Source organism: Arthrobacter oryzae (genome assembly GCF_030718995.1).
Taxonomy (GTDB): Bacteria; Actinomycetota; Actinomycetes; order Actinomycetales; family Micrococcaceae; genus Arthrobacter; species Arthrobacter oryzae_C.
Genome location: NZ_CP132204.1, coordinates 4095369 through 4323017 on the forward strand (window position 1 = coordinate 4095369; position 227649 = coordinate 4323017).

Consider the following 227649-nt stretch of genomic DNA (forward strand, 5'->3'; position numbering starts at 1 on the left):
GCCTTTATCCACTGACTAGATAAATCAAGCTCAAGGTTTTTCAAGGATGAGGCTCACGCGCGGGCGGCAGCTTCAGCGGTGGGGTTCCGCGGTCAGGACAAGGGTGAGCGGGTTGTTCTTTCCGGGGCTGACCACTTTCAAGGTGTAGTCGTACTCGCCGTCGTTGCCTGAGGCGCTGCACGCAGTCGTAACCCCGCCAGCGTCAGCCGGCCGGGCGCAGGTCCCTTTGACGCTCATGGTGACGCCTGCAGTGTTGCTGACGGCTTTGAGGTCATCTGCTGTGAACTCGCCGCCGACGTTCCAGCGCCGATAGATGCTGGGGCACGGATTGGTGTCCATGCACAGGAACATTTCCCGGCGCACAATGCCTGACTCCAGCGGCCAGTTCGCAGGGACCGAGAAACGGTCGACACGATTAACGAAGTCTGCGGTGACCCTGTCTTCGGCAGCGCGGACCAGGAAGAAACCGGCAATGGCTATGACTGCCAGGCCAGCCAGAACCGAGGTCAGGATGATCCCTCTTTTTCGCTTCACTGTGTTCCCCCAAAACCATCAGCGCAGACGCACCGAGCACCGGTCCGGCGGTGGTGCTGAGTGCATCGTATCCTCATGCGGCAAACTTTGTCGCCGGAATTGTCAGTGCTCGCCCGTATCATTCGCTTCGACTGGCACCCCAACAGTCGCCGGCGGTGGAAAGGGTACGAAATGAGCGAGTACGGCCATCCTGAGGAAATCATTCCGCCGCCGGCTTTCCCACTCCCGGCCGCCCTGCCAGCGGCACCCTCACAGCTCCCGGCGCAGGCTTCAAAGGCGAAGTCAGCGTTGCGGATTTCCGCCGGCACCATCTCCATCGCCGTCGGCTTCTGGGGCGGCAGCGCCGCCCTTGCCCTGCATTCAATGAGCACTCTGCTCGGGCCGCGATTCGCCTGGCTGGGCTTCCTGCTCGGCTTCGCAGCGCTCTGCACTGTCATCACCGGCTTCACCCAAATCGTCCGGCACCGGCTCAAAGACCTGCGCATCCGTGCCGTGAATCATAAGGAGGCGTCAGGAGCAATGGACCGGGAATACCGCCTTCCCGTTGATGGCGTCGTCTCGGTCTCAGCCAAGGGCACCGTAACCATGGTTAGCCTTATGGGTCTTTGAATTCTCGGTCCCGCGCGTGGCATCTCATTCCGCGGTTGAACTTTCCTCGAGTACCTCATCATCGAACTCGGCCTTCGGAGGCCCGTAGGCCAGCCTGGTGGCACCGATGACAGCCGAAGTGGTGGCGAAGCTGAAGGTGGCGCCAATCGCAGCGCCCAGTGCGTACGGCAGGACTACCTCCAGCACGATGGTGCCCGTCGGACCGGCCTTTGTGATGAAGTTTCTGTACACGAGATTGTTGATTGGCTTCAGTGCCGAACCAGGGATGGCATCCAGCGCCTTTCGCGTCCAGTTTTTGCTGGTCTTTTTCGCGAACCCTGGCAGCGCTGACGTAACGCTGCTGTCCATGAGGATCGAGAGCGCAAGCTTCCTGCGGTGTTCAATGTCTGTAGGCGGGACCTGGTGCACTTCGGCCACAGCGAGGATGTAGAAGAGTGCGGCCGGCAACGAAACTACATTTCCGCCGAGGATCATGGCGGCGTTGACTGCCTTTCCGACGCCCGGGGCAGCTCCGGCCGCTCCGGTTGCAGCACCGGCAGCAGTGGAGGTTGCGAGCAGCTGACGGTTGAGCTTCTTTATGGCAGCTGCCGGTGTGAGATTGGGCTTCTTGGCGCGCATCTTCCGGACATAGGCTGCCGCCGAAAATGCCTGGCTGCTCAGGATCGAGTTGATCTTGTCCAGCATCGCGGTGTCCGGGGTCGGAGTGCCTTCTGATCCGTAATCGGCAGTGCGGTTCGGTTCCCTGTCATCCATCGGGGTCTCCTCGTTTTCGGCACAAATGCAGTGGTGCCGACTGGCCCCTGCGAGAAGTATTCCCTAGGGAATCGTCGTCCCCCTATCGCGTCACACGTGCAAAGTATGGGGTGTGAAGGTCTGCAGCCGAAGATATTCGAGTGCCGTGGCTATTCTGCCGTGGAACGAGATTGCATCGCTAACTGGGAAACGTGATAACCATCGTCTCTAAGGCGGAAAATCTTTCCTCAGGTTATCACGGGGTTCAAAGCACACATCTCTCACATGGGGCGCCAAACAACCGCTCCACCACAAAAGGGTGCTTGATCGCTCGGGAAACGACCGCCGGTAGGGTGGGAAAACGGCCCCGGCCAGCCGCGACCGTCTCGCAGTAGTCCTTGATTTCATCGCCGCTGTGCTGGCGGCGGGCGTGGTTGTCCAGGACGCAGACGTAGGCCAGGGGTAGTTCCGTGTCATGAGTGGCCTGGTACTCCTCGAGCAGGAGCAGCAGCTTGTCCACGTCCCGGCGCAGCGACTTGTTGCTCCGCCCGCCCTGGACGGTGGCGCCGACTTTCAGTTCGCTGATGACGGCCAACTCTTTCAGGAGGCCCAGCCCGGATTCGTCGGAGGCTCTGCCGATCCGGTTGGCGTAGTGCGGCATGACGATGCCCGGGTGCCGGGTCACCACGGCGTCCGGGCGGACCTCGCCGCCGCCGACCTTGGCCTTCAGCTCGGAGCCCGGGAAGCCGTTGATGTTGATGATCGGTTCCCCGGCGACCCGGTCGATGCCGAACTGCGAGGTCAGGTAGTGGGCGAACCACGCCTGGAAGGTGGCCTCCGGTGCCCAGAAATGACCGCAGGTCCGGGCGAACACTGTCCAGGCTGCCTCGAACTCCACCGCGACGGGTTCAGCTTTCCGGACGTTATCGGCCGACAACTCGTTCATGTGCAGAGACTAACTTCCGCCCGTGGGGTGTGTGGCGTGGCGCGCCGCGGCCGATGCATGCCATGATCAATTCCAGCAAGACCGCTATGAAGATGGCGACTGTAGGCGGGTGTGAACCGTTCGGTCAACCAGGAAGCCTGGAAAGCAACCGGTCCGCGCCTACCCGTGCCATGAGTGCCACCGCTGGCATTTGACCTCCAAGCGGCTCACCGGGAAGACGCCCCGGTGGGAGCGGAAGCTTTCACTGGCCACGGTTGACGGTGGCTAGACTGGGGCTTTGGAACGCGTGCTGTTGGACCAGGTTATTCAGACCGACTACGGGCAACTGGACCTTTCGTGGGGCGAGGACGGCGTCTTTGATGGCAATTTCGAACGCTCATACCAGGGTCAGGTCAACGGTTTGGTCGGCGCTGCCAACCCGCAGGGGGTCCACGTCAACCTCGCCAGGCGGTCGGGCGGATCGCCTGTTCGTATCGTTCTGCTGGATGCACCCCCGGGAAGCGATGACGGGCAGTGGGAGGACATCGTCGAGGTATCCATCACACTTCCTGAAGGACACGAGATGATGTGGAGCACCTGGGCGAACGAGAACACCGGACCAGTAGATCTTCCGCCTGGTTCCTACCGGCTGCGGGTCAGCGCCAAAGGCCGGGATGAAGGCCACGCCGGGGAGTTCGCCGAGGTTTCGGTCGATGACTACCTCCTTCAATTCTGGCCGGCACCATGGCGGCTCGATGCAATAGGCCGGACTGGGAGCGAAGACGCCAGGTACTGGCATCAGTCGGTCGGCAACCGCCGTTGAGTGTGGCGATCCGTCTTGGATCGTGGCTGCCGAGGCTTGACGGTGAGTCGGTGAACGTATTGCCGCCGGCGACTTAATGGATGCCGGCGATGCCGGGAACCAAGAGTAGCTAGTCCGGCACATAGCGACGCCTGATTTCGAGGACGACGTCCTGAGGTCCTCCTGGGCCGGGACTCCAGACGGTGAAAGAGTACTGAAGCTCCCCGTCGCTTCCACTTGAGGTGCAGATGGGGCTGTTCCCGATGACGTTTGACGGCCTCTCGCACGGTCCGTCGGCCTTCATCTCGAAACCAACCTCCGCGAGTACCGCAGTAACGTCGCTATCCGTCAGTTCTCTGCCGGTCTCCCAGCGGCGGAAGAGGCTGGGGCACGGATTCGTGCTGATACACATGAACCGCGCTCCGGGCGGACCGTCTCGTCGGTCAGCTTCCAGTCGGCCGGGATGGCGAAGCGGTCTGCCTGTGACAGCATTCGGTCGGTTACCTTGTCCTCGGCGGAGCGGGCCATGAAGGGCGCCGTGGCAGCAAGAACCAGGACCACAGCAAAGACCCACCAGATTCTGTGCTTCACTGGATCCCCCAATCCGCCTTGTTATGGCCACCCTAGCCCGTAAGCACCTCGGACGGTCCGGCCGGTCCCTACAAAGCGTACCGAGGATCGCCGCTTCTTTGACCTGCGGCCCTCGCCGGTGTTCGCAGCCCTGGCGGACCGCCTGGTCATCGAGTGGACTAAGGACACCGTGAACTGGGCCAAGACCGGCGACCAGGCAACCGGCATGACGGTGGTCGAGATCTCCGACCCGTCCAGCGTGCCGTTCCCGGGATTTGATTCGCTCCTGGTCAGCTTCGACGAGCTCCAGGCCGTCATCACCGATGACCGTTACGGGCAGTGGCAGACCGCGCTCCGCTCCGTGCAGGGCATCTACCTCATCGCCGACACTAGCACCGGCAGGCTGTACGTGGGGAAGGCCGACGGTGTGGAGCGCTTCCTGGGCCGCTGGAGCGAGTACGCCAGGAACGGCCACGGCGGCAACGTCGCGCTCCGGGAGCTGGCTGCCGCGGACGCCCGCCACCGGCAGCACTTCCAGTTCAGCATCCTGCAGGTCTTCTCGCCGAGCGCGCCGGCCGCGCAGGTTGATGCCGCCGAGGCCCATTTCAAGCGGGCACTTCTCACCCGGCAGTTCGGCATGAACCTGAACTGACGCTTTCCAGGTACGGGTGCTTCCTGCCGGGCAGGCCGCAAGCTCTGCGGGTACGGCGTCTTAGCTGGGATCCGGGCAAGGTTGAGCGGCGATCCTGGCGTTGCGTGCGCTGATGAAGCGGTTGCTCTTGGCCAGGTACTTCAGGTATTCGGTCTCGTCCTTCGGGACGGCCGGGGTTTTGAAATCATCGAAGTCGTGGAAGAAGTCGATGTTCCCGTCATCCTTCAGAAGGTCCTGCAGCAGGAAGAACTGCACATATCCATCGAAGTCTCCGAACAGCTTGAAGAAGTTTTCGTACCTGTCTATGACCTCTTCGAGGGGGTTCGGCTTCTGGCGGCCGCCGTACCAGCGCTTGATGCATTCCAGGGTGAGGTCGAAGCGGTCGGCGATCTTGCGGTTGAATCCGCGGGCGCCGTTGAGGGTCATCCTCCCGTCGACTTTGTTGCCCGGCAATACAATGTAGCTTCCAATCGTGTAGCCCAGCTGCTCTGGCAGGGCCTCCGGCGGGATGTTCCTGATGATGCGCCCGGCCCGCTTGTGCAGCCTGGTGGTGATGGCGTCGCTGGCCATGAAGAAGACACCATGCGAGGACCTGTGCACCAGGTACGCATTGCGTTCAGGAGCCAGATCAAAGCGCCCGTTTGCGTAGGGCAGCTCCTTGCTCCACAACTTCCGGTGATAGCCCTTCAGGGTCGGGCTGTACTCGTCAGGGTCTTTGCCATTGGCGTCGGCGTCGACATTAAAGGTGGTGTCAATGCATTTGGTCTTCTCGTGTTCCATCAGGTGTCCCCCCTGCTCGTCTGGCTTCGCGGTCACGACGTGGCAGGAGCGGAGGGGCTGAGCCAGCGCAGCTGGTGGCCGGAGAATCCCGTTCCTGCGTCGCTTTGATTATCTCTGTGGTGCTGGTGGGAATGCCTGTTACGGAGTGCGACACGACCTGATTCGTTACCGATGAGGAGCGCTTCTCTGGCTGCTTCGACGACTTCCTTGTCATTCCGCACGTTTTCCGGGCCTGGCCCGCGGCGAAGTACGGGTCCTGGATCACCACCCCGCTCTGGTGCGAATTCCTGCTGGCGTAACGAGTGGTGTCAGCACTACCGCAGGTGACGGAGATGACGGTAATGTGAGTTGGTATGAAGCGTCATTCAGGCGATCCTGGAGGTATCAGGGTCACCGACCCCAACGCCCCGAAGGCCACCCCGACAGCCGCTGCACGAAGCGCGTCTGTTGCCGGTAAGAAGCAAGTGCGGCGATCACTGCCTGCAAAGACGGTTTACGTCACCGTCGAGCAGAAGTCCGGCCGATGGAAGGTGAAGCGGCGGGGTCCTCAGGCGAAACCGGAGGCCGTTCGCGCTGCCGAAGACCGGCTGCGCGAAGGTGAGCAGCAGCTCCGGCGGACCGCGCGCGCCCTTGCCGAGGTCCTGGAGCGCACCGGCCAGGGGCTGGAGGCCAGCCCCGAAGTGGCACGCTCCGTGCAGGCTTCCGAGAACCGTTGGCGCACCATCGCCCGGGAGTACGGGTTGCTGGACAGCCGCGCGGTCGCCGCCCTTCTTGGCGGCAGCGGGACCAACAGGAACAGGGCACACCAGCTGGCCAAGGAAGGCAGGATCATCGGGGTGAAACGGGGGAGGGGCACCCTGTACCCGGGCTTCGAGTTCGACCACGGCGAAGTCAGACCCGTGATTGCCGAGGTCGCCGCCATCGGCCGGCGCAATCACTGGACGGACCCGCACTTGCTGCTGTGGCTGGCTTCCCCGAACGGGTACCTGGAAGGCCGTGTCCCGGCGCAGATGATGGATGACCCGGACAGCATCCTCGAGGCAGCACGCCAGGATATGGCTGAACGTTGGTAGGGCCTGTCCCTGCGCCACCCAGTCCTTTTGATCCGCATCGGCTCGTCCTCCCCGAAGGCACCGTGCTGCACCGCGTCTACGGGGCAGGCCCCGACGGCACACGCCTCCCCACCTCGTTCAACCCGGGCCTGGGGGAGCGGACTAGGTTCGCTTTCTTCGGCGACGACCAGGGCGTGCCGGTTCCGGTCCTCTACGCTGCGGAGAACGTGGAAACCGCAGTCTGCGAATCGATAGTCCACCACCTTCCCGCCGCGGGCGGGACTGTCTTTCCCCGGCAATACGCCGACCGGATTGCTGCCGGTATCACGACGCTTCGGCCCCTCAGCCTGGCATCCTTCCGGGGTGTGGGCCTGCGGCACTTTGGCCTGGACCGGTCCCAGCTGACGGTCACGGATCCGGCCTGGTACGCCGACACGGTGAAATGGGCAGAGGCTGCCTGGAGGGCGGGCCTGGACGGGTGCGTGTGGACCAGCCGCCGGCTGGACTCCGGGGCGGCCTACGTTTTTTTCGGCCGGGCCAGCGACGCCTTCGGGATCTCGGCAAGTGTTGCCCCGAAGGTTTTCCTCAACGGCCCGGACCTGGACTGGCTGATCGACTTCTGTGCCTTCATCAACATCGACGTCGAGCTCTGACAAGGGTGACGCCCGCCCCCTCCAGGCACAAGGCCTGGGGTCTCACAGACTCTAGTTAAGAGGGAACGTCCTCCTGGCCCGGGTTTCCAGCCGTTTCAGTGTCGTAGCTGTCTCGTACAGTCTGTCTCATCAGGGCGTCTTGAAACTCCTTAAGGACTTGCGAGACGAGACGGGACAGGGGTCTGGCATGAAACTGGGGTACGCGCGGATCAGCACCGGGGACCAGAACGCCGCCATGCAGGTGGAGGCTTTGGTTTCGGCAGGGGTGGCAGAGGACAAGATTTTCGTGGACGAGATGTCCGGCGCGAAGTCCGCGCGGGAGCGTCCCCAGATGGCCCGGCTTCTGGAGTACGCCCGCGACGGCGACGAGATCTTCTGCTGGAGGATCGACCGGCTCGGCCGGTCCCTGGTCGATGTCGTCAACACGGTCAACGACATCACCTCCCGCGGCATCCGGCTGTATTCGATCATGGACGGGGTTGACCCCTCCACAGCCCATGGACGGCTCCAGCTGGCCCTGTTCGCGAGCCTGGCCGAGTATGAACGCGAGCTCATCAACGAAAGGGTCAGGGCCGGGGTGATGGCAGCGAAGGCCCGCGGCGTCCACTTCGGGAAGCCGGCGCCCAAAGCGGAAACGGTGGAGACCAAGGTGCGGCTGTGCCGGCAGATGACGGCCGAAGGCATGTCCTCAATCGAAGCGGCTGAAGCGGTCAACTGGTCCAAGGCCACGATGTACAGGTATTTGAAGCAGGTCGGGGGCGGAATCACCTGTGGCCGGACCTGTACGCGCCCGCCGCGGCGTGTCCAAGTACGCGGGCCGCCGGCACGATCCGGCGCCTCGCGGCTGACTATCTGCGCATTTTCCCTTGTAGAGTCAACCCGCGGGGCCGTGTACGGGCGGCTGACTTCTCGGACCCGCGGGGCTTGTGCTGGGAATACGACGCGGGGGATACGGGATGACGAATACTGGCAACGATGTAGAAGGCCGTGCTCAGAACAAGCCGACAAGACCAAGATTGAAGTGGTACTGGAAACTTGCTGGTTTCTTGTTCTTTGGTTTCACGATCTTTTATATGTTGATGCCCGTTCTGAACTCATTTGGTATTGAAAGCCTTCGATGTGACGTCATTTCAGCAAGATCCCATACAAGCTCTGGTGGGACTAGAGGCTCGGCTTCGACAGCCGGTGTTCTGGTAGAGACGACTAACTGCGGGACGATGCATGTATCCGAGGGTGTGTCGTTCGACAATCAAGACGAGGTTGCAGCGTCCTTCAAAAGGTGGGAGCGAATACGAGTTCGACCTTGGCTGGTTCTCACGAGTGGCGACCAAGGACATCAGGCACGAAATCCCCTCAGTGCGGGGCTATCGCTTAGCAAATTAACAGGGTCTTGAAGGAGTACGGCGCTGAGGAGCCGGTGGTCGCCGCCGTGATGAAGCCGCCGAAAGGCAGGTCCCGATACATCGACAAGAGCATGCTGCCAGCCCGGGACTAAATCTGCGCATGTTCCCTGGTAGAGACCGACGGAGGGGACACCGTGGAGCAGCTCGCATTGATGACGGAATCTGACCAGGACCAAGCGCCAGGCCAGGAGTCTGTTCTGGCCGAAGCCCCCTCAGCGGCGTTCGTCTACAACCCCTGGAAGATGGAGGACGTCCGTCGGCTGTCCATCAACCTCGCGGACGGGACGAAAGTCGGATACCTGGATGTCGCCACGTTGGACGCTGTACCCGAGCAGGGATCCTCCGAAGGGTTGTTGCAGCTCGCCCTCGCCGGTTTGTCGCCTGCGGCTGCAGAGCGGAGCTTCGTCCAGGGAGCCCATCTCGGTGACGCGCCTGCGCCCGCTAAACCGGAGCCGGCTTACGTGCTGCCCTGGACTGACCTTGCAAGCAACCGGCCCGGCCAGCTGATCGAGAACCTGGACGATGCTTCCTACCGTGCAGACGTCGCGGGGGAGCAGCGCACTGCAGGGGTCCTGGCGGGCCTGGAGCACGAAGGCTATCGGGTGCTGCACGCCGTCCCGTTGAGTCCGCGGAAAGACATCGACCATCGGGTCATCGGGCCGACCGGGATGTGGGCCACCAACGCCAAGGCCACCACGGAGGACGTCGCGGCCAAAGCCGACGGCGCCGTGTATTCAGACGGCTACCGGCAGAAGTGGATTGAAGCTTGCGGTGCGGCCGGTGGTGGCCGTGTGGTCAAGCATCGGAGTATCCAGCTCATCCACTCATCTCGTCGCCGGCGACGACCTCTGCGCCGTAATTACCGGTGACCCGACTTTCCCTGCAGCCTGGGTGGAGGTCGTCTACAACGTCGCCCGACGCTCCGACACCTGGACGGCCAACCATTGAGCCGTCGCCTACGCTTGTGCTCAGGGGGATATGACTGTGCTGAAAAGATTTGACCAATGGGACGTGCGGCACCTTCGCGGCGGAATGATCGCCTTGATGCTGGCGGCGTTCTGGTGGTTATTCCACCACTGGCTGGTTGAGGCATCACTCGTTTTCGCGTTGGCGGCGGCCTACGCCGTGCTCGTGTACCGATTCGCCGCCGCATCAGAGCGCACGTCCCAGGTCATGCTCTGGTCGTGCCTCGTGAACTACATCGCGTTGATCACCATCGAGGATGCCGTTCTGGGCTTCCCCGCGGCCGGGCCATGGCTCCTGGGCTTTATCGGCGGCGCAATCGCAGGCGGTTACGTGTGGACCGGGCCGCGTGCCGGTGCGGAATACAATCAGGTGCATAAACGCAAGCCGGAAGCTGACGGAAGCTTCACCGGCGGGCGGCGCCTGGCGGTGATCAACGGGGTCTGCGCGCTTGCGCTGCTCGGCATCGGGACGGCCCAGATCGTTGTGCTGTCACCAACGATGCCTGCTGCAGTCGTCCTTGCCGGCGCGGTCGCTGTCGGCTGGGCTCTGTTCCGGTTCCCGCCCACAGTGCCGGCCAGGAACGGTCTCCTTCTGGTCTTGCCTGTCGTGTGGTTTGCGTTGACGTTCGTCGGGGGCGCCACCGATCAGATGGCCTTGCCGCATGCATGGGCCTACGGCGCCCTCGCCGGCATCCTCATCGGCGGCAGGTACTGGACAGGGCCACGGCTGGGGCAGCCCCGGCCCCCTTTCAACGGCCAGAGCAAGCGCCGCAGACGGAAGCGCAGACCAAAGCAAAAGGAAACACAGAAGCGCGCAGTTTCGGCTCCAACGGAGTAAGACGTCGATCTCGAAAGACAAGACTGCCAGCAAGGGGGATGCCATGACCAAGTACGTCGGCTACATCAACATGACAAAGAAGCAGGCCGAGGCTGCCTTCCAGGAGTACCTGGACGAGCGCGGGCCGGCATTGGAGCGGCTGCGGGAGGCCCTGGCGGCCGACGGCCAGGCCCCGGACGTCGTCCTGGACGGGACGGTCGAGAGCCTGGTTCCCCTGTGGCGGTGGATCCTGGCCCACCTCACCGTCGCGGACGCCCCCGGAGCGACAGACACGACCAGCGTGCCACGGGAACAATGGCCCTCCTGGGCGCGGTACGGCGGCGAGACGGTAGGGAAACTCTCGCTGGAGTCGCTGGTCCTGCTCGACGGGCTGGTGTCCTATCTGGGCGACGTCGTGCAGCAGCGCGCGCCCGAGGCGCGGTGGGCGGTCGCGCACCACCGCATCAAGCGGTACCACCTCAACAAGCACCCTGTTCTGGTCAGCGGCACGGGGGAGGACCACCACTTCCTCCCGGATCTTTTGAGGGCCCGCGCCCACGGCCACATCACGGGCTTCCGCGAGTCCCCGGATGACGCCATGGCCGACTACGCACGTGGCCTTATCGGGCAGTTGAACCGAGGCGACCAGCCGGACGATGAGGAAATGGCCGAGCCGGAGCCGCTCGTCGAGGTCGAGGACCTGGGTGATGACGAGCTCCGCGGCCGGGAGCTTGAAGTGGCGCTGCGGGAGGACATCGTCTATGAGCACAACCGGGTGGTGGGCCGCATGCTCAAGGCCCTCAAGGAGGAGGACGGCGTCACCCGCGTCATCCGCGAGGACCGTGAGATCCTCCTGGTCGCCACACCGACCTGGACTACCACGCAGCTTCAGGACTGGGTGGCACGCTATCTTCAGGACAACATCCGCGACCTGCGGCTGGCCTAGAACAGCCAGATCAACAGAAGGAGCAAGACATGGGTGCATGGGGATTTCAGGCCTTCGAGAACGACGATGCCCTGGACTGGCTGGTAGAGCTTGAAGCTGGCGGGGCTGAGGTCGTCCGCCAGGGCCTGAACGCTGTCGCCGACGGCTACATCAACGCACCTGACGGGAGTGTCGCTGTTGCGGCCGCAGAGATCACCGCCGCAGCGCAGGGGACCCCGCACGGCGACCTGCCCGAGGACGTGGCAACATGGGTGACCGCACACGGGGCCGAGCTCACGGCTGAAGACGCGCAGCTCGCCCTCGAGGTGGTTGAACGGGTTGCCGGCGAGGAGTCCGAGCTTGCCGAACTGTGGGACGAGGCGGGGGAGCCGGAATGGAAGGAACCCCTCGACAACCTCTCCGAAAGACTGCGGGCAGCACTGACGTAACACCAGGCCGATCTTCTGCGCATGTTCCCTGGTGAGACCACTTCGAAAACGACCCGCGGCTGAAGGCCACGAAAATAGGAAGCATGAAAAAGAACACCATGGCGGGGAGCAAGTCCCGGAACGAGATCTGGTACTACTCCATCTTCGGTACCGTGGTCCTGATCGGCACCGTTGCGCTCATGCTGTTCGGCGTGAACCACCGGGTATCAGATGACATCGGGCCCCTGTCTGCCGGTCTGGTTCTTAGCACCTGTGTCTTCCGCTTCGGCCTGCCCTGGAAGTGCCTCTACTTCCCGTCCCTTGCATCGTTCTTTGTCGTCGCTCTGATGTTGGGGCAGCCCGGACTCATGTGGTGTGGCGGTTATATTGCGGGGTCGCAGTTTGGTGTCGCCTGGCGGATGGCAGTCGTCGAGCGAAAGCCGAAGCCCAAATGGACTGTGAACGGTCGGGGCGTCGACACGCTGGCCCGGGCGCGGAAGGCAGCCACGGAAGCGCTGCGCTCACTGGACGGCACCAAGCGTGAGGGGGTCGTCGTAGAGCATGGCCCGGCTCGCTTTGAGGTTGCCGGAGCCCTGCCATCGAAACTGGTCTGCCACCGGAATCCCGATGCCGGCAGCGACTTTTCCTGGGCGATCCTGTCCCGGACCGGAACCGGCACTGGCGAGTCGGTAGAAGTTCCGATCGGCCGGATGAAGGGCTTCATCCCATTGCAGTACGTCCACGATCTTGGCCCTGTGGAGGCCGCTCTCAATGACTTCCTGAACGATCCGGGGGCTGAGTCGCTGGGGCCGGAGTGGAACACGGACCCGGTCGCCTTCGACCTGCGGCTTCACGTCTAGAGCAAACATCCCTGAATGGAGACCCAAGTGATGGAAAACCCCATGTTCGCCAATGCAGACACATACTTCCGTCAGATCGAAGCTCCGGTCCGCAAAGGATTGTTCATGCGCGGGCGTTTCATGTTTGAAGTCATGACAGCGCCCGGAGTAACCCGCCTCGTGGCACTGGGAGAGCTGGGTGAAGCCCTCGGGTATGGCCCCCAACACTCCCGAAAGGACTTCCAGGAGTGCCGGCTCACAGCCGCCCGGCTCCTTCGCGAAGGCCGAAGTGACGCCTGGGTGCACTACTCAAGCGCTCAAGTGGTGCCGGACGAGTCGCTGCGGGATGTCACATGATGCCCCGTCTCCGGCGCTTCGTGCAGGGATGGAAAGACAGTCGGGGAAGGCTTGGACATGCGACCGAATGAGGGTGTTCTGCTGCTGCTCCAGCTGTCTGTAGACCTGGATCAGCTCGGAAAAGATACGTCTGCAGCATGGTTACGCCAGCAGGCCGATGAACTGCAGAGAGGGACGGACCGGAGGCGACGACTTGAGGCGTGCCGCAGCGTCATCCATGCACTCGACAATGGACCGGGCCGGATCCCTGACCTCTATTTTGCTCACCCTGACGGGTCTCCGGACGCTGCCCGAACGGAACAGTACCTCGCCACCATCCGGGCTGTGCGACGATTTGCACGACGCGCCGTGCCGCCGTTGTCCTTCTTTATTCTGTGACTCACCGCCCCATCACTTCCAGGACATCGAGCACCGTCCGGAGCAGCGCCAGGGCGAGGCTGCACGCCGCGATCCACAGACCGGCGACCTGGACGCGGGTCGCTTTGCTGCTTCCCGATTCGTTCACCTGGGACCGCCCTTCGCTTGCCGGGGAACCATCATAGGGACCAGGCGCCGACAGTCAGGCAGCGCAGAGTTGGCCCGTGCAGCGCAGGCACCGTTACCTCCTCACGTTCTGCCGCTCGGCCCAGCAGACCCCGCACGAGCTGCGGATGAAGGCAGAGCAGGAACTGACCGAGGCGCGCGCCAAGATCCACCGCGAGTTCGTGGTTGCCATCTACGCCAAGATCGGCCAGCCCCGCGCTGGGCGGCCTGACACGTACGAGGCAGGGTTGAAGGCTGCACTGGATGCTGTCCGGCAGCTCGGCTCCCCCTACACGGACGACTCCCCAGACGGCGAGGACTGACGGACGCGCGGGCTATGACCGGGCGTCTGCAGACACCGTGCGGGACGTGATGAAATCCCGCAGTGCCTCCGGCTCCAGCAGGACGTCCTTCTTGGTCGCACGGTTGACGTTGATCCCGCCGATCTCGTCATGGATCGAGACCCGAGCCAGCACCACCCCTGGCGTGTGCAGCGCGTACACATCCTTGAGCGCGTCGTAGACCGCGCGTTGCTTCCACCGCGAGGACCCCAACGGGCCCAGGATGCCACGCTCATCCGATCCGCCGAACATTTTGTCCGACGAGTCGTTGGCCCACTTCTTACCATGGCTTCCTGCCCGCAGGCACATGTCCTCCATCTCTACCGCGTAGCGGGCGTACGCCTCGGACCACGGCAGGTCAGGGGTCCAGGGCGTTGCGAGGGAGAGGCTTCGGTAGCGGTTGAAATGCAGGTCCTCATCGAACTCGATCAGGAGATCATCGGCCCGCATATCCCAGTGCTGCGGCGCCAGCGCATCCTGGTAGGTCGGGACACCGCCCATGCCGCGGAAGATGGCTTTCAGTGTGTCGGCGACCGTGTCAGGAAGCGCCCGTGTGGTCGCCCACGGGACTGCGGCCTTGGACGGCTTTCGCACCACCGTGTAGCCGGCGTTTGTGAGTGAACGCATGAAGGATGCGGCCCGGTGCTCCTTGTTGCCCATGCTGCATCCTAGCGGGCTGCCGGGTACGGCAAGCCGGAATTCGGCACGCATGGCTCCCATGACAACTCTCGACGAAACCTACATGCTCAAACAGCCTGTCCGGCACCGCTTCCGGCGCCTGGACACCCCTGAATTCGTTCACTACTACGGCCTCACCTACGACAACTACCCGGAGCCTGACGGCACCTTCGAACTGGGCCGTCGAGGCGGCCAGGCTGCGGCGCACCGGCCAGCGCTAGGCGAGTCCCAGTTCAGGCAGTGCGTCCACGATCCGGTTGGTCTCCAGGCTGAGCGCCAGGATCCGGCCAATCAGGTCGATGATGTAGCGGGGCTGTTCGTGCTCGCGCGACCAGTCGTTCGGGTCATTCACGATCCCCGACGCTTTGTCCGTTCTGACCTGGTACCGCTCGATGATCCAGTCCACCACTGACCGGGAGCCCAGCATGTACCGCTGGGCGTCCTCCGGGATGCCTTCCAGCGTGATGTGGGTGTTGTAGATGATCCGGGTCTTGTCCCAGGCCCCGGCCTTGCCGGCGTACTTCATCTTCGTCACCGCGTACCGGGCATAGTCGTCCTGCTCCACCGGCAGGCCGGTCGCCACCTCGTTCAGTGGGTATGGCTCCAGGTCCTCGTAGCCGATATGCAGATCCGAGAGTTCTAGGCAGGCCCCCACAAAGGCCCGGAAGCGGTCGGCGCCGGGAACTTGGGGGATGCGGGGCAGCATCTTCTTCAGGTCAGCGGCGAACATGGTCCGGTACCGGAGGAGTGAAGCAGGCCGTAGACGTAGAAGAAGATGTCGTCCTCGCTGACGTCCGGACCGTAGGCGGTCCGGTAGTCGGCCAGGGCGGAGTCGGTAATGTTATCGACACGCTCCGGGCCTACAGGCTTCGACTCGAGCTCTCCGAACAGATCTGCTTCCCCTCGGGGGATCGCTGAGTAGGCGTACCTGGGGAAGAACTGGCCCAGACCAGAGCCCCAGTATGACAAATTGGGGATCTCGTTCACGGCGAGGGCCGAGAAGGGCTTCTCGGTGCCCACCCCGACGATGTAGAAGCCGAGATTCTCGGCGTCCGGGCTCGAGTAGATGTCATTCAGCCTGTAGACCATGTCATTGAGTTGGCGGCTGAAATGGACGTGCTGTTTGTTGAAAGGCCGGTAGGCGCCGACCCGGTATCCGTTACTGGCAACGGAGTATTTGACGGACGCCCCGGGCAAGCTGCACCTTGTCGGCACGGTTCCAGCTGAACTTTGTGGGATCCGTGTTGATGAAGTCCTCGACACTCCCTGTTCCCGGGTAGCGTTCCACTTCCGAATTGTAGGAGTCGACCATCCGTTTGACGTTTGTCCTCGTCTCTGGTCCATGCCTGTGTCACCTTGACGATGTGCTGGCCTGATCGTGTCTCTTGGAAATGCCTGCCTTCGAGCGCGGTGGCCTCCGAAAAGCGCAGGCCCGTAAGTATCAGGAAGTCGAACAAGGCTCTGTAGGGATCGGTCAGCTCGGCCTTTACCAATCGCCACTCCTCTTGGGTGAGGAAGGTCGCCTTTTCCTCAGTGTCTTGACTTTTGGGCGGCGCAATTTCCTTGCACGGGTTGTCAGGTCGACGCTTGTCTCTGACCATCGAGTTGAAGACCGCGGATATGAGGCCGTGGTTATTTGCGATGGTCTTAGATGCAAGCCCCTTTGCCTCCATGCCCTTCATCCACTGGACAATGTCCCGGTACTCAACCTTGGTCGCATCCAGGGTTCCGAGGGTGTCGGCAACACGGCACTTATGGTTGCTTTTGTAACGCCTGATCGTGTAGCCCTTGGCGTTCGTCAGCAAGGCGATGTGGTCCTCGATCATTCGGGTGACCGTGTAAATGCCCTTGTAGTGGTCCTTGGCACTGTTCAACGCTGCGTCCACGTCGTTTCCATGAGCGTTCAGGACGGTCACAAGGAAGTTTGCGTCGTCCTCCGAGGCCACCTTCTGGGTCCTCTGCTTCTTCGTCGCGGGATCCACCCACCTGACGAAGTGAGTAACCGTGCCGTCTTTGCGTTGTCTCGAATCTCTGTAAGCCACAAATGCAATATGCGTCTCACCCTCACGCGGGTGTCGCATTTCGACACCCGCGTGAGTGAAGTCGGCCCTCGCGTGAGTGAGGGCACAAAAAAACCCCGGTTTCCCGGGGTTTTTTCAGTGCGCGGAGGGGGACTTGAACCCCCACCCCCTTTCGAGGACTAGCACCTCAAGCTAGCGCGTCTGCCATTCCGCCACCCGCGCAGGTGGTAATTCGGAGATCGATTCCGCCTTTCAGCGTTTTGGATTTCTCCGAAGCAGCGAGAAAGACTCTAGCACGACTTTTCCGGAAACAAATAATCGGGGGTTGAAGGGGGCTTGTAGGTAGGCTGAAGCCAGCAATCAAGCCGCCCCCACGAGGAGTGAAACATGACTGAAGTACGCCCCGAGGATGAAGTCGTCAGGATCTGCCAGGAACTGATCCGGATCGACACTTCGAACTACGGCGACGGAACAGGTCCGGGGGAGCGTGCGGCCGCTGAATACACCGCCGGCCTCATCACCGAGGTGGGGCTGGATGCGGAGATCTTCGAATCGTCGCCCGGCCGGGCCAACGTCGTGACCCGGATTGCCGGGGAGGACCCCTCGGCCAGCGCCCTCGTGGTCCACGGACATCTGGACGTGGTGCCGGCTCTACGGGAGCAGTGGTCGGTCGACCCCTTCGGCGCCGAACTGAAAGACGGCCTGATCTGGGGCCGCGGAGCGGTGGACATGAAGGACATGGACGCCATGATCCTCTCAGTCATGCGGAACTTCGCCCGGACCGGACGCAAGCCTAAGCGGGACCTGATTTTCGCCTTCTTCGCCGACGAGGAAGCGGGAGGCACCTACGGCGCCCGTTACGCCGTCGAAAACCGCCGGGAACTCTTCGACGGCGCCACCGAGGCAATCTCCGAAGTCGGCGGCTTCTCCGCCACCATCGGCGGCCAACGGACGTACCTCCTGCAGACTGCCGAGAAAGGCCTCTCCTGGTTGCGGCTGGTGGCCCACGGCCGTGCCGGCCACGGTTCGCAGATCAACACTGATAACGCCGTCACCCGCCTCGCCAGCGCGGTGTCCCGCATCGGTGAGTACAGGTGGCCAGTGGAGCTGACACCCACCACCCGGCAGTTCCTCGACGGCGTGACGGAACTCACGGGCGTGGAGTTCGACCCGGACGATCCGGAAAAGCTCCTCAAGGAGCTCGGAACCGTGGCACGGTTCGTGGGGGCCACCCTACAGAACACCACCAACCCGACGCTCCTCAAAGGCGGATACAAGCACAACGTCATTCCCGAGTCTGCTGAGGCCCTGGTGGACTGCCGGACACTTCCCGGCCAGGAACAGCAGGTGCTCGAGATCGTCAAGGAACTCGCCGGCACCGGCGTCGAGGTTTCCTACGTCCACAACGACGTCTCATTGGAAGTGCCTTTTGCCGGGAACCTGGTGGATTCCATGATCGACGCCCTGCACGCCGAGGACCCCGGCGCCAAGGTCCTGCCCTACACGCTGTCCGGCGGGACGGACAACAAATCCCTCAGCCGGCTGGGCATCACCGGGTACGGCTTCGCCCCGCTGCAGCTTCCGGATGAACTGGACTTCACGGGCATGTTCCACGGCGTGGACGAGCGTGTGCCCGCCGAATCCCTCAAGTTCGGCGCCAGGGTCCTGGACAGGCTCCTGACCACCTACTGATCCCGCACGCTCCCGAATGACCAGAGACGCCCCGGAAAGCCGGCCCATGACTCCTGACCAGATCCTTACCGAGCCATTGCTGGAGCGCATCCGTGGCCGTGCCTCCGGTTACGACCGGGAGAACGCATTCTTCACCGAGGATCTGGAGGAACTCGCCGCAGCGGGTTACCTCAAGATCTTTGTGCCGGCGGCCGACGGCGGGCTGGGTCTTGGGCTAGCAGCGGCAGCCCAGCTGCAAAGGAAGCTCGCGACGGCGGCGCCGGCCACCGCACTGGCTATCAACATGCACCTGGTCTGGACCGGTGTCGCGCATGTCCTGGCCGCCCGCGGCGATTCCTCGCTCGATTTTGTCCTTCGGGAGGCCGCACAGGGAGAGATCTTCGCGTTCGGCAACTCGGAGGCCGGCAACGACTCGGTGCTTTTCGATTCACAGACCGTTGCCACGCCGCATGCGGACGGCAGCTACACCTTCACCGGGCGAAAGATTTTCACCAGTCTTTCCCCGGCGTGGACCAGGCTCGGCATCTTCGGCAAAGACGGTTCTGCCCGGGGCGGCGAGGGGGAACTGGTCCACGGCTTCCTCGGCAGGGACGCTTCCGGTTACGAAATCCTCGACGACTGGGACACGCTTGGCATGCGGGCCAGCCAGTCCAACACCACCGTGCTGCACGGCGCCGTCGTGCCTGCGGACCGGATCTTCCGCAAACTTCCGGTAGGACCGAACGCGGACCCGCTGGTTTTTGCTATCTTCGCCTGCTTCGAGACGCTGCTGGCGGCGGTCTACACGGGCATCGGCGAACGGGCTCTTGTCCTGGGTGTTGAGGCCGTGAAGCGGCGCACGTCTTTGAAGAATGAGGGGCGAAGTTATGCCCAGGACCCCGACATCCGGTGGAAGGTGGCAGAAGCAGCCATGGCGATGGACGCGTTGTATCCGCAGCTTGCGGAGCTGTCGCGGGACGTTGACGAGGTAGTGGACCACGGTGGCCAATGGTTCCCCAGGCTTGTGGGCCTAAAGACCCGGGCCACGGAAACAGCGCGCACGGTGGTGGATCTGGCAATCAGGGTGTCCGGCGGATCGAGCTACTTCCGGGGGGCCGAACTGGAACGGCTCTACCGCGACGTTCTCGCCGGCATGTTCCACCCGTCGGACGACGAATCAGCGCACAACACGGTGGCCAACGCCTGGCTGGGACGGCTGGAGACGCCATAGGCTGCCGGCGCTGAAGAGTGCCGGCACTACTGACCGGGGCGCTGTACGCTACACCGTCCGCTGGACCTGAATGACTTTCCGGCGGAGCCAGAAGCGCCGCCCGCCACCCAGGTAGAGGACGCTGCGCTCCAGTTCCCACTTGCCGTACTCGGAATGTTCAACCAGGCGCCGGCGGGCCTCCGGGAGCGAATCCTCAGGACTGACCGTCAGTACGAGGTACTCGTACTGCCTCGCGTAGTCCCGCTCCCGCTGGACTGAACTGCTCAGAAAATGTTCTTTCATTGCTCTCCATTTTCATCTTTTTCCGGCTAACGTGAAGGCATGAGCATCGATCCGCGTGTCGCGCTTCAGTCACTGACCACAGCCCTTGAAGAACACCTGATCGCAGCCTCCGCCCGGCGGGGCGAAGGGGACCCAACGGTCGAAGCGGCTTTCTTTGCCGTAGCCGATGCCTTCGAAGTTTATGACGATTCCCTCTACGAGGCATATGGCGAAGTGACTCCGCTGGAGGTCATTGACGACGTGGAAGACGACGACGACGAAGATGCCGAAGAAGACGAAGAGCTGGAAATCGTCGACGACTAAGTCGCCAGGCAGCCGGGAAACCGACTGCTCACTCCGCGGCTGCTCACTCGGGCGCTGAGACGTCTTCCAGCGCCCGCGCGATTTCCGCGGGCACATGGGTCAGCTGGGAATCCAGGATCTCTTTTAGTTGCACGGGGGACCTGGCACCCACAACCGCGGTCGCCACGCCATGCTGTGACAACAGCCAGCTCAGGGCGACATCGATGGGGGAGCGGCCAAGACCCCGCGCGGCCATGGCGACCGCTTCCACGATCCTGGACGCGGGCTGCTCCAGATAAGGTTCCACATAGCTGGCCAGCCGCTTCTGCGCCGCCCGGGATTCCGCCGGTATGTGCCCCCGGTACTTCCCGGTGAGGACCCCGCGGCCCAGCGGCGCCCAGGCAAACAGGCCCAGGCCGGCGTCCTCAATGGCCGGAATGAGCTCGGATTCGGGCTTCCGCTGCAGCAACGAGTACTCCGACTGGCTGGCCACCAGCGGAAAGCCGGCAACCGCCGCGGCCTTTGCCGTCTGCCATCCGCTGAAGTTCGATACTCCGGCGTAGCGGGCGCGGCCTGTTCGCACCGCAAACTCGAGGGCCGACAACGTCTCCTCGAGGGGGACGTTGGCATCCCAGGCCTGGGCGAACCAGATGTCGACATAATCGGTGCCCAGCCGGGCCAGGCTGGCATCGAGGCCGGAGAGCATGCCGTTACGGGACGTATCGACGCTCCTGCGGCCGTCCGACGTCGAGATTCCGGCTTTGGTGGAAATCACCACCTCAGAGCGGGAGACAACGTCACCCAGCATTGAGCACAGGAGTGCCTCCGCCTGGCCATCGGCGTACGAGGCCGCCGTGTCGATGACGGTTCCGCCGGCGTCAACGAACGTGCGCAACAGTTCGGAGGCATCCTGCTCATCCGTCTCCCGCGCCCACGACATGGTTCCCAGGGAGAGTGAGGACACGCGCAACCCACTGTTGCCGACATAACGCTGCTGCATAGCAGTTAGCTTACGGGGATTCACCCTGCTCCATGACGTAGGGTCTATAAACGTGAACTGGTTTGAAGCGGCCCTGCTGGGTCTTGTCCAAGGGCTGACCGAATTCCTCCCGATTTCCTCAAGCGCCCACCTGCGCATCATCGGCTCGTTCCTGCCAAATGCAGCGGACCCGGGAGCGGCGTTCACCGCCATCACGCAGCTTGGAACCGAGACGGCTGTGATCGTCTACTTCTGGCGGGATATCGTTCGGATCGTCAAGGCCTGGTTCGGCTCGCTGACCCGGCGCGTACCCTCGAACGATCCGGATGCCCGCATGGGCTGGCTGGTGATTCTGGGCAGCCTCCCCATCATTGTTCTCGGCCTGATCTTCCAGGACCAGATCGAGTCCGTCCTCCGCAGCCTGTGGATCGTGGCCACGATGCTGATTGTCTTCGGCCTCTTCCTCGCCGTGGCAGACGCCGTGGGCCGACAGGAACGCGAGCTGACGGCCCTGACGTACAAGCACGGCATCTTCTACGGTTTTGCGCAGGCCATGGCCCTCATCCCCGGCGTATCCCGGTCCGGCGGAACCATCACAGCGGGACTGCTCATGGGGTACACCCGCGAAGCGGCAGCCCGCTATTCGTTCCTCCTTGCTATCCCCGCGGTGTTCGGCAGCGGCCTCTACCAGCTGTACAAGGTGGTGTCCAAGGACGGCATCACCGGCCCCTACGGCCTGCCCGAAACAGCCCTGGCCACGGGCATCGCCTTTGTTGTTGGCTACGTCATCATCGGCTGGTTCCTGAAATTCGTTTCCACCCGGAGCTACCGGCTCTTCGTCTGGTACCGCATCTTCCTCGGCATGGCGTTGTATTTGCTGCTCGGTTTCAATGTCATCAGCGCCTAGCACTAGGCTTGGCCTGTGAAATCCTGGATCTCCCGCCCCGTACCTCAGCTCCCCGGCCGCATGCCCGCCGTTCGGATTTTCGACACCGCCGAAAGGGCCTACAGCACCCTTGAAGCCACGGGTGAACAGTCTCTGTACGTCTGCGGCATCACCCCGTACGACGCCACCCACATGGGGCACGCGGCCAGCTATGTCGCCTTCGACCTGCTGAACCGTGCGTGGCGGGACGGCGGCCAGCGGGTTGCGTACGTCCAGAACGTGACCGACGTGGATGATCCCCTCCTCGAGCGGGCAACAGCGACGGGCGTGGACTGGCGCGAGCTGGCCGCCAGCCAGATCGACCTCTTCCAGGCAGACATGGCGGCCCTGAACGTATTGGCGCCGGACCACTACGTCGGGGCGGTCGAATCCATCCCGGAAATCGTTCCCGCGATCGAACGCCTCCTTCAGCTGGGCCTGGCCTACCGCGTCGCCGGCACTGCCGGTGAGCCGGACGGCGACGTCTATTACGACGTCGAGGCCGCCAGCAAGCAGTCAGCAGACGCCGGGGCCTGGACACTGGGATCCGTGTCCGGGCTCTCCGAAACCGAGATGCTTGAACTCTTCGCCGAACGTGGCGGCGACCCCGGCCGCGGAGGCAAGCGGCAGGCCCTGGACCCGCTGCTTTGGCGCGTGGCCCGCGACGGGGAACCCAGCTGGCCCGGTGGCGAACTGGGGGAGGGACGTCCCGGCTGGCACATTGAGTGCACGGTCATCGCGCAGAAATACCTGCCTGCACCGTTCACCGTCCAGGGCGGCGGATCGGACTTGATCTTCCCGCACCACGAGATGGGCGCAGGCCACGCCTATTCGCTGGCCGGAGTTCCCCTGGCGCAGCACTTCGCCCACGCCGGAATGGTGGGCCTCGACGGTGAAAAGATGAGCAAGTCCAAGGGAAACCTGGTGCTCGTATCCAAACTTCGGGCCGCCGGCGAGGAACCCGCGGCCATCCGCCTGGCCATCCTCGCCCACCACTACCGCAGTGACTGGTCCTGGACCGACGCCGGCTTCGCCGAAGCCAAGGACAGGCTCGCCAAGTGGCGTGGTGCCCTGGCCATGGCCCCGGAAGGGTCAGCCGCTGCCCTCATCGCCGAGATGCGGAACGAACTGGCGGACGACCTGAATGCTCCGGGCGCCGTCACGGCGGCGGACCGCTGGGCAGCCGACGCGCGGGCCCGCGCAGTTGCCGGCTCGCCCATGGACCAGGCCCTGGTCAGTGACGCCGTCAATGCGCTGCTCGGCGTCGAACTCTAGGCTTCGCGTCGAACTCCAGCTTTCAGACCTTACTGTTTGTCCTTGCCCCGCCGCTTGAGGTACCGCTCGAATTCGCGGGCAATCGACTCTCCGCTCGCTTCCGGAAGGTCGGCAGTGTCTTTCGCCTCTTCCAACTGCCGCACGTAGGCCGCAATCTCCGGGTCCTCGGTGGCGAGCTCATCCACGCCGCGCTCCCAGGCGTCCGCTTCCTCCGCGAGTTCGTGCGTGTCGAGCGGCACCTGGAGCAGCTCCTCGATCCGGTGAAGGAGGGCAAGCTGAGCCTTGGGCGAGGGGGCCTGGGCGACATAGTGCGGGACGGCGGCCCAGAGGGACACGGTAGGCAGGCCCGCCAGGAGTGCCACTTCCGAAAGCACTCCGACGATTCCGACCGGACCCTCGTACTGTGAGGCCTCAAGGTTCATCCGTTCGCGCAGGGCGCTGTCGTCCGTCGACGTGCTCACCGGGATGGGTCGGCTGTGGGGCACGTCCGCGAGCAGGGCGCCCACAAGGATGACGTAGTCCACGTGCAGGGCTTCGGCATGGACAAGCAGCTCAGCCGTGTACGCACGCCATTTATACGACGGCTCCGTACCCTGGACAAAGATCACATCAACATTCGCGTCCGGGGCGCTGGCCTTGTAGATCCGTGTGGACGGCCATTTGATCTTGCGCTCCCCGGATGAGGTCCGGCGGATGGTGGGCCTGGTGAACTGGAAGTCGTAGTATTCGTCTGCGTCAATCGAGGCCACTTTCTTGCCGCCCCACAATTTGTTCAGGTACCGAAGGGCATCGCTCGCCGCTTCGCCGGCATCGTTCCAGCCTTCGAAAGCGGCGAGCATCACTGTGATGCGCTGACCTTCGGGCACGGGCTGCAGCAGCCGCTCCGGCTCAGGCGTGGCACCCGGTTCGCTGGTGTCTCCCTCGAAGCTATTCATTTCTTCACCCTACGTCCAAGACGCCGTCGGGTGCATGAAATGAAGCGCCACTAATCTTGGCCGCGCCGCAGCCGGAACCCCGCGGGGCGTCGCCGGGGGCCCCGCCGTTCCGGCATCCTGCAGGATATTCGCCAAGGGCGTACTGCAAGGCTGCGGCCGATTGCTGCACCGTAGACTTGGAGCTATGCGATCCTCAGTCTCCCAGCCACTTCTTAAAGCCGCTTTATGGGACATGGATGGCACCATCGTCGACACCGAACCGTACTGGATCGAAGCCGAGCACGCCCTCGTTGCAGCCCACGGCGGACAGTGGTCCCACGCACAGGCGATGCAGTTGGTGGGCCAGTCCCTGGTGTTCTCGGCCGGCGTTCTCCAAAGGGCCGGTGTGAACCTGGAGAAACGGGAAATCATCGACACCCTCACGGCGCAGGTCATTAGCAAAGTCCGTGCCTCCGTTCCCTGGCGGCCAGGGGCGCGCGAACTGCTGGACGAGCTCCACGAGGCAGGCGTCCGGTGTGCCCTGGTGACGATGTCCGAAGGGCCTCTGGCGCGCGAGGTCGTAGCGGCGCTGCCGAAACCCTATTTCGAGTTCCTGGTGACCGGCGACACCGTGACCAACGGCAAGCCCCACCCGGAGGCATATCGCAAGGCAGTCGACCTGCTGCGGCAGCAGGACCCCGACCTCACCGTCCACGACTGCGTTGCCCTGGAAGACTCGGCCCCGGGAGTGGCAGCCGCCATGGCGTCCGGAGTCGTGACCGTGGCAATCCCGCACATCGTTCCGCTGCCCGCCGATCCAGCACGGGCCACGTGGCATACCCTCGAAGGCCGCACCGTTGCCGATCTGCAGCAACTCGTGGCCGCGCGCGGCGACTTCCCGGCAGGGAACGCCGGCCTTGAAGACTCCATGGTCCGGAGCCACGGCCTTGACTGAACCAGCAGGCGGCAAGGACCCCAAGGTCACCACGGGACGCAGGGAAGGCATATCGCTGGGCCGCATCGCGGGTATCCCGGTGATCCTGGCCTATTCGTGGTTCATCATCGCAGCGTTCACCGTGATTGTGTATGGGCCCGTACTCGTGCGCCAGTACCCGGACATGGGCGTTGCGGCCTACTACGTGGCCTTCGCCTACGCCCTGCTCCTGCTCATCTCCGTGCTCGTCCACGAGCTGGCGCACGCCCTGACGGCCAAGATCTTTAACTGGCCCACCGAGAAAATCGTACTGAACCTCTGGGGCGGCCACACCCAGTTCGAGGGCTTCACCGCCACCCCCGGACGCTCGGTGCTGGTGGCGATGGCCGGACCCGCCGCGAACCTGTTGCTTGCCGGAGCCGGCTGGCTGTTCATCATCGCGACGGATCCCTCCGGCGTGACGGGCATCCTCTCCAACATCTTTGTCTGGGCGAACCTGCTCATCGGTATCTTCAACGTCCTTCCGGGCCTTCCCCTGGACGGCGGACGCCTTGTTGAGTCCGCCGTCTGGAAAGCCACCGGCAGCCAGGAAAAGGGCACAGTGGCCGCGGGCTGGGCGGGCCGGATCATCGTTATTGGGCTGGCTGCCTGGTTCGTCCTGCTCCCGTTGGCTCGCGGCGACCGCCCCGACGTGTCGCTGATGCTCATTACGGTCCTGGTGGGCAGCTTCCTCTGGATGGGTGCTTCGGCCTCCATCCAGCACGGGCGGCTCCGCAGCCGGCTGCACCTCGTCAACGCCGCCACCCTCGCTGAACCAGCGGTGGGAATACCCGAATCCTCCACAGTGTCCGATGTCCTGCAGCTGGCTCCGCAGGGTACGCCGGTCATTGTCCTGTGTGGACCGGACGGCCGGCCGGCACGAATCGTCTCCGACGTCGCCGTGGCCTCCGTTCCGGCAGCAGCGGCGGCCACGACGCCCGCAACAGCCGTGTCGCACGCCCTCGGTGCCGGCGCGTATGTACCTGAGTGGTCCCAGGGCCAGGAGCTCGTACAATTCCTGGCCCAGCTCGAAGGGCAGGAGTACGCAGTAGTGGATCACCACGGCAAAGTGACCGGCCTGCTCCGCCAGTCAGCCGTGGTGAGCGCCATTACAGGCAAAGAATTGCGCCGCGGCGGGCGAGCCAAGGCGCAGAACCGGTAGAGTTACCTGCCGGTCGTGAAATACCGGCGCCCGGGGCCGGCAGCCGGTGCCCAGGCCGTCCTGATGCACGGCCACCCAGGTTTACAAAAGCGAGGAATATTCCATGAGCAGCGAAACTGCCGCCAATAACATCACGCCGGGCGACGCCGTCGGCACCGCAGGCACCACCGGGGCAGTGCCGGTGGGCGCTGCCCGGCGCCGGGGACCGTTCCGCGAAGGCGAGCGTGTGCAGCTGACTGACGAACGCGGCCGGATGAACACCATCTCCCTTGAGGCCGGGGGAGCATTCCACACCCACCGCGGCTTCCTGAACCACGATGAAATCATCGGCAAGGTCGACGGGTCAGTCGTGACCAACAACGTGGGCCAGCAGTATCAGACCCTCCGTCCGTTGCTCTCGGATTTTGTTTTGTCCATGCCCCGCGGCGCCGCAGTGGTTTACCCGAAGGACGCCGGCCAGATCGTCACCATGGCGGATATCTTCCCGGGCGCGCGTGTGGTGGAGGCCGGTGTGGGGTCGGGTGCGCTGTCGATTTCGCTGCTGCGTGCAGTAGGCGACAACGGCTACCTGCATTCCTTTGAGCGGCGCGAGGAATTCGCCGACATTGCCCGAGGCAACGTGGAAACGATCTTCGGAGGTCCGCACCCCGCGTGGAAGATTTCCCTCGGCGACTTCCAGGAGGAAGTGGTTCGCAGCGAAGCGCCCGGGTCCGTTGACCGGGTGGTTCTGGACATGCTGGCACCATGGGAGTGCATCGACGCCGTGGCCACGGTCCTGGCCCCCGGCGGCGTGTGGATCAACTACGTGGCCACCGTGACCCAGTTGTCCAGGACGGCGGAAGCGATCCGCGCCGACGGCCGCTTTACCGAACCTGATGCCTGGGAATCCATGGTCCGCGGATGGCACCTCGAAGGCCTGGCCGTACGGCCGGACCACCGCATGGTTGCCCACACCGGCTTCCTGCTGGTCACGCGCAGGCTTGCCGACGGCGTTACAGGCATCTCCGTAAAGCGGAGGCCTTCCAAGACTGACTTCAACGAAGAGGACGTCAACGCCTGGACGCCGGGCGCCGTGGGCGAGCGGCTTGTCTCCGACAAGAAACTGCGCCGCGCTGCCCGCGATGCCATCGCCGGAACCCACGTAAAGGACGATCCGGAGGTTACGAACTAGTCCGTATTTCGGATGTCTCCAGCAGTACCCGGCTTCTTGGGGCTAAGGTCTTAATAGAAGCGCAGGAAGGGGCTGATGCATGATGGAAACTCCGAATAACGATTCCTCATGGACACCGGACGAAGCCGTGGGGGCAGAGGAACCTGAGAATGCCCGCTACGTGGCCAACGAACTCTCGGTTGCAGACCGGCAGGTGAACATCCTTCGGGACAAACTGCGGCACATAGACCGCCAGCTTGCTGCCGCGACGCAGAACAACTCAAAACTGGTGGGCATGCTGGAAACCGCGAAGGCGGAAATCCTGCGTCTGAAGAACGCCCTGGACCAGGAAGGCCAGCCGCCGTACAGCTTTGGCACCATTCTGCAGCTCAACCCCAGGCGTCAGGCCACTCCCGGGAACAGCGGACAGGCTGCCAAGGAGGAATCCGTGGACATCTTCAACGCCGGCCGCAAAATGCGCGTCGGGGTAAGCCCGCTCGTCAACATGAACCAGTTGGCCGTCGGGCAGGAAGTCCTCCTCAACGAGGCCCTGCTGGTGGTGGCAGGTCTCGGATACGAACGGGCCGGCGAACTTGTGACGCTCAAGGAAATGCTGGGCTCGGACCGTGCCCTGGTGGTGGGCCGGGCCGATGAGGAGCGCGTCATCCGCCTGTCCGGGGCACTGATGTCGGAAAAGCTCCGTGTGGGCGACGCCCTCTCCATCGACTCCCGGACGGGCTACGCCCTCGAAAAGGTTCCCCGCTCCGAAGTGGAGAACCTGGTGCTTGAAGAGGTCCCTGACATCACGTACGAGGACATAGGCGGCCTCGGCCCGCAGATTGAGCAGATCCGGGATGCCGTGGAGCTCCCGTTCCTGCACCCGGACCTTTACCGCGAACACGGGCTCAAGGCTCCCAAGGGAATCCTGCTCTACGGCCCGCCGGGTTGCGGAAAGACGCTCATCGCGAAGGCAGTGGCCAATTCGCTGGCTGCCCGGGCCGCCGAGCGCACCGGAAACGTGGACCTGAAGAGCTACTTCCTCAACATCAAGGGTCCGGAGCTCCTGGACAAGTACGTGGGCGAAACGGAGCGGCACATCCGCCTGATCTTCTCCCGGGCACGTGAGAAGGCGTCGGATGGGAGCCCCGTCGTCGTATTCTTCGACGAAATGGATTCGCTGTTTCGCACGCGCGGCACCGGTATCTCGTCCGACGTCGAAACGACCATTGTGCCCCAGCTCCTGAGCGAGATCGACGGCGTTGAACGGCTCGACAACGTCATAGTCATCGGTGCGTCGAACCGTGAGGACATGATCGACCCGGCCATCCTGCGGCCCGGCCGGCTGGACGTTAAGGTCAAGATCCAGCGGCCGGATGCAGAGGCTGCCGCGGACATTTTCTACAAGTACATCACCACGGACCTTCCGTTCCATGAGTCCGACCTCGCGGAACACGGCGGCGACGTCCAGGCAACCGTGGACGCCATGATCCAGCGGACCGTCGAAGCGATGTACTCCACCGAAAAGTCCAACGAATACCTTGAGGTGACGTACGCCAACGGGGACACCGAAATGCTGTACTTCAAGGACTTCAACTCCGGCGCCGTGGTGCAGAACGTGGTGGACCGGGCCAAGAAGTACGCCATCAAGGACCTGCTGACCTCGCAGCAAAAGGGCATTCGCATTGACCACTTGCTGCGCGCCGTCGTCGACGAATTCCGCGAACATGAGGATATGCCCAACACCACCAACCCGGATGACTGGGCGCGCATTTCCGGCAAGAAGGGTGAGCGCATCACCTACATCCGCACTATCGTCCAAGGCAAGGCAGGGCAGGAGCCCGGGAAATCCATCGAGACAATGCCGAGCACGGGCCAGTACCTGTGACGCCGCGCAGCGGACGGGTGCCTGGTGCCCCGCTCCCGGCGGGCGGTGCGATGCGGGTCATGGGATCGGAAACCGAATACGGCATCCACGCTCCGTCGGCGCCCGGAGCCAACGCCACGATGATGTCTGCCCGGGTGATCCAGGCCTACGCCCAGCTGACCCGGCAGCGGGCCGCGGGCGGGGCGGAAACCCGATGGGACTACACCGACGAGGAACCTCTGCATGACGCCCGCGGGTGGACCCTCGAACGGAACCAGGCGGACCCCAGCCAGCTGACGGACCAGCCTCCGGTCCTTGACGCGGAAGCGGTGGCCCTGGCCTACGGACGGGAGGAACTCGAGCAGGACGGCGAGGACGAAGCCGGCTCACTCCTGATGAACATGGTGCTGGGCAACGGCGCGCGTTTGTACGTGGACCACGCGCATCCGGAATATTCCAGCCCGGAGGTGACGAATCCGGTGGACGCGGTTGCATGGGATGCGGCGGGAGATATGGTGGCGCTTTCGGCGGTTCGCCGGATGGCCGCTGATCCGCAGCTTCCGCCCGTGAACCTCTACAAGAACAACACCGACAACAAGTCAGTGTCCTACGGCTCCCACGAGAATTACCTCATGCCGCGCGCGGTGCCGTTTGGCGACATCGTTCGAGGGCTGACGCCGTTCTTCGTCACCCGGCAGATCATGTGCGGCGCCGGCCGGGTGGGCCTTGGCCAGGACAGTTCCCGGCCGGGCTACCAGATCAGCCAGCGGGCGGATTTCTTCGAGGCAGAGGTGGGCCTGGAGACCACCATCCGCCGGCCGATCATCAACACCAGGGACGAGCCGCACGCCACGGCGGACAAATACCGTCGGCTGCACGTGATCATCGGTGACGCCAACCTTAGCCAGGTGGCCAACTACCTGAAGTTCGGTACCACGGCCATGGTGCTTAGCCTGATCGAGGCGGGCCTCGCGCCACGCGTGGAGGTCCACGAGCCGGTGGCTGCCCTGCAGGCCGTCAGCCACGACACGTCGCTGAGCGCCACGCTCCGGCTTCTGGACGGACGCCGGGTCACGGCGCTGGACCTGCAGTGGATGTACCACGAAGCGGCTGCCAAGCTCGCACAGGACACCGGCGTGGGCGACGCCGTGGACGGTGACGGACATACCCATGCCCTCCTGGAACGCTGGGCTGCAACGCTGACGGACCTCGACAGTGACCGGACAGCCGCGTCCTCCTCCGTGGAATGGCTGGCCAAGCTCTCCCTGCTGGAGGGCTACCGGCAGCGGGACGGCCTGGAATGGAACGACGCTCGGCTGGGCCTGGTGGACCTCCAGTGGGCTGATGTGAGGCCCGAAAAGGGGCTGTACTACCGGATGCTCGCCAGGAACCGCATGGAGCGGATCGTCGACGACGAAACAATCGCCCGCGCGGTGACGGAACCGCCGTCGGACACCCGCGCCTATTTCCGCGGCCGCTGCGTCAGCAGCTTCAGCAAAGACGTAGTCGGCGCCAGCTGGGACTCGGTGATCTTCGACGTGCCGGGCCGCGGGCGCCTGCAACGCGTGCCCACCCGTGAGCCGCTCAGGGGAACGGAAGCACTCACCGGAGGCCTCTTTGCAAGGCATCAGGACGCCGGATCGTTCCTGGCGGAATTGCTCGGACAAACTCCGCCTCCGCCACCGGCATAAAGCACCCCACCACGGCTTAAGGCGTGGCAATATGGGCTTACAGGATGTCCCCTCTCATCAGGGGCGGATAGAAGGAGAAGGAAATGGCAGGCCAGGAGCAGCAACAGCCGCAGTCACGGGAAGACGAATTCGACGACGACGCCCCCGCAACGCCGCCCGCATCCGGTGATGCCCAGGCATCGGCAGCCACCCAGGGCGTGGACGATCTTCTGGACGAAATCGACGGCGTCCTGGAATCGAACGCCGAGGAATTCGTCCGGGCCTTCGTCCAAAAAGGCGGCCAATAGGGCGCAGGCTGCCACCGCCTGAATGGAGGGACGGCAGCCCGGGGCCGAAGCGACGTTGATCCACCACGTTTAAGGAGTGCATCAGTGCAGGACACCACAGCCAACCAGGTAGCTGCGAACGCCACGTCATCATTCACTGAACACCTCCAACGCAACAGGCCCGGCTTACTGCCCTTCAATCAAGCCATGCCGGCGACCGCCGGAGCAGGTTCACAGCCGCTGCAGGTTCCGCATGCCACCACCATCGTCTCGCTGACGTATGGCGGTGGTGTCCTGATGGCCGGCGACCGCCGCGCCACGATGGGGAATGTCATTGCGAGCCGGCACATTGAAAAGGTCTTCCCGGCTGACCGGTATTCCGTGCTGGGAATTGCGGGCACGGCCGGCATCGCCATCGACCTCACGCGGCTGTTCCAGGTGGAGCTGGAACACTACGAAAAGATCGAAGGGACGCTGCTGAGCCTGGAAGGCAAAGCCAACCGGCTCGGCGCCATGATCCGCGGGAACCTGCCCATGGCCATGCAGGGACTGGCGGTGGTGCCGCTCTTCGCCGGGTTTGACCTGCCTGTGGGCGTGGGCCGCCTCTTTTCCTATGACGTCACCGGCGGACGGTACGAGGAGCAGGAGCATCACGCGGTGGGTTCCGGCTCCATGTTTGCCCGCGGAGCCCTCAAAAAACTCTGGCGGCCGGGACTTACCGAAGAGGAAGCCGTGGCCGTGGCCGTTGAATCGCTCTACGATGCCGCGGATGACGACTCGGCAACCGGCGGACCGGATCCCGTCCGGCAGTTGTGGCCGGTTGTCTACACCGTGGGCCGGACAGGCGCCCGGCGAATACCCGACCATGATCTGGCCGCCGTCGCCGGCGCCATCATCGAGGCCAGGACAACGGCTCGGCGGGAGGCCTGATATGACTCAACAGTTTTATGTGTCGCCCGAACAGCTGATGAAGGACCGTGCGGATTTCGCACGGAAGGGAATTGCCCGCGGCCGCTCCGTCGTCGTCATCAGCTGCGAGGAGGGCATCGCCCTCGTCGCGGAAAATCCGTCGCCGTCGTTGCACAAGATCGGCGAGATCTACGACAAGATCGCCTTCGCCGCGGTCGGCAAATACAACGAGTTCGAAAGCCTGCGCCAGGCGGGAGTCCGTTACGCGGACGTCCGTGGCTACTCCTATGACCGTGAGGACGTCACGGCCAGGGGACTGGCCAGCGTCTATGCACAAAGCCTTGGTGCTGTGTTCACCGCCGAGCAGAAACCCTTCGAAGTCGAGCTCGCCGTGGCCGAGGTCGGGGAGAGTCCCTCGGACGACCACCTGTACCGGCTGACGTTCGACGGCTCGATTGCCGACGAAAAACGTTTCATTGTCATGGGCGGCCAGGCCGACAAGGTCGCCGAGACCGTGGAAGGCGGGTGGCAGCGGGAACTGAACTTCGCCGGTGCAATCAGGCTCGCCATGAAGGGGCTGGTCACCGACAAGGAAGCCGGCGAACTGCCCGCATCAGCCCTGGAGGTGGCGGTCCTTGACCGCGGTTCGGAAAGCGCACGGGGATCCCGGCGGGCTTTCCGGCGCCTCGGCGACGACGAAATCGCCGCCCTGCTGTCTGAGGAGAACTGAAATGGACAAGCGCATCTTCGGCATCGAAACCGAATTCGGCATCTCTTACTCGAGCCCGGACTCCCGCCCGCTCGCACCGGAGGAGGTGGCCCGCTACCTGTTCCGCAAAGTGGTCAGCTGGGGACGTTCCTCCAACGTGTTCCTGACCAACGGTTCCCGGCTGTACCTCGATGTGGGCTCCCACCCCGAGTACGCGACCGCCGAGTGCGACGACCTGGGACAGCTGATCGCCCACGACCGCGCGGGCGAGCTGATCCTGGACGACCTCGTGGACGAGGCGCAGGAAAGGCTTGCGGCCGAAGGATTCAACGGAACGGTCTACCTTTTCAAGAACAACACCGACTCGGCGGGCAATTCCTACGGCAGCCACGAAAACTACCTCATTCCCCGCCGCGGGGAATTCTCGAGGCTTGCGGAGATCCTCATTCCGTTCCTGGTGACACGCCAGCTCATCGCCGGCGCCGGCAAGATCCTGAAGACCCCCCATGGCGCCACCTTCGCCTTTTCCCAGCGCGCGGACCACATCTGGGAAGGCGTTTCCTCCGCCACCACCAGGTCCCGTCCCATCATCAACACCCGGGACGAACCCCATGCTGACGCTGAGTTCTACCGCCGCCTCCACGTAATCGTGGGCGACTCCAACATGTCCGAAACCACGGCCTTGATGAAGGTGGGCACCGTCGACCTGATCCTTCGGATGATCGAGGCGGGTGTGATCATGCGGGACATGCGGATGGAGAACCCGATCCGCAGCATCCGCGAAATCTCGCATGACCTGAGTGGGCGGGCGCTCATCCGTCTTGCCAACGGGCGGCAGCTGACCGCCCTGGAGATCCAGCGGGAGTATCTGAACAAAGTCACGGCCTTTGTGGCTGAGAACGGCGCCCACAATCGGCACGTGCCCGTGATCCTGGACCTTTGGGAACGGACGCTCACGGCCATCGAGAGCGGAGACACCAGCACGATCGACACCGAGATCGACTGGGCCATCAAGAAGAAACTCATGGACAGTTACCGGAACCGGCACGGGCTCGGGCTGGACGCGCCGAGGATCGCCCAGCTGGACCTCACATACCATGACATTTCGCGGACACGCGGGCTCTACTACCTGCTGCAGGCCCGGGGAGCCGTCCGCCGCGTGGTGGACGACACCGCGGTCAAGGACGCTGTGGATGCCCCACCGCAGACAACCCGGGCAAAGCTCCGCGGCGACTTTGTCCGCCGCGCCCAGGAGCTGGGCCGCGACTACACGGTTGACTGGGTGCACCTGAAGCTGAACGACCGCGCCCACCAGACGATCCTGTGCAAGGATCCGTTCCGCAGCGTGGACGAGCGCGTGGATGCCCTTCTGGACTCTATGGGCTGATACCCAGCTTCAGGGGCTATTCTGGATGGGGCCGTTTAACCGGCCACCGACTGCGTTGCCGTGCGTTCCATTCGCGGCACGCATCCATCTTGCCCCGACGAAAGTTCTTACGTGCGCCGACTACTAGCAATTCTCATTCCCGGACTGCTGCTGATCACCGCCTGCGGCGGATCGCCTGCAGCCCCGGAGCCCACCAGCCAGACTGCTGGCGAGACCGCCAAGCTCGACTCCCTGAAGCTTACGGACAACGGGGACAAGAAGGCACCCGGAGTCGAATTCGACAAGCCCCTGGATGTCACGGAACCCACCGTCAAGGTGGTTACCGAAGGCGACGGGGAGCGCCTTAAGGCCAACCAGATCGCTGACATCTCGATCCTCGCCCTCAGCGGCAAGGACGGCTCCACCCTCGAAGACACCTTCGCCAAGGACCCCGAGCCGCTGGAGCTGAACGATGAGCTCAAGACCGGCAACGCCGTCATCTATAACGCGTTCGTAGGTGCCAAGATTGGCTCGCAGCTTGCCCTTGCCGTGCCCGGCCAGGCCGCCCAGGAGGGCGCCGAGGCCAGCCCCACGCAGCTGCTCGTGGTCAAGGTCCTGTCCGCCAAGGACGCCCCGAAGGTGCTGGACAAGCCGGAGGGTGAGACTGTCACGCCGCCCGCCGGCCTTCCCACCGTCAAGGAAAACGACAAGGGAATCCCGGAGATCTCCGTTGACGGCGTCAAGGCCCCCACTGAGCTTGTCTCCCAGGACCTCATCAAAGGCACCGGCCCCGCCGTCAAGGAAACCGACACCCTGACTGTCAACTACGTCGGAGTCACCCTCAACGGTGGCACCAAGTTCGACTCCAGCTTTGACCGCGGCGAAAAGGCCAGCTTCCCGCTGACCGGCGTCATCAAGGGCTGGACCCAGGGCCTTGCCGGCAAGACCGTGGGCTCACGCGTACTCCTGGTCATCCCGAAGGACCTTGCCTACGGCGATGCCGGACAGGGCGAGGCCAAGGGCGATCTGGTGTTCGTCGTCGATATCCTCGGCGTCAAGTAAGCCATCCCGAGCTAGAAGCCAACCCACACTACAAAGGAGCAACCATGTCATTTGGACAACGCAACTTCGACCGCCAGAAGCCGGAAATTGACTTCCCTGAGGGCGACGTTCCCACTGAGCTCGTAATCACCGACCTCATCGAAGGTGACGGTGCCGAGGCCAAGCCGGGCGACACCGTCTCCACCCACTACGTCGGGGTCGCCTGGTCCACCGGCGAGGAATTCGATGCTTCCTGGGGCCGCGGCGCTCCGCTGGACTTCCGCGTTGGCGTGGGCCAGGTCATCCAGGGCTGGGACCAGGGGCTGCTGGGCATGAAGGTCGGCGGCCGCCGCCGCCTGGAGATCCCCTCCGAACTCGCTTACGGCTCCCGCGGTGCTGGCGGAGCGATCGGCCCCAACGAAGCATTGATCTTCGTGGTGGACCTCGTCGGAGTCCGCTAGACGGATCACGGCCCGGCGACAGCCGGCCTGCCTGAGGGAGCGCGGTAACAATCGGAGGGAAATTTCCGTTTTGTTGCCGCGCTTTCGGCGTTAAGCCCCACCGGCTTTAGTAACGTAGCCAAGGTGTCCGCCTCACGTACAGAACGCCTCCTGAACCTGCTCATCGCGCTTCTCAACACCCGCTACGGCCTGCGGCGCGGTGAACTTCGCGAAAAGGTCTACCACGACACGAGCAGCAGCGAATCCACGTTCGGCCGCATGTTCGAGCGGGACAAGAGCGACCTCCGCCAGTTCGGCTTCGAGGTAGAGACAGTCATGGACCAGGGGTGGGGCTCCGATGATCCTGCCACAGCGCGATACCGGATCGGCAAGGAGTCCAACCGGCTCCCCGACGTCGACCTCACCTCCGCCGAGTGCACTGTCCTCATCCTTGCTGCCCAGCTCTGGGAGCAGGCCGCGCTCGGTTCGGCAGCGCAAGATGCCATGCGCAAGCTGCAGGCGGCCGGCGGGCTCGCTGAGGCCGAATTGCCGGCCGGTGTCCAGCCACGGATCAAACCCGCCGGGCAGGCCTTTGAAGACTTGGTCACGGCAATGCACGCCCAGCACCCGGTGAGCTTCACTTACCTTGCCGGAAGCACCGGCCGCGAGGAACTCCGGACCGTTGAGCCCTGGGGCCTGGGCAGCCGCTTCGGGCAGTGGTACCTGGTGGGCTTCGACCGGGCCCGCGGCGCAAAGCGCTTCTTCCGCCTGTCCCGCTTCACGTCTGCGGTGGCCGTCCAGGAAAAGGATCACTACTCGCCGCCGGAGGCGTTCAATGTCCGGAAGGAACTGGACTCGCTTCCCGAGCTGCCTGTGCAGTCCGCGATCGTGGACGTGGCGGCGGGGAAAGTGCTCGGCCTGCGCAAGCGGGCAATGGAGGCGCATGCCTCTGAAGCGCCCATCAGCACGCCCGACGCCGGTTGGGACCGGCTCAGAGTTCCTTTCAGGGATGCTGAGGTGCTGGGCGAAGAGCTCGCCTCCTACGGCCCGAACGTGGTGGTCGCTGCGCCGGCGGAACTGGCATCCGCTGTCCGGAGGAGACTGCAAGCCGCCGCGGACTTCGCGGCGTCGCCCGTTCCCGCCATGGATTTTCCGGACACCGTTCCGGTCAAGCGCCCGCGCAAGCGGACGTCCGAGGACCAGCTCAAGCGGATGCTTCAGCTCGTGCCGTTCCTGGTCCACAACCAGGGCCTGCATATCAGCGAGGTTGCTTCCAGTTTCGGCGTGACCCGGAAGGAACTGGAGGACGATCTGCGGATCCTGATCTGCTCCGGCCTGCCCGAGGGCTACCCGGATGACCTCCTGGACATCCAGTGGGAAGATGACCACGTCTACATCACCCAGGACCTTGACCTCAATCGTCCGGTCCGCTTCACCGTGGACGAGGCCTGCGCCCTCCTGACGGGCCTGGAGACCCTCAACGGCCTGCCGGAGCTTGCCGAGGGGAGTGCGCTGGAGTCCGTCACGGTAAAACTGATGGCGGCAGCGGGGGAGGAGGGCCTGAAGGCGGCATCCATTGCGGGCCCCCAGGTGGGCCCGGCGAATTCCGCCCATCTGGCCACCATCCGGGACGCCATCACGGACGGCCGGCAGTTGCACCTCAGGTACTTCTCCGCGCAGCGCGACTCCATGTCCGAACGGGACGTCGATCCGCTGCGGCTCTATTCGCTGGACAACACCTGGTACTTCGAGGCCTACTGCCACAGCGCACACGGCCTAAGGAACTTCCGGCTGGACCGCATAGAAACCTTGGAACCGAACGGACAGCGGGTCACCGAAGCGGCCAGACCCACCGAGGGGTTCCCGGTCAAGCTGTTCACCCCGAACGACGACGACACCGTGGTCACCGTGGAACTGGCGCCCCAGGGCATCGGGCTCGCCGATGACTACTACGCCGAACGGACTGCGCCGCTTCCAAACGGCGGGCTGATTGCCGACATCAGGTTCGGGAGCACGGGATGGCTGCCCATGTTTGTTGCCCAGCACGGCGGCGCCGTCCGGATCCTCGCGCCCGCCGGCCTGGCCGACGCCGCGGGGGATTGGATCCGCGCGGCGCTGGCCCGTTACGGCGGCTAGACTACTCAGCATGCCTTGGTGGTCTTGGATCCTTATCTGGATAGCGCTCGTAGCCGTTTCCCTCCTCTTCTATGTGTTGTTGGGAATCAGGCTGTTCAGGCAGTTCATGGCCACGGTCAGGGACCTGGGCGCTGCCGGCGAACGGTTTGGGGCACCCCTGGCCAATATCACCGACCCCGCCCCCGGACTGGGGCCGGCACCGGACGGTGAACCGGACAACGGCCCCCGGGCAACGCCCGGCTCTGCAGTTTTTGCCTCGCCGATGCAGATGAGACATGATTACGTGGCGTCCAAATCCTCCCGCAGGGAAGAGCGCCGCCGGCGGCGCGTTCAGCGTAAAGCGGACCGTGGCCAGCCACAGGCGCTGCGCGACATCGAATTCAGTTAGACGTAGGATGTATTTCGAGGAAAGGACTTCCAGTGGGACGACTCTTTGATGGCCCTTGGCCCATCGTCATTATTATCATCGTGGCTCTGCTGCTGTTTGCCGCGCCCAAGCTTCCGGCCATGGCCCGCAGTCTCGGCCAGTCAATGCGGATCATCAAGTCCGAGGTCAAGGAAATGAAGAACGACGGCAAGCCCGAAGCCAAGGACGGTGACCCGGTCGAAGGAAAGATCGTCAACCACCCGCAGTCCCGGCCGCAGAACGGTGACGCCACGGGCGGCACCGGAAGTGCAGACGGCACGGACGTTCCGCCGTCGAACCGCGTTTGACCTGAAGTGGCACTGACGAAGGGCCGTAAATCCAACCCTGAGGGTCGGATGGCCCTGATGGACCATCTTAAGGAGCTCAAGAACCGGCTCATTAAGTCCGCCATTGGCCTTGTCATCGGTGGCATCGGCGGGTGGATCCTTTACGATCCCGTACTGAGCGCCCTCAAGGAGCCGGTTGACCGGATTGCCGAGACCACCGGCGGCACGTCCTCCGTGAACTTCTCGAGCATTGCGTCTCCGTTCGACTTCAAACTCCAGCTCTCCCTGCTGATCGGCGCGGTCATCTCGAGCCCCATCTGGATCTACCAGCTGTGGGCCTTCATCACCCCCGGCCTCACCAAGAAAGAGCGGCACTACACCCTGGGCTACATGGCCGCGGCGGTGCCGCTGTTCCTTGCCGGCGTGTGGGTCGGATGGATGGTGACGCCGCAGGTGGTGCGCGCGCTGACCCAGTTCACGCCTGCGGGATTCTCCAACCTCATCGATGCGCGCGACTATGTGGATTTCGTCACGCGCATGGTCTTGTTCCTCGGCCTCGCGTTCCTGGTTCCCGTGGTCCTGGTGGGCGTCAACATGGCCGGAATCATCCGGGGCGAAACCATCCTGAAGGCGTGGCGCATCACGGTCTTCCTGGTGTTTGTGCTTGCTGCCGTTGCTGCTCCGGGCGCGGATGCCCTCTCCATGTTCCTGCTCGCGGGCCCGCTCCTTGCGCTGTTTTTCGCCGCAATCGGACTCTGTATCTTCAATGACCGCCGCCGGGACCGGAAGGCCGCGAAGATCGCCGCCGAAACTGAGGCGACGGCCGACGTCGCAACGCCCGGCACGGAACTGGGGAAACTCTAGTCCCGCGCCCACTAGGCTGGAAGTATGTCCTCCACAACCGGGCCACAGTCGCCGTCGGAACTCTATCGGGCCAGTGCCGAGCGGACCGCCGAAGCCAATACATATTTGGGTAAATTCGTGCGGACGCTGGATTTCGAACTCGACGATTTCCAGCGCCAAGCGTGCAAGTCCCTTCAGCAGGGCAGGGGCGTCCTGGTGGCGGCACCCACCGGCGCAGGCAAAACAATCGTGGGCGAGTTCGCCATCTATCTGGCACTCCAGCGCGGCCTCAAAGCCTTTTACACCACCCCCATCAAGGCGCTGAGCAACCAGAAGTATTCTGAGCTGGCCGACAAGTACGGCCCGGAAAACGTGGGCCTCCTCACAGGTGACACCAGCATCAACGGCGACGCCCCGGTTGTCGTGATGACCACCGAAGTCCTCCGCAACATGCTCTACGCGGATTCGGACACGCTGGATGACCTCGGCTTCGTGGTCATGGACGAGGTGCATTACCTCGCCGACCGGTTCCGCGGCGCCGTCTGGGAAGAGGTCATCATCCACCTGCCTAGCGAAGTCCAGGTGGCATCGCTGAGCGCAACGGTCTCCAACGCCGAGGAATTCGGAGCGTGGCTGGATACCGTCCGAGGGCACACTGACGTCATCGTCTCCGAGCACCGTCCGGTGCCGCTCTGGCAGCACGTCATGGTGGGACGTGAAATCGTTGACCTCTTCGCCGGCGAAACAACGTTCGACGAGATCGCACTTGAAGGGGAGTCTGATCCCGCCGCCACGGCAATGACGGCCAACGTCTCCCTCGAACGGGGGTTTGAAGTGAACCCGGACCTGCTGGCCATGGCACGCACCGAGAGCCAGATGAATTCACGGGCCCGCTTCGGCCATGGCGGACGCAGCCAGCGCCGCCAGCAGAACCAGCGCGGCGACAACCGCTCCCAGGCGGCCCAGCAGAGTGCCGTACGCAAGGCAAGCCGCCCCCAGGTCATCGCCAGCCTTGACCGCCAGGATCTGCTTCCCTCCATTACTTTCATCTTCTCCCGTGCCGGCTGCGACGCCGCTGTGGCGCAGTGCGTCTCAGCGGGGTTGTGGCTGACCACCGAGCGTGAACAACGGGTCATTGCCAGCCGTGTTGATGAAGCGGCGCGGGACATTCCGTCGGATGATCTCGACGTGCTCGGGTTCTGGAGTTGGCGTGACGGCCTCCTGCGGGGCCTCGCAGCCCATCACGCCGGGATGCTGCCCACATTCAAGGAGGTCGTGGAGAAGCTGTTCGTCGAGGGCCTGGTCAAGGCGGTATTCGCGACCGAAACCCTCGCGCTGGGCGTTAACATGCCGGCACGTTCGGTGGTGCTGGAAAAGCTGGATAAGTTCAACGGTGAAGCCCACGTTGGCATTACCGCCGGCGAATACACGCAGCTCACCGGCCGCGCAGGGCGCCGCGGCATCGACGTCGAGGGCCACGCGGTGGTGCTGTGGCAGCCCGGAACCGACCCGACGGCGGTCGCCGGCCTGGCATCGCGCCGGACCTACCCGCTAAATTCGAGCTTCCGCCCCACTTACAACATGAGCATCAACCTCCTGGCGCAGTTCGGCAGGCCCCGTGCCCGTGAAATCCTGGAATCCTCTTTTGCCCAATTCCAGGCGGACCGCTCCGTGGTCGGCCTGGCAAAGCAGGTCCGGAGCAGGGAGGAGTCCCTGGCCGGCTTCCAGAAATCCATGACGTGCCATCTGGGTGACTTCACCGAGTACTCACGGCTGCGGCGGGAACTGTCCGACGCCGAGAACGCCGCTTCCCGCAGCACCTCGAAAGCCCGCAAATCCATCACGGAGGATTCGTTGAGCAGGCTCCTGCCCGGCGATGTGGTGGACGTGCCGACGGGCAGGGCGCCCGGCTTCGCTGTGGTGCTCGGCTCCGACCACACCTCCCGCGAGCCGCGGCCTGCTGTCTTGACCCTGGACAACCAGTTGCGAAGGCTCGGCATTCAGGACCTGGAAGGGCCCATCACGCCGGTGACCCGGGTCCGTATACCGAAGTCGTTCAACGCGAAGGTCCCTAAATCGCGCAAGGACCTGGCATCGTCGGTCCGCAACGCACTCCGGGAAAACCGTCCGCCCGCGCCCGGGAACGCCCGGAACACTGATTTCGGCCGGGCCGCGGCCTTGCCGGACCAGGAGAAGAGGATTGCCGACCTGCGGCTGGCGCTGCGGTCCCATCCCTGCCACGGCTGCAGCGAACGGGAGGACCACGCGCGCTGGTCCGAGCGCTGGTGGAAGCTCCGCCGCGAAACTGACGGACTGGTTCGCGAAATCCAAAGCCGCACCAATACCATCGCCAAAACGTTCGACCGGGTCTGCGATCTGCTCTCCAGCTACGGGTACCTGGAAACCTCCGATTCCGGGAGGGTCACGATCAACGCCGACGGCCAGAAGCTGCGCCGTATCTACGGTGAGAAGGACCTCCTCATATCCCAATCGCTGCGTCAAGGAGCGTTCAACGACCTCGATGCCACTGAAGTGGCAGCCCTTGCCAGTGTGCTGGTGTTCCAGGCAAAACGGGAGGAGCGAGGCCTGCGGCCCAGGATGCCCAGTGTGTCGCTGGAGACCGCCGTGGATATCGTGGTCCGGGAGTGGTCCGTGCTGGAAGATGCCGAGGAAGCGAACAGGCTTCCCCTCACCGGCGAGCCCGAACTGGGGCTCGTCTGGCCGATCTTGAAATGGGCCAAGGGGAGGCACCTTCAGGAAGTGCTCAGCGGCACAGACCTGGCAGCAGGCGACTTTGTCCGGTGGGTCAAACAGGTCATTGACTTGCTGGACCAGCTGGCCAAGATCCCGGGCTTGGACCCGAGGCTTTCACGCCTCTGCTCGGAGGCCATCATCCTGGTCAGACGCGGCGTGGTGGCTTACTCCACGGTGGTCTGATCCGCCGGTCCCGCCCGCACATTTCCACTCACTTCAAGGCTGCTGAGGAGCCACACACACCATGACTGACGCACGGGCGGACCTGCCGGCCAAAGACCATAAAGTAACTCTGTACCGCAACGGTTCCGTCTACACCGCAGCCGACCCCTTTGCCACCGCCATGCTCGTGGACGGGGACACTGTGGCATGGGTTGGTTCGGAGCAGGCGGCCACGTCAATAGCCGATTCGTCCATGGACATCATCGACCTCCAGGGCGCCCTGCTGGCTCCCGGTTTCGTGGATTCACATGTTCATTTGACTGAAACGGGCATTGCCCTGGATTCGCTGCAGCTCGGCGGCATGCGCTCAGCCGCCGACATCCTGGATGCCGTGGCTGCATCCGTTGCTGGCATGCCAAGCGATGGGAATGGCACTGTCCTGGGCCATGGCTGGGACGAAAGCGGCTGGGCCGATCAGGCCCTGCCAAGCCGTGAGGAGCTGGAGCGTGCGGCGGGTGGCCGGCACGTGTATCTCTCGCGGGTGGACGCCCACTCCGCACTGGTGTCATCCTCCCTTGCCGAGGCAGCGGGCCTGGCCGGTCTGGAAGGCTTTTCGTCCGGCAGCCAGGTAAAGCGCCATGCCCACACGTCAGCCAGGCTCGCCGCGCGGCAATTGCCCGACGAAAAACTGCGGAGCTACCAATCACGTGCCCTCGCAGAAGCCGCCGCCAACGGCTACGTGGCCGTGGCAGAAATGGCTGCGCCGCACATCGGCAGCACAGCCGACCTGCGGGTCGCAGCGGAGTGGAACAGCCACGGTGCCTTCCGGGACCCCGTGCCTGAAGTCCTTCCGTACTGGGGACAGCTCGCGGCGTCGGAGGCGGATGCCCGCAGCATTCTCGACGGACTTGGGGCCAGCGTGCGGGGCCTGGCCGGGGACCTGAACATCGACGGATCCATCGGCTCCCGGACTGCAGCACTGAGAGACGACTACAGCGATGCTCCGGGGGAGCGCGGCAGCCTGTACCTTACCGTTGACGAAGCTGCCGCCCATGTGGCTGCGTGTTCGCTGCTCGGCATACAGGCCGGGTTCCACGTCATCGGCGACGCCGGACTCGACGCGGCGCTGGACGCTCTGGACCGTGCAGCGGCGGAAGTGGGGGAGCAGCGGGTCAGAGCAGCCGGCCACCGGTTTGAGCATGTGGAAATGGCCGATGCCGCGGCCATCAGCCGGCTGGCAAAGTATTCGGTCACCGTCAGCGTGCAGCCGGGCTTCGACGCTGAGTGGGGCGGGGCGGGTCGCCTCTACCAGGAACGGCTGGGTAGCCGGGAGCACGGAATGAACGCCTTCGCGTCCTTCTACGCTGCAGGAGTTCCCATCTGCTTCGGCAGCGACAGCCCTGTGACTCCGCTCAACCCCTGGGCAAGCGTCCGGGCCTGCCTTGAGCACAGCAACCCGGACCAGCGCATTTCGGCGCGGGCAGCTTTCCTCGGCCACACCAGGGCCGGCTGGCGCGCCGCCAGGTACCGCAATCCAATGGCCGGCCAGCTGGTTCCGGGGGCGCCGGCCAGCTTCGCGGTCTGGGAAGTGGAAGAACTCATGGTGCAGGTGGCGGACGGCCGCGTGCAGTCCTGGAGTACGGACCCCCGGGCGCGTACACCGTTGCTCCCGGCGTTGGACACCGGAAGTGACCCCGTGTGCCTGCAGACAGTACGCGATGGAAAAGAGTTGTTCACAAACGGTTCCTTGCGGTCATAGACCGGAAAGCTCCCGGCGCGCCGTATGGTCCTGACCTGCGGCAACGCCTAAACCCGCACGTCAAAGCCGGGTTGACACCGTGCGGACCGCCCGTAGCATTGAGTCGCAACGGACGGTTCCACCATCGCGCGGTTCCGTCTGGCCACGCGACCCGCCGGCAGGATGCCCCGTTCGGACCTGACGACGGGCCACGCCGTGGCAGTCCAGGGGCAGGTCCACTGTGCAGCAGAAAACAGTTCCGCCGAGGCAGGCCGCATCCGGCTGGAACTGGCCCGAGGCACGTGGACCTGCCCGCGGCCTGCCCCTGTAACGCGCCTGGGCAGCGCAAACTCCCTATAATGGTGACTTGCGCCTTAAGCCCGGCACTTCTGTGTTGTGCTTCCTGGCGCGTGACCGCTCCCATCAAGGAAAGGGCCTCGCTGTGCGTGTCCTCACCATCATCCCCACCTACAACGAGCTGGAATCGTTGCCCAAGACACTCGCGCGCCTGCGTGCGGCCGTTCCGGCTTCCGATGTGCTGGTGGTGGACGACAACAGCCCGGACGGCACCGGACAGCTGGCGGACCGCATCGCTGCCGAAGACAGCCAGGTCCACGTACTGCACCGCCAAGGCAAGGCCGGACTGGGCGCCGCCTACATCGCCGGCTTCAAATGGGGCCTCGACGCCGGGTACGACATCCTTGTGGAAATGGACGCGGACGGTTCACACCAGCCTGAGCAGCTGCAGCAGCTTCTGGACGCCGTGGAAGAGGGCGCCGACCTGGCCATGGGTTCACGCTGGGTGCCGGGAGGCAGCGTGGTCAACTGGCCGCTGTACCGGCAGGCAATCTCCCGGATCGGCAGCACATATGCCCGGCTGATGCTGGGACTCAAGATCAAGGATGTCACCGGCGGATACCGGGCCTTCCGGCGGACGACGCTTGAGAAGCTCAACCTGGACCAGGTGGACTCCGTGGGCTACGGGTTCCAGGTGGACCTCGCCTGGCGGGTGGCCAAGATGGGCCTGAAGATTGTGGAACGCCCCATCACCTTTGTGGAGCGCGAGCTCGGAGCCTCCAAGATGAGCGGCAACATTGTGGTGGAAGCCATGATCAACGTCACCAGGTGGGGGCTCGCCGCCCGCTGGAATAAGCTCACCCGCCGGGGCTCAGCCTCTTAGCCCACCCCTCAGGACCGGGTTGCACCCATCACGTCCGGGACAACAAAAGGGCCGGGCCCGTAGCCTCTCGCGGAGGGTACGGGCCCGGCCCTTTGTTTGGGCTACGACGCCCCGTTGCTGAGCCGTATTAAGCTGAACGCCGTTCGCCGCGGCGTTCCCGCAGAATGGTCAGGCGGTCTTCGAGGATCTGCTCGAGCTCAGGCAGGGAACGGCGTTCCAGAAGCATGTCCCAGTGCGTACGCACTGCCTTCTCGTTGCTGTTGATGGGGCGTTCGCCGTCCACGAGCAAGGCTTCCTTGCCGGTCTTTGAAACCCACACCGGAGGAATCTCGGCTTCGGAGGAGAAGGTAACGAAGACCTGCTCGCCGTCCTCGCAACGGTACTCAACCCGCTGGCGCGGAGCCGGCTCAACACCGGATTCGGTCTCCATGCTCTGTGCGCCAAGACGCATGCCCCGGAGGCTGCGATCGCTCATGATTTCTCCCTTTGGTCGGTTCGCGGAGTCAGGCCCCGCGCTAGCCGGGGCAGCTCACGCCACGGACTACTGTTTGCACTGCATTGCATCTTTAGACACAACGCTCTGCCAAGCTTGATTGTTCCAGCAGGTCTGAACCAGCCGGACAAATATACTATTATACGGGGTCCGGCCCGGGCCCGTAAAGCCGGGCGATGACGCGGGCCGGAACAGGGGAGGCACCCGCACCTGCGGATGCCTCCCCTGACCGGTCCTGCCGGGTTATTACAGCGGCAGCCGCGGCTCGTCGGCCCGTGTGCCGCCGGATCCGGCGTCAGTGCCGGCGTCGCTGCCGGCGTTGTTGCCGGCCGCAGTTCCGCCGTCGAAAAGGCCGCCTGTCCGGGGGTCCGGATTGGTGCCGCCGAGGGCGTTGCCGATGCCTTTCAGGGCTTCGCCGACTTCGCTGGGGATGATCCAGAGCTTATTGGAGGAACCTTCGGCCAGCTTAGGCAGGGTCTGGAGGTACTGGTACGCCAGCAGCTTCTGGTCCGGGTTGCCCTTGTGGATCGCGTCGAAGACCTTCTGGATGGCCTGGGCTTCGCCGTCAGCCCGGAGGATGGCGGCCTTGGCGTCGCCCTCCGCTTTGAGGATGGAGGACTGACGCTGGCCTTCAGCGGTCAGGATGGCCGACTGCTTTGTTCCCTCGGCGGTCAGGATGGCGGCGCGGCGGTCGCGCTCCGCCCGCATCTGCTTCTCCATCGAGTCCTGGATGGAGTGGGGCGGGTCGATGGCCTTGAGCTCCACACGGGAAACGCGGATGCCCCAGCGCCCCGTCGCTTCATCCAGGACGCCGCGCAGCTGGCCGTTGATCTGGTCGCGGGAGGTCAGGGCCTCTTCAAGGTTCAGGCCGCCAACCACGTTTCGAAGTGTGGTGGTGGTGAGCTGTTCCACCGCCTGGATGTAGTTCGCAATCTCGTACGTGGCCGCCCGCGCGTCAGTCACCTGGAAATAGACCACTGTGTCAATGGAGACGACGAGGTTGTCCTCGGTGATGACCGGCTGCGGGGGGAATGAGACGACCTGCTCGCGGAGATCCAGGAGCGGCAGGAGCCTGTCCACGAAGGGAATGAGGATGGTGAGGCCGGGGAGCAGGGTCCGCTGGTATTTGCCGAGCCGCTCGACGACGCCGGCGCGGGCCTGCGGGACGATCCGCACCGACCGGACCAGCACTATTATTACAAACGCAACAAGAACCAGCAGCACGATTGCGACTGCGATATCCATACATCACCTATTCCCCAGTTATGTGCCTTGCCATGGTGCGGCTAATCTGCCGCGTGACCGGCGCCGGTGGCGGCTGCCGGAAAAGTGTTCCTGCCTACGTTTGCGTGTACTGCTTGACTGCCGGCACTACTGGACGGCCGTTTCCGGCTGCGGCGCCACGACCGCCGTGGCTCCTTCAATGGCGGATACAACGACCTTCTGCCCGGCGTTCAGGACTCCGTTCTCGGAGCGTGCGCTCCAGACGTCGCCGCCGATCTTGACCAGGCCGGAGGAGCTGCTGACGGTCTCCATGACGAGGGCGGATTCGCCGATCAGGCGGTCGATGTTGGTGCGTTGTTCAGCGGGGCCCTTCTTCAGGTGCTTCAGCGCCACGGGTCGAACAAAGACCACCATGAGCAGGGAAACAACGCAGAAAACCACGATCTGCAGCCAGAAATCGGCGCCGGCGAAATCAGCCAGCAGTCCGGCCAGCGCTCCGCCGCCGAGCATGATGAAGAACAGGTCCAGCGTCAGCATCTCCACGACGGCGAACGCCAGGAATACGGTGAGCCACAGCGCCCACCAGTTCTCGCCAAGCCACTCAAACATGCCTACCCCCTTCGTCCCGGGAGCTGCGGAAGCAGGCCCTCAGTAACTGTTCTTCCATCCTAGACCGAAGCCATGGGGCGCAGGAGGGGACTGTTGGGCACGTTTGGAAAGTAGTCAAGTCGTTATGCGGACGGCCGCTGCAGGGGCACGAAAACGCTCATTCGGAACCTGGCCGAGACCTTGGTGACGGGCGGCAGTGTGCCAACGAGGCCTTCCAGTGCTGCCGGGTCCAGATGATGCCCGGCGGGCCCCATGAGCGCGAGGTTGCGGACGTCGTCGGGTCCGAGTCCCAGTTCGAGGTCCAGCTCCCGGGTGGAGTGCGCCGCAAAGTGACCCTCAAGGCTGCCCGCAAGCCGTTCCTCCTTGGCCGGCTCAATGCCGAGCATGCCGGCCTGATCCGCGATTTCCGCGAGGTGGCCGGGCCGCGGGGTCACCACAATCAGGCGCCCGCCGGGACGAAGCACCCGGGCGAATTCGGCGGCGTTCCTCGGGGCGAAAACCACCGTGACCACGTCGACGGCGGCGTCCGCGACCGGAAGCGGCTGCCAAACATCGCTGACCAGGTTGACGGCGTCGGGATTCAACCGGGCCGCGCGCCGCAGCGCGAACTTGGAAATATCCAGACCGATGGCACCGGCAGGGACAGCGGCCAGCAATGCGTGCAGGTAGTGCCCGGTGCCCGTGCCGGCATCCAGCACCGTGGGCTGCGGCCCGCGCAGCGCGGGACGGGCCAGTTCAGCGACCGCCTCGGCCAGGGGCCGGTAGTGCCCCTTGGAAAGAAAGTCGAAGCGCGCTGCCACCATGGCGGCGGTATCGGCCTCGAAGACAGTTCCCTTGCCCACCAGCATGTTGAAATAGCCCTGCCTGGCTGCGTCGAAGCTGTGGCCCTGAGGGCAGGTCAGCCGGCTGCCGCCAGAAGCCGCGAACAGAGTCAGGCTGTTCCGGCAGACGGGGCACAGGAGGGAGCGGACGGCGTCGGAAAGCATGCTCCCCATCCTAGGGGCCGCCGGCGCGGCAGCCTCCCGGGATCCCGGCAGGCGACTCCCTGGATCGCGGCGGCATCCGCCGGCGCGGGACACGTGAGTTGTTTCACAGGCCGTGCGCGAGCGGTTAGGCTCACAAGCGTGAAACCTGAAGATCTGCCGCTGCTGAAGTCCGTTTCTGCCCCGGCCGCCCACCCGGACGGCACCAGGGCCGTGGTTTCGGTCATCCGCCCTGATTTCGATGCCGACAGCTACGTTGGCCAGCTATGGACTGTGCCGCTGGACCCGGAGAAGCTGCCACGCCGGCTGACCCGCGGCTTCCGGGACACAGCGCCTGCCTTCTCGCCGGACGGGCTGGTGCTGGCATTCCTTCGCGCCACCGCCGACGGCAAACCGCAGCTTCACGTTGTGGAAGCGTCCGGCGGCGAACCGCAGGTCCTGACCAACGCCAGGCTCGGCGTCTCCTCCTTTGCCTGGTCGCCCGATTCGCACAGCATTGTCTTCGGTGCCAGAACGCCCGACGACGGCCGGTACGGCACGCTGGACGGCGTGTCCGCCGGCGCCGAGGACGCAAGGCTCATCACGGACTATAAATACCGGATGAACGGCGTCGGCTACACGGCGGACAAGCCCGTCCAGCTGTACATCGTAGACGTCCCCGAGCTGGACGAGGAACCACGTGTGGCGCCCGCAGGCCGCGTCTTGAAGGCCCGCAAGGCAGCGCAAGGCGCGATTTCGAAAGACGGCCCTGAGCCCGATTCAGCCAAAAACGCAGAAGACACAGCCGCCGACAGCCTGCTCCCGCAGGCCCGCCAACTGACATTCGCGGCGACAGACCACAGCGGTGAATCGTTCAGCACGGACGGACGCTTTGTGTACTTCGTCGCCGCCCTCCATGAGGGCAGCGACCACGATCTTGAGGTCGGCATATACCGTGTCAGCGTCTCGGGAGGAGAGCCCGAAGCCGTCAAAGCAACCAACAGCGGCCGGCAGACGGTCGCCGCGGCACGCCAGTCCAGGGACGGGAAGTGGCTGTTCTTCCTTGCCCAGGAACTTGGCCCGTCCGGCCAGGACTTCGTGGCACGGAACACTGCCCTCCACGTGATGCCGGCGGACGGCGGGGAGGCGGGGATCCTCAGCGACGTGGAAACGATGGACCTCGCCGGAGGCGCCGGCGGACTGGAGCTCCGCGGCCCGGATTCGGTGTTGCTGCTCAACAACGCGCAGGGCACGGTGGAGCTGCTGGAGTTCGGGGCGACGGGCAACCACTCGCTGCTGGTCCATGGCGACCGCGTGGTCACCGGCGCCGCCTCCGCGGGCGGCGGCCCGGTGGTGGTCAGTTTCTCGGATGCATCCACAGCGGGGGACGTCGCTGCCCTGGAGGACGGCCAGCTGAGGCTGCTGACGGATTTTTCGGTGGAGCTTCGCCTGCGGGCCGAGATCATCGAACCGCGGGAGCTGACGTTCGCCTCGGCCGACGGCTATCCGGTCCACGGCTGGCTGGTATTGCCGCCCGGGAAAGGACCGCACCCCGTCCTGCTGAACATCCACGGCGGGCCCTTCGCGCAGTACACCGTGGCGCTGTTCGATGAGGCCCAGGTGTACGCCGCGGCCGGCTACGCGGTGCTCATGTGCAACCCCCGGGGTTCTGCCGGTTACGGTCAGGCCCACGGCCGGGCCATCAAGGAAAAAATGGGGACCGTGGACATGCAGGATGTGCTGTCCTTCCTCGACGGTGCCCTAGCCAAGTTCCAGGAGCTCGACGGCGGTGCGCTCGGAATCATGGGAGGTTCCTACGGCGGCTACCTCACGGCGTGGACCATCAGCCAGGACCACCGTTTCAAGGCGGCCATCGTGGAGCGCGGTTTCCTGGATCCGGTGAGCTTCATCGGATCCTCGGATATCGGCTGGTTCTTCGGCGGCGAATACACCGGCAGCACGGAAGAACAGATGGCGGCGCAGAGCCCCATGGCAACAGTCCGCAGCGTGCGCACGCCCTCGCTGGTCATCCACAGCGAGGAAGACCTCCGCTGCCCGGTGGAACAGGGCCAGCGGTACTTCACGGCGCTGAAGCAGCAGGGTGTTGACGCCGCCTTCCTCGTGTTCCCGGGGGAGAACCATGAGCTTTCCCGGTCCGGCACCCCGCACCACCGCAAACAGCGCTTCGAAGAGATCCTGCGGTGGTGGGCCCGCTACCTGCCCACCCGGGCCAACCCCTAGTCCGCGGGTACGTCCGGCAGAAACCCCAATTCCTGCCGGGCGAGCCGGATGTCCGGTTGGGCCCAGCGGAGGCCGTATTCGGCGTTGTTGCTCAAGGAGCGCAGCTCAGCTTTGTCGATATAGAGGATGCCTTGCAGGTGGTCGGTTTCATGCTGCACGATCCGCGCCTGCCAGCCGGAGAATTCCTGCTGCCGCACGGCCCCGTCTACGTCGGTGAAATCGAGGCGGACGGACTCGTGCCGCGCCACCACTGCCTGCAGGCCCTGGAGTGACAGGCAGCCTTCGTAAAACTCCGCCGCGCCGCTCCCCACGGGTGTGTACGACGGGTTGATGACCGCGAAGAACTCCAGCGGTGACCGGCGGCGGACGGCGGATGTTTCGGCGTCGACGTCGTACTGGTCCTCGAGCACCGCGAGCTGCAGCGGGATGCCCAGCTGCGGGGCCGCCAGGCCGACGCCCGGAGCGGCATGCATCACCTCGCGCATCAGTGCAATGAGCGCCGCGAGGTCAGCGCTGTCCAGTTGGCCGTCGTACGCGGCTGCCTGCTGCCGGAGTACCGGATGGCCGGCCTGGACGATGGGCGGAAGCACTCCCGCGGCAAGGATCTCCTGGACTGTTTCCCGGATCCGCGCGGCGCTGAACGGCGTGGGGTTCGCGACATGAAGCATGGGAAAAGCCTAGTGTGCTCCGCAGGCAGCCGAGGCGAACTCGTAAATCCGGCCCTTCAGGGCAACGCCGGCGGCCACCTTGAGCGTCCCGCGGCGTCCGCCGACACTGAGCCGGACAGGCAGCAGGGTGCCCACTTTGTCCTCCGCGACGGCATGCGGATCACATCGGGCCGGCCGTATGTGGAGACGGAATTCTTCGGGATCCCCGCCGGCGACCACCCTGACATCCCGCGGCCACGGACTGTCCGGGACTTCGGCCAGGAGTGTGGTGCCCTCGATGCGTTCAATGGTCAGGGCGTCCGGTGTTCCTTTCCGCGCCCCGTGCGGCGTCACCTGAAGGCGTACGACGGCGGTCCGGCCGTCCGCCGCCACCTTCAGTTCCGGGGCGAGGTTTATCCGGGCGATCTGGCCGGCATACTGCGCGAGGCACAGTTCAGAATGGTTCCGCGCCAGGACGCCGAACGGGTCTGCGGCGAGGAGTTTCACCTCACTGGTTGTGGAACCAGCGCGCACGGACACCGTGATGTCGGCCGGTCCCGCGCCTGCGGAGGTGCCCGCCTCGTCATCCGTCCCGGAGATGCTGCAGGAGGGCGCCGGGAGCGTGGCCGGAAGGCTCTTGGTCTGGCCCGGCGGCACCTCTGTGCCCTGTGGCTCATTGGCCCACCTGGTACCTGCCGGGAACAGGGCACTCGACACCTCGGCGTTGAAGACCGTGACGGGCGCCGAGGACGTGTTGCTGAGCTGGATCTGGATGATCTTTGTCCCGTAGTTGTCCCTGAACTGGTTGAGTTCGGCACTGAGCGCGGGCGCCTGCGGTTCCGGACTGCAGCCCTGTGCCGTTGCCCCTGCCACCAGGGCAGCAAGTACGACGGCGGCTGCCGCTGTCCGCCATCGCCTCCCTTGGGCTGCCCCGTCCATGCCAGCAGTCTAAGGGCCCGCTGAATCGGAGGCCGGTCGATGGGCTACCCTCGTTCCATGACTGAACAGACGCCGCTCAACTGTGTCCTGGGATTCGTGCGTGCCATTGAAGCCGGCGGCGGCGCAGCAGACGTGGAGAGCTTCCTTGCCGAGGACTTCACCCTGGTCGAAGCGCCGCATGTGCTTGCTCCGGAAGGGTCCACGCGCACCCGTGAGCAGGTGCTGGCCGGGGCGGAGCAGAGCCGCCACGTGGTGTCCCGCCAGCGATTCGAGGTCCGGCGGACCACCTGCGAAGGCAGCCGCGTGGTGCTGGAAGTTGACTGGTCGGCCTCGCTCCTGATGGACCTGCGCTACTGGGACGCCGGCGAAACCATCCGTGCCCGGACCACGTCGGTGTTTGAAGTCCGGGAAGGCCGGATCGCCAGCCAGGACAGTTACGACTGCTACTTCACCGGTGACGCAGACACGGAATGAACAGGGTGCCGGGGATGCGGACCGGGCATTAGGTGAAGGAAAACCGCTAGTGCATGGTGAACCGGGCGGCGACGCGTGAATTGATGGCCGGCATGCCGGCGGCACCCGTGATCAGCCGGTTCCGTATGTTCCACAGCGGCCGCGGCAGGGGCCGCCCCAGCGCCATGTTGATTTCGGACTGCCGGACCGCCTTCGCGGCCGCCTGCAACCGGTGTCTCTCGAAGCCCCCGAAATCGATCTCCCGCGCAGCGCCCGCCAACCGGCCGAGGATGAGCGGCGCCAGCTCGGCAGCATCCAGCCAGCCCAGGTTCATGCCCTGGCCGCCGATGGGACTGATCTGGTGGGCAGCGTCACCGATCAGCGAAATCCGGCCGTGGATCATTCGCTTCACCAGGCGTGACCGGACACCAAAGCTGCTCAGCATCGAATTGGTGCCAGCGTCGACGGGTATGCCCGTCCGCTCCCGCACGATCCGGGCCAGGGAACCGGCAGTGGGCGCGTGCGGGCCTGTTCCAGGCAGTCTGGCCACCCACCGGCGAACCCCTCCCGGCAGCGGAAAGGACTCCACGATCCCTGGTGCTTCCAGGAAAAGTGCCGCGTCCGGGCCGAACGCCGTGCTGTCGGCGAAATCTCCCATGAGGTACCTGTCGGGGTACACCTTGAGCGGGGCCGGAGCGCCCAGCCATTGCCTCACCGTGGAGCGGCCCCCGTCCGCGGCCACGGCCAGGGAGGCATGTATCCGGGATTCCCCCGCTGCAGTGAGGGTATCCACCGCAACGGCCGAGCCTTCGTCGTAAATTCCCGTCACGGTGGCTCCGCGCAGCAACGCTGCGCCGTCCAGTTCCTGCACGCGCCGTTCCAAGGCAGCTTCGGTGCGGGTCTGCGGTACCGACAACACGAACGGGTAGTTCGCGGACACGGCGTCAAAGGACATCTCGGCCAGTTCCACGCCGCCGCCGATGGCGACGCCGCGGCGGATCCGGACACCGTCCGACACCAGGCCGGCCGCGACTCCCACGCCGTCGAGTGCCTCCAGCGCCGGGGGATGGATGCCTCCGGCACGGGAATGGGTGCCGGGCTCCGTGCGCCGTTCGAGGACGCGGACCGTCACACCGGACTGCAGCAGCAGAGCCGCCAGGTACAGCCCTACCGGGCCGCCGCCCACCACGACGACGTCAATCACCGCGGGCGGTCCGGTTCAGGTCGGTCCCGGTTCAGCATGAGGAGGTTGCGGAAGGGCGGGCGTGGCGTCACGGACCAGCCCGGGGGAGCAGCCGCCCGGAGTTCCGCGGCGGTGTAGCTGCGCCGGATGGACGTCAGTCCGTCCTCCCTGATGTACGACCGGGGAAAGGGCCAGGATGCCGCGTAGAACAACGCATACGCGGCGGGGCTGCGGCGGATGTCGTTGTGAAGGACGGTGCGGAGCGACAACATCGCCGACTCGGCCAGGAACTGGGGCAGTTCGACCTTCTCCAGGTGGTGCAGGACGTGATTGGATACGACGACGTCGTAGCGTTGCCCTTCTGCTGCCAGATCCCCTGTGGACGCCTGCCGGAACGTCACACCGTCCACGTGCCCGCGGCGGAGGGCGAACTCAAAGGCCCTGGGGTCCGGATCAATGGCGGTGATCTCCAGCCTCAGCCCCTCCCGGGCCGCCCACGCCGCCAGCAGCACGGGCACATCCCCGCCGCCGCAGCCGATATCCAGCAGGGTTGTCACCCCTGTGGCGGAAAGGACGGGCCGGATATGCGCCCGGTAGATCCTGCGCCAGCCGGAGACTGCCCTGTTAACCACCGCGAATTGTGCGTAGGTCCGGTCCAGCCTGGCAGGGTCACACCCGGGACGGTCCATCTCTTCCACCGCATTGACGTCGCGATCGCGCAGCCATCCAAAGGCGGCCATCAAGTGGGCGGCCATCAGAGGAGTGACGGCTCAGTCCGTGCTGTTGTCTGGCGCGCTGAGGAGAGCTCCCGGGACGCCGGTGCGGCATCCCCTTGAAGTGCTCGTACCTTGGTGAACATCGCCGTTTCCACCGTGAGACCTGGGCCGAACGCCATGGAACAGATGCGTTCATCGCCGTCCTGCGGCGGGAGCCCGGCGATGTGCTTGAGGACAAAGAGCACTGTGGCGCTGCTCATGTTGCCGAAGTTGCGGAGTGTCTCCCGGGCAGGAACCAGCTGCTCGTCAGTGAGCTCGAGCCTGGACTGCACTTTATCGAGGATGCTTCGCCCGCCGGGGTGGATGGCCCAGTGGGTGATGTCCCGGTAGGGGAGTCCGCGCAGGGTTTCATCGCGGGAAAGCAGCGGCTCCAGGGCGCCGATGATGTGGTCGTCGATGATGTGGGGAACGTAGTTGCCCAGCACCATCTCGAAGCCTTCGTCGCCGATGTTCCAGGCCATGGACTCCTCGCCCACTGGTGTGAGCACGGTTTCGAAGTGGTCCAGCCGCAACAGGGCGGTGCCGTCCGGGATGTCCCGGGCGGAGATGACCGCCGCCGCGGCGCCGTCCGCAAACAGGGCCGAGCCCATGATGGTGTCCGGATCGTTGGACGTGCGGACGTGGAGGGAGCAGAGCTCGGCGCAGACAACCAGGACAACGGCGCCCGGGTCTGCTTCGCAGAAGGATTTGGCGGCACGCAACGCCGGAAACGCCGCGTAGCAGCCCATGAAGCCGAGGTGGTAGCGCTGCACGGCAGGATTCAGCCCCAGCGCGCGGACGATTTTGTAGTCCGGGCCCGGGTTGAAGAAGCCGGTGCAGGAGACGGTCACCAGATGGGTGATGTCAGCCGGGCCGATGCCGGGGCAGGCATCCAGTGCGGCCCGGGCGGATTCCACAAACAGTTTGGTGGCCTCACGGCCGAAAATGTCGTTCCGGACCTTTGTGCTGGGACTCAGCACAAGGCCGGTGTCCGGGTCGAAGAACTGCGGATTGTCCGCCCGGCTGTCTTTGGTGAGCTCGGTGACCGCCGTGTACCGGGTGTCAATGGCTGCGGAGTCAAAACACGTGTTCACCAGCCGGGAACCCAGCCTGGTCAGCCCCGGCTGGGCAGCAAAAACATCACGGGCTTCAGACTGGATGAGTACGGTGGGCGGGACAGCAGTTTCCAGGGACCTCATGTAGACCGTCATGGTTCATTCTCAGTGAGCTTCGGCCTTAAGACAATGGTGGCTTACCAACGCGTAGGTTAGCCGCCGGAATGCCCGAAGCTGGTTAGATAGAGCCAGGTGATGCCGGCAAAAGCCACGAAGGCTGCGCCTGATTGACAGATGGAGACACGATGAGCATGGCCACCCAGCAGACGGACCCGCAGTCGCCAGCGCAGCAGCACGTGGCCGACACCCACGATCTGATCCGGGTGCAGGGCGCACGGGAGAACAACCTCAAGGACATCAGCCTGGAGATCCCGAAGCGGCGGCTGACGGTTTTCACGGGCGTCTCCGGCTCGGGCAAGAGCTCGCTGGTGTTCGCGACGATCGCAGCCGAGTCGCAGCGGATGATCAACGAGACTTACAGCGCGTTCGTGCAGGGATTCATGCCCAACCTGGCCCGGCCCGACGTCGACTTCCTCGAGGGCCTGACCACGGCCATCATCGTTGACCAGGAGCGGATGGGTGCCAACCCGCGGTCCACGGTGGGCACGGCCACCGACGCCAACGCGATGCTCCGGATCCTGTACAGCCGTCTCGGGACCCCGTATGTGGGCCCGCCGACTGCCTATTCTTTCAACGTGCCCACGCGCAAGGCGAGCGGCGTCATGTCTACCGACAGGGGCGGCCGCGTCGAGAAGAGCGTCGTCAGCCAGGCCGTCTACCTGGGCGGCATGTGCCCAAGGTGCGAAGGCATGGGCAACGTCAGCGACATCGACCTCACCGCTTTGTACGACGACAGCAAGACCCTCAGCGACGGCGCCCTCATGGTTCCCGGCTACTCGATGGACGGCTGGTACGGCCGGCTGTTCGAGGGGGTCGGCCTGCCGATGGACAAGCCGATCGCCACGTTCACCAAGAAGCAGCTCGACACGATGCTGTACGCCGAACCGACGAAGATCAAAGTCGAAGGCATCAACCTCACCTATGAGGGGATCATCCCCAAGATGCAGAAGTCGATGCTGTCCAAGGACCCGGAGGCCATGCAGCCGCACGTGCGCCGGTTCGTCGAACGGGCGGTGACGTTCCAGACCTGTCCCGACTGCAACGGTACGCGGCTGACCAAGGACGTCCTGACCTCGAAGATCCAAGGCAAGAACATCGCCGAGCTCTGCGAGATGCAGATCACCGACCTGGCCGACTGGATCCGCGACCTCAACGAGCCGTCGGTCGCGCCCTTGCTTAAGGGCCTGCAGCACCTGCTTGACTCGTTCGCCGAAATCGGCCTTGGCTATCTCTCGCTCAACCGGCCGGCGGGAACGCTGTCCGGGGGAGAGGCGCAGCGGACCAAGATGATCCGGCACCTGGGGTCGTCGCTTACGGACGTCACGTACGTCTTCGACGAGCCGAGTATCGGCCTGCACCCACACGACATCGAGCGGATGAACCGGCTCCTGCTGCAGCTGCGCGACAAGGGCAACACCGTGCTGGTGGTCGAGCACAAGCCGGAGACCATCACCATCGCGGACCACGTCGTCGATCTGGGCCCCGGAGCGGGTACCGCCGGCGGCACGCTGTGTTTCGAAGGATCAGTCGAGGGACTGCGGGGGAGCGACACCATTACCGGGCGCCACCTCGACGACCGCGCGGCGCTGAAGGAGTCCATGCGCTCCGCGGCCGGCAAGCTGGACATCCGCGGCGCCTCGACGCACAACCTCCAGGATGTGGATGTGGACATCCCGCTTGGCGTGCTCTGCGTCGTGACGGGTGTGGCAGGTTCCGGCAAGAGCTCACTGATCCACGGCTCTGTTGCCGGCCGCGACGGGGTGGTGGTGATCGACCAGGCCGCCATCAAAGGCTCGCGCCGCAGCAACCCGGCCACGTACACAGGCCTGCTCGAACCGATCCGCAAGGCGTTCGCGAAGGCCAACGGGGTCAAGCCGGCGCTTTTCAGCTCCAACTCCGAGGGGGCCTGTCCCACCTGCAACGGCGCCGGCGTCATTTTCACCGAACTCGGTGTGATGGCCACGGTCGAATCTCCCTGCGAGGACTGCGAGGGCCGGCGGTTCCAGGCCTCTGTGCTGGAATACACGCTGGGCGGCAGGAACATCGCCGAGGTGCTGGAGATGCCCGTCACCGAGGCCACGGGGTTCTTCGATTCCGAGGAGGCGAAGGTCCCGGCAGCCCACAAAATCCTTGCCAGGCTGTCCGACGTGGGACTGGGCTACCTCAGCCTGGGCCAGCCGCTCACTACGCTGTCCGGCGGTGAGCGGCAGCGGCTCAAGCTGGCTGCCCAGATGGCCGAACAGGGTGACGTCTACGTCCTCGACGAGCCGACCACGGGCCTGCACCTTGCCGACGTCCAGCAGCTGTTGGGTTTGCTCGACCGGCTCGTCGACTCGGGCAAGTCGGTCATTGTGATCGAGCACCATCAGGCGGTCATGGCGCACGCAGACTGGATCATCGACCTCGGCCCGGGCGCCGGCCACGACGGCGGCCTGATCGTCTTCGAAGGCACCCCGGCCGAACTGGTGGCCAGCCGGTCGACGCTTACTGGCGAACACCTCGCTGCGTACGTCGGCGGCTGAAACGCACGTCAATGACTGAACGGGACGGCGAAAATCACGGCCTGATCACGGCTCAGAAATGTGCCCCTCTTCACGTGGCCGGACTTCCACCCAAAACGCCGATAATCTACATTATGTAAAGTAGAACAGTGATTATTGCATCTGATGCATGATCACCGCTCCTCCGGCTGCGACTCGCCGCCACGTAGTCATTCAGCTTCGTAAAGTGCCTCTGACCTGCGGAAACACTTCGCACTGAGTCGGCGCAGGGCATTCCTAAAAGCATTGACGGGGCGCGCAAAGCCACATGACGTTGATCTTGGATGCCCCGCACGGAAATCGTTGCCGACTGGCTGGAACACGGCCACCCGCACATGACCGATGGGGTGGACCTGTTCCCTTCCGAACGGGGCACCCTTGTTTCGGAGACGGCGCTGAACCGAAGGTTTAACCGGTACTGCGAGGTCCTGGGCCTCTCCCCCGGCCTGGACATCCACTCGCTGCGCCGCTCCTACGTCACCCACCTGATCGAATCAGGCATGGACGCTTTGTTCGTCCAGCACCAGGCCGGGCATGAGCACGCCTCAACGACTGCCCTCTACACCTCCGTCTCCAGCGACTACAAGATTAAAACACTGCGCCGGCTGCGGGACGGAAACCGAGCACTACCGTCACAACACCTGTGCCCGCTGCTCACTCCGGAGCGACCTCACAGCGCTGATGCACGTTGATGAGTCCCAGGGCACGGAAACGGCGGCAGCGAAACTGCTCGCCGCGCTCTGCGGAGCGCAGCGCCCCGAAAGCATCCTCACCTGGCTCCGCAAACCCGGTGTCCGCGAACTGCTCGAGCGACTCGCCACCGGAAACATCCCGCTCAGTCACGAGGCGCTGGACAGGGAACCCAACAGCCTACGGGTGGAGCACCTGCGCAGCCTGCTCACCCACCACAACCTACTCCCGGTCCGCGACCACTACCTCGCGCTCTTTGAGCGGTGGCTACCCGGCAAGCTCGACGACATTGATGACACCGAGGTTCGGCGAACCATTGAGTCCTTCGCCCGCTGGCATCACCTGCGGCGCATCCGGGCCCTCTCTGCAGACGGGAATCCCACCCGCGGGCCCGTGCACAGTGCGAAGCAGGAAATCACCGAAACCATCAAGTTCCTGACTTGGCTCCAGCTCACCCACGGACGGACGGCCGCCTCCTGCGTCCAGGGCGACGTCGACGCCTGGCTGGCCGACGGTCCCACAACCAGACATGCCATCAGAACCTTTTTCGTCTGGGCGATGAAGAACCGGACCTGCACCAACATCACCATCGGCTTCCGGCAGGCCAAGACCGTGCCGCTGCTCACCCAGGGTCAGCGGCTGGCCATGCTCAAGGCCTGCCTCACCGACGACATCGACACCCTGTCCTACCGAGTCGCCGCCACTCTCTTGCTGCTCTACGCCCAACCAGTAGTGAAGATCGCCGCGATGAAAAGCACCGACGTGATCCTCACACCCGGTGGCCTTCGCCTGTCACTCGGGGTAGAGCATCCAGCGCCAGTGCCCGAACCTTTCGCCTCACTGCTCACAGAACACCTCGCCTCACGCCCCAACATGCGTACCGGCAGCAGCTCCGGCAGTCCGTGGCTCTTCCCGGGCTACCGCGCCGGGCAACACTTGCACCCCAACACGCTCATGATGCGTCTCAGGGAAATTGGAATAGACCTCCTAGGCGCACGCAACGCATCCCTCCGCAGCCTAGTCAAAGAAGTCCCCGCACCGCTCGTGGCAGAAATGCTCGGCTACAGCTACCAAGTCACCCAAAAACATGCCGCGGCCGCCGCCGACCCATGGTCCCGCTATGCACCAATCGCTCCTGTCAGAGTGAATTAGAAGCGACTGCCGGCTCCTCAATGGCGAAGGAGCAGGTTCAAACCAACAAGAAGGAGCCCAGCGCCCATGAGTGCTGCTAGAACTCCTATCGCCAGCCACGTGCCTGGAGCCATTGCTTCGTCTGATGGACGCCCTGGACGCCCGCCCATCATGCTCATCCATTTACGATGCCCCTTGGAAACGGCGGACCGAAAGAAGGCTACGGCCAGCCCCATAAGAAGGAACAGGATGCCAAATAGTGCGAGAACTGCTCCCTGCAAGAACACCCTTGCTCCCTTCGCTCAGGGCGACCGTTGAGCACACCTTGCCACAGCAAAGGGCTAACTCGCATCAGATTCACCGAAGTCCCAGGAGCGGAATAGTCACAAACCGAATAATCATCGTTGCCAGTACGAGAAAGCCGATGTTGCATCTGATGCATCCAACGGGGGCTTCGCCAAATGCGCGGACTCCGATGCCTTCATCTCCTAACGTGCCCAAACTTTCAAGACCTGCTCCTTCCGGGCGGCCCTTCGAGAGACATCCCCTATCGCTATCTGAGCGTCCTCCTGTATCCCGATGCGGAAGAATGTACCCCCTTTGTGTCGCTGACACGGCGGGCGGATGCAGGTACGATGCGTTCAGCACTGACGCTGGTCGACCCGGAGATCAGTGCCTGCACTGATGGCTTGGGGGAACACAGTGAAGCGGATTGTCGGAATTGTCCTGGCGGCGGTACTGGTCGTGGGGCTTGGTGCGTTCTTCGTGATCCGGTCCGCAGAGAACAAGGTTACCGACGATATGCTTTCCCGCGCCGGACGCTTCGCCATCCCGTCGGACTGGAAGCTGACCGACGAGACTGTCCGCCCGGAGCGGTTCATGTGCATCAGTACGAACCCATGCCCCAGCCTCTCCCGTCGCTGGGATACCGGGAAAGAGCTCACCGATGACGACATCAAGGCAGTGTTCTCCGGGCTTGGTTTCGAGATGAAGTCGGATGGACCGTGCAGGCGACAGTCCAACGTCATCGGAAGCAGCCCTATCTGCGTTTTGAGTGGAAGCGATGGCGAGTTCGAGTACTCCTTCACCGTCTTTAGCCCTGCCCCAGGGGCACCTCAGCGTGTAGCCCTGGCCGCTGAGCAAGCACCCTGAAGCTTGGGAAATCTTGAGGATTCTTTATCTAGTCACTGGATAAACTAGCCGGTGCTCTGAGACCATTCAGGCCGCGTCCGCTGCCTTGAGCCGCAGAACAAGGCGGCAATTCCGTTCAGGAACCGTTGGGTAATACTGTGCGCTCAAAAACTCCTTTCCACCTGACCGTTCTAGGTCTGGCTGCTGCCATCGCCGCAGTCACGCTGACGGTTCCGCCAGCTTCCGCCGCGGATCCTGTCGCTGATGCCTGCGCAACGGTCGAAACAGTATTCGCCAGGGGGTCAGGACAGGATCCAGGCGACCCTGAAGCCAACAACTTCCAGTTAAAGATCAAGGAGCGGCTTACCGCTCCAGCGACTATCCACCAGTACGAACTCGGCGATGGAGGCATCGACGGTACTCCTACCCTGCTGTTCCCGTCGGCATGGACAAGGGCCTGGAATCCCTGTGGAACACTGTCGGGGCAGGGATTACCGGCGGTGGCGGGTCCACCTACGGCGACAGCGTCAACGAAGGTGTTGACGAGTTGAATGCCTATCTGGGCAAGCGCGCAGCCGCCTGCCCGGACGCCCTTTTCGTGCTCGGCGGGTACTCCCAAGGTGCCCAGGTCGTGGGCGAGGCATACAACGAGAAGCTCAGCGGCAGCCTGCGCGGCCGCGTCGTCTATCAAGCGCTTTTCGGTGATCCGAAACTCTTTCTCCCAGAGGGGAACAGCTATCTTCCTGGCGCAGCTCCACTCGCCTGCCTGGATGAGGCGCACCACTCTGAGTGGCGCTTCGACGTTCCGAACTGTGAGGTCTTTCAGGGCTCCCTCGGCTCGCGGATCCCGTACCACAGCTCCGCTGAACGTCACTGCCACACCGGTCGCTGACGCCGGCGATGTCAGCAGCGTCCAAGTGACGTGGGAATCCTCCGACCCGCTGGTGAACCGGCGGGCCCTCACCGTCGACGGCATCCCAGGCGGACTGGTGGACGCCAGCGTGCGGACGGCAACAATCACCGACGTGCGCCGGACCGAAGATGTTGAGATCGGAGTGATCGGTTTCACCGAGGGCGGCGGCATGGGAGTGCCGACACGAATGATGCTTCCCGCCAGGAGCGGTTTTGCCTTCAGCGGATTCCTGGCGCCGGTCGATCCAGCACCGGCAGTGAACGTCATAACGGCAGGGCGATCGGTGCCGATGAAGTTCAGCCTTGGCGGAGATTTCGGGCTGAACATCCTTCAGGCAGACTCGCCAACCTCCGTTCCGGTCACCTGTGACACGGGCGCACCCGTTGCGGAGGTTGAGACGACAACAACTGCCGGTTCGAGCAGCCTCTCCTACGATGCTGCAAGCGGGACGTACAGCTACGTCTGGAAAACAGATAAGGCGTGGGCCGACTCCTGCCGGATGTTCGAGCTGCCCCTGACGGACGGGTCAAAGCACACAGCCGTCTTCAAATACCGCGGCTGAAACTAGTGAAGGCGGGCGCCCCGTACCTCTTCGGTGCGGGGCGCCTTTGTGTCTAAATCTCTGCGGGCAAGAGCCTCGCGCCCCAGCCCAGCGGAGTCACGACATGGTTCCGTCAGCGCCAGGATTAGTACTAGAACGAATATGCACGGTTACCAGTAAAGGGAAGCTGCCGGTCCCCTCAGGATGTGCGTTCGTCGATGACCCGGTCGATTTCGTCGTCGTCAGGGCACGGCTGATCATCGATGGGACATGGCCCCGGTCCGAGCTCCCGGCCAAAGACTTCCATGCACATCGAACACAGGATTCTGGGGTCACGGGCGATCGTCATTTCGGGTTCCTCATAGCCGCACAAGGCGCGCCGCCAGTCCAGATCCCGGCAACAGACAAGATGGACCACTTCGTCGGGGTCCTCGCTCCAGTCGTACTTGGCCTTCCATGCCGGAGCGCGGCGCAACTCCATCGCTCCGCCGTCGCCTAATGTCGAAGGCTCCGCGGCACCGCCCTTCGTTTCCGTCATCGCGGCCCCCCCTTCCGTTGACGTCAAGCAGGATTCCCTCCTGCGCTCACCCGATGCTGGCTGCCTCATCCAGCGTGTGCGGTTCAAAGTGCTCCAACAACCCGCGCATGGCTTCATATCCCTGGGTAAAGGTGTCCGAAGCGCGCCATACCTCAACCTGCTCGAGTGATTCCCACGGGCCTGTGCTGATGAACCTGTTGGGAACATCGCGGTCGTGCATCAGGATGGCTTTCGCGCCGGGAAAATCCTCTTGCGTCTTCCTGGCGAGGTCACGCCACGCCTGAACAAAGTCATTCTCCCTGCCGGGCTTCACCAACCAGATTCCGAGCGTGTAAACAGACATCGCGAATGCCTCCATTCAGGTGCGGGGTAGGTATTCCCGATTATCGTCCGGGAGTCCCGCGCCGGGTAGGGCCGGATGGCATGTGGTCCACTCCCCTGCGCCGACCCAGGAGCTGGTCCTTTCAGGCTCCGTCGTAAGCGGCCTGGAGCTCAGCGATCTCGAGTTTCCGCATGCCCAGCATCGTCTGCATGGCCCGCTGCGCACCGTCCGGGTCCGGACCGCCCAGCAACTGCCCCAGGACGGACGGCACAACCTGCCACGACACTCCGAACTTGTCCTTGAGCCAGCCGCATTGGCTCTCGGTGCCGCCTGCCGTCAGTGCCGACCAGTAGCGGTCCACTTCTTCCTGCGACGTGCAGTCGATCACGAAGGAAACGGCCTCGTTGAACGTGAATGCCGGTCCCCCGTTAAGCGCCAGGAACTTCCGGCCCTCGATTTCGAACTCGACAGTCATGGCCTGTCCGGCCGGCCCGGGTCCCCCCTCTGCATAGCGGGCCACGTTGAGGATTTTGGATCCGTCGAAGACCGAGACGTAAAAGTCGGCGGCTTCCTCAGCCTGGGTATCGAACCACAGGCAGGTGGTGATCTTTTGGGTCACGTTGTTTCCTCATCTCGCTAGCAGCGCCGGAAAGACTCCCGACGGCGGTTCTTCAGTCGAGTTGCGAGCCTAGCCGGGCGTGATTCCCAGCACAATGGCGCGGTTATCATCGGATATGTCCATCCCTGAAGCCCTTCTCCAGTTCGCTGAAAGTCCTGATGAACATCGAGATTCCGAGCCGCAGCGCCCTTCCTGACCGGCGTGACCACAAGTCTGCTGAATCCCAAGGTGGGCGTCTTCTATATGGCCATGATTCAGCTGTTCCTGCCGCAGGATGTCCCGCCCCTTCTGATGGGCGTCCTGCTGCCGCTGGTACACAACGTGGAAGGCATGCTGTGGTTCGCCGGCATTATTGCTGCCACCCATTACGCCCGGCGGTGGCTGCAGTCCCCCGCGGTGGGCAAAACCACGGACCGCATTGCCGGCGTCGTACTTGTGGCCTTTGCCGCGAAGATAGCGGCCAGCAAAGCCTGACAGCTACCGCTGCAGCTGACTGACCAGGCCAACGGTGTTGCCTTCGCTGTCGCGGATGAAGGCCATCCATTCGTCGGTTCCGGCCGGTCCCAGACGGTTGTCCTCATGGCTGAAAATCACCGCGGGTTCCTCAAGGATCTCCACTCCCCTGTCCCGGAGCCCGGCCACGGACTCCCTGACGTCCGGGACTGCCAGGTAAATCAAGGCAGATGGTGCGCCGGACTCGAGCAGCAGCCGCACGCCGTCGAGGTCAAAGAACAGGAGCCCTGGAGGATCGAACACCGCCCGGGCTTCGGCACCGAGCAGGGCGGCGTAGAACCCTGCCGCCCGCTGCAGGTCGCTGGCGTGTTGCGCGATCTGGACAAGTCGCATGCTGTCTCCGGTGTGTAGCCCTGGACGTACTGGCGGTCGAACCGGCGCTCCACCGGAACTACTGTAAAGGTATGCCTTCCCGCACACAGTCCGTACCTGCCCGCACCACCGCGAGAAACGCCGTGGTCCTCGCCGCCCTCGTCGATGCCGTCCTCATCCTGACATTTGCCGCCATCGGCCGGGACGCCCACCAGCGCGGGGATGTAATCACCGGGGTCTTCCTGACCGCCTGGCCGTTCCTGGCCGGAGCGGCAATGGCGTGGCTTGTGATGCGCGTGTGGCGTGCCCCGCTGCAGGCCTGGCCGGCGGGCGTCGCTGTCTGGTTGGGAGCCCTCGCCCTGGGCATGCTGCTGCGCGCGCTGACCGGACAAACGGTGGTCCTGCCGTTCGTCATTGTTGCCCTGCTGAGCCTGGGGACATTCCTCGTGGGCTACCGCCTCATCGTGGCCGGATTCCGGCGGCTGGCAGGGCGCCGGCAGCACCGCTGAAGCACCCCCGATGTACTAGGCTGGCAGCACACAGTATCGCCTGCAACGCCTGCAACGGCCCACCCGATCCGAAAGGTCAAGAGTGATCACCGCATTCGTCCTGATCAAGACAGACGCCTCCCGAATTCCGGAGACGGCAGAGGAAATTTCGGCGATTCCCGGCATCAGCGAGGTCTACTCCGTGACCGGCGAATGGGACCTGATTGCCGTGGCCCGGGTGGCGAAGCACGATGAATTGGCGGACGTTATCGCGGACAAACTGTCCAAGGTTCCCGCGGTTGTGCACACCACCACGCACATTGCGTTCCGGGCCTACTCGCAGCACGACCTCGACGCAGCGTTCGCCCTGGGCTTTGAACAGTAACCCGGGCGGTACTCCTGGCCCTGGCCCATTAGCCCTGAACGACTAGCCCCGGGTGAGGGCGACCCACTTTTCCAGCACAGCAGCCGCGGCACCGGAGTCGATCGATTCAGCGGCGCGCTTTAGCGCTGCCGCCATCCGGTCGGTCAGCGGGCCCTCGGCGTCGGCGTCGAACGCCACCAGCCCGGCCGCGGCATTCAGCAGGACAGCATCACGCGCGGGTCCGGGCGCGCCGCTCAAAACATCACGGACGACGGCGGCATTGGCTGCGGCGTCACCGCCGCGCAGGTCCTCAACGGTTGCGGGACGGATGCCCAGCACCTGCGGATCAAACGTCTGCTCGGTCACTTCCCCGTCGCGGATCTCCCAGACGGTGGACGGTCCGGTAGTGGTGAGTTCATCCAGCCCGTCACTCCCCCGGAAGACCAGGCCGCGGCTGCCGCGCTTAGCCAGCACGCCGGCAACCAGCGGTGCCATTCTCGCGTTGGCAACACCAACCGCGGAAGCCTGCACGCGGGCCGGGTTGGTCAACGGTCCCAGGAAGTTGAACGCCGTCGGAATGGCAAGTTCCCGGCGGGGCACGGCCGTGTGCCGGAAGGACGGGTGAAACACCTGGGCGAAGCAGAATGTGATTCCCGCCTCTTCGGCGTTGCGCGCCACGCGATCGATGGGGAGGTCCAGCCGGACCCCCAGCGCCTCCAATACGTCCGCTGAACCCGATGACGACGACGACGCACGGTTGCCGTGCTTGACCACCTTTGCGCCGGCCCCGGCGCAGACGAGCGCAGCCATCGTGGAAATGTTGACTGTGTTCAACTGGTCGCCGCCGGTGCCTACGATGTCGAGTTTTTCGCCGTCGATGGTGACAGGGTTTGCGTGAGCCAGCATCGCCTCAACGAGGCCGGCAATCTCGTCCACCGTTTCGCCCTTTGCCCGCAGGGCAACCAGGAATCCTGCGATCTGCGCCGGGGTGGCCTCGCCGGACATGATGGTGTCCATGGCCCACTCCGTGTTGTCGGCTGTGAGGTCCGTGCCGTTGATCAGCGCCGAAATGAGACGCGGCCAGGTGTTGCCCGCCGCCTGTGCAGATGCCTGTGAAGTCACCCCCTGATGCTATCGATGCACCCGCCCGTCTGACCAATGTGAACGGGTCCGGGAACTTTTCCGCGCGAATTCGCGTCTTTGTAGAAAAAGTCCCCGCAAAAGGCGGTTTGCATTGGGCAGGAGGAACTTTTACAGACATAATGTCTATGTGACATCTGCGACCCATGCCCCCAGTACCCCGGCGCACCCGACGCTGAACCGCCCGAATATGGTTTCCGTAGGAACCGTTGTCTGGCTGTCCAGTGAGTTGATGTTCTTCGCCGGTCTCTTTGCCATGTACTTCACACTCCGTTCGACGTCCGGACAGATGTGGGCCGAAGAGACAGCCAAGCTCAACTTCCCCTTTGCGCTCGTAAACACGATCGTCCTCGTGGCAAGTTCCTTCACTTGCCAGATGGGCGTCTTCGCCGCTGAGCGGCTCCAGCCGCGCCGCGCCGGCGGCCCCCTTGCCTTCACTCGTTGGGGGATGAACGAGTGGTTCACCCTCACGTTCGTCATGGGTGCCTTCTTCGTTGCCGGCCAGGCAACTGAATACGCCATGCTCGTCTCGGAGCATGTCTCACTTTCGTCGAATGCGTACGGCTCAGCCTTCTACATGACCACGGGCTTCCACGGCCTGCACGTCATCGGCGGCCTGGTCGCGTTCCTCTTCATCATCGGCCGTTCGTTCGCCGCCAAGAAGTTTGGTCACTTCGAAGCAACGTCCGCGATTGTCACCTCGTATTACTGGCACTTCGTCGACGTCGTGTGGATCGGCCTCTTCCTGGTCATCTACGTCCTCAGGTAGCCCCGACTTGACTCTTTTTCTACAAGAGGCAGAATTTCAAGAAGCGGCTCCCGGAGCCGACGCACGATCGAATAAAGGAACCACCACGTGAAGGCACTCTCGCAGAAGCGACGTCACCCACTGGCAGCCATTGCGCTGCTGCTGATGGGCCTCCTCCTCACTGGTGGGCTGTACGCCGTTGCCACCACCGTCAACGAGGCCAAGGCTTCCACCACCAGCTTCAGTGCGAACGACACTGAAGAAGGCGAGAAGCTCTTTGCCGCCAACTGCGCCACCTGCCACGGCATGGGTGCGAGCGGAACCCAGGACGGACCCTCACTTGTAGGCGTCGGTGCTGCCGCCGTTGACTTCCAGGTAGGCACGGGGCGCATGCCCATGCAGATGAATGGCCCCCAGGCTTACAAGAAGCCTGCACAGTTCAACGATGAACAGACCCATCAGCTGTCCGCTTACGTCGCTTCGCTCGGGCCGGGCCCGTCCATTCCTGAAGAGGAACTCCTGGACGCGCAGGGCAACGCCGCTGAAGGTGGCGAGCTCTTCCGGGTCAACTGCGCCATGTGCCACAACGCAGCGGCCGCCGGCGGTGCCCTGACCCGCGGCAAGTTCGCTCCCGCCCTGGCCGATGTCTCCGAAAAGCACATTTACGAAGCCATGGTTACCGGACCGCAGAACATGCCGGTCTTCAGCGACGCGAACGTCACCCCCGAAGGCAAGCGCGACATCATCACCTTCCTGAAGCAGATCGAAGCCAACGGATCACCAGGCGGTGCCGATCTGGGCGCCCTGGGTCCGGTTTCTGAGGGCCTGTTTGTTTGGATCGCCGGCCTGGGCGTCATCATCGCGTTCACCATCTGGCTGACCTCACGTACGTCCTAGCAACGTCCGTAACTTGTAAGAACTCCTGCTGACGAGTCAGCAGTATGGAATTGAAAACTAACCCGGCATTGGCCGGGACGAGAGAAGGATGAGGCGAATTATGGGCAACCATAGTGACGGCAGTCCGAACCACTCGGGCACCGTAGCTACGGCTGGTCAGAATGAGGTGGAGAAGTTCCAGGATCCTGGAATTCCCCCGCATCGTTTGCGCCTGGCTGACACGGACCCGAAGGCCGCAAAACGTGCAGAACGGCAGGTTGCCATTCTCTTCGGCAGCTCCGTCGTGGGCACCGTGATCTTCCTGGTGGCGTACTTCGCCATCGATCTTGGACCCGACTCCACGATCGCCACCATCCGGCTGCAGAATGCCCTGCTGGGCATTGGTACCGCCTTCGCCATGCTTGGCATCGGCACCGGCATCGTCCACTGGGCCAAGGCCCTGATGCCGGACCACGAAGTCTCAGAAGAGCGCCACGCCATCCGCACCGAGGACGACCGCCAGGCGGCAGTCCGCATCGTGGATGACATTGTGGACGAAACCGGAATCAAGCGCCGTCCGCTGATCCGCAACACTCTTCTCGGCGCCGTCGCACTGGCCCCGCTGCCTGCCCTTGCCATCTTCGGCGACCTCGGTCCCCGTCCGGACGACAAGCTTGCACACACCATGTGGGCTCCGCAGGAGGGCAAGCTCAAGCGCCTCACCCGCGACCCGGACGGCACGCCCATCAAGGCCTCGGATGTCACCATCGGTTCCGCTTTCCACGTAATTCCGGAAGGCCTCAACGAGCTGCATGAGGGCAAGCTGAACGAAAAAGCCAAGGCCGTCGTCTTGCTCATGCGCCTGAACCCCGAGTCCCTGAAGCCCTCCGCGGGCCGCGAGGACTGGAGCTACAACGGCATCGTTGCCTACTCGAAGATCTGCACCCACGTTGGTTGCCCTGTTGCCCTGTACGAGCAGCAGACCCACCACCTGCTGTGCCCGTGCCACCAGTCGACCTTTGACCTGACTCAGGAATGCAAGGTTATCTTTGGCCCCGCCAGCCGGCCTCTCCCCCAGCTGCCCATCGCAGTTGACGCCGAGGGCTACCTGGTCGCTACGAGCGACTTCAAAGAACCCGTAGGACCGAGTTACTGGGAGCGTGATGAGCATGAGCGCAACATCAACAGCTAATGCCCCCGCCTTCGTCGCCAAAACCAAGGGCGGCCGCATTACCGACTTCGTTGACCAGCGTGTTGGCGGATCCGGCATTCTCCGTGAGTTCGGCCGAAAGGTCTTCCCGGACCACTGGTCCTTCATGTTCGGCGAAGTTGCCCTGTACTCCTTCGTCATCCTGCTGCTTTCCGGCACCTTCCTGACGTTTTTCTTCGATCCGTCCATGGCAGAGACGCACTACGACGGCTCGTACACGCCGCTGAAGAACGTCGAGATGTCCGTGGCCTACAGCTCTTCGCTCGACATCTCCTTTGATGTCCGCGGCGGCCTGTTCATGCGCCAGGTGCACCACTGGGCCGCACTGCTGTTCGTGGCTTCGGTCTCCGTGCACATGCTGCGCGTCTTCTTCACCGGCGCGTTCCGCAAGCCCCGCGAACTCAACTGGGTGGTGGGCGGCGTCCTGCTCATCCTCTCGATGGCTGCCGGCTTCACCGGTTACTCCCTCCCCGATGACCTGCTCTCCGGTAACGGCCTGCGCATCATCGACGGTGTCATCAAGTCGATTCCTGTGATCGGTACCTACATTTCGTTCTTCCTCTTCGGCGGCGAATTCCCGGGAACTGTCATCATCAGCCGGCTCTACATGCTGCACATCCTCCTGGTGCCGGCCCTGATCCTGCTGATGATCGTGATCCACCTCTTCATGGTGGTCGTTCACAAGCACACCCAGTACCCCGGCCCGGGCCGCAACGACGGCAACGTCGTCGGCTACCCCCTCGGCCCGGTCTACGCAGCCAAAGCCGGCGGCTTCTTCTTCATCGTGTTCGGCGTCGTTGCCCTTATGGCGGCGTTCTTCACCATCAACCCGATCTGGAACTACGGCCCCTACGACCCCTCGCCGGTATCCGCAGGCACGCAGCCTGACTGGTACATCGGCTGGGTTGACGGTGCCCTGCGCCTCATGCCGGGTGTTATTGGAGACTTCCACTTCGAGTACGTCATCTTCGGCCAGGTTCTGACGTTGAACGTGCTTCTCCCGGCTCTGGTGCCCGCCGGTCTCGTGTTCACGGTGCTGTTCATGTACCCGTGGATCGAGCGCTGGATCACCAAGGACGACCGCGAACACCACGTCCTGGACCGCCCGCGCAACGCTCCGACCCGTACCGCCATCGGCATGGCCGGCTTCACGTTCTACTGCGTGATGTGGGCTGCAGCAAGCTCCGACCTCATTGCAACGCACTTCCACGTTTCTCTGAACGACGTCACGTACTGGCTGCGTGCACTGTTCTTCATCGGCCCGGTCATCGCCTTCGTCGTGACCAAGCGCGTGGCCCTAGCCCTGCAGCGCAAGGACCGCGAGATCGCACTGCACGGCCGCGAAACCGGCCGCATCGTGCGCCTCCCGCACGGAGAGTTCATCGAAGTTCACGCCCCGCTGGATGACTACAAGCGCTACAAGCTGGTGGGCTTCGAATCGCCGGTCCCGCTGCCCGCGGTGCCGAACGAACACGGCGTGGTCACGCGCAAGGAAAAGCGCCGCGCAGCACTCTCGCGCTGGTTCTTCGAAGACAGGGTTGCACCCGCTTCGCCGGCTGAACTCGAGGCGGCCCATGGCCACCACGAAGCCGTCGAATCGGCCGAGGGACAGAAGACCCTCAGCCACTAAGTCTTCACCGCACTAACGAAGAGGCCCGGTCCGAAAGGACCGGGCCTCTTCGTATTCCCTACTGGTTCCGGTAACCGGAAGCGTAGTTACGCGTAGGACGCACGCCCGGACGCTGCAGCGGAACCCACAGCTTGTAGCGGTCCGCACGGTAGTAGGACACGGAGTAGTCCACCATCGAGCGGGCAACAAAAGCGTGCCGCTGGATCTTAAGCAACGGGGACCCCACCTCGACATTCAGCAGCCGCGCGGTGGAAGGGGAAGCAGCCGTGGCCTCGATCATGTCCTCCCCCCATTCCATGACCAGCCCGAACCGTTCGCTCAGAACGTTGTACAGCGAAGTCGGGGGTTCGCCGTCGAGCAGCCCCGGAACCCGGTGTGCGGGAATGAAGTTCTCATCAACGCTCATGGGTTCGTTATCGGCCAAGAGGAGCCGCCTGAAGCGCACCAGGGGCGTCCCCTCGTCCAGTTGGAGTTCGCGGGCCAGGAACGCACTTGCGCCGATCTGTTCGAAGCTCAGGACCTTGGCCGCCGGCACCATGCCGCGGCGCTGCATTTCCTCGCTGTATGAGGTCAGCTTTACCTGCAAGTCGAGTTTTGGCTTGCGGACGAAGGTCCCAAGGCCCACCACCCGCTCAATGACTTCTTCGCCCACCAACGCGTCGATGGCCTGGCGCACGGTCATGCGGGCCAAGCCGAATCTCTCCGCAAGGTCCCGTTCAGAAGGCAAGGAGGACCCGGGAGGGCAGGAGGAGGTGATGTGCGCGCGCAGGAGCTCCCGCAGCTGGACGTAGATGGGCGTCCCGCTTTCACGGTCGATCTCCCCCACCATCCTGCTCGCGTCAGAGGCCGCCATGGCAACGTTCCGGATCTACATTCATGCCTTTAAGGGTAGGGCAATAATGGGGCAGGTCTAGACCACCCCGACGAGCGGTTTCGGCCAGCGGACCTGCCGCGGCTAACCTTGTTCAGGAATGCAGTAATGACGGCCGAGCCCCGTCGGATCAAAGGAGTCCTGTTGCCAGTGCGGAAGGCCATCGTTCAATCACCCATCGGCCTGCACGCGCGGCCCGCGGCAGTCTTTGTCCGTGCCGTCACGGAATCGGGCCTGCCGGTCAGGATCGGAAAAGAGGGCATCGCACCAGTCGACGCGCGGTCCCTGCTCGAGGTGATGACCGCCGATTTCCACAGCGGCTGCGAAGTGGAACTCTCGGTCGACCCCAACGCGCTCCCTGCCCGCTACAGCGTCGAATCGGCAGAGGCCGCACTGGAAGGGCTGACGCTGCTGCTGGAGGCTGGAGCAGCCGCCTGACGGCTCTCAGCCCCATAAGGAACCGCAGACAAAACGACGGCGGGCCCCACCTAATGGTGGGGCCCGCCGTCGTTTTCAGTAAGCCGCCAGGGGCTTAGTGGGCGTGGTCGCCGCGGCTGTACTCGTAGACCCAGCCGACGAGGGCAATAACCGCGAGGCCCGCTGCGATGTAGACGATCCAGAAACCGACTGCCAGGCCGAGGAACCCTCCTGCACAGGACAGGCCCAGGACCAGCGGCCACCAGCTCCAGGGGCTGAAGTGCCCCTGCTCGCCGGCGCCTTCGTGAATCTCTGCGTCGCTGCGGTCTTCGGGACGCATTCCAACGCGCTTGCCGGTGAAGCCGAGGTAGGCGCCGATCATGCCCGCAAGGCCGCCCACCAGCAGGACGCCAAGGATGCCCACCCACTCAGTCCAGTTGGTCAGGAATCCGTAAACCACGGAGACCGGTACGAAGAAGAAGACTCCGGCTCCAAAAATCCATGATTCGATCTTCACTTGGCGGTGTCCTTCTGATCTGCGTTGCCGAGCACGGCTGCTGCCGGTGCCGGTGACTCAACGGTGTGCGACTGTGCGAGCTCCGGGTGGTGGAGGTCCAGGGCAGGACGCTCCGAGCGGATGCGGGGCAGCGACGTGAAGTTGTGGCGCGGCGGCGGGCAGGACGTGGCCCACTCGAGCGATGCACCGAAGCCCCAGGGGTCATCCACCTCGACCTTTTCGTTGCTGCGCCAGGTGATGTACACGTTCCAGAAGAACGGGATCAGCGAGGCACCCAGCACGAACGAGGAGATCGTGGAGAACTGGTTCATCCAGGTGAAGTTGTCCTGCGGCATGTAGTCCGCGTACCGGCGGGGCATGCCTTCAACGCCCAGCCAGTGCTGGATCAGGAAGGTTCCGTGAAAACCGAGGAACAGGAGCCAGAAGTGGATCTTGCCAAGGCGCTCGTTGAGCATCTTGCCGGTCCACTTCGGCCACCAGAAGTAGAAGCCGGCGAACATCGCGAACACCACGGTGCCAAACACTACGTAGTGGAAGTGCGCCACCACGAAGTAGGAGTCGGAGACGTGGAAGTCAAGCGGCGGTGAAGCCAGGATGATGCCGGTCAGGCCGCCGAACAGGAAGGTGGCCAGGAAGCCGATGCTCCAGAGCATCGGAGTCTCGAAGGTGATCGAACCGCGCCACATGGTGCCGATCCAGTTGAAGAACTTCACACCGGTGGGTACGGCGATCAGCATCGTCATGAAGGAGAAGAACGGCAGCAGGACCGAGCCGGTGACATACATGTGGTGCGCCCACACGGTCACGGACAGCGCCGCAATGGCGATGGTCGCGTAGACAAGGCCCTTGTAGCCGAAGATCGGCTTGCGGCTGAAGACCGGGAAGATCTCGGAAACAATGCCGAAGAACGGCAGAGCGATGATGTACACCTCGGGATGGCCGAAGAACCAGAACAGGTGCTGCCACAGGACTGCACCGCCGTTCTCGGGGTCGAAGATGTGCGCACCGAAGCGGCGGTCGGCACCCAGGGCGAACAGGGCTGCTGCCAGCGGCGGGAAGGCCATCAGGACCAGGATGGCCGTAACCAGCGTGTTCCAGGTGAAGATCGGCATGCGCCACATGGTCATGCCGGGGGCGCGCATGCAGATGATGGTGGTGATGAAGTTGACCGCACCGAGGATGGTGCCGAAGCCTGAAAGCGCCAGGCCGAAGACCCACAGGTCACCGCCGACACCGGGGCTGAAGGTCGTGTTGGACAGCGGCGCGTAGGCGAACCAGCCAAACGATGCAGCACCCTGCGGTGTGATGAAGCCGGAGACGGCGATCGTGGAACCGAAGAGGAAGAACCAGAAAGCCAGGGCGTTCAGTCGCGGGAAGGCGACGTCCGGGGCACCAATCTGCAGCGGCATGATCACGTTCGCGAAGCCCGCGAACAGCGGGGTTGCGAACATCAGCAGCATCACCGTGCCGTGCATGGTGAACAGCTGGTTGTACTGCTCTTTGGTCTGCAGGATCTGCATGCCGGGCTCGAAAAGTTCGGCGCGGATCAGCAGGGCCATGACGCCGCCGAAGCAGAAGAACACGAAGGATGCGATCAGGTACATGTACCCGATGGTCTTGTGGTCGGTCGAAGTGATCCAGTTGACGACAATGCGTCCCTTGGACTTCGGTACGACGGGAGCCCCAAGGGTCCCGACAGGTGCGGATGGAGTGTAAGTAGCCACGTCGCTCCCCTTACTTAATTTCGTTCAGGTTCGGGTTGCGGTCATACTCTTCGCCGATCAGGCCGGTGTTGCCGTCCTGGCGCAGCTGATCCATGTGCGCCTGGAACTCCGACTCGGAGACAACCTTCACGCGGAACAGCATTTCGGAGTGGTATTCGCCGCAAAGTTCGGCACACTTGCCGTCATAGGTGCCCTCTTTAGTGGGGGTAAACCTGATGTAGTTGGTCTTGCCGGGGATCATGTCGCGCTTCTGCAGGAAGGCGGGAACCCAGAAAGAGTGGATAACGTCGCGGGAGTTCAGCTCCAGGTCAACGGACTTGTTGACGGGGAGGTACAGGGTGGGCAGCTTTTCCTTGTCCACTTCAGCACCCGTGAGGTGTGCCTGCACGCCGGCTTCGTGAACATCTTCGGTGATGACTTCGCCCTGCTTGTAGTTGAAGTCCCAGGCCCACTGCTTGCCCCGGACGTCAACAACGACGTCGGCAGGCTCGGAGCGGTTGTCAATTGCCTGCTGGTCCCGGTCGGTGAAGTAGAAGAACACCAGCACCATGAAGAGCGGAATGGTCAGGTAGAAGACCTCGAGGGGAAGGTTGAAGCTGGTCTGCCGCGGGAACCCCACGGTGCCCTTGCGGCGGCGGTAGGCCACAATGCACCAGACCATGAGTCCCCAGGTAATGATGCCGACGACCAATGCGGCAATCCATGAGTTGACCCAGAGGTCCATGATGCGGTCAGTGTGATTGGTGGTGCCACGCTCGGTTGGCAACCAGCCTCTCTGCACCTCTGGTGAACATCCAGTCAAAGCCAACGCGCCGGCTAGTGCCAAGCCAGTGATCGTAGTGATCTGTTTGCGTCGGCTGCCGGTTCGGTTCTGCGAACTCACAGACGGCCCTTCCTACTTGTTGCTGTTGCCCGGGCCGTAGATGGCTCCCCGGGCACACTAAAAGTTTTACTACTCGATGTAGAGCTTACCGCTCCCCGGGGGTTTTCGCTCACATGTCGGCACCGTGCGTCGGCACCGGTTTTCACCGGTGCCGAAAGCAAGCTGTCATGGGGCAAAGAGCCGGGTTAGTGGAAAGAATCTCCGCATGCGCACGAGCCGCCTGCGTTGGGGTTGTCAATGGTGAACCCCTGCTTCGAGATGGTGTCTTCGAAGTCGATGCTGGCGCCGCTCAGGTACGGGACGCTCATCTTGTCGACAACGACCTCGACGCCGTCGTAGTCGCGCACGGCATCTCCGTCGAGCAGGCGCTCGTCGAAGTAGAGCTGGTAGATCAGCCCGGAACAACCGCCCGGCTGGACGGCCACGCGCAGGCGCAGGTCCGTGCGGCCTTCCTGCTCCAGCAGGCTGCGGACCTTGCCGGCGGCGACGTCGGTCAGCTTGACCTCGTGGGTCGGAAGCTCTTCGCTCGCGGTGCCGGTGGCTGCGGCGCTGTTTTCATTGGTTGTAGTGCTCATTGGCCTACCTTCTTACGACGGTGGTGGCGACTCGGCTTGCGCGTTGCCCGCCCCTACGGAAACGGTATGGGCTATAGCTACATGCTACGTCGATCCTGCGTGTAGCTCTAACTCCTGACGTAACCGTGGCCATACCCTGAATGTTCCCTGTCAGACGGCGCCTTCATGGTTAAGCCGAGCCAGCAGCAGGGCCTCCGCAACAACTGCGTTGCGGAAATCGCCCAGGTGCAGCGACTCGTTGGCGCTGTGGGCGCGGGAGTCGGGATCCTCGACGCCGGTTACCAGGATCTGCACATCCGGGTACACCTCCGTCAGGTCCGCAATGAAGGGAATCGAACCGCCGATGCCCATTTCCACCGCGGGAACGCCCCAGGCTTCACCGAGTGCCCACATCGCCATCCCGGCGGCCGCGGAGCCCGTGTCTGTCTGGAAAGAGTTTCCGCTCTCCCCCGGGGTGAACACCACCTTTGCGCCGAAGGGCGCGTTGGATTCGACATGGTGCTGCACGGCGGCCATGGCGTCGGCGGGATCCTGGCCGGGCGCCAGCCGCAGGCTGAACTTGGCCCGGGCCCTCGGCAGCAGCGTGTTGGAAGCTACGTCCACAGCGGGAGCATCGAAGCCGATGATGGAGAGTGCCGGCTTGGTCCACAGCCGGGACGCGATGGTCCCGGTGCCGGCCAGGCGGACACCGTCCAGGACCGACGCGTCGGCCCGGTATTCCGCTTCAGTCAGGTCCACGGATACGTCGTCCCTGCTGACCAGCCCCTTCACTGCGACGTTCCCGTCGTCGTCGTGAAGGGTGGCGATCAGGCGTGAGAGCAACGTGGGCGCATCGAGAACGGCTCCGCCGAACATCCCGGAGTGCACGGCGTGCTCCAGGACCTGGACCTCGATGGTCCCGTCCACCAGGCCGCGCAGGCTGGTGGTGAGCGCGGGTATGCCCACCTTCCAGTTGCTGGAATCGGCCACCACGATCACGTCCGCGCGCAGGAGTTCCCGGTGGGTTTCGAGGAACGTGCGGAAAGTGGGCGAGCCTGCTTCCTCCTCGCCCTCAAAGAAGAACGTCACCCCGAGGCCCAGCTCATCGCCCAGCACCTCGGTGACTGCGGCGTAGGCGGCAATGTGGGCCATGATGCCTGCTTTGTCGTCGGCCGCTCCCCGGCCGTAAAGCCGGCCGTTGCGTTCGACGGCGGTGAACGGTTCGGTCTCCCAGAGCGCCAGGTCCCCGGTCGGCTGCACGTCGTGGTGGGCGTACAGCAGGATTGTGGGCTTTCCCTCGGCAGCCGCCCGACGCGCCACCACGGCCGGCCCGCCCGGCGTACCGTCCTCCTTGTTGCAGCGCAGGATCCGGACGTCCTCGATGCCTGCAGCCCGCACCAGGTCCGCGACCGCCTCCGCACTGCGGTCCAGCGGTGCCGGGTCGAAGCTTGGCCATGCGATGCCCGGCAGCTTTACAAGGTCCTTCAATTGTCCAACCGTGGTATCGAAGGACTTGTGTACGGCCTGGCGCAGTGCCTCGGCGTCGGTTTCGCCGAATCCCGTGCTGAATTTGTGCGGGGTCCCCGCCGGTGATGAAGTCATGGCCAAAACCCTACCTGTGTCCGCGACCACACGAAACACTGCAAAGCCCCCCGCCGCCTCCCCTGTTACGGCGGTGCCGCGGCGGCGTGACATATGACTTTTGGCCTGCGTGTGCAAGGTATTCTGTAGGGGTGTTTGGACGTAAAAAGGAAGCGCCGACGGCGCAGGACGTAGTTGACCAGCAGGCAGCCGAGGCTCTGGCCCGGGATACTGCCCTCGGCAAGGGCGCACCCACGCCCAAGCGCAAGGCACAGGAAGCGGCGCGGAAGCGTCCCCTGGTGCCGGAGGACCGGAAGGCCTCAAAAGCAGCGGAGCGGGCGGCGGTACAGGAACAGCGGATCAAGATGCGCCAGGCCCTGGACACCGGTGACGAAAAATTCCTGCCGCTCCGGGACAAGGGGCCGCAGAAGCGCTTTGCGCGTGACTACGTCGACGCTCGCTTCAGCCTGGGCGAGTACCTGATGTTCGGCGCCCTGGTTTTCGTCATCGTCTCACTGCTGGTTCCCTCCACCAGCGAGGCCATGATCTACGTCCTGGGCGGATTCTGGGTCATGTTCCTTGCCGTGTTCGTTGACGTGTTTATCCTGTCCCGCAAGCTCCGGAAGCGCCTCACCGAAAAGTTCGGGGAGGTGGAACGGGGCACGGTCTGGTACGGCTCCATGCGTTCCCTTCAGTTCCGCCGCCTGCGTCTGCCCAAGCCGCTCGTCAAGCGCGGAGAATTTCCCTCCTGATTCAGTACACGAAGTAGCCCCCGGCGGTCTGAACAGTTCAGATCGCCGGGGGCTACTTTTGTTTGCGGGACCGTCCGCCCCGGCTTACTTGCTCAGCGGCGGGCAGGGTGCTTGGCCAACTGGCGGTTAATGTGTGCCGCCCAGAACGGACCCTCATACAGGAAGGCCGTGTAGCCCTGAACCAGGGTGGCGCCGGCGTCGAGCCTTTCCTGGACGTCCCGGGCCGTCTCGACGCCGCCAACGGACACCAGGGCGAGAGTTCCTCCGGTGGCTTTCCTGAGTCGTCGGAGGACTTCGAGGGACCGGGCCTTCAGGGGGGCGCCGGAGAGCCCCCCGGGTCCGCATTCCCGGACTTTTTCGGCGTCGGAGGTGAGTCCTTCCCGGCCGATCGTGGTGTTGGTGGCGATGATCCCGTCCAGCTTAAGGTCCAGGGCGAGCCTGGCGACGTCGTCAATGTCTTCGTCGGTCAGGTCCGGGGCGATCTTCACCAGCAGCGGGACGTGCCTGCCCGCGGCGGCGTCGGCTTCTTCGCCCACGGATTTGAGTAGCGGGCGGAGGGTCTCAACGTTCTGGAGCAGGCGGAGTCCGGGCGTGTTGGGGGAACTGACGTTGACCACCAGGTAGTCCGCAGCCGGCGCCAGGCTCCGGGCGCTGATGAGGTAGTCGCTGGCGGCGTCGTCGAGTTCCACCACCTTGCTCTTGCCAATGTTGACCCCGATCACCGGACGGACGCCGGGGTGGCGGCGCTGCAGGGCAGCCCTCGCAGACTTGAGCCGGGGGGCGACGGCGGTGGCGCCGTCGTTGTTGAAACCCATCCGGTTGATCACTGCCCTGTCCTCAACGAGGCGGAATAGCCGCGGCTTTTCGTTGCCGGGCTGGGCCTGCCCGGTGATGGTTCCCACCTCGACATGCCCGAACCCGAGTTCGGTCAATGCCTCGATGCCGTGCCCTTCCTTGTCGAAGCCCGCAGCAAGGCCGAAAGGCGACGGGAAGGTGATTCCGAAGGCGTCGGTCTGAAGCGACGGCGCGGGCGCAGTGAATTTCGCCAGCACCTTGCCCGCCCCGGAGCTGTGGGCCAGCCTGATGGCATGGAACCCGATCTTGTGGGCGCGTTCGGCGTCCATCCATGAAAAGGCCAAGCGGAAGAAGGTGGGATATACGCGCATGACTCCAGTTTTCCGGTTCAGGCTCCGGAGACCAAACCGGCGCGCACCCTGGCCGGCGGTGTGACGCGCCAGGCAGCCGACCCGGCCCGTTCGCTGCCGCGGCGTGCGTTGTCTAGGCTAATCAAATGAGGTGGCAAACAGATATCCTGGGGGACGATTTCGAAGCCTGCTCCTACCAGGCCACGGGCGACGACGGCGTGGAACGCACGGCTACGCTGGTGCGCCACGTGCCCAAAAACGACGCGGGCGGGACCGCCCGGTCCGAACAACGGCCGCTCCCCCGCCGGGCCGTCCTGTTCCTCCACGGCTGGAGCGACTACTTCTTCAATGTGGAACTGGCGCGCTTCTGGACGGACAAGGGCTTTGAGTTTTTTGCCCTGGACATGCACAACCACGGGCGGAGCCTCCAGCCTGACACGCATGGCGGCTACGTGGCCGACCTTGACAACTACGACGCCGAAATCAGCAAAGCGATCGGGATCATCGGATCCCTGTGGCCGAAGCAGGCCGGCAAGCCGCCGCTGACCCTGATGGGGCACTCCACCGGCGGCCTCATCGCCGCGCTGTGGGTCAGCCGGCATCCGGGCGGCGCCGCCCAGCTGGTCCTCAACAGCCCGTGGCTGGAAATGCACGGCAGCTCACTGGTCAGGCGCGCTGCCAGGTCAATGGTCCGCCCCTTGGCGAAGTACCGGCCGGAGGCTGTGCTGCGGCTGCCGGAGCGCGGTTTCTACTGGCGGAGCATCAGCAGCGAGGCTGAGGGTGAGTGGACGTTGGACAACAAATACCGGCCTCCGCTGGCTTTTCCCGTCCGGGCGGCCTGGCTCAGCGCCGTCCTGGCCGGGCATTCGCGGGTGGCCCGCGGACTGCGGATAGACATTCCCATCCTGGTCCTCCTGTCCGGAGCCAGCGAAAACGGCATGTTCTGGACCGAGGCAATGCGGAGAACCGACGCCGTACTGGACGTGAACACCATTGCGATCAGGGCCATGGCCCTGGGCCGGACGGTGACCCTGGAGCGGATTGACGGCGCGCTCCACGACGTCTTCCTGTCTCCGGCCCATGTCCGGGCGGACGCCTACGCCCGGCTGAACCGCTGGATCCGCGGATACGTCCTCGACGAAGGAGGCCAGGAGTGAAAGTGGCGCAACCGGTCGCGGCGCCGTGGCAGCCCGACCAGCTCGGTGCAGGCTTCGAATCCCTGGAACTGCCCCTGCCCGACGACGACGAAGGCGCGGTATGCGCCACGCTGGTGAGGCACGTGCCTGCCGCGCCGGCGGGTCCGCCCGGCTTTCTTTCGGCGCTGCGGAACGGCGGCTTCCGGCCGTTTGCCTGGCCCGCGGATTCGCCTGCCACCACCAGCCGCACCAGTTCCGGGCGTCCCGGTGCCGTCCTCTACCTGCACGGCTGGGCGGACTACTTCCTGCAGTCCGAGCTTGCTGAATACGTCGGTGCCCACGGACTGCACTTCTATGCGCTGGACCTGCGGAAGTTCGGCCGCAGTCTGCGGAGTTGGCAGACGCCGGGCTACACCACGGACCTGGCCGTCTATGACGAGGACATCGCCGCCGCCCTGGAGGTGATCAGGACCGATGTTGCCGTGCGCACGGGGCTGGCCGGGGAACCGTCCGTCCACCTGCTGGCGCATTCGCTGGGCGGACTGATCGGTGCGCTGTGGGCGGACCGCCATCCGGGCGCCCTGGGGAGTCTTGTCCTGAACGCGCCCTGGCTGGAGCTCCAGGGCAGCAGCCTGATCCGGAACATTGCCATGCACCTGGTGGAGCCGATCGCGCGGACGGATCCGCGGCGGCCATTCCGTTTTCCGGAAATGCCCGGGTACTGGGAGAGCGTCAGCGACCAGGCCCACGGCGAGTGGTTCCTGGACCCCCAGTGGCGCCCGACGGCGTCGTTCCCCATCCGAGCGGGATGGACCCGCGCGGTCCTGGCCGGACATGCAGCCGTGGAACGGCGCCTGGACATCGCGGCACCGGTCCTGGTGATGTTGTCGGACCGCACCAGAATCCAGGCCGAATGGTCTGAGGAGCTGATGTTCGCAGACGCCGTGATCGATGTGGAACAGACGGCGCGCCGTGCCCTTGGCCTGGGCCGCCGGACTGCCGTTTTCCGCTATCCGGGCGCCATCCACGACCTCTTCCTTTCACGCCGCGACGTGCGCCACGAGGCGTACCGTGATCTGGTCGCCTGGCTGCATTCGCATCCGGGCTAATGGAATGTCAGGCCTGTGGGGCGGCAGCATCCACGGCACCGCCGTAGCGGCGGTCCCGCCGGGCATATACCTCGACGGCATCCCACAGGGTCCGGCGGTCGACGTCGGGCCAGAGCGTGTCCATGAACACGAATTCCGCGTAGGCGGACTGCCACAGCATGAAGTTGGACAGCCGCTGTTCGCCGGAACTCCGGAGGAAGAGGTCGACGTCGGGGAGGTCCGGTTCGTCGAGGTACTTCTGGATGGTCCGTTCGGTGATCGCGCCGGGCTTGAGTTTTCCGGCCGCGACGTCTTCGGCGATGGCCGAGACCGCGTCCGCGATTTCGGCACGGCCGCCGTAATTAACACACATGGTCAACGTGCAGGTGCTGTTGCCCCGGGTGTAATCCTCTGCTTCTTCCAGCTCGCGGATCACGGAGCCCCAGAGCCGGGGCCGGCGCCCTGACCAGCGGATCCGCACACCCCACTCGTCCAGCTGGTTCCGCTGGCGGCGTAGCACATCCTTGTTAAAACCCATGAGGAAGCGGACTTCCTCCGGGGAACGCCGCCAGTTCTCGGTGGAGAAGGCGTAGACCGTGACGTACTTGATGCCCAGTTCGATGGCACCGGCAACGACGTCCAGCAGCGCAGGCTCGCCCGCCTTGTGGCCTTCGATCCGGGGCAGTCCGCGCTGGTTGGCCCAGCGGCCGTTGCCGTCCATGACGATCGCCACATGCTGCGGGATGAATTCGGCGGGAATCGACGGTGGCACGGCCCCGGAACTGTGCGGATACGGCGCCGTCACCGGTGCGGTCCGCTGCCGGACGGGAGTTTTCTTCGTTCCAGGGCCCACTGTCAGTTACGCTCCACATGTTTGAGGGATTTCAGCACACGTTCAAGATGCCATTGCAGATAGCCGGCCACCAAACCGGCAGCCTCCCGCCGGTGGACCGCCATGGAGGCATCCGCTGTGGTCCAGTCCCCCGTCAGCAGTGCTCCGAGCAGGAATACCGTTTCGGCCGCGGGTGCGGGCGATCCCGGGGGACGGCAGTCGGCGCACACCATGCCGCCCAGCGGTGCTGAAAAAGCGGTGTGCGGACCCGGCGCCCCGCAGCGGGCACACACGGTGAAGCTGGGTGCCCATCCGCCGGTGGCAAGTGCGCGCAGAAGATACGAGTCGAGGATAAGTTCCGGGGTGTGCTCCCCCCGGCTCAGTGAGGCAAGGGCGCCGACCAGGAGGTTGTACTGCGCTGTTCCGGCCTCGCCGTCCACGTCCGTGAGCTTTTCGGCCGTCTCGGTCATGGCCGCCGCAACAGTGTAGCGGCCGTAGTCCGCCGCGATGTTCCCGCCGTAGGCGCCCTTGGCCACGGCCTGGGTGACGATGTCCAGCGTACGGCCGGAAATCAACTGCAGGTCGGCCACCATGAAGGGTTCCAGCCGGGCACCGAAGCGGCTGCTCGTCCGACGCACTCCCTTGGCCACCGCACGGACCTGCCCGTGGTGTTTTGTCAGGAGCGTGATGATGCGGTCCGCTTCGCCCAGCTTATGGGTCCGCAGCACCACGGCGTCATCACGGTAGGCACGCGCAGAAAAGGAGGATTGTTGGGCCACAGTTAATCTTCGCACTGACCTTCTGGAAAACGCGGACGCTGCGCCCCCGGACCGGTCGGGGGGCGCAGCGTCACAGCGGATCGAATGATGATCCTAGGCCTGTGCGTCCCGGACCGCGCGGTTGACGGCCGAGATGACGGCCTTCAGCGAGGAGGTGGTGGTGTTGGAGTCAATTCCGACGCCCCACAGCACCCGCTCGCCGACAGCGCATTCAACGTACGCGGCGGCGCGGGCGTTGCCACCCTCCGAGAGGGCGTGCTCGCTGTAGTCGAGGACCCGGACGTCCACGCCGTCCTGGCCCAGGATCGACAGCAGCGCCGCAATCGGGCCGTTGCCGGACCCGGTACGGCGAACCTGGACGCCGTCAACGGTGACCGTCGCGTGCAAGGTCATGGCGCCGTCGTCGTCCGTTTCCGTGCTGAACGAGCCCAGCGAATAGCGGCCCCACTGGCCGTCCTCTTTGCTGGAGGGCAGGTATTCGTCCTGGAAGAGCTGCCAGAGCTGGGCGCCGCTGACTTCGCCGCCCATGGTGTCCGTCTGCTTCTGGATCACGCCGGAGAATTCGATCTGCGCACGGCGCGGCAGGTCCAGGCTGTGCTCGTTCTTCAGCAGGTACGCCACGCCGCCCTTGCCGGACTGCGAATTGACCCGGATCACCGCTTCGTAGCTGCGGCCCAGGTCCTTGGGGTCGACCGGCAGGTACGGGACCTGCCACGTGTAGTCGGCGACGTCCTTGCCGGCAGCCGCTGCGTCTTTTTCGAGTGCTTCGAAGCCCTTTTTGATGGCATCCTGGTGCGAGCCGGAGAACGCCGTGAAGACCAGGTCGCCGCCATAGGGTGAACGCTCTGCGACCGGCAGCTGGTTGCAGTACTCCACCGTGCGCCGGACGTCGTCGATATCGGAGAAATCGATCATGGGGTCGATGCCCTGGACGAACATGTTCAGGCCCAGCGTGACCAGGTCCACGTTGCCGGTCCGCTCGCCGTTTCCGAACAGGCAGCCCTCGATCCGGTCTGCGCCGGCGAGGTAACCCAGCTCGGCGGCGGCAACACCGGTGCCGCGGTCGTTGTGCGGGTGCAGCGAGAGAATGATGCCCTCGCGGGGGTGCAGGTGGCGGCTCATCCACTCGATGGAATCGGCATAGACGTTGGGCGTGGCCATTTCCACCGTGGCCGGCAGGTTGATGATGACCTGGCTGTCAGCCGAGGCCTCGAAGACATCGGCGACGGCATTGCACACGCGTACGGCGTATTCGAGTTCCGTGCCGGTGAAGGACTCCGGGGAGTACTCGTAGGTGATGTGCGTGTCCGCCAGCGTTTCCTCGTATTTCTTGCACAGGCGTGCACCCTGCAGCGCAATGTCCAGGATGCCGTCTTCGTCCTGGTTGAACACCACGCGGCGCTGCAGGACGGACGTCGAGTTGTAGAGGTGGACGATTGCCTGCTTGGCGCCGACCAGGGATTCGTAGGTCCGCTCGATCAGGTGTTCACGGGCCTGCGTCAGCACCTGGATGGTGACGTCGTCCGGAATGTGGTTGCCTTCGATCAGCTGGCGGACGAAGTCGAAGTCAGTCTGCGAGGCGGACGGAAAGCCGACCTCGATTTCCTTGTAGCCCATGCGGACCAGCAGGTCGAACATCTTCATCTTGCGCGCCGGGCTCATGGGGTCGATCAGGGCCTGATTGCCGTCCCTGAGGTCCACGGCGCACCAGCGCGGGGCCTTGGTGATGACCTTGTCCGGCCATGTGCGGTCCGGCAGCTCAACTTTGATCTGGTCCTGGAACGGCAGGTAGCGGTGGACGGGCATTCCGGAGGGCTTCTGTGCGTTTCGCATTACTATCGGGGCCTTTTCTGTGATTCCTGAGTGAAAGGTGGCCGGGCAACACAAACTCCGCGACGAGGATTGGCCTTGCGCTAGATCGCGTCTGAGGCCTCGCCGCGGCAGCTAAGAAGAAGGAGTTCTGCGCGCACCATTTCACAGTAACACGGGTGCGTAAGATGAAGGAGCAACACCTCCAGCAACGTCCACTATGCAGACGCTGCCACCGGTGCCAGCGCCGGGGCAGCCTTCACCTGAAGGAGCACTTGTGCCAAACTCGGGGATCGACCTGTCCAACATCGACCACTCCGTGCGGCCGCAGGATGACCTGTACCAGCACATCAACGGCGCGTGGCTCAAGAGCACGACCATCCCGGACGACCGGCCCCTCGAAGGCACTTTCACAGCCTTGCGGGACGGCTCCGAGCTGGCGGTCAGGGAAATCATCGAAGAAGCCGCCGCCCGCGGCGCCGACGCCACGGGCATCGAACAGAAAGTCGGGGACCTCTACCGCAGCTTCATGGACGAAGCCGCCGTCGAAGCCAAAGGCATGGATCCCATCCGGGATCGGCTTGCCGAGGTCTATGCCACGAAGTCAGCCACGGAAGTGATCGAATTGGCCGGACGGCTCTTCCGTTCCGACGTGTCCGGGCTCTTTTATATCTACCCGGCCCCCGACGCGGGAAACCCGGACCGGATCCTGCTGTACACCGGCCAGGGCGGACTCGGCCTGCCTGACGAATCCTATTACCGCGAAGAGAAGTTCGCTCCCATGGTCACGGCATACCGGGACCACGTGGGGACAATGCTCGGCCTCGCAGGGACCACGGATCCGGAAGGCGCAGCGGAGCGGGTGGTGCGCCTGGAGACGGCCCTTGCCTCGCACCACTGGGACAACGTGACGCTGCGGGATCCGCAGAAGACGTACAACCTGAAATCCGCCGCGGAGGCCTGCGAGCTGTTCCCGCTGCTGGATGCGTGGTTCGACGCCGCCGAAATCGCCCCGGACAAGCGCCAGGAACTGGTGGTGAGCACGCCCGATTTCTTCGCCGGCGCTGCCGGCCTGCTCGAGTCCGAGCCGGTGCAGGCCTGGCAGGACTGGCTGGCCATGCGTGTTGTCAGCTCAGCGGCCGCTTACCTCTCCGCCGAATTCGTGGATGCGAACTTCGCGTTCTACGGCACCACCATCAGCGGAACCCCCCGCAACAAGGACCGCTGGAAGCGTGGCGTCGCCGTCGTTGAAGCGTCATTGGGTGAGGCGGTCGGCCAGATCTACGTCGCCCGGCACTTTCCGGAAACCCACAAGGCCCGCATGCAGACCCTGGTGGCCAACCTCATCGAGGCCTACCGGCAAAGCATCGCAGGGCTGGCGTGGATGAGCGAGGACACCAAGCTTGAAGCCCTCAAAAAGCTCGAAGCTTTCCGCGCCAAAATCGGCTATCCGGAGGAATGGATCGACTACTCTGCGGTGGAGATCGATCCCGCCGACCTCCTCGGAAACGTTGAACGGGCCCACAACGCGGACGTGGACCGGCACCTCGACGAGGTGGGCAAGCCGGTCGACAAGAACAAATGGCTCATGACACCGCAGACTGTCAATGCCTACTACCATCCGCTCCTGAACGAGATCGTGTTCCCGGCGGCCATCCTGCAGGCTCCGTTCTTCACAGCGGACGCCGACGACGCCGTCAACTACGGCGGCATCGGCGCCATCATCGGGCACGAGGTGGGACACGGCTTTGATGACCAGGGCTCACAGTTCGACGGTGGCGGCGCCCTGCGCAACTGGTGGACGGAAGAGGACCGGACAGCTTTCGAAGCCCTGACGTCCAAGCTGGTGGCCCAGTTCGATGCATTGTCACCCACCGCTGCGCCGGGCCACCACGTCAACGGCAAGCTGACCCTCGGCGAAAATATCGGCGACCTCGGCGGACTCACCATCGCCTACAAGGCCTACCTGATCAGCCTCGACGGTGCGGAACCACCCGTGCTGGACGGCATGACGGGACAGCAGCGCTTCTTCGCCTCCTGGGCTGCCGGCTGGCGCCAGGTGATCCGGGGCGAGGAAGCGATCCGCCGGCTCGCCACGGACCCGCACTCCCCCAACGAGTTCCGCACCAACGCCATCGCCAAGAACCTGGATGCCTTCCATGAAGCGTTCGGAGTGGCGGAGCAGGACGGCATGTGGATGCCGGTGGAGGACCGCGTCAGCATCTGGTGACCGAAGATTAACGTACAAACCCGCGGGGCCGGCCACAAACTGTGGCCGGCCCCGCGGGTTTGTCCGTAGTCGCGGCTGCCGCTACTGGACGATCAACTCCGGGTTTGCCTGCTGGCAGACGGTGTCGCCGGCGGTCTGGTTGACAATGTCGGTCGGAAGCGGCGCTGCGCCCATCTTAGTTCCGGACAAGAAGTCGGCGCCGAGGTAGACCTGCACGCCGCTGACGCCGGCCGCGGGAAGCACCTGCGTGGCCGGAATCTCAAGGAGGGCCGCGACGTCGGCCGCCACGTCCTCGAAGCCGGGTGCGTAGTACACCGCCGTCTTATCCACCGGCTGCGCCACCAGCGGGGCTACCTGAGTGAAGCCGCCGGCGACGATCGCCTCGGTGATTTCCTGGACCCGCTCGGGAACCCCTGTTCCGTTGGCGACTGTGACGGGCTGCAGCGACTTGTCGTAGGGCGGCGCTGTTTCGGTCGGCACCGATGGCGACGGAGCGGGCGTCGACTCGCTTGGCTCCGGCGTGGGGCTGGGGGTGGCTGTCGGGTCCGTCAGGTCGACGTCCTTGCGCAGCGCGGCGAACAGCTGCGATCCGGCCGGTTCGGCGACAGTGAGGCGGTTGGGATCGGACGGCGCCGGGGTGGTGGGAACGGCCACGAAGGCGACCTTGCTGATGTCGATGTTCTTCAGCCGGTTGCCGATGGTCAGGAGCGACGGCACCGAGGCCAGCCCGTCGTCCACCGTCAGGTTCTGGGTCACGACGTCGGCAATTTTCAGCATCTTCTGCGGATCGGAGAGGGTGCCGTCATCCTTGATTTTGCGTGTGAGGGAAGACAGGAACCCTTGCTGCGCCTTAATGCGGCCGAGGTCCCCTCCGTCCGCGAAGGCATGCCTGGTCCGCAGGTATGCCAGCGCCTGTTCGCCCTGCACCTGCGAGTTCCCCGCCGGCAGCCGCAGGCGGGAGTCGGGATCGTAAACGGCGTCGCTGATGCAGACTTCCACGCCGCCCACAGCGTTGGAGAGCTCCTTCACCGCGTTGAAGTCAGCCATCATGAAGTGGTCGATTTCAAGGCCGGTAATTTTGTTCACCGTGTCCACGGCACAGCCGATGCCGGCCTGCTTCATGGCTTCGTTGATCATTACGCCGGTCTGCGCGGGGAAGACCTCATCGGTCTTCTGGTCCGTGCATTCCGGAATGTCCACCAGCAGGTCGCGCGGAAAACTGATGACGCTGACCCGCTTGTTGTCAGCGGAGATGTCCATCATCATCATGACGTCCGACTGCCCGTAGCCGGTGGAATCCTCGGCAGTACCGTATTCGGAGTTCTTGCCATCACGGGTGTCGGAGCCCAGGATCAGGATCTGCATCCGGTCCTTGGAATCGTTGACGGGATCCTCGGTGCGGCTGCTGCCGGCACCGAGGGGTGCCTTGCTGATGTTCATCTGCAAACGGATGACCCAGAAAGCGGCGAAAGCCAGGCCGCCCACCAGGAGGAGGGCCACGACGGCGCTGGCCACCTTGAACCAGGCGGGCTTCCCCCGCAGGGCGCCGAGGTGCCGGGCAGGGCCCATCGCTTTGTTGTCCGAATGCCGGGCGGCGGCGTCGGACGCTGGCGAACCAATGCCTTGTCCGGGAGTGTCTCGGCGTCGCACCACGTGGTGTTACCTTCCTCTATAAAACGGGGGTCGGTCCATTTTAGTGGTCCAGACTGGGAAAATGCCCGATGCGGGGGTCCGGCTAGAATCCGAGCTTGACCAGCTGCTTTGGATCCCGCTGCCAGTCCTTGGCCACCTTGACGTGCAGGTCCAGGTAGATCCGCGTTCCGAGCAACGCTTCAATGCCCTTGCGTGCATTGGTGCCGACTTCCCTCAGCCGGGCGCCGCCTTTACCGATGATGATGGCTTTCTGGGACGGCCGTTCGACGTAAAGGTTAACCCGGACGTCGAGGAACGGGCTGTCCTCAGGCCGGCCCTCACGCGGAACGATCTCCTCAACCACCACGGCCAGGGAGTGCGGCAGCTCGTCGCGCACCCCTTCCAGGGCAGCCTCACGGATCAACTCGGCCACCATGACGGCTTCGGGCTCGTCCGTCAGGTGCCCGTCCGGGTACAGCGGCTGCGACGGCGGCATGTGGCTGATCAGGACATCGGCCACTGTGTTCACCTGGAAGCCGTCCGTTGCCGATACCGGAACGATGTCCTTCCAGCCGTCCTCGCCGAGGACTTCACGCCCCAGGGCGGCGACGGCAAGGAGCTGTTCTGTCAGTGCTTGCCGGTCAACGAGGTCGGCCTTCGTCACGATGGCGATGATGGGCTTCTTGCCGACGGCGGCCAGCTGCGCGGCAATAAAGCGGTCACCGGGACCGATTTTTTCGTTGGCCGGCAGGCAGAAACCGATGGCATCCACTTCGGAGAGCGTGTCCGCCACGAGGTCGTTGAGCCGTTTGCCGAGCAGCGTCCGCGGCCGGTGCAGGCCGGGAGTATCGACGAGGATCAGCTGGGCGTCATCCCGGTGGACGATGCCGCGGATGGTGTGGCGCGTGGTCTGCGGCTTGGCCGAGGTGATGGCCACCTTCTTGCCCACGAGGGCGTTCGTCAGCGTGGACTTGCCGGCGTTGGGCCTGCCCACGAGGATGGAAAATCCGGCACGGAAGCCGCCGAATGCTTCCGCGGCGTCCGCTTTATTCTGCTTGCTCACGTGGAACTCCCTGTTGCGTTGTTTCGGCCTCGTCGAGTAGGTCTTCAAGGTCAGTTTGTTCTGGAACAGCGCCCATTGCAACGGGCGCCGCGATGATGTGGCTGACCCTGTTGCGGCGGCCTTCCAAGCGCTCCGCCCGCAGCGAGATCCCGTCCACTTCGACAGTGCTGCCCACGATCGGCACCCTGCCGAGGGCCTTGGCCAGCAGGCCGCCCACGGTGTCCACTTCGTCGTCGTCGAGTTCAACATCAAAAAGCTCACCGAGGTCATCGATGCCCATCCGCGCACTCACGCGGTAGCTGCCGTCACCGAGTGCCACGGCCTCGGCACTCTCGGTGTCGTATTCGTCCACGATTTCGCCGACGATTTCCTCGATCAGGTCCTCGAGGGTCACCAGGCCGGCTGTCCCGCCGTACTCATCGATGACGATGGCCACATGCGTGGATTCCTTCTGCAGCTCGCGGAGCAGGTCGCTGACCTGCTTGGACTCCGGAACGTAGCGGACTTCGCGGGCAAGGTCATCCACGATGGGGGGTTCCTCGTCCGGGCCGAGGCTATGCAGGGCCGCGGCAACATCCTTGAGGTAGATGATGCCCACGATCTGGTCCGTGTTGTCCCGGATGACGGGTATCCGCGAATACCCTGACCGCAGGAACAGGGACATGGCGCGGTGAAGGCTCGAGCCGGCGTCGATGCTGAGAATGTCCGTTCGGGGCACCATCACTGCCCGCACCAGGGTGTCACCGAAGTCGAACACGGACTGGATCAGTTCCGCCTCGTTGTCCTCGATCATGTCCGACTCGGTGGCGCGGTCAACCAGTTCGCGGAATTCCTCTTCGCTGAAGGAGGCTTCGTCGCCGCCGCGTGCGCCAGGGGCCACGGCACTGCCCACAGCGACAAGCCAGCCCGGGACGGGCCCAAGAATCCAGCAAAGGAAGCGGATGATCGGCGCGGTGAACCGCACAACCCCGGCCGCGTGGGCACGGCCCAGCTGCCGCGGTGACACTCCCACGATGACAAAGCCCACCAGGGCCATGATTCCGGTGGCGGCCAGCCCTGCCAGCCAGACGCTGTCCAACAGGCTGTGCAGGAGGACCGCGACGGCCACGGCCGAGGCCATTTCGAACCAGATCCGCCAGAACCGCAGCGAACGCATGTGCGCTACGGGCTGGTCAAGGATCCGCTTGAGGGCCTGGCCGTTGCTTCGAAGCACAGCTTCTTCGGCGTCGTGGCGCGGCAGGAAGTTGAATGCGGACTCGGCCGCGGTCAGCAAGGCGGCGAAACTGAGGAAGATCAGCGCCATGCCAACGAGGATCAGTGGGGTCACTGCATCGTCTCTGAGGGGGCGTCTTTACCGGTGAAACCCTCAAGCAGTTCGCGCTGCAGGCCGAACATCTCTTCCTTTTCCTCGGGATCGGCGTGGTCGTAGCCCAGGAGGTGCAGGATCCCGTGGGTGGTGAGCAGCAGCATCTCGTCCTGGGTGGAATGTCCGGCATTCCGGGCCTGGACCTCCGCCACCTGCGGACAAACGGCGATATCGCCGAGCATGCCCTGGGGCGTCGGCTTGTCCGGCGTCCCAGGCGTCAGTTCGTCCATGGGAACGGAGAGCACGTCGGTGGCTCCCGGCTCATCCATCAGTTCGAGGTGGAGCTTTTCCATGGCCGGTTCGTCCACCAGGAGGATGGACAGCTCAGCCTGCGGGTGGATGTACAGGCGTTCGAATACAAACCGGGCCAGTGCGACCAGTTCAGCTTCGTCCACCCGGACGCCGGATTCATTGTTTACTTCGATGCTCATGCGTGCTCTCCCCGCTTTTCCCGGGGCACGGAATGCTTCACCCGGTTCCTCTGTGTTTCGTCCCAGATGCCGTACGCGTTGACAATATCGCCCACTAGCCGGTGGCGGACCACGTCCGAGGCGTCCAGCACGCTGAAATTCACGTCGTCAATGCCTTGCAGAATTTCCTCCACGATCCGGAGGCCGGAACGGGTGCCGAAGGGCAGGTCCACCTGGGTGACATCCCCGGTGACCACCATTTTGGAGCCGAAGCCGAGCCGCGTCAGGAACATCTTCATCTGTTCGGGTGTGGTGTTCTGGGCCTCGTCGAGGATGATGAAGGCATCGTTCAGGGTCCGGCCGCGCATGTAGGCCAGCGGAGCCACTTCGATGGTGCCCGCTGCCATCAGGCGGGGAATGGACTCCGGGTCCATCATGTCGTGCAGGGCGTCATAAAGCGGACGCAGGTACGGATCGATCTTGTCGCTGAGCGTCCCCGGCAGGAAACCAAGGCGTTCACCGGCCTCCACAGCAGGCCGGGTGAGGATGATGCGGCTGACTTCCTTCTGCTGCAGGGCCTGGACAGCCTTGGCCATGGCCAGGAACGTCTTGCCGGTGCCGGCTGGTCCGATTCCGAAGATCACAGTGTTGGCATCGATGGCGTCCACGTAGTTCTTTTGGTTCAGCGTCTTCGGCCGGATCGTCTTCCCGCGACTCGAAAGTATGTTGTACGTCAGCACCTCAACCGGGTTCGGGAGCGACTGGCTCCGGAGCAGGGCGGCCAGTTGCTGGAGGACCGCCGGCGTAATAACAGTCCCCCGGTCAACGAGCCCGCGCACTTCGTGGAGCAGCCGCATGATCCTGGGGACGTCCGCGGCGGGACCGCTGATGGCGAGTTCGTTGCCGCGGACATGGAAGTCCACGGCCGGGAACTGTTCCTCGATAAAGCGCAGGGCCTCATCGTGGCTGCCAAGGGACTGAACCATCTGTTCGGAGTTGTCGAAGATGACCACCTCCGTCCGGACACCGGGAAGACTATGGGGAAATTCACCTGTGGTGCGCTCTCCGGCGCTGAACCGGGGCCTTCCGTTTGTTGCTTCAGTCATGGTGCCGGCCTGCGGGCCTCTGGTCCCCTCCAGTTAGGAAATGTGTCTCCCCGGCCGATCAGTTCGCCTTAGCCGCCTTGGCGCCAGGCTCCGTGCTCGGCCGAGTCCTTCCATCTTACGCCAGTACGCCCTGCAGGGGCCGCGGAGCGTGAGAGGCAGTCGACAGGACGCAACACTTTCGTTGCAGGTTCCCGTCATTAGGTATCAACTTCGTATCGGCCTCATATCGTTCCCGTTGCAGTTCGGCAGAGCCCGGCCAAACACCGCCGGGCGCCGGGGACTCTATGCCATGCTGGAATCCGCCGGCATTGCACCGGCAGGGAAGACTTAACCGAGACATTTACAGGGACAGGGCGGGGACCCGGAACACCATGGAGATCAGCAATCCACGACGCCGGAAGGCAACAGGAGGCAGGCGGACCCGGTCCGCGGTTCTCCTGTTTGTGCTGCCCGCGGCCATGGTGCTCTCCGCCTGTGTGGCCACCCCCCAGCCTTCCGCCAGTACCGCAGCCGGCAGCACTCCGCAGGCAGTGACCGGATCCGCCACTGCCGGGGTTCCCAGCACCAGTGCACCGCTGGAAACCACCCAGGCTTCCAACAAGGCCCCCGTCTACTGGATCGGCCGCAGTAACGAGAACGTCTTTCTGTACCGGGAGTTCCGGGACGTCCCCGAGCAGGAAAACCCGGTGACCCGGGCATTGCGCGCCATGATGTCCGACAAGCCGCTGGATCCGGACTTCTTCACTCCGTGGCAGGACCCGAAGAAACTGGCCACCTCGATCTCGGGCAAGAACGTGATTACGGTGGACGTCTCACCGGATGCGTTCAACAGCAACCTCGATGAAGACATGGCCCAGCGGGCCATCCAGCAACTGGTCTACACGGCAACGGCCGCCGGTGCGAGCTCCGGGCTGGTGGACGCCGGCCAGCAAATCCAGGTGGTGATCCTGGTGGACGGCCACACTGACTACCTCGCCTTCAACCACGTCAGGCTGGGCACTCCCACTCCCCGCGCAGCGGGCATGGTGGCCCCGGTCTGGATTATCGATCCGCAGGAAGGCGTGGGCGTTGCCGACGGCAGCGTCAAGATCAGCGGACGGAGCACGCTTCCCGGGGCGAAACTTCGGTGGAAGATCCTTAAACTTGCGGGCAGCAGCGACAAGACGGCGTATCTGGGCGGCGAGGTGACGGCGTCGGCGGAACAGAACCAGTCAGGGCTGTTCTCGCTGAACGTCAACCTGGCACCGGGAAACTATGAGATCCGCGTTTCACAGATCGACCCGGGGGCTCCCGACCGGGAGATGAACGTGGACACCCGCAGCTTCAAGGTCGAATAGCGGCTGAGTAGCGATTCTGCCGCCGGCGGTCCGCTGCCGGCGGCCTTTACTACCAGCGGCCCAGGATATCGCTGGCCAGCACTGTCGCCGCAGGACCTGCCGTAGACGACCTGAGCACGTGGTGCCCCAGCAGGGCCGTTACGGCGCCGGCGCCGCAGAGCCTGGTGACTTCCCGCGGACTGATGCCGCCCTCGGGACCCACGATGAGGAGTATTTCGCGGGGCCCCGGGGCCGGGATCCCGCCGTCGCCGTCGCCGTCGCGCCATGACTCCAGGACCCTCCGGAGCGGGCGGACGGCATCCTCGTGGAGGATGATCGCCAGGTCCGCCGCGGAAACCGCTGCCTGCAGCCCGGAACCGTCGACGGCGGCACGCACCTCGGGGATCCACGCCCGCCGCGCCTGTTTGGCCGCGGCAGTCACCACGGACTGCCATTTGGCGTGCGCCTTGGCTGCGCGCTCCCCTTTCCACCGGACGATGGAGCGTTCCGACTGCCACGGGATAATGGCGTCGATCCCCAGCTCGGTGGCGGTTTCAGCGGCGAGTTCGTCGCGGTCCCCTTTTGCCAGCGCCTGGACCAGGACCAGGCGCAGATCCGGGCGCTCCTCCGATTCGAGGACGGAGCATTCCACCGTCAGCTCGCCGTGGCCGACGGCCGCGACGGTACCGGTGAGCCTTTTGCCGGCACCGTCCGCTATGTCAACGGACTCCCCCACGGTGATCCGCTTGACGGTGACCGCATGACGGGCCTCGGCACCCTGCAGGACAAAGTGCGAACCGGGCCCCTGGTCGTCCAGGGCGCCCGGGTTCGCGAAAAAGACCGGATTGCTCACCGCTACAGGTTACCGAGACGGTCCCGCAGTTTGGCGAAGACCCCGCCGCTGGCGGAGAGCTTTCCTTCGGTGTACTGCTCGCCCCGCAGTTTGGCGAGCTGCCGGAGCAGGTCTTCCTGCGCGGCGTCAAGCTTGGCAGGGGTTTCGACCTGCAGGTGGACCTTCAGGTCGCCGCGGCCGTAGCCACGGAGGTGCGTGACTCCGAGCCCGCGCAGGGTGATCACCTCACCGGACTGGGTGCCTGCCTTGACGTCGATCTCCTGCTGGCCGTCAAAGGTATCCAGGCTGAGCTCGGTGCCCAGGGCCGCGGCGGTCATCGGGATGTGCAGGGTCGCGTGGAGGTCGTCGCCGTCGCGGACGTAGGTGGCGTCATTGTTGACCCGGATCTCCACGTACAGGTCGCCGGAGGGGCCGCCGGCAGGTCCGGCTTCGCCCTGGCCGCCAAGCTGGATCCGCGTTCCGGTGGCTACGCCGGCGGGGACCTTGACCGTCAGGGAACGGCGGCTGCGGATGCGGCCCTGTCCGTTGCACTCGTTGCAGGGATCCTTGATGACGGTCCCGAAGCCTTCGCAGGAGCCGCAGGGCGCGGCAGTCATGACCTGGCCCAGGATGGAGCGGACGGCCCGCTGGACCTGGCCGCTGCCGCCGCAGATGTCGCAGCGCACGGGGTGGCTGCCGGGCTGGCAGCAGGAGCCTTCACAGGTGGGGCACGTGACGGCAGTATCCACTTCCAGCTTCTTGTTGACTCCAAAGACGGCGTCGCGGAGGTCGATGCGGACGCTGATGAGGGCATCCTGCCCGCGGCGGACCCGCGATGCCGGGCCGGCCGAGCCGCCCGCACCGAAGAAGGTGTCGAAGATGTCCTGGAAGGCAAAGCCCTGCCCCGAGTAACCGGCGCCGCCGAAACCGTTGTCGGTGCCGTTCTCATTGCCGGTGGTGTCATAGACGCGGCGCTTCTGCGGATCGGACAGCACTTCATAGGCGTGCGTGACGGCCTTGAAGCGGTCCGAGGCATCCTCACCGGGGTTCACGTCCGGGTGCAAGGTGCGCGCAAGCTTTCGGTAGGCCTTCTTGATCTCTTCGCCCGTCGCTTCGGGCGAGACTCCAAGAACGTCGTAGTGGCTGCTCAAAGTTCGTATCTCTTCCTGGTTGTACTGCCTGTAATGCCTTTGGTGTCTATGATGCTGCTGCCGTCCCCCGGAAGCCGGGGCACGGAGGCCCGGGTGGCTGATGTATTACCGTTTACGGCCCGAGGATCCTGGAAAGGTAGCGTGCCACGGCACGGACCGCGGCCATGGTGGTGGGATAGTCCATCCGGGTGGGACCGAGCACGCCCACCTTGGCACTGGAACCGGGGCCGTAGCCCGTGGCCACCACCGAGGCTTCCGCGAGGCCGTCGTACGGATTCTCCCGGCCGATACTGACGGTGACGCCGCGCGGGTCCTGCGCCATCTCGCTGAGGAGGCGGAGCATCACCACCTGCTCCTCGAGGGCTTCGAGGACCGGGCCGATGCTGAGCGGGAAATCAACGTTGGACCGCGCGAGGTTCGCGGTGCCGGCCATGACCATCCGCTCCTCGCGGGTGCTGCTGGCAAGGGAGTCCAGGCCGCGGGCCAGCGCCTGGGCTGCGTGCCGGCGGGAGGGTTCACAGCCGGCGACGACGGCGGGAAGCGCCTGCGGGAGCAGGCTCAGAGGCGTTCCGGCCAGGCTTTTCAGGAACCGTGTCCTGAGTCCTGCGAGGGCCTCGTCGCTGAGCTCCTGTCCGACGTCGATAACCCGCTGCTCGACTTTTCCCGTGTCCGCAATGAGAACGGCAAGGACCTGGCGCGGGGCCAGCAGCACGAATTCGATGTGCCGCACCATGGCCCGGCTAAGGTGCGGATATTGCACCACGGCCACCTGGTTCGTCAGCTGCGACAGCAGCCGCACCGTTCGCTCCAGGACATCGTCCAGGTCTTCCGACCCTTCCAGCAGCGTCTGGATGGCGCGGCGCTCAGCCTGCGACAGGGGCTTGACGGCGGAGATCTGGTCGACGAACAGCCGGTAGCCCTTGTCCGTGGGGATCCGGCCTGCGCTGGTGTGCGGCGCCGTGATCAGGCCCTCGTCTTCCAGCGCTGCCATGTCATTGCGGATGGTGGCGCTGGAGACCCCAAGGTGGTGCCTCTCCACCAGTGCCTTGGAGCCCACAGGTTCGCGGGAATGGACGTAGTCCTCCACGATGGCGCGCAATACTTCAAGCTTGCGTGGTTCGCTCATTCTCCACCTCCGATCGGCTTTCCCGGGCTGCGGCCCCGGTGCGGGGACCAGCGCATCTGCCCGGGCAACAGTTAGCACTCGTCATGTCTAAGTGCTAACCAGTCTAATATGAGTCGCCCCGTTGTTAGCATTGGTACCGCTCCGGGCGAAACTCCGGCGCGAAACAGGACGTGCACGCCGCAAAGCCACAGCCGGCCTGTTCTCTTCCCTTCTTTCACTTTTTCTAGCGCAAGGTTGTGTCTATCCGATGTCGTACCAGAACTGGGGCCCGCAGGACATCACGGCTCCCCGGAAGCCGGAGCTTCCCGAAGTGCCGGTGGAGCGGGGCATGGTGCTGGAGGACGTCCAGTCCGGCTGGGTAGGGGCCGTCACCAGGGTGGAAAAGTCCGGCGGCATGCATGTGGTGGCCCTGGAGGACCGGCGCGGCAAGTCACGCACCTTCCGGCTTGGCTACGGTTTCCTCCTGGAAGGCCTGCCGATCCGGCTGATGCCCCCTGCGCCCCGAGCCCAGGCAGCTTCCGCGGCATCCGGCAGGACGGCGTCAGGTTCCGTGCGGGTGGCCGGCCAGCGTGCGCAGGTGGCCAAAGCCAGCCGCATCTGGGTGGAAGGCAAGCACGACGCCGAACTCGTGGAAAAAGTCTGGGGTGACGACCTCCGCGTGGAGGGCATCGTCGTCGAGCCTTTGCACGGCATTGACGACCTCGCCGCGGCAGTGGCCGCGTTCGGACCCGGCCCCGGCCGGCGGCTGGGTGTGCTCGTGGACCACCTGGTTGCCAATTCCAAGGAATCACGAATCGCTGACGCCGTGATGGCCTCCCCCGGTGCTGCCGGCAACGTGCTGATTGTGGGCCACCCATACGTGGATGTGTGGCAGGCCATCCGTCCGGCCGTCCTCGGCATCGACGCGTGGCCGGTCGTCCCGCGGGGCGTGGACTGGAAGACCGGAATCCTGACGGCCTTCGGCTGGCCGCACGAGACCAAGGAGGACATCGGCCTCGGCTGGCAGAAGCTACTGGGTGCAGTCCGCAGCTACGCGGACCTGGAACCCTCGCTGCTGGGCAGGGTGGAAGAGGTCATCGACTTCCTGACGGTCCCGTAGGGGCAACTTGCACTCCTGACCCAGTATTCTTGATACGGCGGTTGTTGCTTTTGTGGCAGCGTCCGCTTTTCCGGGAACCACCGCACTACTGCAATCCGAAGGACGACACCGTGGCAGAAGACGCACGCGAACAACGGGACAACCAGGCCGGCCATGGCCAGCCCCAGTATCATGGTGTCCCCGCCAATGCCCTGCCGCTGACGGCCAACGAAGACCGGCAATGGGCAACCCTCGCCCACTTCGGCGGCATCCTCGGGTGTGTCCCGTCGCTGTTGATCTACCTTATTTTCAAGGACCGCGGCCCGTTCACGGCGCAGGAATCCAAGGAAGCCCTGAACTTCACCCTGCCACCCACGATCGCCGCCGTCATCTGCAACGTCCTGGTGATGCTTCCTGTGGTGGGCAATATCTTCGCGGTGCTGGCCACACTGATCTGGATCGCCGTGACGTGCTTCTCGGTGGCAGCCGGGATCCACGTAAACCGCGGACAGCCGCACCGCTATGACTACAACCTGCGCTGGATCAAGTAACCAGCCGGAACAGCAATCCGGCCGGATTCAACCGGCCGGGCCGGCCGCCGGCCGGATCCCGCAACTTAGTCGGGCAGGATCCTTCTGACCACGGCGTCCGCGAGGAGCCGCCCCTTCAGGGTGAGGACAAGCCGGCCCCGGAAGGCCGCTGCGGGATCCACCAGGCCATCCGCGATCAGCCCGGCGACGGCGTGCCGTCCGGAGGTTCCCAGCTCGGACACCTCGAGTCCGCTGCTCAGCCTGGCCTCCAGCATCACGCGCTCGACGTTCCGGGTCTCGGCGTCGAGCGTTTCCCTGCCGGCTGCCGGCGATGCCCCGGCGGCGAGCCTGCCCGCGTAGGCGGTGGGGTGCTTCACGTTCCACCAGCGGACTCCGCCGACGTGTGAGTGAGCCCCTGGGCCGATGCCCCACCAGTCGTCCCCGCGCCAGTACGCCAGATTGTGCCGGCACGCCTGCTCCGGCGTGCGGGCCCAGTTACTGACCTCGTACCAGTCCAGGCCGGCGGCGGTGATGAGTTCGTCGGCGAGTTCGTACTTGGCCGCGTGGTCGTCGTCGTCGATTCCGGGAACTTCGCCCCGGCGGATCTGGGCGGCCAGCTTGGTGCCGTCCTCCACGATCAGGGCGTAGGCGCTGATGTGGTCGGGCCCGTACGACAAGGCGGTTTCGAGCGAAAACCGCCAGTCCTCGAGGGACTCGCCAGGCGTGCCGTAGATGAGGTCCAGGCTGACCGCGAGGCCGGCGTCACGTGCCCACTGCACCACCTGCGGCACCCTGCTGGGCGTGTGGGTGCGGTCGAGCACCTTCAGAACGTGCGGGACTGCGGACTGCATCCCGAAGGAAACGCGGGTGAAGCCGGCATCAGCCAGCAGCTGCAGCGACTCGGGTGTGACTGAATCAGGGTTGGCTTCGGTGGTGACTTCGGCCCCGGGCGCCAGCCCCCATTGCGCTATTGAGGCGGTGAGGATGCGGGCCAGGTCCTCCGCGGGCAGCAGTGTGGGCGTGCCGCCGCCGAAAAAGACGGTGCCAAGCTGCCGGGCAGGCAGTCCGCTGGCTTGCAGCGCCCTGGCGGCGAACTCCACCTCGGTGATGGCCGTGGAGGCGTAGGCGTCCTGCGATGCCCCGCCGCCGAGCTCGGTCGCGGTGTAGGTGTTGAAGTCGCAGTAGCCGCAGCGGACGGCACAGAAGGGAATGTGGACGTAGAGTCCGAATCCCCGCTGCGCAGCTCCGTCGGCGGCCTGCTCGGGAAGCAGGCCGTCCGACGGCGCCGGGTCGCCCAGCGGTAAAACGCTAGGCACGGGTGCGGCCTCCGGAAGTTCCGGCCACGGTCATCACTACTTCTTGGCCTTGTCCTTGGATTCGTCCGTGGTGAGCGCTGCGATGAAGGCTTCCTGAGGCACTTCCACACGGCCCACCATCTTCATGCGCTTCTTGCCTTCCTTCTGCTTTTCCAGAAGTTTGCGCTTACGGGTGATGTCACCGCCGTAGCACTTGGCAAGGACATCCTTGCGGATGGCGCGGATGCTTTCACGGGCGATGATCCGGGAACCGATGGCCGCTTGGATGGGCACCTCGAACTGCTGCCGGGGAATGAGCTCACGCAGCTTGGTGGTCATCATCACCCCGTAGGCATAGGCCTTGTCCCGGTGGGTGATGGCGCTGAAGGCGTCCACCTGTTCACCCTGGAGCATGATGTCAACCTTCACAAGGTCAGCAACCTGGTCGCCGTCGGCCTTCCAGTCCAGTGAGCCGTAACCACGGGTCTTGGACTTGAGGATGTCGAAGAAGTCGAAGACGATTTCGGCCAGCGGCAGGCGGTACCGGATTTCCACCCGGTCCTCGGAAAGGTAGTCCATGCCGCCCATCACGCCGCGGCGGCTCTGGCACAGCTCCATGATCGCCCCGACGAACTCGTTCGGCGCGAGGATGGTGGCGGACACCATCGGCTCCCGGACCTCGGCGATCTTGCCGGTGGGGTATTCACTGGGGTTGGTGACATGGACAACCTTCTTGTCCTCCAGGGTCACCTCATATTCCACGTTGGGTGCGGTGGAAATCAGGTCCAGCTTGTACTCGCGTTCGAGGCGTTCACGGGTGATTTCCAGGTGAAGCAGGCCAAGGAAGCCGACTCGGAAGCCGAAGCCCAGCGCGGCCGAGGTCTCCGGTTCGTACACCAGCGCGGCGTCGTTGAGCATCAGCTTCTCCAGCGCATCGCGGAGCACCGGGTAGTCCGTGCCGTCCAGCGGATACAGACCGGAGAAGACCATGGGCTTCGCGTCTGCGTAACCCGGGAGGGATTCCGCGGCAGGCTTGGCAAGGTTGGTGACAGTGTCGCCCACCTTGGACAGGCGGACATCCTTCACGCCCGTGATGAGGTAGCCCACTTCGCCGACCCCGAGGCCCTTGGAAGGCGTGGGCTCCGGGGAACTGACACCGATCTCAAGGAGTTCGTGAGTGGCGCGGGTGGACATCATCTGGATGCGTTCGCGAGGGTGCAGCATGCCGTCGACCACGCGGACGTACGTGACAACACCGCGGTACGTGTCGTAGACCGAGTCAAAGATCATGGCGCGGGCGGGCGCGTTCGGGTCACCCACGGGGGCCGGCAGGTCGCGGACGATCTTGTCCAACAAGACCTCGACTCCCATGCCCGTCTTGCCGGAGACACGCAGCACGTCGTCGGGGTCTCCGCCGATCAGGCTGGCAAGTTCCTCCGCGTACTTCTCGGGCTGGGCGGCAGGGAGGTCGATCTTGTTAAGGACCGGAATGATGGTGAGGTTGTTCTCCATCGCCAGGTACAGATTGGCGAGGGTCTGTGCCTCGATGCCCTGGGCCGCGTCAACAAGCAGCACTGCACCTTCGCAGGCGGCAAGCGAGCGGGAGACCTCATAGGTGAAGTCAACGTGCCCGGGAGTGTCGATCATGTTCAGCGCATAGCTGGTGCCTTCAACTTCCCATGGCATGCGGACAGCCTGGGACTTGATGGTGATGCCGCGCTCACGTTCGATATCCATGCGGTCCAGATACTGGGCCTTCATGTCGCGGGACTGAACGACGCCGGTGTACTGCAGCATGCGGTCGGCCAGAGTGGACTTACCGTGGTCAATGTGCGCAATGATGCAGAAGTTCCGGATGATGGCCGGATCTGTTGCGGCGGGCACCGGGGCGGTGCGGGCCATGGGAGACACGCAGGGTCCTTACTGTTGGCATTTCCGCGGCTGTGCTCAAGATGGCCAAGGCCATCGCGCGACCGGCCGCACGTGAACTTCTAGTGTCCCACGTCCAGCCGCCACACAGTGCATTGTTAGCACGACCGGTCCGAGGGAATGCCCCCGGCGGCGTCCGGCGGCACAGTATCGTTGCAGGATGGCTTTCAACCTCCGCTCCCTCGGCAGGGCTGTCCGCACCGCCCTGCGCCTTCTGGAAGGGCGCCCCGCAGCCCCTGGCCCACGCACCGGAACCCGCCCGGCGCCCGCCCGAACAACACCCACGCGGTCCACACAGCCGCGCGACGCCGTCGCCGGTATCAACGGAAACTACCCGGGCGACTTTAGGGGCACCGCGACTATCAAGTACGCCCCCTCCCCCAACGGCAAACCGGAACCGGGCGAAGTCGTGTGGACATGGGTCCCCTATGAAGAGGACCACTCCCAGGGCAAGGACCGGCCGGTCCTCCTGATCGGCAGCCGCGGGTACTTTCTGCTGGGACTGATGCTCACCAGCAAGGACCACGACCGGGACCGCCGCGATGACGCGAACTACGTGGATATCGGCACAGGCAGCTGGGACCGGCAGCGCCGGCCCAGCGAAGCCAAGCTGGACCGCATCATCCAGATCAGCCCGGATGACATCCGCCGGGAAGGCGCAGTCCTGGACCGGAAGCGCTTCGACACCGTCTCGACCGTACTTCGCGAGCTCCACGGCTGGAAATAAGGATCGTCTCACCGAAAATGGCAGGAGGACACCGGCATTGGCGTGCGTCTGCTATTATTGACAGCTGTGTGTCCGTGCAGGTCGACGGCCACTGATGGTTGGCCGCCATAGGTATCCCCACGCCGCTCAGTCAATGGCCAATCTGAAAGCCCTCTAGACCATTTCCGCATTAAAAAGAGAGTTCACACGTGGCTAATATCAAGTCCCAGAAGAAGCGCATCCTCACCAACGAGAAGGCTCGCCTGCGTAACAACGCAGTCAAGTCCGAGCTGAAGACGGCCATCCGCGCCGTCAACACTGCCGTTGAGTCCACCGACAAGGATGCCGCTGCTGCTGCGCTGGTTGCTGCAAGCCGTAAGCTGGATAAGGCTGTCAGCAAGGGCGTTCTTCACAAGAACAACGCTGCAAACCGCAAGTCGGCGATCTCCAAGAAGGTCAACGCACTCTAAGGTTTTCCAGTTCAACTGAACTGATGATCGTGGCCGGCACCCCATACGGGGTGCCGGCCACATCCATTTAAGGACGGCACAGAGCTAGTTGCGGCGGACCGACGTGGCGATGACGGTGACAGCGTGCTCCACCGCATACACCGGATCCCGGGACAGGCCCTTGACCTGCGCGTCCGCCTCGGCAGTTACCTGGATGGAGCGGACCAGGCCGTCCGGAGTCCAGCGGCGGACGTCCCGCTGCGCCTGTTCCACCAACCACGGCTGCATGCCCAGCTGCCGCGCGATCTGGGCAGAGGATCCCTGCGCGCCGGCAACTTTCGCCACGGTGCGAAGTTTGGCGGCCAGGGCAGCCACCAGCGGAACGGGGTCCGCGCCCGTCGCCAGGGCGTGGCGCAGAGTGGAGAGTGCAAGCGGGGCGTTGCCTGCCAGCGCGGCATCGGCGACCTTGAAGGCTGTCGCCTCGATCCGGCCGCCGTAGTAGCGGTCCACCATGTCGGTATCAACGGCTGTGGCAGCGTCGGCGATGAGCTGGCTGCAGGCGGCCGCGAGTTCCGAAAGGTTGGCTCCCACCGCATTGACCAGGGCATGGACGGCTTCCGGCTCGATGCGGCGGGAGGCGGCCCTGAATTCGGCTGTGACGAACGCTGATTTGTCCGCATCCTTCTTCAGCGGCTGGCAATCGACCACCGGCCAACCGGCCGCCTTAATAGCATCGAGCAGCTTCTTGCCCCGGACGCCCCCGCCGTGGCGGACCACCAGGACGGCGTCCGGTTCGGGGTCTGCCAGGTACTTGAGGGCGTCCGCCAGGAAAGCGTCGTTCATCGCTTCCGCGGACTCCACCTCGATCAGCTTGGATTCCCCGAACAGCGACGGGCTGACGTTCATGGCGAGGGAGCCGGGTTCGTAGCTGCCCGCGTTGAGCCTGGTAATTTCAACATCGGGGCGGGCCGCACGGACCTGTGATCTGATGCGGTCCATGGCGCGGATGCCGAGATACTCTTCGGGCCCGCCGATCAGCACCACAAGGGCGGGGGTTACGTCACGCCAGGTGGCCGTCGCCGACGTCGCCGGCTTGGATCGTGCTTTTTGCGCAGCGGCCACTCTTGGTTCCTCCCGGACATCGGATTAATACCTCTAAGACTCCCATGGCAGCGGCGCTCGTCCAAGCCGGCCATGGGTAGCCATAGCTCCAGCAGATCGATGGTCTTTTGGTGTGCCGCCAGAACCAGCCGCCACACCGTCCGCGGGTGCAGAACGGTCCAGAGCAAGACCATGGTGCAGGCCGAGAATGATGCCATGGTGGCTGCGCCGAATACCCCCTCCGGCCACGGCAGGGCGGCCCCGGGGAGGGCAGCGAAAAACCTGGCAACGCCGGCAACTCCGGCAGAGAAGACCCCCGCCACCGCGATGGGAACGGCAGCTATCCACGGGGCAAATGGCACCACCGGGACTGCGGCGGTGCCGAGGATGGTGACCGGTGCCACCAGCGGCGCAGCCACCATGTTTGCCAGCAGTGCGTAGGACGAGAACTGCGGCTGCAACAGGACTATCACCGGGCCGCAGAAGAGCTGTGCGGAGAGCGGAACGGCCAGGCCGGCGGCCAGCCAGCGCGGAACAACGGGCGGCAGCCATTCCATCATCCGCGGGCCGGCAACCACGATGCCGAGCGTTGCCAGAACGGACAGGAGGAAGCTGAAACTGGTCCCCAGTGCCGGATCCGCCATGAGGAGTCCGATCACCGCGAGGCTGAGGAAACTGAGTCCGCGTCCGGTCCGGCCCCCGGACAGGGACACCAGTCCGATCGCTCCCATGAGCGCGGCGCGGAGGACGCTGGCGTCCGGGCCCACCATCAGGACGAACAGTGCCAGGCCGGCGAGGGCGGCTGCGGCAGCGGAAGCCCTCGGTAGGCGAACAGTCCGGGCTGCCAGCAGGAGAGCCCCCAGGATGAGGCTGCAGTTTGCCCCGCTGACAGCCGTCAAGTGGGTCATTCCCACGGTTTTCATGGCACTTTCGAGCTGTTCATCGAGGAAGGTCGTGTCACCCGTGACCATTCCCGGCAGCAGGCCGCGGGCATCCCCGCCGATCCATTCCGCTGCGGCAGCGAACCCGCTACGCAGGACGCCGGGCCCCTCCTGCAACACCGAGGCAGCAACCGTGGTGGCCGGGCCCGTGGTGGCTGACAGGGTGCCCGCCTGCGTTTGGCCGTCTTCGGCCGGCCTCAGCTTTCCCGTCGTCCGGATCCGCTCGCCGGGGACCACGTGCTGCCACTCTGCTCCGCCCACAATCAGCAGGCGGGCCTCGCCCCTGATAAGGGCGCCCTTGGCAATGATCCCGAACGCCGTGGCCTGGACCGCCCACCGGCCCGACCCGGCCCGGCCGGGAACCTTGAGCTGGCGCGGAGTCCCGGTGATTTCCGCCTCAACCACCACGGCAGCGCCGGCCCTCACGGCACCGGCCACAGGCCCGTCATGCTTCTGCGAGGCGGCAATCGCCGAATGGGACGCGACCGCTGCCGACAGCAGCAGACCGACAGCGAGGGTCGTCAGGAAACTGCGTGCGGCCGGCCCGGACCCGGGGGCGCGGACGCGCCTGCGGCGGATCGCAACGAGCAGCACCGCGGCCGCCAGGAGAAATCCCCCGATCAGGACACTGAGAGCCGGCAGCGGCAACCAGACGCCCGCGACGGCGGCCGCCCAGGCGAGGAGGACGGGAGGCGCCAACCGCAGGTCGGTCCGGCGCCGCGGCCTGTCGGCCGTTCCGGACGCAGCGGCCTTTCGCGAGCTGCCCGCCTTTTCCTCGGGCCTCGGAAGCAGCCGGCCGGCGAGCATTCCGCGCAATCCTGTCGACGTCCGCGGAAGGATGCCCTTGATCCCGGCGGCGCGGACTGCCGGTCCCGCCTGGGCTGCAGCCATCGAGTCCCGGGTAGCGTCCGGTGGCAGCGGTTGGGCTGCGTGCTGCTCACCCCGGACTGCGGCTTCGACGAAACGGTGCCACGGGCTGGGCCTGCCCATCTCAGGAAATCCGCACGAGTGGCAGCAGCGTTTCCAGCATCTTGGGCCCTACGCCGTCCACGGCGTCGAGTTCTTCAACCGAACTGAACCGCCCATGTTCCTTGCGCCAGTCCACGATGCGCTGGGCCAGGACGGGTCCCACCCGGGGCAGTGCCCCCAGTTCCTCCACGGTTGCCGTGTTCAGATCGATTTTGGCACTGTCCGCTCCGGGTTCGCCGGCCCCTGTTCCGGACCCGCCTCCGCCGGGCCCGGTTTCGCTGGCTGCAGTCCCGGGGGAATCCACCGGATCGCCGAGCTGCGGAACATGGATCTTCTGGCCGTCGGTCAGGAGAGCAGCCAGGTTCAAGCGGTTGAGGTCCGCTCCGGGCCCGCTGCCACCCGCCGCGGCGATCGCCTCGTGGATCCTGCTCCCCGGCGGCAGTTCCACCACGCCTGCCCTGTTCACCGCCCCCGCGACGTGGACCACGATCTTCGCACCGGATGCGGCATCCCTGGCCTCCTCCGCTGCCGGGCCACCGGACTCCGCGGGCGGCTCGGCGCCCGGCCCTGCTTCCGGCTGCCCGCGCGCCTCCGGGCTGCTGACGTCGCTCAGGGGCACCACGCGGGGACGGCTGACTGCAACGTCCCACCAGAACCAGCCGCCCAGCAGGAGACTCAGGATGCCCAGCACTACCGCAACGCGCAGCCCTGTACGCCATCTGAAGTTCGCCGGGGCCAGGGTCCCGTGGCCGGAAGACGCGTCGATGCCTCCCGGAGCCGGCTGCGCACCGCCGTCGTAAGTAAAGGGCTGACTCCCGGCAGGTCCGGCCACCTGCTGCAAGAGTCCCGTCAACCCCGTTTTGCCCGTCCCCGCCGCATTGCCGTCGTCACCGGCATTATGGTCCTCACCGGTGCCTGCCGGGCTGAGGGAAGCCGTCAGCCGCAGCCGTGCACGGGTGGCCGCGGCAGGTGCTCGCGCTTCCGCGTTCCGGCGTGACATACAGCCCACGCTAGAAGCACAAGCCCGGGAGAAACAGCGGGAACGGCCGTATGTGGAAAGCACAGAGCGCCAGGGGTCTTCGGCGGGCGCGCCGGACTTTAACCATTCACTGGAGTTATTGACCGCGGAGGCCGCCCGGGCCTACGATTTTGCCCTGCCCCCGAAAATCGGCGGCAGTTCCGAGCGATGGGGGCGGTCATGGTGTCGAAAAAGTCTGTGCTCTTTTCCGGATGCGGCGTGGGTTTGGTGCTGGCGTTTGCGGCCGGGGCGGCGCCAGCCGGAGCGGCCAGCAGCGACGGCACGCAATTCACCGAAACCTCCACGTGCATCACGGATGAAGTCTCAGGGTGGACGTTCTGCCAGACGGGCTCGGAACGGCACATCGAGGTGCGGACGCCAAGCGGAGTCGCTGTCTTCCAGGGAAGCGGCCAGGTCAGCGCCACCCAGGTCTCCCCCGACGGCGACACCATCACAGTGGACAATACGCACACGTTCGTCAGCGTGTTTTCCTACTACGAAAGCCCCTGGTCCTTCGACCCGAACGTCATCAAGACCGGCGCAACCAGCGTCTACACCTTCCCCGACGGCGCCACATGCACCTTCGTGTCGGACAGCATCAGCGTCCTCGAGGATAGCCGCTACAACCGCGACACGGTGACCTGCAGCCCCTGAAGAGGGCAGTATAGGCAGGCTATTTCTGGTAGGTGATGTATGCCTCGTACTGGACCCGCCAGGAGTCCGGGGCTTTCGGATCGGGAACGGTCGTGGTCAGGAACTGGACGCTTGTCACCTGGCCTTTGAGATATTTCAGCCAGTTGGTCACTTCCTCCGACACGTCTTTGTCGAACTGGGCAACATGGTGCACCTGCATTGTCATGGGAGCCTCCTTGCTCGGCGGAGAGCTTGCTCGGTGGGGAGACTGTACTACCGGCGCAGCTATTGGACCAGAGCGGGTTCCTTCTGCGGCGTGCTGCTCTCCCCCACAATCACGGCGAGAACGCCCAGCCCGGCGTGGGCGGCGAGGACGGCCGGCAGCGAACTGATCTGGGCCGGTGGCACGCCCGGGAGCGCGGCCGCAAGCCTGTCCGCCAGCTCCGCGGCTTCCCCGGGGTTGCCGAAGTGGTGCACGGCCAGGCGGGCCTGGCCGGATGGCCGTCCCGCGGCATCGGCAACCACGATTTCCTCGAGCCGCGCCACAGCCCGCACGGCGGACCTGACCTTCTCCAGCGGAATGATCTTCCCGTCTTCGACGGCGAGGATCGGCTTGATGGCAAACATGGTCCCCCAGAGGGACGCCGCCGCTCCGATCCGGCCTCCGCGGCGCAGCTGCTCCAGGCTGGGGACGTAGAAATACACCTTCGTGCGGGCCAGCCGTTCTTCGGCAAAGGTGCGCACGTCGGCCGCCACCCGGCCATCGGCAGCCGCGACCACCGCGCTCTGCACGCCCATGCCCAGCGCCATGCCCACGGTTTTCGAGTCGACCACTTCCACGGGGATGTCCACGCGTGATGCGGCGAGCCTGGCGGAGTCTGCAGTGCCGGACAGCGCTCCGGAGATGTGCACGGAGACCACCGCTTCGAAGCCGCGGCGCTTCGCCGCCAGATAGGCCTGCTCGAACTGGCCGGGCGACGGCCGTGACGTCTTGACCGGCGTGCCCGTGGCCAGCGCCACGGCAATGGTCTCGGTGATGTCGTCTTCGCCTTCGCCGTAGATCTCCGGCCCCACCATCACGGGCATGGGAACCACGGTCAGCCGCCCGTCGGCGGCGAAGTCCCTGACCCAGTCGGCGGGAAGGGCGGCGGCCGAATCGGTGACCACCGCGGTGCGCACGACGACGGCCGGCACCACTGCTTCCGGCGCAGCTCCCGTTCGGGAAGACTGCCGCAGGCGGATCAGCCGTTCCTTCAGCCACGGCCAGCCGGCCGGTTCACGGTCGTTCACGGCGTCCCCCTGCTGTTCCGGCCAAACGTGGTGACCGGCCGCCGGCATGCCGGCGGCCGGTGTCCCGGCTACGCCGGGACGATGTTGACCAGTTTAGGGGCTCGCACGATGACCGTGCGGATACCCCGCCCGTCGAGGGCGCGCTGGACGTTCTCCGACGCGAGGGCCAGTTCCCGCAGCTTGTCCTCGCCGATCTCCGGCGAGACCTCGAGGCGGTCGCGGACCTTGCCCTGGACCTGGACTACAGCGGTGACGGTCTCCTGGACCAGGAGTGCTTCATCGTGGGCGGGCCAGCCGGCGTTCGCCACCGACGCGGGGTGCCCCAGGACGTTCCACATGTCCTCGGCCGTATACGGCGCGAAGAGGCTGAGGATGACGGCGACGGCTTCCGCTGCTTCGCGGACAGCGGGATCCGCCCCGCCGGCGCCGGCATCGATGGTCTTGCGGGTCGCGTTGACCAGCTCCATCAGCTTGGCCACCACCACGTTGAACTTGTTGCTGTCCAGGAGCGTGGCGGAATCAGCAATCGTGCGGTGCGTGACGGACCGCAGGGCACGGTCTCCCTGTCCGGCGTCCGCGCCGGGCGCGCTGGTGACGTCCTGCGCCAGGCGCCAGGCCCGGGCCAGGAACTTCGCAGAGCCCGACGGCGAAACGTCCGCCCAGTCGACGTCGTCCTCCGGCGGGGAGGCGAAGATCATGGTGAGGCGCACGGCGTCCACGCCGAACTTGTCCAGCTGCTCGCCGAGGTCAACACCGTTGCCCAGGGACTTGCTCATGGCCTTGCCCCCGTTGAGGACCTGGCCCTGGTTGAGCAGTGCGCTGAACGGCTCGTCGGCGTCGATCATGCCCAGGTCGTGGATGACCTTAGTGAAGAACCGCGCGTACAACAGGTGCAGGATGGCGTGCTCCACGCCGCCCACGTACTGCCCCACGGGCATCCAGTCGTTGATTTTCTCCGGATCGAACGGACCCTCGGTGTACTGCGGGGAAACGAACCGCAGGAAGTACCAGGAGGAGTCAACGAACGTGTCCATGGTGTCCGTGTCGCGCTTGGCAGGACCGTGGCAGTTGGGGCACTCAACATTGACCCAGGCTTCGGCGGCGGCCAGCGGCGACGTGCCCTTCGGGGACAGGTCCTCGCCGCGCAGGTCGGCCGGAAGGGTGACGGGCAGCTGCTCGTCGGGAACAGGAACCTCGCCGCAGGCAGGGCAGTGGATGATCGGGATGGGCGTGCCCCAGAAGCGCTGGCGGCTAAGCAGCCAGTCACGCAGACGGAAGTTGACGAACTTTTCGCCCGTGCCCTGCTTCTCCAGCATGGCGATCGCTGCCGGGATGGCTTCAGACTTGGGCAGGCCGTCAAGGTTGCCGGAGTTGATCAGCGTGCCCTCGCCCGCGGTGGCCGTTCCCGTCACTGCAGGGTCGTCCTCCCCTGTGTCCAGCACGGCGCGGACGGGCAGGTCGAAGGTTTTGGCAAAGTCGAGGTCGCGCTGGTCGTGAGCCGGGACCGCCATGATGGCGCCCGTACCGTAGTCTGCCAGCACGTAGTCAGCGGCCCAGACCGGCAGCTTCTCGCCGTTCAGCGGGTTGACGGCGTACCGGCCGGTGAACACGCCGGTCTTCTCGCGCTCCGTGGACTGGCGTTCGATCTCGGACAGTACTTTGACCTGCTCGCGGTAGGCGTCCAGGGCTGCGGCGTGCTCGTCCGTGACCAGTTCCACTGCCAGCGGCGCATCGGCCGCGACCACAAAGAACGTGGCGCCGTACAGCGTGTCAGGTCGGGTGGTGAAGACCGTGACATCCTTGGCGGGCTTGCGGCCGTCGGCTTCAATGACGAAGTTGACGTGGGCACCTTCGGACCGGCCGATCCAGTTCTTCTGCATCGCCAGGACGCGCTCAGGCCAGTGGCCGCGCAGTTCGTCCATGTCATCCAGCAGGCGGTCGGCGTAGTCGGTGATCTTGAAGTACCACTGGTTCAGCGACTTCTTGGTCACGGCGGTGCCGCACCGTTCGCAGGCACCGTTGACCACCTGCTCGTTGGCCAGCACAGTCTGGTCCTTGGGGCACCAGTTGACGGGTGAATCCTTGCGGTACGCCAGGCCGCGTTCGTAGAAGCGCTTGAACAGCCACTGGGTCCAGCGGTAGTACTCGGGATCCGAAGTGTGCAGGCGCCGCGACCAGTCCGCCGAGATGGCGTAGCGCTTGAAGGACGCCGCCTGGGTGTCGATGTTGGCGTAGGTCCACTCGCTGGGGTGTGCATTGCGCTTGATGGCGGCGTTCTCGGCCGGCAGGCCGAAGGAGTCCCAGCCGATCGGGTGCAGGACGTCGAAGCCCTTCTGCCGCAGGTACCGTGCCACGACGTCGCCCATGGCAAACGCTTCAGCGTGGCCCATGTGCAGGTCACCTGACGGGTAGGGGAACATGTCGAGGACGTAGCGGCGCTCGCGCGAGCCGTCATCGACCGGTGTGAACACCTTGAGGTCTTCCCACACCTGCGGCCACTTGGCCTCCATCGCGGCAAAGCTGTAGGTGCCCTCCTCGGGGCCTTCCGTCGCGACTGCTGCTGTTCCGGTCTCTGTCTCCGGCTGAACGCTCACTGCTGCCCTCTTCTGTTCTGTACCGCTTTTCGTACGGCCACGGCGTGCTGTCCCGCCCCGGCCCCCTGATCCCCTGCTTGCGGGCCGGGAGATACCCCAGACACACAAAAGCCCCTCGACATGGAGGGGCGGCCGCTCGGCAATCCGTATTTGGTCGGGATACCGGGCGGCTAGCTAAGCAGAAGGATCGCACGCATAGAACTACTTTAGCGCACCCTCACCCTGCGCTAAACGTAAGTCGCCACGAGCGGCTGAAGTAGGCAAGTGTGCGAAGAGGGGGGCCGGTGACTCCCCGCCATGGTGTGGTGGGCACCGCGAAGCGGGCGGGCGGGAGTCACCGGCCCCTCTCTCATTTCAACTCACGCCTACTTCACGTCCTCGTCGACCCAGTCCATGGACTTCGTAACGGCCTTCTTCCAGAGGCGCATCTGGCGGTCCCGCTCGGCCTCGTCCATCTGCGGTTCCCAGCGCTTGTCCTCGGACCAGTTGGCCGAGCACTCCCCCAGGTCCTTCCAGAAGCCGACGGCCAGGCCGGCTGCGTAGGCGGCACCGAGGGCCGTGGTCTCCACGACCTTCGGCCGGATCACCGGAACGCCCAGAATGTCCGCCTGGAACTGCATCAGGGCGTCATTGGCAACCATGCCGCCGTCGACCTTCAACTCCGTCAGCGGAACACCGGAGTCCGCGTTGACGGCGTCGAGCACCTCACGGGTCTGGAAGGCCGTGGCCTCCAGGGCCGCACGGGCGATGTGGTTCCTGTTCACGAAGCGGGTCAGGCCAACGATGGCGCCGCGGGCGTCGGACCGCCAGTAAGGTGCGAACAGTCCGGAGAACGCCGGCACGATGTAGACCCCGCCGTTGTCCTTGACGGCGGCCGCCAGCGTCTCCACTTCCGGGGCGCTGCTGATCAGGCCGAGGTTGTCGCGCAGCCACTGGATGAGGGATCCGGTGACGGCGATGGAGCCTTCCAGCGCGTAGTGCGGAGCCGCGTCCCCTAGCTTGTAGCCCACGGTGGTCAGCAGGCCGTTCTTGGAGTGGACAATCTCCTCGCCGGTGTTGAAGATCAGGAAGCAGCCCGTCCCGTACGTGTTCTTGGCTTCGCCGGCATCAAATGCCGCCTGGCCGAACGTGGCTGCCTGCTGGTCGCCGAGGATGCCGGCAACCGGCACTTCCCGGAGCAACTGGGAGGTGTGGACGGTGCCGTAGACCTCGGAGGAAGACTTGATGGCGGGCATCATGGAGGCGGGAACACCGAAGGCGTCCAGGATCTCCTGGTCCCAGGACAGCGTGTCCAGGTCCATGAACATGGTCCGGGAGGCGTTGGTGACGTCCGTGACGTGCACGCCGCCATCCACTCCGCCGGTGAGGTTCCACAGAACCCAGCAGTCAGTATTGCCAAAGACCAGGTCGCCGGCTTCGGCTTTGGCGCGGGCGCCTTCCACGTTGTCCAGGATCCACTTGATCTTGGTGCCGGAGAAGTACGTGGCCAGCGGCAGGCCCACCTTCTGCTTGAAACGCTCCGGTCCACCGTCCTTGGCCAGTTCATCCACGATGTCCTGGGTCCGGGTGTCCTGCCAGACGATGGCGTTGTAGATCGCCTTGCCCGTTGTCTTGTCCCACACGACCGCGGTTTCGCGCTGGTTGGTGATGCCGACGGCGGCGATGTCGTGCCGCGTCAGGTTCGCCTTGGACAGTGCGGAGGCAATGACTTCGCGGGTGTTGTTCCAGATTTCGGCGGGGTCGTGCTCCACCCAGCCGGCCTGCGGGAAGATCTGCTCGTGTTCCATCTGCCCGGAGGAGACGATGCTGCCGCTGTGGTCGAAGACGATGGCGCGCGTGCTGGTGGTGCCCTGGTCGATGGCGATTACGTACTGGTTCATGTTGACGTCCTTGTCTGTTGTCTGAAGGGCTTGGTCTGGGTTTTGGTCCGCAGGGCGGGAATCAGGAGGCTGCCGCGGCGATGATCGGGACCACTGCCGCCACGGCACCGGCGAGGCTGCCGCCTACCAGTGGCCCGACAACCGGGATCCACGAGTAGCTCCAGTCGCTGGAGCCCTTGCCCTTGATGGGGAGCAGGGCGTGCGCGACACGGGGGCCAAGGTCACGGGCGGGGTTGATGGCGTAGCCGGTGGGTCCGCCGAGGGACACGCCGATGCCGACAACCAGCAGGGCCACAGCGAGCGGGCCCAGGCCGGAGGGGGTGCCGCCGAACGTCAGGATGACGAAGACGAGCACGAACGTGCCGATGATCTCGGTGATCAGGTTCCAGGGGGTGGAGCGGATGGCGGGGCCGGTGGAGAACACGGCGAGCTTGCTGGCGGGCGCCGGTTCGGCGTCAAAGTGCTGCTTGTGGGCCAGCCACATGACTACTGCGCCCAGGAACGCACCGAGGAATTCACCGCCGAAGTAGGTCAGCGTGGATGCGAAGTCGACGCTGACGCCGGGAGCATACTCCGCCTTTCCGTTGACCAGCAGGCCAAGGGTCACGGCCGGGTTGAGGTGCGCGCCGGATCTGGCGGCGACGTACACGCCGGCGAAGACTGCGATGCCCCACCCCCATGTGACCATCAAGAATCCGCCGTTGTTGCCCTTGGTGCCTTTGAGCGCGACGTTTGCCACGACGCCGCAACCCAGCAGGGTAAGCATCGCGGTTCCGAATACTTCGGAAAGGAAAACTATTCCAAGAGACATCTTTGACTCCTCTATTTTCTGTTGTCAGCCCCTCGCGAGTTTGAGGGGCTGTGGGGCCGGCATCGTTTGTTGCGATGCCGGCCGGCCGCTGCGCCGGTGCTCCTCCAGCGGAACCGCGCAGCCCTTGCGCCCGGGCATCGCCGCCCGGGCACGCAAGCTTTCTAAGCGACCAGGCTGTGGACCTGGACGCCGTGGAAGCGTTCAAGCACCTCCTGGGCATGATGGATTTCGGCTGTCTTGGCGGCGGCGTCCCAGCCCAGCGGACCAGCAAGGACCTCCGCGACCTCGTTGAGGAGCTCACCGGTCACCAGCCCGCGGAAGGCCAGGGACGTGCGCCGGATCAAGATATCGACGAGATGTCCCACCTGTTCGTTCCGCGCCATGAACTCCAGTTCGCGGACGCTGAGTTCCCGGGTGGAGTGCAGGGGCCGGTCCGGTCCGGCGTCGAGGTAGTGCAGGACCTCTTCGGCGCGGGTTCCGTAACGGGTCAGCAGTCCGGAGATCCGGTCGGCGTCGCGGCCGGCGGACATATGCGCCTTGATCCACTGCTGGATCCCTGCGTCGGTGTCCGGGAATCCGGCCCCGCCGCCGATGGCGAGCTTCGCCGTCGAAACCTTCCGCTCCAGGCCCAGTTCCTTAAGCACGTCATTCGTGAGGTGTTCGGCCAGCGCCCGGAACGTGGTCCATTTGCCGCCCACCAAACTGAGTACGACGGCGCCGCTGGCTGACATTGCCTGTCCGCCGGACACCGCTTCCTGCCCGCCGGCCCTGCGTTCGATCCGGTAGTCGCGGCTGACGAAGCCGGGCTGGGTGGCGTCGTGCTTCGGCAGCGGGCGGACGCCGGCGAAGGTGTAGACGATCTGGTCCCTGTTCACGGCAACGTCCGGGAAGACGTGGCCGATCAGGTCGAAGAAGTAGTCGATCTCGGCGTCGGTGCAGACGGCGTCTTCGGCCATGTCCGCGTCCACGTCGGTGGTGCCCACGAGGACGCGGTCGCCCATCGGATAGATGAGGACGATCCGCCCGTCGGTGTGTTCGAAGAAGATTTCACGGCCGTTGCAGGCTTCGAGGAGCTCGGGGTGGTCCAGCACGATGTGTGAGCCCTTGGTGCCGCCCATGAAGGTGGACGCGGCGCCCATGGCCTGGTTGGTCAGGTCCACCCAGGCGCCCGTGGTGTTCACGATAACGTCCGCCGTGAAGTCAAAGACCTCACCAGTGAGCTCGTCGCGCAACTGGACTGTGCTACCGCCGGTGGGCCCCGTCGGGTTCCCTGCTCCGCCCATGGACAGGAGCGAAAGGTAGTTGCTGGCCCGCGCATCGCTGTGGCCGCTGGCGCCGGCCTTCTCGCCGTCCTGGAGTACATCGAGGGTGAGGCGCTCGGGGTTGTGGACCGATGCGTCGAAGTAGGTGGCCGCGTACTTGATGCCCGGGTGGAGCCGCGGCAACTCCGCCAGGGCCCGCGTCCGGCCGCGGAACTGGTGACGCGGAACCGTGCCGCCGTCGCGTGAGAAGAAGTCGTACATGCTGAGGCCGAGCTTGATCAGGAAGGCACCGCGTTCTTTGGGTTTGCCCTGCTGCTTGTGGGTCAGGAACCGCAGCGGCGCGGACAGTACACCAGAGAAGGTGCTGAAGATGGGGATGGTGGTCTGGAGCGGCTTGACGTAGTGGGGAGCGATACGCAGGAGCCTGTTGCGTTCTACGACGGACTCCTGGACCAGCCGGAACTCACCGTTCTCCAGGTACCGGATCCCGCCGTGGATCATGTGCGACGACGCACCGCTGGCCCCCTGGCAGTAATCACCCCGTTCAACGAGCGCAACGTCGACGCCCTGCAGTGCCAGGTCACGGAACGTGCCGACTCCGTTGATCCCGCCGCCGATGATCAGGACTTGTGCGCGGGGCCGCCGGCGCAGGCTCTGCACTGATGACCGCTGGCGGCTGGAAGCCGGATGGCCGGATGAATCGTTGGTTCCCAAATCTGCTCCTTTGGGTTTGGTCCTGTGCGGCGCGCCTCACAGCGCGGCGCCGTTCACCACTATTGTTTGGAGTAATGGAAAATGGAGTCAAGCACTATGCACAAACGTGCAGAACGGAAGCCCGATGCCGCGTTCACGCCACTCAGAAGCCCTCAGGGCTGCACAACTGTATTACCTCCAGGACCTGACCATGGACGCCATAGCCAGGGAACTCCGGACCTCAAGATCCACGGTTTCACGGCTTCTTTCGGCTGCCCGGGAGACCGGGCTGGTCCAGATCCAGATCCGCAATCCGCTCGACACCGGCCCGGAACTGGAGAACATGATCCGGGCCCAATACCGGGTGGATGTCCACGTTGTTCCGGTGGTGGACACCCTGAATGAGGCGGAGACCCTTGACAGGGTAGCCATGCAGGCCGCAAGGACCATCGGCCCGCTGGTTGACTCCAACGCCATCATCGGAGTCGCCTGGGGCTCCACGCTCAGCGCCGTGAGCCGGCACCTCACCCGGAAGATCACCCATGACAGCGTGATCGTCCAGCTCAACGGCGCCGGCAACATGCAGACCACCGGCATCACCTACGCGAGTGACATCATGCGCAGGTTCGGCAGCGCCTACGGTGCACGCGTTGAACAGTTTCCCGTTCCGGCCTTCTTTGACCATGCGGCCACCAAGACCGCCATGTGGAATGAACGCAGCGTCCAGCGCATCCTGGAACTGCAGTCGCGCATGAGCATCGCCATCTTCGGCGTGGGATCCGTGGACGCCGACTACCCTAGCCACGTGTACGCCGGCGGCTACCTCGACGAAAGCGACCTGAACATCCTGGCCACCTCGGACGTGGTGGGGGACGTAGCCACGGTGTTCTTCCGGGGCGACGGGTCCTCCGACGGCATCACGCTCAACGAAAGGTCCACCGGCCCTGCGCTGGCGCAGTTGCGGCAGGTCCGGCGGCGCATCTGCGTCGTTTCGGGTGCTTCGAAAATCAACGGGCTGCGCGGCGCCCTCGCCGCAGGGCTTGCCACGGACCTGATCCTCGATGAGGCCACGGCACGGCGCCTGGTGAGTACTGACGGGCTGTCCTGACCCCGGCCGCCAGCCACGCCCGGCCTGTCCAGGGGAGGAAGGCGGTGCCGAGTCGGTAGAGTCAGTGCTATGAAAAATTCGCCCCGGCTGAGCCTTAATAACGGTGTGCTGATCGACCAATTGGGCTTCGGGCTCTACAAAGTTCCGCCGGCTGACGCTGCCGGCCTGGTGACCATGGCGCTGGAGGCCGGTTACCGCCACTTCGATACCGCCGCCATGTACGGGAACGAAACCGGGGTGGGCAAGGCCATTGGCGGGCTCTCCGGCTTTGCCGGAGGCGGTCCGGCCGGAGGCTCCGGCGAGGCCGCACCCTCCCTCTCCCGTGAGGACCTCTTCGTCACCACGAAGGTGTGGAACGACGACCATGGTTACGACGCAACGATGCGGGCCTTCGACACGTCCATGTTCAACCTGGGGATGGAGTACGTTGACCTGTACCTCATCCATTGGCCATGCGCCGGCCGCGGGCTCTTCACGGAAAGCTACCGGGCCATGGAGACGCTTTACCGCGAAGGCAGGATCCGGGCCATAGGCGTGTCCAACTTCCAGCCCGCCCATCTTGAGCGCCTCCTGGAAACCGCCGAGGTGGTCCCCGCCGTGAACCAGATTGAGCTCCACCCCTGGCTGCAGCAGGAGGAACTCCGCCAGCTGCACTCCCGGCTCGGGATCCGCACCGAGGCCTGGAGCCCGCTCGGCCGGGGCAAGGTACTGGAGGATCCGGTGGTCCTGGAACTGGCGGCCGTGCACCGCCGGACCGCGGCCCAGATCATCCTGCGCTGGCACGTCCAGCTGGGCAACGTGGTGATCCCGAAGGCCAGCTCCTACACCCGGATCCGCGAAAACCTGAACGTCTTCGGCTTTGCGTTGAATGACCAGGACATGGCCGCACTGGCCGCCCTGGAACGCGGCCAGCGGACAGGTTCCCACCCGGACGACGTCAACTAGGATTCAACAGCATGGAACAAGTGGACACCGGACCGGCGCAGGCCCCGCCCCTCTTCAGCGGGCAACTCGATGACAGGACGCAGGCCGCCAGTGTGGACCTGCACGGCTGCAACGTGGACTACTGGGTCTACGAACCGCTCAGCGTGACGGCTGAGACGAGGACCATCCTGGTGATCCATGGCTTCCGCGGCGACCATCACGGCCTGCTCCGGGTCGCGGACCAGCTCCCGGACATGCGGCTCATCATGCCGGACCTGCCCGGGTTCGGCAGTTCGGACGCCTTCACGGACGGCGAACACAGCGTCGGGCGGTACGGGCAGTTCATCAGCGACTTCATGGCGGCCGTGGGCCTCGGTCCTGACACGGTGCTGCTGGGACATTCCTTCGGATCCATTATTGCCGGCCATTTCGTGGCGGCGAACCCAGGTGCGGTGTACCCGCTGATCCTCATCAACCCCATCGCGGCGCCGGCACTGGAGGGACCCAAGGGCGTCATGACCAAGCTTGCCGTCCTCTACTACGAGGCCTCCGCCAGGCTGCCCCGCACGCTCGGCCTTTACCTCCTTCGCAGCCGGCTGATCGTGAGAGTCATGAGCGTGGCCATGGCCAAGACCAGGGACAAACGGCTCCTGAGCTTCATCCACGGGCAGCACAGTGCTTACTTCTCCGCATTCGCCAACCGGGACAGCCTGCTCGAATCCTTCAAGGCATCCGTCGGGAGCAACGTGTCCGAAGTTGCCGCTGACCTGGCACTGCCGGTACTGCTGGTTGCCGGCGAGAAGGACGAGATCGCGATGCTTCCGGACCAGCACAAGCTGAAGGCGCTGCTGCCGGACGGCACCCTGGAGGTCATTCCCGGCGTGGGGCACCTCATCCATTACGAGACACCCGAACCGGCCGCCGGCTACATCAGACGCTTCCTGAAGGACCATCCCGCGTGAAAATCATCATCGACGCCCGCTTCACCCGACTGGACCACCACGACGGCATCAGCAGGTACGGCGCCAGCCTGATCGCGGCCACGGCCAAAATTGCCGACGTCTCAATGCTCATCAGCGACCCGAGGCAGCTGGCACTGCTCCCGGATGTGCCTTACACGCTGATCAACAGCCCGCTCTCCCCCGCGGAACTGTTCGTGGCTGCCAAAGTCAACAAGCTGGGCGCCGACGTCGTGGTCTGCCCGATGCAGACCATGGGGACGCTCGGCCGGAAATACGCCCTGGTGCTGACGCTTCACGACCTGATCTACTATGAGCACCCTGCCCCGCCGGGCTTCCTGCCGGCGCCTGTCCGCGTGCTCTGGCGCCTCTACCACAAGGCGTACTGGCCGCAGCGGATGCTCCTGAACCGGGCGGACGTGGTGGCCACCATCAGCCACACAACCGAAGCCCTGATCGCAAAGCACCGCCTCACCCGCCGGCCGGTCCGGATTGTGGGAAACGCCCCGCAGCACGGCCACACACCGCGCGACCCCGGAGCCGGCGCTGACCGGACCCTCCTCTACATGGGCTCGTTCATGCCGTACAAGAACGTGGAAACCATGGTGCGCGGGATGGCCGAACTGCCCGACATGACGCTCCACCTCCTCAGCCGCATCACGCCGCAGCGCAGGGCGGAACTCGAAGCCCTGGTGCCGCCTGGCGCCGACGTTGTGTTCCACAACGGCGTCACGGACGCTGAATACGAGGAATTCCTGGCCCGGACCACGGCCCTGATCAGCCTTTCGCGTGCGGAGGGTTACGGACTCCCGCTCGTGGAGGCGATGTCCCACGGCACACCCGTGATCGCCAGCGACATCCCTATTTTCCGTGAAGTGGGGCACGACGCCGTGAGCTATGTCCATCCGGATTCCCCGTCCGAGTTCGCCGAAGCTGTTCGGAGGCTGGAGGAGCCGGAAGTATGGAAGGCGCTGTCCCGCCGTTCCGTGGAACGGGCAGCGGAGTTCAGCTGGGACCACTCCGCGCGGCAACTCGTGCAGCTGGCCGGGGAAGCCGCCGGAATCAACCGGCGCTGAGGCCCGGCCGCCGGGGCTCCTCCGGTACACAGGACGTCTTACAGGACGTCCACGCCGTCGAGCCTCAGCTGGACGGGATCATCGCTGCGCCGCGCGGCCGCCGCCGCCTTGACCGCCCGCATCACGCGCGTCGCCTCGGCCGCCTGGGCATACGGAATGAACAGCAGGGTCCGGACGTCCTCGCCGGCGTCCCGCCGGGGCGCCCGCGCGTCAGTCAGCACCAGGGGCGCCGGCCCGGCGGCCCGAAGGTGGATGCCCTGTCTGGCCAACTGCTGATCAATCGCTTCGGTAAAGTGCACGACGGCGGTCCGGCCGCCGGTTACGGAGGCAATCCTGACAGCCGGGGGCAGCTGGAGTTCCTGCCGCAGTGCGAGCTCGCGCCGGGCGTACCCTCCGGCGTCCCAGCGAAGCAGCGCACCGACTCCGGCGGTGTCGTCGGCAGTGATCACCACCAGCCCGCCCTCGCGGGCGGGCCTGACGAGCGCTGCGGCGTTGAACCAGCGCCGGACGGCGTCCTCCCCCGCGCGGAGATTTTCGCGGCGGAGCAACGAGTCTCCGTCCAGGAGCAGCGCTGCGGCATAACCCCCGGCTGCCACCGGTTCCGCTCCAATCGTGGCCACGACGAGGGACTTTGTGTCCGGGACAGTGGCTTTGACGTGGTCCCCCGACGAAGTGACCACGGGCTTGCCGGGAAACGCCCGGCCCAGTTCCTCCGCGGTGCGCATCACCCCGGTGGCGGACCGGCGCAGCCTGGGGCTGGTGCAGTGGCTGCAACGCCAGTCCGGAGCGGAAGCGGAACACCAGCGGCAGTGCGGCACGGCCGGGCTGCCGGCGGCACCGGCAACAGCGAGGGGTCCACTGCACGCAGGGCACCGGGCCGGTTCCCGGCAGGAATCACAAACCAGCGACGGCGCATAGCCGGACCGGGCCACCTGTACCAGCACCGGACCGCGCTCCAGGCCTTCCTTGGCGGCGCGCCAGGCCGCCCCCGGCAGCCTGGCGATCCGGGCAAGGGGGTCGCGTTCCTGTTCGAAGCTGTCCGCCGTATTGACCACGCGCGGCACGGTGCGGCGCACTTCCTGCCGGCCGGCTTCCACTGGCCGGGCCCAGCCCGCCTCCACCAGTCGCTCGAGTTCGGTGCTGCGCGTGTGTGCGGCCAGCAGGCACGCCGCACGTTCCTGGTCCGCCCGCAGGAGGAGGACGTCGCGGGTATGGGCATAGGGCGACCGCTGTTCGATATGGAGGTCGTCGCCGTCGTCCCAGCACACCACAAGGCCCAGGTTATGCACGGGAGCGTAGGCCGCCGAGCGGGTACCGACCACCACCCCGGCGCTGCCGGTGAGCACACGGAGGTAATTGCGGTAGCGGGGCGTCGGACCGTCGTCCGCGGTAAGCCTGGCGATGTCTTCGCGTGGAAGGAGCACGGCCAGCGCCTCCTCGACGCGGTCCAGGTCGCGGTAATCCGGAACCACCACCACCGCACCCCGGCCCGAGGCCCGGACGCCCGCCACGGCCTCGGCAATGAGGGCGGGCCAGCCGGCCGGCCCGAAGCCCTGCAGGGCGCTCAACACGGCCCGCGGCGACTCGCCGGCCCGAAGGTGCTGCATGAATGCCGCTCCGCTGACGTACTTAGACCAGTTCCCGGGCGCCTGGTCCCGGTCCGTTGCGGGACCCTGATACGCCGCAGGCCCCGGGTCAGTTGCGGGAACCGGCTCGGCCCCGGCGCCGGAAACGGCCGGGCTTCCCGGGAGTGTGCCCTCTGCGGCGAGTTCCTTCTCGAGCCGGGCCACCCGCGGGGGAATGGCCACGCGCAGCACGTCGCTGATGGTGCCGGCATAGCGGGCGGCAACCTTCCCGGCAAGGTCGGCCAGTCCCGGAGTGAGCACCCGGACAGGCGAAACCACCTTGTGGAGCGGAACGAGCGTGTGCCCGGCGTCGGATTCGGCTATCCGGTCCAGGATGTAGCCGCCGAGTTCCTGCCCGTTGAATTTGACCTTGACGCGCACCCCCGGCTGCGCGGCGTCGTCGAACGCGGCGGGCACGCTGTAGTCAAAGGGCCTGTCCAGGTGCGGCAGCGAGGATTCGATGAGCACCCGGGCGACGGGCAGCGACGGGGCGAGGGCAGGACCGCCGGGCATTTGCGGGCGGCCGGCCGGGAAGCCCTGCAGCAGGGACAGCTGGAGCGGCTCGTCGGTGGCCGAAGTGTCGCCGGGAAAGGAAGCGATGGGACCAACCTCCGTTCAGCATCCTGCCAGTTGTGGCGCCAGTGGTTCCGTTGCCTTGAATGAAGCGCCATCAGCCGGAAAGCACTGTAGCAGGGCCGCCCGGACGGGGGCCCTGCTACAGCCAAACACATGGCACCGACAGTAATCGGTTCTAGGCGTTAAAGAACGCCTTGAGGTCGTCCACGCGGTCAAGCCGTTCCCAGGTGAAGTCGGGATCGTCGCGGCCGAAGTGTCCGTGCGCCGCGGTCTTGGCGTAGATGGGCCGCTTGAGGTCCAGTGCGTCGATGATGGCGCGGGGACGGAGGTCGAAGATCTCCGAAATCGCTGCGCTGATGCGGTCCGGATCCACGGTCTCGGTGCCGAAGGTCTCCACGTAGGTGCCCACGGGGCGTGCCTGGCCGATGGCGTAGGCGATCTGGATTTCGGCCCGCTTGGCAAGTCCTGCGGCAACCACGTTCTTGGCCACCCAGCGCATGGCGTAGGCCGCCGAGCGGTCAACCTTGGACGGATCCTTGCCCGAGAAGGCACCGCCGCCGTGGCGGGCCATGCCGCCGTAGGTGTCCACGATAATCTTGCGGCCGGTCAGGCCGGCGTCGCCCACGGGTCCGCCGATCACGAACGCACCGGCAGGGTTAAGGATGTTGCGGGTACGGGAGATGTCCAGGTTGGCCGCCGCCAGCACGGGATTGATCACGTGGGTGGCGAGGTCGGCGCGCAACTGCTCCAGGCTGGCACCTTCCGCGTGCTGGCTGGAGATCACGATGGTTTCGACAGAGACGGGCCGGTCACGGTCGTAGCCGATGGTGGCCTGGGTCTTGCCGTCCGGGCGGAGGTAGGGAAGCTCGCCGTTCTTGCGCACTTCGGTAAGCCGTTCAGAAAGGCGGTGCGCGATCCAGATCGGCACCGGCATGTAGGACGGCGTCTCATCGCTGGCGTAGCCGAACATGAGGCCCTGGTCCCCGGCCCCCTGGAGGTCGTAGTCGTCTTCCTGGCGGCCTTCACGGGCCTCCAGGGAATTGAACACGCCGCCGGCGATGTCGTTGGACTGCTGGCCGATGGACACGGAGACACCGCAGCGGGCACCGTCGAACCCGTTGGCGGAGGAGTCGTAGCCGATCCCCAGGATGGTCTCGCGAACGATCTGCGGAATTTCCACGTAAGCGTCGGTGGTGACTTCACCCGCAACGTGAACCAGCCCGGTGGTGGCCAGCGTCTCAACGGCCACGCGCGACTCGGGGTCCTTCGCCAGCAGGGCATCCAGGATTGCATCGCTGATCTGGTCGCAGATCTTATCCGGATGGCCTTCAGTCACGGACTCCGACGTGAAGAGGCGAAGGGATGGCGGCGTCGCGCCATGGGAAGCGGGAATGTGCAGCGGTAAAGTCACTCAACTACCTTACTGGTTGGGGATCGGTCAGGCCTCAGCATGTGTCCCCCTGCTAAGGAGGCCTTGCACACGCCGGGCCCTCAGGCTCTTGGAAAAACGCGGCTCAACTCGGAGCTGATGCGGTCAATAACGGCGGCCGCAACATCGTCCTTCGAACCGGATGCCGCTTGTGGTTCGGAGCCGGAGCGGGAAAGGATGACCACCGAGTTGTTGTCCTGTCCGAACACCAGGCCCTCACCTACGTGGTTGACAACCAGCAGGTCGCAGCCTTTCTTGCGCAGTTTGGCTTCGGCGTGGGCCAGCACGTCCCCGTCGGCGTCGCCGGTTTCCGCGGCAAAACCCACGATCAGCTGACCGGGCCTGGTCGCCCCGCGCACCTCCACGAGTTCCTGCAGGATGTCCGGGTTGCGGAGCAGGTTGATCACCGGGTCGGCGGTATCGTCACGCTTCTTGATCTTGGTGTCCGACACCTCAGCGGGCCGGAAGTCCGCAACAGCGGCGGCCATGATGACGACGTCGGAATCGGCTGCCGCGCGCAGCGCCGCTTCCCGGAGCTGCAGTGCCGTTTCCACGCGGACCACCTCGACGCCGTCGGGAGCTGGCACGTCCATGTGGGCCGCCAGCAGCCGGACGCTCGCGCCGGCGTCGCGGGCCGCCACGGCAAGCGCAACCCCCTGTTTGCCGGACGAGCGGTTGCCGAGGAACCGGACCGGGTCCAGCGGTTCGCGCGTGCCGCCTGCACTGATGGTGACGGTGCGCCCGGCCAGCGGTAGCTGCCCGGCGATTCCGCCGTCCTGCATCAGGGCCATGGCGGCTGAGAAGATGGCCTCAGGTTCGGGCAGCCGGCCCGGACCCGAATCGGAGCCGGTGAGCCGGCCGCTCGCAGGTTCAAGGACGGTGACACCACGCCGGCGCAGCGTTTCCACGTTGGCCTGGGTGGCGGCGTGCAGCCACATTTCGGTGTGCATGGCCGGTGCCATCAGCACGGGACCGCTGGCCATCAGCAGTGTGTTGGTCAGGAGGTCGTTGGCATGGCCGCCGGCGGCACGGGCCAGGAGGTCGGCTGTAGCCGGAGCCACCACGATCAAATCCGCTTCATGCCCCAGACGAACATGGTTTACCGACGGAACGTCGTCGAAGACGCTGTTGCTGACGGGGTTCCCGGACAGGGCCTCCCACGTGGCGACCCCGACAAAGCGGTTGGCCGCCTCCGTGGGAATCACCGTGACGTTGTGTCCGGCTTCAGTAAAAAGCCGGAGGAGCGATGCCACCTTGTAGGCGGCAATCCCTCCCCCGACTCCGAGGACTATGCGCACGTGACCTCCGTCAACAGGCAGTCTTTGTATGTACGGCGATCTACTCTGCGGGTTCGATCGGCGTGGAAACGAGCTTGCCTTCATTGATCTCGCGCAGGGCGATGGACAGCGACTTCTCGTTCAGCTTGGTGTCGACCAGCGGGCCAACGTATTCGAACAGGCCCTCGTGCAGCTGGGCGTAGTATGCGTTGATCTGACGTGCACGCTTGGCACCGAAGATCACCAGGCCGTACTTGGAATCAGCTGCCTTCAGCAGTTCGTCGATCGGCGGGTTGATGATGCCTTCAAGGTTCGTGGACACGAATTCTCCAAATTCTAACGGGCCGATCCGACCCGGCGGCTAGTGCGGGTGCGGGGTCAGCCCCATGAGTGAAACAAGCTCGTCCGCTGCGCGTCGAACGTCATCATTGATAACGGTGTGATCGAACTCCGGCTCAGCGGCAAGTTCTAGTTTAGCGGTTTCCAGTCTCTGCTGCTGTTCGTCGGCTGTTTCCGTGCCGCGGCCCACCAGTCGGCGGACCATTTCCTCCCAGCTGGGCGGTGCCAGGAAGACGAACTGCGCCTCCGGAACGGCCTGCTTGACCTGGCGTGCGCCTTGCAGATCGATCTCCAGCAGCACGGAGCGGCCATCGGCGATAGCGGCGTCCACGGTGCTCCGGAGCGTGCCGTAACGGTTACGGCCATGGACCACGGCCCACTCCAGCAGCTCCCCGCCGGCCACCAGGGCGTCGAATTCCTCGGCTGACTTGAAAAAGTAGTGAACCCCGTCCTGCTCCCCCGGCCGCGGCGGACGGGTGGTGGCCGAAACGGAAAGCCAGACTTCGGGGTAGTTGTCCCGGATGTAGGTGGACACTGTGCCTTTGCCAACAGCCGTCGGACCGGCGAGGACTGTCAGTCCCGGTTTCTTGCTCACATATTCCTTTGGGCGTTATTCGGATGGACGTGATTCTCGTTCATAAAATCTACCAGCGCGCGGCGCTGGTGAATGCCGAGCCCCCGCAGCCTGCGGGACGCGGCAATGCCCAGGTCGTCCATGATGGCGGCTGCGGTGACGCGGCCTATCCCCGGCAGTGCCTCCAGCATCTCGGAAACCTTCATTCGCGCGATGGCGGAATCGCCGTCGCCGGACGCGAGAAGGTCAGCCACCGAGAGTGTTCCGGACTTAAGCTGCTCCTTGGCTTCGGCCCGGGCCGCGCGGGCCGCTGCCGCCTTGCCCAGGGCTTCTGCGCGTTCCTGGTCCGTCAGGGGCCGCAAGCTCACTCAAGTCACCCCCGAAATCGTCAGTCCGAACCAAGGCAAAGGCCGTTGGAGTCCTCCTGAACCTACCCTTTGCCCGGCGCGGAAATCAATGGACACGGAAATCAGCAAATCAGTTGGACAGCAAGGGCTCCAGAGTACGCACGGCAGCCTCCCGGAGTCCGCCCACGGCGGGCCCTGCCGAGAGGATGTCCCGGCTCGAGGTACCCAGGACCTGCGGGTACGCTGCACCGAACGTTGCCCGCAAATCAGCGGCCGTGGCGCCCTGTGCACCGAGACCGGGTGCCAGGATGATTCCCCGCACCGCAGCCAGGTCCAGGTGCAGCTCCTGCAGGGCTCTTCCCACCGTGGCGCCCACCACCAGGCCGACGGAGCCCAGGGTGCCCTGGTACCGGAGGTTTTCCCCCGCGGCCGCCTCTGCGATCCGGCGCGCCACGGAATCCGCGCCGCCCACGTGCTGGACCGAGGCGCCTTCAGGATTGGACGTCAGCGCCAGGACAAAGACGCCGCGGCCGTATTCAGCCGCCAGGTCAAGGGCCGGGCGCAGGGATTCGAAGCCAAGGTAAGGACTCAGGGTGACCGAATCCGCGGCCAGTGACGAGCCGTCCCGGAGCCAGGCGTCCGCGTAGGCCGCCATCGTGGAGCCGATGTCGCCCCGCTTGGCGTCGGCGATGGTCAGCACGCCGGCATCAGCGGCGGCTGCGAGGGTGCGTTCAAGCACCGCCATACCCGCAGAACCGTGCCGTTCGTACAACGCCACCTGCGGCTTCACGGCGGCAGCGAGCGAACCTACTGCGTCCACGACGGTGAGCGAGAAGCGCTCCAGGCCGGCGGCGTCGTCGTTCAGTCCCCAGGCCTTCAGCAGCGCGGGGTGCGGATCGATCCCGACGCATAGCGGACCGCGGTCCGCCATGGCCCGGCCGAGCCGGGAGCCGAAGGACTCCCGGCCGGCTGTGGCTGGTGCCTCGTGATCAGCCATTCTGTAGTGCTGCATTCTGTGAGGCCACCAGCGCCGCGGCGTGTTCCTGCAGGCTGGTCACGGACCATTCGTAGGTGCGCTGGGCTTCGATGGCCTGGACTGCTGCGTTGAACTCGGCCACCGTGGTGATGCACGGGATGCCGATGGAGGTTGCCGCGGCACGCAGTTCGTAGCCGTCGATCCGGGCTTCGCCGCCGGAAGGCGTGTTGAAGACCATGTCGATCTCGCCGGCGATGATGAGGTCCGCGATGGTGCCTTCGCCTTCGGCGCTGCTGCCTTCGGCGACCTTGCGGACCGGGGTGGCCTGGATGCCGTTACGGCGCAGGACGTCGGCGGTGCCGCCGGTGGAGACGATCTCGAAGCCGAGGTCGGAGAGGCGCTTCACGCCCATGATCACCGAGCGCTTGTCCCGGTTGGCCACGGAAACGAAGATCTTCCCTTCGGTGGGCAGCGCGTTGTTGGCGGCCGCCTGGCTCTTGGCGAAGGCCGTGTCGAAGTGCTTGTCGATGCCCATGACCTCGCCGGTGGAGCGCATTTCCGGGCCGAGGAGGGAATCGACAACCTTGCCCTCCGGCGTGCGGAAGCGGCTGAAGGGCAGCACGGCTTCCTTGACCGAAACGGGGGCATCGAACGGCAGCGTGGAACCGTCACCCGTTTCCGGCAGCATCTTGTAGGCGCTGCGGAGCTGGTTGATGGTCACTCCGGTGCCGATCAGGGCAGCCGCTTTGGCCATCTGGACGCCCGTTGCCTTGGAGACGAAAGGCACCGTGCGGGAGGCCCGCGGGTTGGCTTCGAGGACGTACAGGACGTCCGATGCCAGGGCGAACTGGATGTTGATGAGCCCGCGGACTCCCACTCCCTCGGCGATGGCCAGGGTGGCGGTCCGTACGCGTTCGATCACGTTGTTGCCGAGCGTGATCGGAGGCAGCACACACGCGGAGTCACCGGAGTGGATGCCGGCCTCTTCGATGTGCTCCATGATGCCGCCGAGGTACATTTCGGTTCCGTCGTAGAGGGCGTCGACGTCGATTTCGACGGCGTCCTCCAGGAACCGGTCGATCAGCACGGGGTGCTCGGTGGTGATCTCGGTGGCGTTGGCGATGTAGCGGGAGAGGTTGGGCTCGTCGTAGACGATCTCCATGCCGCGGCCGCCCAGCACGTAGGACGGGCGGACCAGGACCGGGTAGCCGATTTCGTCGGCGATCTTCTTGGCGTCCTCGAACGACACGGCGGTGCCGTTCTTGGGCGAGATCAGTCCGGCCTCATCCAGCACCCGGGAGAACGCGCCGCGGTGTTCGGCCAGATCGATCGCTTCCGGCGACGTGCCGAGGATCGGCACTCCGGCGTCGGCCAGCTGCTGCGCGAGCTTGAGCGGGGTCTGGCCGCCAAGCTGGACGAACACGCCCATCACGCCGCCTGTGCGTTCCTCGGCTGCGATGACTTCAAGGACGTCCTCAAGGGTCAACGGCTCGAAGTAGAGGCGCGTGGAGACGTCGTAGTCCGTGGAGACGGTTTCCGGGTTGCAGTTGACCATGACGGTCTCGTAGCCGGCCTTGCGGAGCGCCATCGAGGCGTGCACGCAGGAGTAGTCGAACTCGATGCCCTGGCCGATGCGGTTCGGGCCGGAACCCAGGATGATGATGGACGGCTTGGAGTGCAGCGCCACCTCGTCCTCCTCGTCGTAGGACGAGTAGTGGTACGGGGTGTAGGCGGCGAACTCCGCGGCGCAGGTGTCCACGGTCTTGTAGACGGGACGGATGCCCAGAGCCTGGCGGACACCTCTGACCACGGCCTCCTGGTTGTTGGTGAGGGCGCCGATCTGCTCGTCCGAGAACCCGTGGCGCTTGGCGCGCTGCAGCATTTCCCGGGTCAGGGCGGTGGACTGGCGGATCTCCCGGGAGATCTCGTTGAGCAGCTGGAGCTGGTCCAGGTACCAGGGGTCGATCTTCGTGGCCTCGAAGAGCTGCTCCACCGTGGCACCGCCGAGCAGCGCGCGCTGCACCTGGTGCAGGCGTTCGGTGGTGGGCCGCTTGGCCTTTTCGATCAGCTCCGGGACTTCCCATTCCGGAACGTGGCTGAAGTCCAACTGCGAGCCCTTCTGCTCGAGGGAACGCAGGGCTTTCTGCAGGGCTTCGGTGAAGTTGCGGCCCATGGCCATGGCCTCGCCCACCGACTTCATGGTGGTGGTGAGCGTGGGGTCCGCTGCCGGGAACTTCTCGAAGGCGAAGCGCGGAACCTTGACCACAACGTAGTCCAGCGTCGGCTCAAAGGAGGCCGGCGTCTTCTGGGTGATGTCGTTGGGGATCTCATCCAGGGTGTAGCCCAGGGACAGCTTGGTGGCGATCTTGGCGATGGCAAAGCCGGTGGCCTTGGACGCCAGCGCGGATGACCGGGAGACGCGCGGGTTCATTTCGATAACGACGACGCGTCCCGTGTCCGGCTCGACGGCGAACTGGATGTTGCAGCCGCCGGTGTCCACGCCGACTTCGCGGATGACCGCGATGGAGATGTCGCGCAGGCGCTGGTATTCGCGGTCCGTGAGGGTCAGGGCGGGGGCCACCGTGATGGAGTCGCCGGTGTGGACGCCTACGGGGTCGAAGTTCTCGATGGAACAGACAACAACCACGTTATCGTTCTTGTCCCGCATCATCTCCAGCTCGTATTCCTTCCAGCCGAGGATGCTCTCTTCGAGCAGGACCTCGCTGGTGGGGCTGTACTGCAGGCCCTGGCCGACGATCCGGCGCAGGTCATCCTCCGTGTAGGCGAGGCCGGAGCCGAGGCCGCCCATGGTGAAGGACGGGCGGACCACCATGGGGTAACCGAGGTCTTCGGCCGCCTTCAGCGCCTCATCCATGCTGTGGATGATGTGGCTGCGGGCGGACTCCGCACCGCAACGCTCCACCACACCCTTGAACTTCTCGCGGTCCTCGCCAAGTTCGATCGCCGCGATGTTCGCGCCGATAAGTTCGACGTTGTATTTTTCCAGCACGCCGTTCTTGTCCAGCGCGATGGCGGTGTTGAGGGCCGTCTGGCCGCCCAGGGTGGGCAGGATCGCGTCGGGGCGTTCCTTGGCGATGATCTTCTCCACCACCTCGGGGGTGATGGGCTCCACGTAGGTGGCGTCGGCGAACTCGGGGTCCGTCATGATGGTTGCCGGGTTGGAGTTGACCAGGATAACGCGCAGGCCTTCCTCCTTGAGGACGCGGAGAGCCTGGGTACCGGAGTAGTCGAATTCGGCGGCCTGGCCGATCACGATGGGACCGGAACCGATGACCAGGACGCTCTTAAGGTCAGTTCTCTTGGGCATTACTTCTTGTCCTCAGTCTTGGATTCGGTGGAAGTTTTGGAATCGGCGCCAACCGAAGCGGTGGCTGCCTTCTTCGTGTCCGCCATCAGCTCGATGAAGCGGTCAAAGAGGTACGCGGCATCGTGCGGACCCGCGGCGGCTTCCGGGTGGTACTGCACCGAGAAGGCGGGGATGTCCAGGCAGGAGAGGCCTTCCACGACGTCGTCGTTAAGGCTGACGTGGCTGACTTCCACGCGGCCGAACCGCTCCTCGGGAGCCTGGGTGGCGCCGTCGAGGGGGGCGTCCACGGCAAAGCCGTGGTTCTGCGACGTGATCTCAACCTTGCCGGTGCGGCGGTCCATGACGGGCTGGTTGATGCCGCGGTGTCCGTAGCGGAGCTTGTACGTCCCGAAGCCGAGGGCGCGGCCCAGGATCTGGTTGCCGAAGCAGATCCCGAAATAGGGCAGCTTCTCGTCCAGCACCGAGCGGAGCAGCTTGACCTGGTTGTCGGCCGTGGCGGGGTCGCCCGGGCCGTTGGACATGAAGAACCCGTCCGGGTTGACGGCCTTGACGTCAGCCAGGGTGGCCGTGGCGGGCAGGACGTGCACGCGGACACCGCGCTCAGCGAAGCGGATGGGTGTCATCCGCTTGATGCCGAGGTCGATGGCGGCGATGCTGAAGCGCGGCTCGCCGTCCCATCCCCAGTCCTTGGGCTCCACAATGTAGGCCTCGTCAACGCTGACTTCCTCAGCCAGGCGGGCGCCTTCCATGGGGGCGCTGGCCAGCACGGCGTCGATCAGTTCCTTGTCCGTGGCGGTGGCCGCCTCGCCGGAGAAGATCCCGGCACGCATGGTCTTGTGCTCGCGCAGGTGCCGGGTAATGGCCCTGGTGTCCACGCCCTGGATGCCCACAATGCCCTGTTCCACGAGCTCGTCGTCGAGGGAACGCTCGGAGCGCCAGTTGGAGGGCCGGCGTGCGGCATCGCGGACAATGTAGCCGGCCACCCAGATGCGGCGGGATTCGGCGTCGTCGGCGTTGACGCCGGTGTTGCCGATGTGCGGTGCCGTCTGGACTACCAGCTGGCGGGCGTAGGAGGGATCGGTGATGGTCTCCTGGTAGCCGGTCATGCCGGTGGCGAAGACTGCCTCGCCGAGGGCTGTGCCGGTGGCGCCGTAGCTGGTGCCGCGGAAGATGCGGCCGTCCTCCAGTACCAGCACCGCGGGCACGGAAGTTCCTTGTTCAGGTGCAGTATCTGCGTTTGCTGTTACTTCGGTTTCTGTCACGTTGTTACTTTCCACTATCGGCATCTGCCTGAGGGGCTGCGGAGATCAATTCTTGAAAGGCTTCGAGGACGGCCGGTTTGTCGTCGGCCCGCCGGGTCCGGAACCCGGTATCCAGTTCCCGGCCGCCGAGCGTCCAGCTGACCACCAGGAGTCCGTCTTTTTCGACGAACTTTCCGGCCATGCCGCTGTCCTGGCGGACGCCGGTGACCCTGTTCGCCGGGATGAACAACGGCCCGGCTCCGGAACGCTCGAACAGCACGCCTTCCGGGTGGACGGTGAGTTCGGCGTCGGTGCGGATCCCCAGTCCGTGGACGGCGATGCGGTCCAGCCAGTCGCCGGACGTGGTGGTGGCGACGTACTGGCCGTCGGCGGCGGCCAGCGGGAGGCTCAGTTCCTGCGGAACCGCGGGCAGCTGTTCGACGTCGGACTGGCGCCGCAGGCGGTTGCGCCAGCCCAGCCCGATCATGAGCAGTACGACGGCGATCAGCGGCAGCGTGATGACCAGCGTCAGGATTTTGTTGTCCATCAGGACCCGCTGGCCGGCGTTGCGGCCGGGGCTGTTTCCTGGCCTGACCCGTGCCTGTACGGGGTGTTGAGCTTGCCGTCCAGGACGGTGGGGTGGCCCTTGAAGAAGGTCGCCACAACCTTGCCCGGGAGTTCCCTTCCGGCGAACGGAGAGTTACGGCCCATGGTCGCCATCTTGGAAGGGTCCACCGTCCAGCGCGCAGCCGGGTCCACCAGTGTGACATTCGCGGCTTCGCCGGCCTCGAGCGGCCGTCCCTGGTCCGCCACCCGTCCGATCACGGCGGGCACGGTGGACGTGACGCGGGCGAAGTCCGCCCAGCCCATGAGGCCGGTTTCGATCATGGTCTCCTGAACCACGGAGAGCGCTGTTTCAAGGCCGGTCATGCCCATGGCCGCCTGCGCCCATTCGCATTCCTTGTGTTCGCTCGGGTGCGGAGCGTGGTCGGTGCCGATGACGTCAATGGTGCCGTCCGCCAGCGCGGCGCGCAGTGCCTGGACATCGGAGTCCGTGCGCAGCGGCGGGTTGACCTTGTAGACGGGATCGTAGCTGCGGACCAGTTCGTCGGTCAGGATCAGGTGGTGGGGCGTCACTTCAGCGGTGACGTTGATCCCCCGCGCCTTGGCCCACCGGATGATCTCCACCGAACCTGCCGTGGAAACGTGGCAGACGTGCAGCCTGGACCCGACATGCTGGGCCAGCAGGACGTCGCGGGCAATGATGCTTTCCTCGGCCACCGCAGGCCAGCCGGCCAGGCCTAGGACAGCAGAGACGTCGCCCTCGTTCATCTGGGCGCCGGCGGTGAGCCGGGGCTCCTGCGCGTGCTGTGCCACCACGCCGTCGAACGCCTTGACGTATTCGAGCGCACGGCGCATGAGAACGGGATCGTGGACGCAGATGCCGTCGTCGGAGAAGACGCGTACCTGGGCGCGGGAGTCGGCCATGGCGCCAAGTTCAGCGAGCTGCTCGCCTGCGAGGCCGACGGTGACGGCACCCACGGGGCGGACATCCACCCAGCCGGCGGCACGTCCGAGGGTGTGGACTTGTTCCACCACTCCTGCGGTGTCTGCCACGGGGTTGCTGTTGGCCATGGCGTGCACCGCCGTGTACCCGCCGAGGGCTGCGGCGCGGGTACCGGTTTCCACGGTTTCGGCGTCTTCGCGGCCGGGTTCGCGGAGGTGGGTGTGGATGTCCACCATGCCGGGCAGCGCCACCAGGCCGGCGGCCTCGATGACGGTGGCACCGTCAGCTGCGTCTGTCCCGGCGAGGTCGGTGCCGCGTGCGGCGATGATGCCGTCGCGGATCAGGAGGTCTTCGGCTGCGCCGCCGAGGATCGCTGCGCCGCGGATGAGGTATGCCCCGGTGGTGGCTGCATCCTGGTGATCGTGTGCCATCAGTGGCTCTCCTTGGTGGAATAGGCGGCGTTGGAATAGGCGACGGTGGAGGCTGCGGCTGGTTCGCGGGTGTCCCCGGAGAGCAGCAGGTACAGGGCGGCCATGCGGACGGAGACGCCGTTGCGCACCTGTGCCAGCACGGTGGAACGGGGCGAATCCGCAGCCGCGGAGGAAATCTCCAGGCCGCGGTTCATGGGGCCGGGGTGCATGATGATGGTGTCCTTCAGGCCAAGGCTGTCCAGGGCACGGAGACGGTTGTCGTCGAACCCCCAGCGGCGGGAGTACTCGCGCGTGGTGGGGAAGAAGGAGGCGTTCATCCGTTCGCCCTGGACCCGCAGCATCATGACGGCGTCCACGCCCTTCGCCAGGGTTTCGTCCATGTCGTAGCTCACGCTGCAGGGCCATTGTCCGACGCCGATGGGCAGCAGGGTAGGCGGCGCCACCAGCGTGACCTCGGCACCGAGGGTGCGGAGCAGCCACACATTCGAGCGGGCCACCCGGGAGTGCAGGACGTCGCCGGCGATGGCGACGCGCATGCCCTTCAGGTCCCCGCCGGCGGACGGCGTCCCGTGGAGCCTTGCCCAGTGCCGCCGCATCGTGAAAGCGTCCAGCAGCGCCTGGGTGGGGTGCTCATGGGTGCCGTCGCCGGCGTTGATCACGGCGGCGTCGATCCAGTCCGTTGCCGCCAGCCGGTGCGGCGCACCGGAGGCCCAGTGGCGGATGACGACGGCGTCCGCCCCCATGGCGGCCAGCGTCTGGGCGGTGTCCTTCAGGGATTCGCCCTTGGAGACGGACGATCCCTTCGCTGCGAAGTTGATGACGTCCGCGGACAGCCGCTTCGCCGCCGCTTCGAAGGAGATCCGGGTGCGGGTGGAATCCTCGAAGAACAGGTTCACCACAGTCCGGCCCCGGAGGGCGGGGAGCTTCTTGACTTCGCGGTCCCCCACGGCCGCCATCTCTTCGGCTGTGTCGAGGATGCGGATGGCGTTGGCCAGGCTGAGGTCTTCGGTGGAAAGCAGGTGCTTCATGCGCCTGCCTCGATGACCACTTCGTTGACCGGTGTGCCGTCAATGGAGTCGGTCTCTTCGAGCCGGACCCGGACCTTTTCGGAGGAGGAGGTGGGGAGGTTCTTGCCGACGTGGTCTGCGCGGATGGGCAGTTCGCGGTGGCCGCGGTCAATCATGACTGCCAGCCGGACAATGCGCGGACGGCCAAGGTCAACGATGGCGTCCAGTGCGGCGCGGATGGTCCTGCCGGAGTACAGCACGTCATCAATCAGGACCACGACCTTGTTGTCGATGCCGGTGCGGGGCAGCTGCGTGGGATAAGGCGGCCGCGTGGGCTGGTGGGACAGGTCGTCCCGGAACATGGTGACGTCCAGCTGGCCCACGATGGCGGACGCGTCCACGGCCGGATCGGCGGCGGCGATTTTCCTGGCAAGGCGGACGGCCAGCGGATAGCCGCGGCGGGGTATACCCAGCAGCACCAGATCCTGGGAACCCTTGTTGGCCTCGAGGATCTCATGGGCGATACGAGTGAGTGCACGGTCAATGTCCGCAGAGTTGAGCACAACCCTGGCCGGAACCGGTGCTTCTGTGACTGATGTCAACGCTCGTCTCCCCTTTCCCCGCCTCACGGGACGGAATTAAAAAAGGAACATTTGCTCTTCAAAATTACCACACCCAGCTCCCCTGCCCGCGTGCCCGACTGACGCCGTGGGGGCGTTTAACATCACACCCGCGGGCTGGTGAGCCATGCCCCGGGGACGGCCCAAACGCCGTCCGCCCATTGCCTTGGAAGGGCCAGCTACGGGCACGTAGGCTCAGTCCCATGACATCGAACGCGCCCTGGCCGCAGCACGATCCCGCGGGCGGCCACCGAAACGGGCAACAGCCCGCATGGCCCCGGCAGACCAACCCCACCTGGATGGGCCACGTCCGGCCGGATCAGTACCGTGCGGCGCCTGCCAACACGTACGCTCCCGCCGTGAACCCCGTAATGCCGCCGGCTGCCGCCCTCAACCGCTCGGGGGCGGGCGTGGTAGCCCTCGTAGCCGGCGGCGGCCTCCTGGCCTTCGCCAGCCTCTTCCTGGTTCTCCCCTACCTTGTGGGCAACACCGGCATCACCGGTTTCGTGATCGGCTTCATCGCGTCACTGCTTCCCTTAGCCGCCGTCCTCCTGGCCGTCTACGTCATTGACCGCTGGGAACCCGAGCCCAAGCGGCTGCTGCTGTTCGCATTCCTCTGGGGTGCCATGGTGTCCATTTCCGTCACGATGCTCATCCAGCCGTTCTTCGCGCTGGCGGCGGCTCCCCCGGCCGGCATGGACTACAGGACCTTTGCCGTCACCGTCCAGGCGCCGGTGGTGGAGGAATTCGCCAAGTCGCTTGGCCTGCTGCTGCTCCTGCTGCTGGCGCGGAAGCACTTCGACGGGCCGGTGGACGGCGTGGTGTTTGCCTTCACGATTGCCGGCGGATTCGCCTTCACCGAGAACATCCTCTACTTCGGCCGGGCCATTGCCGAATCGGCTACGCCCGGCGCCGACCTCGCGGTGGTCTTCTTCCTCCGGGGCGTCATGTCCCCGTTCGCCCACGCCATCTTCACCGGCACCACCGGACTCATCCTGGGCTTCGCGGCGCGGCGCTGGCACACAGGAATGGTGGTGGTGGCATTTGGCGTCGGCCTGGTTCCGGCGATGATCCTGCACAGCATGTGGAACAGCATGGGCCAGAACTTCCTGCTGCAGTACATCGTCGTGCAGGTCCCCATCTTCGTGCTGGCCGTCGTCGTTATTGTCCTGCTGCGCGTGGCGGAGAACCGGTTGACGCGGCAGCGCCTGCTGGAATACGCGGCGGCAGGCTGGTTCACGCCGCCGGAAGTGGACATGCTGGCCACGGCAGGCGGGCGCCGTTCCGCGGTCAGGTGGGCGAAGCAGTTTGGCCGGGGGCCCCAGATGAAGGCTTTCCTGCACGCGGCCACGCAGCTTGCCTTCACCCGGCAACGCATCCTCAGCGGCCGGGATGTTCCCGCCCACCAGCTCGACGAACACCGCCAGCTTGCGGAAATCGTGGCCTGCAGGGACGCGGTCCTCCGCTGAGCGGGCCAACAAAAAGAGCCGGTGTCCGCCACTATGGGCGGGCACCGGCTCTTCTTCTGTACTGCTAAGCCATGAAGGGCCTAAGCCAGCAGCGAAGGCTTCAGCTGCTGGAGCCTTCCCAGCAGGCCGTTGATGAACGACGGCGATTCGTCCGTGGACAGCGTCTTAGCCAGGGCTACGGCCTCGCTGACGGCCACGCCGTCCGGAACGTCGTCGTTGTAAAGCAGTTCCCAAGTGCCGATCCGCAGGATGATGCGGTCCACCGAAGGCATGCGCTCCAGTGTCCAGCCCTGGGAGTAGGTCTCCAGGAATTCATCGATAGCAGCCTGGTGGGATACCACGCCTTCGACAATCTCGAGCGTGTAGGGGTTGACGATCTGATCGGTCTTTTCACGGCGGGACCGCAGCACATCAAAAGCCGAGAGGGAGCGCTGCTCAGCCTCGAAGAGAACATCCAGGGCCCGGTTACGGGCCTTACCGCGGGCGCTCACTAGTCGTTGACCCGGCCGAGGTAGCTGCCGTCGCGGGTGTCGACCTTAACCTTGGTGTTGTTCTCAACGAACAGCGGCACCTGGATCTCGTAGCCGGTTTCCAGCGTTGCCGGCTTGGTGCCTGCCGAGGAGCGGTCGCCCTGCAGGCCCGGCTCGGTGTAGGTGATTTCGAGCACGACGCTCGGCGGCAGTTCAATGTACAGCGGGGTGCCTTCGTGGATGGCGATGTTGACCATCTGGTTTTCCAGCATGAAGTTGGTGGCGTCGCCTACCGTGGCACCGGAAACGGTGATCTGGTCGAAGTCCTGCGTGTCCATGAACACGAAGTCCGCGCCGTCCTGGTACAGGTACTGGTAGTCGCGGCGGTCAACAGTGGCGGTCTCGATCTTGAGGCCGGCGTTGAACGTCTTGTCGACCACCTTGCCGGACATAACGTTGCGCATCTTGGTGCGGACAAAAGCGCCGCCCTTGCCCGGCTTGACGTGCTGGAACTCGATAATGTTCCAGAGCTGGCCCTCAAGCTTCAGCACGGTTCCGTTCTTGATGTCGTTTGTGGTTGCCACTGGTATCCTCTGGTTTGTCTCTGACTGCTTTAGCTGCCAGCCGGTTATGTCACGCAGGCGCGCCAAAAGGCGGCCAGCGAGTATTTGTCAAAAATCCAAGAACCATTCTACCGGTAATGCCGGCGGACTCCTGCGTCGGCCGCTACGAGGCCATTTCCAGGACGTTCCGGGCCCGTTGCAGCGCGACGGTGGATGAGTAGATCAGCGCGGCGTCCGCGGCCCCGGCTACACGCAGGTCCAGGGCTTTGGCGAACTCCTCGACGGCGGCCGCGGTGTTGCCGCCGGCGTAGAGGGCGCGCCCGAGGTGCTGGTGCGCGAGGGCCTCCAGCCCGGTTCCTTGAACCTCGGCCAGGAGCTGGCGGTAAAGGTCCACGGCCCGGTCATAGCGCTTGGACACCCGAAGGACTTCAGCTTCAAAGGCGCGCAGCCGGAAGGACTCGGGATCTTTGTAGCGGGCTTCGGCCAGGAGCTCCGCGGCATCGCCGGCATGGCCTTCGGCCAGGAGGACCATGATGCGGTCTGCCGGATCGGAGGATGCCTGGAGCGCAGAGTTGCAGGCTTCTTCGTTGACGATTCCCGGCATCAGGGTGTCCGGGTTGATCTTGATGCCCGGGAACCCCGCATCCGGCCACTCGCTCGTTCCGCCCATGGCGTCCAACATCACGTCGCTCATCATCAAGAGGCAATCTCCTGGTACGCGGCGAACAGCAGGGACGTGTCCGGGACATCGAGGATTCCCGGGCGGGCAACGCCGTCGAGCACTACAAAACGCAACAGGTCCCCCCGCGACTTCTTGTCGCGCCGCATGCCGTCCAGGAGTCCCTGCCAGCGGTCCCGGCGGTACGTGATGGGCAGTCCCAGCGTTTCCAGGATCGCGCGGTGGCGGTCGGCGTCGGCATCGCTGAGGCGCCCCACGCTGCGGGCGAGTTCGGCAGCGAACATCATTCCCACGGACACGGCAGCGCCGTGCCGCCAGGAATACCGTTCCACCAGCTCGATCGCGTGGCCCAGGGTATGGCCGTAATTGAGGAATTCCCGCCGGCCTGTTTCCTTGAGGTCCTCAGACACGACGTCGGCCTTGACGGCAATGGCCCGTTCGATGAGCTCGCGCAGGACCGCTGACTGCGGATCGGTGACGGCCGTCGGGTCCTTTTCGATAAGGTCCAGGATGGCGGGGTCTGCGATGAACCCGCATTTGACGACTTCGGCCATCCCGGAAATCAGCTCGTTCTTCGGCAGGGTGTTGAGCGTATCAAGGTCCGTGAGGACGGCGGCGGGCGGGTGGAACGCGCCCACCAGGTTCTTGCCTTCGGCTGTGTTGATGCCGGTTTTGCCGCCCACTGCTGCGTCCACCATGCCGAGCAGGCTGGTGGGCATGTGGATGACCTTGACTCCCCGGAGCCAGGTTGCGGCCACGAACCCCGCGAGGTCGGTGACGGCGCCGCCGCCGACCGCCACCACGGCGTCGGACCGGGTGAAGTCGTTTTGTCCCAGGACCTGCCAGCAGAAAGCGGCGACCTGGATGTGCTTGCCTTCTTCGGCGTCGGGGATCTCGGCGGTGAGGGCGGTGAATCCGGCCGAAGCCAGTTCGTCGCGGACAGTGTCGCCGGTGAGCCGGAGGGCCCGCGGGTGGATGACCAGGACGCGTTTGACGCGCTCCCCCAGCAGTTCCGGAAGGCGTTCGAGCAGGCCGCGGCCCACAACGACGTCGTAGTTGTCAGCGGCAGTCTTGCCGGTGACTTTGATGACGGTTGATTCGCTACTCACTTTTCAACTTCCTTTGTTGCGGCCACTGGCTCCGCCGCTGCGGTCTGCGCCGCCGCGTACCCGCGCAGCGCCTCTTCCAGCCGATGCCCCAGATCCGCCACGGACCCCTTGCGGACATCGAAAACGAGATCGGCAAGCCGTTCGTACACGGGCTGCCGGGTGGCGAACAGAGCCCGCCAACGGCCCATGGCATCGCCGGCCAGGAGCGGGCGGCCCGAATTCCGGGCAATGCGCTCCGAAACGGTGTCGGCGTCGCACTCAAGGTAGACAACGGTGCACCTGCCCAGCAGTTGCTGCGTCCCGGAGTCAAGGACCGCTCCCCCGCCGAGGGAAATGACGGTGGCGGTGTTCTCCGCCTCTTCGATGACCCGGGCAACGGTCCGGGCCTCAATCTCACGGAACGCACGCTCACCGCGGGCTGCAAAGATGTCCGGGATCGTGCCGTGGTTTTCCACGATCACGACATCGGTATCGACAAACGCCGCCCCGAGCTGCTGTGCCAGCTGGTGGCCGATTGCCGACTTGCCGACAGCCATGGGTCCGATAAGGGCGATGGGCCGCGTTGGCACGGCGCCGTTCCTGCTGCTGACGGGCACTACTGGCCGATCGAGTCCAGGGACGCCGGAATGTTGTCCAGGTAACCCTTGATGTTTCGAGCGGTCTCCGTGACCGAATCGCCGCCGAACTTCTCCGCCACTGCCTCGGCAAGGACCAAGGCCACCATGGCCTCGGCCACGACCCCGGCGGCGGGGACGGCGCAGACGTCCGAGCGCTGATGGTGCGCCTTGGCGGCTTCCCCGGTGCTGACATCGATGGTTTTCAGGGCCCGCGGAACGGTGGCAATGGGCTTCATTGCGGCACGGACGCGCAGCACGTCGCCGATGCTCATGCCGCCCTCGATGCCGCCGGCACGGTTGCTGGTGCGGATGATCCGGCCGTCTGAGTCCTTGACGATTTCGTCGTGGGCGGCAGAGCCCCGGCGGGAAGCGGTCAGGAAACCGTCACCGACCTCGACGCCCTTAATGGCCTGGATGCCCATCAGGGCGGCGGCCAGGCGGGAGTCAAGGCGGCGGTCCCAGTGAACGTAGCTGCCGAGTCCGGGCGGAAGGCCGTAGGCCAGCACCTCCACCACGCCGCCAAGGGTTTCGCCTTCCTTGTGGGCGGCATCCACCTCGGCCACCATGGCGTCCGAGGTTTCCCGGTCGAAGCAGCGGAGCGGATCCGCATCGAGGGCGATCACGTTCGCAGGCACGGGCAGCGGGCGCCCTTCAGGCACGGCAACGCTGGCGATTGAAACCGTGTGGCTAACCAGTTCGATTCCCAGTTGCTTGAGGAACTGCGACGCCACCGTTCCCAACGCAACGCGGGTGGCGGTTTCACGGGCGCTGGCGCGCTCCAGGACGGGCCGCGCTTCGTCGAAGCCGTACTTCTGCATTCCGGTGAAGTCCGCGTGGCCGGGGCGCGGCCGCGTCAGCGGCGCATTGCGCGCCTGGTCGGCGAGGATCTCGGGGGCCACGGGGTCCGAAGCCATGATCTGCTCCCACTTGGGCCACTCTGTGTTGCCCACCTGGATGGCCACCGGACCACCCTGGGTGATGCCGTGGCGCACGCCGCCCAGGACGGTCACGACGTCCTGTTCGAACTTCATCCGGGCACCGCGGCCGTACCCGAGGCGCCGGCGGGCGAGGGCATCGGCGATCTGGCTGCTGGTGAGTTCCACACCGGCAGGGACGCCTTCAATTATTCCGACCAGTGCCGGTCCATGGGATTCACCGGCAGTCAACCAACGCAACATAAAATCCATCCTGCCACGTAGGGCGGTTAGAACACTCGTCGAGGTGCCCCGACTGCGTCACACATCACATCTATGACTTCGGCCGTGACGTCGTCGCCAAGGCCGCTGAAAAACCGGACCTGCTCCACTGCCTGATACAGCAGCATCTCCAGGCCGGGGACCACGGCGCCTCCCCCGTCGCGCCAGACTGAGGCAATGCGGCTGGGCCAGGGGTCGTAGGCGACATCCAGCAGCACCCCCGGGGTCAGGGTCCGGAGGCCGGCCAGCTCCTCCGCCAGGGCATCGGCCCCGTGCGGCGGGAGGGTGGAAATCACGACGTCGGCGGCGGCCATAGCTGGTGCCGCGCCGGAGAGCGGGAGAATGCGGACCGGAAGGCCCACACCCGCGGAAGCGGCCCGTGCTTCCGCAGCACGGCCCACGTCACGCACGTAGATATCGGCGGACGGCGCGCCCAGGTCCTTGAGCGCTGCGATCGCGGCCGCGGCAGTTCCGCCGCCGCCCACGACCACAGCTGACGGTGCGGACACCACGCCGGCATGACGCACGGCGTTGACGATCCCTGCGACGTCGGTGTTGTAACCGATCCGGCGGACGGCCGGACCGTCAGCTTCAAACACAACGGTGTTGACCACACCGAGAATGCGTGCCACGCCGCGGACCTCGTCCACTTCGGAGAACATCGCGGTCTTGAGCGGCATGGTCACGGACAGTCCGCGCCAGCCTGGCTCGTTGCGGGCTGCTGCCATGAAAGCCGGGAGGTCAGCGACGCTGACGTCGATGGCGGAATACTCCACGTCCACACCCAGGCGGGCGTAGGCGGCACGGTGGAGCGCCGGGGACTGTGAATGGCCGATCGGGTGCCCCAGAACGGCAGCCTTCAAGGTCACGTGCAGCGGCCCGCGTTGGCGGCACACCATGCGTTGTACTGCTCCACGTAGACGTTGTGCTCAGCCAGCGTCTTGGAGAACTTCGTCTCCTTGGTGTCCAGGTTGATGGTCACCCAGTACATGTATTCGTTCGCCTTCGGCTTCGCAGCCGCATCGATGGCATTCTTGCCCGGCGAACCGATGGGTCCCACCGGGAGCCCCTGGTTGGCGTAGGTGTTGTACGGGTTCGACTTGTCGGCCTTCTGGTCCTCGTCGATGTGGAAGCTCTTGATTCCCAGCCCGTAGGTCACCGTGGCGTCGGACTGGATCAGGCCGGCCGTCTCGGTGTTGTTCGGCTTGAGGCGGTTGTAGATGGCACCGGCGACGTCGCCGTACTCGGCCTGGCCGCCCTCGGCCTGCACGATGCTGGCCACCGTCACGACGTCGTACTGCTTCGCGGGATCGGTCACGCCTTGTGCCTTGAGCTCGTCGACGGTGGTGGTCACGAGGTTTTGGAGGATCTCCTTGGCCGGCGTTCCCACCGGGAAGCGGTGCTCGCCGGGCGCGAGATAGCCCTCAAGGTTCTTGGCCTTCTCCGGCAGCCCGAACTGGGCCGGGGAGTCGCTGAGGGCCTGCAGCTCCGCCACCGGGATACCGGACCCCTGGGCGATGGCCTGCAGTGACTCACCGATCCGCAGTCCGGCGCTCAAGGCAAAGTACAGGACCTTGCCTTCGCCTTGGCCCAGCAGCACGGCTACGGCATCGGAGTTCTTCATTTCCTGGCGGAACTGGAAGTCACCCGGTGCAATGGTGCCTCCGGACGCGGTCAGCTCCCGCAGGAAGGTGTCCGCGTTGGCGACAACCTTCTGGTCCTCGAGCTTCGTGGCGACAGACCTGGTGCCTTCACCGGGCTCGACAGATACATTCACTTCCCCGGTGCCGGGGCCGGGGTAGTCGGCAATGGTGTCCCCGCCGAGCAGGGGTTTCAGGAACTGGGCGCCCACCACCAAGGCGGTGACGAAGACCCCGAGCGTCAGCAGGAGCGCGAGCCACCGGCGGCGGCGGCGGACCTTCTTGGATTTGGCCGGGGCAGCAGCGACAGACCCGGCTCCGGCCATCAAAGGATGGTCCGGTTCGTCAAAGTGCTGCTCGGAGTGGTGTTCCGCTGCATAGACGCCGGCGTCCTCGTAGACATGGTGGGCCTCGTCCTCGTGGTGAACCGCGTAGTCCGGGTGGTCAGCGTAGACCGGGTGCGCAGCCTCGTCGGGGTGCCCGGCCTCGCCCGGGTGCGCAGCGTCGGTGTGCCCTGCGTACGCATGGTCAGCGGCCACGGCATGATCCACAGCGAAGTCAGGGTGGGCGGCTACGCCGTGCAGTCCGACGTGCGGGTCATATGCTTCCGGCTCAGCATGGGGGTCGCCCTCCGCGGAGTTTGCTTGGTGCACGGGTTCTTCGTGGTGCACGGGTTCCTCCTGGTGCGGCTGCACGCGATGGTGCGCCGGTTCGTCCTGGCGCAATTCCTCGTGCGCCAGCGGCGTGTGGTGCTGAACAGCGTCCTGCTGGACAGTGGGCGGTTCCGCCGGCATGGCGGGAGGAACCTGCGGCGAAGGGCCGGTTTCGAACGCCTGCGGTGGCACGACGTCATTGCCTTCGGTCGTCAGGGATTTTTCCCTGGCCCGAATTTCCTTGCGCGTCAGTTGACGTCCGGAGTCACTGAATTCCTCACCCGAGGACTCGTCGCTGTTGACCGGGCTCACTGTAGCCTTCCATTTTCCGAAGATTGCACATTGATTCCTGAGACGGCCTGCTCAGCGTCTTCCGCTGCGGCGTCTCCGGAAAGCCCCGGCCGGGAAGCAGCAATTACGCGGCTTCCCACATCCGTTCCCCTGGCTTTTTGCATGTCGATTGCGTGCTGCAGAATTCCTGCGGCGGCAACCTGATCCACTACCTTACGGTGATTCCGGCTGCTCATGCCAGCTTCGTGCAGGTTGCGGTGGGCGGTCACCGTGCTCAGACGCTCGTCAATAAGCTGCACCGGAATGTCAGAACCACGGCCCGCAAGTTCCTGTGCCAACAGCTCCGCGTAGTCCGTCGCCATCCTGGCCGACGCGTGCTCTTCGCCCTTGAGGGTGCGCGGCAGGCCCACGAAGATCTGGACGGCGCCAAGCTCGGCGGCCAGGGCCGCCAGGACACGGACGTCCGTGTTCTTCCTGGCGTTCCTTTCCAACGTCTTCAACGGTGTGGCCAGGATGCCGTCGCGGTCGCAGACGGCAACGCCTACGCGGACGGTGCCCACGTCCACCCCCAGTTTGATGCCCTGGGGGTAGGCGCCGGATGCAGCAGATTGATTCACGGTTCGGCTATCGCCTCGTGATGGCGTCCACGACGGCGGTCAGCGCCGCCGGCACCTTCGCGGCATCCGTGCCGCCGCCTTGCGCGACGTCATCCTTGCCACCCCCGCCTCCGCCGAGAATGCCGGCCGCGAGCCGGACGAGGGCTCCTGCCTTGACGCCGGCCGCACGGGCTGCCTCATTCGTGGCAACCAGGATGACGGGGCGGTCATTGCTGACGCCCGCCACCGCGACGGCGGCGGCCTCTGAGCCAAGCCGGCTGCGCAGGTCGAGCGCCAGTCCGCGGAGGTCGTCAGCGCCGCTGACCTGTCCCGCGTCGTGGGCAATGACCTTCACGCCGGCAGCATCCGTTGCCGTACCGACCAGCTGTGCGGCGGCAGCGGTCAACTGCTCCTTGCGCAGGCGCTCCAGTTCCTTTTCCACGGCCTTGAGCTTGGTGAGGGTGGTGGCGATACGGTCTGCCAGCAGGCCTGACGGCACCTTCAGCATTTCCGTGAGCTCCGTGACCAGTGCACGCTCGGCGGCGAGGTGGCGGAAGGCCTCCATTCCCACGAAGGCTTCCACACGGCGGTTTCCGGAGCCTACCGACTGGTCACCGAGCAGGGACAAGCTGCCAATGAGCGAGGTGTTGGCCACATGGGTGCCGCCGCAAAGCTCGCGCGACCAGGCGCCGTCGATCTCCACGACGCGCACCTCGTTTCCGTAGTTCTCGCCGAAGAGCGCCATGGCACCGAGGGCTTTGGCCTCAGCCAGTGCCATGACCTTGGTCTCCACCTGGAAGTTGTTGCGGATGGCGAGGTTGGAAACTTCCTCGATTTCGGAACGGGTGGCAGCACTGAGGCCCTCGCCCCAGGCGAAGTCAAAGCGCAGGTAGCCGGCTTTGTTGTACGAGCCGCGCTGCAGCGCCTCCGGGCCGAGGATCTGGTGCAGTGCGGCATGCACGATGTGCGTCCCGGTGTGGGCCTGCTCCGCGGAGTGGCGCCGTTCGCGGTCCACCGCGGCCTGCACGAGCGAGTCCGCGCCGATTTCGCCCTCGCGGACGATCGCCTTGTGCACGCTCAGCCCCTTGACGGGCCGCTGGACATCCAGGACCTCGACGACGAAGCCGTCGCCCGTGATGAGCCCGGTGTCCGCGGCCTGGCCGCCGGCCTCCGCGTAGAACGGGGTCTCTGCGAGGACAAGTTCAATTTCCTCGCCCGTGGAGGCCTGGGAGACCTTGCGGCCGCCTGACAGGATGCCGCGGACCTTGGACTCGCCGGCGAGCTCCGTGTAGCCGGTGAAGACCGTCTCGCCCTCGGCGAGCAGCTCCTGGAAGGCGCTGAGATCGGCGTGCGATCCCTTCTTGCCCTTGGCGTCCGCCTGGGCGCGCTGCCGCTGTTCCAGCATCAGCTTCCGGAATTCGGGTTCGTCAACCTTCAGGCCGGCCTCTTCCGCCATTTCCAGCGTCAGGTCGATCGGGAAACCGTAGGTGTCATGCAGGGCAAAAGCATCGGCCCCGGACAGCGGCTGGCCCGCTGCCTTGGAATCCTTCACGGCGTCCTCGAGGCGGGCCGTGCCGGACGCAATGGTCCGCAGGAACGCCTTCTCTTCGGCGTAGGCGATACGGCTGATGCGGTCGAAATCGGTCTCCACTACCGGGTAGACACCCTTCATCGCGTCGCGGGATGCGGGCAGGAGGTCCGGCAGGCAGGCCTTTTCGACGCCGAGCAGGCGCATGGAGCGCACGGCACGGCGGATGAGGCGGCGCAGCACGTAGCCGCGGCCTTCGTTGGAGGGCGTGACGCCGTCTGCGATCAGCATCAGTGCGGACCGAATGTGGTCCGCCACCACGCGCATCCGGACATCGTCGGTGTGGTGGGGATCGTCGGCGGACTCGGCCGAGGTGTATTCCTTGCCGGACAATGCAGCGGCCTTGTCGATGACAGGACGGACCTGGTCGGTCTCGTACATGTTCTCGACATCCTGCAGGATCATTGCCAGGCGTTCCATGCCCAGGCCGGTGTCGATGTTTTTCTTGGGCAGTTCGCCGGTGATGTCGAAGTCCACCTTGGAGCGGACGTTGTCAATCTGGTACTGCATGAAGACGAGGTTCCAGATTTCGACATAGCGGTTCTCGTCGGCGATCGGGCCGCCCTCGACACCATAGGACGGGCCGCGGTCGTAGTAGATCTCGGAGCAGGGGCCGGCCGGGCCGGGCTGGCCGGTGGACCAGTAGTTGTCCGCCTTGCCCATCCGCTGGATCCGGTCGGCGGGCATACCCGTGTTCTTGAGCCAGAGCTGTTCGGCTTCGTCGTCTTCTTCGTAGACGGTGACCCAGAGCTTGTCGGCCGGGAGGCCGTAGCCGCCGTCGTCGACGCCCGTTGTCAGCAGTTCCCAGGCGAACTTGATGGCGTCTTCCTTGAAGTAGTCGCCGAAGGAGAAGTTGCCGCACATCTGGAAGAACGTGCCGTGGCGGGCCGTCTTGCCCACTTCCTCGATGTCACCGGTGCGGATGCACTTCTGCACGCTGGTGGCGCGGTTGTAGGGCGCTTCTTCGCGGGCCGTCAGGTAGGGAATGAAGGGGACCATGCCGGCCACCGTGAACAGCAGGGAGGGGTCGCTGGAGACAAGGGATGCGGATGGCACCGCCGTGTGGCCCTTGCTGACGAAAAAGTCGATCCAGCGCTTGGTGATCTCCTGCGACTTCATAACCTTGTTACTTACCCTTCTTGGTTCACGCGTTCTCCCGCGTGAAAGTTTGATTCAGATGGCAGTACCGAAATACCGGCTACTGCCTGTTTAATTCTCCCGCAACTGCGGCTAGCGCCGCACCACGTCCTGGGTGTCGATGCCCAGGGCTGCCCTGAGGTCGGATTCCCGTTCCTGCATGCCGTCCCGGACCGCGTCAGCGAAGTCGTAGATGCCATCGGCGAGCCGGCCCACCGCACGGTTAAGGCCTTCGGGCCCAAGGGTGGACTGGGCTTCAGTGATCTTACGGAAGGCGATAACGCCAATGGCGACGCCGATTCCCATCCAGAGGATTCTTTTCATTGGGTGCTCCGTCAGGATTAGCGGCTGCGACGGCCGGTGGCGGGTTTCTTGCGGGCGGACAGGGCGGAGCGGACTCCGTAGCTGAAGGCTGCCACCTTGATCAGCGGGGATCCCACGGTTGCCGCCACGAGGGAGGAAAGCGCGGAGATGTTGGCCGAAGCGTCCGAGACGTTGGACGAGATGCCGTCAACCTTCTTCAGCTGCTGGTTGGTAGTGGAAACCGTGGCCGTGACTTCGTCCATGAGGGGTGTCGCGCCGTCGCTGATCGAACGGATGGAGGTCCGGACCTCGTCAAAAACCCGCCCGAGCTTCAGGATGGGCACGGCGAGCAGCAGCACCAAAAGCGCAAACACCCCTGCCGCGATCAGGCCGGCAATATCGCCACCAGACATAGACGTTCATCTCCTTGTGTTTCCGTGGAATGCTGCGGGTTCCGCACCGGCATCATGGCCGCTCTTGCGGAACTCCCCCCAGTACCTTACATACAAAGAAGCCCGCGGCGCTTGCCACGGGCTTCTTTGGATACGCTGCTTTTATTTAGCGTGCGTAGAATTCGACGACGAGCTGCTCTTCGCAGGTTACGGGAACCTCGGAGCGCTTCGGGCGGCGAACCAGGCGGGCCTGCAGGGCGTCAAGCTTGACGTCCAGGTAGGCCGGAACCTGGGGCAGGACGTCGCGGTGGGCGCCGGCTGCTGCAACCTGGAACGGCGGCATGGTCTCGCTGCGGCTGTGAACGTGGACCAGCTGGCCCTCGGAGACGCGGAAAGACGGGCGGTCAACGCGGATGCCGTCAACCAGGATGTGGCGGTGCACAACCAGCTGGCGGGCCTGGGCGATGGTGCGGGCGAAGCCGGCACGCAGCACGAGGGCGTCGAGACGCATTTCGAGCAGTTCGATCAGGTTTTCACCGGTCAGGCCCTTGGTGCGGCGTGCTTCTTCGAAGGCACGGGTCATCTGGGCTTCGCGGATGCCGTACTGGGCGCGCAGGCGCTGCTTTTCGCGCAGGCGTACGGCGTAGTCGGAGTCCTGCTTCTTGCGGGCACGGCCATGCTCACCGGGGCCGTACGGGCGGCGCTCCATGTACTTGGCGGCCTTGGGGGTCAGAGCAATGCCGAGTGCACGCGAAAGGCGTGCGGTACGGCGAGCACGAGTGTTATTAGCCACTTGTGTCCTTCCAATATCTGCGGTGTGTCAGTGTTACTGGCCTCCACGATGGAGAGCATCGGCCAACCGCTGCCTTTTGCTACTGGGCACAGGCGTAACCTCATCAAAGTGAATTTGTTGGGATTGCGCGTCCGTGCCTTGCCAGACAACGAACTATCCTACCATGATGCGGCTTGCCGCCCCGGCCGGGCCGGCTAACTGTCGCGGTTAGGTACGGGCGTGGACGCCGCGGCTGGTTTGCCGGCCGAAGGAAGCGGCGCCCAGGAACTCGACGGCGATGAACGGCTGGTTGCCCACCACCCACTCGTCGTGGCCCGGAGGCAGCGTATAGGTGTCGTTGGCATGGATCGTGGAACGGCCTCCGTCGGCGGTTTCCACTTCAAGCACACCGGAGACACAGAAGCCGAGGTGGTTGTGCTGGCAGAACTCGGTTTTTTCGAAGGGCTTGATGCTCTCCGACCACCGCCAGCCGGGGTCGAGTATCAACCGGGCCACCGAGTAGTCGTTGACCGTGACAAGGTCGAATTCCGCCTTGTCAGGGCAGCGCTTCTTGTCCGGAACGTCGAACGACTTCACGGACAGTGCAGTAACGAAGTTTGCGGACATGGGACACTACCTGGGAACTGGGGAAAGGACGCATGAACACTGTGTCAAACGAATTTCGGGGCGGCTGCCGACCTGAGGCCTGGGCGTACGAACAACCGGCATTTGTGCTGATGTCCCCCTCATGGCACGCACGTTCAACAGATCTGTGCTGACGTAATTCAACGTTAGCCCTCCACCGCCGGAAGTCAACGGGGCAGGGGTCGGCGGGGCATTTGGCGCGGCCGCCGGTGGTGACCTCTTCGCCCCGTCAGCCGCCGCGGATGATTTTCCGGAGCCGCTCCAGGCGGGTGGAAATGTCTCGTTCGGCGCCGTTGGCGGTGGGCAGGTAATAGTCGCGGCCCACGAGGTCGTCCGGCGGATACTGCTGCGTGGCCACGCCGTGCGGAGCGTCGTGCGCGTACTTGTAGCCCTTCCCGTGCCCGAGCTGTTTGGATCCCGGATAGTGCGCGTCCCGCAGGTGTGCCGGGATGCCGTTGCCCAGTCCCGCCCGGACGTCGGCCGTGGCCTTGTTGATGCCCATGTAGGCGGCGTTGGACTTCGGTGCCGTCGCCAGGTGGACCACCGCCTCTGCCAGCACGATCCGCCCTTCGGGCATGCCGATCAGCTGCACGGCCTGGGCAGCGGCCACGGCGGTCTGCAGCGCCGTGGGGTCTGCCATTCCGACATCCTCCGCAGCTGAAATCACGATCCGGCGGGCAATAAACCTGGGGTCCTCCCCTGCTTCCAGCATGCGGGCCAGGTAATGCAGTGCGGCGTCCACGTCGGAGCCGCGAATGGATTTGATGAAGGCGCTGGCCACGTCATAGTGCTGGTCACCGGCACGGTCGTACCTGACCGCGGCAACATCCAGGGCACGTTCGGTGTGCCGCAGTTCCACCGTTACCGGACCGTCGTCGGCGTCGTCAGCATCTCCGAAAGCCACCCCGGCGGCCGCTTCAAGCGCCGTCAGCGCACGGCGCGCGTCTCCACCTGAAAGCCGGACCAGGTGGGCCAATGCCTCCTCGCTGAGGTTCACTTTCCCGTTGAGCCCGCGTGCATCAGCGACAGCCCGCTGGACGAGTCCTTCGATGTCGGCATCCGTCAGCGGGCGGAGTGTCAACAGCAGCGAACGGGACAGCAACGGGGAGACGACCGAAAAGGAAGGATTCTCCGTAGTTGCGGCAACCAGCACCACCCAGCGGTTTTCGACGCCGGGCAGCAGTGCGTCCTGCTGCGCCTTGTTGAACCGGTGGATCTCGTCGAGGAACAGCACCGTGGTGGTCTTGTAGAGGTCCCGGGCAGTGAGGGCCTCGTCCATCACGCGCCGGACATCCTTCACGCCGGCGGTAATGGCGGAGAGTTCCACGAACTTCCGGCCCGGGCCTTTGGCGATCACGTGGGCCAGCGTGGTCTTCCCGGTTCCCGGAGGGCCCCACAGGATGAGCGAGGTCGGTCCGGCCGGTCCGGCGGAGTCGGCTCCGGCGCCGGCGGCCAGCTGCCGCAGCGGGGATCCTTGCCCCAGCAGGTGCTGCTGGCCCACCACGTCGTCCAGGGTCCGCGGACGCATCCGTACTGCCAGCGGGCTCCGTGGCTGCGTCCGGCCGGCGGCCAGCCCGGAAACCGCCGACGCGGACGGCGCCGCTGTCCCGCCGTCGTCGTCGTTATCCGGCCCCTGGCCAAAGAGATCATCCACATAGATAGGCTACTTCTAGTTCATGAAGCCACTAACAACGGAGAATCCCACGATGCCCGCACCAGAGTCCCGCGTGGCGTTCGTGTCGGGTGAGCGGCTTCCGGGGTGGGTGGCGCGATTTGCCGCAAGCCACGGCACAGTCGGGGTGGAAGAGCTCGACGGCGGGCTGCAGCTGTCAGCGGCGGACGGCGCCGTGGCGCTGCTCCAGCCGCCGTGGCCGCCGGACGGCCGGCCGGGCCGCGGCAGCGATGCGGTGGAACGGCTGGCGTCGCTGGCGGCACAGTCCCGGACGCTCGGCCTGGTGCTTGTCCGCCGCGGCGGATACTCCGTGGCGGCGGTCCGCGACGGCGCCGCCCTGGCCGCCAAGAGCGGCACCCGCCACATCCAGTCCAGAACGGCCGCCGGCGGATCATCCCAGCAGCGCTTCGCCCGGCGGCGCGCCAACCAGGCGGATGCCCTGGTGGAAGCGGTCGCGGAGCACGCGGAGCGGATCTTCGCCGAACAGCGGATCGAATACCTTGTGCCGGGCGGCGACCGCACACTCGCCGAGCAGGTCCTCGGCGCACCCGTGCTGAAACGCTACGCGGCGCTGAAACGGCTGCCGTTCCTGGACGTCCCGGATCCGCGCGCCGCCGTGTTGAAGCAGGCCGCGGCGGACGCCTGCTCAATTCGAATCACGGTGACCGATCCCGCTTAGGGCTTCCTACTCGTTGCCCACTCCTTCAACACGGGCTCTCAGGCTACTCAGGTAGGCCTGGCCGCCTGCGCGTTGCGTCCGCGAAAAGAACAAGTAATCACCACTCGTTTCTGCCGCCTATTCCCAAAGTTAGACTCGCCACATCAATTCGTCTCAGGTCTCGAATAAATGCGGGGGGTCGCTCAGTGAATACTTTAATCACTACGATCGCGCGGGTGTCACAACTGGGCATAGGAGCCACATATTCACCGCCCTTAGGCCAGTTCCATCGTGGGGGTGTGGTGTGATGAAAAAGTCACCTCGGATGACAACTCTCATTGCAGCGACGCTTTCGCTCTTGTTTACTGCCAGCTATTTCGCGCACGCGCCTATCGCAGCTTCAGCCGCCGAGCCTATCAATCTCGTCAAGAATCCCTCGCTGGAACTAGGCAACGGCCAGCCCACGTGTTTCAAACCCTCAGGCTGGGGCACCCCTGGCAAATGGTCGTTCGCCGAGGGGCGCAACGGTGGGCGCTCCTATAGCGTGACGGTCACCGGGTACACCCAGGGGGATCGCAAACTGCTGCAGACAGAGAGCGTAGACTGCGCCCCCAAGGTCATCCCGGGACAAACCTACGAGATGGGCATCTGGTACAAGTCCACCGCATCGGTGTCGCTGACCGTCTTCCGGCATACTGCCCAGGGGTGGAGCTACTGGGGCGACATCGAGCGGGAGGCGCCAGCGGTCGGCTGGACCCTCGCCGCCGCCGCTACTCCGGTAATTCCTGAAGGTACCGATCAAATTGCCTTCGGCCTTTCCCTCTCGGGAAATGGAACGTTAACCACCGACGACTATTCATTAGTTCAGAATGTCATCGATCAACCGGCCCCGAACACCGGGCAGCTTATTATTAATGGCAATCTGGCGTCCGGAACACAAATACCAACGTGTTTTAGCCTCGGCGGCTGGGGAAATCGCCAGTTGACCTCTTCGCTTTCCACCGATGTGCCCGCTAATTCGACCGTCGGCACCCGATCGTATGATCTGACAATTGCTTCCTACGTTTCCGGCGATGCAAAACTCATTCAGTCGGAGCAGGCCGGCTGCGCCCCCGCCGTCGTACCAGGAGCGCAATACGACCTCAAGGTCGATTACAAGACATCTGCCGTTCCGGGCACAAACCTCACGGTCTTCGCCCACACTGCAACGGGCTGGCAATACTGGACCGACCTGAAGACGTTGCCGGCCAGTGCAGCCTGGACTACGGCCCAGGCGCGGACACCGGTGATACCCGAAGGCGTTGACCGGATCTCCTTTGGTTTGTCCCTCAGCTCCAACGGCTCGCTGAAGACCACCAACTACTCAATGGTCAAGTACGACCCTGCGCCGCCGGTTGCCGGCGGACCTGAACTCGTGGGCTCGTGGGATGTCCTCACAACGCAGCTTCCCATCCGGGCTATTCATTCCACCCTGCTCCACGACGGACGGCTGCTGCTGATCGCAGGTTCGGGGAACGACGGGGCAGCCTTCACGGCGGGATCGTTCAAGGCCGTGATCTGGACACCGAGCACCAACGCCTTCAAGGACGTCCCCGTTCCCTACGACATGTTCTGCGCCGGCCACGTCACCCTGCCGGACGGCAAGGTCCTGCTGGCGGGCGGCACGTCAGCCTTCCCAGCCAACACTGACGGACCCACCGCCTTCAAGGGCGCGAAGCAGAGCTACTATTTCGATCCGGCAGACGACCAGTTCCACCAGATCGGTGACATGACCGGCGCCCACTGGTACCCGTCGCTCACCAAGCTGGGTAACGGCGACGTGTGGTCCGCTGGCGGAATCGACGACCAGGCCAAGGGAACCGTCCTCACGGAAATGTTCGACACATCGGCAATGGACTGGCTCCCGCAGAACCAGGTCCCGCAGACGTGGAGCTACTGGGGCACTTACCCGCACATGTTCCTGCTGGACGACGGCAAAATGTTCTACACGGGGGGCCACACGTTCGGTAATGGCCTGCCCGGCACCGGTGCCAGGGTGTACGACTGGACCTCGGCGCAGATGTGGGACGTACCGGGGCTGCGGCAAAAGGACATGAGGGACCAGGCCGGTTCCGTCTTCATCGGGCCCGCCCAGGACCAGAAGCTGATGATTGTGGGCGGCGGCAATACGGACGGAAACGCCCCGGCCATAAACCTCGTGGACATCATCGACTTCAAACAGGCAGCACCCGCGTACGTCCCCGGTCCGGATCTTCCCGGGCCCGGCAAGACTTACGTCAACTTGGTCAATCTTCCGGACCGGACGGTGCTCGCCGCGAACGGCGCTCAACTGAACCGCGCCGGCAACGTTCAAACCGCTTCCCTCTACAACCCCGTGAGCAACTCCTGGAAGGAAATCGGGGCTGATCCGGTGGGACGCAACTACCATTCGACGTCGATCCTGCTGCCCGACGGCAAGGTGGCTATCCTGGGTTCCAATCCGCTGGACAACTCCTTCGAGCTTCGGATCTCCGTCTACAGCCCGCCCTACCTGTTCAAAGGCACGCGCCCCACGCTCACTGCCGTCCCGGGATCAGCAAGCTACGGCCAGACCATCGAGCTGGGGGTCACGGGCAACGTTTCCTCCGCTTCCCTCATGTCGCCGATGTCCGCAACCCACCAGACGGACACCAACGCCCGCCTGGTAGACCTTCCCATCGCGGGAACAGGCGGCAGCCGCACTGCACAGATACCCGACAACCCGAACCTTCTACCGCCGGGACCCTACATGCTCTCAGTCCTCGATACGGATGGCGTTCCCAGCATCTCCAAGTGGGTGTGGATCTCATGATGAATCTCAGGAAAGTAACCCGGCGCACACCAAGCCGCGGCTGTCGCTGGACCACGGTGCTGGCCGCTTCAGGCCTTGCCGTGGCGGCGGCCGTGACATGGGGCGGCATGTCCGCCGCCTCCACCGTGGCGACGGTTAGAGCTGCCGCAAACCTGGCCGCGGCCCCGGCGGAACCGCTACCGCTACAGGGGTCAGTATCCGGCGGGAAATCCGACCCCGCACACCACGACTCCGCGGCCAGGCCGGCAGCCCAACCGGAAGCGCTTCCGGAGGTTGCCAGGTACGACGATCCGGCGGCAGGCCGCTCTGATGAAACGCACGGAATCGGCAACAAGGCTGAGGTTTCACTCAACCAGGCGGCAGGCTCCGAAGTGGGTCCGGCAGCGGGCGCCCGGCGCGACGGCCGGGACCGTTCCTCCGGCCTCGCGAAACAGGCGCCCGTTGACCCGGCCGCGGTGCTGGGCTCCGCGGAGCTCTCCCTTGGCGGCTGCCTGCCCCAGTACGGAGAGTCCGGCCAGTGCCTGCCCGCGGTTCCACCCAGCCAAAGCCAGCATCTCCAGGACATGAGGAGCGCAGGCCTTGATCCCGGTTCGATGGCCCACGACTGGAACTGCGCTGAAGTCCGCGAATACTTCCCGAATGGCATCGTCGTCCGGCAGGTAAGCGTCGACCCCCAGAAGCTGGACCCGAACGACGACGGAATGGCCTGCGGCCCGGCCGACTGACCACAGCGCTGCACCCCGAACCGACCGCCTGAGTTTCACCCACCAAGCCATTCGAGCCCGCCACCTTTCATTGGAGCTACCCCATGCCCGTTTCCGTGCTGGCCAGCGCCCTGGTCGTCCTGATTGCTTTGGCGTTGTTCGCCATTGCGTTGTCTACTCTGTACCTCAATACGTATGCGTGGTGGGATCCCAAGACCCAAATCCGCACGTCGTACTCGGGGCTGCAAGCCTCGGAATCGTGCTCCTTCTCGCTGATCATGCCGTGCAGGAACGAGCGGGAGGACGTGATGCGGGCAACTCTGTCTGCGCTCCTGGCCCAGACGCATTCCCGTAAGGAAGTAATCATCTCGGTGGGTCATGACGATCCTGAAACTGTTCAGACGGCACACAAGCTCGCCCGTGAATTTCCCGATTTCGTCCGGGTTAGCGTCGACGTCAGCGAAACCAAGAACAAGCCGCGGCAGCTCAACAAAGCGCTGTCCATGTGCCGCAACACTGTGGTGGGGGTGTTCGATGCTGAATCGATTGCGGCGAAAGAGTTGCTCGCACACATCGACAGCGTTTTTGCGGCCAAGAACGCAGACGTGGTCCAAGGAGCTGTCCAGCTCATCAACTACCGGGACACCTGGTACTCATTGCGCAATTGCTTGGAATACTTCACCTGGTTCAGGTCCAGACTGCACGCCCACTCCCGGCAGGGGTTCATTCCTTTGGGCGGCAACACGGTGTTCATCAAGCGTGAGCTCCTCAACGAAGTCCGCGGCTGGGACGGAAACTGCCTTGCCGAGGACTGCGACCTGGGTGTCCGGCTATCCACCCTGGGGCGGAAGATCGTCGTGGCGTACTCCCCCGAGCTAGTCACCCGTGAGGAGACTCCGGACACCCTGAAAGCCCTGGTGCGTCAGAGGACCCGTTGGTCGCTGGGATTTATGCAGGTTTTCGCCAAAGGTGACTGGAAAAACCTGCCAACCCGAAAGATGCGTGCAATTGCCTGGTGGACCCTGATGCAACAACATTTCATGGCCTTCGCCGGCGTCTGCATTCCCGTCGCCATCTTCGCAGCCGTCTGGGGAGGTTTTCCGCTCGTGGTCACGCTCATAGCTTTCCTTCCGCTGGTACCCACCCTGGCGACGATAGCCTTCGACATCTGCATGCTCCAGGAGTTTGGCCGGGACCATAAGTTCACCATTTCCTGGTACGACTACTTCCGGCTGATCGTCGGCACACCCATCTACCAGCTGGTCCTTGCATTTTCCGCCCTGCGGGCCCTTGTCAAGTTCATCCGGCGCGATTTCGGCTGGGAAAAGACCGACCATTCCGGATCCCATCTTTCTTACATTGATACCGCAGTTGCCGCCCCTGTCCGTCCGTAAGGTCATCTCGACCCTCCATAGGTTCATTGCAACAACCAGACTAAGAAGGAGGAAACCATGGCAGTCGCGGAGCTTGAACCGCCCCTTGCGGAACGCAAGGACAGCCCCTCACCCCAGCACCGGGGCCCGGGGCCCGACGCGCCTTTTTCCCTGACACAGCTTTCCTCCTGGGACCGCATCACTCTGTGGGTGCTTTCTGCTATGGCAGCAGTCCTCAGTCTGTGGAACCTGACGGGCGCACCCAGCTACCAGGACGACGAAGGAACCTATACGGCCCAGGCCTTCGCCGTCCAGTCCGGAAGCTTGGCCCCCTACACGTACTGGTATGACCACCCGCCGCTCGGCTGGATCCAGATCGCGGGCCTGAATTGGCTTCCCACAATGCTGGGACTGGGTGACGGCACCGCCATCGGCGCCACGCGGTATGTCATCGCCGCTTTCTTTGTTGCCAGCGCTCTCCTGCTATATATGCTGGCGAGGCGCATGAAGGTCCGTATCCCGTTTGCTGCGCTGACCACCGTAATTTTTGTCCTGTCCCCGCTCTCGCTCGTTCTGGGACGGCAGATTTACCTGGACAATATCGGTGTCCCCTGGCTACTACTGGCCTTCTACCTTGCATTGTCATCCCGTGACGCACTGTGGCACCACGTGTGCGCAGGGATCTGTTTCGCCGTGGCCGTCCTGTCCAAAGAGACCTTAGCCATTTTCGGTCCTGCCTTGCTGATGGCTCTCATGTACCGTCCGCGCTGGAGCAACCGTACGTTCTCCGTGGTTGGATTCCTCACGGTGGGAGGGCTGATGCTCGCCTTCTACCCGCTGTCGGCGCTGCTACGGAACGAGCTCCTCTCCGGCCCGGACCACGTGTCCCTCCAGGACGCTCTGTCGTACCAGTTCTTGGAGCGCTCAGGCTCGGGAACGATCTTTGAAGCCGGTTCGAGCCGCGCGGAGCTGTTGGCAGGCTGGCTCTACTTCGACAAGTACCTCATTGCTGCAGGCCTTGCAGCCGCCGTCCTCTGCATCCTGAGGAAGCAGTCCCGCGTCCTGACGGTGGCTATACTCTCCTTCGCCATCCCGATTGTCCTGGGCCAAGGCTACCTGCCGGCAATGTACATCATCGGAGTGATTCCGTTCCTTGCCCTGGCACTAGGCACTGGCGTCGATATCGCGTGGTCCGGGTTGGAGAAACTGGGTAAGAACCGGCCCCACCACCGGCGACCACTGCGGTCAGCGTTCGTTGCAGTTCTTTGCTCTGCACTGTTCCTCATGTCCGTGCCGCAATGGTTTGAACAGGACCGGGATCTTTTGACAGCCGAGACCAATGCGAACTGGCGGCAAACCCTCAACTGGGTTCAGGACAACGTCTCCCGCGATGACGTAGTCCTGGCACCCTACTCCATGTGGTACGACCTCAACTCCAGCGGTTGGAACGACGCCTGGACCATGATTGCAACGGAAAAACCGGACCTCGACAAGCAATTCGAATCAGTCCACCCCGGTGGTTGGCAGGAGATCGAATGGGTCATCGTCGGCCCGTCCGTGACGTCCAACATCGACAGCCTGGGCCTGAGCCGGGCAGCTTCCGCGCTAAAGCACTCTACGACTGTCCAATCGTTTGGCGAGTGGAGCATCCGCCGGGTCGATCCTCCGGCCTCACCGCAATCTACCGAGCGTTAGGAACTGGTGTAGTGAAACTTTCAGTGATCGTACCGACCTCCAACGAAGCGCCCAACATCGAGCAGCTCGTCAACCGTGTAGCGGCGGCCTGCCGGGCTCTGGATGCCGAGATCATCTTCGTTGATGACTCAACGGACAACACGCCCGAAGTCATAGGCCGCGTTGCCTCGGCTGCGCCGCTCCCGGTCCGGATGATCCACCGTCCCGCGCCGGATGATGGTTTGAGCGGGGCCGTCCTCCAGGGGCTGCTGTCGAGCTCGTCCGACTACTGCCTTGTGATGGATGGCGACCTCCAGCACCCGCCCGAGCTGATCCCGGTCCTTCTCGCGGAACTCGAAGGCGGCATTGCGGACGTAGTGGTTGCGTCCCGGTATTGCGGACAGGGAAGCAGCCCCAATGGATTAGGAAATGTTTATCGCCGCATAGTTTCCGGCGGTGCGTCGATGCTTACTCGTTGTCTGTTCCCGTCACGATTGCGCGGGTGTTCCGACCCCCTGACCGGCTTCTTCGTGTTGCGCCGCTCGAGGGTGGACTATGGCAGGCTCCGCCCTGGTGGCTTCAAGATACTCCTTGAGATTCTTGGCAGGCATCGCCTGGTCGTCTCTGAGGTTCCCTTCATTTTCGGAAAGCGCACCGCCGGCAGATCCAAAGCAGGCATCCGGGCGGGACTGAGTTTCCTCCTTCAGTTGATGCAACTCCGAGTCGGTCGAGCGGGAGTTTTCGCAGGCGTGGGCGCTGTTGGCGCAGTGCTCAACCTTTTGATCATGGGCCTCCTGTTAGGCGCGGGAGCACACTACGTTTTCGCGGCCATCATGGCTGCGGAGCTGACCATCGTGTCGAACTTCCTGATGCAGGAGCGGCTGGTTTTTGGCGCACTCCTGCACGAGGCAAATGCGCGGACCACCCGGTTCCTACACTCTTTCGGGTTCAACAACGCCGAGGCACTGCTGCGGCTGCCGGTTCTGATGGTCGCCGTCGAAACGCTCATGGTCAACAGCGTCATAGCGCAGGGACTGACTCTTGTGGCTGCGTTCACCCTGAGGTATTTCTTCCATTCCAAAGTGGTCTACCGGTCCAGGCCTGTTGCACCGGACTCGGAAAAGGTCAGTAAGCCATTCGTGAGCAAGGTGCAGAGCGACCCCGTCATGTAAGGGGTCCCACCCCCCCCGACCGTGGACTTCGTTTTGCTAAGACTGACCCGCCACGACGCTGGCCGCGCGGTCCGCATCCCGGCTGGCCGCGAGTTTGGCGATGTCCCGGCCCGCCCGGTACCCGAATACGAGGGCCGGCCCTATGTGCGAACCGTAGCCCGGATAGCCGCCGCCGAAAACGCTCACGGCGGCCGCGCCGACGGCAAGCAGGCCGGGGACTGCCGTTCCCTCCGTGGTGACAACTTCCGAATGCTCATTGACCCCCACTCCGGCAAAGGTGCCCAGGTCGCCCATCTGGATCTTTGCGGCGTAGTACGGACCCTTGCCGACCGGGGCCAGGTTCGGATTCGGCTTGTGCTCAAGGTCGCCGCGGAAGTGGTTGTAGAGGGTGGAGCCGCGGCCGAACGCCGGATCCTCGCCGCGCACTGCCGCCGGGTTGAAGTCAACCACGGTGGCAGCGAGGCCTTCGGCGTCGATGCCGAGCTTTCCGGCCAGTTCCGCCAGGGTGTTTCCCTTGACCAGATACCCGGTCCGGTAGAAGTAGCCGCGCGGCATCGGCCAGGGTTTGGCGTAGCCGATGCCTTACTTGTGCATCGTCTTCGCATCGCCGATCACGTAGCCAAACGTCCCGTCCTCGTCCTTGTTGTGCCGGATCATCGCGCCGCCGAAGTCGTGGTAGCTTAGCGCCTCGTTTCCGAAGCGCTTGCCGTGGCGGTCGACGGCGATCAGGCCCGGCAGCCCGATGGCCCGCAGGTGCGGGAACAGCCGTTCCTTGCCGTCCAGGTACTTGAAGACGGTTACCGGGGCCCACGAGCCCACGCTGAACACGGAGTCATCGATGTGCCCGCCGGCACTCATCGCCAGGGTGGCGGCATCCCCGCCGTGGCCCACTGTCGGCGTGAAGTGGTCGTCGCCGCCGGCGTCGTGCGGGAAGTACTGCTGCCGCAGTTCCCTGTTGCCCGAGAAGCCGCCGGCGGCGAGGATCACGCCCAGACGTGCTGCCACCGTGCCGGCATGCTCTCCCCCGAGGACAGCCCCGGTGACGGTTCCGGCGTCGTCACGGGTCAAGGCAAGGGCCGGCGAAGACTTCCACAACCGCACACCCAGGTCGTCGGCGCTCTTGACCATGCGGGTCATCAGGGCGTTGCCGTTGGAACGCAGGACCGGGCGCTTGTAGCGGGCGGCGCCGGCCCACGTGCGCAGCAGCTTCTTCGCCACATAGACGAAGGATTTGACCGATTGGTTCACATGGAAGAACTCGTTGATGTCGGGGCCCACCTGCGGCATGTAGCCGAACGCGGTGTAGGAGCTCATGTAGGGCTGCATGAGGAGCCGCTTCTCCCCCAGCACGCGGGCGTCGACGTCCTGCGGCAGGATGGCACGGCCGGACAGCTTCGCCCCGGGCAGGTCCATCTGGTAGTCCGGGGACTTTTCCGGGTAGGTGAACTTCACCTCGGTTTCGTTCTCGAAAAAGGAGATGGCCTCGGGGACGGTATCCAGGAAGTCCCTGACGCCCGCTTCGTTGAACGTCTCCGGGGCCAGGCTCTTCAGGTACGTCTCGGCGTCCTCGCGCGTATCGCCCTGGGCCACGCCGTGCTTGTTGCCGGGGACCCACGCCCAGCCCGCGGAAATGGCTGTGGTCCCGCCAAAGTACTGTTCCTTTTCCGCAACAATCACAGTCAATCCCTGTGAAGCGGCCTTCAATGCTGCGGCCATCCCGGCGACGCCGGAGCCGATGACGAGGACGTCACAGACAGTAGTGCTCGTGGTCGGTTTCTTGCTCATGGTTGTTGCCTTGCTCATCAATCCTGGCTCCATTCAGTCGGCTGCACGCATCCCCGCGGCGGCCGGTTGGAAGGCTAAACCCCCAGTAGACCCGGCGGCACCAGCACGCGGGAGGAGGATTACCATTGAGCGGGAATCCTGAGGAGGAACTGTGGCCAATTCCGCGTCGGGCGAGTCGATTATCGGCCGCTTCGTAAAAATCGTGAGCGCGTTCGACGACCGGCACACCTCCATGAGCGCCGCCGAGCTCGGGCGCAGGACCGGGCTCCCGGTCACCACCACTTACCGGCTGGTGAATGACCTGTTGCGGGAACGCCTCCTCGAACGCGAACCCGGCGGCGACATCCACATCGGAACCAGGATGTGGGAGCTGGTTTCCCGAGGGTCCAAGATGCTCGGTTTGAGGGAGGCGGCGCTGCCGTTCATGGAGGACGTCCAGGCGGTGGTGCAGCACTCCACCACGCTCGGCATCCTGGATTCGGACGAGGTGCTGTACATCGAGCGGCTCGGCTCGGACAAGACCATCGTGGACATCACCAAAATCGCGGGCAGGCTGCCACTGCACGCAACGTCTTCGGGCCTGGTCCTGCTGGCGCACGCCCCGACCGCCTACCAGGACAGCTTCCTGGCCCGGCCGCTGACCAAGTTCACCGAAACCACCCTCACGGAACCGCCCCAGCTGCGCCGCCACCTGGCCGAGATCAGGCAGCGGGGTTTTGCCGCCATGCCGGGCGTGATCGTGCCCGAATCCAGCGGCATCGCCGTACCGGTCTTCGGGCCCGACAACACCGTCCGCGCAGCGCTCAGCGTGGTAGTGCCGCGCAACGAGGAGAACACAGCCGCCCGCGTCCCCGTCCTGATGGCAGCGGCCCGGGGCATATCGCGGGCCCTCGGCTGGCGGGGCGAGCTGAAGGGCACTCTTCGCCAGAGCCACTAAGGACCACGATTTCCGTTCATCGGGAATCATGTGGTTCCAGTCACACCGCCCCTGCGACTCTGGCTAGGTGCAGCAAGGAAGCTGCACGAGTTACGAGGAGCACACCACATGAACACCACAGCGAACCGAGTGGCCGGCAAGACCGCAATCGTTACTGGCGGCCGCGGCGACCTGGGCAGCGCCACCGCCGCCCTGCTGGCCGAGCACGGCGCAAAAGTAGCAAGCCTGGACGTCGCCGGGATCCCGGCTGGTGCGGCGCACCGAAACATCAGCGAGTACGACGTCGATGTCACCAGCGAGGAGAGCGTCGCCAACGCCATCCGCCGGGTCCGGGACGAACTGGGCACGCCGGACATCCTGGTCAACGCCGCCGGAATCATCGGCCCCGCCGGAGCCTCCCACACCGCGTCGGTCACGGACTTCGACACGATCTTCAACGTCAACGTCAAGGGCGTCTGGCTGATGACCAAGCACGTGGTCCCCGGCATGATCGAAAAGGGCACCGGCAGCATCGTCAACTTCTCCTCCATCCACGGCATCACCGGCGGACGGAATGTGCCGCTGTACCACGCCACGAAGGGCGCGGTCCGGCTGCTGAGCAAGTCCGACGCCGCGGCCTACGGAAGCCACGGCATCCGCGTGAACTCCATCCACCCCGGCTCCATGGACACGCGGATGAGCCGCCGCTCGGCCGAGCAGTCAGATGTCGGCGCCGAGGCCTACTACAAGCAGCTGGTGGGCTCCAACCCGCTCCCCCGCCAAGGTAAGCCGGACGAGATCGCCTACGGGGTGCTGTACCTGGCCTCCGACGAATCCCGCTTCACCACGGGCTCCGAGCTCGTGATCGACGGCGGCTACACCGCCGTCTGATCCGGCCCTGCGCCATATTTCATCCTCCTGAAAGGCAACACCCATGAAATTCGTCAATGGCAACCCGGCGGAAAGCTACGACGTCGTCATCGTCGGTTCCGGCGCCGGCGCCCTGACCGCTGCGGCCACCGCGGCCCGTGCCGGCAAATCCGTCGTCGTCCTCGAGAAGAGTGCCCTGCTGGGCGGGACCTCGGCCGTCTCCGGCGGCATGCTGTGGGTGGCAGACAACCACCATGCCCGCGAGGCCGGCATCACGGATTCCAAGGAAGCGGCCGCAGAATACGTGCGCGCCGTGGCCCGGGGACGCGGCCGCGATGAACTGCTGGCCGCGGCTCTGAACTATGGGGACCAGATGCTCCGCTTCGTCGAGGAAGAGTGCGGGCTCGGCTTCATCTTCCTGGACAACTTCCCCGACTACCGCCAGGACCTGCCCGGTGCCGTGGAAGGCGGCCGCACGGTGGAGCCGGAGCTGTTCAACAGCCGGGAGGCCCTGGGCGGCCTCAAGGAACACGTGCGTAGCGACGGCCGCGCCCCGTTCACCATGCAGGAATACGAAAACTGGGGTGCGTTCACCAAGTTCCCCTGGGACGACCTCAACCGGCGCCAGGCCGACGGGCTGGTGGCCAAAGGCCAGGCCCTCGTGTCCATGCTGCTCGCCAGCCTGGTCCGTGACGGAGCAGCGCTCGTGACCGGGGCACGGGGACACCGGCTGCTTACCGACGGCGGCCGGGTGACCGGCGTCGAGCTTGAATCCGGTGAGGTGTTCCACGCGAACGACGGCGTGGTGCTGGCCACCGGCGGCTTCGAATGGGACAAGGCACTGGCCGACTCAATGCTCGCCTCGCGGCTCTACACGATGTGCTCGCCGCCCTCGAACACCGGCGACGGCCTGCGGATGGCCCAGCGGATCGGCGGCCAGACCCGCGGCACCAGGGAAGCCTGGTGGGCCCCGATGTCAGTCACCGGCGACACCCGCGACGGGCAGCCCATCGGCACCCTGCTGCGCTTCGAACGCCAGGGCCCGGGATCGATCATGGTGAACCGGCACGGCCGCCGCTTCGCCAACGAGTCGCAGAACTACAACGACCTCGCCCGGAGCCTGCAGTCCTGGGACTCCGCCGCGAACCGGACCCTCAACACCCCGGCCCACGTGATCGTGGACCACGCCTACATGGAGCGCTATGGCATCCTGGCCCACCGCGCCGGCCAGCCCACTCCCGGCTACCTGATCGAGGCGGCGACACTGGAAGAACTTGCCGCAAAGATCAACGTTCCCGCGGAAAACCTCAGCGCAACGGTGGCGCGGTTCAACGAATACGCCGTGAACGGCGAAGACCCGGACTTCGGTCGCGGCGAAAGCGCGTACGACAAGTACTGGGGCGACGAGGAGAACCTGTACCCGAACCCGTCCCTGGGTCCGCTGCAGACCGGACCCTTCTACGCCATGGAAGTGGTCAACGGCGCCTTCGGCACCAACGGCGGCGTGGCCACCGACGGGCTGGCCCGCGTGCTCGACGTCGATAACCAGCCCATCGAGGGCCTGTTCGCCGCAGGCAACACCACCGAAAACGCCTACGCCGCGGGCTACCCGGGCGCGGGCGCCACCCTTGGCCCGATCATGACCATGGGCTACCTCGCCGGGCGGACAATCGCCGGCCAGTCCGCGGAGTACAGCGCGGCAGAACAGACAGAATCCACATCAGAACTGGTAGGAGCCTGAGATGATCCGCCACACCGTACTCTTCAAGTTCAAACCGGACTTCCCGCCCGCCGACAAGCAGGCATGGATCGCCGGACTCAACAGGATGACCGGGAACATCCCCGGCATGCTCAGCCTGAGCCACGGCCAGGACGTGCTCAACACGGAGCGTTCCTTCGACTACGCCATTGTGGCGGACTTTGAAACGGTTGAGGACATAGCGGTGTACAACACGCATCCGCTCCACGAGCCGCTGAAGGCGTACTCGTTCCCCAACAGCCAGCAGATCCTCTCGGTGGATTTCCACCTCGGGGACCCCGCGCCGGCGCCCGCTAAGACACCGACGTCTTAAGGAGACCCCCATGCAGTCCGTATCCCCAACCCATTCCGCAGCACGCCCGACCCAACGCAAGACCCCGGGCAAGGCCGCCCTGGCGTCATTCCTCGGCAGCACCCTGGAGTATTACGATTTCTTCATTTACGGGACCGCGGCCGCGCTCGTGTTCCCGCACCTTTTCTTCCCGTCTGCGGACCCCGCCATCGGCCTGATCGGCGCCTTCGCAACCTTCGGCGTCGCCTACGTGGCACGGCCGGTGGGCGGCCTGGTCATGGGCCACTTCGGCGACAAGCTGGGCCGGAAAAAGATCCTGCTGCTGACCCTGGGCATCATGGGTCTGGCATCCTTGGGAATCGGGTTCCTGCCCACCTATGAGCAGGTGGGCGTCTGGGCGCCCATCCTGCTGGTGACCGGCCGGCTGGCACAGGGCTTCTCCGCTGGCGCTGAATCGGCGGGCGCCTCCACCCTCACGCTCGAGCACTCGCCGGAGGGCAGGCGCGGCTTCTTCACCAGCTTCGTGATGACCGGTTACGCTTCCGGCATGGTGCTGGCCACCCTGGTCTTCATTCCGGTCACCGCCCTCCCGAAGGACGCGATGATGACCTGGGGCTGGCGCATCCCGTTCTGGCTCTCCATCGTGGTGCTGGCCATCGCCTACTGGGTGCGTACGCACCTGGACGAAACACCCGTCTTCGAAGAGGCACAGGAAAGCCGGCAGGTCGCCCCGATGCCCATCGGAGAAGTGCTCCGCTTCCAGGCCACCGACGTGCTGCGCGTCGTCGGGATGTCCATCATGTCCGTAATGCAAACAATCTTCACGGTTTTCGGACTGGCATACGCCACGTCCACGGCAGGTTTTGACCGGGCCTCCATCCTGACCGTCAACGCCGTCGCTATCGGGCTGTCCATGTTTGCCATGCCACTGGCGGCACGGCTTTCAGACCGGATCGGCCGCCGGCCCCTTCTGCTCACCGCAGCCTTCGGGTGCTCCGCCACAATCTTCGTGTATTTCCTTGCACTGTCCTCCGGCAACATCGTCCTGGTGTTCCTGGCGGCGTTCCTGAACATGACCGTGCTGTACTCGGGATTCAACGGAATCTGGCCCTCGTTCTTCGCCGAACAGTTCGCCGCCCCGGTCCGCTACACCGGGATGGCGCTGGGAAACCAGCTGGGACTCGTCCTGGCCGGCTTCGCCCCGATGATCGCCGGCATGCTCCTGACCCCGGGTGTCACCGGATGGGTTCCCGTTGCTGTCTTCGGCACAGCCTGCATGCTCGTTGCGGCCGCCTCCGTGTACTACTCCCGCGAGACGTTCAAAACGCCGATCGAGGAACTGGGCGCTCCCTACTTGGCCAGAACGGCGAAACGCAGGGAAATGCACAACGCTTGAATACCTTGAAGGTTCCTAGCACCCGGTCAGGTGGCGCTTGGGACGCTCCTGGCGGTAGTAGTAGCGGCCGGCTTCCGTGAACCCGGCCTTTGAGTACAGCTCCCGGGCGCCGGCATTGGCCGCCGTGACCAGCAGCCAGTAGCTGCCGAGGCCCCGGGTGTCGCCTTCACGCAGCAAAGACTGGAGAACCCGGGTTCCGTAGCCGCGGCGCCGGTTTTCCCGGTGGGTTGCCATGCAGTACAAGCCGCCCGCCCCGCCGGAAGGAAGAGCAAGGCGTCCGACGGCGGCGGGAACGCCGCCGTCGTCGCGCACCAGTGCGTATAGCGACTGACAGCCCCGGAGGATGCTGCGGGCGGTACCGAGGGAATCGTCTCCGCCGCGGCCGTCCACACTCCACCAGAGCCGCAGCCACTCATCCGACGGCTCAGCGGAAAGCTCGACGCCGGTGTCCCGGGGCGCGGACCCGCCGGCGTCGCGCACCAGGATCAGGGTTTCGGACTGCCGGGTGAAGCCTTCCTCATCGAGGACAGCGTTCAGCGCGGCACTGCGGGGGTCGTCAAAGACCTGGAAGATCACAGGGAGCCGGCGGCTGCGGTACCAGGTCCTGGCTTCCCGCAGTGAAGCCAGCCGGCTGTGGTTTGTGCCGTCAGGTTCCGAGCGCGGCCAGATCGAGTTGGCCCGCTGGGTGACGCCGTCCGCAGCGCGCAGCACCCAGCCGCCGGCCTCCTCCCGGTCAGGGCTGGGCCAGGCCGCATCCATCAACGTTTCCAGGGAGGGCAGTGCCGCCAGGGCGGGCATGGCCTGCCGTTCCATGGGACTCCTCACTGATTTGTTTGTGGGAAAGCCAAGGCTCCCCGGTTTCCCGGAGAGCCTTGGCTGGCAGTTCACGCTACTTTGCTGCGTCCTCGGGGTTTTGGGGTACAGCCGTTGTCTTCTTGGCCTCCGGCTTGAAGTCGACGCCGGCCTCCTTGCGCTGCTGCGCGGTAATCGGCGCGGGAGCCTGGGTCAGCGGGTCGTAGCCGCCGCCGGACTTCGGGAAGGCGATGACGTCGCGGATCGACTCCACGCCGGCCAGCAGTGCCACAACGCGGTCCCAGCCGAAGGCGATGCCGCCGTGCGGCGGAGCGCCGAACTTGAAGCCTTCCAGGAGGAAGCCGAACTTCGTCTCGGCATCGGCTTTGTCCAGGCCCATGAGCTCGAAGACCCGCTCCTGGACGTCACGTTCGTGGATACGGATGGAGCCGCCGCCGATTTCGTTGCCGTTGCAGACAATGTCGTAGGCGTAGGACAGCGCGGACTCGGGGTCCTGGTCGAATGAATCCATGAACTCCGGCTTGGGCGAAGTGAAGGCGTGGTGGACGGCCGTCCACTTGCCGGCACCGACTGCCACGTCGCCAGAGGCCACTGCGGCGGCGGCCGGCTCGAACATCGGTGCATCCACCACCCAGCAGAACGCCCAGTCAGCGGGGTTGATCAGGCCGGTGCGGTGGCCGATTTCAACGCGGGCGGCACCGAGCAGTGCACGGGAGGGTGTCTTCTCGCCGGCGGCGAAGAAGATGCAGTCCCCGGGCTTGGCACCGACGGCGTCGGCCAGGCCGGCACGCTCGGTTTCGGTGAGGTTCTTGGCCACGGGACCGGCCAGTTCGCCGTCTTCCTTGAAGAGGACATAGGCGAGGCCCTTGGCTCCGCGCTGCTTGGCCCATTCCTGCCAGGCGTCCAGGGCACGGCGTGCCTGCGAGGCGCCGCCGGGCATGACCACGGCACCGACGTAGGGTGCCTTGAAGACGCCGAAGTTGGTGTCCTTGAAGAATTCGGTGAGTTCGGTCAGCTCCTGGCCGAAGCGGAGGTCCGGCTTGTCCGAGCCGTAGCGGGCCATGGCGTCGGCGTAGGTGATGCGCTGGATGGGCGTCGGGATTTCGACGTCGATCAGCTGCCACAGGGCTTTGACGATGTTTTCGCCGAGCGAAATGATGTCGTCCTGCTCCACGAAGCTCGCTTCGATGTCCAGCTGGGTGAATTCCGGCTGGCGGTCGGCACGGAAGTCCTCGTCGCGGTAGCAGCGCGCGATCTGGTAGTACTTTTCGAAGCCGCCCACCTGCAGGAGCTGCTTGAAAAGCTGCGGGGACTGCGGCAGGGCGTACCAGGAACCCGGCGCGAGGCGTGCGGGGACGACAAAGTCACGGGCGCCTTCCGGCGTCGACCGCGTCAGCGTGGGGGTCTCGATCTCAACGAAACCGTCCCGGTGGAGCAGCTCGCGCGCCACGCGGTTGGCCTCGGAGCGCAGGCGCATGTTCCGGGCGGGGCCCGGGCGGCGCAGGTCGAGGTAACGGTGCTTGAGCCGTGCTTCCTCGCCCACCTCGACGTGCTCGTCGATCTGGAAAGGCAGCGGTTCAGAGGTGTTGAGGATGGTCACCTTCTCGGCGATAACCTCGATCTGGCCGGTGGCCAGGGCCGGGTTTTCGTTGCCCTCCGGTCGCTGCGAAACCGTACCGATAACCTGCAGCACGTACTCATTGCGGAGTCCGTGGAAAACCTCTTCTTCGCGGACTACCACCTGGGAGACGCCTGAGGCGTCGCGAAGGTCAACGAATGCCACACCACCGTGATCACGACGCCGGCCCACCCAGCCGGCCAGGGTTACGGTTTGTCCAATGTGCTCGGAGCGAAGGGATCCGAGGTCATGTGTGCGCAGCACAGCACGCCTTTCTGAAGGAGACAGCAGGAATACAGAGATGATGTTGAATGGGACCGTTACGGGAACAGTCCCGTACGAGTTTACCCGTTGGAGAGGCTTTCCTTCCGCCATGCAGACCCATCAACGGCTTCAGCGCCGGCTCGGCGTGTTCGATGCAACCGCTATCGGACTTGGATCCATGCTCGGCGCCGGTGTATTCGTCGTCTTCTCCCCTGCCACCGCACTGGCCGGCCGGCTCATGATCGTCTCTGTGCTGATCGCCGGCGCGATTGCCTACTGCAATGCCGTTGCGTCCGCCCAGCTCGCCGCCAAATACCCGGCCAGCGGCGGGACCTATGTCTACGGCCGCAAGCAGCTGGGCGAATGGCCGGGCTTCATTGCCGGCTGGGGTTTCGTCACCGGAAAGACTGCATCGTGCGCGGCCATGGCCCTGACTTTCGGACATTATGTGGCACCGGACTATGCCACGCCCCTGGCTGTCGCCGCCGTCGCAGTGCTCACGGCGGTCAACCTCATGGGCATTACCCGTACGGCGCTGTTGACCAGGATCCTGCTCGGCATTGTCCTGGCCACCCTCGTCTTCGTTGCGGTCGCGGGCCTGACTGGACCCCACCCGGATCCGGGCGCCTCGGCGCAAAGCCCCGGCAATGCCTGGGGCATCCTTCCGGCCGCCGGGCTGATGTTCTTCGCCTTTGCCGGCTACGCACGGATCGCCACGCTGGGCGAAGAGGTCAAGGATCCCTCCCGTACCATTCCGCGGGCAATATTGGCCGCGCTGGCCGCCGCTTTCGTGATCTACCTGGGACTCGCCGCGCTGTTGCTCTGGCATCTGTCCCCGGGACGACTGGCTGACTCACTGTCACCGCTGCTGGACGCCGTGGCCCTCTCAGGCTTCAGCGCGGGTGGCCCTTTTGTCCAGGCCGGAGCAGCCGCCGCGTGCCTGGGAGCGCTGCTGGCTCTCATCACCGGAGTGGGCCGCACGGCCCTGGCCATGGCCCGGGAGCGGGACCTCCCGGCTGCCCTGGCCCGGGTGCACGGACGCCACACGGTGCCGGTCGCCGCCGAACTCTCGGTGGCCGCTGCCGTGATGCTCCTGCTTGCCACCACCGATGTCCTCACCGTGGTGGGCTTTTCCAGTTTCGGCGTGCTGATCTACTACTCGGTGACAAATGCCGCCGCCTTCACCTTGGCCGAGCGGCCGGGAAGCGCACCCCGCTGGCTGAACGCTGCGGGCTTCGCCGGCTGCCTCATCCTGGCCTTCACATTGCCGCTGGGCTCCGTGGCGGGCATGGTGGCCGTCCTGGCCACCGGCGTCGGCGGCCGGTTCCTGGTGCTGAAGTTCCGGAAGCGGCCGCCTGGGGCTTAAGGCCGCTTAGGCCTTCACGATCCGGACGTGCAGGTCCGCGTCCGACGGCGTCCAGCTGGCCGGATCGGCGTCTGCCTGCTCACCCGAGCGGATGTCCTTGACCTGGTGCCTGCCGTCGTCGTCCGTGAACCACACAAACGGGATGCCCCGGCGGTCGGCGAATTTGATCTGCTTGCCGAATTTGTCAGCTTTGGCGGCCACCTCGGTGGAGATTCCGCGGCTGCGGAGCTGGGCGGCGACGTCCTGCGCCGCGCCCCAGCTGTCGTCGTTGGTCAGGGCGACGAGCACTGCTGTGGGCACTGCACGGGTGGCCTGGGCCAGTTCCTGGCTCAGGATCCTGGAGACAAGGCGTGTCACTCCGATGGACAGGCCGACGCCCGGGAACTTCCGGTTTCCCTTGCTTGCCAGCGCGTCGTAGCGGCCGCCGGAGCAGATGGAGCCCAGCTGCTCATGGCCCACCAGGACAGTTTCCACCACGGTTCCTGTGTAGTAGTCGAGGCCGCGGGCGATGCTGAGGTCCGCCACCACTTTGCCGGGCGCACGCTCCGCCGCTGCGGCGATGACCTGTTCCAGCTCGTTCAGGCCTTCCTCCAGCAGTTCGTCCTTGACGCCCAGGGCACGGACCTTGTCAACGAAGGACGTGTCCTCGGTGCGGATGCCGGCCAGGCTCAAGGCAGCCTGCGCCTGGTCCTCCGAGGCTCCCAGCTCGGTCTTCAGCAGCTCGGCCACCTTGGCGGGACCAATTTTCTCGAGTTTGTCGATGCTTCGCAGGACTCCTGCGGTATCCGTCAGGCCGATACCGCGGTAAAAGCCCTCGGCCAGTTTGCGGTTGTTAATGCGGAGGCGGAAGTCCGGGATCGGAAGGGCGCTGAGGGCTTCGGCGATCACCAGCGCGATTTCGACGTCGTAGCGGAACGGAAGCTCGCCGTCGCCCACGATATCGATGTCCGCCTGGGTGAATTCACGCGCACGGCCCTCCTGGGGACGCTCACCGCGCCACACCTTCTGGATCTGGTATCGGCGGAACGGGAACGACAGGTAGCCGGCGTTTTCCACGACGTAACGGGCGAACGGCACCGTCAGGTCGAAGTGCAGGGCCAGGGAGTGGTGCTCGCCCTTGGCGGCCCGGGATTCTTCTTCGTCCTCCTGCAGCCGGCTGAGGCCATAGACCTCTTTGTCGATCTCACCCTTACGGAGGAGCTGGCCCACCGTTTCCACTGCACGGGTCTCGATCGAGGAGAAGCCGTGCAGCTCAAAGACGCGCCGAAGCGTGTCCAGCACATGGAGCTCCACCAGCCGCTCCTCGGGAAGCCACTCGGGGAATCCGGACAGGGAGGCGGTGCGTGCCATGGTGGATTTTCTCCTCAGGTAACAGAAGGCTGGAGTCCGCTGCCCGGTATTCCGGTTCCGCCATGTGATCAAAAAGCGGCGGGTAAGGGCGGGAGTCCAGCCAGTCATGCATAAACTATGTGCGGCAGTCAGTTTATGCTTTCGGCGCCCGCAACTCTAATGGGGCGGCCGGGAACATCGCCTGCCGCTTGCTGCCGGACACCGGACGTCGCCACTGGCCCGTTCGGGGGTGCGGCCCGACAACCAGGAGGACTTTTGGCGGCCAGTTCACGGAGCGCCCGCGAAGCAAAGCGGCGCATCCTGCAAATGGAAGCAAAGCGCGAGCTGCGGCGGCAGCAGGAGAAGCGCCGGAAGCGCGACAACGTGGTCGCCGCCGGTGCGGGCGCCGCAGCGCTGGTCCTCGCCGTCGTCCTCCAACTGACTGTCTTCTCGAGCAATCCGACGGAAGACGAATACGCCGCGGCACAGGCCGGCCTGACCAGCCCGTCAGCCACTCCGACGGCTCCGGCCACGAATGCCGCCAACATTCCCAGCCCGGAGACTGCGGCGGGCAAGGTCTTCAGCGGCGAGCTTAAGCTCAACAGCGGCGCCCTCGGCGTCGAACTGGACGGGACCAAGGCGCCGCAGGCAGCCGCAGTCTTCAAATCGCTTGCCGACGAAAACTACTTCAACGGGATCAGCTGCCACCGGCTGACGACCGGCGAAACGTTCGGCGTCCTGCAGTGCGGTTCAAAAACCGGCGACGGGCAGGGTGACCCCGCGTACACGTGGGGTCCGTTGGAGAACACGCCGGCAGACAACGCCTATCCGGCAGGGACCATCGCAGTGGCCCGCACCAGCGGCAACGCCTACGGGAACGGCACCCAGTTCTTCATCGTTTACAAGGACACGGTCATTCCGTCCGATGCGGCCGGCGGGTACACGGTGGTGGGCAAGGTGACCTCCGGCCTCGATGTGGTGGCAAAGATCGCCGACGGCGGTATTAAAGCGGGCGGAAGCGCAACAGACGGCGCTCCTGTGGAACCAGTCACGATAGACTCGTTCTCTCTGAAGTAACCAGCCCCGGCCTCCACGCTGCGGGTGCAGGTATTTCCCTCCAAGCGAAAGACTTTTAGCGGTGACAGACAGTCAGAAATCCGACGAAACAGTAACAGCAGCCTCCGAAGAAGCCGAGACCGGGGTTCAGGTGGTTGACGACGCGCAGGCGGCCGGCAACGACGCCGCTCCCGAGGCCGCGGCAGAAACGCAGCCAGCAACGCCCGAATCTTCCGCAACGGAGCCTGAATCCGACGCTCCGGCCACGGAGGAGGCGCCCGCCGAGGAGGCACCCGGTGAGCAGCCCGCCGCCGAGGAGGCACCTGCCACCCCGGCTCCGGCGCCGCGGCCGGCAGCGCGCCCGGCCCCTTCACCGGCCGCATTTGCTGCCCGGCCGAAGGCTGCGTCCTCTCCTACGGTTCCCGCCCCCGCTTCAGTCTCCTCTGCTGCCTCACTGGCCGAGGCCGCACGCTGGGGCCGGGTTGAAGGCGACGGCCACGTCTTCCTGACCATCGACGGCGGGGAACACCCCGTGGGTCAGTACCCGGACGTGAGCGACGAGGAAGCCCTCGGCTATTTCGCCCGGAAGTACGACGACGTCGTGGCCCAGATTGTCCTCCTGGAACAGCGCGTGGGCTCGAAGGCCCCGACCACCGACATGCAGAAGACCGTAACCCACCTGCGCGAGCAGCTGGCGGAACGGAACATGGTGGGAGATATCCGCGCCGCCGAAGCCCGCCTCGACACGCTGTCCACCCAGATCGCGGAACTCGAAAAGGCGGAAAAGGCCGAACACGATGCCGTCCGTGCCGCCGAGCTGGCTGCCCGCGAAGCAATCGTTGCGGAAGCAGAAGAAATCTCCGGCCACGATCCTGCGCAGATCCAGTGGAAGACTTCCAGTGCCCGCATGAACGAACTCTTCGAAAGCTGGAAGGCTGCGCAGAAGAACGGCGTACGCCTGGGACGAAGCAACGAAGACGCTCTCTGGAAGCGGTTCAGGGCAGCGCGGACTGTCTTTGACCGCCACCGCCGCGCGTACTTCTCGCAGCTGGACAGCAACAACTCGGCAGCCAAGGCTGCCAAGGAAAAGCTGATCGCTGAAGCCGAAGCGCTGTCCTCCTCCACCGACTGGGGCTTCGCGGCGGGCGAATACCGCCGCCTGATGGACGAGTGGAAGGCCTCACCGCGGGCCAGCCGCAAGGACGACGATGCACTGTGGGCCCGCTTCCGTGCCGCCCAGGACGTCTTCTTCACCTCGCGCCAGGCAGCCAACGACGAGATCGACCAGGAATACGGCGCCAACCTGACCGTTAAGGAAGCCCTCCTGGTCGAGGCGAATGCACTGCTGCCCATCAAGGACCTGGCCGCCGCGAAGAAGGCACTCCAGTCCATCCGTGACCGCTGGGAGGAAGCCGGGAAGGTTCCCCGGGCGGACATGAGCCGGATCGAAGCGGGGCTCCGGAAGGTGGAGGACGCCGTCCGCCACGCCGAGGACGAAAACTGGAAGCGGTCCAACCCGGAGACCAAGGCGCGGACCAACAGCGCCCTGTCGCAGCTGGAAGCCGCCATTGCGGGGCTGAAGGAAGACCTCGCCAAGGCGGAGAAGGCGGGCGACCAGCGCAAGATCAAGGCCGCCCAGGAAGCCCTCGAAGCCCGTCAGGCGTGGCTCGACCAGATTTCACGCTCGGCCAGCGAACTTTCCTAAACACGCTCGCGCCACGTACAGGCCCCCTTCCGGTTATCCACATAACCGGAAGGGGGCCTGTACGCGTTTGGGGCGGCAGGAAAGGATGGCTGAATGGCTACCCCTTCTCCGGAAATCTATTCCCCCGGCCGTGTCTTCTCATGGCCGGAACTTCAGGCCATGGCCGCAGACGGCATCCTCAACCAGCTGTATCAGCGCGGGTACGTGCTCCCCGGGACGGCCGCCACTCCACAGCTGCGGGCGCGTGCGGCGTCGTTCGCAGTCCCGCCGGCCATCCGGCAACGTGTCGTTGCCGGACGCATGACGGCGGCATGGATCTACGGCTGTGCCGGGGAACCGGACCGGCTGGCGCTCCTCGTGGACGCCACCCGACGTGTCTCGAGCCTGCGGTCGACCCGCGGGTGCACCCTTCACGAAGTCAGGCTCGGTCCGTTCGACGTCGTCAGCCTGGGCGGCCTGATGGTGTCCAGCCCGCTACGGACAGCGCTGGACATCGCCCTCCACGTGGACGCCGAGCGCGCCCTGCCGGCCCTGCGGAAAATGCTGGCGAGTCCCGAGCTCGACGTCAGGCTACGGTTGCTCATGCTAGCGGTCGAAGCCACTCCCCGGGTGCCGCACAAGAAGGCGGCCCTGGAAATACTCTCCGCCCTGAAGCTTGAACCTGGCTGACCCGGCCAGGGGGCGGCGCGGTGGCCGTCCTGGACTCAGCTGCGCCGCCGGTTGCCGGTGGTGCGGTAGACGTCGAATACTCCGTCGATGCGCCGCACGGCGCTGAGCACATGGCTCAGGTACTTTGGATCGCCCATCTCGAACGCGAACTTGGAGATGGCCACACGGTCAGTCGACGTGTGCACGCTGGCAGCCAGGATGTTGACGTGGTTCTCGGAGAGGATCCTGGTGACGTCGGAGAGCAGCGACTTCCGGTCCAGCGCCTCCACCTGGATCTCCACGAGGAAGACGCTGGACTGGGTAGGCGCCCAGTCCACCTCCACGATGCGGTCCGGCTGGTCCTTCAGGTCTGAGACGTTGGTGCAGTCCGTCCGGTGCACTGATACACCGGAGCCCCTCGTGACAAACCCCAGGATGGGATCCGGCGGTACCGGCGTGCAGCAGCGTGCAAGTTTCACCCACACGTCACCCACGCCGCGGACGATCACGCCGGAGTCGGAATACTTCGTCTTGCTGACCTGTGTGGGGATGCTGACCTCGGTCAGGTCATCCTCGGGCCCCTCATTGCCGCCGAGGGTTTCAACAAGCCGTTCCATCACCGACTGGGCCGACGTGTGCCCGTCGCCCACTCCGGCGTAGAGGCCGGAGATGTCCACGTACTTGAAGTGCTCTGCGACCTCTGCCAGGGCGTCGTGGGTCATCAGCCGCTGCAGGGGAAGGTTCTGCTTGCGCATGGCCTTCGTCAGCAGTTCCTTGCCGCGGTCGATTGCCTCTTCGCGGCGTTCCTTGCTGAACCACTGCCTGATCTTGTTGCGGGCGCGGGCACTTTTGACGAAGTGCTGCCAGTCCTGGCTGGGGCCGGCCCCCTCCGCCTTGGAGGTGAAGATCTCCACCCAGTCGCCGTGGTTCAGTTCGCTGTTGAGGGGAACGAGCTTTCCGTTGACCCTGGCGCCGATGGTCCGGTGGCCCACTTCGGTGTGGACGGCATAGGCGAAGTCCACCGGCGTCGATCCCGCCGGCAGGGCCATGACCTCGCCCTTCGGCGTGAAAACGAACACCTCGCGGGCGTTGATTTCGAAGCGCAGGGAATCCAGGAATTCGCCGGGATCGGAGGTTTCCTGCTGCCAGTCGACCAGCGACCGCAGCCAGCCCATGTCGCCGTCACGGGGACTTCCGGGGCCTGCGGCCGTCCGGTTGGGCTGGTCCTTGTACTTCCAGTGCGCCGCCACACCGTACTCGGCCCGGCGGTGCATCTCGTGGGTCCGGATCTGGATCTCCACCGGCTTGCCGCCGGGCCCGATGACCGTGGTGTGCAGGGACTGGTACATGTTGAACTTGGGCATCGCGATGTAGTCCTTGAAGCGCCCCGGAAGCGGGTTCCAGCGCGAATGCAGCGTGCCTAGGGCTGCATAACAGTCACGGACGGAGTCCACCAGGACCCGGACACCCATGAGGTCGTTGATGTCGTCGAAGTCCTTGTCGCGGACGATCATCTTCTGGTAGATCGAGTAGTAATGCTTCGGCCGGCCCGTGATGGTGGCCTTGATCTTCGCCGTCCGGAGATCTTCGGTGATCTGGTTCCGGATGACGCTCAGGCTTTTTTCACGCTCCGGGGTCCGGTCCCCCACCATCCGCACAATCTCTTCGTACACCTTCGGGTATAGCGCCGCGAAGGACAGGTCCTCGAGCTCCCACTTGATGGTGTTCATGCCGAGCCGGTGCGCCAGCGGAGCGAAGATTTCCAGCGTTTCCCGGGCTTTGCGGGCCGAGGACTCTGCCGAAACGAAGCGCCACGTGCGGGCATTGTGCAGCCGGTCGGCCAGCTTGATCATCAGCACGCGGATGTCCTTGGCCATTGCAACGACCATCTTGCGGACCGTTTCGGACTGTGCCGCTTCGCCGAAGCTCACCTTGTCCAGCTTGGTGACGCCGTCCACGAGCATGGCGACCTCGGGGCCGAAGTCCCTCTTGAGGTCGGCCAAGGTGTAAGGCGTATCTTCAACGGTGTCGTGCAGGAGCGCCGCCGCCAGCGTGGTGCCGCTCAGCCCCAGCTCGGCCAGGATGGTGGCCACTGCAACGGGATGCGTGATGTACGGGTCGCCGCTCTTGCGTTTCTGTCCCCGGTGGCTTTGTTCGGCCACCACGAAAGCCCGCTGGATGAGGTCGAAATCCTCTTTGGGGTTGTTCGCCCGGACGGTGCGGAGCAGCGGTTCAAGGATCGGGGAATACGTGGCCGTTCCGCGCCCGGTCAGCCGGGCCAGCCTGGACCTGGTGCGTTCGCGGCGTCCGGGAAAAGTAGGCCGGAACCCGGAACTGTCAACCGGCACGCCTGCATCCGGGCGTCCGGACGCGACCAAGCCGGTCTGCGGACCCTGGCCCGGACCTTCCCCACCGTCGGCCGTTGGCGCCGACGTCGAACGTTCTTCCAATGAAGCACCCCTCACGACCCGTTAATTATCCCAGTCTATTCCCGCGGCGGGGCACTTCCGTAACCGGAACGCAGATGCGAAGGGCCGGGCACCGTCACGGATGACGGCGCCCGGCCCTTCACGGCCGAACAGTTCAGGTTGTTGCGGTCTCCGGTGCGGCAGTTGCCTTCGCGGCCGATTCGGTCCGGCGGCGTTCAACCCGCTCGGCCTGCTTGACCAGCGCAGGTTCACCCTGGCGCAGCCAGGCGTACAGCGGGGCTGCGATGAAGATGGTCGCCGCGGTACCGATCAGGATGCCGACGAAGAGTGCCAGCGAGAGGTCCCGCAAGGTACCGGCCCCCAGCAGGCCGGCACCAATGAACAGGATGGCACCCACGGGGAGGATGGCCACCATCATGGTGTTGATGGACCGGACCAGCGTTTGGTTGACGGCAAGGTTGACCTCTTCCGCAAAAGTGCGGCGGGTGGAGGCATCCAGGTCGGCGGTGTTCTCGCGGATCTTGTCGAAGACCACCACAGTGTCATACAGCGAGTAGCTGAGCACCGTCAGGAAGCCGATGATGGCGGACGGCGTGACTTCGAAGTCGCTCAGTGCATAGACGCCGGCCGTGACGAACATGGTCACGAGCATGCCCACCAGCGCTGATAGCGACATCTTCCAGGTGCGGAAGTACAGGGCCATCAGGACGGCGGCGATGACCACGAAGATGACCAGGCCCAGGAGGGCCTGCTTGGTGACGTCGGCACCCCAGGTGGGACCCACGAACGTGGAGGTCACCTCGTTGTCCGTGACGCCGTACGCGGTGGTCAGCCCTTCCTTGATCCGGAGGGTTTCGTCATCGGTGAGCTTGTCCGTCTGGATGCGCATGGTGTTGCCGGCAACGTTGGCCACGCGTGGAATGCTGCCCTCCACCACGTCCTGGACGGCCTTCTCGCCAAGGGACGCTTCCGTGGTCTTAACGTTGGAAACGGTGAATTCGGATCCGCCCCGGAACTCGATGCCGAGGTTGAATCCGCCCTTGGCCACCGGGAGGAGGACGGACAGCGCCACGGCGACGGCCGCAATGATGAACCAGATCTTCTTGGAACTGACGAAGTTGTACGAGCGCTTGCCCGTATAGAGCTCGTTGCCGAACGTGGCAAAATTCGTGGTCATTTACTTGCCCTCCTTGGACGTGCTCTTGGAGGAACCGGCAAGCTGCTCCTGCTTTTCCGCCAGGCGGCGTTCTGCAATGGTCATCCGGCGCTCCGCTTCAGCTGCCGCGCCGGTGTTCTTGGCGCGCACCACGCCCGGCTTCTCGTCCGGCGTGCGGAGCCTGCCCGCACCGCGGTAGAGCGGCACGGCACCGAGCCGCTTCGGGTCAAGGCCGGAGAACCTGTGGCCCTCGCCGAAGAACTTGGTGCGGGCCAGGAGCTGCAGGGTCGGGTGGGTGAACATGAACACGACGATGAGGTCGGCGATGGCCGTCAGACCCAAGGTGAAGGCAAAGCCGCGGACGTTGCCCACGGCGACGAAGTAGAGCACGAGGGCTGCCAGCAGGTTCACTGCCTTGGACGCCAGGACGGTGCGCTTGGCACGCTTCCAGCCGTTCTCCACGGCGGAGACCAGCCCGCGGCCTTCCCGAAGTTCATCGCGGATTCGTTCGAAGTAGACGATGAACGAGTCGGCCGTCTGGCCGATGGCCACGATGAGGCCGGCCACACCGGCGAGTGACAGGCGGTAGTTTTCAGTCCAGCCCAGGATGGCAATCGCGAGGTACGTCAGCGCACCGGCCACCACGAGGGAGAGAATGGTGACGAATCCCAGTGCACGGTATTGGAAGAGCGAGTAGACCACCACCAGGAGCAGGCCGATGATGCCTGCGAGCAGGCCCATCTTGAGCTGTTCGCCGCCCAACGTAGCTGAAATCTGCTGTTCACTCTGGATCTCGAAGCTGATGGGGAGTGCACCGAAGCGCAGCTGGTCCGACAGGGCCTTGGCCGACTCCTCGGTGAATCCACCGGTGATCTGCGGACGGCCGTCAGTGATCACAGCCAGCGACCGCGGAGCTGAGATGACCTGGTCATCGAGGACAATGGCGAACTGGGCCTTCGGATCTGAGCCCGATTCACCACCGGCGGCCACGAAGAACTGGTACAGCCGTTCGGTGACTTCCTTGAACTTGGCGGTGCCCTGCTCGTCGAACTGGATGTTCACGGCCCACTCGTTGGTGACGGCACCCTGGGCACCCTGCTGCAGCTGGAAGGAGGAGGACTTGATGTTGGAGCCCTTGACTTCCACCGGACCCAGAATGTACTTGATGGCCGGGGACGTGGCCGTTGCCGGTTCACAGGTCACCAGCGGCTTGGCGGGGTCAGAGCGCTCCTGCTTGTCCTGCGACGGGTTGTCGCAGTCGAGGGTCTCGAACTTCTTGTACACCTCGGCCGTGACCCAGTTGACGTCGCTGCTGTTGGTCGGTTCGGCCGTCGGCTTGGGGAGCTGGTCGTCCGGCGTCAGGGATTCCGTAGGCACTGCGGCACCGGGACCGGCCTGGAGCACCGGCCGGAAGTTCATGTCGGCCGAGGCCTGGATGAGGGCGCGGGTCTCCTTGGAAGGCGTACCGGGGAGGCTGACCACCACATTGCGGCCGGACTGCGTGCTGATTTCGGCTTCCGCCACGCCTGAACCGTCCACGCGCTGGCGAATGATCGCAACGGCCTGATTGAGCTGATCCTCGTTGATGTCCGAACCGCCCTCGACCTTGGGCGCCAGGATCATCTGGGTTCCGCCCTCAAGGTCAAGTGCAAGCTTTGGTGCCCAGCTGGCCTGGCCGGAAATGGAGCCGCCGGCGAGCACGGCAGTCATGACGGCGAGGATAACGCCGAGCCAGACCAGCACCCTGAGTGCTGAGTTTTTGGGGCCAGTACGTGCCATTGTCGATCTTTCTATTGTTTACGGAGGAGCCGCCGGGGTGAGCTTGGCTCACACACCGGCGGCAGCCCGCGGCCGTCGTTCGTTCTACTTAGCGGGACTTGGCGGGAACGCCGGACTAGCTGTCTTTCTTGCCTTCGTCGTTGAGACGCTTCAGCGATTCTTCGGGCGTCTCGTTGACGGCGTCAGTGCGGACAGCCTCGGTGCGGTTGACGGCGTCGGTGCGGTCGGCGTCGTGCCCGGTCAGGGACGAGGCGTCGTCCGGAACAACGGTGGGCTCTTCGGCAGCAACAACCGGCTCAACGATCTTGGTGACGGCCTGGCGGTGCACGGTGGCCAGGTTGCCCGGGGACAGTTCGATGACGACCTTGTTTTCGTCCTCGTCGATGGAGACGATGCGGCCGTAGAGACCGAAGCTCGTCATGACCTCGACGCCCGGTGCGAACTGCGACTGAAGCGTTGCCTGCTGCTGCTGGGTCTTCTTGTTGCGGCGGAACATCATGAAGATGAAGACTCCGAGCATCACGAAGAGCAGGATGGTCATGATGTCGATGCCGCCGCCGGCCTGCGGCTGGGCCTGGGCAGTAATGTGTCCGAACACAGGAAGTTTCCGTTCTGTACTTGCGTAGCTGGTTGACAGCAACGTCGGCTTCATTTCGGCCCGCCCGGCAGGAAATTCATGCCCGGCCATCGGCGGCCGGAGCCGCCCACAGAAACAAAGGCCCGAACGTGCCGAGCGTCATCCCAGTCTAAAGGGAAAGTCAGCCGGACGCTGCTATTGGCCGTTCGGAAGCCACTCCGCCACCGGTTCCACGCCGAGGTCTTCCGCGTCGAACAGCGTCAGCGCCTCCTGGCCGAACACGCCGTCCGGAACCGCATAGCCCAGGTGCGTCCAGGCCGGAGCCATGGCGATCCGGCCACGGGGCGTTCGCCCCAGAAGCCCCTCGCGGACAAGGAACGGCTCCGCGACGGTTTCCACTGTTTCCGGTTCCTCGCCCACGGCAATGGCCAGGGTGGACAGTCCCACCGGGCCGCCGCCGAACTTGGTGATCAGGGCTTCGAGGACGGAGCGGTCCAGACGGTCAAGCCCCCGCTTGTCCACTTCATACATGTCCAGCGCGGCGGACGCCGCCCGCGCGTCGATTTGTTCGATGCCGTGGACCAGTGCCCAGTCGCGGACGCGGCGAAGGAGGCGGTTCGCGATTCGGGGCGTGCCCCGGGACCGGCCCGCGATTTCGCTGAACCCCGCCGAGTTGACCTTCAGGTCCAACAGACCGGCCGACCGCCTCAGGACCAGCTCCAGTTCCTCGACTGAGTAGAATTCCAGGTGCCCCGTGAAGCCGAACCTGTCCCGCAGCGGGCCGGGCAAAAGCCCGGCGCGGGTGGTGGCGCCCACGAGCGTAAAGGGCGGCAGCTCGAGTGGAATTGCCGTGGCTCCCGCCCCCTTGCCCACCACGATGTCCACCCGGAAATCTTCCATAGCCATGTACAGCATTTCCTCTGCCGGCCGGGACATGCGGTGGATTTCGTCAAGGAAAAGGACTTCACCCTCGGACAGCGAGGAAAGGATGGCTGCCAGGTCGCCGGCGTGCTGGATGGCCGGACCGCTGCTGATCCGCAGTGGAGCATTCATCTCGGCCGCGATGATCATGGACAACGTGGTCTTGCCGAGTCCGGGCGGGCCGGAGAGCAGGACATGGTCGGCGCTGCGTCCGCGCATCCGCGATGCTTCCAGCACCAGCGACAGCTGTTTGCGGACACGGTGCTGGCCCACGAAGTCATGCAGGTTCCTGGGCCGGAGGGCCGCCTCGATGACCCGTTCCTCCGGTTCCTCTCCCCCGCCGACCAGGGACGGCTCAGCCACGGGTGCCTACCCTGTTGCCGGCGCGGGCGCCGTCCTGGCCAAGCCACCGCAGAGTGGCCCGCAGGATCTCGGCCACCTGGCCGCCCGCTTCGAGTTCCGGGGAATCCGAGAGCGCTTTGTCGATGCTGGCGGCGGCGTCCTTTTCGGACCAGCCGAGGCTCGTCATGGCTGCCACCACCTGCGGCTTCCACGGCGCGGCGGCTGCTGCTGCGGGCGCTGCCGCCGCGCCGGTCCCGTGCGGCACCAGTTTCCCGGCAAGCTCCAGGACAATCCTTCCAGCGACCTTGGGCCCGATGCCGGGAACCTTCGTGAAGGCCTTGCCGTCGCCGGTATGCGCCGCAACGCGGATCGCTTCGGGGTCGTGGACGGCCAGCACAGCCAGGGCCAGCCGCGGCCCCACGCCGCTCACACTGAGCAGGACATCGAAGACTTCACGTTCGTCGTCGCTGGCGAATCCAAACAGCGTCAGGGAATCCTCGCGCACAATGAGGGACGTGAAGAGCTTGCCTTCCTCGCCGGTGCGCAGCCCGCTGAGGGTCTGGGGTGTGGCGTTTACGCTCATGCCGGCACCGTTGAGGTCGATCACGGCGGAGGACAACCCGACGTGCGCTACGGTTCCGCGGAGAAAACTGATCAAGGCCGGGCTCCTGGGTTACACAAAAAACTGGGTTTACATGAAAATACGGGGTTCCACTAATAACGGCCGGAACAAAACCCGCCATCCGAACATATCTACGAATACCCTAGCAAGTTCCCCGGCTGCACAGCCGGACATTCAGCGTGCCCGGCGCGCCTTGGCTTCCGCCTCGGCCCATGCCCGCTGCGCCGGGGTCAACGCCGAACTGCCCGGTCCCGTGGTAGAGATGGCCGCTCCGCTGCCCGCCCGCCACGCGTGGGTGATGGCCAGCGCCAGCGCATCGGCGGCGTCGGCGGGGCGGGGCGGGGCATCCAGGCGGAGGATCTTGGTGACGAGTTTCGTCACGGCATCCTTGTTGGATGTTCCGCTGCCGGTCACGGCCGCCTTGACTTCCGACGGCGTGTGCAGGGCAACGGGGATGCCGCGCCGGGCGGCGGCGGCAATCACCACGCCGGACGCCTGGGCAACCCCCATCACCGTGCTGACGTTCAGCTGGGAAAACACCCGCTCCACGGCGAGCACGTGGGGTTCGTAGCGGTCCAGCCAGTCATCGATCGACGTGGCGATCAGGAGTAGCCGCTGGTCCAGGCTTTCATCGGGCGACGTGCCCACCACGCCGACGGCCACCATGGTGGCGCGCCTGTTCTTCTCGACGTCCACGACGCCGATGCCGCAACGGGTGAGGCCCGGGTCGACTCCCAATACTCGGAGGGTCAAGGCCGGGCCTCAGTTTCACAGCAGGGCTGTGTGATCACTCGGCTTCCAGTGCGGCCTGCACTTCGTCGCTGAGGTCGGCGTTGCTGTAGACGTTCTGGACGTCGTCGAGCTCTTCCAGGGCGTCCACCAGCTTCATGAACTTCTTGGCGGCATCGAGGTCCAGCGGGACCTCCATGGACGGGACGAACTCAGCTTCATCGGTGTCATAGTCGATCCCGGCGTCCTTGAGGGCGTCGCGGATCGCCTGCAGGTCCTTGGGATCCGAGTGGATTTCCCAGTTGTCTCCGTTGTCCTTGACTTCCTCTGCACCGGCATCGAGCACGGCCATCAGGACGTCGTCCTCGCTGAGTCCGTTCTTGGGCAGCGTGACAACGCCTTTGCGGGAAAAGAGGTAGCTGACCGAGCCGGGATCGGCGATGGTGCCGCCGTTGCGGGAAATGGCGAGCCGGACCTCGGAGGCGGCGCGGTTCTTGTTGTCCGTGAGGCACTCGATCAGCAGGGCCGAACCCTGCGGGCCGCGGCATTCGTACATGATCTCCGTGTAGTCCACCACTTCGCCGGTGAGGCCGGCGCCGCGCTTGATGGCGCGGTCGATGTTGTCCGCGGGAACGGAGGTCTTCTTTGCCTTGGTGACGGCAAGTTCCAAACCGGGGTTGCCGGCGAGGTCAGGGCCGCCCATGCGGGCCGCGACTTCGATGTTCTTGATCAGCTTGGCGAACGACTTTGCCCGGCGGCTATCAAGGATGGCCTTCTTGTGCTTGGTCGTCGCCCATTTGGAGTGGCCTGACATGCTTTACGCTTCTCCTCTGATCATTCGAATAAACAGTTCATGCACGCGCTTCTCCCCCGTCACTTCCGGGTGGAAGGAGGTGGCCAGCAGGTGGCCTGAACGCACTGCAACAATTCTAGCCGTCCCCTGTAGCGCCGCCGCATGCGAGGCGTGCTCCGGATCCGCGGGCTCCACCTGGGCCAAGACCTCCACGCCGGGGCCTGCACGCTCCACCCAGGGACCGCGGATAAACACCGCGTGCACCGGGGCCACCCCCGAACCGGTGTCGCTGAAACCCAGTCCCTTGAATTCAAGATCTGTCTCGAAAGACTCGCGCTGGCGGCCGAACGCGTTACGGCGGACAGTGATGTCCAGTCCGCCGAACGTCTGCTGCGGGTTTCCTTCAAGGTCCGTGGCCGGGTCCGCGATCTCATCGGCGAGCAGGATCATGCCTGCACAGGAGCCGTATACGGGCAGCCCGTCGGCGATCAGTTTCCGCAAGGGATCGGCGACTTCGAAGGCCCGTGCAAGTTTGTCGATAGTGGTGGACTCGCCGCCGGGAATGATCAGGCCGTCAATGCCGTCAAGTTCGGACGGGCGCCGGATTCCGATGCCCGTGGCGCCCATTGCTTCTGCCGCGCGCAGGTGCTCCCGGAAGTCGCCCTGGAGGGCCAGGACACCGATTCGCAGGCCCGCACCCGCGCGGGAGTAGTCCGTGGAAGGGGGGTTGGTCATCCAAACAGCATAGTGCTCCCGGCGCCTGCAGGCTTGCCGGAACGGGTGCTCCCGCCCGGTTCCATGCCGCGACTGGGATATATTACAGAGCATGCTTTACTTCAGCGTTCCGCTCGGCAAGCTCGTCCGCCGGGTCTCCCGGCTCAGGGGCGGAGGCTCTGCCCTCCCCGGCCTCGTGGTGGAGAAAATAGACCCGGGATTCATGCAACGGACACTGTCCACACTCCCCCTGGGCGTCGCCGTCGTGAGCGGGACGAACGGCAAGACCACCACCACCAAAATGGTGGTGGAACTGCTGGAGAGCCAGGGCCTGAAGGTTTTTACGAACCGCACCGGCAGCAACTTCACCCGCGGCGTCGCTGCTGCCCTGCTGGGCGACGTGGACTGGCGTGGGCGCCTGGATGCGGACATCGCGGTGCTGGAGCTGGATGAGGCGCATGCCGTGCACTTCGTCAACAGGGTTCCGCCGCGCTACAGCCTGCTGCTGAACGTCCTCCGCGACCAGCTGGACCGTTTCGGCGAGATCGACAAAACCGCGCAGCTCCTGCAGCACATTGCGTCCAAGACCACCGGAACGGTGGTCCTGAACCGCGAGGATCCGCGCGTCGCCCGCATCGCCGACACCCTGGACGGACCCGAGGTCCGGTACTTCGGCCTCGACGATTCCCTCCTGAGCACGTTCCCGAACGACGACGACCTGCGCGCCGGCCCCGGCAGCCCGGTGCCGGCGCTGCCCGCGAAGCCGCACGCCGACGTCGTGCTGCGCCGGGTGGGGACGGATGACGCCGACTTTGAGTACGACGGCGGCACGGTCACCACCGGGATGAAGCTCCGTGGCGTCTACAACATCTTCAACGCCGCGGCCGCCCTGGTCCTGGCGCGCTGCATCGCCGGCAACGGCGCCACGCCGACGGACCACGACGGCCTGCTGAAGGCCCTGTCCCGGGTTGCCCCTGCCTTTGGCCGCGGTGAAAGCCTGGTGGTTGACGGACTGCCGCTGGACCTGGTGCTGGTCAAGAACCCCAGCGGCTTCCGGCTGGGCCTGAAGTCCTTCCCCGCCGGCGGTTACGCCACCATGGTGGCGATTAATGACAACTATGCCGACGGCCGTGACATGTCCTGGCTCTGGGACGTCGAATTCGATTCGCTGCGTGAAGGCGGCGTGGACCAGTTGACCGGTTCCCGGGCTTACGACATGGCACTGCGCCTGCAATACGACGACGTCGCCATCGGCGCCGTCAACCCGGAGATCGCGCCCGCCCTGGCAGCCTTCATCCAGGGCGCGAAAGGTAAACCCAAGCGCATCTTCTGCACTTACACAGCGATGCTGGCCATCCGCCGCGAGCTGTCCAAAATCACCACTGTGGAGGTGGTCTCATGAGCAAGGGAACCATCAGGGTCCTTCAGCTGTACCCCCGTGACATGAACATCTACGGGGACTGGGGCAACGCCCTGGTGCTCCAGCAGCGCCTCCGCTGGCACGGCTACACGCCCGAACTCCTCGAATACAACGTCGGCGATGAGTTCCCGGCCGACGTCGACCTCATCGTGGGAGGCGGCGGCCAGGACAGCGGGCAACTGGTGATCCAGGACGACCTGCTCTCCCGTGAATCGACGCTGAAGGAGTTGGCCGAAACAGACACTCCCATGCTGCTGATCTGCGGGATGTACCAGCTCTTCGGGCGCTTCTTCAAGACCCGCACGGGATCAGTGATTCCCGGCATTGGCGTCCTGGACGTCGAGACGCACGGCACGGACGAACGCCTGATCGGCAATGTCAGCGTGTCTTCTCCCGAGTTCGGCGACATCCTGGGCTACGAAAACCACAGCGGGCAGACCACGCTTGGCCCCGGAGTCCGGCCGCTGGGCGCCACGCCCAAGGGCACGGGCAACAACAGCAAGGACGGCCAGGAAGGTGCCCGCTACCGGAATATCGTGGCGAGCTACCTGCACGGATCGCTCCTGCCGAAGAATCCTGCCATCGCAGACTTCCTGATCCGCACCGCCGTCGAACGCAAATATGGCAGCTTCACCCCGGGTGCGCCGGATGACCACTACGCCACCTTGGCGCGCGAGCACGCCGCGAAGCGTCCCCGCTAGAACCCGTCCCGTTCGCTCGGACGCCCCTCCGGCGCGCGGGCCGCCGGTGACGCTTTGTGACCGGCCGGAGACGGGGCCGTGGGAAACTGGTCCCATGGACACCGCATCCGCCAGCCTCCCGGAACATCTCCGCCGCCACTCCGGCCCGCGTGATCCGGGCGATGCCTGGGTGGAAGGCGCGGCAGGAAAATTCTGGGGCCGCTTCGGCTCCGCCGGGCTCCTGGTCCAGGATCCTGCAAAGGGAATCCTGCTGCAGCACCGCGCCACGTGGAGCCACCACGGCGGAACGTGGGGCCTGCCCGGCGGGGCGCTTCATCAGGGCGAAGACGCCATAGCGGGGGCGCTTCGCGAAGCCCACGAGGAAGCGGCTGTCCCTCCCGGGAACGTCCACGTCCTCTTCACGTCCGTGTTCGACGTCGGGTACTGGTCCTACACCACGGTGGCAGTCCGCGTTCTGGAATCCTTCGAACCGGCCATCAATGATCCCGAGAGCATCGAACTGACATGGGTGCCGGCCGATTCCGTCGAAGAAAGGGAACTCCACCCGGCGTTCGCCACGGCCTGGCCTGAGCTGTGGCGCCGGCTGTCGCAGCACCGCCACTGATTTCCCTGGCTGTTTCTCTGTAGGCGTAGCAACCACCGGAGTACCGCAGCGGACGAAGCCGTTGACATAGGTAGGCACCATGTCAGGAGGCACACCATGGCGGAAGTCAGCAGCGGACCCACCGGAGCCCACGAAACCGTCCCGGCCGAAGACCCGCTGGATTCCTATTCCGCAACCGTCATCCGCGTCGCGGAAACCGTTACCCCGCACGTCGCCGCCGTCGAAATGACCGGCAACGGACGTAACGGCAGATACCGGGCGGGGGCGGGCTCGGCCGTCCTGTTCACCTCGGACGGGTACCTGGTGACCAATGCCCATGTTGTGGGCTCTGCCGGGAAGGGTTTCGTGATCTTTGCCGACGGCACCCGGACGGCCGTAGAAGTGGTGGGTGCCGACCCCCTGTCCGACCTCGCCATCGTGCATGGCAGGGCACCCATGGTCCAGCCTGCCGAGTTCGGCGACGCTGAACGCCTCAAGGTGGGGCAACTGGTCATCGCTGTGGGTAATCCCCTGGGGCTCTCGGGCTCCGTGACGGCGGGAGTGGTCAGCGGCCTGGGCCGCTCCATCCCCGTGTGGTCCGGACGCAACCGCCGCGTGATCGAGGACGTCATCCAGACCGATGCCGCGCTTAACCCCGGGAACTCCGGCGGTGCCCTGGCGGACACCCGGGGCAGGATCGTGGGAATCAACACCGCTGTGGCCGGGGCGGGTCTGGGGCTGGCGGTACCGATCAACGCCACCTCGCGCCGGATCATCGCCTCGCTCCTCTCGGACGGACGGGTCCGGCGCGCCTATCTCGGACTCGTGAACACCCCCGTGCAGCTTCCGGTCGGCTCCGTGGTGCGGACCGGCCACCGTGACGGACTACTGGTGGTGGAGGTCCTTCCCGGATCGCCCGCCGAACGCGCCGGCCTCCGCGCCGGGGACGTGCTCCTAAGCGTTGGCCGGAAGTCTGTCTCGAATGCGGAAAGCCTACAGAAACTGCTCTTCTCGGAGGCGATCGGTGAGCCGCTGGACATTTCAGCGCTGCGTGACGGGGCGGAACTGCGGGTCGTGGCCGTCCCGGAAGAAATGACGGAGAACTAGCCGAAGCCTGCGGCCTTTTTAGGTCCGGCCCTCTGGCGCCGTAACATAGCCGGCGTCGCGCCGCACGAGAATGCTCCCGGGGCTCCAATCCTGCGAATGGCGCACACACGTGACAGGGGCAGGTTGGAAACTGTCCCAGCGACGAGGTTACCGCACCTGCGAAAGTAATAAACCCCTGCATCTGTTCCGCCTCCGGCCATCGCGCTATGGTTGGTGGTGAACAGCCCCTCCAACCACATCGATGTGGGGGACGAGCGCTGTTCCAGCACTACAGGCCGGTCACCGGATCACCGTTACCGGAGCCGGGATTGTGGATATTGGGGTAGGCACGGGGGTGCCCTCATATCGTTATCCGTGCGCTTTAACTTCACTCACCGTGAGGCACGGAGGTTTCCAAATGCGGCAGGGGCTCTGCGCCGCCGCTTTGAATCAGGCCACTGCAAAAATGGGGCATTGCGCCGATTCACGGAACGTATCGCCGCGTAAATTTGGGGCCACTAACCGCAGACAAACGTCCGACTGGAATCTCATATCCGGCGCAGCCACACCATGGCGTGCCGGAACCCACATTGATCCACGGTGGGTGATTCCGCGTGCCCGGACCCTGCGGCCTACACCTGGGAATGAACCACAAGATAGGAAGATCTCATGAAGAGGTCAATGGGATTGCTCGCATCCACCCTGCTGGCTGCAGGACTCAGCATCGGGGGGACGGCAATGGCTGCCGGACCCGCTGCGGCGGATTCCGGGCTGAAGTCCGTCACGATTTCCGCGACGAACTACCAGAGCTACACGGACCACGACAGGGACCGCGACCGCGACAAGAAGCGGGACTGGCGTCACGACCGCAAGTGGTGTGAGCGGCACGGCTACTGGCACCACCACAGGGGTGACAGGGACCACAGGGGCGGCTGGCACTTCCACAGCTATTGTGACGACGACCATCGGCGCGGCCGGCACTAGGCCGCCGGCGGTGATGTGACCGCACGGCAATAGCTGCAGGAGGGGCACCGCTTTCAGGCGATACCCCTCCTGCGCCATCCTTTGTGGCGTTCGCCCCGGCGAAGTCTTCCCGCGCACCCGATCCGATGCCAGAGTCGGTACATGAACACCTGGGACCCTGGAGCTGCCGGAGTCATCAGTTTCCCCTCCGGCCGGCGCATTCGCGGCCGCGCACTGCGTCATCCGCTCCCGCCGGGAGCGGTGCCCGATTTTGCCGTCTACCTGCTCGGGAAACCCCCGGCACCAACAGGATGGGAACAGCGGTGGGTGCGCTGGCCGGACTTCTGGTTGCCGGCAGACAGAACGGACGCCATGGACGCCCTGCGGGAAGCCTGGGTCCGCGCGGCATCTGAGCGCGTCGAGGTCGCCTGCCTGGGCGGCCACGGCAGGACCGGCACGGCACTTGCCTGCCTCGCTGTGATGGACGGCGTCCCGCCAGGGCAGGCGGTGTCCTTCGTGCGGGAACACTACGGGCCGGCGGTGGAGACTCCATGGCAGCATTGGTACGTCAGATACGTTGCCGGCCGGATCAGGTGAGCCTTTCTTCCTGGCAGGGCCGCCACACTTACCTTCCTTCGTCGGAAATGATCAGTTCCCGGGCACCCGCCTCGGCGGCGCCCATCGACTCCACCACGGACTTGGTCCGCAGCCGCGTTGCAGCGTCGGCTTCCGCCCCGGCACACGGCCCCTGCGGCGCGTCGGCCGCCACGGAACACCACCGGTACGGATCGCGGACAATCACTGACGGCACCCAGGCCAGGTCCGTTGCCGTCCATTTTCCGGCCGCGTCCTGGCTGAACTGTGCCCGCACCAGCAAGCCCTCGTTGTTCACCACATACCAGGGCGAGAGTTCCGTAACGCCGTTGCCCAGCCCGTACACAATCCACGTCCCCTTGTAGTTCTCAATGGGAAGCACGGAGTGCGTGTGGTGGCCGTAAACCATGGTGAATTCGCCGCTGTCCACGAGTGCATGGGCAGTGTCCTGCTGCTGGGCGTTGGGGGCGCCGGCATACTCGTCACCCGCATGCATGGCGCCGAGCACGATGTCCGCGCCAAGCGCCCTTGCCTTCTTCGCTTTGGCAATCATGGCCGGAGCGTCCAGCATGTCCACCTGCCAGGTGTGCTCGGGGAACTGCCCGTTGAGGCCGTAGGTGGCTTCGATTACGGCGATGCTGGCGGCTTCCGTCTGCAGGATCAGGATTCCCTGCGACTCCGCCTCGGTCCGGTAGGAACCGGTGTGCTTCAGACCCGCGGCGTCCAGGGCATCGAGGGTCCGGACCAGGCCGGTGGTCCCTTGGTCAATCGTGTGGTTGCTGGCCGTGGTGCAGGCCGCGTAGCCCACGTCTTTTGCCGCCGTGATGATCTGCGGAGGAACATTGAAGGACGGATAGGCCGAGAAAGGCCCGGCCGGGTCCGCAACCGGAGTTTCCTGGTGGCAGACGGCGACGTCGCTCTTCCCGATGTAGGCCCGCTGCCCCTCGAGCAACGGCGTGAAGTCCAGTCCTGGCTTTCCGATGGCCGCTGCGTCGGCCCGGGCCTGGTCCCACAGCTGGGCATGCACCAGCATGTCCCCCGTCACCAGGACGGAAGTGCACCGTACTGCAGGGCAGGGCGGGCCCTTGCCCGGCGTCGGTTCCGGAACGGGGGCCGGTTCCGGGGCGGCAGCCGACGACGCCGGCGCGGAGGCCGCCGTCGTCCGCGGTGAATCGGCGGACCGTTGTCCGTCGCCCTGCTCGGCGAGGACGCCGCACGACGAGAGCGCGAGCAGCACGAGCGCAAGCATCACGACGGCAGCGGCAAACGCCGGGGCGCTGCCTTTGCCGAGCCTGCTCGGTGCCCGTGGACGTAATTCCGGCATGGCGCCATCCTATGGGGGTCAGCGCCGGAAACCCGGCAAAATCACCATTGAGAACCTCCTGATTACATGAAAGGGTTGTTTCATGACTAACCCCCTCCTCACTCCCAGCCCTTTGCCGTTCGGGCTCCCGCCATTTGCAGACATCGAAGAGGCCGATTACGCCGAAGCAGTCCGTTCCGGCCTTGCGGAGCACCTGGCGGAAATCCAGGCAATCGTGGACAACCATGACCCTGCCACCTTCGAAAACACGGCCTTGGCAATGGAACGCTCGGGACAGCTCCTCCAGCGCGCCGCCGCGTCCTTCTTCACCCTGGTTTCGGCCGATGCCACGGACGGTATCCGGGCGCTCGAGACTGAATTGTCCCCGGAGTTTTCCGCCCATCAGGACGCTATTTACATGAACCGGCGGCTGTTCGACCGGTTCGCAGCTGTGGACACCACCGGTCTCGATGACGAATCCGCCAGGCTCGTGGAGGAGTACCTCAAGGAGTTCCGCCAGTCCGGAATCCAACTGGACGACCCGGGGCAGGAGAGGCTCAGGGCCGTCAACGCCGAACTGTCCCGGCTGGGCACCGACTTCGGACAGCGCACCAAGGAAGCGATGAAGACCTCCGCCCTGCTTCTCGATGATCCCGCGGAACTGTCCGGGTTGCCGGCGGACGACATTGCCAGCGCCGCAGAGGCAGCACGGGCGGCCGGGCACGACGGCAAATTCCTGCTGGCGCTCATCCAGCCCAGCAACCAGCCGGCCATGGCATCGCTGGAAAACCGCGACGTCCGCCGCCGCCTCTACCAGGCATCCATTAGCCGCGGAAGCAGCGGCGGCAGCCTCGACGTCCAGGACCTGGTGAAGTCCATGGTGGCGCTCCGTGCGGAGAAAGCACGCCTCCTGGGGTTCGCCAACTACGCCGAGCTCACTGTGGACCGCCAGACGGCCCCCGATTTCGAAGCCGTGCAAACCATGATGAACCGGCTGGCTCCCGCCGCCGTCCGGAATGCCGACGCCGAGGCCGCCGCCCTGGCTGACGTCGCGGGCCAACCGCTGGAGGCCTGGGACTGGGCGTACTATTCGGCGAAAGTGCGTCGCGAGCGGTACAGCGTGGACGAGCAGGCGTTGCGTCCCTATTTCGAGTTGGACCGGGTGCTTCGCGACGGCGTGTTTTTCGCCGCAACATCCCTCTACGGTGTCACTTTTCACGAACGGCCCGACCTCAAGGGCTACCACCCCGACGTCCGGGTCTGGGAAGTCCGCAACGAGGACGGTTCCGAACTGGGCCTGTTCCTGGGCGACTACTACGCCCGGGAGTCCAAGCGCGGCGGGGCCTGGATGAACTCTTTGGTGGACCAGTCCGCGCTCCTCGGGACGCAGCCAGTGGTGATCAACAACCTCAACATCTCCAAACCTCCGGCCGGCGAACCCACACTCCTGACCCTGGACGAGCTTCGGACCACGTTCCACGAGTTCGGCCACGCCCTCCACGGACTGTTTTCCAACGTCACCTTCCCGAGGTTCTCCGGCACAGCCGTTCCGCGGGACTTCGTGGAGTACCCCTCCCAGGTCAACGAAATGTGGATCATGTGGCCCGAGGTCCTGGCCAACTATGCCCGGCACCATGTCACCGGCGAGCCCCTTGCCCAGGAGGTCGTGGACAGGCTCAACGAATCGCAGCTGTGGGGAGAGGGATTCGGCACTACGGAGTATCTGGGCGCCGCTCTGCTGGACCTTGCCTGGCATGTCCTGGACGAATCAGGGGTCCCGGCTGACGTCCTGGCGTTCGAAGCCAAGGCCCTGGCGGCCGCCGGAGTGGCACACACCCTGATTCCCCCTAGATACCGCACCGGATACTTCCAGCACATCTTCGCGGGCGACGGCTACGCGGCGGGCTACTACTCCTATATCTGGAGCGAAGTGCTGGACGCGGACACCGTGGAATGGTTCAAGGAAAACGGCGGACTCAACCGCGCCAACGGAGACTTCTTCCGGAGCGAACTCCTGTCCCGCGGCAACAGCCGTGAACCGCTGGACTCGTTCCGTGCCTTCCGCGGCCGCGACGCTCAGCTGGAGCCGCTGCTGAAGCGCCGCGGGCTGGAGTAGTTCCCCTCCCCTAACGGACGACGGCGGCGGGCCACCTTGGAAGGTGACCCGCCGCCGTCGTACTGCTTTGGGAGCTGTTACCAGCCGCGCTCGGCGAGGCGGTGCGGCTGCGGGATTTCGTCGACGTTGATGCCGACCATCGCTTCGCCCAGGCCGCGGGATGCCTTGGCGATGACGTCCGGGTCATCGAAGAAAGTGGTGGCCTTCACGACGGCGGCCGCGCGCTGGGCCGGGTTGCCGGACTTGAAGATGCCGGAGCCGACGAACACACCGTCAGCGCCAAGCTGCATCATCATTGCAGCATCCGCCGGGGTGGCGATGCCGCCCGCGGTGAACAGGACCACGGGGAGCTTGCCGGCGGCAGCAACTTCCTTGACCAGTTCGTACGGGGCCTGCAGTTCCTTGGCCGCGACGTAGAGCTCGTCCTCGGGCAGGGCGGCAAGCTTGGCGATCTCCGAGCGGATCTGGCGCATGTGGCCTGTGGCGTTGGAGACGTCGCCGGTGCCGGCTTCACCCTTGGAGCGGATCATGGCCGCGCCCTCGTTGATGCGGCGCAGCGCCTCACCCAGGTTGGTGGCACCACAGACGAAGGGAACCTTGAAGTTCCACTTGTCGATGTGGTTGACGTAGTCGGCCGGGGTCAGGACCTCGGACTCGTCGATGTAGTCCACGCCGAGGGACTGCAGGACCTGCGCCTCAACGAAGTGGCCGATCCGGGCCTTGGCCATGACCGGCACGGACACGGCTTCGATGATCTTGTCGATCATGTCCGGGTCCGACATGCGGGACACGCCGCCCTGGGCGCGGATGTCGGCCGGAACGCGTTCCAGCGCCATCACGGCCACGGCACCGGCGTCTTCGGCGATGCGGGCCTGCTCGACGTTGACGACGTCCATGATGACGCCGCCCTTGAGCATCTCTGCCATGCCGCGCTTGACGCGGTTGCTGCCCGTGACGCTGTTGGCGGACGAGCCGGCTTCGCTGCTTACATCAGGTGTAGACACAAAAACCCCTATGGGTAGCTAGATGTTACGTAGATCCGGTCTCTCGGTTCCGGCGCAGGCGGCGGCACAGACGGGAAAGCCACGCCGCACGCACACCGGATTACCGGATCCAATGACCAGGTACAGCTAATACTAGTCGCACGCCGCGACGCTGCTGAATTCGGGTTACCCCTGGTTAGGCCGGCTGCTGCGAAGCCGTTCCGTTGGGCTCCTCGAGCGACTGCCGGTATACGGTGGCGATGCGCTGGACCACAGTCACCAGGCTGGCCGCCGCGAGCAGGACGAGCGTCGCCAGCAGCACCACGCTGGGGAGCCCGATTCCGGTAAATCCCGTCACCACAAGCACCGAAACCAGCCGTTCTGCCCGCTCCGCTATGCCCACGTTGGCGTGGAAGCCCAGAGCCTCGGCCTTGGCCCGCGCGTAGGAGACCACCATGCCAAGCACCAGGCAGACGACGGCGGCCACGGCGATCGCGCGGTCCGCGCCCCCCGTGAAAAACCAGATGGCCAGGCCGGCAAACAGGGCGCCGTCGGCAACCCGGTCAAGGGTGGAATCCAGGAAATTGCCCCAGCGGCCGCCGCGCTCCTGCATCCGCGCCATGATGCCATCGAGGACGTCGGAGAAGATGAAAGCCGTAATGAACAGCGTTCCCCACCACAGCTGTCCCAACGGATAGAAGACCAGCGCACCCACCACCACGCCGGCCGTGCCCACGATGGTGATCGCATCCGGTGAAACGCCGATTTTCAGGAGCCAGCGGGCCAGCGGGGAGAAGAGGGCGGTGAAGAACCCGCGGGCATGCCGGTTAAGCATGCTCGTCCTCGGGCCAGGCCTCCGCGACCTGCTGGCGGACCTCGCCGAGCGTCTGCGTGATCGCTTTGGTCTGGGCGATGATGGGGAAGAAATTGCCGTCGCCGCCCCAGCGGGGAACAACGTGCTGGTGCAGGTGGCCGGCAATCCCGGCCCCGCCCACTACGCCCTGGTTCATCCCGAGATTGAAACCACCGGGATTGGACACCTTGCGCAGGACCCTCATGGAGGTCTGTGTCAGTGCCGCGAACTCCGCGGTTTCCTCCACGGTCAGGTCTGTGTAGTCCGGAACATGGCGGTATGGGCAGATCAGCAGGTGGCCCGGGTTGTAGGGGAAAAGGTTCAGCACCACATAGGCAGTGCGTCCCCGGTAGACAATCAGGGATTCTTCATCATCGCGGGCGGGGGCCACGCAGAACGGGCAGTCATCCTGGTTCTTGAACTGGTGCTGCCCGCCCTTGATGTAGGCCATGCGGTGCGGTGTCCACAGGCGCTGGAAGGCGTCCGGAACTCCGGCCAGACCGAAGTCATCGGTCACACCGCCGTCGTCCGGATAACCCCCGCCAGCGCCTGTGTTCTCCTGCACGTCGCCTGCCATTCCGCGTCTGCTAGCTGGTCCGGTTGCTGACGGCGTGGACAATCCGCTGGACGGCTTCGGCCACCGGCACGCCGTTGTCCTGGCTGCCGTCGCGGAACCGGAAGGACACGGCCCCTGCCTCGGCGTCCTCGCCGCCGGCGATCAGGACGAAGGGAATCTTGTCCTTGCTGGCGGTGCGGATCTTCTTGGGGAAGCGGTCGGAGGAAATGTCCACCTCAGCCCGGATGCCTGCGGCCTTGAGCTGGTCCACGACGTCGAACATGTAGTCGTTGAACGCTTCCGCCACGGGAATGCCCACAACCTGGACAGGTGCCAGCCACGCCGGGAAGGCGCCGGCGTAGTGTTCCGTCAGCACGCCCATGAACCGTTCCACGGAACCGAACAGGGCGCGGTGGATCATGACCGGGCGCTGGCGGGTGCCGTCCGCGGCCTGGAACTCCAGTTCGAAGCGCTCAGGCAGGTTGAAGTCCAGCTGGATCGTCGACATCTGCCAGGTGCGGCCGAGCGCGTCTTTTGCCTGGACGGAGATCTTGGGTCCGTAGAACGCGGCTCCGCCCGGATCCGGAATGAGCTCCAGGCCGGAGGCTTCGGCAACCTCGGCGAGGGTCCGGGTGGCTTCTTCCCAGGTGGCGTCGTCGCCCACGAACTTGTCTTCGTTCTTGGTGGAGAGTTCAAGGTAGAAGTCATCCAGGCCGTAGTCCTTGAGCAGGCCCAGCACGAAGTTCAGCGTGGTGGTGAGCTCGTCCTTCATCTGCTCGCGGGTGCAGTAGATGTGGGCATCGTCCTGTGTCATGCCGCGCACACGGGTCAGGCCGTGCACCACGCCGGACTTTTCGTAGCGGTACACCGAGCCGAATTCGAAGAGCCGCAGGGGCAGTTCACGGTAGGACCGTCCGCGCGACCGGAAGATCAGGTTGTGCATGGGGCAGTTCATCGGCTTCAGGTAGTAGTCCTGGCCGGGCTTTCGCACGCTGCCGTCCTCGTTCAGTTCCGCGTCGATGTGCATCGCCGGGAACATGCCTTCCTTGTACCAGTCCAGGTGGCCTGAGACTTCGTAGAGGTGCCCCTTGGTGATGTGCGGGGTATAGACGAACTCGTACCCGGCATCAACGTGGCGCTGGCGGGAGTAGTCCTCCATGGCCTTGCGGATGATGCCGCCCTTGGGGTGGAACACCGGCAGGCCCGAGCCCAGCTCGTCGGGGAAGGAGAACAGGTCCAGCTCGGCACCGAGTTTGCGGTGGTCGCGGCGTTCGGCCTCGGCGATGCGCTCCTGGTAGGCCTTGAGTGCGTCCTTGGTGGGCCAGGCCGTGCCGTAGATGCGCTGAAGCTGCTGGTTGTTCTGGTTGCCCAGCCAGTACGCGGCCGAGGACCGGGTCAGCGCGAAGGCGTTGGAGATCAGCTTGGTGTTGGGCAGGTGGGGTCCGCGGCACAGGTCGCACCAGACGCTGTCCCCGCTTTTGCGGTCCACGTTGTCGTAGATGGTGATATCTCCGGCGCCCACTTCGACATTGACGCCTTCTCCGGCGTCGGCGGCGTTGTTTTTCTTGCCCAGCAGTTCCAGCTTGTAGGGCTCGTCCTTCATGGCCTCGCGGGCTTCATCCTCGGACACCACGCGGCGGACGAACTTCTGGTTCTGGTTGATGATTTTGAGCATCATCTTTTCCAGGGTCTTCAGGTCTTCCGGGGTGAACGGTTCGGCGACGTCGAAGTCGAAGTAGAACCCGTCCGTGATGTAGGGACCGATGCCGAGCTTGGCGTCAGGACGCAGCTGCTGCACGGCCTGGGCCATGACGTGCGCCGTCGAGTGCCGGAGAACGTTGAGTCCGTCCGGGGAATCGATGGTGACGCCTTCGATCTCCGAACCCTCCGGGAGCGGCTGGTCCAGGTCTTTCAGTTCGCCGTTTACTCGGGCGACTACGACGTCGCGGCGCTCAAAAAAGAGTTCCGCGCCGGTGGTCCCGGTAGTCACCTTGGTCTCTTCGCCGTCGACGATGAGGGTGATCTGCTGGGCATCTGACACGGGTGTCTCCTATTCAAAGTTAAGGCTTCGTAGCTTGTGGCGTACGGGGACCACAGCCAGCCTCGTCCATGCTATCGGTTGGGAGATAGGCCGACCAAAGCGGCGCGTCCGGCCCGGGCGCCTGACCCTTCCGGAGTTGCGGTTCAGCTGCCAAGACCGGTGATGGCCAGGTTGCGGTTGATTCCGTCCAGCGGCCCGTGCACCCGAAGTGCCGGATCCCAGGTGTCAGCAGGTTGCGCTTTCGGGAACGGGAGGGTCCCGGTGCGGCTGAGGTCCCAGGCCATAGTGGCGCTGATGCTGATCCCCCGGGGACCGGTCCTGCGGGTGTTGCCCCGGATCAGGAGCAGCCGGGTGCCGAACAGCAGCGGGCCTGCCAGCTCCTGGGCCTCATGGAAGAACACTGAATCCACGCAGCCGGTGCCGTCGTCGATGCTGATGAACACCACCCGGCGCCCCCCACGCATGGGCGGCGTTTGCGTGGCCACCCGGACCCCGGCCACCAGCACCTCGGTGCCGTTCCTGAGCCCCAGGAGCTTGTCCGCCGTGGTGACGCCCAGCCTGTCGAGCAGGGGGCGGTGGCTGGACATCAGGTGTTCGCTGACATCGACAGCCATCAGGTCAAGCTCTGCCCTGACGTTCTCAACGGTGGTGGGCGCCGGAAGTTCAGCCTTAAGGTTCCTGAGTTCAATATCGCCCAGAGGCAGCGACAGCTGGCCTTCGATGACCTCAATGCCTTTTTTGGAGGGGCGGTTCTGGAGGGTCTGGAGGTGCTGGACGAGGTCTGCCCGGTTGGCGGCTCCTCCGGATTCCCGGTGGAGGGTGTCGAAGGCTCCCAGCTGGGCAAGCCGCTTGATGCTTGGCCTGCTCAGCCTGGAGCGGGCACGCAGGTCAGCAAGCGAATCATAGGGCTGCCCTGCGACGATCCTTTTGAGTTCGGCGCCGGAGAGGCCGTAGATGCCGTTCAGGCTCAGCCGGATACCCAGCTTGCCGCGGTCGGGGCCGGACTCAACCCGTTCCACGCGGTACTCCGCCTGGCTCCTGTTGATGTCCAGGGGCAGGATGGGAATCCCCAGCCGCCGCGCTTCGGACACCAGGAGCCGCTTGGGATACATGCCGGGATCGTGTTCCCACAGACCAGCCAGAAAAGCCTCCGGGTGGTGCGCCTTCAACCAGGCCGACTGATAGGTGGGCACGGCAAAGGCAGCCCCGTGCGCCTTGCAGAAGCCGAAGCTGCCGAAAGCTTTCAGCGTCCCCCAGACCTTGTCCACCACGTCGGGCGTGTAATGCCGCATCCTGGCTTCCTTGCGGAAAAATTCCTCCACCTTCGGCTCCTGGACCTCGTTCCCCAAGGCCCTGCGGAATTCATCAGCGCGGGCGAGCCCGCAGCCGGTCATGACATCGAAGGTCTTCAGAATCTGTTCATGGAAAACAGTCACCCCGTGGGTTTCCTGGAGCACCGGCTTGAGGTCCGGGTGCGGATAGACCTCCGGAGCAAAACCGTGGCGGTGCTCCAGGAACGGCCGCACCATGTCCGATTTCATCGGCCCCGGACGGAACAGTGAAATGTCGATGATGAGGTCGTTGAATTCCCGCGGTGCCAGTTTGCCGATCAGCTCCCGCTGGCCCGGGGATTCGATTTGGAAACAGCCCAGGGTGTGGGTGCTGCGGATCAGTTCGTAGGTTGGTTCGTCATCCAGGGGCACTGCGTTGAGGTCAATATGTCCGTCAGCCGCTATGAAGTCCGGCCCTGTGCCGTCCGGTCCCGTCGGATGGGCGCCGGCGGCCACCACCTCGGCCTTCGACGGGTGCAGCCTTATGACCTCGCGGACGGCGAAGGCCATGGCACTCTGCATCCGGACGCCAAGGACGTCCAGCTTGAGCATCCCCATCGGGTCCATGTCGTGTTTATCGAACTGGCTCATTGGAAGGCCCAGTCCGCTGGGCTGGACAGGTGTCCGGTCCAGCAACGTGGCATCACCAAGAATCACTCCGCAGGGGTGCATTGAAATATGCCTCGGCAGGCGGTCGAGCCTCTCGGTCAGGTCAACGAGCAGGTCGAGCTGCTGGTTTTCCGCGGAATCGCGCTGCTCAACCCGTCCGGCGAACTCCTTCAACTCGGGTTTTTCCACCAGGGCTTCACGGAAATTCCGTGCAGAAAAGCGCCACAGCTGTTTGGCGATTTCGCCGATATCGCCGTCGTCCATGCCCAGTGCAAGACCGGCATCACGGACGGCACCGCGAGCGCGGTAGCCGTTCTGCATGCTCATGAGGGTGACGCGTTCCGCCCCGAAGCGGTCAAAGATCCGACGGTAGACATTGTGCCGCTCTGCGCTTTCGACGTCGATGTCGATGTCAGGAAGGGTCGCCCTGTCGCGGGAAAGGAACCGCTCGAAGATGAGGTCGTGCTGCAGGGGGTTCACCTGGCTGATATCGATCAGGTAGTTCACCAGGCTGGAGGCACCGGAGCCCCTGGCCGCAGCCCTGACCCCCATGTCCAGGATCATCCGGGAAACCTCTGCGACAGTGAGGAAGTAGGAAGCGAAGCCAAGGTTGGCGATGATCCGCAGTTCATGGTCCAGCCGTGCCCGCATTTCCGCCTCGGCCCGGCCCGAAATGCCAGGGAACCGCCGGCTGATGCCAGCCTCGCAGCGCCGCGTCAACTCCGCCAGCGGCTCTCCCTCGATCCCGATGACCGATGCTTCAGGAACAACCGGCTGCTTCCATCCCAAGTCCGTGACGGGGTCCATCCGGCAACGGTCCGCGAGCGCCTCCGTCTGGCCCAACAGCGTGGTGAGGTCGGTGGTGCCGTAGCCCGCGGCATGAATGATCTCTTTGGCAAGCTCGAGCATTTGGGCGGATGACTTCAGCCACCCCCGGCCGTTGGGCTGAAGCAGCGGTTCGGCGGTCAGTTCGGGCAGCGATTTCAGGGTACGGGCTGAGTCCAGCACATCTGCCGTAGCTGCGCCGTCCTCCGCGCAATAGCGGACTGCGTTCGTCAGTACGGCAGGAACGCCGTGCTCAGCGGCGAGCTTGAGCATACGCACCGCATGCGCTGTGCTCAGCGGCTCACCGGGGGCACTGAGGTGTGACACCACTTCGGCTGCCACAGTTCCCTTCGGCATGCTGTCCAGCCATTGCTTGAAGAGTGTGCGGGGGCGGAGGTACCTGCGTCCGCCCATTGCCCTGCCGACGTCGGAATCAGGTCCCACCAGCACCGTCAGCACCGGCTCGAGTGTTTCCGGATGCAGCGCCCTGGAGGCAATTTCGGCGCGGGTCACAGCGACGGGCACCGCTCCCCCGGCTTTGCCGGACGTGCGGGCATGGGCATCTGAGATCAACCGGCAAAGGGCGCGGTAGCCGGCACCGTTGTTGTGTCCGTGGGCGAGTACGACGACGCGGCCCGCGAGCTGGGTGCGGAGGTCGCCGTCGTCGTCAAAGACCGCCAGGTCAACCCCGACGACGGGATCCAGGCCCGCTGCCATACAGGCCTTAAGGTGCTTGACGGTGCCGTACAGCCCGTCCCTGTCGGTGCAGGCCAGTGCCGTGGCGCCGTCCGCCGCGGCAGCCTGGGCGAGGTCGTCCGGCCAGGAGACACCATAGTGGGCGCTGAAGGCAGTGGATACGTGGAGATGGGTGAAGCTCATGCTGACTGCGGCCTCAGCGCATCGTGGATTCGCAGCAGCCTCCAGCGCCCGCTGCCGATGTTCCTTGTCAGGTCCAGGGTGAGGGTCTCATCCTGTTGCGATACCTCCTTGGCATCTGCGGGCTTGGCATCTGCGGGCCGGACCTGGACGCGCCAGATCTCATGGTCAACCAGTCCCGGGCCGGTTCCGAGCGGTGCCCGGGTTTCCTCAACCCACCACTGCCGGCGCTCGTACCAGTGCACTGGCTCGGCGCAGACCGTGTAGTGCCGCCCTGACCACGTGAGTTCGGACGGCTGGCCCGCGGGCGTGCAGACGACGTCGACACCCTCGCTAAACAAGCCCATCGGCGCCTCCCGGAACTGCACTCCCCTTCCCGCAACGGGCGATCGCACCGCCGGCAGGGAGAAACCTGAAATGATTCGTTGTGAAATCATTCCTTCGAACATATCTTCGAATAACTCAAGTCTACGCCGGAGGCCGGACAAAACCTACACTCACGTTTCCGGCCACAGCGGCGAGGGCCCCTCGTCCGATGGCCCGCCATCCCATCGGCCCGGCTCACCGCGGCGGAGCGCGAGGCTTTCGATCGCACCCACGATTTCGGGCGGGAGATAATGGCTTCCGCGGTCCGAGCGTGGCTGGCGGCCCAAGGCCGCGACCGAGCCACCGGCGGAATCCTGCTGTCCACCGTCGCAGCGTGCGGAGGGGATTCCGCCCTGCCGGAGATCCTGGCGAGGGGAACACCGTCGTCGAGGTGCTGCCGGAGCGCACGGTCTTCGGCCGACAGTCGATGCTTCATGACTGGCGATCTTCGGCCGCCTGCCGGTGGCGGTAGAGCGTCGCGCGGCTCCAGCCAATTTGACGGGCAGCAACCTCCGCGATGCGTCCCTTCGCGCGTGCGCCCTGGGCGATCGCGAGCCTGTCGGCGATGACCAGCGGATCAGACAAGGACCTGCCGAAGCGGGTGCCGCCCTGGCGCGCCGCGGCGATGCCCGCGTTCACGCATTCACGCGTTCGAGGAGCAAGCCTTGGCCATTGTGTGGGTCTTTTGACGCCCCGTACAGACTCTTCACCCCGCTGGCGGCGCCGTTGATGAGCCGGCCGCCGGGGCCGATGACTGCGGTTGAGAGGAGTGCTTCTGCGACGGCGTCGCCGCAGGAGCCTGTACCGACGTTGCAGGTGCTGTGGGCCTGGATGGCTTTGGTGCCGGCGTGGACTGCTCCTGCGGCGATGGAAATACCGCCGAAGACGGCTGCCACCGGGGCGCCGACACCCGTGGCAGCTGCCACAATGGCGAGCACCCCGGCGACGTCGGAGACGATGCCACTGACGTTCTGGATCCCGCCGAGGGCTTCGTCCCAGGAGAACAAGCCGGTGATGTCGATGTAGCGGAGCCACATGGCACTGCCGACACCCTGCCGCCTCGGGGATCCCCGGCCTAGAGGAACGCAGCAAGAGCAGACCGGCTCGAACATAACTTCGAATCCGCGCAGCCCGCGAAGGACCGGACAAAACCCGAATCAGGGGTGGACGGACGGGGGCGCAGGGAGCAGGATTGAGCCATGAGCTCCCATGACGCATTCCTGAAGCACGTAGCCATCGCCGCCAAGGACTCCACCTTGGTGGCGACTTTTGATATAGACGGCAACATCCCCGGGGCGGGCGCCTACGTGGTGGGCCTCGTTGCCGCCACACCGGATCATTCCCATCAACGAAGAATGGGAATCGAGTTCATGAACGGCGAGGCCGTGTCCTTCTATTGCTTCAGCCACGACGGCACTGAAGAAAACTTCGACCTCAGCGGCGTGACGCATTCGGGCAACACCATTACCGGCAATTTCCCCCTGAGCACCGTCCTGGGCCTCGAGAAGGGTCACCTGATGACCGCTTTCAGCGACGCCGACGGCAGGGAATACCAGGCCAACGTTCCCGTGGAGGAATCCCTCTAAGCTGCGCCCGCCGGGCGAACGCAGCTAACTGCTGAGCCCCTAGTTGCTGGCGTTGTGCACTTTCATCTCAAGCTCGATGAAAGCCGTGATCATTGCACGGTAGGTCTTCTCCACGATGTCCGGGTCAATGTCTTTTTTCTCGGCCGCGGCACGGACGTGTTCAATGACCTTCTCCACCCGGCCGGGAGCCCGGACCTCCGCGTCATCACCCTTTAGGGTTCCGGAAATCCGGATCAGGCGTTCGCGGCGGGCAATCAGGGTGACAATCTGCTCATCAACTTCATCGACGGCCACCCGGACAGCAGCGAGCTGCTCCCTGTCGGCCTGGGCGTCTTTGTCGTGTCCGTGATTTGTGGGCATGTGCATGACAGTATCTAAGAATGCAGCCTCGAGTCGACTTCATTTCACTGGGCGTCCGCAGTGTTGACGCCTCCCGCGCCTTTTACGTCAACGGCCTCGGCTGGCCGGTGAACCGGGAAGCCCCCGGAGAAGTGGTGTTCATCCAGGCCAATCACGGCCTCATCCTCTCCCTCTGGGATGCCGGCCAGATGCAGGCGGAGGCGTCCGTGGACAGACCTGCCGGTGTCCCCTGCATCACGCTGAGCCACAACGTGGGCAGCGCAGCTGACGTCGACCGGGTCCTGGCCGATGCCGAGGCCGCCGGGGCCACCGTGGTGTCTTCGCCGAAGACCCAACCATGGGGCGGCTACACCGGGTACTTCGCGGATCCGGACGGTTTCCGCTGGGAAATCGCTTTCAATCCCACGTGGACGGTGGACGCCGCCGGCAAGGTCACCGTCTGAAAGCCTGCTAGAACAGGCTTCCCACCGGCTCAATGAGTTCCGGCGAGTCATTCTTCACGTTTCCGACGGCGGTACCAACAGCATCGATGGTCCAGCTTTGTGCGACGTCGTGCGCACCTGCCCTGACCAGGTCCACCAGGCCGGCGGCATCATCCGCCTGGGGGTCCAGCCACGCCTGCATGGTCTGCCTGTCCATGGGCAGGGGAACCCTGTCGTGCAGGGCGGTGAGTTCAGCAAGCACTCCCCCGGCGTAGCCCTCCGGCGGCGAGTCCGTGGTCATGATGGACGTGGACAGCATCCAACGGTGCGGGTCCCCTTCGGGCTTGGACGGGTCCTTCCACCATTCATACAGACCGGCGAAAACCAGGGGCCGGCCGTCCTTCGGGTGCACGTAGTAGGGCTGTTTGCTCCGCCCCTCGCCCTTCCATTCGTAGTAGCCGTCCGCCGGAACGGCGCAGCGCCTGGATTTGGTTGCCTTGCGGAACGCAGGCTTCTCCAGGACGCTCTCGCTCCGGGCATTGATCATCTTGGAGCCGATGGAAAGGTCCTTGGCCCAGGACGGCACGAGTCCCCAGCGGGCCACGTGCAGTTGCCGGACCGGGCTGCCGTCCACCAGGCGCTCCAGCAGGATGGGCACGTCAGCGGTCGGGGCAACATTCCACGACGGCGGAACCACCAGCTCCTCTTCCAGTTCCGCGTCAAACTCTGCCAGCAGGTCTCCGACTGCCCTGGCCATCACGTAGCGTCCGCACATGGCACCAGCATGCCACCGCCCGCAGGCGGTGTCACCCGGCGTCACCCGGGCATGGCAACGGCCTCCCGGATCCGGGGAATACCCGCCACCGGGTTACCGTTGAGGGAAAAGACATCTGCTTTGATAACGACGAGCAATAACGAGCTTGAGGAGAACTCCGTGGATTTCACTCCCGATTCCGGCACCATCACCATGTTTTCGACCACCTGGTGCGGCTACTGCAACCGGCTGAAGAAGCAGCTGGACGCCCAGGGCATCGGCTACACCGAGATCAACATCGAAGAAGTCGAAGGCACGGCCGACCTCGTAGAGCAGCTCAACGGAGGCAACCGCACGGTCCCCACCGTGCTCTTCCCGGACGGCACCGCCGCCACCAACCCGTCAGCAGCTGAAGTAAAGAGCCGGCTCGCGGCCTAAGGCTCTCCCTTGACGGCAAGAAGGCCGGGCACCTGTGGTGCCTGGCCTTCTGCTTGTCCGCCCGCACTTCGCGACGCCCGAACAGCTATGCCCTCAGGCTGGCAAAATCGGCGTAGTCCACCGGCGCATATCCGGCGTAGGTGTTGATAACCGCCGCTTCGATGGCCGCAACGTCCAGTCCGGGGACGAGGTCGTCGACGGCGCCGGCGGTGGCCGGATCCCAGTCCAACCCGAGGGCTGCGTAGCTGGCTTCCAGGACTTTGCGGATCGGCGCCGAGTTCTCCACCACGATGACCGAACTGAAAAGCCAGCCGCCGGACACCACCCGCTGGGCTGTTCCGATCAGTTTGACCCTGTGCTGCGGATCTGCCCGGTCCAGGCCGTGGACGCTGAACTCCCCCGGGCAGTACTCGCCCGGGATTTCACCGACGGCGGCGTGGACGCCGGCGCTTCGAAGGGCATCCGCCAGCATCCCGCCGAAAAACGCGAAGCGCCCCTTGGCGCCGGCGATGGCGTCGGCATGCGGCTCCACGTGATCGACGATCAGCGTCCCCTCGTGGTAGGCCGCGGCCCGGCCGCCGGCTTTCCGGACCAGCGGCTCAAAACCGAGGTCCCGGCAGGCCTGGGCTGCTGCCTCAAAGCCGGGAAGGTGCGCGTCGCGCTGGCCGAAGGCCACTGTGGGGGCCGGGCGGTACAGCCTGAGCGTCGGGCCGATCCGGCCGGTCTTGGCCATGCCCAGCAGCTCAATGCCGAATTCCAGGTCGCGCGCCGCACCCATCGACTCCTCCTGCCGGACAATGGTCAGCGTGGCTGGTGCGCCGGCCGCGTGCTGCATCTTGCTAAGCTCCCTTATGGTCATTCTGCAATTCCTGGTGGTTGCCGCCGCGTTCGCCGTCATCGATTCCATCTGGCTCAAGACGATGAACCCCTTTTACCGCGGGCAGATTGGTGAACTGCTGGCCGACCGGCCCAATCTAGGGTACGCGGTGGTGTTCTACGTGATCTACATTGCCGGCATTGTGTTCTTTGCCCTGCGCCCCACGCTCGACGGCGGAAGCTGGCTCAGCGCAGTGGGCTACGGTGCCGCCCTCGGCGCCTTCGCCTACGCCACCTATGACCTCACCAACGCCGCGACGCTGAAAACGTGGCCGCTGCAGCTGATCGTCGTGGACATCCTGTGGGGCGCAGCTTTGACGGCCCTTGCCACACTGGCAGGCTGGCTGGTGTTCCACAAAAACTGAAGGGAACCGACGCCCAGCTCAACTCCAACTACGTCCTGCGGAGGGTGAGGATCTGCTCCGCGCGGCCGAAGGGCCCGGCGACGTCGTGGAGGACCGTTGACGTCAGCCCGATGCCGTCCGCGCCGAAGGAGACGGCGTTATCCAGGCCCAGCCAGTCGCCGGCCGGTTTCCGGTACATGTGGATCTGCAGGTCCAGGTTGGGGAAGGCGTAGCTGCCCTTGCCCGGGGGCACACGGGCGGCGATGCCGTTGGCAGTGTCCACCAGTCCCATCAGCCGTGCGACATCGCCGCTGTCGTCCTTGTCCGTCAACGGGTGTGCGGTACGGATCCATACCGTCCCGGAGCCTGGGCGGTGCCCGTCCGCAACACGCATTTCCAGTGACCGGATGTACCCTCCGGGCCACACGCTGGCACCGTCGTACGGTGAGCACGCCTCCGGTCCGGGAATGCGGGTGTCTTCCACTGCGGCGACGGCCGATGTGTCGGACATGATCATCCGCCACGCGGTGGCACGGATGGCCACCCGCCCCCCGGCCACGAGTTCGGCCTGGAGCAGTTCGATGGTACGTCCGGGACGCAGGGTCGTGGTGACCACCTCGAATTCGCCCCCAGGGATCAGCCCCAGGATCTCGTAGCTCAGGCGCGCCATCCGGACATCACTCCGCGGTTCGTGCCGCTCCAGGCAATCAGCCATGAGTCCGGAGGCGGGCGCCATGTGCTGCTCATGCTCGTTCCAGGCACCCTGGGCATGAATGGTCGAACGGAACCGTCCGCCGCCGAGTGATTCGTAGTAGAACCCGCCCTCGGCAAGTTCCGTAAGTGCAGCAGTCAACGTCGACCCTTTCGCATGGCTGGTGATAATCCCAGAACACCCTATCGCCTGCCGGCCCGCAGCCCGCCGTTATCCTCACAGCTTCCTCATATCAAGGCCCCATGGCCGGCATAAGTCCGGCGCCTAGAAATGAGGGCATGACTCCTCTCCAGAACAAACACCGCAAGGGCGGCCGGGTACGCCGTGCCATCGTCGCCGGGGGCTGTTGCCCTGACGCTGACAGCCGGAGGGGCCACCGCCTGGGCGCTGGACCGCTTTGTGGTCCAGCACGTGGAAATCTCGGATGTCTCCGCCTACCAGGCAAGCCAGGCCGGGACAACGGCAGGCAGCACCAGCGACACCACCAGCGACTCAAGCAGCACCACCACAGCCGTCATCACGGACACGTCCTACATCTCGGACAGCTCCAACATCAATATCTCCACGGTAACCACCGGCAGCGGCGACAGCACCGTCACCTACTACGTTGCCGACGTCGTCCTCCACCGGCACGTCCATCACCGGCGCCTCCAACTCAAACTCTGGAACATCAGCGGCTGCCGGGACGGCAGAGGCCATCTCGCTGGACACCCTCGCCGCGGACACCCACTACGACGCTGACGACCTCACCTGGGATACCGCGTCCGAAGTAGCCGTGACCCTGGCGGACGGTGACAGCAGCGTTGCCGCCGGAACGTCGTCGGACGCGGTAAAGGTCGACGGCGACACCGTCACCATCAGCGCCGCCGGAACCTACCGCGTGAGCGGATCCCTCTCGGACGGGCAGGTGGTGGTTGCCGCCGGCGAGGAGGACGTGGTCCGCATCATCCTTGACGGGGCCGACGTGACCAGTTCCACCGGATCCCCGTTCGTGGCGCAGAGCGCCAACGAAGCAATCGTCTTCCTGGCGGACGGCACCTCCAACTCCCTGAGCGACGCGTCCACCTACTCGGACACCCCGAGGAAGCTCCGAACGCGGCCCTGTACTCCCAGGCCGACCTCACCATCGCCGGCACCGGCTCGCTGGCAGTGGACGGCAACTACAACGACGGCATCTCCTCCAAGGACGGGCTGGTGCTGGCCGCCGGCAATGTCACCGTGGACGCCACGGACGACGGCATCGTAGGCAAGGACTACGCCGTCCTCCTCGACGGCGCCTACCAGGTGACTGCCGGCGACGACGGCTTCAAGTCCGACAACGAGGAGGACGAAGGCCGCGGCTGGGTGCTCATCAACGGCGGCACCCTCAACGTCAGCGCCGGCGACGACGGCATCAAGGCCTTCAACACGCTCACCATCGCCGCCGGCACCGCCACGGTGGAAGAATCCGAAGAGGGCCTGGAAGCCCAGCACATTGTGATCTCCGGCGGTACCGCCAGCGTCACATCCAACGACGACGGCGTCAACGCCTCCGGGGGCAGCACCGGAACCAGCTCCCAGGGCGTAGGCATGGGCGGCGGTATGGGAGGCAGTATGGGCGGCGGCGAGATGGCAGCGGGCGACTACACGATGGAAATCAGCGGCGGCTCGCTCACCATCAATTCGCAAGGTGACGGGCTGGACTCCAACGGCGATGCCACGATCACCGGCGGAACGGTGGTGGTCAACGGCCCCACCAATGACGGCAACGGCGCCCTGGACGTCAACGGCGAACTCGTGGTCAACGGGGGAACCGTGGCAGCAGCGGGCAGCACCGGCATGGCGGTGACGCCCGGCACCTCCTCATCCCAGTCCGGGGTCCAGCTGACGTTCGGCTCAACCCTGCCCGCCGGCACCGCCATCCAGCTGGCTGATTCCAGCGGTGCCGTGGTGGCCACGTTCGTGACGGCCAAGCAGGCGGCGTCGCTGGTGTTCTCCTCGGCAGTCATCACCGCCGGCGAGGAATACACCGTGTACACCGGCGGCGCCGCCCAGGTCACCGCCGGCATCGGCGAGGGAACGCTCGACGGCGCCCAGGAGCAGGGAACCGTCACGGCCGGCGAGTACACGGCGGCACGCGGTCCCGGCGGCCGCTAGCTTGGCCCTCGGCAGGCCGGGCCGGATCGTCCGGGCCACGGGAGGCGGGGCGGCCACACGGCTGCTCCGCCTTTCCGTTCCGTCTTTCTGTGCCGTCTTTCTGTGCCGTCTTATGTGCTGAGTAACTTTGACTGAGTAGACTCAGGAACTGGTTCTCCTTACTACGCTCGGAAGAGGTATTCCCCTGATACGAGTCATCAGCTACAACCTTCGCAAGCACGCGGCAAGCGGCGAACTGCTCGATCTGGCCAACGACTTCGGGATAGATGCCTTGTGCCTGCAGGAGTGCGACACCTCCGATCTACCGGACACACTCGGGCCCCTGCACCTGGCCGATTCGACCAAAGGCAACAGGCTGGGGCTTGCCATCTACTACCGGATGGACCGCTTCACGGCGTTCGAAACCAACACCTTCGCGTTGAAGAAGTCATTGCACGACAGGGTCCTGGCCCCGGCCCACGAACGTCTGATCGGCACGCGGGTGGTGGACAACGAAACAGACCACGAGTTGGTGATCGCCTCATTTCATGCGGCGCCCCTGACAGCCTCCAATTCGCTGCGCCGCAAACAGATCAAGGCCGCCCATGCAGAGCTCCTCGGGATGGGCAGCGGACTCATGACGCTTATGGTGGGTGACTTCAACTACCCGTTCTTCACCAAGAACCTCACTGAACACATGAAGAATTCCGGGTATGAACTCTCCCTCAGTGACCGGCGGACCTATACGAGGTACAAGATGTTCAAGGGGCATTTCGATTTTGCCACCTCCCTCGGACTGGACATCGAGAGTGTGGAAACCCTGCCACGCGGCGCCTCGGACCACCTGCCCATTCTGGTCTCCGCCGAATACGGCGAGGATTACGGTCCCATTCAGGGAACGCCGTAACCCCCACGCCGACCACCAGCCCGGGAGGCCCCAATGCGCAGGGATTGGATCCAGAAAGCCGTTCCGGGCATCCAGCTGGCCCGGACCTACCAGCGCTCCTGGCTCAAGTCCGATCTTGCGGCCGGAGCAGCCCTTAGTGCGGCGCTGATTCCCGCCGGGATGGCCTATGCCGAAGCCGCCGGGCTGCCGGCGGTCACCGGCCTGTACGCCACAGTGATCCCGATGCTGTTTTACGCCGTCTTCGGCCCTCCGCGGGTCCTCATTGTGGGCCCGGATTCATCACTGGCGCCCATGATCGCGGCCGCCGTGCTCCCCCTGGCAGGACGGGATCCCGCCCACGCCGTGGCGCTCGCCGGAGTCCTGGCCATCCTGATCGGGTTCTTCCTCATCGCCGGACGGATCTTCAGGCTCGGCTTTGTCACGGGGCTCCTGTCCAAGCCCATCCGGGTGGGCTACCTCAACGGCATTGCACTTGCCGTCATGGTCAGCCAGCTGCCCAGGCTGCTCGGGATCTCGGTGACGGGCGACTCCCTCACGGCCAGAGCCACGGAAACTGCCGACGCGATCCTGCGCGGAGCCGCCAATCCTGTGGCGCTGCTGTTCGGGGTGGCCACACTGGCGATCATTGTGGCCGGCCGCTATCTCCCGTGGAAGGTCCCCGGTGTGCTGCTGGCCGTGGCGGCGTCCATCGCGGCGGCCGCGGCCCTGGGCCTCAAAGACGCCATGCCCATGGTGGGAGCCCTCCCCACAGGCCTGCCGGCCCCGGCACTGGGGGGCCTCACCTTCGGCGACGTCGCAGGGCTCATTGGCCCGGCGGCCGGCATTGCCCTGATCGCCTTCGCGGACACCTCCACCCTTTCCAAGAGCCTCGCAGGACGCCGCGGCGTACACACGAGCGGCAACCAGGAAATGGGGGCGCTGGGCATTGCCAACGTGGCCACCGGAATGCTCGGCGGCTTCCCGGTGTGCGGCAGCTCATCCCGGACCCCGATAGCGCTTGACGCAGGAGCACGGACCCCGTTCAGCGGCATCGTCGCCGCCGCCCTGGTGGTGGTCTTCATGGTGGCCGTCCCCGAGGTGACGGCGTTCCTCCCCACCACCACCCTGGCCGCCGTCGTCATTGTGGCTGCCGCCTCGCTGGTGGACGTCAAGACCCTGCTCCGGCTGGTCCGGATGAGCAAGATGGAAACGGCGCTCCTGCTCACCACCTTCCTCGGCGTAGCGTTCGTGGGCGTACTGCAGGGAATCATCATCGCCATCGCGCTCTCGCTCATCGCATTCGTCCGGCGGGCATGGGATCCCTACCGCACCGAACTGGCAAGCCTGGAAGACGTCCCGGGCTACCACGACCTCAGCCGCCACCCGGAAGGCCAACGCGTCCCGGGGCTGGTGATCGCCCGCTTCGACGCCCCGCTCTTCTTTGCCAACGGTGAGGTGTTCGCGGAGCACATCCGCGGCCTGGTGGCGAACGCCCCGGGCCCGGTGAAGTGCGTGATCGTGGCTGCCGAAGCCATCACGGACCTGGACACCACGGCGTTGGACGACCTCGTGGAGCTCGACGACGAACTGGCCGGCCAGGGCATCAGCCTGGTTTTTGCCGAGCTCAAGGGGCCGGTCAAGGACCGCCTGCTCAAGTTCGGAGTGAGCAGCAGGTTCGGCCCGGACCACTTCTTTCCCACCGTCAACAACGCCGTACGAAGCTACAAGCGGACGTTCGGGATCTAGCTAGTCCGCACCCAGCGGAATCACCTCAAGGCGGGACCCCGGGCCCGCCACCACCAGGACACGGTCGGCCGCAACACCCTCCAGTGCGCGGGCAAGCTGCTCCGTCAAGTCGCGTGTGGTCCCCTCCGCGTCACCCGCAGGCACCGCACCGGAGGTTCCGACGTCGGCCCTCTTCCACACCGTGACGCTCGCACCGGTCACCTCAGCCGCCACCCGCACCAGCGGCTCCGGATCACCTGAAGCCACGAGGATCACCTTCCGGACCATTCGTTTCGGGGGCGCAACAGACGCCGTGAGGGACCGGTCGTGCCGCCAGACGGCGAAGTGGTACCCGGCGGCCAGGCCCGTGGCCACCAGTAGGCCCAGGGGCGCGCGGGTGCGGTCCACCAGGCTGGAGCCGGTGACGTCGTCGAGCAGGAATTCGAAGACGCGGTACCCGATCACCAGGAGCGTGATGACAGCGACAATCGCGCTCAGGCCGAAAACCGCGATGAGGTAAACGCGCCGGCCGCGGCGGCCAAGTTCAGTAGGCTCCGGCGGAACCCCGGGTTTCCATGTGAACCACCACAGCGGTCCGCCGACCGCCAGAGAACTGATGCCTCCCAGCAGCAGGGTGCGGGCTCCGCCGCCGGCCAGTGGTGTCGCCGCGATGCTGAGCAAGGAGTTGACCACGACGCCGATCCCGGTGGCGGCGGCCACCAGACCCACCCCTGAAGTCACGAGCTTCGCTGCCTGCAGCGTGGTTTCGGCACGGCCCGCAGTGACGGTCCGGTGGTATGCCCAGACGAGGGCGCCCACGGCGCCTGCCGCCAACGCCGCACCCAGGGGACCGACGATTTCACTCACGGGATCCGTGCGGTCGAAGGCCAGGCGGAGCAGGACGTACAGGACGGTTCCTGTGCCGCCCACCGTCAGGAGGACGGCCCCGAGGATTCCTACCACCACCAGCGCCACGTCGGCGAAATCGGTCTTCAGCCGGCGTCCGCCGTCGTGCAACCAGTGCCACCACCAAATGACGGCGCCGCCGGCTCCCCAGGCCAGCGCCTGCAGGGCGAGCCTCCACCACGGATCACCGATGGACGCCGAGGACGTAAAGCCCTGGATCGCGGTGTCCAGGAGATTCGCGAGCGCCGTAATGGTGCCGCCCACTCCAACGATGAGCCCGTAGACCGCGCCCACGACGGTTGGGACGTCCGAAATCAGTGAAGGGCTCTTCCGCGGATGGCGCCACATCCACCGGTGCCATGCCAGCACGCCTGCCCAGACCAGCCCGTTGGACAGTGAAAGCTGCCAGCCCAGCCGTTCGCCGCCGATGACAGCGGACAGGGCGCTGAGCAGCCCGGTGGCCGACGTGATGAGCGAGACAGCGTACATGCCGGTCAGGTACAGCCCCCATCCCACCGACGACCTCTCCACTGCGTCATCGAGCCGTCGCCACACGAACCACCAGAGCACGGCCGCCATGGGGCCGCCGATCAGCGTGAAAGCGAGCGAGCGCGCAAGGCCTGCCACGTCACCTGCGACAAGCACAGTGCCGGCGCCGAGAAGCCTGCCCAGCAGGCCGCTCAGTCCGATGGCGGTCACCACAACCAGTGCGAAAAGCAGCGTGTAGACGATGAGGCGGCGGACTGTGGGCTGGGCGGACCCCGCCGCCGGGGCGGGCGCCGTCCGGGCGGCGCTCACGGCTTCACCGGCCGGTTGGTGCATATCCTCAGTTGCAGCGGCGCAGACTGGATCAGCCACTTGCCGTCCGTCTTGACGAGATCAAAGACGTCTTCCATTTCGTACTCGGAGTTGCCGAAGGGCCCGCCCCCGTTCGACACCACAACCAGGACGTGCACGTCCGCAGATGCTTCCCTTTCCGTAGTGGAGATCAGCGTGATCCGCAGGTTATCGGCGGGAGCGCGTTCGAAGTCCAGGCACTGGGTCCGGGCGCCTTCCGTAAGATACCCGGCGGCCGCGGCTTCGTCCCCGTCGAGGACAGCTGCCGAGTATCGTTGCACCACGCCCTGGGGTGTGGATTCGTCCAGCAGGGCAGGTTCACCCCGCGAGAACACCACGGCAAGGGCAGCAACTGCCAGGACGGCAATAATTGCCAGGATAACTACGAGGATCCTGTTCGGTCTTCCCGCCGCTGCGTCCATGTGGTCAGTATGGCGTACGGCCCACCCGCTAGCTACGGTACTTTCGGCCCTATCAGCGGGTGGACGGCACCGGGGAGGCTGGAGGAAATCGTTGCTTTGTGGAAAAAAGGGAATCATGCGCCGGGCCCTCGCTGCCGTGTTGCTTACGCTCCTCGGCCTGCTCTGCGGCTCGGTGGCAGGCTCAGCCGCTGCCCGTGCAGAGCCGCCGGTGGAAATCGTGGTGGAAGACGGCGCCGGAATACTTGACAGTAACAGGCTGGTCCCGGCGGTTGAGGCAGTTGACTTCCATGAGCCCACCCGGGTTGCCGTCTTTACCTACCGGGGGTCCGCGGAGGCCAACCTCAATGAAGAAGTCCTTCGCTTCGCCCGGGCCAACCATCCGGAGTGGATCAGCGCCGACGGCCAGAAATGGGCGGACGGCCTCTTCATCTTCGCTGTGGACCCGCTGGGCCGCCATGTGGGCACCTACATGGGCGAGGACCGCAAAGTTTCCCTGGAACAGCGCGAGGACATCCAGAATGCTTCCAAGGATTTGCTACGGGATGCCCAGTGGACTGACGGGACAATCGCCGGTATCCGCCGCGGGGCTGAGCTGATCAACCAGCCGTGGTACCAGTCCACGGGCTTCCTGGTCACGGCCTGGAGCACTGTGGCAGCTGCCGTCCTCGGCGCGGGGACGTGGTTGATCGTTCGCTGGCGGACCAGGGTGGACAGCCGCAAGGAACTGGCCCGCGGAGACGCGAGCTACGCCAATGTCAGCATGGACCTGCAGGTCACTGAGCTCAACGCCGGCACCATTCCGGAGTCCTCGCGGTACGGAAGCACCGTCCTGGAAAAGCACCGCACCTTCCTGGCGAAGTACAACGCCGCCACCGGCCTGTCGAACCAGGCACACGCGCTGACTGCCCGGTCCATGAGCCGGCGGCCAAACCTCAAACTCATACGGGGCTATGCCGACGCTTCCGCGGAACTGGACGCGCTGGATGACGTCATCGCCGACACCAACGCCCTGCTGAACCGGGGGTCCGCGTGGGCATCCGCGTGGGACCGGCAGCTGGCACCGTTCCGCGGTGACCTGGCCGCCCTCGAACAGATGCTCACCAAGCGGCACGCCGAGGGCGACTCGGCGACGGCCGCGGCGCTCCGGTCCTTCCGCGAGCAAAGCCACCGGGACATCGAACGGTGGTCGGCCGAACTTGCCGACGGCACGATCACCCCTGAAACAGCCCTGGACCGGCTGCGGGACGCGCGGACGCATCTGACGGAACTGCTGAAGAACCACGCGGACACCGTGATCGCCGGCTTTGCCCGGAACGACCGGGAAGCCAGACTGATGCGCCAGGAAATGGAAAACGCACAGGCCGGAACCAAGGCAAAATATGGCCGCACTTACGAGCCCAGCATCCTGGGCACGGTCTATCCGTCGTACTACTTCTTCTCGGTCCCCGCCTTCAACACCGGATTCAGCACGGGGGTGGGCAGTGTCAGCACGGCGCGCGGCGGCGGCAGCACAACCGGCTACGGAGCCACCGGGGGTAGTTTTTCCGGGTCCGGAAGTTCATCCAACTTCTGACCGCGGCCCTCCATTGGGCCAGGGCAGGTCGGTCCTTCCCCGGGTATCGACAAGGAAACCCGATCGGAGGATGCTGGGCACCGTAAGCGATTGTTGTCCCGGTGCGCTCCGGTGATTCAGGCCAGGCGAACCGACCCAGCTGTCCGGTTGCCTTGGCGGCCCGGGCAGTCCCAGCCGCAATATTGAGTGATGGAGAGAGCCATGACCACGAACGTTGTCGCTCAGCTCGCTGTAAAATCCCACGATGCTCCCGACGAAAAGCGCCGTCCCGACAAGACGGAAGTGGACCTTGTGTCCGTCGACGCCTACACCATCGGACGGTTCACCTTCGAGCCCGGCTGGCGGTGGTCCGAATGCATCAAACCGGTGGTAAATACCGATTCCTGCCAGCTCAGCCACGTTGGTTACTGCGTTTCCGGCAGGCTCACCGTCCAGACCACCGACGGCAGCCAGATCAACATCACCTCAGGTGATTCGTACAGCATCCCGCCGGGGCATGACGCATGGGTCGAAGGAGGGGAACCTTTTACCGGGATTGAGTTCGTCAGCGCCGCCGTGTTCGCCAAGGCCCCCGAATAGCCGGATACGGCACAGCCGGGTACGCCACCAACCGTCCGCCGTTGAAACATCAGGTCAGGCCCTGTCCCGTCCGGGACAGAGCCTGGCTTGCTGTACTGCTCACCTCACTGTGGCGGATGGATCCTGTCAATGACGAAATCACCGCCAGGAATCACGGTGGTTTCATGGCCGTCGTCGAAACGCACGACGTACGGCGGCGCTCCGTCAGCACCGTGGACCTCAATGATCTGGCCGTGGCGCTCCGCGGACCCGACCGTCTTGCCCCGGATTGTGATCCGGTCTCCCTGGGCTGCCTTCATGGCAATCACCTCCAAGACACCAGAGTACGAGTCTCTGCCCGGGGACAACAGGGCCGTTCCGCACTAGTGGCTCGGGCCGGCGAAGGCCGCGGCACCGATCGGCGCTCTGAGGGGCATCCCGTGGCATCTGGTGCTTGTGCGCGCTTGGCAGGAATATGGGAAGAGTACTGATGTCCCTGCCCCTGGGACTGAGGGGGAACTGCTATGGCGGATGAGAAACCCACCAGCTGGTGGGCTACGCTGCCCGGTCTGCTGACTGCCGCCGCGGCCGTGATTACAGCTGTCACGGGGCTGCTGCTTGGGCTGGGGCAACTCGGATTGTTCGACGCCGGCCGGCCCGCCGCTTCGACGGCGAGCGCTTCCTCAACTACTGCGGGCGCAGCACAGCCGGGCAGCACCGTCCGGCCGACCGGCGTCCCATCCGCCACCGGCGACGGTGCAGGATGGACGGTAGCCTTGCCGGCCGAGCGGAAGTTCAGGGCGGGCGACGTCGAGTATGAGATTCTCGGAGCCGGCGTGCGTCCCGACGTCTCCGGCCAGGTCGCGCTGACGGTGGCACTCAGGTGCACCAACCACGGCCGGTATGACATCAACTTCTGGGACTCTACGTTCAGGCTGAATGCGGACGGAATCAGCCATTCCCCCGATTCCGGCCTGAACGAGCTCGTGGCAGGCGATTCAAGCAAATCGGGCGACGTACGCTTCATTCTTCCGGCGGATACGCGCGAAGCCCTCCTTCGCATCAAATTCGTACAAGGCGAGAGCACGGCTCAGCTCGCCATATCCCCGCCGTGAGGCAACCTGCCGTGAAGCGCCGGGCAGCTTCACAGCGAGCCGGCGGCCACGCGGAAGGCCGGCGACCTGCTGCCCCCAAGGCAGCTGATCGCCGGCCGACCGGCAGGGCCTGAAGGCTAGGCTCCGGCGCGGACGAACGTCACGCCGCCGGTGGCCGTGAGCCAGGACAGCGGGTGCTTGACCGTGGCGTTGACGCCGTTCATTCCGCCGCTGATCACCTGGCCGTCGCCAATGTAAATGCCCACATGGCCGGATTGCACCACCATGTCGCCGGGCTGCGGTTCGCCCACTACCGAGCCGTAGTTCATGAACTGCATCGGGGCCAGGTCGCCCACGGGAATGCCCGCTGAGCCGAGGGCCTTTTCCACCATTGCGGTGCAGTCCTGGGTGATTCCCAGCTGCGCGTACGCAGCGGAAACCATGGCGGCATTGACACCGCCGGCAGCAGGCGCCGGCGCAGGGGCGGGTGCCGCCGCCTGGACCTGGACGGAAACCGCTGGCGCAGCAGGGGCCGGGGCGGCCGGCGCGGGAGTGGCCTCCGCCGGAGCAGCCACCTCCACCGGAGCGGCCTCTTCGACCGGCGCCTCCACCGGAGCGGGCGTGGTGCTGACATCAGGCCGCTCGAAGCTGATCCTGACATGCGAGTCAGCGCTGAGCGGGGCGCCCACCTGGGCCGTGGCATCCAGGGCGGAGGCCGGAGCGGTGTCTCGTTCCGCGGGGGCATCGGCCGCCTGGGCAGCCCCGGTGCCGGAAAGGACCAGGCCCGAAGCGGCCGCCAGGACCGCAGCCCGGCGTCCCGCGCGGATCCTCCCTCCGGCAGGTGTGGACCCCGGGCGCCCGGCGGGCGCGGTGGACCGGTGATGGTCGGGCAGATTGCGTGAAGACATGAAGTGACCTCTCCCGATGCCTGCGAGGTTAGCTGTCGGATTCGGATGGGAGACACCCGGCCGCAGTGGCATTCCGCGTTGCGGAAGCGTGCGGCTTCACCCCGAAGACCTGCACAAAGTCAGGTCAAAAGTGGTTTCCCCGTCCCTGCCGAATGGTTTTCGATTGGATCCCGGGCTGCGGCAGGGTTAGGCAATCCGCCCGGGAGTGCCGGTATCTGGGACAACAGGCACCGTTCCACCGTACGCGGGCGGCGCACCGCATGTCACATTCAGGTAACAGCACAGCCCGGCGCGGCGCCCGGCCGCCCCTGCAGGCAGCGGCGGTGTACTCGGGTGTTCCGTCCGTCAAAGTCGAGTGTTTTCCCCGGGTGCGGTGAGGCGTAGTCTACGTGCATGTTCTTGCGGGGGGACTCACACGCTTGGAGGCATCATGCGTTGGTCGAATCGCCCTGTCCGCAATTATCCGCGCCATGTGGCTGATCCCCCGGAAGCCTCTCCCGGAGGCTGGCGCGGCCGGCGCTGGACGGCGGTCCTGGGCGCGCTCCTGCTCGCCGCGGGTACCGTGGTGGGTGTGGCCGGCACGTCACGGGCTGCGGAACCAACCATTGTCAGCCTGACATTCGACGACGGCCTCGGCAGCCAGCTCGCCGCCGAGCAGGTCCTGAAAGCCCACGGGCTGGTGGGGACGTTCTTTATCACTACCTCCTTCATCGGTTCGTCCGGATTCCTCACCCAGGCGAACCTGCAGGCCTTCGCCGCCGACGGCAACGAGATCGCGGGCCACAGCGTGACCCACCCGGATATGACAACACTCAGCGCTGCAGCCGCCCGCGCGGAGGCGTGTAACAGCAAATCGACGTTGCAAGATTGGGGCTTCAACGTCACCAGCTTTGCGTATCCGTTTGCGGCGGAGAATGCGACCGCCCAATCAGCCGTCCGCGACTGCGGATACACCAGTTCCAGGGGCCTCGGCGACCTGCGGTCCCCGGCCAGCTGCGCCTCCTGCCCCGTTGCGGAAACGCTGCCTCCGCAGAATCCCATGGTGACCAGGGCGCCGGACCAGGTGGCCAGCACCTGGAGCCTGGCAGACCTGCAAAACACGGTCACCAACGCGGAGACCACGGGCGGCTGGCTGCAGCTAACCTTCCACGAAATTGCCAACGGCACGGACCCGTCCCTGTCCATCAGTCCGGCTGTGTTCGAATCCTTCGTCACGTGGCTGGCTGCGCGTACGGCAAACGGTACGACGTCGGTCCGGACAGTGGCGCAAGCCATGGGCCAGTCCCCCGTGACGTCCCCGCCGCCGCCGTCACCGTCCCCGTCTCCATCCCCCTCACCGTCCCCATCCCCATCCCCCTCACCCTCGCCGTCGCCAATCTCTTTCGTTGACGTCCCGCCCGGCTCGCAGCTCTACACAGAGGTCAGCTGGATGGCCAACCAGGGAATCAGCAACGGCTGGTACGAAAGTGACGGTACCCGCACGTTCCGTCCCGGAGTTGCCGCCAGCAGAGACATGATGGCGGCGTTCTTCTATCGGCTGGCCGGGAGCCCTGCCTATACGCCGGCAGGTTCCCCGTTTGCGGATGTCACGCCGGAGACCCCCTTCTACAAGGAGATCCTGTGGCTCGCCTCCCAGGGAATCACCAACGGCTGGGCCGAAGCCAACGGCACCAGGACCTTCAGGCCAACAGTGGCCGTCAACCGGGACCAGGTCGCGGCCTTTATTTACCGTTTCGCCGGAAACCCCGCCTACACACCAACAGCGCCTCCGTTTACGGATATCTCAACGCAAAACGCCTTTTACACCGAGGTCGCATGGATGTCATCCCAGGGAATCTCCTACGGCTGGGCGGAACCGGACGGCACCAGGACCTTCCGGCCGGGATTGCCCGTGAACCGGGATCAGGTGGCCGCATTCCTTTACCGCTACAAGACCGCTTTTCCAGACTAGGTACACAGGATGAAGCGGACTCCGTAGATGCATAACTACTGCGTGGCCATCTGCCAGCTGAGCGAGCAGCCGCAGGAGGATTTCGACGTCAACACGGAGCTCCTGGTCCTCGAGGGCAAGGAGCTCCATGTGGCGACGTGGGACGCGGAACCGCGGGACGGCGGCTTTGATGTCCTGGTCCTCAACGAGCGTGTCAGCGCCCTGGGATTCATGGTGGTCACCGACTGGGAGTTCCTGGAAGGCAGGGCTTACGCGGTGGTGGAGCGGCGCGCCGGCGGCTGAGGCCCTGCCTGCCGCGAGAGTGCGGCAGCCCGCCTCAGCCACGGATCAGGATCCCGCGCCCAGCGGTCCAGCACAACGTCAGCCCGCGTGCCCGCCGGCCCTTCGAGCGCTGCGATGAGGGGACGGACGACGTCGGCGGCCAGCGGGTCCACCAGCTCACCCAGCTGCGCCTCCCGCACAAAGCCCTCGATCCGCGTGAGGTCGGAGTTGTTGAGAACGGCCACCCGGGACTGCAGCAGCACCACCGCGGCCAGGCGCCGTTCGAACACGGGGACCGACCAGAGCTCCGTGCTGAGGGCAGTGATGTCATCATGTCCGAGGCCACGGTGGCGGCGCAGCATGTCGCGGATGGTTCCCCGCACCGCACCCACTGACGCGCCATAGTACTGATGCCGTTCGCCCAGCCGGGCTTGTGCCTCTTCTGCCCTGAGCCAGGAACTCTCCCGCTGCAGCGCGGCATCCACGAAGTCACAGGCATCCGTCACCCGTCCATTCTGTCGCACGAATCAACGTGAGACACTCAGTCCCATGCGTGAACTGGTCGTCCTTGGCACCGCCTCGCAGGTTCCCACGCGGAGCCGCAATCACAACGGGTACTTTCTTCGTTGGAACGAAGAGGGCTTGCTCTTCGACCCGGGCGAAGGCACGCAGCGGCAGATGATCCACGCGGGCGTCCCGGCCAGCCGGATCACGCGGATCTGCCTGACGCATGTTCACGGGGACCACTGCTTTGGGCTTCCGGGGGTGCTGTCGCGCATGGTCCTCGACGGGGTGCAGCACCCGGTGGACCTGCATTTTCCGGCCTCTGGTGCGGAGGTGGTCCGCGCCCTTGTGTCCCTCGCCTCCCCCGGCCTTGACCTGCGGCTGCTCCCGCACGGCGCCGCCGGTGCGATCGCTCCCGGCCTGGAGGTGAGGCCGTTGCGGCATCGCATCGAGACGTTTGGCTACCGGCTGGCCGAGCCGGAGGGCCGTACATTCCTGCCGGACCGCCTCGCAGCGGCCGGGATTGCCGGTCCGGAGGTTACACGGCTGCAGCGGGAGGGGTCTGTGCGCGGGGTCCGGCTGGAGGACGTGAGCATGCCCCGGCCAGGGCAGAGTTTCGCCTTTGTCATGGATACCGCCGAATGTGACGGCGCAGGTGAACTGGCCGACGGCGTGGACCTCCTCGTGGCGGAGTCGACGTTCAGCGACGACGACGCCGGGCTGGCGGCCCGCTATCTTCACCTCACCGCCGGGCAGGCGGGTGCGCTGGCGGCCACCGCCGGGGCCGGAACGCTCGTGCTCACCCATTTCTCATCCCGGTACAGTGACGTCGGTGTCCTGGCCGGCCAGGCGGTCGCCCGCTCCGGCGGGGCCGCCGTCGTCGCCGCGCAGGACCTGGACAGGATTCCGCTGCCCCGGCGGCAGCGGGCCTACGGAGTGACAGCCGGGATCCCGCGCCCGGCCAGTCCGCTGTCAGTAGACGAAGATGTCGATCCAGGCACGGTTGTGGGCATGGAGCAGGACCAGGAACAGCACAAAGTCGAACAGCAGGTGGACGGCCACGATGTAGGACAGTGACTTGGTCCGCGTGAAGATGTACGCCTGGAGCAGGGCGAAGGGAAAGATGAAGACCGGCGCCCAGGCGTGGAAGCCCAGTTCCCACAGGAACGATGTAAAGAGAACGGCCTGCAGCAGGTTCGCCTGACCCAGCGGCAGGTGCCGGCGCAGAAGTGCGAAGACCGTGCAGATGAAGAACAGCTCATCCCAGATGCCCAGGGCATTGGTGCCCAGGAAGAGACGGAAGATCCCCTCGGGGTCGGAGACTGCGGGCCAGTTGTTGTACACCCCGGTATTGACCATGTACGCCGGGAGCAGTGCGTAGCCCATGACCACCACGGCGGCCAGGTACCACTTCTCTGCCCTCGTCCACGGGTGCCCGGTCAGCACGGGAAACCTGACACCGTGGTCCTTGAACACAAACCGCGACATCGTGTAGGGCACTCCCACGGCAAGGATCATTGCCGTGCCCATGACAAGCATGTGTTCCGTACTGATGTCGGTGGTGATGGGAACGAGGCTGATGGCCACGAGCCCGGCGGCGATCAGGGCCAGGTCGCGCAACAGTGCCCGGTCGATGAAACCTGCCAGTGCCAACGCAACGGCCAGCAGGCCGTAGCCGGGGATCCGCTCTTCCAGGACGAAGAGCACAAAGCCGGAAAGCGACACGAGTGCCGCAGGAAGCAGCTTCAGGGACACGGCATTGCGGACACTGACCCCTGCTCCGGAGCCGGTTCCGAGCGCACGATCAGACATACCTGCCGAACCAATCCAGCGTGTGGTTCCACGCAACGTTGGCCTGCGCCTCCTTATAGCGCTCGCCGATGTCATTGTGGAACGCATGGTCGACGCCGGGATACACCTTGAGCTCGTGGCGGACGTCGGTATCAGCCAGGGCATCGCGGAACGCCGGCAGCGCTCCGGTGATCCGCTCGTCCAGTTCGGCGTAGACGCCCAGGACAGCCGGTTTGATGGCGGCGACCTTCGCCAGGTCCGGAGCCGGTCCGTAGAACGCCGATGTGGCCTTCAGCCCGGACAGTTCCGTCGCGGCCTGCCAGGTGATGCCGCCGCCGAAGCAGTAGCCCGTCATGGCAATACGCCCGGAGTCGACGAAATCCTGCGAGTTCAGGTAGTCGAAGGCTGCCGCGAAATCGGAGACGTGGCGCTGCGCTCCGGCCTTGGTCAGTGCGCCGGGAACCGCGTCCCGGTCCAGGCTTGCCGTTCCGCCCTCCCTGCTCAGCAGGTCCAGCGCCAGGGCCGCATAGCCGGCTTTGGCGAAGCGCCGCGCCACGTCCTGGATGTGCGGTGTCAGCCCGCGGTTTTCGTGGCAGATGAGCACAGCGGGTCCGGCCTCGTCCCCGTCCGGCCGGGCCAGGTAAGCGCTGATATCAGTGCCGCCGGACGGGAATTGCACCGTTGCGGTGACCAGGCCGGGCGCGCCCTCGGGAACGGACAGGGGGCTCTTGGCGCCGGGTACTGCGCCTGCGGGGGTTCCGGAAGCGGTGCCGGCCGAAGACCCGGACGGAGTGGGCGTCGGCATGGGGTCGGTGCTGCGCGGCAGTTCCTGGGGTGTACAGCCGACCAGCGCCATGGCGGCCGCGGCGGCGGCCATGCTGCCGGTGATGAACGCCACCCTGCGCGTTAACGTGTGCCGGCTCATGGCACCGGCACGGTAGTCGTCGAAGAATTCCTCAATCAGGTATTTCTCAAACTTGCCAAGCTGCTGCGTCATGGCGGGTCTCCTGCCGTTTACTCAATAGCCTAGAACGGGTTAAGCAGCCGGTCCACGAATTGCCGGGTGCGCTCCTCCCGCGGGTCGCGCAGCACGGTATCGGGATGACCGCGCTCAACGACCACGCCGCCGTCCATGAAGATGACTTCGTCGGCCACCTGACGGGCGAACGCCAGCTCATGGGTGACCACCACCATGGTCCAGCCTTCGTCCGCCAGCTCCTTGATCACGGTCAGGACGTCACCCACCAGCTCAGGGTCCAGGGCCGACGTCGGCTCGTCAAAAAGCAGGAGCTGCGGCCGAAGGGCGAGCGCACGCACGATGCCGACACGCTGCTGCTGCCCGCCGGAGAGCTCGAACGGGTAGCTCTTCTCCTTGGCTGACAGTCCGACGCGGGCCAGAAGGCCCCTGGCTTCTGCGATTGCCTCCGCTTTGGGCCGTTTCTGCACCTGCACGGGGCCTTCGATGATGTTCTCAAGGACGGTCTTGTGCGGAAAGAGGTTGTAGTGCTGGAACACCATGGCGCTGCGGTCCCTTAAGGCGGCGAGCTGCTTCTTGGTCACCGGGGCGGAAAAGTCGACGGCGAGCTGGCCCGCAAAGTCCACCACGCCGTCGTCGGGTATTTCGAGTCCGTTGAGGCACCGCAGGACCGTCGTCTTGCCGGATCCTGAGGGCCCGATCAGGGCCACAACTTCGCCCCGGCGGACGTCCACGTCCACGGATTTCAGCACTTCATGGCTGCGGAAGGCCTTACGCAGCCCGCGCACGGTGAGCAGCGCGGCGTCACCCGGGAGCGCTGGTCCAGTGGGCGAGGGTTCAGTGGGCGACATAGCGGTCCAATCTCTTTTCCAGGACGGACTGCCCGCCGGCGAGGACCAGGCAGATGATCCAGTAGATCACCGCTGCCTCCAGGTACAGGAGCATGAATTCCTGGCTGAAGGCCGCCACCTGCTGCGCCTGGCGGAACAGCTCGGTGACGAGGATCAGGGACGCGAGCGATGTGTCTTTGACCAGGCTGATGAACGTGTTGGACAGGGGCGGGACCGAGACGCGCGCGGCCTGCGGCAGGATGATCCGGACCAGCGACTGGCGGCGGGACATGCCGATCGTGTGGCCGGCTTCCCACTGTCCTTTGGGAACGGACAGGATGGCCGCCCGGATGACCTCTGCTGCGTAGCCGCCCACATTCAGGGAGAAGGCGATGATGGCACTGGGCCACGGGCTGATGGTGACTCCCACAGACGGAAGCCCGTAGAAAATGACGAACAGCTGCACCAGCAGTGGTGTGCCTCGGATGACGGAAATGTACATTCGCGCAATGGCGGAAAAGACGGGGTTCCGGCTGAGCCGCATCAGCGCGATCAGCAGGGCCAGCAGCAGTCCGAGGCCGAAAGACGCCAAGGCCAGCGGAATCGTGCCGGAAACGGCGCCGATGAGGATGGGCCCCAGTGAGCTCCAGACGAGGTCCCAGTTGATAGTCATGCTCTGAAGCTGCGTCCGCCGCCGGCCTCCGATCCGCTACTTCGTGACGTCAGCGTCGAAGTACTTCTGGGAGATTTTGGCCAGGGTGCCGTCGGCCTGCAGCTCCCCGAGGGCCGTGTTCACGGCCTCGGCCAGGCTGGTCGATCCCTTGCGGAAGGCAAGGGCGCTGAGCGACTTGTCCGTCGTCTCGGCGGCGATCTTGATGTCGCTGTCCTTCGCGGTCTTCTGATAGTCGAGGTAGGTCAGTTTGTCGTTGATGGTGGCGTCCACCCGCCCCTGCTTGAGCAGGGTTACGGCCTGCGCCCAGCCCTCCACGGCCTCTACGTTG

At 65.1% G+C, this 227649-nt stretch carries 218 protein-coding genes, 1 tRNA gene, 4 pseudogenes and 1 riboswitch (1 of these 224 cut by a window edge); of the genes and pseudogenes, 104 read left to right on the forward strand and 119 right to left on the reverse strand.

Translation table 11 applies throughout. The annotated features are described in order from the left end of the window. Nucleotides 1–72 precede the first annotated feature (72 nt). Entirely contained in the window at nt 73–534 is a 462-nt protein-coding gene (locus tag Q8Z05_RS18770; RefSeq protein WP_305941066.1) for a hypothetical protein, read from the reverse strand. Between the two features lie 171 nt (nt 535–705). On the opposite strand from Q8Z05_RS18770, the gene Q8Z05_RS18775 reads away from it, so the two are divergent. After that, complete coding sequence (locus Q8Z05_RS18775) at nt 706–1143, forward strand: hypothetical protein (protein WP_305941067.1); 438 nt, start codon at nt 706–708, stop codon at nt 1141–1143. 24 nt (nt 1144–1167) lie between these two features. Here the strand turns inward: Q8Z05_RS18775 and Q8Z05_RS18780 are convergent, their stop codons facing one another. Together Q8Z05_RS18780 and Q8Z05_RS18785 are read right to left on the reverse strand one after the other, a co-directional pair. Next, nucleotides 1168–1896, reverse strand: coding sequence for a hypothetical protein (locus Q8Z05_RS18780; RefSeq protein WP_305941068.1), 729 nt, complete (start codon nt 1894–1896; stop codon nt 1168–1170). 244 nt (nt 1897–2140) lie between these two features. Further along, a complete protein-coding gene (locus Q8Z05_RS18785; RefSeq protein ID WP_305941069.1) occupies nt 2141–2821 on the reverse strand; it encodes a hypothetical protein in 681 nt (226 codons plus the stop codon). Nucleotides 2822–3098: 277 nt separating this feature from the next. On the opposite strand from Q8Z05_RS18785, the gene Q8Z05_RS18790 reads away from it, so the two are divergent. Both Q8Z05_RS18790 and Q8Z05_RS18795 read left to right on the forward strand, forming a co-directional pair. Continuing rightward, a complete protein-coding gene (locus Q8Z05_RS18790; protein WP_305941070.1) occupies nt 3099–3623 on the forward strand; it encodes a hypothetical protein in 525 nt (174 codons plus the stop codon). A gap of 688 nt (nt 3624–4311) precedes the next feature. Further along, nucleotides 4312–4824, forward strand: a complete 513-nt coding sequence (locus tag Q8Z05_RS18795; RefSeq protein ID WP_305941071.1) for a GIY-YIG nuclease family protein — start codon at nt 4312–4314, stop codon at nt 4822–4824. Nucleotides 4825–4884: 60 nt separating this feature from the next. On the opposite strand, the gene Q8Z05_RS18800 is transcribed toward Q8Z05_RS18795, so the two are convergent. Beyond that, nucleotides 4885–5640 (reverse strand): DUF6994 family protein, encoded by a 756-nt coding sequence (locus Q8Z05_RS18800; RefSeq protein ID WP_305941072.1) that lies wholly within the window; start codon nt 5638–5640, stop codon nt 4885–4887. 317 nt (nt 5641–5957) lie between these two features. Here Q8Z05_RS18800 and Q8Z05_RS18805 point away from each other — a divergent pair, with 317 nt between their 5' ends. From Q8Z05_RS18805 to Q8Z05_RS18845, 9 genes are all read left to right on the forward strand, one after another. Continuing rightward, nucleotides 5958–6677: a hypothetical protein gene (locus tag Q8Z05_RS18805; protein ID WP_305941073.1), complete on the forward strand. Its 720-nt coding sequence runs from the start codon at nt 5958–5960 to the stop codon at nt 6675–6677. 62 nt (nt 6678–6739) lie between these two features. Next, nucleotides 6740–7309, forward strand: a complete 570-nt coding sequence (locus Q8Z05_RS18810; protein WP_305941074.1) for an RES family NAD+ phosphorylase — start codon at nt 6740–6742, stop codon at nt 7307–7309. Nucleotides 7310–7448: 139 nt separating this feature from the next. After that, nucleotides 7449–8417 (forward strand): recombinase family protein, encoded by a 969-nt coding sequence (locus Q8Z05_RS18815; protein WP_305941075.1) that lies wholly within the window; start codon nt 7449–7451, stop codon nt 8415–8417. A 447-nt stretch (nt 8418–8864) separates the two neighbouring features. Beyond that, a complete protein-coding gene (locus tag Q8Z05_RS18820) occupies nt 8865–9581 on the forward strand; it encodes a nuclease-related domain-containing protein (protein ID WP_305941076.1) in 717 nt (238 codons plus the stop codon). A gap of 115 nt (nt 9582–9696) precedes the next feature. Then, a complete protein-coding gene (locus Q8Z05_RS18825; RefSeq protein WP_305941077.1) occupies nt 9697–10515 on the forward strand; it encodes a hypothetical protein in 819 nt (272 codons plus the stop codon). A 43-nt stretch (nt 10516–10558) separates the two neighbouring features. Beyond that, the gene (locus Q8Z05_RS18830; RefSeq protein ID WP_305941078.1) at nt 10559–11440 is read left to right on the forward strand and encodes a hypothetical protein; all 882 of its coding nucleotides are present in this window, start codon (nt 10559–10561) and stop codon (nt 11438–11440) included. Nucleotides 11441–11469: 29 nt separating this feature from the next. After that, nucleotides 11470–11868, forward strand: coding sequence for a DUF4259 domain-containing protein (locus tag Q8Z05_RS18835; RefSeq protein WP_305941079.1), 399 nt, complete (start codon nt 11470–11472; stop codon nt 11866–11868). Nucleotides 11869–11951: 83 nt separating this feature from the next. Next, the gene (locus tag Q8Z05_RS18840) at nt 11952–12707 is read left to right on the forward strand and encodes a hypothetical protein (RefSeq protein WP_305941080.1); all 756 of its coding nucleotides are present in this window, start codon (nt 11952–11954) and stop codon (nt 12705–12707) included. Between the two features lie 15 nt (nt 12708–12722). Continuing rightward, nucleotides 12723–13043, forward strand: a complete 321-nt coding sequence (locus tag Q8Z05_RS18845; protein WP_305941081.1) for a hypothetical protein — start codon at nt 12723–12725, stop codon at nt 13041–13043. A gap of 141 nt (nt 13044–13184) precedes the next feature. On the opposite strand, the gene Q8Z05_RS18850 is transcribed toward Q8Z05_RS18845, so the two are convergent. Continuing rightward, nucleotides 13185–13310 (reverse strand): hypothetical protein, encoded by a 126-nt coding sequence (locus tag Q8Z05_RS18850; RefSeq protein ID WP_305941082.1) that lies wholly within the window; start codon nt 13308–13310, stop codon nt 13185–13187. Nucleotides 13311–13422: 112 nt separating this feature from the next. Continuing rightward, the gene (locus Q8Z05_RS18855; protein WP_305941083.1) at nt 13423–13548 is read right to left on the reverse strand and encodes a hypothetical protein; all 126 of its coding nucleotides are present in this window, start codon (nt 13546–13548) and stop codon (nt 13423–13425) included. A 76-nt stretch (nt 13549–13624) separates the two neighbouring features. Between Q8Z05_RS18855 and Q8Z05_RS18860 the strand changes: the two genes are divergently transcribed. Then, a complete protein-coding gene (locus Q8Z05_RS18860) occupies nt 13625–13888 on the forward strand; it encodes a hypothetical protein (RefSeq protein WP_305941084.1) in 264 nt (87 codons plus the stop codon). Nucleotides 13889–13900: 12 nt separating this feature from the next. Here Q8Z05_RS18860 and Q8Z05_RS18865 read toward each other — a convergent pair whose 3' ends face one another. The 3 genes and pseudogenes from Q8Z05_RS18865 to Q8Z05_RS18875 all read right to left on the reverse strand — a co-directional run bounded on the left by Q8Z05_RS18865 (nt 13901) and on the right by Q8Z05_RS18875 (nt 16827). Next, nucleotides 13901–14566: a DUF7255 family protein gene (locus Q8Z05_RS18865; protein WP_305941085.1), complete on the reverse strand. Its 666-nt coding sequence runs from the start codon at nt 14564–14566 to the stop codon at nt 13901–13903. A 235-nt stretch (nt 14567–14801) separates the two neighbouring features. After that, nucleotides 14802–15928, reverse strand: a pseudogene (locus Q8Z05_RS18870) (type ISP restriction/modification enzyme). Between the two features lie 816 nt (nt 15929–16744). Then, nucleotides 16745–16827 (reverse strand) — tRNA-Leu (locus tag Q8Z05_RS18875). A gap of 165 nt (nt 16828–16992) precedes the next feature. Between Q8Z05_RS18875 and Q8Z05_RS18880 the strand changes: the two genes are divergently transcribed. Together Q8Z05_RS18880 and Q8Z05_RS18885 are read left to right on the forward strand one after the other, a co-directional pair. Continuing rightward, nucleotides 16993–18297, forward strand: a complete 1305-nt coding sequence (locus Q8Z05_RS18880) for a M20/M25/M40 family metallo-hydrolase (RefSeq protein WP_305941086.1) — start codon at nt 16993–16995, stop codon at nt 18295–18297. Nucleotides 18298–18343: 46 nt separating this feature from the next. Further along, nucleotides 18344–19507, forward strand: a complete 1164-nt coding sequence (locus Q8Z05_RS18885; RefSeq protein WP_305941087.1) for an acyl-CoA dehydrogenase family protein — start codon at nt 18344–18346, stop codon at nt 19505–19507. 48 nt (nt 19508–19555) lie between these two features. Here Q8Z05_RS18885 and Q8Z05_RS18890 read toward each other — a convergent pair whose 3' ends face one another. Continuing rightward, nucleotides 19556–19789, reverse strand: a complete 234-nt coding sequence (locus Q8Z05_RS18890; RefSeq protein ID WP_028269225.1) for a DUF5703 family protein — start codon at nt 19787–19789, stop codon at nt 19556–19558. 39 nt (nt 19790–19828) lie between these two features. Here Q8Z05_RS18890 and Q8Z05_RS18895 point away from each other — a divergent pair, with 39 nt between their 5' ends. After that, on the forward strand, nt 19829–20092 hold the full coding sequence (locus Q8Z05_RS18895; RefSeq protein ID WP_305941088.1) for a hypothetical protein: 264 nt from the start codon (nt 19829–19831) through the stop codon (nt 20090–20092). A 43-nt stretch (nt 20093–20135) separates the two neighbouring features. Here the strand turns inward: Q8Z05_RS18895 and Q8Z05_RS18900 are convergent, their stop codons facing one another. After that, on the reverse strand, nt 20136–21071 hold the full coding sequence (locus tag Q8Z05_RS18900; RefSeq protein WP_305941089.1) for an aldo/keto reductase: 936 nt from the start codon (nt 21069–21071) through the stop codon (nt 20136–20138). A 52-nt stretch (nt 21072–21123) separates the two neighbouring features. On the opposite strand from Q8Z05_RS18900, the gene Q8Z05_RS18905 reads away from it, so the two are divergent. After that, nucleotides 21124–21957, forward strand: a complete 834-nt coding sequence (locus Q8Z05_RS18905; protein WP_305941090.1) for an undecaprenyl-diphosphate phosphatase — start codon at nt 21124–21126, stop codon at nt 21955–21957. Between the two features lie 15 nt (nt 21958–21972). Beyond that, a complete protein-coding gene (mshC, locus tag Q8Z05_RS18910; protein WP_305941091.1) occupies nt 21973–23250 on the forward strand; it encodes a cysteine--1-D-myo-inosityl 2-amino-2-deoxy-alpha-D-glucopyranoside ligase in 1278 nt (425 codons plus the stop codon). 29 nt (nt 23251–23279) lie between these two features. Here the strand turns inward: mshC and Q8Z05_RS18915 are convergent, their stop codons facing one another. Further along, nucleotides 23280–24185 carry a PAC2 family protein gene (locus Q8Z05_RS18915; protein ID WP_305941092.1) on the reverse strand — a complete coding sequence of 302 codons (906 nt, stop codon included), beginning with the start codon at nt 24183–24185 and terminating at the stop codon, nt 23280–23282. A 184-nt stretch (nt 24186–24369) separates the two neighbouring features. Here Q8Z05_RS18915 and Q8Z05_RS18920 point away from each other — a divergent pair, with 184 nt between their 5' ends. The 18 genes from Q8Z05_RS18920 to Q8Z05_RS19005 all read left to right on the forward strand — a co-directional run bounded on the left by Q8Z05_RS18920 (nt 24370) and on the right by Q8Z05_RS19005 (nt 45241). Then, a complete protein-coding gene (locus Q8Z05_RS18920) occupies nt 24370–25119 on the forward strand; it encodes an HAD family hydrolase (protein ID WP_305941093.1) in 750 nt (249 codons plus the stop codon). After that, nucleotides 25112–26299, forward strand: a complete 1188-nt coding sequence (locus Q8Z05_RS18925) for a site-2 protease family protein (RefSeq protein WP_305941094.1) — start codon at nt 25112–25114, stop codon at nt 26297–26299. Before Q8Z05_RS18920 ends, Q8Z05_RS18925 begins: the two co-directional genes overlap by 8 nt. Nucleotides 26300–26402: 103 nt before the next feature. Continuing rightward, nucleotides 26403–27470, forward strand: a complete 1068-nt coding sequence (locus Q8Z05_RS18930) for a tRNA (adenine-N1)-methyltransferase (RefSeq protein WP_305941095.1) — start codon at nt 26403–26405, stop codon at nt 27468–27470. 82 nt (nt 27471–27552) lie between these two features. Further along, on the forward strand, nt 27553–29334 hold the full coding sequence (arc, locus tag Q8Z05_RS18935; RefSeq protein WP_305943630.1) for a proteasome ATPase: 1782 nt from the start codon (nt 27553–27555) through the stop codon (nt 29332–29334). 50 nt (nt 29335–29384) lie between these two features. Further along, complete coding sequence (dop, locus tag Q8Z05_RS18940) at nt 29385–31004, forward strand: depupylase/deamidase Dop (RefSeq protein ID WP_305941096.1); 1620 nt, start codon at nt 29385–29387, stop codon at nt 31002–31004. Between the two features lie 83 nt (nt 31005–31087). After that, entirely contained in the window at nt 31088–31291 is a 204-nt protein-coding gene (locus Q8Z05_RS18945; protein WP_305941097.1) for a ubiquitin-like protein Pup, read from the forward strand. A gap of 84 nt (nt 31292–31375) precedes the next feature. Beyond that, complete coding sequence (gene prcB / locus Q8Z05_RS18950; protein WP_305941098.1) at nt 31376–32200, forward strand: proteasome subunit beta; 825 nt, start codon at nt 31376–31378, stop codon at nt 32198–32200. Nucleotide 32201: 1 nt separating this feature from the next. Continuing rightward, a complete protein-coding gene (gene prcA, locus Q8Z05_RS18955) occupies nt 32202–32909 on the forward strand; it encodes a proteasome subunit alpha (protein ID WP_305941099.1) in 708 nt (235 codons plus the stop codon). Nucleotide 32910: 1 nt separating this feature from the next. Beyond that, nucleotides 32911–34275 carry a Pup--protein ligase gene (gene pafA / locus Q8Z05_RS18960; RefSeq protein WP_305941100.1) on the forward strand — a complete coding sequence of 455 codons (1365 nt, stop codon included), beginning with the start codon at nt 32911–32913 and terminating at the stop codon, nt 34273–34275. Nucleotides 34276–34386: 111 nt separating this feature from the next. Then, the gene (locus tag Q8Z05_RS18965; protein WP_305941101.1) at nt 34387–35316 is read left to right on the forward strand and encodes an FKBP-type peptidyl-prolyl cis-trans isomerase; all 930 of its coding nucleotides are present in this window, start codon (nt 34387–34389) and stop codon (nt 35314–35316) included. 44 nt (nt 35317–35360) lie between these two features. Beyond that, on the forward strand, nt 35361–35756 hold the full coding sequence (locus Q8Z05_RS18970; RefSeq protein WP_028269209.1) for an FKBP-type peptidyl-prolyl cis-trans isomerase: 396 nt from the start codon (nt 35361–35363) through the stop codon (nt 35754–35756). 123 nt (nt 35757–35879) lie between these two features. Then, nucleotides 35880–37871, forward strand: a complete 1992-nt coding sequence (locus tag Q8Z05_RS18975) for a helix-turn-helix transcriptional regulator (protein WP_305941102.1) — start codon at nt 35880–35882, stop codon at nt 37869–37871. A gap of 10 nt (nt 37872–37881) precedes the next feature. Then, nucleotides 37882–38259 (forward strand): hypothetical protein, encoded by a 378-nt coding sequence (locus tag Q8Z05_RS18980; RefSeq protein WP_305941103.1) that lies wholly within the window; start codon nt 37882–37884, stop codon nt 38257–38259. A gap of 32 nt (nt 38260–38291) precedes the next feature. Continuing rightward, complete coding sequence (tatA, locus tag Q8Z05_RS18985) at nt 38292–38585, forward strand: Sec-independent protein translocase subunit TatA (RefSeq protein ID WP_305941104.1); 294 nt, start codon at nt 38292–38294, stop codon at nt 38583–38585. Nucleotides 38586–38633: 48 nt separating this feature from the next. After that, on the forward strand, nt 38634–39428 hold the full coding sequence (gene tatC, locus Q8Z05_RS18990; RefSeq protein ID WP_305943631.1) for a twin-arginine translocase subunit TatC: 795 nt from the start codon (nt 38634–38636) through the stop codon (nt 39426–39428). A 24-nt stretch (nt 39429–39452) separates the two neighbouring features. Beyond that, nucleotides 39453–42344 (forward strand): DEAD/DEAH box helicase, encoded by a 2892-nt coding sequence (locus Q8Z05_RS18995; RefSeq protein WP_305941105.1) that lies wholly within the window; start codon nt 39453–39455, stop codon nt 42342–42344. Between the two features lie 61 nt (nt 42345–42405). After that, a complete protein-coding gene (locus Q8Z05_RS19000; protein WP_305941106.1) occupies nt 42406–44082 on the forward strand; it encodes an amidohydrolase in 1677 nt (558 codons plus the stop codon). 421 nt (nt 44083–44503) lie between these two features. Continuing rightward, a complete protein-coding gene (locus Q8Z05_RS19005) occupies nt 44504–45241 on the forward strand; it encodes a polyprenol monophosphomannose synthase (protein ID WP_305941107.1) in 738 nt (245 codons plus the stop codon). A gap of 127 nt (nt 45242–45368) precedes the next feature. Here the strand turns inward: Q8Z05_RS19005 and Q8Z05_RS19010 are convergent, their stop codons facing one another. The 4 genes from Q8Z05_RS19010 to Q8Z05_RS19025 form a co-directional block, all read right to left on the reverse strand. Then, a complete protein-coding gene (locus Q8Z05_RS19010) occupies nt 45369–45716 on the reverse strand; it encodes an RNA polymerase-binding protein RbpA (protein ID WP_011692034.1) in 348 nt (115 codons plus the stop codon). A gap of 264 nt (nt 45717–45980) precedes the next feature. After that, a complete protein-coding gene (locus Q8Z05_RS19015) occupies nt 45981–46979 on the reverse strand; it encodes an SPFH domain-containing protein (RefSeq protein WP_305941108.1) in 999 nt (332 codons plus the stop codon). 126 nt (nt 46980–47105) lie between these two features. Continuing rightward, the gene (locus tag Q8Z05_RS19020; protein WP_305941109.1) at nt 47106–47567 is read right to left on the reverse strand and encodes an NfeD family protein; all 462 of its coding nucleotides are present in this window, start codon (nt 47565–47567) and stop codon (nt 47106–47108) included. A 122-nt stretch (nt 47568–47689) separates the two neighbouring features. Next, nucleotides 47690–48553 (reverse strand): methyltransferase domain-containing protein, encoded by an 864-nt coding sequence (locus Q8Z05_RS19025; RefSeq protein WP_305941110.1) that lies wholly within the window; start codon nt 48551–48553, stop codon nt 47690–47692. Nucleotides 48554–48691: 138 nt separating this feature from the next. Between Q8Z05_RS19025 and Q8Z05_RS19030 the strand changes: the two genes are divergently transcribed. After that, complete coding sequence (locus tag Q8Z05_RS19030) at nt 48692–50770, forward strand: S9 family peptidase (RefSeq protein ID WP_305941111.1); 2079 nt, start codon at nt 48692–48694, stop codon at nt 50768–50770. Here Q8Z05_RS19030 and Q8Z05_RS19035 read toward each other — a convergent pair. Next, on the reverse strand, nt 50767–51438 hold the full coding sequence (locus tag Q8Z05_RS19035; protein ID WP_305941112.1) for a peptide deformylase: 672 nt from the start codon (nt 51436–51438) through the stop codon (nt 50767–50769). The two genes, Q8Z05_RS19030 and Q8Z05_RS19035, sit on opposite strands and share 4 nt — an antisense overlap. Nucleotides 51439–51447: 9 nt before the next feature. Beyond that, nucleotides 51448–52356, reverse strand: a complete 909-nt coding sequence (locus Q8Z05_RS19040; RefSeq protein ID WP_305941113.1) for a hypothetical protein — start codon at nt 52354–52356, stop codon at nt 51448–51450. Between the two features lie 57 nt (nt 52357–52413). Between Q8Z05_RS19040 and Q8Z05_RS19045 the strand changes: the two genes are divergently transcribed. Further along, nucleotides 52414–52830: a nuclear transport factor 2 family protein gene (locus tag Q8Z05_RS19045; protein ID WP_305941114.1), complete on the forward strand. Its 417-nt coding sequence runs from the start codon at nt 52414–52416 to the stop codon at nt 52828–52830. Between the two features lie 46 nt (nt 52831–52876). On the opposite strand, the gene Q8Z05_RS19050 is transcribed toward Q8Z05_RS19045, so the two are convergent. The 3 genes from Q8Z05_RS19050 to Q8Z05_RS19060 are packed head-to-tail and all read right to left on the reverse strand — an operon-like array spanning nt 52877 to nt 55958. Then, nucleotides 52877–54013, reverse strand: a complete 1137-nt coding sequence (locus Q8Z05_RS19050; protein ID WP_305941115.1) for an FAD-dependent oxidoreductase — start codon at nt 54011–54013, stop codon at nt 52877–52879. Next, nucleotides 54010–54747, reverse strand: a complete 738-nt coding sequence (locus Q8Z05_RS19055) for a class I SAM-dependent methyltransferase (protein ID WP_305941116.1) — start codon at nt 54745–54747, stop codon at nt 54010–54012. The genes Q8Z05_RS19050 and Q8Z05_RS19055 overlap by 4 nt, the downstream gene beginning before the upstream one ends. Continuing rightward, nucleotides 54747–55958, reverse strand: coding sequence for a type III polyketide synthase (locus Q8Z05_RS19060; RefSeq protein WP_305941117.1), 1212 nt, complete (start codon nt 55956–55958; stop codon nt 54747–54749). The genes Q8Z05_RS19055 and Q8Z05_RS19060 overlap by 1 nt, the downstream gene beginning before the upstream one ends. A gap of 149 nt (nt 55959–56107) precedes the next feature. On the opposite strand from Q8Z05_RS19060, the gene Q8Z05_RS19065 reads away from it, so the two are divergent. The 6 genes from Q8Z05_RS19065 to Q8Z05_RS19090 all read left to right on the forward strand — a co-directional run bounded on the left by Q8Z05_RS19065 (nt 56108) and on the right by Q8Z05_RS19090 (nt 62949). Next, nucleotides 56108–58504 carry an ATP-binding cassette domain-containing protein gene (locus Q8Z05_RS19065; RefSeq protein WP_371745887.1) on the forward strand — a complete coding sequence of 799 codons (2397 nt, stop codon included), beginning with the start codon at nt 56108–56110 and terminating at the stop codon, nt 58502–58504. A 302-nt stretch (nt 58505–58806) separates the two neighbouring features. Next, nucleotides 58807–59214, forward strand: coding sequence for a tyrosine-type recombinase/integrase (locus Q8Z05_RS19070; protein WP_305941118.1), 408 nt, complete (start codon nt 58807–58809; stop codon nt 59212–59214). Then, nucleotides 59204–60364 carry a hypothetical protein gene (locus Q8Z05_RS19075; protein ID WP_305941119.1) on the forward strand — a complete coding sequence of 387 codons (1161 nt, stop codon included), beginning with the start codon at nt 59204–59206 and terminating at the stop codon, nt 60362–60364. Before Q8Z05_RS19070 ends, Q8Z05_RS19075 begins: the two co-directional genes overlap by 11 nt. 681 nt (nt 60365–61045) lie before the next feature. Next, complete coding sequence (locus Q8Z05_RS19080) at nt 61046–61495, forward strand: hypothetical protein (RefSeq protein WP_305941120.1); 450 nt, start codon at nt 61046–61048, stop codon at nt 61493–61495. A 424-nt stretch (nt 61496–61919) separates the two neighbouring features. Next, nucleotides 61920–62366, forward strand: coding sequence for a cutinase family protein (locus Q8Z05_RS19085; protein ID WP_305941121.1), 447 nt, complete (start codon nt 61920–61922; stop codon nt 62364–62366). A gap of 25 nt (nt 62367–62391) precedes the next feature. Beyond that, on the forward strand, nt 62392–62949 hold the full coding sequence (locus Q8Z05_RS19090) for a PxKF domain-containing protein (RefSeq protein ID WP_305941122.1): 558 nt from the start codon (nt 62392–62394) through the stop codon (nt 62947–62949). 178 nt (nt 62950–63127) lie between these two features. On the opposite strand, the gene Q8Z05_RS19095 is transcribed toward Q8Z05_RS19090, so the two are convergent. The 3 genes from Q8Z05_RS19095 to Q8Z05_RS19105 form a co-directional block, all read right to left on the reverse strand. Then, nucleotides 63128–63466 (reverse strand): hypothetical protein, encoded by a 339-nt coding sequence (locus Q8Z05_RS19095; protein ID WP_305941123.1) that lies wholly within the window; start codon nt 63464–63466, stop codon nt 63128–63130. A gap of 46 nt (nt 63467–63512) precedes the next feature. Further along, nucleotides 63513–63809, reverse strand: coding sequence for an antibiotic biosynthesis monooxygenase family protein (locus tag Q8Z05_RS19100; RefSeq protein ID WP_305941124.1), 297 nt, complete (start codon nt 63807–63809; stop codon nt 63513–63515). Nucleotides 63810–63930: 121 nt separating this feature from the next. Beyond that, nucleotides 63931–64407 (reverse strand): VOC family protein, encoded by a 477-nt coding sequence (locus Q8Z05_RS19105; protein ID WP_305941125.1) that lies wholly within the window; start codon nt 64405–64407, stop codon nt 63931–63933. Nucleotides 64408–64608: 201 nt separating this feature from the next. Between Q8Z05_RS19105 and Q8Z05_RS19110 the strand changes: the two genes are divergently transcribed. Continuing rightward, nucleotides 64609–64881 carry a LysE family translocator gene (locus tag Q8Z05_RS19110; protein WP_305941126.1) on the forward strand — a complete coding sequence of 91 codons (273 nt, stop codon included), beginning with the start codon at nt 64609–64611 and terminating at the stop codon, nt 64879–64881. 3 nt (nt 64882–64884) lie between these two features. Here the strand turns inward: Q8Z05_RS19110 and Q8Z05_RS19115 are convergent, their stop codons facing one another. Further along, nucleotides 64885–65253, reverse strand: a complete 369-nt coding sequence (locus Q8Z05_RS19115) for a VOC family protein (RefSeq protein WP_305941127.1) — start codon at nt 65251–65253, stop codon at nt 64885–64887. A 71-nt stretch (nt 65254–65324) separates the two neighbouring features. Between Q8Z05_RS19115 and Q8Z05_RS19120 the strand changes: the two genes are divergently transcribed. Next, complete coding sequence (locus Q8Z05_RS19120) at nt 65325–65741, forward strand: DUF3054 domain-containing protein (protein ID WP_305941128.1); 417 nt, start codon at nt 65325–65327, stop codon at nt 65739–65741. 82 nt (nt 65742–65823) lie between these two features. Next, nucleotides 65824–66105 carry an Lrp/AsnC family transcriptional regulator gene (locus tag Q8Z05_RS19125; RefSeq protein ID WP_028269180.1) on the forward strand — a complete coding sequence of 94 codons (282 nt, stop codon included), beginning with the start codon at nt 65824–65826 and terminating at the stop codon, nt 66103–66105. 42 nt (nt 66106–66147) lie between these two features. Here Q8Z05_RS19125 and trpD read toward each other — a convergent pair whose 3' ends face one another. Beyond that, nucleotides 66148–67206, reverse strand: a complete 1059-nt coding sequence (gene trpD / locus Q8Z05_RS19130) for an anthranilate phosphoribosyltransferase (RefSeq protein ID WP_305941129.1) — start codon at nt 67204–67206, stop codon at nt 66148–66150. A 112-nt stretch (nt 67207–67318) separates the two neighbouring features. Here trpD and ctaE point away from each other — a divergent pair, with 112 nt between their 5' ends. The 4 genes from ctaE (at nt 67319) to qcrB (ending at nt 71688) form a co-directional block, all read left to right on the forward strand. Then, nucleotides 67319–67993, forward strand: a complete 675-nt coding sequence (ctaE, locus tag Q8Z05_RS19135; protein ID WP_305941130.1) for an aa3-type cytochrome oxidase subunit III — start codon at nt 67319–67321, stop codon at nt 67991–67993. 87 nt (nt 67994–68080) lie between these two features. Beyond that, entirely contained in the window at nt 68081–68869 is a 789-nt protein-coding gene (gene qcrC, locus Q8Z05_RS19140; RefSeq protein WP_305941131.1) for a cytochrome bc1 complex diheme cytochrome c subunit, read from the forward strand. Nucleotides 68870–68969: 100 nt separating this feature from the next. Further along, nucleotides 68970–70040 (forward strand): cytochrome bc1 complex Rieske iron-sulfur subunit, encoded by a 1071-nt coding sequence (gene qcrA / locus Q8Z05_RS19145; RefSeq protein ID WP_305941132.1) that lies wholly within the window; start codon nt 68970–68972, stop codon nt 70038–70040. Continuing rightward, entirely contained in the window at nt 70018–71688 is a 1671-nt protein-coding gene (gene qcrB, locus Q8Z05_RS19150) for a cytochrome bc1 complex cytochrome b subunit (RefSeq protein ID WP_305941133.1), read from the forward strand. Before qcrA ends, qcrB begins: the two co-directional genes overlap by 23 nt. Before the next feature lie 58 nt (nt 71689–71746). On the opposite strand, the gene Q8Z05_RS19155 is transcribed toward qcrB, so the two are convergent. Then, a complete protein-coding gene (locus tag Q8Z05_RS19155; RefSeq protein ID WP_305941134.1) occupies nt 71747–72541 on the reverse strand; it encodes a GntR family transcriptional regulator in 795 nt (264 codons plus the stop codon). Nucleotides 72542–72667: 126 nt separating this feature from the next. Between Q8Z05_RS19155 and Q8Z05_RS19160 the strand changes: the two genes are divergently transcribed. Next, on the forward strand, nt 72668–72997 hold the full coding sequence (locus tag Q8Z05_RS19160) for an HPr family phosphocarrier protein (protein ID WP_305941135.1): 330 nt from the start codon (nt 72668–72670) through the stop codon (nt 72995–72997). Nucleotides 72998–73091: 94 nt separating this feature from the next. On the opposite strand, the gene Q8Z05_RS19165 is transcribed toward Q8Z05_RS19160, so the two are convergent. From Q8Z05_RS19165 to Q8Z05_RS19185, 5 genes are all read right to left on the reverse strand, one after another. Continuing rightward, nucleotides 73092–73493 carry a cytochrome c oxidase subunit 4 gene (locus tag Q8Z05_RS19165; protein WP_305941136.1) on the reverse strand — a complete coding sequence of 134 codons (402 nt, stop codon included), beginning with the start codon at nt 73491–73493 and terminating at the stop codon, nt 73092–73094. Then, on the reverse strand, nt 73490–75217 hold the full coding sequence (gene ctaD, locus Q8Z05_RS19170; RefSeq protein ID WP_305941137.1) for an aa3-type cytochrome oxidase subunit I: 1728 nt from the start codon (nt 75215–75217) through the stop codon (nt 73490–73492). Before ctaD ends, Q8Z05_RS19165 begins: the two co-directional genes overlap by 4 nt. Before the next feature lie 10 nt (nt 75218–75227). Further along, nucleotides 75228–76100, reverse strand: coding sequence for an aa3-type cytochrome oxidase subunit II (gene ctaC / locus Q8Z05_RS19175; RefSeq protein WP_305941138.1), 873 nt, complete (start codon nt 76098–76100; stop codon nt 75228–75230). Nucleotides 76101–76285: 185 nt separating this feature from the next. After that, nucleotides 76286–76675, reverse strand: a complete 390-nt coding sequence (locus Q8Z05_RS19180) for a HesB/IscA family protein (protein WP_011692062.1) — start codon at nt 76673–76675, stop codon at nt 76286–76288. Between the two features lie 150 nt (nt 76676–76825). Further along, a complete protein-coding gene (locus Q8Z05_RS19185; RefSeq protein ID WP_305941139.1) occupies nt 76826–78256 on the reverse strand; it encodes a dipeptidase in 1431 nt (476 codons plus the stop codon). Nucleotides 78257–78387: 131 nt separating this feature from the next. Here Q8Z05_RS19185 and Q8Z05_RS19190 point away from each other — a divergent pair, with 131 nt between their 5' ends. Further along, nucleotides 78388–78987, forward strand: a complete 600-nt coding sequence (locus tag Q8Z05_RS19190; protein ID WP_305941140.1) for a DUF3043 domain-containing protein — start codon at nt 78388–78390, stop codon at nt 78985–78987. A gap of 92 nt (nt 78988–79079) precedes the next feature. On the opposite strand, the gene Q8Z05_RS19195 is transcribed toward Q8Z05_RS19190, so the two are convergent. Further along, nucleotides 79080–80153 carry a quinone-dependent dihydroorotate dehydrogenase gene (locus Q8Z05_RS19195; protein ID WP_305941141.1) on the reverse strand — a complete coding sequence of 358 codons (1074 nt, stop codon included), beginning with the start codon at nt 80151–80153 and terminating at the stop codon, nt 79080–79082. Nucleotides 80154–80278: 125 nt separating this feature from the next. Here Q8Z05_RS19195 and Q8Z05_RS19200 point away from each other — a divergent pair, with 125 nt between their 5' ends. After that, nucleotides 80279–81289, forward strand: a complete 1011-nt coding sequence (locus Q8Z05_RS19200; protein ID WP_305941142.1) for an alpha/beta hydrolase — start codon at nt 80279–80281, stop codon at nt 81287–81289. Beyond that, complete coding sequence (locus tag Q8Z05_RS19205; RefSeq protein ID WP_305941143.1) at nt 81286–82377, forward strand: alpha/beta hydrolase; 1092 nt, start codon at nt 81286–81288, stop codon at nt 82375–82377. Before Q8Z05_RS19200 ends, Q8Z05_RS19205 begins: the two co-directional genes overlap by 4 nt. Before the next feature lie 7 nt (nt 82378–82384). On the opposite strand, the gene Q8Z05_RS19210 is transcribed toward Q8Z05_RS19205, so the two are convergent. From Q8Z05_RS19210 to leuA, 3 genes are all read right to left on the reverse strand, one after another. After that, nucleotides 82385–83209, reverse strand: coding sequence for an isoprenyl transferase (locus tag Q8Z05_RS19210; protein ID WP_305941144.1), 825 nt, complete (start codon nt 83207–83209; stop codon nt 82385–82387). 2 nt (nt 83210–83211) lie between these two features. Further along, on the reverse strand, nt 83212–83967 hold the full coding sequence (recO, locus tag Q8Z05_RS19215) for a DNA repair protein RecO (protein ID WP_305941145.1): 756 nt from the start codon (nt 83965–83967) through the stop codon (nt 83212–83214). Between the two features lie 93 nt (nt 83968–84060). Continuing rightward, nucleotides 84061–85800, reverse strand: a complete 1740-nt coding sequence (gene leuA, locus Q8Z05_RS19220) for a 2-isopropylmalate synthase (RefSeq protein WP_305941146.1) — start codon at nt 85798–85800, stop codon at nt 84061–84063. Nucleotides 85801–86053: 253 nt separating this feature from the next. Between leuA and Q8Z05_RS19225 the strand changes: the two genes are divergently transcribed. Then, nucleotides 86054–88006 (forward strand): M13 family metallopeptidase, encoded by a 1953-nt coding sequence (locus Q8Z05_RS19225; protein WP_305941147.1) that lies wholly within the window; start codon nt 86054–86056, stop codon nt 88004–88006. A gap of 81 nt (nt 88007–88087) precedes the next feature. On the opposite strand, the gene Q8Z05_RS19230 is transcribed toward Q8Z05_RS19225, so the two are convergent. The 5 genes from Q8Z05_RS19230 to Q8Z05_RS19250 form a co-directional block, all read right to left on the reverse strand. Further along, nucleotides 88088–89659 (reverse strand): LCP family protein, encoded by a 1572-nt coding sequence (locus Q8Z05_RS19230; RefSeq protein ID WP_305941148.1) that lies wholly within the window; start codon nt 89657–89659, stop codon nt 88088–88090. 82 nt (nt 89660–89741) lie between these two features. Next, the gene (era, locus tag Q8Z05_RS19235; protein WP_305941149.1) at nt 89742–90701 is read right to left on the reverse strand and encodes a GTPase Era; all 960 of its coding nucleotides are present in this window, start codon (nt 90699–90701) and stop codon (nt 89742–89744) included. Then, nucleotides 90685–92028 (reverse strand): hemolysin family protein, encoded by a 1344-nt coding sequence (locus tag Q8Z05_RS19240; protein WP_305941150.1) that lies wholly within the window; start codon nt 92026–92028, stop codon nt 90685–90687. The genes era and Q8Z05_RS19240 overlap by 17 nt, the downstream gene beginning before the upstream one ends. Beyond that, nucleotides 92025–92498, reverse strand: coding sequence for an rRNA maturation RNase YbeY (gene ybeY / locus Q8Z05_RS19245; RefSeq protein WP_305941151.1), 474 nt, complete (start codon nt 92496–92498; stop codon nt 92025–92027). Before ybeY ends, Q8Z05_RS19240 begins: the two co-directional genes overlap by 4 nt. Then, nucleotides 92495–93583, reverse strand: coding sequence for a PhoH family protein (locus tag Q8Z05_RS19250; RefSeq protein ID WP_305941152.1), 1089 nt, complete (start codon nt 93581–93583; stop codon nt 92495–92497). Before Q8Z05_RS19250 ends, ybeY begins: the two co-directional genes overlap by 4 nt. Nucleotides 93584–93954: 371 nt before the next feature. On the opposite strand from Q8Z05_RS19250, the gene Q8Z05_RS19255 reads away from it, so the two are divergent. Continuing rightward, nucleotides 93955–94920 (forward strand): GerMN domain-containing protein, encoded by a 966-nt coding sequence (locus Q8Z05_RS19255; protein ID WP_305941153.1) that lies wholly within the window; start codon nt 93955–93957, stop codon nt 94918–94920. 49 nt (nt 94921–94969) lie between these two features. Here the strand turns inward: Q8Z05_RS19255 and Q8Z05_RS19260 are convergent, their stop codons facing one another. The 3 genes from Q8Z05_RS19260 to hrcA all read right to left on the reverse strand — a co-directional run bounded on the left by Q8Z05_RS19260 (nt 94970) and on the right by hrcA (nt 98008). Then, entirely contained in the window at nt 94970–95752 is a 783-nt protein-coding gene (locus tag Q8Z05_RS19260; protein WP_305941154.1) for a 16S rRNA (uracil(1498)-N(3))-methyltransferase, read from the reverse strand. 2 nt (nt 95753–95754) lie between these two features. After that, on the reverse strand, nt 95755–96882 hold the full coding sequence (dnaJ, locus tag Q8Z05_RS19265) for a molecular chaperone DnaJ (protein WP_305941155.1): 1128 nt from the start codon (nt 96880–96882) through the stop codon (nt 95755–95757). A 112-nt stretch (nt 96883–96994) separates the two neighbouring features. Further along, complete coding sequence (gene hrcA / locus Q8Z05_RS19270) at nt 96995–98008, reverse strand: heat-inducible transcriptional repressor HrcA (RefSeq protein WP_305941156.1); 1014 nt, start codon at nt 98006–98008, stop codon at nt 96995–96997. Between the two features lie 247 nt (nt 98009–98255). Between hrcA and Q8Z05_RS19275 the strand changes: the two genes are divergently transcribed. Continuing rightward, a complete protein-coding gene (locus tag Q8Z05_RS19275; protein WP_305941157.1) occupies nt 98256–99107 on the forward strand; it encodes a DUF3097 domain-containing protein in 852 nt (283 codons plus the stop codon). Between the two features lie 110 nt (nt 99108–99217). Further along, nucleotides 99218–99637: a DUF4870 domain-containing protein gene (locus tag Q8Z05_RS19280; RefSeq protein WP_305941158.1), complete on the forward strand. Its 420-nt coding sequence runs from the start codon at nt 99218–99220 to the stop codon at nt 99635–99637. Between the two features lie 65 nt (nt 99638–99702). Here the strand turns inward: Q8Z05_RS19280 and hemW are convergent, their stop codons facing one another. After that, the gene (gene hemW, locus Q8Z05_RS19285) at nt 99703–100932 is read right to left on the reverse strand and encodes a radical SAM family heme chaperone HemW (protein ID WP_305941159.1); all 1230 of its coding nucleotides are present in this window, start codon (nt 100930–100932) and stop codon (nt 99703–99705) included. 36 nt (nt 100933–100968) lie between these two features. After that, entirely contained in the window at nt 100969–102822 is a 1854-nt protein-coding gene (lepA, locus tag Q8Z05_RS19290; RefSeq protein ID WP_305941160.1) for a translation elongation factor 4, read from the reverse strand. A gap of 178 nt (nt 102823–103000) precedes the next feature. On the opposite strand from lepA, the gene Q8Z05_RS19295 reads away from it, so the two are divergent. Beyond that, nucleotides 103001–103567, forward strand: coding sequence for a type II toxin-antitoxin system PemK/MazF family toxin (locus tag Q8Z05_RS19295; protein ID WP_305941161.1), 567 nt, complete (start codon nt 103001–103003; stop codon nt 103565–103567). A gap of 188 nt (nt 103568–103755) precedes the next feature. Further along, nucleotides 103756–104016, forward strand: coding sequence for a 30S ribosomal protein S20 (gene rpsT, locus Q8Z05_RS19300; protein ID WP_011692086.1), 261 nt, complete (start codon nt 103756–103758; stop codon nt 104014–104016). Nucleotides 104017–104100: 84 nt separating this feature from the next. Here the strand turns inward: rpsT and holA are convergent, their stop codons facing one another. From holA to Q8Z05_RS19315, 3 genes are read right to left on the reverse strand one after another with little or no spacing between them, the layout of a single operon-like run. After that, nucleotides 104101–105117 (reverse strand): DNA polymerase III subunit delta, encoded by a 1017-nt coding sequence (gene holA / locus Q8Z05_RS19305; protein WP_305941162.1) that lies wholly within the window; start codon nt 105115–105117, stop codon nt 104101–104103. Continuing rightward, a complete protein-coding gene (locus Q8Z05_RS19310; RefSeq protein ID WP_305941163.1) occupies nt 105051–107027 on the reverse strand; it encodes a ComEC/Rec2 family competence protein in 1977 nt (658 codons plus the stop codon). Before Q8Z05_RS19310 ends, holA begins: the two co-directional genes overlap by 67 nt. A gap of 1 nt (nt 107028) precedes the next feature. Then, complete coding sequence (locus tag Q8Z05_RS19315) at nt 107029–108006, reverse strand: ComEA family DNA-binding protein (RefSeq protein WP_305941164.1); 978 nt, start codon at nt 108004–108006, stop codon at nt 107029–107031. Nucleotides 108007–108204: 198 nt separating this feature from the next. On the opposite strand from Q8Z05_RS19315, the gene Q8Z05_RS19320 reads away from it, so the two are divergent. Next, a complete protein-coding gene (locus tag Q8Z05_RS19320; RefSeq protein ID WP_305941165.1) occupies nt 108205–108678 on the forward strand; it encodes a hypothetical protein in 474 nt (157 codons plus the stop codon). 19 nt (nt 108679–108697) lie between these two features. On the opposite strand, the gene Q8Z05_RS19325 is transcribed toward Q8Z05_RS19320, so the two are convergent. The 6 genes from Q8Z05_RS19325 to Q8Z05_RS19350 form a co-directional block, all read right to left on the reverse strand. Beyond that, nucleotides 108698–108883 carry a hypothetical protein gene (locus Q8Z05_RS19325; RefSeq protein ID WP_305941166.1) on the reverse strand — a complete coding sequence of 62 codons (186 nt, stop codon included), beginning with the start codon at nt 108881–108883 and terminating at the stop codon, nt 108698–108700. 59 nt (nt 108884–108942) lie between these two features. Further along, complete coding sequence (locus Q8Z05_RS19330; protein ID WP_305941167.1) at nt 108943–109947, reverse strand: DegV family protein; 1005 nt, start codon at nt 109945–109947, stop codon at nt 108943–108945. Nucleotides 109948–110015: 68 nt separating this feature from the next. Next, complete coding sequence (leuS, locus tag Q8Z05_RS19335; RefSeq protein ID WP_305941168.1) at nt 110016–112541, reverse strand: leucine--tRNA ligase; 2526 nt, start codon at nt 112539–112541, stop codon at nt 110016–110018. A gap of 365 nt (nt 112542–112906) precedes the next feature. Then, a complete protein-coding gene (gene glpK, locus Q8Z05_RS19340) occupies nt 112907–114421 on the reverse strand; it encodes a glycerol kinase GlpK (protein ID WP_305941169.1) in 1515 nt (504 codons plus the stop codon). A 61-nt stretch (nt 114422–114482) separates the two neighbouring features. Next, a complete protein-coding gene (locus Q8Z05_RS19345) occupies nt 114483–115232 on the reverse strand; it encodes an MIP/aquaporin family protein (protein ID WP_305941170.1) in 750 nt (249 codons plus the stop codon). A 161-nt stretch (nt 115233–115393) separates the two neighbouring features. Further along, complete coding sequence (locus tag Q8Z05_RS19350) at nt 115394–117208, reverse strand: glycerol-3-phosphate dehydrogenase/oxidase (protein ID WP_305941171.1); 1815 nt, start codon at nt 117206–117208, stop codon at nt 115394–115396. Between the two features lie 124 nt (nt 117209–117332). Between Q8Z05_RS19350 and Q8Z05_RS19355 the strand changes: the two genes are divergently transcribed. From Q8Z05_RS19355 to Q8Z05_RS19370, 4 genes are all read left to right on the forward strand, one after another. Beyond that, nucleotides 117333–118295, forward strand: coding sequence for a sugar-binding transcriptional regulator (locus Q8Z05_RS19355; protein ID WP_305941172.1), 963 nt, complete (start codon nt 117333–117335; stop codon nt 118293–118295). A 69-nt stretch (nt 118296–118364) separates the two neighbouring features. Then, on the forward strand, nt 118365–119240 hold the full coding sequence (locus tag Q8Z05_RS19360) for an aldo/keto reductase (protein WP_305941173.1): 876 nt from the start codon (nt 118365–118367) through the stop codon (nt 119238–119240). An 11-nt stretch (nt 119241–119251) separates the two neighbouring features. Then, the gene (locus Q8Z05_RS19365) at nt 119252–120181 is read left to right on the forward strand and encodes an alpha/beta fold hydrolase (protein WP_305941174.1); all 930 of its coding nucleotides are present in this window, start codon (nt 119252–119254) and stop codon (nt 120179–120181) included. Then, nucleotides 120178–121254, forward strand: a complete 1077-nt coding sequence (locus Q8Z05_RS19370) for a glycosyltransferase family 4 protein (protein ID WP_305941175.1) — start codon at nt 120178–120180, stop codon at nt 121252–121254. The genes Q8Z05_RS19365 and Q8Z05_RS19370 overlap by 4 nt, the downstream gene beginning before the upstream one ends. Before the next feature lie 38 nt (nt 121255–121292). On the opposite strand, the gene Q8Z05_RS19375 is transcribed toward Q8Z05_RS19370, so the two are convergent. The 13 genes from Q8Z05_RS19375 to pyrR form a co-directional block, all read right to left on the reverse strand. Beyond that, complete coding sequence (locus tag Q8Z05_RS19375; RefSeq protein ID WP_305941176.1) at nt 121293–123392, reverse strand: primosomal protein N'; 2100 nt, start codon at nt 123390–123392, stop codon at nt 121293–121295. A 238-nt stretch (nt 123393–123630) separates the two neighbouring features. After that, nucleotides 123631–124866, reverse strand: a complete 1236-nt coding sequence (metK, locus tag Q8Z05_RS19380) for a methionine adenosyltransferase (protein WP_305941177.1) — start codon at nt 124864–124866, stop codon at nt 123631–123633. Between the two features lie 80 nt (nt 124867–124946). Beyond that, nucleotides 124947–126182 carry a bifunctional phosphopantothenoylcysteine decarboxylase/phosphopantothenate--cysteine ligase CoaBC gene (gene coaBC, locus Q8Z05_RS19385; protein WP_305941178.1) on the reverse strand — a complete coding sequence of 412 codons (1236 nt, stop codon included), beginning with the start codon at nt 126180–126182 and terminating at the stop codon, nt 124947–124949. 40 nt (nt 126183–126222) lie between these two features. Beyond that, the gene (rpoZ, locus tag Q8Z05_RS19390) at nt 126223–126483 is read right to left on the reverse strand and encodes a DNA-directed RNA polymerase subunit omega (protein WP_011692102.1); all 261 of its coding nucleotides are present in this window, start codon (nt 126481–126483) and stop codon (nt 126223–126225) included. Nucleotides 126484–126522: 39 nt separating this feature from the next. Further along, entirely contained in the window at nt 126523–127095 is a 573-nt protein-coding gene (gmk, locus tag Q8Z05_RS19395; RefSeq protein WP_305941179.1) for a guanylate kinase, read from the reverse strand. Beyond that, the gene (mihF, locus tag Q8Z05_RS19400) at nt 127092–127442 is read right to left on the reverse strand and encodes an integration host factor, actinobacterial type (protein ID WP_305941180.1); all 351 of its coding nucleotides are present in this window, start codon (nt 127440–127442) and stop codon (nt 127092–127094) included. Before mihF ends, gmk begins: the two co-directional genes overlap by 4 nt. A gap of 109 nt (nt 127443–127551) precedes the next feature. Then, entirely contained in the window at nt 127552–128418 is an 867-nt protein-coding gene (gene pyrF / locus Q8Z05_RS19405; protein WP_305941181.1) for an orotidine-5'-phosphate decarboxylase, read from the reverse strand. Continuing rightward, a complete protein-coding gene (carB, locus tag Q8Z05_RS19410) occupies nt 128411–131725 on the reverse strand; it encodes a carbamoyl-phosphate synthase large subunit (RefSeq protein ID WP_305941182.1) in 3315 nt (1104 codons plus the stop codon). The genes pyrF and carB overlap by 8 nt, the downstream gene beginning before the upstream one ends. After that, nucleotides 131725–133011 (reverse strand): glutamine-hydrolyzing carbamoyl-phosphate synthase small subunit, encoded by a 1287-nt coding sequence (carA, locus tag Q8Z05_RS19415; RefSeq protein ID WP_305941183.1) that lies wholly within the window; start codon nt 133009–133011, stop codon nt 131725–131727. Before carA ends, carB begins: the two co-directional genes overlap by 1 nt. Next, nucleotides 132992–133513 (reverse strand): PH-like domain-containing protein, encoded by a 522-nt coding sequence (locus Q8Z05_RS19420; protein ID WP_305941184.1) that lies wholly within the window; start codon nt 133511–133513, stop codon nt 132992–132994. Before Q8Z05_RS19420 ends, carA begins: the two co-directional genes overlap by 20 nt. Beyond that, nucleotides 133513–134904 carry a dihydroorotase gene (locus tag Q8Z05_RS19425; RefSeq protein WP_305941185.1) on the reverse strand — a complete coding sequence of 464 codons (1392 nt, stop codon included), beginning with the start codon at nt 134902–134904 and terminating at the stop codon, nt 133513–133515. The genes Q8Z05_RS19420 and Q8Z05_RS19425 overlap by 1 nt, the downstream gene beginning before the upstream one ends. Next, complete coding sequence (locus Q8Z05_RS19430; protein ID WP_305941186.1) at nt 134904–135932, reverse strand: aspartate carbamoyltransferase catalytic subunit; 1029 nt, start codon at nt 135930–135932, stop codon at nt 134904–134906. Before Q8Z05_RS19430 ends, Q8Z05_RS19425 begins: the two co-directional genes overlap by 1 nt. Next, a complete protein-coding gene (gene pyrR / locus Q8Z05_RS19435) occupies nt 135929–136513 on the reverse strand; it encodes a bifunctional pyr operon transcriptional regulator/uracil phosphoribosyltransferase PyrR (RefSeq protein ID WP_305941187.1) in 585 nt (194 codons plus the stop codon). Before pyrR ends, Q8Z05_RS19430 begins: the two co-directional genes overlap by 4 nt. A 221-nt stretch (nt 136514–136734) precedes the next feature. Between pyrR and Q8Z05_RS19440 the strand changes: the two genes are divergently transcribed. Further along, complete coding sequence (locus Q8Z05_RS19440; protein WP_305941188.1) at nt 136735–138000, forward strand: PrsW family intramembrane metalloprotease; 1266 nt, start codon at nt 136735–136737, stop codon at nt 137998–138000. A gap of 80 nt (nt 138001–138080) precedes the next feature. Here the strand turns inward: Q8Z05_RS19440 and nusB are convergent, their stop codons facing one another. From nusB to Q8Z05_RS19515, 15 genes are all read right to left on the reverse strand, one after another. After that, complete coding sequence (gene nusB / locus Q8Z05_RS19445) at nt 138081–138491, reverse strand: transcription antitermination factor NusB (RefSeq protein ID WP_011692113.1); 411 nt, start codon at nt 138489–138491, stop codon at nt 138081–138083. Further along, nucleotides 138491–139054: an elongation factor P gene (gene efp / locus Q8Z05_RS19450; protein WP_028267136.1), complete on the reverse strand. Its 564-nt coding sequence runs from the start codon at nt 139052–139054 to the stop codon at nt 138491–138493. The genes nusB and efp overlap by 1 nt, the downstream gene beginning before the upstream one ends. Before the next feature lie 142 nt (nt 139055–139196). After that, entirely contained in the window at nt 139197–139730 is a 534-nt protein-coding gene (locus Q8Z05_RS19455) for a tetratricopeptide repeat protein (protein ID WP_371745890.1), read from the reverse strand. Continuing rightward, nucleotides 139730–140821 carry a 3-dehydroquinate synthase gene (gene aroB, locus Q8Z05_RS19460; protein WP_305941189.1) on the reverse strand — a complete coding sequence of 364 codons (1092 nt, stop codon included), beginning with the start codon at nt 140819–140821 and terminating at the stop codon, nt 139730–139732. The genes Q8Z05_RS19455 and aroB overlap by 1 nt, the downstream gene beginning before the upstream one ends. Then, a complete protein-coding gene (locus Q8Z05_RS19465) occupies nt 140818–141357 on the reverse strand; it encodes a shikimate kinase (RefSeq protein ID WP_305943634.1) in 540 nt (179 codons plus the stop codon). The genes aroB and Q8Z05_RS19465 overlap by 4 nt, the downstream gene beginning before the upstream one ends. 59 nt (nt 141358–141416) lie before the next feature. Beyond that, entirely contained in the window at nt 141417–142616 is a 1200-nt protein-coding gene (gene aroC, locus Q8Z05_RS19470; protein WP_305941190.1) for a chorismate synthase, read from the reverse strand. A gap of 26 nt (nt 142617–142642) precedes the next feature. After that, entirely contained in the window at nt 142643–143503 is an 861-nt protein-coding gene (locus tag Q8Z05_RS19475; RefSeq protein WP_305943635.1) for a shikimate dehydrogenase, read from the reverse strand. Then, a complete protein-coding gene (mltG, locus tag Q8Z05_RS19480; RefSeq protein ID WP_305941191.1) occupies nt 143500–145239 on the reverse strand; it encodes an endolytic transglycosylase MltG in 1740 nt (579 codons plus the stop codon). The genes Q8Z05_RS19475 and mltG overlap by 4 nt, the downstream gene beginning before the upstream one ends. Next, nucleotides 145236–145835: a Holliday junction resolvase RuvX gene (ruvX, locus tag Q8Z05_RS19485; RefSeq protein ID WP_305941192.1), complete on the reverse strand. Its 600-nt coding sequence runs from the start codon at nt 145833–145835 to the stop codon at nt 145236–145238. The genes mltG and ruvX overlap by 4 nt, the downstream gene beginning before the upstream one ends. A 7-nt stretch (nt 145836–145842) precedes the next feature. Beyond that, on the reverse strand, nt 145843–148521 hold the full coding sequence (gene alaS, locus Q8Z05_RS19490) for an alanine--tRNA ligase (RefSeq protein ID WP_305941193.1): 2679 nt from the start codon (nt 148519–148521) through the stop codon (nt 145843–145845). Nucleotides 148522–148632: 111 nt separating this feature from the next. Beyond that, nucleotides 148633–148863: a DUF6167 family protein gene (locus tag Q8Z05_RS19495; RefSeq protein ID WP_305941194.1), complete on the reverse strand. Its 231-nt coding sequence runs from the start codon at nt 148861–148863 to the stop codon at nt 148633–148635. Nucleotides 148864–148880: 17 nt separating this feature from the next. Further along, nucleotides 148881–149255: a DUF948 domain-containing protein gene (locus Q8Z05_RS19500; RefSeq protein ID WP_011692124.1), complete on the reverse strand. Its 375-nt coding sequence runs from the start codon at nt 149253–149255 to the stop codon at nt 148881–148883. A gap of 145 nt (nt 149256–149400) precedes the next feature. Continuing rightward, entirely contained in the window at nt 149401–150027 is a 627-nt protein-coding gene (rpsD, locus tag Q8Z05_RS19505) for a 30S ribosomal protein S4 (RefSeq protein ID WP_078027880.1), read from the reverse strand. Nucleotides 150028–150234: 207 nt separating this feature from the next. After that, nucleotides 150235–150633 (reverse strand): cupin domain-containing protein, encoded by a 399-nt coding sequence (locus tag Q8Z05_RS19510; protein WP_305941195.1) that lies wholly within the window; start codon nt 150631–150633, stop codon nt 150235–150237. Nucleotides 150634–150880: 247 nt separating this feature from the next. Further along, complete coding sequence (locus Q8Z05_RS19515) at nt 150881–152305, reverse strand: replication-associated recombination protein A (protein ID WP_305941196.1); 1425 nt, start codon at nt 152303–152305, stop codon at nt 150881–150883. A gap of 52 nt (nt 152306–152357) precedes the next feature. Here Q8Z05_RS19515 and Q8Z05_RS19520 point away from each other — a divergent pair, with 52 nt between their 5' ends. From Q8Z05_RS19520 to Q8Z05_RS19545, 6 genes are all read left to right on the forward strand, one after another. Further along, nucleotides 152358–153002: an acVLRF1 family peptidyl-tRNA hydrolase gene (locus Q8Z05_RS19520; protein WP_305941197.1), complete on the forward strand. Its 645-nt coding sequence runs from the start codon at nt 152358–152360 to the stop codon at nt 153000–153002. Nucleotides 153003–153306: 304 nt separating this feature from the next. Next, entirely contained in the window at nt 153307–155811 is a 2505-nt protein-coding gene (locus Q8Z05_RS19525) for a galactose oxidase early set domain-containing protein (protein WP_305941198.1), read from the forward strand. Next, nucleotides 155808–156536 (forward strand): hypothetical protein, encoded by a 729-nt coding sequence (locus Q8Z05_RS19530; RefSeq protein ID WP_305941199.1) that lies wholly within the window; start codon nt 155808–155810, stop codon nt 156534–156536. The genes Q8Z05_RS19525 and Q8Z05_RS19530 overlap by 4 nt, the downstream gene beginning before the upstream one ends. 83 nt (nt 156537–156619) lie before the next feature. Continuing rightward, nucleotides 156620–157909 (forward strand): glycosyltransferase, encoded by a 1290-nt coding sequence (locus tag Q8Z05_RS19535; RefSeq protein ID WP_305941200.1) that lies wholly within the window; start codon nt 156620–156622, stop codon nt 157907–157909. 57 nt (nt 157910–157966) lie between these two features. Then, nucleotides 157967–159583 (forward strand): ArnT family glycosyltransferase, encoded by a 1617-nt coding sequence (locus tag Q8Z05_RS19540; protein ID WP_305941201.1) that lies wholly within the window; start codon nt 157967–157969, stop codon nt 159581–159583. Next, nucleotides 159529–160734 carry a glycosyltransferase gene (locus tag Q8Z05_RS19545; RefSeq protein ID WP_305941202.1) on the forward strand — a complete coding sequence of 402 codons (1206 nt, stop codon included), beginning with the start codon at nt 159529–159531 and terminating at the stop codon, nt 160732–160734. Before Q8Z05_RS19540 ends, Q8Z05_RS19545 begins: the two co-directional genes overlap by 55 nt. A gap of 36 nt (nt 160735–160770) precedes the next feature. Here the strand turns inward: Q8Z05_RS19545 and Q8Z05_RS19550 are convergent. Further along, nucleotides 160771–162552, reverse strand: a pseudogene (locus tag Q8Z05_RS19550) (FAD-dependent oxidoreductase). Nucleotides 162553–162670: 118 nt separating this feature from the next. Between Q8Z05_RS19550 and Q8Z05_RS19555 the strand changes: the two are divergent. The 5 genes from Q8Z05_RS19555 (at nt 162671) to Q8Z05_RS19575 (ending at nt 167752) form a co-directional block, all read left to right on the forward strand. After that, complete coding sequence (locus tag Q8Z05_RS19555) at nt 162671–163456, forward strand: IclR family transcriptional regulator (protein ID WP_305941203.1); 786 nt, start codon at nt 162671–162673, stop codon at nt 163454–163456. Between the two features lie 108 nt (nt 163457–163564). Beyond that, nucleotides 163565–164326 carry an SDR family NAD(P)-dependent oxidoreductase gene (locus Q8Z05_RS19560; protein ID WP_305941204.1) on the forward strand — a complete coding sequence of 254 codons (762 nt, stop codon included), beginning with the start codon at nt 163565–163567 and terminating at the stop codon, nt 164324–164326. Nucleotides 164327–164369: 43 nt separating this feature from the next. Continuing rightward, nucleotides 164370–166046: an FAD-dependent oxidoreductase gene (locus Q8Z05_RS19565; RefSeq protein WP_305941205.1), complete on the forward strand. Its 1677-nt coding sequence runs from the start codon at nt 164370–164372 to the stop codon at nt 166044–166046. A gap of 1 nt (nt 166047) precedes the next feature. Then, a complete protein-coding gene (locus Q8Z05_RS19570; RefSeq protein WP_305941206.1) occupies nt 166048–166377 on the forward strand; it encodes a Dabb family protein in 330 nt (109 codons plus the stop codon). 10 nt (nt 166378–166387) lie between these two features. Then, a complete protein-coding gene (locus Q8Z05_RS19575; protein WP_305941207.1) occupies nt 166388–167752 on the forward strand; it encodes an MFS transporter in 1365 nt (454 codons plus the stop codon). Between the two features lie 15 nt (nt 167753–167767). Here the strand turns inward: Q8Z05_RS19575 and Q8Z05_RS19580 are convergent, their stop codons facing one another. Next, on the reverse strand, nt 167768–168565 hold the full coding sequence (locus tag Q8Z05_RS19580; protein WP_305941208.1) for a GNAT family N-acetyltransferase: 798 nt from the start codon (nt 168563–168565) through the stop codon (nt 167768–167770). A 76-nt stretch (nt 168566–168641) separates the two neighbouring features. Beyond that, the gene (gene aspS, locus Q8Z05_RS19585; protein WP_305941209.1) at nt 168642–170447 is read right to left on the reverse strand and encodes an aspartate--tRNA ligase; all 1806 of its coding nucleotides are present in this window, start codon (nt 170445–170447) and stop codon (nt 168642–168644) included. A 109-nt stretch (nt 170448–170556) separates the two neighbouring features. Between aspS and Q8Z05_RS19590 the strand changes: the two genes are divergently transcribed. Next, nucleotides 170557–171813 carry an APC family permease gene (locus tag Q8Z05_RS19590; RefSeq protein ID WP_305941210.1) on the forward strand — a complete coding sequence of 419 codons (1257 nt, stop codon included), beginning with the start codon at nt 170557–170559 and terminating at the stop codon, nt 171811–171813. A 6-nt stretch (nt 171814–171819) separates the two neighbouring features. On the opposite strand, the gene hisS is transcribed toward Q8Z05_RS19590, so the two are convergent. Further along, nucleotides 171820–173163: a histidine--tRNA ligase gene (gene hisS / locus Q8Z05_RS19595; RefSeq protein ID WP_305941211.1), complete on the reverse strand. Its 1344-nt coding sequence runs from the start codon at nt 173161–173163 to the stop codon at nt 171820–171822. Between the two features lie 255 nt (nt 173164–173418). Between hisS and Q8Z05_RS19600 the strand changes: the two genes are divergently transcribed. From Q8Z05_RS19600 to Q8Z05_RS19610, 3 genes are all read left to right on the forward strand, one after another. Then, the gene (locus Q8Z05_RS19600) at nt 173419–174219 is read left to right on the forward strand and encodes a peptidylprolyl isomerase (protein WP_305941212.1); all 801 of its coding nucleotides are present in this window, start codon (nt 173419–173421) and stop codon (nt 174217–174219) included. A 61-nt stretch (nt 174220–174280) separates the two neighbouring features. After that, nucleotides 174281–175903, forward strand: a complete 1623-nt coding sequence (locus Q8Z05_RS19605) for a DUF349 domain-containing protein (protein ID WP_305941213.1) — start codon at nt 174281–174283, stop codon at nt 175901–175903. 93 nt (nt 175904–175996) lie between these two features. Then, nucleotides 175997–176572 carry a type IV toxin-antitoxin system AbiEi family antitoxin gene (locus Q8Z05_RS19610; RefSeq protein WP_305941214.1) on the forward strand — a complete coding sequence of 192 codons (576 nt, stop codon included), beginning with the start codon at nt 175997–175999 and terminating at the stop codon, nt 176570–176572. Between the two features lie 35 nt (nt 176573–176607). Here Q8Z05_RS19610 and Q8Z05_RS19615 read toward each other — a convergent pair whose 3' ends face one another. The 9 genes from Q8Z05_RS19615 to pdxT all read right to left on the reverse strand — a co-directional run bounded on the left by Q8Z05_RS19615 (nt 176608) and on the right by pdxT (nt 186634). Then, a complete protein-coding gene (locus Q8Z05_RS19615) occupies nt 176608–179001 on the reverse strand; it encodes a RelA/SpoT family protein (protein ID WP_305941215.1) in 2394 nt (797 codons plus the stop codon). Between the two features lie 133 nt (nt 179002–179134). After that, nucleotides 179135–180157: a protein translocase subunit SecF gene (gene secF, locus Q8Z05_RS19620; protein WP_305941216.1), complete on the reverse strand. Its 1023-nt coding sequence runs from the start codon at nt 180155–180157 to the stop codon at nt 179135–179137. Then, a complete protein-coding gene (gene secD / locus Q8Z05_RS19625) occupies nt 180158–181915 on the reverse strand; it encodes a protein translocase subunit SecD (protein ID WP_305941217.1) in 1758 nt (585 codons plus the stop codon). It abuts the gene before it with no gap. A 115-nt stretch (nt 181916–182030) separates the two neighbouring features. Next, nucleotides 182031–182456: a preprotein translocase subunit YajC gene (gene yajC / locus Q8Z05_RS19630; RefSeq protein ID WP_305943636.1), complete on the reverse strand. Its 426-nt coding sequence runs from the start codon at nt 182454–182456 to the stop codon at nt 182031–182033. A gap of 231 nt (nt 182457–182687) precedes the next feature. After that, the gene (gene ruvB, locus Q8Z05_RS19635; protein WP_305941218.1) at nt 182688–183776 is read right to left on the reverse strand and encodes a Holliday junction branch migration DNA helicase RuvB; all 1089 of its coding nucleotides are present in this window, start codon (nt 183774–183776) and stop codon (nt 182688–182690) included. Further along, the gene (gene ruvA, locus Q8Z05_RS19640) at nt 183769–184413 is read right to left on the reverse strand and encodes a Holliday junction branch migration protein RuvA (protein ID WP_305941219.1); all 645 of its coding nucleotides are present in this window, start codon (nt 184411–184413) and stop codon (nt 183769–183771) included. The genes ruvB and ruvA overlap by 8 nt, the downstream gene beginning before the upstream one ends. Nucleotides 184414–184551: 138 nt before the next feature. Then, a complete protein-coding gene (gene ruvC, locus Q8Z05_RS19645) occupies nt 184552–185130 on the reverse strand; it encodes a crossover junction endodeoxyribonuclease RuvC (protein ID WP_305941220.1) in 579 nt (192 codons plus the stop codon). A gap of 34 nt (nt 185131–185164) precedes the next feature. Further along, nucleotides 185165–185920: a YebC/PmpR family DNA-binding transcriptional regulator gene (locus Q8Z05_RS19650; protein ID WP_305941221.1), complete on the reverse strand. Its 756-nt coding sequence runs from the start codon at nt 185918–185920 to the stop codon at nt 185165–185167. Between the two features lie 3 nt (nt 185921–185923). Next, nucleotides 185924–186634 carry a pyridoxal 5'-phosphate synthase glutaminase subunit PdxT gene (gene pdxT, locus Q8Z05_RS19655; RefSeq protein WP_305941222.1) on the reverse strand — a complete coding sequence of 237 codons (711 nt, stop codon included), beginning with the start codon at nt 186632–186634 and terminating at the stop codon, nt 185924–185926. Between the two features lie 91 nt (nt 186635–186725). Between pdxT and Q8Z05_RS19660 the strand changes: the two genes are divergently transcribed. The 6 genes from Q8Z05_RS19660 to Q8Z05_RS19685 all read left to right on the forward strand — a co-directional run bounded on the left by Q8Z05_RS19660 (nt 186726) and on the right by Q8Z05_RS19685 (nt 191963). Continuing rightward, nucleotides 186726–188015 (forward strand): Mur ligase family protein, encoded by a 1290-nt coding sequence (locus Q8Z05_RS19660; protein WP_305941223.1) that lies wholly within the window; start codon nt 186726–186728, stop codon nt 188013–188015. Further along, a complete protein-coding gene (locus Q8Z05_RS19665; RefSeq protein WP_305941224.1) occupies nt 188012–188734 on the forward strand; it encodes a type 1 glutamine amidotransferase in 723 nt (240 codons plus the stop codon). The genes Q8Z05_RS19660 and Q8Z05_RS19665 overlap by 4 nt, the downstream gene beginning before the upstream one ends. Before the next feature lie 94 nt (nt 188735–188828). Further along, the gene (locus Q8Z05_RS19670) at nt 188829–189338 is read left to right on the forward strand and encodes an NUDIX domain-containing protein (RefSeq protein WP_305941225.1); all 510 of its coding nucleotides are present in this window, start codon (nt 188829–188831) and stop codon (nt 189336–189338) included. Nucleotides 189339–189434: 96 nt separating this feature from the next. Beyond that, entirely contained in the window at nt 189435–190424 is a 990-nt protein-coding gene (locus Q8Z05_RS19675) for a S1C family serine protease (protein ID WP_305941226.1), read from the forward strand. Between the two features lie 648 nt (nt 190425–191072). Further along, entirely contained in the window at nt 191073–191387 is a 315-nt protein-coding gene (locus tag Q8Z05_RS19680; RefSeq protein WP_305941227.1) for a hypothetical protein, read from the forward strand. 141 nt (nt 191388–191528) lie between these two features. Continuing rightward, on the forward strand, nt 191529–191963 hold the full coding sequence (locus Q8Z05_RS19685) for a protein-tyrosine phosphatase family protein (RefSeq protein ID WP_305941228.1): 435 nt from the start codon (nt 191529–191531) through the stop codon (nt 191961–191963). Nucleotides 191964–191991: 28 nt separating this feature from the next. On the opposite strand, the gene Q8Z05_RS19690 is transcribed toward Q8Z05_RS19685, so the two are convergent. Next, nucleotides 191992–193209, reverse strand: coding sequence for a CapA family protein (locus tag Q8Z05_RS19690; protein WP_305943637.1), 1218 nt, complete (start codon nt 193207–193209; stop codon nt 191992–191994). A 157-nt stretch (nt 193210–193366) separates the two neighbouring features. Here Q8Z05_RS19690 and Q8Z05_RS19695 point away from each other — a divergent pair, with 157 nt between their 5' ends. Beyond that, nucleotides 193367–195379 carry a M3 family metallopeptidase gene (locus tag Q8Z05_RS19695; RefSeq protein ID WP_305941229.1) on the forward strand — a complete coding sequence of 671 codons (2013 nt, stop codon included), beginning with the start codon at nt 193367–193369 and terminating at the stop codon, nt 195377–195379. A 77-nt stretch (nt 195380–195456) separates the two neighbouring features. Here Q8Z05_RS19695 and pdxS read toward each other — a convergent pair whose 3' ends face one another. The 8 genes and pseudogenes from pdxS to Q8Z05_RS19735 form a co-directional block, all read right to left on the reverse strand. Continuing rightward, entirely contained in the window at nt 195457–196383 is a 927-nt protein-coding gene (gene pdxS, locus Q8Z05_RS19700; protein ID WP_011692158.1) for a pyridoxal 5'-phosphate synthase lyase subunit PdxS, read from the reverse strand. 175 nt (nt 196384–196558) lie between these two features. Continuing rightward, nucleotides 196559–197197 (reverse strand): phosphatidylinositol phosphate synthase, encoded by a 639-nt coding sequence (pgsA, locus tag Q8Z05_RS19705; protein ID WP_305941230.1) that lies wholly within the window; start codon nt 197195–197197, stop codon nt 196559–196561. Next, entirely contained in the window at nt 197190–197780 is a 591-nt protein-coding gene (locus Q8Z05_RS19710) for an HIT family protein (RefSeq protein WP_305941231.1), read from the reverse strand. The genes pgsA and Q8Z05_RS19710 overlap by 8 nt, the downstream gene beginning before the upstream one ends. Nucleotides 197781–197802: 22 nt before the next feature. Then, complete coding sequence (gene thrS, locus Q8Z05_RS19715) at nt 197803–199812, reverse strand: threonine--tRNA ligase (protein WP_305941232.1); 2010 nt, start codon at nt 199810–199812, stop codon at nt 197803–197805. A 143-nt stretch (nt 199813–199955) separates the two neighbouring features. Further along, nucleotides 199956–203456, reverse strand: coding sequence for a DNA polymerase III subunit alpha (locus Q8Z05_RS19720; protein WP_305941233.1), 3501 nt, complete (start codon nt 203454–203456; stop codon nt 199956–199958). Then, nucleotides 203453–203800 (reverse strand): DUF6504 family protein, encoded by a 348-nt coding sequence (locus tag Q8Z05_RS19725; protein ID WP_305941234.1) that lies wholly within the window; start codon nt 203798–203800, stop codon nt 203453–203455. Before Q8Z05_RS19725 ends, Q8Z05_RS19720 begins: the two co-directional genes overlap by 4 nt. Nucleotides 203801–204251: 451 nt before the next feature. Further along, nucleotides 204252–204464: pseudogene (locus tag Q8Z05_RS19730) on the reverse strand (recombinase family protein); the annotation flags it as partial. Further along, nucleotides 204455–204856: a hypothetical protein gene (locus tag Q8Z05_RS19735; RefSeq protein WP_305941236.1), complete on the reverse strand. Its 402-nt coding sequence runs from the start codon at nt 204854–204856 to the stop codon at nt 204455–204457. The pseudogene Q8Z05_RS19730 and the gene Q8Z05_RS19735, both read right to left, overlap by 10 nt. Before the next feature lie 162 nt (nt 204857–205018). Between Q8Z05_RS19735 and Q8Z05_RS19740 the strand changes: the two genes are divergently transcribed. Continuing rightward, nucleotides 205019–205405: a hypothetical protein gene (locus tag Q8Z05_RS19740; RefSeq protein WP_305941237.1), complete on the forward strand. Its 387-nt coding sequence runs from the start codon at nt 205019–205021 to the stop codon at nt 205403–205405. Between the two features lie 39 nt (nt 205406–205444). Here Q8Z05_RS19740 and Q8Z05_RS19745 read toward each other — a convergent pair whose 3' ends face one another. After that, the gene (locus Q8Z05_RS19745) at nt 205445–205771 is read right to left on the reverse strand and encodes a chorismate mutase (RefSeq protein ID WP_305941238.1); all 327 of its coding nucleotides are present in this window, start codon (nt 205769–205771) and stop codon (nt 205445–205447) included. A 14-nt stretch (nt 205772–205785) separates the two neighbouring features. Here Q8Z05_RS19745 and Q8Z05_RS19750 point away from each other — a divergent pair, with 14 nt between their 5' ends. Further along, nucleotides 205786–206208 carry a VOC family protein gene (locus Q8Z05_RS19750; RefSeq protein ID WP_305941239.1) on the forward strand — a complete coding sequence of 141 codons (423 nt, stop codon included), beginning with the start codon at nt 205786–205788 and terminating at the stop codon, nt 206206–206208. 7 nt (nt 206209–206215) lie between these two features. Here the strand turns inward: Q8Z05_RS19750 and Q8Z05_RS19755 are convergent, their stop codons facing one another. Beyond that, nucleotides 206216–206944 (reverse strand): SOS response-associated peptidase, encoded by a 729-nt coding sequence (locus Q8Z05_RS19755; RefSeq protein ID WP_305943638.1) that lies wholly within the window; start codon nt 206942–206944, stop codon nt 206216–206218. 177 nt (nt 206945–207121) lie between these two features. Between Q8Z05_RS19755 and Q8Z05_RS19760 the strand changes: the two genes are divergently transcribed. Continuing rightward, a complete protein-coding gene (locus tag Q8Z05_RS19760; protein WP_090953515.1) occupies nt 207122–207379 on the forward strand; it encodes a mycoredoxin in 258 nt (85 codons plus the stop codon). An 85-nt stretch (nt 207380–207464) separates the two neighbouring features. Here Q8Z05_RS19760 and Q8Z05_RS19765 read toward each other — a convergent pair whose 3' ends face one another. Continuing rightward, nucleotides 207465–208214 carry a lipoate--protein ligase family protein gene (locus tag Q8Z05_RS19765; protein ID WP_371745987.1) on the reverse strand — a complete coding sequence of 250 codons (750 nt, stop codon included), beginning with the start codon at nt 208212–208214 and terminating at the stop codon, nt 207465–207467. 16 nt (nt 208215–208230) lie between these two features. Between Q8Z05_RS19765 and Q8Z05_RS19770 the strand changes: the two genes are divergently transcribed. Further along, entirely contained in the window at nt 208231–208620 is a 390-nt protein-coding gene (locus Q8Z05_RS19770; RefSeq protein ID WP_305941241.1) for a DUF2177 family protein, read from the forward strand. A gap of 28 nt (nt 208621–208648) precedes the next feature. Here the strand turns inward: Q8Z05_RS19770 and Q8Z05_RS19775 are convergent, their stop codons facing one another. Beyond that, nucleotides 208649–209452 (reverse strand): thioesterase family protein, encoded by an 804-nt coding sequence (locus Q8Z05_RS19775; RefSeq protein WP_305941242.1) that lies wholly within the window; start codon nt 209450–209452, stop codon nt 208649–208651. A gap of 183 nt (nt 209453–209635) precedes the next feature. On the opposite strand from Q8Z05_RS19775, the gene Q8Z05_RS19780 reads away from it, so the two are divergent. The 5 genes and pseudogenes from Q8Z05_RS19780 to Q8Z05_RS19800 all read left to right on the forward strand — a co-directional run bounded on the left by Q8Z05_RS19780 (nt 209636) and on the right by Q8Z05_RS19800 (nt 214058). Next, nucleotides 209636–210052 carry a hypothetical protein gene (locus Q8Z05_RS19780; protein WP_305941243.1) on the forward strand — a complete coding sequence of 139 codons (417 nt, stop codon included), beginning with the start codon at nt 209636–209638 and terminating at the stop codon, nt 210050–210052. Nucleotides 210053–210191: 139 nt separating this feature from the next. Beyond that, nucleotides 210192–210326 (forward strand): annotated as a pseudogene (locus Q8Z05_RS19785) (carbohydrate-binding domain-containing protein); the annotation flags it as partial. 110 nt (nt 210327–210436) lie between these two features. After that, nucleotides 210437–211447, forward strand: a complete 1011-nt coding sequence (locus Q8Z05_RS19790) for a carbohydrate-binding domain-containing protein (RefSeq protein ID WP_305943639.1) — start codon at nt 210437–210439, stop codon at nt 211445–211447. A gap of 187 nt (nt 211448–211634) precedes the next feature. Continuing rightward, nucleotides 211635–212333, forward strand: a complete 699-nt coding sequence (locus tag Q8Z05_RS19795; RefSeq protein WP_305943640.1) for an endonuclease/exonuclease/phosphatase family protein — start codon at nt 211635–211637, stop codon at nt 212331–212333. Nucleotides 212334–212366: 33 nt separating this feature from the next. Further along, nucleotides 212367–214058, forward strand: a complete 1692-nt coding sequence (locus tag Q8Z05_RS19800; protein WP_305941244.1) for a SulP family inorganic anion transporter — start codon at nt 212367–212369, stop codon at nt 214056–214058. On the opposite strand, the gene Q8Z05_RS19805 is transcribed toward Q8Z05_RS19800, so the two are convergent. Together Q8Z05_RS19805 and Q8Z05_RS19810 are read right to left on the reverse strand one after the other, a co-directional pair. Next, nucleotides 214059–215765 carry a DUF5671 domain-containing protein gene (locus Q8Z05_RS19805; RefSeq protein WP_305941245.1) on the reverse strand — a complete coding sequence of 569 codons (1707 nt, stop codon included), beginning with the start codon at nt 215763–215765 and terminating at the stop codon, nt 214059–214061. Next, nucleotides 215738–216202 (reverse strand): hypothetical protein, encoded by a 465-nt coding sequence (locus Q8Z05_RS19810; protein ID WP_305941246.1) that lies wholly within the window; start codon nt 216200–216202, stop codon nt 215738–215740. Before Q8Z05_RS19810 ends, Q8Z05_RS19805 begins: the two co-directional genes overlap by 28 nt. Nucleotides 216203–216317: 115 nt before the next feature. Here Q8Z05_RS19810 and Q8Z05_RS19815 point away from each other — a divergent pair, with 115 nt between their 5' ends. Together Q8Z05_RS19815 and Q8Z05_RS19820 are read left to right on the forward strand one after the other, a co-directional pair. Next, on the forward strand, nt 216318–217775 hold the full coding sequence (locus tag Q8Z05_RS19815) for a DUF5129 domain-containing protein (RefSeq protein WP_305941247.1): 1458 nt from the start codon (nt 216318–216320) through the stop codon (nt 217773–217775). Between the two features lie 201 nt (nt 217776–217976). Then, the gene (locus Q8Z05_RS19820) at nt 217977–218354 is read left to right on the forward strand and encodes a cupin domain-containing protein (protein ID WP_305941248.1); all 378 of its coding nucleotides are present in this window, start codon (nt 217977–217979) and stop codon (nt 218352–218354) included. A gap of 104 nt (nt 218355–218458) precedes the next feature. On the opposite strand, the gene Q8Z05_RS19825 is transcribed toward Q8Z05_RS19820, so the two are convergent. Continuing rightward, complete coding sequence (locus Q8Z05_RS19825) at nt 218459–218653, reverse strand: DUF1918 domain-containing protein (protein WP_305941249.1); 195 nt, start codon at nt 218651–218653, stop codon at nt 218459–218461. A gap of 204 nt (nt 218654–218857) precedes the next feature. Here Q8Z05_RS19825 and Q8Z05_RS19830 point away from each other — a divergent pair, with 204 nt between their 5' ends. Beyond that, nucleotides 218858–219448 carry a hypothetical protein gene (locus Q8Z05_RS19830; RefSeq protein WP_305941250.1) on the forward strand — a complete coding sequence of 197 codons (591 nt, stop codon included), beginning with the start codon at nt 218858–218860 and terminating at the stop codon, nt 219446–219448. Nucleotides 219449–219564: 116 nt separating this feature from the next. Here Q8Z05_RS19830 and Q8Z05_RS19835 read toward each other — a convergent pair whose 3' ends face one another. Beyond that, on the reverse strand, nt 219565–220335 hold the full coding sequence (locus tag Q8Z05_RS19835) for an NlpC/P60 family protein (protein WP_305941251.1): 771 nt from the start codon (nt 220333–220335) through the stop codon (nt 219565–219567). A gap of 3 nt (nt 220336–220338) precedes the next feature. Next, nucleotides 220339–220528, reverse strand: a riboswitch (cyclic di-AMP (ydaO/yuaA leader). A 237-nt stretch (nt 220529–220765) separates the two neighbouring features. On the opposite strand from Q8Z05_RS19835, the gene Q8Z05_RS19840 reads away from it, so the two are divergent. Together Q8Z05_RS19840 and Q8Z05_RS19845 are read left to right on the forward strand one after the other, a co-directional pair. Then, complete coding sequence (locus tag Q8Z05_RS19840) at nt 220766–222286, forward strand: polysaccharide deacetylase family protein (RefSeq protein ID WP_305941252.1); 1521 nt, start codon at nt 220766–220768, stop codon at nt 222284–222286. 27 nt (nt 222287–222313) lie between these two features. Beyond that, nucleotides 222314–222568, forward strand: a complete 255-nt coding sequence (locus tag Q8Z05_RS19845; protein ID WP_305941253.1) for a hypothetical protein — start codon at nt 222314–222316, stop codon at nt 222566–222568. Here Q8Z05_RS19845 and Q8Z05_RS19850 read toward each other — a convergent pair. Next, complete coding sequence (locus Q8Z05_RS19850; RefSeq protein ID WP_305941254.1) at nt 222535–223053, reverse strand: DNA alkylation repair protein; 519 nt, start codon at nt 223051–223053, stop codon at nt 222535–222537. The genes Q8Z05_RS19845 and Q8Z05_RS19850 overlap by 34 nt on opposite strands. 43 nt (nt 223054–223096) lie before the next feature. Between Q8Z05_RS19850 and Q8Z05_RS19855 the strand changes: the two genes are divergently transcribed. Next, the gene (locus Q8Z05_RS19855) at nt 223097–224128 is read left to right on the forward strand and encodes a ribonuclease Z (protein WP_371745892.1); all 1032 of its coding nucleotides are present in this window, start codon (nt 223097–223099) and stop codon (nt 224126–224128) included. Here the strand turns inward: Q8Z05_RS19855 and Q8Z05_RS19860 are convergent. The 5 genes from Q8Z05_RS19860 to Q8Z05_RS19880 form a co-directional block, all read right to left on the reverse strand. Further along, entirely contained in the window at nt 224024–224863 is an 840-nt protein-coding gene (locus Q8Z05_RS19860) for a CPBP family intramembrane glutamic endopeptidase (RefSeq protein ID WP_305941255.1), read from the reverse strand. The two genes, Q8Z05_RS19855 and Q8Z05_RS19860, sit on opposite strands and share 105 nt — an antisense overlap. Further along, a complete protein-coding gene (locus Q8Z05_RS21515) occupies nt 224856–225446 on the reverse strand; it encodes a dienelactone hydrolase family protein (RefSeq protein ID WP_371745988.1) in 591 nt (196 codons plus the stop codon). Before Q8Z05_RS21515 ends, Q8Z05_RS19860 begins: the two co-directional genes overlap by 8 nt. A 422-nt stretch (nt 225447–225868) precedes the next feature. Continuing rightward, nucleotides 225869–226669: an amino acid ABC transporter ATP-binding protein gene (locus Q8Z05_RS19870; RefSeq protein WP_305941257.1), complete on the reverse strand. Its 801-nt coding sequence runs from the start codon at nt 226667–226669 to the stop codon at nt 225869–225871. Continuing rightward, entirely contained in the window at nt 226656–227321 is a 666-nt protein-coding gene (locus Q8Z05_RS19875) for an amino acid ABC transporter permease (protein ID WP_305941258.1), read from the reverse strand. The genes Q8Z05_RS19870 and Q8Z05_RS19875 overlap by 14 nt, the downstream gene beginning before the upstream one ends. A 36-nt stretch (nt 227322–227357) precedes the next feature. After that, on the reverse strand, nt 227358–227649 hold the end of the coding sequence (locus Q8Z05_RS19880) for an amino acid ABC transporter substrate-binding protein (RefSeq protein WP_305941259.1). The gene runs 530 nt beyond the window's last position; 292 of the gene's 822 nt are visible here — the last part of the coding sequence; the start codon falls outside the window, past its right edge; the stop codon is at nt 227358–227360.

Bases quoted from the DNA above. Each gene is read 5' to 3' on its own strand.
- Q8Z05_RS18775 (WP_305941067.1), top strand. From the start codon at position 706: ATGAGCGAGTACGGCCATCCTGAGGAAATCATTCCGCCGCCGGCTTTC.
- Q8Z05_RS18780 (WP_305941068.1), bottom strand. From the start codon at position 1,896: ATGGATGACAGGGAACCGAACCGCACTGCCGATTACGGATCAGAAGGC.
- Q8Z05_RS18785 (WP_305941069.1), bottom strand. From the start codon at position 2,821: ATGAACGAGTTGTCGGCCGATAACGTCCGGAAAGCTGAACCCGTCGCG.
- Q8Z05_RS18805 (WP_305941073.1), top strand. From the start codon at position 5,958: ATGAAGCGTCATTCAGGCGATCCTGGAGGTATCAGGGTCACCGACCCC.
- Q8Z05_RS18820 (WP_305941076.1), top strand. From the start codon at position 8,865: ATGACGGAATCTGACCAGGACCAAGCGCCAGGCCAGGAGTCTGTTCTG.
- Q8Z05_RS18830 (WP_305941078.1), top strand. From the start codon at position 10,559: ATGACCAAGTACGTCGGCTACATCAACATGACAAAGAAGCAGGCCGAG.
- Q8Z05_RS18835 (WP_305941079.1), top strand. From the start codon at position 11,470: ATGGGTGCATGGGGATTTCAGGCCTTCGAGAACGACGATGCCCTGGAC.
- Q8Z05_RS18840 (WP_305941080.1), top strand. From the start codon at position 11,952: ATGAAAAAGAACACCATGGCGGGGAGCAAGTCCCGGAACGAGATCTGG.
- Q8Z05_RS18845 (WP_305941081.1), top strand. From the start codon at position 12,723: ATGGAGACCCAAGTGATGGAAAACCCCATGTTCGCCAATGCAGACACA.
- Q8Z05_RS18865 (WP_305941085.1), bottom strand. From the start codon at position 14,566: ATGGGCAACAAGGAGCACCGGGCCGCATCCTTCATGCGTTCACTCACA.
- Q8Z05_RS18880 (WP_305941086.1), top strand. From the start codon at position 16,993: ATGACTGAAGTACGCCCCGAGGATGAAGTCGTCAGGATCTGCCAGGAA.
- Q8Z05_RS18885 (WP_305941087.1), top strand. From the start codon at position 18,344: ATGACTCCTGACCAGATCCTTACCGAGCCATTGCTGGAGCGCATCCGT.
- Q8Z05_RS18890 (WP_028269225.1), bottom strand. From the start codon at position 19,789: ATGAAAGAACATTTTCTGAGCAGTTCAGTCCAGCGGGAGCGGGACTAC.
- Q8Z05_RS18895 (WP_305941088.1), top strand. From the start codon at position 19,829: ATGAGCATCGATCCGCGTGTCGCGCTTCAGTCACTGACCACAGCCCTT.
- Q8Z05_RS18900 (WP_305941089.1), bottom strand. From the start codon at position 21,071: ATGCAGCAGCGTTATGTCGGCAACAGTGGGTTGCGCGTGTCCTCACTC.
- Q8Z05_RS18915 (WP_305941092.1), bottom strand. From the start codon at position 24,185: ATGAATAGCTTCGAGGGAGACACCAGCGAACCGGGTGCCACGCCTGAG.
- Q8Z05_RS18920 (WP_305941093.1), top strand. From the start codon at position 24,370: ATGCGATCCTCAGTCTCCCAGCCACTTCTTAAAGCCGCTTTATGGGAC.
- Q8Z05_RS18930 (WP_305941095.1), top strand. From the start codon at position 26,403: ATGAGCAGCGAAACTGCCGCCAATAACATCACGCCGGGCGACGCCGTC.
- arc (WP_305943630.1), top strand. From the start codon at position 27,553: ATGGAAACTCCGAATAACGATTCCTCATGGACACCGGACGAAGCCGTG.
- dop (WP_305941096.1), top strand. From the start codon at position 29,385: ATGCGGGTCATGGGATCGGAAACCGAATACGGCATCCACGCTCCGTCG.
- Q8Z05_RS18945 (WP_305941097.1), top strand. From the start codon at position 31,088: ATGGCAGGCCAGGAGCAGCAACAGCCGCAGTCACGGGAAGACGAATTC.
- prcA (WP_305941099.1), top strand. From the start codon at position 32,202: ATGACTCAACAGTTTTATGTGTCGCCCGAACAGCTGATGAAGGACCGT.
- pafA (WP_305941100.1), top strand. From the start codon at position 32,911: ATGGACAAGCGCATCTTCGGCATCGAAACCGAATTCGGCATCTCTTAC.
- Q8Z05_RS18970 (WP_028269209.1), top strand. From the start codon at position 35,361: ATGTCATTTGGACAACGCAACTTCGACCGCCAGAAGCCGGAAATTGAC.
- Q8Z05_RS18980 (WP_305941103.1), top strand. From the start codon at position 37,882: ATGCCTTGGTGGTCTTGGATCCTTATCTGGATAGCGCTCGTAGCCGTT.
- tatC (WP_305943631.1), top strand. From the start codon at position 38,634: ATGGCCCTGATGGACCATCTTAAGGAGCTCAAGAACCGGCTCATTAAG.
- Q8Z05_RS18995 (WP_305941105.1), top strand. From the start codon at position 39,453: ATGTCCTCCACAACCGGGCCACAGTCGCCGTCGGAACTCTATCGGGCC.
- Q8Z05_RS19000 (WP_305941106.1), top strand. From the start codon at position 42,406: ATGACTGACGCACGGGCGGACCTGCCGGCCAAAGACCATAAAGTAACT.
- Q8Z05_RS19010 (WP_011692034.1), bottom strand. From the start codon at position 45,716: ATGAGCGATCGCAGCCTCCGGGGCATGCGTCTTGGCGCACAGAGCATG.
- Q8Z05_RS19015 (WP_305941108.1), bottom strand. From the start codon at position 46,979: ATGGATATCGCAGTCGCAATCGTGCTGCTGGTTCTTGTTGCGTTTGTA.
- Q8Z05_RS19020 (WP_305941109.1), bottom strand. From the start codon at position 47,567: ATGTTTGAGTGGCTTGGCGAGAACTGGTGGGCGCTGTGGCTCACCGTA.
- Q8Z05_RS19025 (WP_305941110.1), bottom strand. From the start codon at position 48,553: ATGCTTTCCGACGCCGTCCGCTCCCTCCTGTGCCCCGTCTGCCGGAAC.
- Q8Z05_RS19035 (WP_305941112.1), bottom strand. From the start codon at position 51,438: ATGCTTCATGTCGCGAACCCCACGCCGTTCAGCGCCGCGCGGATCCGG.
- Q8Z05_RS19040 (WP_305941113.1), bottom strand. From the start codon at position 52,356: ATGGACGGGGCAGCCCAAGGGAGGCGATGGCGGACAGCGGCAGCCGCC.
- Q8Z05_RS19045 (WP_305941114.1), top strand. From the start codon at position 52,414: ATGACTGAACAGACGCCGCTCAACTGTGTCCTGGGATTCGTGCGTGCC.
- Q8Z05_RS19055 (WP_305941116.1), bottom strand. From the start codon at position 54,747: ATGGCCGCCCACTTGATGGCCGCCTTTGGATGGCTGCGCGATCGCGAC.
- Q8Z05_RS19060 (WP_305941117.1), bottom strand. From the start codon at position 55,958: ATGACGGTCTACATGAGGTCCCTGGAAACTGCTGTCCCGCCCACCGTA.
- Q8Z05_RS19065 (WP_371745887.1), top strand. From the start codon at position 56,108: ATGAGCATGGCCACCCAGCAGACGGACCCGCAGTCGCCAGCGCAGCAG.
- Q8Z05_RS19070 (WP_305941118.1), top strand. From the start codon at position 58,807: ATGCCCCGCACGGAAATCGTTGCCGACTGGCTGGAACACGGCCACCCG.
- Q8Z05_RS19075 (WP_305941119.1), top strand. From the start codon at position 59,204: ATGCACGTTGATGAGTCCCAGGGCACGGAAACGGCGGCAGCGAAACTG.
- Q8Z05_RS19085 (WP_305941121.1), top strand. From the start codon at position 61,920: ATGGACAAGGGCCTGGAATCCCTGTGGAACACTGTCGGGGCAGGGATT.
- Q8Z05_RS19095 (WP_305941123.1), bottom strand. From the start codon at position 63,466: ATGACGGAAACGAAGGGCGGTGCCGCGGAGCCTTCGACATTAGGCGAC.
- Q8Z05_RS19100 (WP_305941124.1), bottom strand. From the start codon at position 63,809: ATGTCTGTTTACACGCTCGGAATCTGGTTGGTGAAGCCCGGCAGGGAG.
- Q8Z05_RS19115 (WP_305941127.1), bottom strand. From the start codon at position 65,253: ATGCGACTTGTCCAGATCGCGCAACACGCCAGCGACCTGCAGCGGGCG.
- Q8Z05_RS19120 (WP_305941128.1), top strand. From the start codon at position 65,325: ATGCCTTCCCGCACACAGTCCGTACCTGCCCGCACCACCGCGAGAAAC.
- qcrA (WP_305941132.1), top strand. From the start codon at position 68,970: ATGGGCAACCATAGTGACGGCAGTCCGAACCACTCGGGCACCGTAGCT.
- qcrB (WP_305941133.1), top strand. From the start codon at position 70,018: ATGAGCGCAACATCAACAGCTAATGCCCCCGCCTTCGTCGCCAAAACC.
- Q8Z05_RS19155 (WP_305941134.1), bottom strand. From the start codon at position 72,541: ATGGCGGCCTCTGACGCGAGCAGGATGGTGGGGGAGATCGACCGTGAA.
- Q8Z05_RS19160 (WP_305941135.1), top strand. From the start codon at position 72,668: ATGACGGCCGAGCCCCGTCGGATCAAAGGAGTCCTGTTGCCAGTGCGG.
- Q8Z05_RS19180 (WP_011692062.1), bottom strand. From the start codon at position 76,675: ATGAGCACTACAACCAATGAAAACAGCGCCGCAGCCACCGGCACCGCG.
- Q8Z05_RS19185 (WP_305941139.1), bottom strand. From the start codon at position 78,256: ATGACTTCATCACCGGCGGGGACCCCGCACAAATTCAGCACGGGATTC.
- Q8Z05_RS19195 (WP_305941141.1), bottom strand. From the start codon at position 80,153: ATGCGCGTATATCCCACCTTCTTCCGCTTGGCCTTTTCATGGATGGAC.
- Q8Z05_RS19200 (WP_305941142.1), top strand. From the start codon at position 80,279: ATGAGGTGGCAAACAGATATCCTGGGGGACGATTTCGAAGCCTGCTCC.
- leuA (WP_305941146.1), bottom strand. From the start codon at position 85,800: ATGCGAAACGCACAGAAGCCCTCCGGAATGCCCGTCCACCGCTACCTG.
- ybeY (WP_305941151.1), bottom strand. From the start codon at position 92,498: ATGAGCATCGAAGTAAACAATGAATCCGGCGTCCGGGTGGACGAAGCT.
- Q8Z05_RS19250 (WP_305941152.1), bottom strand. From the start codon at position 93,583: ATGACTGAAGCAACAAACGGAAGGCCCCGGTTCAGCGCCGGAGAGCGC.
- Q8Z05_RS19255 (WP_305941153.1), top strand. From the start codon at position 93,955: ATGGAGATCAGCAATCCACGACGCCGGAAGGCAACAGGAGGCAGGCGG.
- hrcA (WP_305941156.1), bottom strand. From the start codon at position 98,008: ATGAGCGAACCACGCAAGCTTGAAGTATTGCGCGCCATCGTGGAGGAC.
- Q8Z05_RS19275 (WP_305941157.1), top strand. From the start codon at position 98,256: ATGTCGTACCAGAACTGGGGCCCGCAGGACATCACGGCTCCCCGGAAG.
- Q8Z05_RS19295 (WP_305941161.1), top strand. From the start codon at position 103,001: ATGGCTTTCAACCTCCGCTCCCTCGGCAGGGCTGTCCGCACCGCCCTG.
- Q8Z05_RS19310 (WP_305941163.1), bottom strand. From the start codon at position 107,027: ATGGGCAGGCCCAGCCCGTGGCACCGTTTCGTCGAAGCCGCAGTCCGG.
- Q8Z05_RS19315 (WP_305941164.1), bottom strand. From the start codon at position 108,006: ATGTCACGCCGGAACGCGGAAGCGCGAGCACCTGCCGCGGCCACCCGT.
- Q8Z05_RS19320 (WP_305941165.1), top strand. From the start codon at position 108,205: ATGGTGTCGAAAAAGTCTGTGCTCTTTTCCGGATGCGGCGTGGGTTTG.
- Q8Z05_RS19325 (WP_305941166.1), bottom strand. From the start codon at position 108,883: ATGACAATGCAGGTGCACCATGTTGCCCAGTTCGACAAAGACGTGTCG.
- glpK (WP_305941169.1), bottom strand. From the start codon at position 114,421: ATGAACCAGTACGTAATCGCCATCGACCAGGGCACCACCAGCACGCGC.
- Q8Z05_RS19345 (WP_305941170.1), bottom strand. From the start codon at position 115,232: ATGTCTCTTGGAATAGTTTTCCTTTCCGAAGTATTCGGAACCGCGATG.
- Q8Z05_RS19355 (WP_305941172.1), top strand. From the start codon at position 117,333: ATGCCGCGTTCACGCCACTCAGAAGCCCTCAGGGCTGCACAACTGTAT.
- Q8Z05_RS19360 (WP_305941173.1), top strand. From the start codon at position 118,365: ATGAAAAATTCGCCCCGGCTGAGCCTTAATAACGGTGTGCTGATCGAC.
- Q8Z05_RS19365 (WP_305941174.1), top strand. From the start codon at position 119,252: ATGGAACAAGTGGACACCGGACCGGCGCAGGCCCCGCCCCTCTTCAGC.
- Q8Z05_RS19375 (WP_305941176.1), bottom strand. From the start codon at position 123,392: ATGCCCGGCGGTCCTGCCCTCGCCCCGTCGCTGCCCGTCGCCCGGGTG.
- pyrF (WP_305941181.1), bottom strand. From the start codon at position 128,418: ATGGCTGATCACGAGGCACCAGCCACAGCCGGCCGGGAGTCCTTCGGC.
- carB (WP_305941182.1), bottom strand. From the start codon at position 131,725: ATGCCCAAGAGAACTGACCTTAAGAGCGTCCTGGTCATCGGTTCCGGT.
- carA (WP_305941183.1), bottom strand. From the start codon at position 133,011: ATGCCGATAGTGGAAAGTAACAACGTGACAGAAACCGAAGTAACAGCA.
- Q8Z05_RS19420 (WP_305941184.1), bottom strand. From the start codon at position 133,513: ATGGACAACAAAATCCTGACGCTGGTCATCACGCTGCCGCTGATCGCC.
- Q8Z05_RS19425 (WP_305941185.1), bottom strand. From the start codon at position 134,904: ATGGCACACGATCACCAGGATGCAGCCACCACCGGGGCATACCTCATC.
- Q8Z05_RS19430 (WP_305941186.1), bottom strand. From the start codon at position 135,932: ATGAAGCACCTGCTTTCCACCGAAGACCTCAGCCTGGCCAACGCCATC.
- Q8Z05_RS19440 (WP_305941188.1), top strand. From the start codon at position 136,735: ATGACATCGAACGCGCCCTGGCCGCAGCACGATCCCGCGGGCGGCCAC.
- Q8Z05_RS19455 (WP_371745890.1), bottom strand. From the start codon at position 139,730: ATGATGAGCGACGTGATGTTGGACGCCATGGGCGGAACGAGCGAGTGG.
- Q8Z05_RS19465 (WP_305943634.1), bottom strand. From the start codon at position 141,357: ATGGCTGTCGGCAAGTCGGCAATCGGCCACCAGCTGGCACAGCAGCTC.
- aroC (WP_305941190.1), bottom strand. From the start codon at position 142,616: ATGTTGCGTTGGTTGACTGCCGGTGAATCCCATGGACCGGCACTGGTC.
- alaS (WP_305941193.1), bottom strand. From the start codon at position 148,521: ATGAAGTCGCAGGAGATCACCAAGCGCTGGATCGACTTTTTCGTCAGC.
- Q8Z05_RS19495 (WP_305941194.1), bottom strand. From the start codon at position 148,863: ATGAAAAGAATCCTCTGGATGGGAATCGGCGTCGCCATTGGCGTTATC.
- Q8Z05_RS19500 (WP_011692124.1), bottom strand. From the start codon at position 149,255: ATGTCTGGTGGCGATATTGCCGGCCTGATCGCGGCAGGGGTGTTTGCG.
- Q8Z05_RS19510 (WP_305941195.1), bottom strand. From the start codon at position 150,633: ATGTCCGCAAACTTCGTTACTGCACTGTCCGTGAAGTCGTTCGACGTT.
- Q8Z05_RS19520 (WP_305941197.1), top strand. From the start codon at position 152,358: ATGCCCGCACCAGAGTCCCGCGTGGCGTTCGTGTCGGGTGAGCGGCTT.
- Q8Z05_RS19525 (WP_305941198.1), top strand. From the start codon at position 153,307: ATGACAACTCTCATTGCAGCGACGCTTTCGCTCTTGTTTACTGCCAGC.
- Q8Z05_RS19530 (WP_305941199.1), top strand. From the start codon at position 155,808: ATGATGAATCTCAGGAAAGTAACCCGGCGCACACCAAGCCGCGGCTGT.
- Q8Z05_RS19535 (WP_305941200.1), top strand. From the start codon at position 156,620: ATGCCCGTTTCCGTGCTGGCCAGCGCCCTGGTCGTCCTGATTGCTTTG.
- Q8Z05_RS19540 (WP_305941201.1), top strand. From the start codon at position 157,967: ATGGCAGTCGCGGAGCTTGAACCGCCCCTTGCGGAACGCAAGGACAGC.
- Q8Z05_RS19560 (WP_305941204.1), top strand. From the start codon at position 163,565: ATGAACACCACAGCGAACCGAGTGGCCGGCAAGACCGCAATCGTTACT.
- Q8Z05_RS19565 (WP_305941205.1), top strand. From the start codon at position 164,370: ATGAAATTCGTCAATGGCAACCCGGCGGAAAGCTACGACGTCGTCATC.
- Q8Z05_RS19570 (WP_305941206.1), top strand. From the start codon at position 166,048: ATGATCCGCCACACCGTACTCTTCAAGTTCAAACCGGACTTCCCGCCC.
- Q8Z05_RS19575 (WP_305941207.1), top strand. From the start codon at position 166,388: ATGCAGTCCGTATCCCCAACCCATTCCGCAGCACGCCCGACCCAACGC.
- Q8Z05_RS19580 (WP_305941208.1), bottom strand. From the start codon at position 168,565: ATGGAACGGCAGGCCATGCCCGCCCTGGCGGCACTGCCCTCCCTGGAA.
- Q8Z05_RS19590 (WP_305941210.1), top strand. From the start codon at position 170,557: ATGCAGACCCATCAACGGCTTCAGCGCCGGCTCGGCGTGTTCGATGCA.
- hisS (WP_305941211.1), bottom strand. From the start codon at position 173,163: ATGGCACGCACCGCCTCCCTGTCCGGATTCCCCGAGTGGCTTCCCGAG.
- Q8Z05_RS19610 (WP_305941214.1), top strand. From the start codon at position 175,997: ATGGCTACCCCTTCTCCGGAAATCTATTCCCCCGGCCGTGTCTTCTCA.
- secF (WP_305941216.1), bottom strand. From the start codon at position 180,157: ATGACCACGAATTTTGCCACGTTCGGCAACGAGCTCTATACGGGCAAG.
- secD (WP_305941217.1), bottom strand. From the start codon at position 181,915: ATGGCACGTACTGGCCCCAAAAACTCAGCACTCAGGGTGCTGGTCTGG.
- yajC (WP_305943636.1), bottom strand. From the start codon at position 182,456: ATGACCATCCTGCTCTTCGTGATGCTCGGAGTCTTCATCTTCATGATG.
- Q8Z05_RS19650 (WP_305941221.1), bottom strand. From the start codon at position 185,920: ATGTCAGGCCACTCCAAATGGGCGACGACCAAGCACAAGAAGGCCATC.
- pdxT (WP_305941222.1), bottom strand. From the start codon at position 186,634: ATGACCAACCCCCCTTCCACGGACTACTCCCGCGCGGGTGCGGGCCTG.
- Q8Z05_RS19660 (WP_305941223.1), top strand. From the start codon at position 186,726: ATGCTTTACTTCAGCGTTCCGCTCGGCAAGCTCGTCCGCCGGGTCTCC.
- Q8Z05_RS19665 (WP_305941224.1), top strand. From the start codon at position 188,012: ATGAGCAAGGGAACCATCAGGGTCCTTCAGCTGTACCCCCGTGACATG.
- Q8Z05_RS19670 (WP_305941225.1), top strand. From the start codon at position 188,829: ATGGACACCGCATCCGCCAGCCTCCCGGAACATCTCCGCCGCCACTCC.
- Q8Z05_RS19675 (WP_305941226.1), top strand. From the start codon at position 189,435: ATGGCGGAAGTCAGCAGCGGACCCACCGGAGCCCACGAAACCGTCCCG.
- Q8Z05_RS19680 (WP_305941227.1), top strand. From the start codon at position 191,073: ATGAAGAGGTCAATGGGATTGCTCGCATCCACCCTGCTGGCTGCAGGA.
- Q8Z05_RS19685 (WP_305941228.1), top strand. From the start codon at position 191,529: ATGAACACCTGGGACCCTGGAGCTGCCGGAGTCATCAGTTTCCCCTCC.
- Q8Z05_RS19690 (WP_305943637.1), bottom strand. From the start codon at position 193,209: ATGCTTGCGCTCGTGCTGCTCGCGCTCTCGTCGTGCGGCGTCCTCGCC.
- Q8Z05_RS19695 (WP_305941229.1), top strand. From the start codon at position 193,367: ATGACTAACCCCCTCCTCACTCCCAGCCCTTTGCCGTTCGGGCTCCCG.
- pgsA (WP_305941230.1), bottom strand. From the start codon at position 197,197: ATGCTTAACCGGCATGCCCGCGGGTTCTTCACCGCCCTCTTCTCCCCG.
- Q8Z05_RS19720 (WP_305941233.1), bottom strand. From the start codon at position 203,456: ATGAGCTTCACCCATCTCCACGTATCCACTGCCTTCAGCGCCCACTAT.
- Q8Z05_RS19725 (WP_305941234.1), bottom strand. From the start codon at position 203,800: ATGGGCTTGTTTAGCGAGGGTGTCGACGTCGTCTGCACGCCCGCGGGC.
- Q8Z05_RS19735 (WP_305941236.1), bottom strand. From the start codon at position 204,856: ATGTGGCTCCGCTACATCGACATCACCGGCTTGTTCTCCTGGGACGAA.
- Q8Z05_RS19740 (WP_305941237.1), top strand. From the start codon at position 205,019: ATGAGCTCCCATGACGCATTCCTGAAGCACGTAGCCATCGCCGCCAAG.
- Q8Z05_RS19745 (WP_305941238.1), bottom strand. From the start codon at position 205,771: ATGCACATGCCCACAAATCACGGACACGACAAAGACGCCCAGGCCGAC.
- Q8Z05_RS19750 (WP_305941239.1), top strand. From the start codon at position 205,786: ATGCAGCCTCGAGTCGACTTCATTTCACTGGGCGTCCGCAGTGTTGAC.
- Q8Z05_RS19755 (WP_305943638.1), bottom strand. From the start codon at position 206,944: ATGGCCAGGGCAGTCGGAGACCTGCTGGCAGAGTTTGACGCGGAACTG.
- Q8Z05_RS19765 (WP_371745987.1), bottom strand. From the start codon at position 208,214: ATGCAGCACGCGGCCGGCGCACCAGCCACGCTGACCATTGTCCGGCAG.
- Q8Z05_RS19770 (WP_305941241.1), top strand. From the start codon at position 208,231: ATGGTCATTCTGCAATTCCTGGTGGTTGCCGCCGCGTTCGCCGTCATC.
- Q8Z05_RS19800 (WP_305941244.1), top strand. From the start codon at position 212,367: ATGCGCAGGGATTGGATCCAGAAAGCCGTTCCGGGCATCCAGCTGGCC.
- Q8Z05_RS19805 (WP_305941245.1), bottom strand. From the start codon at position 215,765: ATGCACCAACCGGCCGGTGAAGCCGTGAGCGCCGCCCGGACGGCGCCC.
- Q8Z05_RS19810 (WP_305941246.1), bottom strand. From the start codon at position 216,202: ATGGACGCAGCGGCGGGAAGACCGAACAGGATCCTCGTAGTTATCCTG.
- Q8Z05_RS19815 (WP_305941247.1), top strand. From the start codon at position 216,318: ATGCGCCGGGCCCTCGCTGCCGTGTTGCTTACGCTCCTCGGCCTGCTC.
- Q8Z05_RS19820 (WP_305941248.1), top strand. From the start codon at position 217,977: ATGACCACGAACGTTGTCGCTCAGCTCGCTGTAAAATCCCACGATGCT.
- Q8Z05_RS19825 (WP_305941249.1), bottom strand. From the start codon at position 218,653: ATGAAGGCAGCCCAGGGAGACCGGATCACAATCCGGGGCAAGACGGTC.
- Q8Z05_RS19830 (WP_305941250.1), top strand. From the start codon at position 218,858: ATGGCGGATGAGAAACCCACCAGCTGGTGGGCTACGCTGCCCGGTCTG.
- Q8Z05_RS19835 (WP_305941251.1), bottom strand. From the start codon at position 220,335: ATGTCTTCACGCAATCTGCCCGACCATCACCGGTCCACCGCGCCCGCC.
- Q8Z05_RS19840 (WP_305941252.1), top strand. From the start codon at position 220,766: ATGCGTTGGTCGAATCGCCCTGTCCGCAATTATCCGCGCCATGTGGCT.
- Q8Z05_RS19845 (WP_305941253.1), top strand. From the start codon at position 222,314: ATGCATAACTACTGCGTGGCCATCTGCCAGCTGAGCGAGCAGCCGCAG.
- Q8Z05_RS19855 (WP_371745892.1), top strand. From the start codon at position 223,097: ATGCGTGAACTGGTCGTCCTTGGCACCGCCTCGCAGGTTCCCACGCGG.
- Q8Z05_RS19860 (WP_305941255.1), bottom strand. From the start codon at position 224,863: ATGTCTGATCGTGCGCTCGGAACCGGCTCCGGAGCAGGGGTCAGTGTC.
- Q8Z05_RS19870 (WP_305941257.1), bottom strand. From the start codon at position 226,669: ATGTCGCCCACTGAACCCTCGCCCACTGGACCAGCGCTCCCGGGTGAC.
- Q8Z05_RS19875 (WP_305941258.1), bottom strand. From the start codon at position 227,321: ATGACTATCAACTGGGACCTCGTCTGGAGCTCACTGGGGCCCATCCTC.